Annotated in this window: 233 protein-coding genes, 6 tRNA genes, 4 rRNA genes and 1 other RNA gene (1 of these 244 cut by a window edge); 159 read left to right on the top strand and 85 right to left on the bottom strand. The window is 54.9% G+C overall.

What is annotated here, in order from left to right:
• Window positions 1-404 precede the first annotated feature (404 nt).
• The 3 genes from iolD to iolE all read left to right on the top strand — a co-directional run bounded on the left by iolD (window position 405) and on the right by iolE (window position 4383).
• Entirely contained in the window at window positions 405-2339 is a 1935-nt protein-coding gene (gene iolD, locus AAF463_RS18140; RefSeq protein WP_350261231.1) for a 3D-(3,5/4)-trihydroxycyclohexane-1,2-dione acylhydrolase (decyclizing), read from the top strand.
• Between the two features lie 68 nt (window positions 2340-2407).
• A complete protein-coding gene (locus tag AAF463_RS18135) occupies window positions 2408-3421 on the top strand; it encodes a Gfo/Idh/MocA family oxidoreductase (protein WP_350261230.1) in 1014 nt (337 codons plus the stop codon).
• Between the two features lie 65 nt (window positions 3422-3486).
• Window positions 3487-4383: a myo-inosose-2 dehydratase gene (iolE, locus tag AAF463_RS18130; RefSeq protein ID WP_137386669.1), complete on the top strand. Its 897-nt coding sequence runs from the start codon at window positions 3487-3489 to the stop codon at window positions 4381-4383.
• Window positions 4384-4514: 131 nt separating this feature from the next.
• Here the strand turns inward: iolE and glpD are convergent, their stop codons facing one another.
• Complete coding sequence (gene glpD / locus AAF463_RS18125) at window positions 4515-6023, bottom strand: glycerol-3-phosphate dehydrogenase (protein WP_110867634.1); 1509 nt, start codon at window positions 6021-6023, stop codon at window positions 4515-4517.
• A gap of 228 nt (window positions 6024-6251) precedes the next feature.
• On the opposite strand from glpD, the gene glpE reads away from it, so the two are divergent.
• The 5 genes from glpE (at window position 6252) to malQ (ending at window position 12900) form a co-directional block, all read left to right on the top strand.
• Window positions 6252-6578 (top strand): thiosulfate sulfurtransferase GlpE, encoded by a 327-nt coding sequence (gene glpE, locus AAF463_RS18120; RefSeq protein ID WP_101762689.1) that lies wholly within the window; start codon window positions 6252-6254, stop codon window positions 6576-6578.
• 32 nt (window positions 6579-6610) lie between these two features.
• Window positions 6611-7435, top strand: coding sequence for a rhomboid family intramembrane serine protease GlpG (glpG, locus tag AAF463_RS18115; RefSeq protein WP_101762788.1), 825 nt, complete (start codon window positions 6611-6613; stop codon window positions 7433-7435).
• Between the two features lie 42 nt (window positions 7436-7477).
• Entirely contained in the window at window positions 7478-8236 is a 759-nt protein-coding gene (locus AAF463_RS18110; RefSeq protein WP_008107931.1) for a DeoR/GlpR family transcriptional regulator, read from the top strand.
• Between the two features lie 175 nt (window positions 8237-8411).
• The gene (malP, locus tag AAF463_RS18105) at window positions 8412-10817 is read left to right on the top strand and encodes a maltodextrin phosphorylase (RefSeq protein ID WP_350261229.1); all 2406 of its coding nucleotides are present in this window, start codon (window positions 8412-8414) and stop codon (window positions 10815-10817) included.
• A 28-nt stretch (window positions 10818-10845) separates the two neighbouring features.
• Window positions 10846-12900 (top strand): 4-alpha-glucanotransferase, encoded by a 2055-nt coding sequence (gene malQ / locus AAF463_RS18100; protein ID WP_350261228.1) that lies wholly within the window; start codon window positions 10846-10848, stop codon window positions 12898-12900.
• A gap of 39 nt (window positions 12901-12939) precedes the next feature.
• Here the strand turns inward: malQ and nfuA are convergent, their stop codons facing one another.
• On the bottom strand, window positions 12940-13515 hold the full coding sequence (nfuA, locus tag AAF463_RS18095) for a Fe-S biogenesis protein NfuA (protein WP_064741235.1): 576 nt from the start codon (window positions 13513-13515) through the stop codon (window positions 12940-12942).
• Window positions 13516-13573: 58 nt separating this feature from the next.
• A complete protein-coding gene (gene gntX / locus AAF463_RS18090) occupies window positions 13574-14251 on the bottom strand; it encodes a DNA utilization protein GntX (protein WP_101762685.1) in 678 nt (225 codons plus the stop codon).
• A 35-nt stretch (window positions 14252-14286) separates the two neighbouring features.
• Here gntX and bioH point away from each other — a divergent pair, with 35 nt between their 5' ends.
• Window positions 14287-15057, top strand: a complete 771-nt coding sequence (bioH, locus tag AAF463_RS18085; RefSeq protein ID WP_350261227.1) for a pimeloyl-ACP methyl ester esterase BioH — start codon at window positions 14287-14289, stop codon at window positions 15055-15057.
• Here bioH and AAF463_RS18080 read toward each other — a convergent pair.
• Window positions 15041-16726 (bottom strand): alpha-amylase family glycosyl hydrolase, encoded by a 1686-nt coding sequence (locus AAF463_RS18080; RefSeq protein WP_350261226.1) that lies wholly within the window; start codon window positions 16724-16726, stop codon window positions 15041-15043. The two genes, bioH and AAF463_RS18080, sit on opposite strands and share 17 nt — an antisense overlap.
• Window positions 16727-16839: 113 nt before the next feature.
• Window positions 16840-19170, bottom strand: coding sequence for a Tex family protein (locus AAF463_RS18075; RefSeq protein WP_350262013.1), 2331 nt, complete (start codon window positions 19168-19170; stop codon window positions 16840-16842).
• A 189-nt stretch (window positions 19171-19359) separates the two neighbouring features.
• Between AAF463_RS18075 and greB the strand changes: the two genes are divergently transcribed.
• On the top strand, window positions 19360-19848 hold the full coding sequence (gene greB / locus AAF463_RS18070) for a transcription elongation factor GreB (RefSeq protein ID WP_101762682.1): 489 nt from the start codon (window positions 19360-19362) through the stop codon (window positions 19846-19848).
• Window positions 19849-19994: 146 nt separating this feature from the next.
• On the opposite strand, the gene yjbE is transcribed toward greB, so the two are convergent.
• Entirely contained in the window at window positions 19995-20237 is a 243-nt protein-coding gene (gene yjbE, locus AAF463_RS18065) for an exopolysaccharide production protein YjbE (protein WP_101762681.1), read from the bottom strand.
• A 512-nt stretch (window positions 20238-20749) separates the two neighbouring features.
• Here yjbE and ompR point away from each other — a divergent pair.
• Together ompR and envZ are read left to right on the top strand one after the other, a co-directional pair.
• Window positions 20750-21469, top strand: a complete 720-nt coding sequence (ompR, locus tag AAF463_RS18060) for a two-component system response regulator OmpR (protein WP_001157751.1) — start codon at window positions 20750-20752, stop codon at window positions 21467-21469.
• The gene (envZ, locus tag AAF463_RS18055) at window positions 21466-22830 is read left to right on the top strand and encodes a two-component system sensor histidine kinase EnvZ (protein WP_101762680.1); all 1365 of its coding nucleotides are present in this window, start codon (window positions 21466-21468) and stop codon (window positions 22828-22830) included. The genes ompR and envZ overlap by 4 nt, the downstream gene beginning before the upstream one ends.
• A 36-nt stretch (window positions 22831-22866) precedes the next feature.
• Here the strand turns inward: envZ and pckA are convergent, their stop codons facing one another.
• From pckA to AAF463_RS18030, 5 genes are all read right to left on the bottom strand, one after another.
• The gene (pckA, locus tag AAF463_RS18050; RefSeq protein WP_101762679.1) at window positions 22867-24486 is read right to left on the bottom strand and encodes a phosphoenolpyruvate carboxykinase (ATP); all 1620 of its coding nucleotides are present in this window, start codon (window positions 24484-24486) and stop codon (window positions 22867-22869) included.
• Window positions 24487-24759: 273 nt separating this feature from the next.
• The gene (gene hslO, locus AAF463_RS18045) at window positions 24760-25632 is read right to left on the bottom strand and encodes an Hsp33 family molecular chaperone HslO (protein WP_192414824.1); all 873 of its coding nucleotides are present in this window, start codon (window positions 25630-25632) and stop codon (window positions 24760-24762) included.
• Between the two features lie 24 nt (window positions 25633-25656).
• Window positions 25657-26058 carry a ribosome-associated heat shock protein Hsp15 gene (gene hslR / locus AAF463_RS18040; protein ID WP_101762677.1) on the bottom strand — a complete coding sequence of 134 codons (402 nt, stop codon included), beginning with the start codon at window positions 26056-26058 and terminating at the stop codon, window positions 25657-25659.
• 18 nt (window positions 26059-26076) lie between these two features.
• Window positions 26077-26745, bottom strand: a complete 669-nt coding sequence (gene yrfG, locus AAF463_RS18035) for a GMP/IMP nucleotidase (RefSeq protein ID WP_101762676.1) — start codon at window positions 26743-26745, stop codon at window positions 26077-26079.
• 53 nt (window positions 26746-26798) lie between these two features.
• Window positions 26799-28940: an intracellular growth attenuator family protein gene (locus tag AAF463_RS18030; protein WP_350261225.1), complete on the bottom strand. Its 2142-nt coding sequence runs from the start codon at window positions 28938-28940 to the stop codon at window positions 26799-26801.
• A 397-nt stretch (window positions 28941-29337) separates the two neighbouring features.
• Between AAF463_RS18030 and nudE the strand changes: the two genes are divergently transcribed.
• Window positions 29338-29904: an ADP compounds hydrolase NudE gene (gene nudE / locus AAF463_RS18025; RefSeq protein ID WP_350261224.1), complete on the top strand. Its 567-nt coding sequence runs from the start codon at window positions 29338-29340 to the stop codon at window positions 29902-29904.
• A gap of 51 nt (window positions 29905-29955) precedes the next feature.
• On the opposite strand, the gene mrcA is transcribed toward nudE, so the two are convergent.
• Entirely contained in the window at window positions 29956-32496 is a 2541-nt protein-coding gene (mrcA, locus tag AAF463_RS18020) for a peptidoglycan glycosyltransferase/peptidoglycan DD-transpeptidase MrcA (RefSeq protein WP_350261223.1), read from the bottom strand.
• A gap of 149 nt (window positions 32497-32645) precedes the next feature.
• On the opposite strand from mrcA, the gene pilM reads away from it, so the two are divergent.
• The 12 genes from pilM (at window position 32646) to trpS (ending at window position 42628) form a co-directional block, all read left to right on the top strand.
• Entirely contained in the window at window positions 32646-33455 is an 810-nt protein-coding gene (gene pilM / locus AAF463_RS18015) for a pilus assembly protein PilM (protein ID WP_277974180.1), read from the top strand.
• Window positions 33455-33997 carry a PilN domain-containing protein gene (locus AAF463_RS18010; RefSeq protein ID WP_350261222.1) on the top strand — a complete coding sequence of 181 codons (543 nt, stop codon included), beginning with the start codon at window positions 33455-33457 and terminating at the stop codon, window positions 33995-33997. The genes pilM and AAF463_RS18010 overlap by 1 nt, the downstream gene beginning before the upstream one ends.
• The gene (locus tag AAF463_RS18005) at window positions 33990-34484 is read left to right on the top strand and encodes a hypothetical protein (RefSeq protein WP_350261221.1); all 495 of its coding nucleotides are present in this window, start codon (window positions 33990-33992) and stop codon (window positions 34482-34484) included. The genes AAF463_RS18010 and AAF463_RS18005 overlap by 8 nt, the downstream gene beginning before the upstream one ends.
• Window positions 34474-34851 carry a HofP DNA utilization family protein gene (locus AAF463_RS18000; protein WP_350261220.1) on the top strand — a complete coding sequence of 126 codons (378 nt, stop codon included), beginning with the start codon at window positions 34474-34476 and terminating at the stop codon, window positions 34849-34851. The genes AAF463_RS18005 and AAF463_RS18000 overlap by 11 nt, the downstream gene beginning before the upstream one ends.
• A complete protein-coding gene (gene hofQ / locus AAF463_RS17995) occupies window positions 34796-36055 on the top strand; it encodes a DNA uptake porin HofQ (protein ID WP_101762668.1) in 1260 nt (419 codons plus the stop codon). The genes AAF463_RS18000 and hofQ overlap by 56 nt, the downstream gene beginning before the upstream one ends.
• Window positions 36056-36536: 481 nt before the next feature.
• On the top strand, window positions 36537-37058 hold the full coding sequence (gene aroK / locus AAF463_RS17990) for a shikimate kinase AroK (protein ID WP_008107887.1): 522 nt from the start codon (window positions 36537-36539) through the stop codon (window positions 37056-37058).
• A 39-nt stretch (window positions 37059-37097) separates the two neighbouring features.
• Entirely contained in the window at window positions 37098-38186 is a 1089-nt protein-coding gene (gene aroB / locus AAF463_RS17985) for a 3-dehydroquinate synthase (RefSeq protein ID WP_101762667.1), read from the top strand.
• Between the two features lie 64 nt (window positions 38187-38250).
• Window positions 38251-39288 carry an SPOR domain-containing protein gene (locus AAF463_RS17980; protein ID WP_350261219.1) on the top strand — a complete coding sequence of 346 codons (1038 nt, stop codon included), beginning with the start codon at window positions 38251-38253 and terminating at the stop codon, window positions 39286-39288.
• 97 nt (window positions 39289-39385) lie between these two features.
• Window positions 39386-40198, top strand: a complete 813-nt coding sequence (dam, locus tag AAF463_RS17975; RefSeq protein ID WP_101762665.1) for an adenine-specific DNA-methyltransferase — start codon at window positions 39386-39388, stop codon at window positions 40196-40198.
• Between the two features lie 65 nt (window positions 40199-40263).
• Window positions 40264-40947 carry a ribulose-phosphate 3-epimerase gene (gene rpe, locus AAF463_RS17970; protein ID WP_101762664.1) on the top strand — a complete coding sequence of 228 codons (684 nt, stop codon included), beginning with the start codon at window positions 40264-40266 and terminating at the stop codon, window positions 40945-40947.
• Window positions 40931-41608 (top strand): phosphoglycolate phosphatase, encoded by a 678-nt coding sequence (locus AAF463_RS17965; protein WP_192414849.1) that lies wholly within the window; start codon window positions 40931-40933, stop codon window positions 41606-41608. The genes rpe and AAF463_RS17965 overlap by 17 nt, the downstream gene beginning before the upstream one ends.
• A 15-nt stretch (window positions 41609-41623) precedes the next feature.
• Window positions 41624-42628: a tryptophan--tRNA ligase gene (gene trpS / locus AAF463_RS17960; protein WP_101762662.1), complete on the top strand. Its 1005-nt coding sequence runs from the start codon at window positions 41624-41626 to the stop codon at window positions 42626-42628.
• Window positions 42629-42677: 49 nt separating this feature from the next.
• Here trpS and AAF463_RS17955 read toward each other — a convergent pair whose 3' ends face one another.
• The 5 genes from AAF463_RS17955 to nirB form a co-directional block, all read right to left on the bottom strand.
• The gene (locus AAF463_RS17955; protein ID WP_350261218.1) at window positions 42678-43124 is read right to left on the bottom strand and encodes a hypothetical protein; all 447 of its coding nucleotides are present in this window, start codon (window positions 43122-43124) and stop codon (window positions 42678-42680) included.
• 75 nt (window positions 43125-43199) lie between these two features.
• A complete protein-coding gene (gene cysG, locus AAF463_RS17950; protein ID WP_350261217.1) occupies window positions 43200-44564 on the bottom strand; it encodes a siroheme synthase CysG in 1365 nt (454 codons plus the stop codon).
• 44 nt (window positions 44565-44608) lie between these two features.
• Window positions 44609-45412 carry a nitrite transporter NirC gene (nirC, locus tag AAF463_RS17945; RefSeq protein ID WP_350261216.1) on the bottom strand — a complete coding sequence of 268 codons (804 nt, stop codon included), beginning with the start codon at window positions 45410-45412 and terminating at the stop codon, window positions 44609-44611.
• Window positions 45413-45442: 30 nt separating this feature from the next.
• A complete protein-coding gene (nirD, locus tag AAF463_RS17940) occupies window positions 45443-45769 on the bottom strand; it encodes a nitrite reductase small subunit NirD (RefSeq protein ID WP_101762658.1) in 327 nt (108 codons plus the stop codon).
• Window positions 45766-48306 (bottom strand): nitrite reductase large subunit NirB, encoded by a 2541-nt coding sequence (gene nirB / locus AAF463_RS17935; protein ID WP_350261215.1) that lies wholly within the window; start codon window positions 48304-48306, stop codon window positions 45766-45768. Before nirB ends, nirD begins: the two co-directional genes overlap by 4 nt.
• 286 nt (window positions 48307-48592) lie before the next feature.
• Here nirB and AAF463_RS17930 point away from each other — a divergent pair, with 286 nt between their 5' ends.
• A complete protein-coding gene (locus tag AAF463_RS17930) occupies window positions 48593-49876 on the top strand; it encodes a cytosine deaminase (protein ID WP_277974172.1) in 1284 nt (427 codons plus the stop codon).
• Window positions 49877-49909: 33 nt separating this feature from the next.
• Here the strand turns inward: AAF463_RS17930 and tsgA are convergent, their stop codons facing one another.
• The gene (tsgA, locus tag AAF463_RS17925; protein ID WP_008101801.1) at window positions 49910-51088 is read right to left on the bottom strand and encodes an MFS transporter TsgA; all 1179 of its coding nucleotides are present in this window, start codon (window positions 51086-51088) and stop codon (window positions 49910-49912) included.
• A 261-nt stretch (window positions 51089-51349) separates the two neighbouring features.
• Here tsgA and ppiA point away from each other — a divergent pair, with 261 nt between their 5' ends.
• The 3 genes from ppiA (at window position 51350) to AAF463_RS17910 (ending at window position 52783) form a co-directional block, all read left to right on the top strand.
• Window positions 51350-51922: a peptidylprolyl isomerase A gene (ppiA, locus tag AAF463_RS17920; protein ID WP_008101803.1), complete on the top strand. Its 573-nt coding sequence runs from the start codon at window positions 51350-51352 to the stop codon at window positions 51920-51922.
• Between the two features lie 98 nt (window positions 51923-52020).
• A complete protein-coding gene (locus AAF463_RS17915; protein WP_101762654.1) occupies window positions 52021-52191 on the top strand; it encodes a YhfG family protein in 171 nt (56 codons plus the stop codon).
• Complete coding sequence (locus AAF463_RS17910) at window positions 52181-52783, top strand: putative adenosine monophosphate-protein transferase Fic (RefSeq protein WP_192236990.1); 603 nt, start codon at window positions 52181-52183, stop codon at window positions 52781-52783. The genes AAF463_RS17915 and AAF463_RS17910 overlap by 11 nt, the downstream gene beginning before the upstream one ends.
• Here the strand turns inward: AAF463_RS17910 and AAF463_RS17905 are convergent.
• Together AAF463_RS17905 and AAF463_RS17900 are read right to left on the bottom strand one after the other, a co-directional pair.
• Window positions 52775-53098 (bottom strand): DNA-binding transcriptional regulator, encoded by a 324-nt coding sequence (locus AAF463_RS17905; protein WP_192236991.1) that lies wholly within the window; start codon window positions 53096-53098, stop codon window positions 52775-52777. The genes AAF463_RS17910 and AAF463_RS17905 overlap by 9 nt on opposite strands.
• On the bottom strand, window positions 53082-53453 hold the full coding sequence (locus AAF463_RS17900; RefSeq protein WP_192236992.1) for a type II toxin-antitoxin system RelE/ParE family toxin: 372 nt from the start codon (window positions 53451-53453) through the stop codon (window positions 53082-53084). Before AAF463_RS17900 ends, AAF463_RS17905 begins: the two co-directional genes overlap by 17 nt.
• 148 nt (window positions 53454-53601) lie before the next feature.
• Here AAF463_RS17900 and AAF463_RS17895 point away from each other — a divergent pair, with 148 nt between their 5' ends.
• Both AAF463_RS17895 and AAF463_RS17890 read left to right on the top strand, forming a co-directional pair.
• Complete coding sequence (locus tag AAF463_RS17895; RefSeq protein ID WP_137386648.1) at window positions 53602-54177, top strand: aminodeoxychorismate synthase component II; 576 nt, start codon at window positions 53602-53604, stop codon at window positions 54175-54177.
• Between the two features lie 87 nt (window positions 54178-54264).
• Window positions 54265-55485, top strand: coding sequence for an aspartate aminotransferase family protein (locus AAF463_RS17890; RefSeq protein ID WP_217549929.1), 1221 nt, complete (start codon window positions 54265-54267; stop codon window positions 55483-55485).
• On the opposite strand, the gene AAF463_RS17885 is transcribed toward AAF463_RS17890, so the two are convergent.
• Window positions 55482-57560, bottom strand: a complete 2079-nt coding sequence (locus AAF463_RS17885; RefSeq protein ID WP_137386646.1) for a YccS/YhfK family putative transporter — start codon at window positions 57558-57560, stop codon at window positions 55482-55484. The two genes, AAF463_RS17890 and AAF463_RS17885, sit on opposite strands and share 4 nt — an antisense overlap.
• A gap of 58 nt (window positions 57561-57618) precedes the next feature.
• Window positions 57619-58251, bottom strand: coding sequence for a cAMP-activated global transcriptional regulator CRP (crp, locus tag AAF463_RS17880; protein ID WP_003852956.1), 633 nt, complete (start codon window positions 58249-58251; stop codon window positions 57619-57621).
• A gap of 305 nt (window positions 58252-58556) precedes the next feature.
• On the opposite strand from crp, the gene AAF463_RS17875 reads away from it, so the two are divergent.
• Window positions 58557-58961 (top strand): OsmC family protein, encoded by a 405-nt coding sequence (locus AAF463_RS17875; protein ID WP_350261214.1) that lies wholly within the window; start codon window positions 58557-58559, stop codon window positions 58959-58961.
• 49 nt (window positions 58962-59010) lie between these two features.
• Here the strand turns inward: AAF463_RS17875 and AAF463_RS17870 are convergent, their stop codons facing one another.
• From AAF463_RS17870 to AAF463_RS17860, 3 genes are all read right to left on the bottom strand, one after another.
• Complete coding sequence (locus AAF463_RS17870) at window positions 59011-59880, bottom strand: phosphoribulokinase (protein WP_101762648.1); 870 nt, start codon at window positions 59878-59880, stop codon at window positions 59011-59013.
• Window positions 59881-59941: 61 nt separating this feature from the next.
• Entirely contained in the window at window positions 59942-60160 is a 219-nt protein-coding gene (locus tag AAF463_RS17865; protein ID WP_007892223.1) for a YheU family protein, read from the bottom strand.
• 2 nt (window positions 60161-60162) lie between these two features.
• Window positions 60163-61179 carry a hydrolase gene (locus AAF463_RS17860; protein WP_101762647.1) on the bottom strand — a complete coding sequence of 339 codons (1017 nt, stop codon included), beginning with the start codon at window positions 61177-61179 and terminating at the stop codon, window positions 60163-60165.
• A gap of 60 nt (window positions 61180-61239) precedes the next feature.
• Between AAF463_RS17860 and AAF463_RS17855 the strand changes: the two genes are divergently transcribed.
• Window positions 61240-61842 carry a LysE family translocator gene (locus AAF463_RS17855; RefSeq protein WP_217549933.1) on the top strand — a complete coding sequence of 201 codons (603 nt, stop codon included), beginning with the start codon at window positions 61240-61242 and terminating at the stop codon, window positions 61840-61842.
• Window position 61843: 1 nt separating this feature from the next.
• Here AAF463_RS17855 and AAF463_RS17850 read toward each other — a convergent pair whose 3' ends face one another.
• Window positions 61844-62824 (bottom strand): LacI family DNA-binding transcriptional regulator, encoded by a 981-nt coding sequence (locus AAF463_RS17850; RefSeq protein WP_101762645.1) that lies wholly within the window; start codon window positions 62822-62824, stop codon window positions 61844-61846.
• Between the two features lie 235 nt (window positions 62825-63059).
• On the opposite strand from AAF463_RS17850, the gene tauA reads away from it, so the two are divergent.
• Genes tauA through tauD form a run of 4 tightly spaced genes read left to right on the top strand, consistent with a single transcriptional unit; the run spans window position 63060 to window position 66476 of the window.
• A complete protein-coding gene (tauA, locus tag AAF463_RS17845) occupies window positions 63060-64037 on the top strand; it encodes a taurine ABC transporter substrate-binding protein (RefSeq protein WP_350261213.1) in 978 nt (325 codons plus the stop codon).
• Window positions 64038-64048: 11 nt separating this feature from the next.
• The gene (gene tauB, locus AAF463_RS17840; protein ID WP_137386642.1) at window positions 64049-64816 is read left to right on the top strand and encodes a taurine ABC transporter ATP-binding subunit; all 768 of its coding nucleotides are present in this window, start codon (window positions 64049-64051) and stop codon (window positions 64814-64816) included.
• The gene (tauC, locus tag AAF463_RS17835) at window positions 64813-65640 is read left to right on the top strand and encodes a taurine ABC transporter permease TauC (protein ID WP_101762642.1); all 828 of its coding nucleotides are present in this window, start codon (window positions 64813-64815) and stop codon (window positions 65638-65640) included. The genes tauB and tauC overlap by 4 nt, the downstream gene beginning before the upstream one ends.
• The gene (gene tauD / locus AAF463_RS17830) at window positions 65637-66476 is read left to right on the top strand and encodes a taurine dioxygenase (protein WP_110867602.1); all 840 of its coding nucleotides are present in this window, start codon (window positions 65637-65639) and stop codon (window positions 66474-66476) included. The genes tauC and tauD overlap by 4 nt, the downstream gene beginning before the upstream one ends.
• A 150-nt stretch (window positions 66477-66626) precedes the next feature.
• Here the strand turns inward: tauD and AAF463_RS17825 are convergent, their stop codons facing one another.
• Complete coding sequence (locus AAF463_RS17825) at window positions 66627-68531, bottom strand: ABC transporter ATP-binding protein (RefSeq protein ID WP_277974167.1); 1905 nt, start codon at window positions 68529-68531, stop codon at window positions 66627-66629.
• A gap of 114 nt (window positions 68532-68645) precedes the next feature.
• Between AAF463_RS17825 and kefG the strand changes: the two genes are divergently transcribed.
• The 4 genes from kefG to slyD all read left to right on the top strand — a co-directional run bounded on the left by kefG (window position 68646) and on the right by slyD (window position 71975).
• Window positions 68646-69197: a glutathione-regulated potassium-efflux system ancillary protein KefG gene (gene kefG / locus AAF463_RS17820; protein WP_217549939.1), complete on the top strand. Its 552-nt coding sequence runs from the start codon at window positions 68646-68648 to the stop codon at window positions 69195-69197.
• Window positions 69197-70999: a glutathione-regulated potassium-efflux system protein KefB gene (kefB, locus tag AAF463_RS17815; RefSeq protein WP_110867600.1), complete on the top strand. Its 1803-nt coding sequence runs from the start codon at window positions 69197-69199 to the stop codon at window positions 70997-70999. The genes kefG and kefB overlap by 1 nt, the downstream gene beginning before the upstream one ends.
• A 45-nt stretch (window positions 71000-71044) precedes the next feature.
• Entirely contained in the window at window positions 71045-71239 is a 195-nt protein-coding gene (locus AAF463_RS17810; protein WP_007892203.1) for a YheV family putative zinc ribbon protein, read from the top strand.
• A 193-nt stretch (window positions 71240-71432) separates the two neighbouring features.
• Entirely contained in the window at window positions 71433-71975 is a 543-nt protein-coding gene (gene slyD, locus AAF463_RS17805) for a peptidylprolyl isomerase (protein ID WP_350261212.1), read from the top strand.
• A 44-nt stretch (window positions 71976-72019) separates the two neighbouring features.
• Here the strand turns inward: slyD and AAF463_RS17800 are convergent, their stop codons facing one another.
• Window positions 72020-72238, bottom strand: coding sequence for a protein SlyX (locus AAF463_RS17800; RefSeq protein ID WP_350261211.1), 219 nt, complete (start codon window positions 72236-72238; stop codon window positions 72020-72022).
• Between the two features lie 280 nt (window positions 72239-72518).
• Between AAF463_RS17800 and fkpA the strand changes: the two genes are divergently transcribed.
• The 42 genes from fkpA (at window position 72519) to AAF463_RS17590 (ending at window position 95970) form a co-directional block, all read left to right on the top strand.
• Window positions 72519-73349, top strand: coding sequence for an FKBP-type peptidyl-prolyl cis-trans isomerase (gene fkpA, locus AAF463_RS17795; RefSeq protein ID WP_101762637.1), 831 nt, complete (start codon window positions 72519-72521; stop codon window positions 73347-73349).
• Window positions 73350-73523: 174 nt separating this feature from the next.
• Window positions 73524-74246 carry a transcriptional regulator gene (locus AAF463_RS17790; protein ID WP_007886240.1) on the top strand — a complete coding sequence of 241 codons (723 nt, stop codon included), beginning with the start codon at window positions 73524-73526 and terminating at the stop codon, window positions 74244-74246.
• On the top strand, window positions 74246-74632 hold the full coding sequence (gene tusD / locus AAF463_RS17785) for a sulfurtransferase complex subunit TusD (RefSeq protein WP_350261210.1): 387 nt from the start codon (window positions 74246-74248) through the stop codon (window positions 74630-74632). Before AAF463_RS17790 ends, tusD begins: the two co-directional genes overlap by 1 nt.
• Window positions 74632-74991, top strand: coding sequence for a sulfurtransferase complex subunit TusC (tusC, locus tag AAF463_RS17780; RefSeq protein WP_101762635.1), 360 nt, complete (start codon window positions 74632-74634; stop codon window positions 74989-74991). The genes tusD and tusC overlap by 1 nt, the downstream gene beginning before the upstream one ends.
• A gap of 9 nt (window positions 74992-75000) precedes the next feature.
• Window positions 75001-75288 carry a sulfurtransferase complex subunit TusB gene (gene tusB / locus AAF463_RS17775; RefSeq protein WP_137386634.1) on the top strand — a complete coding sequence of 96 codons (288 nt, stop codon included), beginning with the start codon at window positions 75001-75003 and terminating at the stop codon, window positions 75286-75288.
• A 126-nt stretch (window positions 75289-75414) separates the two neighbouring features.
• Entirely contained in the window at window positions 75415-75789 is a 375-nt protein-coding gene (gene rpsL / locus AAF463_RS17770) for a 30S ribosomal protein S12 (protein WP_006120575.1), read from the top strand.
• Window positions 75790-75885: 96 nt separating this feature from the next.
• On the top strand, window positions 75886-76356 hold the full coding sequence (gene rpsG, locus AAF463_RS17765; protein WP_007886246.1) for a 30S ribosomal protein S7: 471 nt from the start codon (window positions 75886-75888) through the stop codon (window positions 76354-76356).
• Between the two features lie 93 nt (window positions 76357-76449).
• The gene (gene fusA / locus AAF463_RS17760) at window positions 76450-78564 is read left to right on the top strand and encodes an elongation factor G (protein ID WP_101762633.1); all 2115 of its coding nucleotides are present in this window, start codon (window positions 76450-76452) and stop codon (window positions 78562-78564) included.
• A 69-nt stretch (window positions 78565-78633) separates the two neighbouring features.
• Complete coding sequence (gene tuf, locus AAF463_RS17755; protein WP_110867595.1) at window positions 78634-79818, top strand: elongation factor Tu; 1185 nt, start codon at window positions 78634-78636, stop codon at window positions 79816-79818.
• Between the two features lie 178 nt (window positions 79819-79996).
• Window positions 79997-80191 carry a bacterioferritin-associated ferredoxin gene (gene bfd, locus AAF463_RS17750; protein ID WP_008104746.1) on the top strand — a complete coding sequence of 65 codons (195 nt, stop codon included), beginning with the start codon at window positions 79997-79999 and terminating at the stop codon, window positions 80189-80191.
• 105 nt (window positions 80192-80296) lie between these two features.
• On the top strand, window positions 80297-80779 hold the full coding sequence (gene bfr, locus AAF463_RS17745) for a bacterioferritin (RefSeq protein WP_101762566.1): 483 nt from the start codon (window positions 80297-80299) through the stop codon (window positions 80777-80779).
• A gap of 313 nt (window positions 80780-81092) precedes the next feature.
• Entirely contained in the window at window positions 81093-81404 is a 312-nt protein-coding gene (gene rpsJ / locus AAF463_RS17740) for a 30S ribosomal protein S10 (RefSeq protein ID WP_006120582.1), read from the top strand.
• 32 nt (window positions 81405-81436) lie between these two features.
• Complete coding sequence (gene rplC, locus AAF463_RS17735) at window positions 81437-82063, top strand: 50S ribosomal protein L3 (RefSeq protein ID WP_008104741.1); 627 nt, start codon at window positions 81437-81439, stop codon at window positions 82061-82063.
• Between the two features lie 10 nt (window positions 82064-82073).
• Window positions 82074-82679 carry a 50S ribosomal protein L4 gene (gene rplD / locus AAF463_RS17730; RefSeq protein ID WP_007891650.1) on the top strand — a complete coding sequence of 202 codons (606 nt, stop codon included), beginning with the start codon at window positions 82074-82076 and terminating at the stop codon, window positions 82677-82679.
• Window positions 82676-82978 carry a 50S ribosomal protein L23 gene (gene rplW, locus AAF463_RS17725; protein WP_007891652.1) on the top strand — a complete coding sequence of 101 codons (303 nt, stop codon included), beginning with the start codon at window positions 82676-82678 and terminating at the stop codon, window positions 82976-82978. The genes rplD and rplW overlap by 4 nt, the downstream gene beginning before the upstream one ends.
• Before the next feature lie 17 nt (window positions 82979-82995).
• Window positions 82996-83817, top strand: coding sequence for a 50S ribosomal protein L2 (gene rplB, locus AAF463_RS17720; RefSeq protein ID WP_007891654.1), 822 nt, complete (start codon window positions 82996-82998; stop codon window positions 83815-83817).
• Between the two features lie 16 nt (window positions 83818-83833).
• Window positions 83834-84112, top strand: a complete 279-nt coding sequence (rpsS, locus tag AAF463_RS17715; protein ID WP_001138115.1) for a 30S ribosomal protein S19 — start codon at window positions 83834-83836, stop codon at window positions 84110-84112.
• Window positions 84113-84125: 13 nt separating this feature from the next.
• Window positions 84126-84458 carry a 50S ribosomal protein L22 gene (gene rplV, locus AAF463_RS17710; protein WP_007891659.1) on the top strand — a complete coding sequence of 111 codons (333 nt, stop codon included), beginning with the start codon at window positions 84126-84128 and terminating at the stop codon, window positions 84456-84458.
• 17 nt (window positions 84459-84475) lie between these two features.
• Entirely contained in the window at window positions 84476-85174 is a 699-nt protein-coding gene (gene rpsC / locus AAF463_RS17705) for a 30S ribosomal protein S3 (RefSeq protein ID WP_007891660.1), read from the top strand.
• 12 nt (window positions 85175-85186) lie between these two features.
• Window positions 85187-85597, top strand: coding sequence for a 50S ribosomal protein L16 (gene rplP, locus AAF463_RS17700; RefSeq protein ID WP_015962145.1), 411 nt, complete (start codon window positions 85187-85189; stop codon window positions 85595-85597).
• The gene (rpmC, locus tag AAF463_RS17695) at window positions 85597-85785 is read left to right on the top strand and encodes a 50S ribosomal protein L29 (protein WP_007891662.1); all 189 of its coding nucleotides are present in this window, start codon (window positions 85597-85599) and stop codon (window positions 85783-85785) included. Before rplP ends, rpmC begins: the two co-directional genes overlap by 1 nt.
• Window positions 85785-86039: a 30S ribosomal protein S17 gene (rpsQ, locus tag AAF463_RS17690; RefSeq protein ID WP_007891663.1), complete on the top strand. Its 255-nt coding sequence runs from the start codon at window positions 85785-85787 to the stop codon at window positions 86037-86039. The genes rpmC and rpsQ overlap by 1 nt, the downstream gene beginning before the upstream one ends.
• 169 nt (window positions 86040-86208) lie before the next feature.
• On the top strand, window positions 86209-86580 hold the full coding sequence (gene rplN / locus AAF463_RS17685; protein ID WP_006120590.1) for a 50S ribosomal protein L14: 372 nt from the start codon (window positions 86209-86211) through the stop codon (window positions 86578-86580).
• 10 nt (window positions 86581-86590) lie between these two features.
• A complete protein-coding gene (rplX, locus tag AAF463_RS17680; protein ID WP_007891664.1) occupies window positions 86591-86905 on the top strand; it encodes a 50S ribosomal protein L24 in 315 nt (104 codons plus the stop codon).
• Window positions 86906-86919: 14 nt separating this feature from the next.
• Window positions 86920-87459, top strand: coding sequence for a 50S ribosomal protein L5 (gene rplE, locus AAF463_RS17675; protein WP_007891665.1), 540 nt, complete (start codon window positions 86920-86922; stop codon window positions 87457-87459).
• Window positions 87460-87473: 14 nt separating this feature from the next.
• Window positions 87474-87779 (top strand): 30S ribosomal protein S14, encoded by a 306-nt coding sequence (rpsN, locus tag AAF463_RS17670; RefSeq protein WP_007891666.1) that lies wholly within the window; start codon window positions 87474-87476, stop codon window positions 87777-87779.
• Window positions 87780-87811: 32 nt separating this feature from the next.
• Window positions 87812-88204 carry a 30S ribosomal protein S8 gene (rpsH, locus tag AAF463_RS17665; protein ID WP_007891668.1) on the top strand — a complete coding sequence of 131 codons (393 nt, stop codon included), beginning with the start codon at window positions 87812-87814 and terminating at the stop codon, window positions 88202-88204.
• A 13-nt stretch (window positions 88205-88217) separates the two neighbouring features.
• Window positions 88218-88751 (top strand): 50S ribosomal protein L6, encoded by a 534-nt coding sequence (gene rplF, locus AAF463_RS17660; RefSeq protein WP_008104735.1) that lies wholly within the window; start codon window positions 88218-88220, stop codon window positions 88749-88751.
• Window positions 88752-88760: 9 nt separating this feature from the next.
• On the top strand, window positions 88761-89114 hold the full coding sequence (rplR, locus tag AAF463_RS17655; RefSeq protein ID WP_008104733.1) for a 50S ribosomal protein L18: 354 nt from the start codon (window positions 88761-88763) through the stop codon (window positions 89112-89114).
• A 14-nt stretch (window positions 89115-89128) separates the two neighbouring features.
• Window positions 89129-89629, top strand: coding sequence for a 30S ribosomal protein S5 (rpsE, locus tag AAF463_RS17650; RefSeq protein WP_007891679.1), 501 nt, complete (start codon window positions 89129-89131; stop codon window positions 89627-89629).
• 5 nt (window positions 89630-89634) lie between these two features.
• Window positions 89635-89814 (top strand): 50S ribosomal protein L30, encoded by a 180-nt coding sequence (gene rpmD / locus AAF463_RS17645; protein ID WP_007891681.1) that lies wholly within the window; start codon window positions 89635-89637, stop codon window positions 89812-89814.
• Between the two features lie 3 nt (window positions 89815-89817).
• On the top strand, window positions 89818-90252 hold the full coding sequence (gene rplO, locus AAF463_RS17640; RefSeq protein WP_007891684.1) for a 50S ribosomal protein L15: 435 nt from the start codon (window positions 89818-89820) through the stop codon (window positions 90250-90252).
• Between the two features lie 7 nt (window positions 90253-90259).
• Window positions 90260-91591, top strand: coding sequence for a preprotein translocase subunit SecY (gene secY, locus AAF463_RS17635; RefSeq protein ID WP_007891686.1), 1332 nt, complete (start codon window positions 90260-90262; stop codon window positions 91589-91591).
• A gap of 32 nt (window positions 91592-91623) precedes the next feature.
• Window positions 91624-91740, top strand: a complete 117-nt coding sequence (gene rpmJ, locus AAF463_RS17630; protein WP_004160566.1) for a 50S ribosomal protein L36 — start codon at window positions 91624-91626, stop codon at window positions 91738-91740.
• 146 nt (window positions 91741-91886) lie between these two features.
• The gene (gene rpsM / locus AAF463_RS17625) at window positions 91887-92243 is read left to right on the top strand and encodes a 30S ribosomal protein S13 (RefSeq protein ID WP_034830736.1); all 357 of its coding nucleotides are present in this window, start codon (window positions 91887-91889) and stop codon (window positions 92241-92243) included.
• Window positions 92244-92259: 16 nt separating this feature from the next.
• Entirely contained in the window at window positions 92260-92649 is a 390-nt protein-coding gene (rpsK, locus tag AAF463_RS17620; protein WP_004160563.1) for a 30S ribosomal protein S11, read from the top strand.
• A 32-nt stretch (window positions 92650-92681) separates the two neighbouring features.
• Window positions 92682-93302 (top strand): 30S ribosomal protein S4, encoded by a 621-nt coding sequence (rpsD, locus tag AAF463_RS17615; protein ID WP_007891687.1) that lies wholly within the window; start codon window positions 92682-92684, stop codon window positions 93300-93302.
• Between the two features lie 25 nt (window positions 93303-93327).
• Window positions 93328-94317 (top strand): DNA-directed RNA polymerase subunit alpha, encoded by a 990-nt coding sequence (gene rpoA / locus AAF463_RS17610; protein ID WP_007891688.1) that lies wholly within the window; start codon window positions 93328-93330, stop codon window positions 94315-94317.
• Between the two features lie 40 nt (window positions 94318-94357).
• Window positions 94358-94744 carry a 50S ribosomal protein L17 gene (gene rplQ, locus AAF463_RS17605; protein WP_008104728.1) on the top strand — a complete coding sequence of 129 codons (387 nt, stop codon included), beginning with the start codon at window positions 94358-94360 and terminating at the stop codon, window positions 94742-94744.
• A 113-nt stretch (window positions 94745-94857) separates the two neighbouring features.
• Complete coding sequence (locus AAF463_RS17600; RefSeq protein ID WP_101762567.1) at window positions 94858-95229, top strand: DUF1992 domain-containing protein; 372 nt, start codon at window positions 94858-94860, stop codon at window positions 95227-95229.
• A 1-nt stretch (window position 95230) separates the two neighbouring features.
• Window positions 95231-95668 (top strand): Zn(2+)-responsive transcriptional regulator, encoded by a 438-nt coding sequence (gene zntR, locus AAF463_RS17595; protein ID WP_101762568.1) that lies wholly within the window; start codon window positions 95231-95233, stop codon window positions 95666-95668.
• A 50-nt stretch (window positions 95669-95718) separates the two neighbouring features.
• Entirely contained in the window at window positions 95719-95970 is a 252-nt protein-coding gene (locus AAF463_RS17590; RefSeq protein ID WP_110867593.1) for a ribosome alternative rescue factor ArfA, read from the top strand.
• Here the strand turns inward: AAF463_RS17590 and mscL are convergent.
• From mscL to def, 5 genes are all read right to left on the bottom strand, one after another.
• Window positions 95955-96368 carry a large-conductance mechanosensitive channel protein MscL gene (gene mscL, locus AAF463_RS17585; protein ID WP_007891693.1) on the bottom strand — a complete coding sequence of 138 codons (414 nt, stop codon included), beginning with the start codon at window positions 96366-96368 and terminating at the stop codon, window positions 95955-95957. The two genes, AAF463_RS17590 and mscL, sit on opposite strands and share 16 nt — an antisense overlap.
• Window positions 96369-96478: 110 nt before the next feature.
• Window positions 96479-97855: a Trk system potassium transporter TrkA gene (gene trkA / locus AAF463_RS17580; RefSeq protein WP_007891694.1), complete on the bottom strand. Its 1377-nt coding sequence runs from the start codon at window positions 97853-97855 to the stop codon at window positions 96479-96481.
• Window positions 97856-97886: 31 nt separating this feature from the next.
• Entirely contained in the window at window positions 97887-99173 is a 1287-nt protein-coding gene (gene rsmB, locus AAF463_RS17575) for a 16S rRNA (cytosine(967)-C(5))-methyltransferase RsmB (RefSeq protein ID WP_101762570.1), read from the bottom strand.
• Window positions 99174-99218: 45 nt separating this feature from the next.
• The gene (fmt, locus tag AAF463_RS17570; protein ID WP_101762571.1) at window positions 99219-100163 is read right to left on the bottom strand and encodes a methionyl-tRNA formyltransferase; all 945 of its coding nucleotides are present in this window, start codon (window positions 100161-100163) and stop codon (window positions 99219-99221) included.
• Window positions 100164-100184: 21 nt separating this feature from the next.
• The gene (gene def, locus AAF463_RS17565) at window positions 100185-100697 is read right to left on the bottom strand and encodes a peptide deformylase (protein ID WP_008104717.1); all 513 of its coding nucleotides are present in this window, start codon (window positions 100695-100697) and stop codon (window positions 100185-100187) included.
• A gap of 115 nt (window positions 100698-100812) precedes the next feature.
• On the opposite strand from def, the gene dprA reads away from it, so the two are divergent.
• Genes dprA through aroE form a run of 5 tightly spaced genes read left to right on the top strand, consistent with a single transcriptional unit; the run spans window position 100813 to window position 104361 of the window.
• Window positions 100813-101937 (top strand): DNA-protecting protein DprA, encoded by a 1125-nt coding sequence (dprA, locus tag AAF463_RS17560; RefSeq protein ID WP_350261209.1) that lies wholly within the window; start codon window positions 100813-100815, stop codon window positions 101935-101937.
• Window positions 101909-102382 (top strand): DUF494 family protein Smg, encoded by a 474-nt coding sequence (gene smg / locus AAF463_RS17555; RefSeq protein WP_007891699.1) that lies wholly within the window; start codon window positions 101909-101911, stop codon window positions 102380-102382. Before dprA ends, smg begins: the two co-directional genes overlap by 29 nt.
• Before the next feature lie 27 nt (window positions 102383-102409).
• Window positions 102410-102964: a topoisomerase DNA-binding C4 zinc finger domain-containing protein gene (locus tag AAF463_RS17550; RefSeq protein WP_350261208.1), complete on the top strand. Its 555-nt coding sequence runs from the start codon at window positions 102410-102412 to the stop codon at window positions 102962-102964.
• Window positions 102961-103536: an L-threonylcarbamoyladenylate synthase type 1 TsaC gene (gene tsaC, locus AAF463_RS17545; RefSeq protein ID WP_350261207.1), complete on the top strand. Its 576-nt coding sequence runs from the start codon at window positions 102961-102963 to the stop codon at window positions 103534-103536. The genes AAF463_RS17550 and tsaC overlap by 4 nt, the downstream gene beginning before the upstream one ends.
• Before the next feature lie 3 nt (window positions 103537-103539).
• Window positions 103540-104361, top strand: a complete 822-nt coding sequence (gene aroE, locus AAF463_RS17540) for a shikimate dehydrogenase (RefSeq protein WP_350261206.1) — start codon at window positions 103540-103542, stop codon at window positions 104359-104361.
• Between the two features lie 9 nt (window positions 104362-104370).
• Here aroE and AAF463_RS17535 read toward each other — a convergent pair whose 3' ends face one another.
• Complete coding sequence (locus AAF463_RS17535) at window positions 104371-104925, bottom strand: gamma carbonic anhydrase family protein (protein WP_350261205.1); 555 nt, start codon at window positions 104923-104925, stop codon at window positions 104371-104373.
• A gap of 492 nt (window positions 104926-105417) precedes the next feature.
• Here AAF463_RS17535 and AAF463_RS17530 point away from each other — a divergent pair.
• From AAF463_RS17530 to rrf (AAF463_RS17500), 7 genes are all read left to right on the top strand, one after another.
• A 16S ribosomal RNA gene (locus tag AAF463_RS17530) occupies window positions 105418-106957 on the top strand.
• 73 nt (window positions 106958-107030) lie between these two features.
• Window positions 107031-107107 (top strand) — tRNA-Ile (locus AAF463_RS17525).
• Window positions 107108-107224: 117 nt separating this feature from the next.
• Window positions 107225-107300, top strand: a tRNA-Ala gene (locus AAF463_RS17520).
• Window positions 107301-107503: 203 nt separating this feature from the next.
• Window positions 107504-110408 (top strand): 23S ribosomal RNA (locus AAF463_RS17515).
• 101 nt (window positions 110409-110509) lie between these two features.
• Window positions 110510-110625: ribosomal RNA gene (rrf, locus tag AAF463_RS17510) — 5S ribosomal RNA — on the top strand.
• 15 nt (window positions 110626-110640) lie between these two features.
• Window positions 110641-110716, top strand: a tRNA-Thr gene (locus AAF463_RS17505).
• A gap of 36 nt (window positions 110717-110752) precedes the next feature.
• Window positions 110753-110868, top strand: a 5S ribosomal RNA gene (rrf, locus tag AAF463_RS17500).
• Together the 16S, 23S and 5S rRNA genes with 3 tRNA genes alongside form the textbook arrangement of a ribosomal RNA operon.
• A gap of 156 nt (window positions 110869-111024) precedes the next feature.
• On the opposite strand, the gene AAF463_RS17495 is transcribed toward rrf (AAF463_RS17500), so the two are convergent.
• The 15 genes from AAF463_RS17495 to msrP form a co-directional block, all read right to left on the bottom strand.
• Entirely contained in the window at window positions 111025-111786 is a 762-nt protein-coding gene (locus AAF463_RS17495; RefSeq protein WP_061720213.1) for an amino acid ABC transporter ATP-binding protein, read from the bottom strand.
• Window positions 111787-111794: 8 nt separating this feature from the next.
• Window positions 111795-112895, bottom strand: a complete 1101-nt coding sequence (locus AAF463_RS17490) for an amino acid ABC transporter permease (RefSeq protein WP_061720212.1) — start codon at window positions 112893-112895, stop codon at window positions 111795-111797.
• 15 nt (window positions 112896-112910) lie between these two features.
• A complete protein-coding gene (locus AAF463_RS17485) occupies window positions 112911-114089 on the bottom strand; it encodes an amino acid ABC transporter permease (RefSeq protein ID WP_176970594.1) in 1179 nt (392 codons plus the stop codon).
• 66 nt (window positions 114090-114155) lie between these two features.
• Window positions 114156-115181 (bottom strand): amino acid ABC transporter substrate-binding protein, encoded by a 1026-nt coding sequence (locus tag AAF463_RS17480; RefSeq protein WP_008105971.1) that lies wholly within the window; start codon window positions 115179-115181, stop codon window positions 114156-114158.
• A gap of 542 nt (window positions 115182-115723) precedes the next feature.
• Window positions 115724-116020, bottom strand: a complete 297-nt coding sequence (gene fis / locus AAF463_RS17475; RefSeq protein ID WP_007891954.1) for a DNA-binding transcriptional regulator Fis — start codon at window positions 116018-116020, stop codon at window positions 115724-115726.
• A gap of 24 nt (window positions 116021-116044) precedes the next feature.
• The gene (dusB, locus tag AAF463_RS17470; RefSeq protein WP_350262012.1) at window positions 116045-117010 is read right to left on the bottom strand and encodes a tRNA dihydrouridine synthase DusB; all 966 of its coding nucleotides are present in this window, start codon (window positions 117008-117010) and stop codon (window positions 116045-116047) included.
• Window positions 117011-117374: 364 nt separating this feature from the next.
• A complete protein-coding gene (locus AAF463_RS17465; protein WP_350261204.1) occupies window positions 117375-118064 on the bottom strand; it encodes a carbonic anhydrase family protein in 690 nt (229 codons plus the stop codon).
• A 241-nt stretch (window positions 118065-118305) separates the two neighbouring features.
• Window positions 118306-119187 (bottom strand): 50S ribosomal protein L11 methyltransferase, encoded by an 882-nt coding sequence (prmA, locus tag AAF463_RS17460; RefSeq protein WP_309832935.1) that lies wholly within the window; start codon window positions 119185-119187, stop codon window positions 118306-118308.
• Between the two features lie 11 nt (window positions 119188-119198).
• Window positions 119199-120644, bottom strand: coding sequence for a sodium/pantothenate symporter (panF, locus tag AAF463_RS17455; RefSeq protein WP_101762832.1), 1446 nt, complete (start codon window positions 120642-120644; stop codon window positions 119199-119201).
• Window positions 120634-120876: a YhdT family protein gene (locus AAF463_RS17450; protein WP_101762833.1), complete on the bottom strand. Its 243-nt coding sequence runs from the start codon at window positions 120874-120876 to the stop codon at window positions 120634-120636. The genes panF and AAF463_RS17450 overlap by 11 nt, the downstream gene beginning before the upstream one ends.
• Window positions 120877-120948: 72 nt before the next feature.
• Window positions 120949-122298 carry an acetyl-CoA carboxylase biotin carboxylase subunit gene (gene accC / locus AAF463_RS17445; protein WP_008101999.1) on the bottom strand — a complete coding sequence of 450 codons (1350 nt, stop codon included), beginning with the start codon at window positions 122296-122298 and terminating at the stop codon, window positions 120949-120951.
• An 11-nt stretch (window positions 122299-122309) separates the two neighbouring features.
• Window positions 122310-122780 carry an acetyl-CoA carboxylase biotin carboxyl carrier protein gene (accB, locus tag AAF463_RS17440; protein WP_101762834.1) on the bottom strand — a complete coding sequence of 157 codons (471 nt, stop codon included), beginning with the start codon at window positions 122778-122780 and terminating at the stop codon, window positions 122310-122312.
• Between the two features lie 21 nt (window positions 122781-122801).
• Entirely contained in the window at window positions 122802-123254 is a 453-nt protein-coding gene (gene aroQ, locus AAF463_RS17435) for a type II 3-dehydroquinate dehydratase (protein WP_350261203.1), read from the bottom strand.
• 232 nt (window positions 123255-123486) lie between these two features.
• Entirely contained in the window at window positions 123487-124089 is a 603-nt protein-coding gene (gene msrQ, locus AAF463_RS17430; protein ID WP_350261202.1) for a protein-methionine-sulfoxide reductase heme-binding subunit MsrQ, read from the bottom strand.
• Window positions 124090-125094 (bottom strand): protein-methionine-sulfoxide reductase catalytic subunit MsrP, encoded by a 1005-nt coding sequence (msrP, locus tag AAF463_RS17425; protein WP_101762837.1) that lies wholly within the window; start codon window positions 125092-125094, stop codon window positions 124090-124092.
• A 324-nt stretch (window positions 125095-125418) separates the two neighbouring features.
• Between msrP and csrD the strand changes: the two genes are divergently transcribed.
• The 8 genes from csrD (at window position 125419) to tldD (ending at window position 137831) form a co-directional block, all read left to right on the top strand.
• Window positions 125419-127365: an RNase E specificity factor CsrD gene (gene csrD / locus AAF463_RS17420; protein ID WP_350261201.1), complete on the top strand. Its 1947-nt coding sequence runs from the start codon at window positions 125419-125421 to the stop codon at window positions 127363-127365.
• Between the two features lie 310 nt (window positions 127366-127675).
• On the top strand, window positions 127676-128719 hold the full coding sequence (gene mreB, locus AAF463_RS17415; protein ID WP_007891976.1) for a rod shape-determining protein MreB: 1044 nt from the start codon (window positions 127676-127678) through the stop codon (window positions 128717-128719).
• A gap of 156 nt (window positions 128720-128875) precedes the next feature.
• Window positions 128876-129910: a rod shape-determining protein MreC gene (gene mreC, locus AAF463_RS17410; protein WP_008101989.1), complete on the top strand. Its 1035-nt coding sequence runs from the start codon at window positions 128876-128878 to the stop codon at window positions 129908-129910.
• Window positions 129907-130395 (top strand): rod shape-determining protein MreD, encoded by a 489-nt coding sequence (gene mreD, locus AAF463_RS17405; RefSeq protein WP_101762839.1) that lies wholly within the window; start codon window positions 129907-129909, stop codon window positions 130393-130395. Before mreC ends, mreD begins: the two co-directional genes overlap by 4 nt.
• An 8-nt stretch (window positions 130396-130403) precedes the next feature.
• On the top strand, window positions 130404-130997 hold the full coding sequence (locus AAF463_RS17400) for a Maf family protein (RefSeq protein ID WP_101762840.1): 594 nt from the start codon (window positions 130404-130406) through the stop codon (window positions 130995-130997).
• Window positions 130987-132456 (top strand): ribonuclease G, encoded by a 1470-nt coding sequence (gene rng / locus AAF463_RS17395; RefSeq protein ID WP_101762841.1) that lies wholly within the window; start codon window positions 130987-130989, stop codon window positions 132454-132456. Before AAF463_RS17400 ends, rng begins: the two co-directional genes overlap by 11 nt.
• A 46-nt stretch (window positions 132457-132502) precedes the next feature.
• Window positions 132503-136321: an AsmA2 domain-containing protein YhdP gene (gene yhdP / locus AAF463_RS17390; RefSeq protein ID WP_350261200.1), complete on the top strand. Its 3819-nt coding sequence runs from the start codon at window positions 132503-132505 to the stop codon at window positions 136319-136321.
• A 64-nt stretch (window positions 136322-136385) separates the two neighbouring features.
• Complete coding sequence (gene tldD / locus AAF463_RS17385) at window positions 136386-137831, top strand: metalloprotease TldD (protein WP_110867445.1); 1446 nt, start codon at window positions 136386-136388, stop codon at window positions 137829-137831.
• 41 nt (window positions 137832-137872) lie between these two features.
• On the opposite strand, the gene aaeR is transcribed toward tldD, so the two are convergent.
• Window positions 137873-138790 (bottom strand): HTH-type transcriptional activator AaeR, encoded by a 918-nt coding sequence (gene aaeR, locus AAF463_RS17380; protein WP_101762846.1) that lies wholly within the window; start codon window positions 138788-138790, stop codon window positions 137873-137875.
• 258 nt (window positions 138791-139048) lie between these two features.
• Between aaeR and aaeX the strand changes: the two genes are divergently transcribed.
• The 5 genes from aaeX to AAF463_RS17355 all read left to right on the top strand — a co-directional run bounded on the left by aaeX (window position 139049) and on the right by AAF463_RS17355 (window position 144017).
• Window positions 139049-139252, top strand: a complete 204-nt coding sequence (aaeX, locus tag AAF463_RS17375; protein WP_021508145.1) for a p-hydroxybenzoic acid efflux pump operon protein AaeX — start codon at window positions 139049-139051, stop codon at window positions 139250-139252.
• A 10-nt stretch (window positions 139253-139262) separates the two neighbouring features.
• A complete protein-coding gene (gene aaeA, locus AAF463_RS17370; RefSeq protein ID WP_101762847.1) occupies window positions 139263-140192 on the top strand; it encodes a p-hydroxybenzoic acid efflux pump subunit AaeA in 930 nt (309 codons plus the stop codon).
• Window positions 140193-140203: 11 nt separating this feature from the next.
• On the top strand, window positions 140204-142156 hold the full coding sequence (aaeB, locus tag AAF463_RS17365; protein ID WP_350261199.1) for a p-hydroxybenzoic acid efflux pump subunit AaeB: 1953 nt from the start codon (window positions 140204-140206) through the stop codon (window positions 142154-142156).
• 111 nt (window positions 142157-142267) lie between these two features.
• Window positions 142268-143722, top strand: a complete 1455-nt coding sequence (locus AAF463_RS17360; RefSeq protein ID WP_350261198.1) for an NAD-dependent succinate-semialdehyde dehydrogenase — start codon at window positions 142268-142270, stop codon at window positions 143720-143722.
• A 25-nt stretch (window positions 143723-143747) separates the two neighbouring features.
• On the top strand, window positions 143748-144017 hold the full coding sequence (locus AAF463_RS17355; RefSeq protein ID WP_036647722.1) for a hypothetical protein: 270 nt from the start codon (window positions 143748-143750) through the stop codon (window positions 144015-144017).
• Between the two features lie 50 nt (window positions 144018-144067).
• On the opposite strand, the gene yhcN (AAF463_RS17350) is transcribed toward AAF463_RS17355, so the two are convergent.
• From yhcN (AAF463_RS17350) to argR, 4 genes are all read right to left on the bottom strand, one after another.
• Complete coding sequence (gene yhcN, locus AAF463_RS17350; protein WP_008101968.1) at window positions 144068-144334, bottom strand: peroxide/acid stress response protein YhcN; 267 nt, start codon at window positions 144332-144334, stop codon at window positions 144068-144070.
• A gap of 101 nt (window positions 144335-144435) precedes the next feature.
• Complete coding sequence (locus tag AAF463_RS17345) at window positions 144436-144702, bottom strand: YdgH/BhsA/McbA-like domain containing protein (RefSeq protein ID WP_350261197.1); 267 nt, start codon at window positions 144700-144702, stop codon at window positions 144436-144438.
• 90 nt (window positions 144703-144792) lie between these two features.
• Entirely contained in the window at window positions 144793-145056 is a 264-nt protein-coding gene (gene yhcN, locus AAF463_RS17340) for a peroxide/acid stress response protein YhcN (RefSeq protein ID WP_101762851.1), read from the bottom strand.
• A gap of 489 nt (window positions 145057-145545) precedes the next feature.
• Window positions 145546-146016 carry a transcriptional regulator ArgR gene (gene argR, locus AAF463_RS17335; RefSeq protein ID WP_008101964.1) on the bottom strand — a complete coding sequence of 157 codons (471 nt, stop codon included), beginning with the start codon at window positions 146014-146016 and terminating at the stop codon, window positions 145546-145548.
• 424 nt (window positions 146017-146440) lie between these two features.
• On the opposite strand from argR, the gene mdh reads away from it, so the two are divergent.
• Window positions 146441-147376, top strand: coding sequence for a malate dehydrogenase (gene mdh, locus AAF463_RS17330; RefSeq protein WP_097095873.1), 936 nt, complete (start codon window positions 146441-146443; stop codon window positions 147374-147376).
• A gap of 52 nt (window positions 147377-147428) precedes the next feature.
• Here the strand turns inward: mdh and mscM are convergent, their stop codons facing one another.
• From mscM to rsgA, 3 genes are all read right to left on the bottom strand, one after another.
• Complete coding sequence (gene mscM, locus AAF463_RS17325; RefSeq protein WP_101762853.1) at window positions 147429-150764, bottom strand: miniconductance mechanosensitive channel MscM; 3336 nt, start codon at window positions 150762-150764, stop codon at window positions 147429-147431.
• Between the two features lie 15 nt (window positions 150765-150779).
• Window positions 150780-151676, bottom strand: a complete 897-nt coding sequence (gene asd / locus AAF463_RS17320) for an archaetidylserine decarboxylase (protein WP_350261196.1) — start codon at window positions 151674-151676, stop codon at window positions 150780-150782.
• Between the two features lie 93 nt (window positions 151677-151769).
• Window positions 151770-152813 (bottom strand): small ribosomal subunit biogenesis GTPase RsgA, encoded by a 1044-nt coding sequence (rsgA, locus tag AAF463_RS17315; protein ID WP_101762855.1) that lies wholly within the window; start codon window positions 152811-152813, stop codon window positions 151770-151772.
• Window positions 152814-152916: 103 nt separating this feature from the next.
• Between rsgA and orn the strand changes: the two genes are divergently transcribed.
• The 4 genes from orn (at window position 152917) to AAF463_RS17295 (ending at window position 154225) form a co-directional block, all read left to right on the top strand.
• Window positions 152917-153465, top strand: coding sequence for an oligoribonuclease (gene orn / locus AAF463_RS17310; RefSeq protein WP_101762856.1), 549 nt, complete (start codon window positions 152917-152919; stop codon window positions 153463-153465).
• 307 nt (window positions 153466-153772) lie between these two features.
• Window positions 153773-153848 (top strand) — tRNA-Gly (locus AAF463_RS17305).
• 28 nt (window positions 153849-153876) lie between these two features.
• Window positions 153877-153952 (top strand) — tRNA-Gly (locus AAF463_RS17300).
• A 197-nt stretch (window positions 153953-154149) separates the two neighbouring features.
• Window positions 154150-154225: transfer RNA gene (locus tag AAF463_RS17295), tRNA-Gly, on the top strand.
• 434 nt (window positions 154226-154659) lie between these two features.
• Here AAF463_RS17295 and queG read toward each other — a convergent pair.
• The gene (gene queG / locus AAF463_RS17290) at window positions 154660-155799 is read right to left on the bottom strand and encodes a tRNA epoxyqueuosine(34) reductase QueG (protein ID WP_350261195.1); all 1140 of its coding nucleotides are present in this window, start codon (window positions 155797-155799) and stop codon (window positions 154660-154662) included.
• Between queG and nnr the strand changes: the two genes are divergently transcribed.
• The 15 genes from nnr to AAF463_RS17215 all read left to right on the top strand — a co-directional run bounded on the left by nnr (window position 155798) and on the right by AAF463_RS17215 (window position 173932).
• A complete protein-coding gene (gene nnr, locus AAF463_RS17285) occupies window positions 155798-157315 on the top strand; it encodes a bifunctional ADP-dependent NAD(P)H-hydrate dehydratase/NAD(P)H-hydrate epimerase (protein WP_350261194.1) in 1518 nt (505 codons plus the stop codon). The genes queG and nnr overlap by 2 nt on opposite strands.
• Before the next feature lie 3 nt (window positions 157316-157318).
• Complete coding sequence (gene tsaE, locus AAF463_RS17280) at window positions 157319-157795, top strand: tRNA (adenosine(37)-N6)-threonylcarbamoyltransferase complex ATPase subunit type 1 TsaE (RefSeq protein ID WP_061723444.1); 477 nt, start codon at window positions 157319-157321, stop codon at window positions 157793-157795.
• Complete coding sequence (amiB, locus tag AAF463_RS17275; protein WP_350261193.1) at window positions 157792-159450, top strand: N-acetylmuramoyl-L-alanine amidase AmiB; 1659 nt, start codon at window positions 157792-157794, stop codon at window positions 159448-159450. The genes tsaE and amiB overlap by 4 nt, the downstream gene beginning before the upstream one ends.
• 43 nt (window positions 159451-159493) lie before the next feature.
• Window positions 159494-161347: a DNA mismatch repair endonuclease MutL gene (gene mutL, locus AAF463_RS17270; RefSeq protein WP_350261192.1), complete on the top strand. Its 1854-nt coding sequence runs from the start codon at window positions 159494-159496 to the stop codon at window positions 161345-161347.
• Window positions 161340-162281, top strand: a complete 942-nt coding sequence (miaA, locus tag AAF463_RS17265; protein ID WP_350261191.1) for a tRNA (adenosine(37)-N6)-dimethylallyltransferase MiaA — start codon at window positions 161340-161342, stop codon at window positions 162279-162281. Before mutL ends, miaA begins: the two co-directional genes overlap by 8 nt.
• Window positions 162282-162391: 110 nt before the next feature.
• Window positions 162392-162709 carry an RNA chaperone Hfq gene (gene hfq, locus AAF463_RS17260; RefSeq protein ID WP_101762863.1) on the top strand — a complete coding sequence of 106 codons (318 nt, stop codon included), beginning with the start codon at window positions 162392-162394 and terminating at the stop codon, window positions 162707-162709.
• 80 nt (window positions 162710-162789) lie between these two features.
• Window positions 162790-164070, top strand: coding sequence for a ribosome rescue GTPase HflX (hflX, locus tag AAF463_RS17255; RefSeq protein WP_007892011.1), 1281 nt, complete (start codon window positions 162790-162792; stop codon window positions 164068-164070).
• Window positions 164071-164297: 227 nt separating this feature from the next.
• Window positions 164298-165533, top strand: coding sequence for an FtsH protease activity modulator HflK (gene hflK, locus AAF463_RS17250; RefSeq protein WP_101762864.1), 1236 nt, complete (start codon window positions 164298-164300; stop codon window positions 165531-165533).
• 3 nt (window positions 165534-165536) lie between these two features.
• Complete coding sequence (gene hflC, locus AAF463_RS17245) at window positions 165537-166541, top strand: protease modulator HflC (RefSeq protein ID WP_101762865.1); 1005 nt, start codon at window positions 165537-165539, stop codon at window positions 166539-166541.
• A 57-nt stretch (window positions 166542-166598) separates the two neighbouring features.
• The gene (locus AAF463_RS17240; protein WP_008103612.1) at window positions 166599-166796 is read left to right on the top strand and encodes a DUF2065 family protein; all 198 of its coding nucleotides are present in this window, start codon (window positions 166599-166601) and stop codon (window positions 166794-166796) included.
• A 180-nt stretch (window positions 166797-166976) separates the two neighbouring features.
• On the top strand, window positions 166977-168275 hold the full coding sequence (locus tag AAF463_RS17235; RefSeq protein WP_008103611.1) for an adenylosuccinate synthase: 1299 nt from the start codon (window positions 166977-166979) through the stop codon (window positions 168273-168275).
• 191 nt (window positions 168276-168466) lie between these two features.
• Window positions 168467-168910: a nitric oxide-sensing transcriptional repressor NsrR gene (gene nsrR / locus AAF463_RS17230; protein WP_064738380.1), complete on the top strand. Its 444-nt coding sequence runs from the start codon at window positions 168467-168469 to the stop codon at window positions 168908-168910.
• Window positions 168911-168926: 16 nt separating this feature from the next.
• Window positions 168927-171377 carry a ribonuclease R gene (rnr, locus tag AAF463_RS17225; protein WP_192236125.1) on the top strand — a complete coding sequence of 817 codons (2451 nt, stop codon included), beginning with the start codon at window positions 168927-168929 and terminating at the stop codon, window positions 171375-171377.
• Between the two features lie 108 nt (window positions 171378-171485).
• Window positions 171486-172220, top strand: a complete 735-nt coding sequence (rlmB, locus tag AAF463_RS17220; protein WP_350261190.1) for a 23S rRNA (guanosine(2251)-2'-O)-methyltransferase RlmB — start codon at window positions 171486-171488, stop codon at window positions 172218-172220.
• An 83-nt stretch (window positions 172221-172303) separates the two neighbouring features.
• Window positions 172304-173932 (top strand): isovaleryl-CoA dehydrogenase, encoded by a 1629-nt coding sequence (locus AAF463_RS17215; protein WP_350261189.1) that lies wholly within the window; start codon window positions 172304-172306, stop codon window positions 173930-173932.
• Here AAF463_RS17215 and bsmA read toward each other — a convergent pair.
• Window positions 173906-174232 carry a biofilm peroxide resistance protein BsmA gene (gene bsmA, locus AAF463_RS17210; RefSeq protein ID WP_350261188.1) on the bottom strand — a complete coding sequence of 109 codons (327 nt, stop codon included), beginning with the start codon at window positions 174230-174232 and terminating at the stop codon, window positions 173906-173908. The genes AAF463_RS17215 and bsmA overlap by 27 nt on opposite strands.
• Window positions 174233-174286: 54 nt before the next feature.
• Window positions 174287-176218 carry a Cache 3/Cache 2 fusion domain-containing protein gene (locus tag AAF463_RS17205; RefSeq protein WP_350261187.1) on the bottom strand — a complete coding sequence of 644 codons (1932 nt, stop codon included), beginning with the start codon at window positions 176216-176218 and terminating at the stop codon, window positions 174287-174289.
• A 158-nt stretch (window positions 176219-176376) separates the two neighbouring features.
• Between AAF463_RS17205 and yjfP the strand changes: the two genes are divergently transcribed.
• The gene (gene yjfP, locus AAF463_RS17200) at window positions 176377-177126 is read left to right on the top strand and encodes an esterase (RefSeq protein ID WP_110867431.1); all 750 of its coding nucleotides are present in this window, start codon (window positions 176377-176379) and stop codon (window positions 177124-177126) included.
• A 46-nt stretch (window positions 177127-177172) separates the two neighbouring features.
• On the opposite strand, the gene AAF463_RS17195 is transcribed toward yjfP, so the two are convergent.
• A complete protein-coding gene (locus tag AAF463_RS17195) occupies window positions 177173-177382 on the bottom strand; it encodes a hypothetical protein (RefSeq protein WP_101762873.1) in 210 nt (69 codons plus the stop codon).
• A 386-nt stretch (window positions 177383-177768) separates the two neighbouring features.
• On the opposite strand from AAF463_RS17195, the gene rpsF reads away from it, so the two are divergent.
• The 4 genes from rpsF to rplI are packed head-to-tail and all read left to right on the top strand — an operon-like array spanning window position 177769 to window position 179209.
• Window positions 177769-178164, top strand: coding sequence for a 30S ribosomal protein S6 (gene rpsF / locus AAF463_RS17190; RefSeq protein WP_101762874.1), 396 nt, complete (start codon window positions 177769-177771; stop codon window positions 178162-178164).
• A 6-nt stretch (window positions 178165-178170) separates the two neighbouring features.
• Window positions 178171-178488, top strand: a complete 318-nt coding sequence (priB, locus tag AAF463_RS17185) for a primosomal replication protein N (protein WP_007892027.1) — start codon at window positions 178171-178173, stop codon at window positions 178486-178488.
• A 4-nt stretch (window positions 178489-178492) separates the two neighbouring features.
• Window positions 178493-178720 carry a 30S ribosomal protein S18 gene (rpsR, locus tag AAF463_RS17180; protein WP_002210155.1) on the top strand — a complete coding sequence of 76 codons (228 nt, stop codon included), beginning with the start codon at window positions 178493-178495 and terminating at the stop codon, window positions 178718-178720.
• Window positions 178721-178759: 39 nt separating this feature from the next.
• Entirely contained in the window at window positions 178760-179209 is a 450-nt protein-coding gene (gene rplI / locus AAF463_RS17175; protein ID WP_008103594.1) for a 50S ribosomal protein L9, read from the top strand.
• Between the two features lie 56 nt (window positions 179210-179265).
• On the opposite strand, the gene AAF463_RS17170 is transcribed toward rplI, so the two are convergent.
• Entirely contained in the window at window positions 179266-179919 is a 654-nt protein-coding gene (locus AAF463_RS17170; protein ID WP_158238609.1) for a LysM-like peptidoglycan-binding domain-containing protein, read from the bottom strand.
• Between the two features lie 216 nt (window positions 179920-180135).
• Between AAF463_RS17170 and fklB the strand changes: the two genes are divergently transcribed.
• The gene (fklB, locus tag AAF463_RS17165; RefSeq protein ID WP_008103590.1) at window positions 180136-180756 is read left to right on the top strand and encodes an FKBP-type peptidyl-prolyl cis-trans isomerase; all 621 of its coding nucleotides are present in this window, start codon (window positions 180136-180138) and stop codon (window positions 180754-180756) included.
• Between the two features lie 34 nt (window positions 180757-180790).
• On the opposite strand, the gene AAF463_RS17160 is transcribed toward fklB, so the two are convergent.
• Window positions 180791-182737, bottom strand: a complete 1947-nt coding sequence (locus tag AAF463_RS17160; RefSeq protein ID WP_350261186.1) for a bifunctional 2',3'-cyclic-nucleotide 2'-phosphodiesterase/3'-nucleotidase — start codon at window positions 182735-182737, stop codon at window positions 180791-180793.
• Between the two features lie 293 nt (window positions 182738-183030).
• Between AAF463_RS17160 and cysQ the strand changes: the two genes are divergently transcribed.
• Window positions 183031-183777 carry a 3'(2'),5'-bisphosphate nucleotidase CysQ gene (gene cysQ, locus AAF463_RS17155; RefSeq protein ID WP_101762878.1) on the top strand — a complete coding sequence of 249 codons (747 nt, stop codon included), beginning with the start codon at window positions 183031-183033 and terminating at the stop codon, window positions 183775-183777.
• Between the two features lie 97 nt (window positions 183778-183874).
• On the opposite strand, the gene AAF463_RS17150 is transcribed toward cysQ, so the two are convergent.
• Window positions 183875-184438 carry a YtfJ family protein gene (locus AAF463_RS17150; RefSeq protein ID WP_101762879.1) on the bottom strand — a complete coding sequence of 188 codons (564 nt, stop codon included), beginning with the start codon at window positions 184436-184438 and terminating at the stop codon, window positions 183875-183877.
• 313 nt (window positions 184439-184751) lie between these two features.
• Here AAF463_RS17150 and AAF463_RS17145 point away from each other — a divergent pair, with 313 nt between their 5' ends.
• Window positions 184752-184958, top strand: a complete 207-nt coding sequence (locus AAF463_RS17145; RefSeq protein WP_007892150.1) for a DUF1107 domain-containing protein — start codon at window positions 184752-184754, stop codon at window positions 184956-184958.
• Between the two features lie 64 nt (window positions 184959-185022).
• Here AAF463_RS17145 and AAF463_RS17140 read toward each other — a convergent pair whose 3' ends face one another.
• The gene (locus AAF463_RS17140; RefSeq protein WP_101762880.1) at window positions 185023-186372 is read right to left on the bottom strand and encodes a hemolysin family protein; all 1350 of its coding nucleotides are present in this window, start codon (window positions 186370-186372) and stop codon (window positions 185023-185025) included.
• 451 nt (window positions 186373-186823) lie between these two features.
• Here AAF463_RS17140 and AAF463_RS17135 point away from each other — a divergent pair, with 451 nt between their 5' ends.
• The 3 genes from AAF463_RS17135 to AAF463_RS17125 are packed head-to-tail and all read left to right on the top strand — an operon-like array spanning window position 186824 to window position 192686.
• Window positions 186824-188563, top strand: coding sequence for an autotransporter assembly complex family protein (locus AAF463_RS17135; protein WP_192236143.1), 1740 nt, complete (start codon window positions 186824-186826; stop codon window positions 188561-188563).
• Window positions 188560-192330, top strand: a complete 3771-nt coding sequence (locus AAF463_RS17130) for a translocation/assembly module TamB domain-containing protein (protein WP_350261185.1) — start codon at window positions 188560-188562, stop codon at window positions 192328-192330. Before AAF463_RS17135 ends, AAF463_RS17130 begins: the two co-directional genes overlap by 4 nt.
• Window positions 192331-192332: 2 nt before the next feature.
• Window positions 192333-192686, top strand: coding sequence for a gamma-glutamylcyclotransferase (locus AAF463_RS17125; RefSeq protein ID WP_101762883.1), 354 nt, complete (start codon window positions 192333-192335; stop codon window positions 192684-192686).
• Window positions 192687-192739: 53 nt separating this feature from the next.
• On the opposite strand, the gene ppa is transcribed toward AAF463_RS17125, so the two are convergent.
• The 3 genes from ppa to AAF463_RS17110 all read right to left on the bottom strand — a co-directional run bounded on the left by ppa (window position 192740) and on the right by AAF463_RS17110 (window position 194304).
• A complete protein-coding gene (ppa, locus tag AAF463_RS17120; protein ID WP_007892166.1) occupies window positions 192740-193270 on the bottom strand; it encodes an inorganic diphosphatase in 531 nt (176 codons plus the stop codon).
• Between the two features lie 100 nt (window positions 193271-193370).
• Window positions 193371-193820, bottom strand: coding sequence for a DUF441 domain-containing protein (locus AAF463_RS17115; RefSeq protein ID WP_008103576.1), 450 nt, complete (start codon window positions 193818-193820; stop codon window positions 193371-193373).
• A 70-nt stretch (window positions 193821-193890) separates the two neighbouring features.
• On the bottom strand, window positions 193891-194304 hold the full coding sequence (locus AAF463_RS17110; protein ID WP_101762885.1) for a lysozyme inhibitor LprI family protein: 414 nt from the start codon (window positions 194302-194304) through the stop codon (window positions 193891-193893).
• 169 nt (window positions 194305-194473) lie between these two features.
• Here AAF463_RS17110 and AAF463_RS17105 point away from each other — a divergent pair, with 169 nt between their 5' ends.
• Window positions 194474-196045 carry a methyl-accepting chemotaxis protein gene (locus AAF463_RS17105; protein ID WP_350261184.1) on the top strand — a complete coding sequence of 524 codons (1572 nt, stop codon included), beginning with the start codon at window positions 194474-194476 and terminating at the stop codon, window positions 196043-196045.
• A gap of 51 nt (window positions 196046-196096) precedes the next feature.
• Here the strand turns inward: AAF463_RS17105 and fbp are convergent, their stop codons facing one another.
• Window positions 196097-197104 carry a class 1 fructose-bisphosphatase gene (fbp, locus tag AAF463_RS17100; protein WP_008103565.1) on the bottom strand — a complete coding sequence of 336 codons (1008 nt, stop codon included), beginning with the start codon at window positions 197102-197104 and terminating at the stop codon, window positions 196097-196099.
• Window positions 197105-197270: 166 nt separating this feature from the next.
• On the opposite strand from fbp, the gene mpl reads away from it, so the two are divergent.
• A complete protein-coding gene (mpl, locus tag AAF463_RS17095; protein ID WP_350261183.1) occupies window positions 197271-198626 on the top strand; it encodes a UDP-N-acetylmuramate:L-alanyl-gamma-D-glutamyl-meso-diaminopimelate ligase in 1356 nt (451 codons plus the stop codon).
• Between the two features lie 127 nt (window positions 198627-198753).
• Here mpl and yjgA read toward each other — a convergent pair whose 3' ends face one another.
• On the bottom strand, window positions 198754-199296 hold the full coding sequence (yjgA, locus tag AAF463_RS17090) for a ribosome biogenesis factor YjgA (protein WP_101762888.1): 543 nt from the start codon (window positions 199294-199296) through the stop codon (window positions 198754-198756).
• Between the two features lie 115 nt (window positions 199297-199411).
• On the opposite strand from yjgA, the gene pmbA reads away from it, so the two are divergent.
• The 11 genes from pmbA to AAF463_RS17035 all read left to right on the top strand — a co-directional run bounded on the left by pmbA (window position 199412) and on the right by AAF463_RS17035 (window position 208955).
• Window positions 199412-200752, top strand: a complete 1341-nt coding sequence (gene pmbA / locus AAF463_RS17085) for a metalloprotease PmbA (protein ID WP_350261182.1) — start codon at window positions 199412-199414, stop codon at window positions 200750-200752.
• A 73-nt stretch (window positions 200753-200825) separates the two neighbouring features.
• Window positions 200826-201215 carry a cytochrome b562 gene (cybC, locus tag AAF463_RS17080; RefSeq protein WP_110867416.1) on the top strand — a complete coding sequence of 130 codons (390 nt, stop codon included), beginning with the start codon at window positions 200826-200828 and terminating at the stop codon, window positions 201213-201215.
• A gap of 253 nt (window positions 201216-201468) precedes the next feature.
• Window positions 201469-201807 carry a glycine dehydrogenase gene (locus tag AAF463_RS17075; RefSeq protein ID WP_007892186.1) on the top strand — a complete coding sequence of 113 codons (339 nt, stop codon included), beginning with the start codon at window positions 201469-201471 and terminating at the stop codon, window positions 201805-201807.
• A 17-nt stretch (window positions 201808-201824) separates the two neighbouring features.
• Window positions 201825-202181 (top strand): SFCGS family glycine-rich protein, encoded by a 357-nt coding sequence (locus AAF463_RS17070; protein ID WP_008103553.1) that lies wholly within the window; start codon window positions 201825-201827, stop codon window positions 202179-202181.
• Window positions 202182-202183: 2 nt separating this feature from the next.
• Window positions 202184-202480: a DUF4312 family protein gene (locus AAF463_RS17065; RefSeq protein WP_137386587.1), complete on the top strand. Its 297-nt coding sequence runs from the start codon at window positions 202184-202186 to the stop codon at window positions 202478-202480.
• 27 nt (window positions 202481-202507) lie between these two features.
• Window positions 202508-203284: a DUF4311 domain-containing protein gene (locus AAF463_RS17060; protein WP_101762892.1), complete on the top strand. Its 777-nt coding sequence runs from the start codon at window positions 202508-202510 to the stop codon at window positions 203282-203284.
• A gap of 12 nt (window positions 203285-203296) precedes the next feature.
• A complete protein-coding gene (locus AAF463_RS17055; protein WP_064738408.1) occupies window positions 203297-203944 on the top strand; it encodes a DUF4310 family protein in 648 nt (215 codons plus the stop codon).
• A 103-nt stretch (window positions 203945-204047) separates the two neighbouring features.
• Window positions 204048-205181, top strand: a complete 1134-nt coding sequence (locus AAF463_RS17050) for an amidohydrolase/deacetylase family metallohydrolase (protein ID WP_350261181.1) — start codon at window positions 204048-204050, stop codon at window positions 205179-205181.
• Window positions 205165-206286, top strand: a complete 1122-nt coding sequence (locus tag AAF463_RS17045) for a DgaE family pyridoxal phosphate-dependent ammonia lyase (RefSeq protein ID WP_350261180.1) — start codon at window positions 205165-205167, stop codon at window positions 206284-206286. The genes AAF463_RS17050 and AAF463_RS17045 overlap by 17 nt, the downstream gene beginning before the upstream one ends.
• Window positions 206283-207020, top strand: coding sequence for a KDGP aldolase family protein (locus tag AAF463_RS17040; RefSeq protein ID WP_350261179.1), 738 nt, complete (start codon window positions 206283-206285; stop codon window positions 207018-207020). Before AAF463_RS17045 ends, AAF463_RS17040 begins: the two co-directional genes overlap by 4 nt.
• Window positions 207021-207044: 24 nt before the next feature.
• Window positions 207045-208955 carry a PRD domain-containing protein gene (locus AAF463_RS17035; RefSeq protein ID WP_350261178.1) on the top strand — a complete coding sequence of 637 codons (1911 nt, stop codon included), beginning with the start codon at window positions 207045-207047 and terminating at the stop codon, window positions 208953-208955.
• A gap of 147 nt (window positions 208956-209102) precedes the next feature.
• Here AAF463_RS17035 and AAF463_RS17030 read toward each other — a convergent pair whose 3' ends face one another.
• Window positions 209103-210002 carry a LysR family transcriptional regulator gene (locus AAF463_RS17030; RefSeq protein WP_101762897.1) on the bottom strand — a complete coding sequence of 300 codons (900 nt, stop codon included), beginning with the start codon at window positions 210000-210002 and terminating at the stop codon, window positions 209103-209105.
• Between the two features lie 129 nt (window positions 210003-210131).
• Here AAF463_RS17030 and AAF463_RS17025 point away from each other — a divergent pair, with 129 nt between their 5' ends.
• Window positions 210132-210833: a pirin family protein gene (locus AAF463_RS17025; RefSeq protein ID WP_110867406.1), complete on the top strand. Its 702-nt coding sequence runs from the start codon at window positions 210132-210134 to the stop codon at window positions 210831-210833.
• Between the two features lie 54 nt (window positions 210834-210887).
• On the opposite strand, the gene dolP is transcribed toward AAF463_RS17025, so the two are convergent.
• The 4 genes from dolP to AAF463_RS17005 are packed head-to-tail and all read right to left on the bottom strand — an operon-like array spanning window position 210888 to window position 214448.
• Window positions 210888-211460 (bottom strand): division/outer membrane stress-associated lipid-binding lipoprotein, encoded by a 573-nt coding sequence (gene dolP, locus AAF463_RS17020; protein WP_350261177.1) that lies wholly within the window; start codon window positions 211458-211460, stop codon window positions 210888-210890.
• Between the two features lie 14 nt (window positions 211461-211474).
• Window positions 211475-212062 carry a DnaA initiator-associating protein DiaA gene (gene diaA, locus AAF463_RS17015; protein ID WP_007890352.1) on the bottom strand — a complete coding sequence of 196 codons (588 nt, stop codon included), beginning with the start codon at window positions 212060-212062 and terminating at the stop codon, window positions 211475-211477.
• A gap of 14 nt (window positions 212063-212076) precedes the next feature.
• On the bottom strand, window positions 212077-212472 hold the full coding sequence (locus AAF463_RS17010) for a YraN family protein (RefSeq protein ID WP_008103534.1): 396 nt from the start codon (window positions 212470-212472) through the stop codon (window positions 212077-212079).
• A complete protein-coding gene (locus AAF463_RS17005) occupies window positions 212430-214448 on the bottom strand; it encodes a penicillin-binding protein activator (RefSeq protein WP_350261176.1) in 2019 nt (672 codons plus the stop codon). The genes AAF463_RS17010 and AAF463_RS17005 overlap by 43 nt, the downstream gene beginning before the upstream one ends.
• A gap of 62 nt (window positions 214449-214510) precedes the next feature.
• Here AAF463_RS17005 and rsmI point away from each other — a divergent pair, with 62 nt between their 5' ends.
• The 4 genes from rsmI to mdtI all read left to right on the top strand — a co-directional run bounded on the left by rsmI (window position 214511) and on the right by mdtI (window position 216971).
• On the top strand, window positions 214511-215374 hold the full coding sequence (rsmI, locus tag AAF463_RS17000; RefSeq protein ID WP_217549747.1) for a 16S rRNA (cytidine(1402)-2'-O)-methyltransferase: 864 nt from the start codon (window positions 214511-214513) through the stop codon (window positions 215372-215374).
• Window positions 215375-215407: 33 nt separating this feature from the next.
• An RNA gene (gene rnpB / locus AAF463_RS16995) (RNase P RNA component class A) lies at window positions 215408-215786 on the top strand.
• A gap of 515 nt (window positions 215787-216301) precedes the next feature.
• A complete protein-coding gene (gene mdtJ, locus AAF463_RS16990) occupies window positions 216302-216655 on the top strand; it encodes a multidrug/spermidine efflux SMR transporter subunit MdtJ (RefSeq protein ID WP_199559718.1) in 354 nt (117 codons plus the stop codon).
• Entirely contained in the window at window positions 216642-216971 is a 330-nt protein-coding gene (gene mdtI, locus AAF463_RS16985) for a multidrug/spermidine efflux SMR transporter subunit MdtI (protein ID WP_101762903.1), read from the top strand. Before mdtJ ends, mdtI begins: the two co-directional genes overlap by 14 nt.
• Before the next feature lie 34 nt (window positions 216972-217005).
• Here the strand turns inward: mdtI and AAF463_RS16980 are convergent, their stop codons facing one another.
• The 10 genes from AAF463_RS16980 to AAF463_RS16935 form a co-directional block, all read right to left on the bottom strand.
• Window positions 217006-217980, bottom strand: a complete 975-nt coding sequence (locus AAF463_RS16980; RefSeq protein ID WP_350261175.1) for a glutathione S-transferase family protein — start codon at window positions 217978-217980, stop codon at window positions 217006-217008.
• Between the two features lie 80 nt (window positions 217981-218060).
• Window positions 218061-218471, bottom strand: a complete 411-nt coding sequence (locus tag AAF463_RS16975) for a DoxX family protein (protein WP_008103518.1) — start codon at window positions 218469-218471, stop codon at window positions 218061-218063.
• 207 nt (window positions 218472-218678) lie between these two features.
• On the bottom strand, window positions 218679-218963 hold the full coding sequence (locus AAF463_RS16970) for a YqjK-like family protein (protein ID WP_008103516.1): 285 nt from the start codon (window positions 218961-218963) through the stop codon (window positions 218679-218681).
• A complete protein-coding gene (locus AAF463_RS16965; protein ID WP_192236531.1) occupies window positions 218960-219358 on the bottom strand; it encodes a phage holin family protein in 399 nt (132 codons plus the stop codon). Before AAF463_RS16965 ends, AAF463_RS16970 begins: the two co-directional genes overlap by 4 nt.
• Window positions 219359-219360: 2 nt before the next feature.
• On the bottom strand, window positions 219361-219666 hold the full coding sequence (locus AAF463_RS16960; protein WP_007890363.1) for a YqjD family protein: 306 nt from the start codon (window positions 219664-219666) through the stop codon (window positions 219361-219363).
• A 35-nt stretch (window positions 219667-219701) separates the two neighbouring features.
• A complete protein-coding gene (locus AAF463_RS16955; RefSeq protein ID WP_146001298.1) occupies window positions 219702-220073 on the bottom strand; it encodes a DUF1090 domain-containing protein in 372 nt (123 codons plus the stop codon).
• A gap of 174 nt (window positions 220074-220247) precedes the next feature.
• Window positions 220248-220616 carry an EnvZ/OmpR regulon moderator MzrA gene (mzrA, locus tag AAF463_RS16950; protein ID WP_101762907.1) on the bottom strand — a complete coding sequence of 123 codons (369 nt, stop codon included), beginning with the start codon at window positions 220614-220616 and terminating at the stop codon, window positions 220248-220250.
• Window positions 220613-221290, bottom strand: coding sequence for a DedA family protein (locus AAF463_RS16945; protein WP_110867399.1), 678 nt, complete (start codon window positions 221288-221290; stop codon window positions 220613-220615). The genes mzrA and AAF463_RS16945 overlap by 4 nt, the downstream gene beginning before the upstream one ends.
• A 334-nt stretch (window positions 221291-221624) precedes the next feature.
• Window positions 221625-222398 carry a transcriptional regulator ExuR gene (exuR, locus tag AAF463_RS16940; protein WP_101762909.1) on the bottom strand — a complete coding sequence of 258 codons (774 nt, stop codon included), beginning with the start codon at window positions 222396-222398 and terminating at the stop codon, window positions 221625-221627.
• Between the two features lie 88 nt (window positions 222399-222486).
• Entirely contained in the window at window positions 222487-223788 is a 1302-nt protein-coding gene (locus AAF463_RS16935; protein WP_101762910.1) for an MFS transporter, read from the bottom strand.
• Window positions 223789-224161: 373 nt separating this feature from the next.
• Between AAF463_RS16935 and uxaC the strand changes: the two genes are divergently transcribed.
• The gene (uxaC, locus tag AAF463_RS16930) at window positions 224162-225577 is read left to right on the top strand and encodes a glucuronate isomerase (protein ID WP_350261174.1); all 1416 of its coding nucleotides are present in this window, start codon (window positions 224162-224164) and stop codon (window positions 225575-225577) included.
• A gap of 2 nt (window positions 225578-225579) precedes the next feature.
• Window positions 225580-226665: the 5' portion of a tagaturonate reductase gene (locus tag AAF463_RS16925; RefSeq protein ID WP_350261173.1), read on the top strand. The gene runs 363 nt beyond the window's last position; the window shows 1086 of its 1449 coding nt (coding positions 1-1086); its start codon is at window positions 225580-225582; its stop codon lies off the right edge, out of view.

Here is a 226665-nt window from a genome sequence, read left to right as displayed (position 1 = left end):
ATCCATCACGATTTTGTGAGCCAGGTAAAACTCTGACCAGGCCGCAAAGCAGCGTTGGAATCTTTCGGAGTTTCAGTGATAGTCAGGCTTGTGAGCCAGGTCTCAGGAAATTGCTGGCGAATCAAGGAAGCTACTGAAGTGAAATGAAATTTCGTTATGACCTGCAAATGACCTGTTACTGTTCCACTTTTCCCCCTTTCGCGGCTTGCGCAGCCCACGTTTCATTGCTGAATTTGATCTCCATCGCAAAATGAAATGTTTCTTCTGTAATTGTGTTTAATGAAAAAAATATTTGTTTATAATCGCCTCACGTTTCACTTAATCCGCGGGCGCCGTGAACGGCAGTTTTTACCCGAACCGCGATGTACCTCGCCGCAGGTACCAGCATGTAAAGGAAGAAGCATATGGGCACAATCAGACTCACCACGGCACAGGCGCTGGTAAAATTTCTTGATAACCAATACCTGAACGTTGACGGCGTTGAAACCAAATTTGTGAAAGGCATTTTTGCCATTTTCGGTCACGGCAACGTGCTGGGATTGGGACAGGCGCTGGAGCAGGACAGCGGCGATCTGGTGGTGCATCAGGGCCGTAACGAGCAGGGCATGGCGCACGCCGCCATTGGCTTTGCCAAGCAGTCGCTGCGTCGTCAGATTATCGCCTGTACCTCATCGGTCGGTCCCGGCGCGGCCAACATGATTACCGCTGCTGCCACCGCGACCGCCAACCGCATTCCTTTACTGATGCTGCCGGGCGATGTGTTCGCTACGCGCCAACCGGATCCGGTATTGCAGCAGATCGAACAGAGCCACGATCTCAGCATCAGCACCAACGACGCGTTCCGCGCGGTGAGCAAATACTGGGATCGCGTCAGCCGCCCGGAACAGCTGATGACTGCCTGCATCAACGCCTTGCGCGTGTTGACCGATCCGGCAGAAACCGGCGCGGTGACGATTGCGCTGCCGCAGGACGTGCAGGGCGAAGCCTGGGACTTCCCGGAATACTTTTTCCAGAAACGTGTGCATCGTCTGGATCGCCGCTTGCCAACTGCCGCGCAATTAGAAGATGCGCTGGCGCTGATTGCGCGTAAACACAAGCCGCTGATCATTGTCGGCGGTGGCCTGAAATATTCCGATGCCGGGGATGCGCTGCTGAAATTTGCCGAGCGCTTCAACATTCCGTTTGCCGAAACCCAGGCCGGTAAAGGCACCATCGTTTCCGATCACCCGCTCAATGTCGGCGGCGTGGGCGAAACCGGCTGCCTGGCGGCCAACCTGCTGGCGAAAGAGGCCGATCTGGTGATTGGTATCGGTACGCGTTACACCGACTTCACCACCGCGTCGAAATGGATTTTCCAGAATCCGGACGTCAGCTATCTGAACCTCAACGTCAGCAACTTCGACAGCTACAAGCTGGATGCAGTGCAGCTGCTGGCGGATGCGCGTGAAGGTTTAACCGCGCTGGAAAGCGGGCTGCAAGGTTTCGAAAACCATTGGGGCGGCCAGATTGAGCTGTCGCAAAGCAAGCTGTTGAAAGAGACGCAGCGCGTCTATGCCGCCACCTATAACACCGACGATTTCATTCCGGAAATCGCCGACCATGCCGATCGCGAAGCGCTGTTTGCCGAGTTTGAGCGCCTGACGAAATCGGTGCTGACGCAGAGCAGCGTGCTGGGCACCTTAAACGAGCAGCTCCCAAAGGATGCGGTGATCGTCGCGGCAGCGGGCAGTCTGCCGGGCGACCTGCAGCGCGTGTGGCGCACCAAAGATTACAACTCGTACCACGTTGAGTACGGCTACTCCTGTATGGGTTATGAAGTGAATGCCGCGCTGGGTGTGAAGCTGGCGCAGCCGCAGCGTGAAGTCTACGTCATGGTTGGCGACGGTTCGTTCATGATGCTGCACTCCGAGCTGGTCACGTCCATTCAGGAAGGGGCGAAAATCAACGTGGTGCTGCTGGATAACATGACCAACGGTTGTATCAACAACCTGCAGATGGAACACGGCATGGACAGCTTCACCACCGAGTTCCGCTTCCGTAATCCGGAAGGCGGCAAGCTGGATGGCGGCTTTGTGCCAGTGGACTTCGCGGCGATCGCCGGCGGTTACGGCTGCAAAACCTACCGCATCACCACGCTGGAACAGCTGGAAGCCGCGCTGATCGATGCGCAGAAGCAGACCGTTTCCGTGCTGTTCGACATCAAAGTGCTGCCAAAAACCATGGTGCATAAATACTTCAGCTGGTGGCACGTCGGCGTGGCGCAAACCTCTACGTCAACGCGCACGCAAGAAGTGGCCGACAACCTTAACGTGCATATCGAACAAGCACGTAAGTATTAAAACCTCTTTTAGGCCGGAGCTCTCCGGCCTTGTTTTACCCTAACTTATCCGACTCTACAGGTGTAATTATGACGCTCAAACTCGGTGTAATTGGTACCGGTGCAATTGGTCAGGAACACATTCGTCGCTGCAATAACGTTTTGCAGGGTGCGAAAGTGGTGGCGGTTTCTGATATCAACGTAGAAGGGGCGCGCGCGGCGCTGCAACGTCTGAATATCGAAGCCGAGGTGTATCAGGATGGTCATCAGGTGATCAACTCACCGGAAGTCGATGCCATTCTGGTGACGTCCTGGGATCCGACCCACGAAGAGTTTACGCTGGCGGCAATCGCGGCCGGCAAACCGGTGTTCTGTGAAAAGCCGCTGGCGCTGAGCGCTGAAGGTTGCCGTCGCATTGTGGATGCCGAGATCAAACACGGTAAACGTCTGGTGCAAGTGGGCTTTATGCGCCCGTACGATGCCGGCTATCGCGCGCTGAAAAAAGTGATCACCGGCGGTGAAATCGGCGAACCGCTGATGCTGCACTGCGCGCACCGCAACCAGAGCGTCGGCGAGAATTACACCACCGACATGGCGATCACCAACACCCTGATTCACGAGCTGGACGTGCTGCGCTGGCTGACCGAAGACGACTACAAAACCGTGCAGGTGGTGTTCCCGCGCACCACGTCGAAGTCTCATGCCAATTTGAAAGATCCGCAGATCGTGCTGTTCGAAACGCAGAAAGGTATCCGCATTGATGTGGAGATCTTCGTTAACTGCGCGTACGGCTACGACATTCAGTGTGAAGTGGTGGGCGAAGAGGGCATCGCTAAGCTGCCGGAGCCTTCGGCGATCCAAACGCGCAAAAACGCGCGTCTCGGCGTGCCGCTGCTGACCGACTGGAAAGACCGTTTCATTGATGCTTATGACGTTGAGCTGCAAGCGTTTATTAATGACGTGAAAGACGGTCAACTGACCGGACCTTCTGCCTGGGATGGTTTTGCTGCTTCCGTGGCCGCCGATGCCTGCCACAAAGCGCAGAATAGCGGTGCGATTGAGCCGGTAACCATGCCGCCGCGTCCGGATTTCTACGCCAAATAACTGAGCTGTGCGCTAAATACTCCTCGGCGGCTCAGCGGCCGCCTCTGTGAATCAGGGACAACACCATGAACAAAGACAACGTTAAACTGGCGATCGCGCCAATCGGCTGGACTAACGACGACATGCCAGAGCTGGGCAGCGAAAACACCTTCCAGCAAACCGTGAGTGAAATGGCGCTCGCGGGTTTTACCGGCAGTGAAGTGGGCAGCAAATATCCGCGCGATCCGGCGATTCTCAAGCCGATGCTCGATATCCGTGGCATTCAGATCTGCAACGCCTGGTTCAGCACCTTCTTCGCCAACGGCGACAAAGCGAAAACCATCGACGAATTTACCAATCACATGAATTTCCTGCATGCGATGGGCGCGCGCGTGATTGGTTGCTCCGAGCAGAGCAAAAGTATTCAGGGCACCACGCTGGCGGTGCTGGAGCAGAAGCCGATTTTCAGCGATGAAGAGTGGCGCTTAACCGCGGAAGGCTACAACGAGTTGGCGGAGATCGCCGCGAAGAAAGGCATGCGCGTCACGCTGCACCATCACATGGGCACCGGCATTCAGACGCCAGCCGAGATCGATCGCTTTATGGAATCGACCAATGAGAATGTTGGCCTGCTGTACGATACCGGCCACATCTACTATTCCGAAGGTTCACAGCAGGCGATGCTGGATGTGCTGACCAAATATCTGCCGCGTATTTTCCACGTGCATCTGAAAGACGTGCGCGACAGCGTGGTAGCCGAAGTGCGTGAGAAATCGCTGTCGTTCCTGGATGGCGTGAAGAAGGGGACTTTCACCGTGCCGGGCGATGGCGTGATCGATTTTAAACCGGTGTTCAAAATCCTCGATGATTACGGTTATAAAGGCTGGATGGTGGTGGAAGCGGAGCAGGATCCGGCGCTGGCCAATCCGTTCGAATATGCGGTAAAAGCGCGTAAGTACATCCGCGAGAATGCGGGGTTGTAAGGGCAAATGCGCGCAATGCATTGCGCCGCTACGGGATGTGCACGCATTCGTAACGGCGCGATTTATCGCGCTGTTTTCCATAAAAAAAGGCCGTTATCCCATCAGGATAGCGGCCTTTTAATTGGCTGAGATTATGACGCTAACGACAACGCCGGTTTCTGTGCGTTGACCGCCAGCCACTCGGCAATGCGCGCCTGCTCGGCTTCGTTCAGCCACATGCCTTGTTTGGTACGACGCCAAATCGCATCATCCAGCTCGCGTACCCATTCGTTTTTCACCAGGTAACGCAGCTCGGCTTCGTAGAACTCGTGACCGAAGTTTTCACCCAGATCGTCGATGCTCTTCGCGCCTGCCAGCAGCTCTTCGGTGCGGCTGCCGTAAGTCCGCGCAAAGTGACGCGCCATACCTTCGCTGATAAACGGATAGCGACGACGCAGGCTGGCGGTGTAATCCTCGCGTGAACCGGAGAAATCCCCGCCCGGCAATACCGCGTTTTTGGTCCACGCCGGGCCGATATTCGGGTAGTATTTGGTCAGTTTCTCCAGCGCATGTTCCGCCAGCTTACGATAGGTGGTCAGCTTGCCGCCGAACACGGACAGCAACGGCGCCTGGCCATTGTCGTCATGCACATCCAGCGTGTAATCACGGGTGATGGCCTGCGGCGAATCCGATTCGTCATCGCACAGCGGACGTACGCCCGAGTAAGTCCAGACGATGTCATCTTTGCTCAGCTGCTGTTTGAAGTGTCCATTGAACACGTTCAACAGGTAGCTGATTTCGTTGTCATCGATCTTCACGTCTTTCGGATCGCCTTTGTACTCCACGTCGGTGGTGCCGATGATGGAGAACTCATCCATCCACGGAATCACAAACACGATACGGTTATCTTCGTTTTGCAGGATATACGCCTGCTTTTCGCGATGGACGCGCGGTACCACGATGTGGCTGCCTTTGATCAGACGAATGCCGTACGGCGATTTCAGCTTCAGGCCATCGTCGAAGAACTCTTTTACCCACGGACCGGCCGCATTGACCAGACCTTTGGCGCGCCAGGTGTAGGTTTTACCGCTGTCGATATCTTCGGCTTCCACCATCCACAAACCGGCTTCACGCCAGGCGCGGGTCACGCGCGTGCGGGTGCGTACTTCGCCGCCCTGTTTTTCCACTTCCTGCGCATTGAGTACCACCATTCGCGCATCATCAACCCAGCAGTCAGAATATTCGAATCCGCGCGTGATCTCAGGCTTGAGGGCCGAATCCGCGCCAAAACGCAGGCTCTTACTACCCGGCAGCGTGGTGCGTTTGCCGAGGCGATCGTACATAAACAGGCCCATACGGATCATCCACGCCGGACGCAGATGCGGACGGTGCGGCAGACGGAAGCGCATCGGGAAGGCGATGTGCGGGGCCATTTTCAGCAGCACTTCACGTTCTGCTAACGCTTCGCCCACCAGGCGGAATTCATAGTGTTCAAGGTAGCGCAGGCCGCCGTGAATCAATTTCGAGCTGTTGGAGGAGGTTGCACAGGCCAAATCCCGCGCCTCCAGCATCAGCACCGACAGTCCGCGTCCTGCAGCGTCCACTGCAATGCCGGCTCCGTTAATGCCGCCGCCGATCACGATCAGGTCTTTGGTTTCCACGTCATCTCCTCCGATGTTCGGAATAGTTCTAAAATGTTCGTTTTCGAGCGTAATAATAATCGGAAACCAACATCTACGCCAGCGGTTAACTGAATAAAAACATTTTTGCGTGATATAGCTAACATTCCGACAGGAAAAAAATCACATAACCACAGGACTTGTCAGGTTATCGCGGCGCGTTCTCAGGTTAAACTAGGCGCTAATTGTGATGAAGTAATGAGAGACACCATGGAAACCTTCGAGTGTATTAATGTCCTGCAGGCGCAAGAGCATCTGGCACAAGGTGCGCAGCTGGTGGATATCCGTGATCCGCAGAGCTTTATGATGGGCCACGCGGCGGGCGCGCAACATCTGAACAATGACAACCTGGCGGATTTCATCGCCAACGCCAATCAGGCTTTGCCGGTGCTGGTGATGTGCTATCACGGCAACAGCAGCAAAGGCGCGGCGCAGTTCCTGCTGGGCCAGGGATTCAGCGCGGCGTACAGCATTGACGGCGGATTTGATGCCTGGCGCGCGGCATTCCCGGCGCAGGTTGCCCTCGGCGACGCCTGAGCCCATCGCATAAGGAAGGAGATCACCGCATGATGCGCATTACCCAGTTCAATAATCCGCGCATGGCGCAGGCGTTTGTCGACTACATGGCGACTCGCGGCGTGACGCTACGCATTGAGCGCGAAAGCCACTTTGTCATTATGTTGGATGACGAAAGCAAGCTGGAGAGGGTCGAAAACGAACTCGCGCAGTTCGTGCGCGATCCCAACCATCCGCGCTATCAGGCGGCCAGCTGGCATAGCGGCAACACCGAAAGTGGCTTGCGCTACGAGCGCACTAATATCTGGGCGAGCATTCGCGAACGCGCAGGTCCGCTCACCATGGCCATCATGATCGCCTGCATCGCGGTGTTTATCCTGATGCAGATCGTCGGTGATGATGTGGCGCTGGAGTGGCTGGCTTGGCCGGCGGATTCCTCGCAATATTTCCAGGTGTGGCGCTGGTTTAGCCATGCGCTGCTGCACTTCTCGCTGCTGCATATCCTGTTCAACCTGATGTGGTGGTGGTATCTCGGCGGTGCGGTCGAGAAGCGTCTCGGCAGCGGCAAGCTGTTTGTGATTATGCTGATCTCGGCGCTGCTAACCGGCTGGATGCAGGCCAAGTTCAGCGGCGTGCTGTTTGGTGGTTTGTCGGGCGTGGTTTACGCGTTGATGGGTTACTGCTGGCTGCGCGGCGAGCGCGATCCCGAAAGTGGTATTTATCTCGAGCGCGGCCTGATTGGCTTCGCGGTCGTATGGTTGGTGATTGGCTGGTACGGCGCATTTGGTCTGTCGATCGCCAACGCCGCGCACGTCACCGGCTTACTGGTGGGTTTAGCGATGGCATTTGTTGATACGCGTAAGATTACGCGTCGTTAGCAGCACCAATAAAAGAAGCGGCCACGAGCCGAGGAGAGAGATGTGAAGCAGACGCAACGTCATGACGCCATTATCGATCTGGTCCGGCGTCAGGGATATGTCAGTACCGAAGAGCTGGTGGATCACTTTGAAGTCAGCCCGCAAACCATTCGGCGTGACCTGAACGACCTGGCCGATCAGAACAAGATCATGCGCCATCACGGCGGGGCGGCGCTGCCGTCCAGCTCAGAAAATACCGCATGGCAGGATCGTAAAATGATGTGGTCGGCGGAGAAAGCGCGCATCGCCGAGCGCGTGGCGAGCCAGATCCCTGATGGCGCCACGCTGTTTATTGATATCGGCACCACGCCGGAAGCGGTGGCGCATGCGCTGCTCAATCACAACAATCTGCGCGTCGTCACCAACAACCTCAACGTGGCGATTCTGCTGATGGCGAAACCTGATTTCCGCGTGATTATCGCCGGCGGCGAAGTGCGCACGCGTGATGGCGGCATCATGGGCGAAGCGACGCTGGACTTCATTTCGCAGTTTCGCCTCGATTACGGCATTCTCGGCATCAGCGGCATTGATATGGATGGTTCGCTGCTGGAGTTCGATTATCACGAAGTGCGCACCAAACGCGCCATCATCGAAAACTCGCGCTGCGTGATGCTGGTGGTGGATCACTCGAAGTTTGGCCGTAATGCGATGGTCAACCTCGGCAATATGAGCCTGATTGATTACATGTATACCGATCAAAGCCCGCCGGCCAGCGTGCTGAAAGTGATTGAACAGCACGAAGTTCACCTCGAACTTTGCTAATGCCGTAGCGGCGCAATTTATTGCGCGATAAATCGCGCCGCTACAAAAATCAGCACCGATTTTTTTCACCGCACCTGCATTTCCCTGTCGCTTTTTTCTGCGCCCCCAGCTTTACTTATCCATTCACCTCTTGCGCTCGCCCGGCTTTACCGTTAACGGACTCGAAGGGATTGATATGTCGCAGCAAAAATTCAATAAAACACGTTTCGACGCCGCGCTCACCCGCCAATGGCAGCATCTCGGACTCACTTCCGCCCAGCAAATGACACCGCAGCAATGGTGGCAAGCGCTGAGCCGCGTGCTGGCAGAAATGCTGGCGACGCAGCCACCTGTGCCAGCCAAACACGGGCAGCGCCACGTCAACTATCTGTCGATGGAGTTTCTGCTGGGGCGTTTGACCGGCAACAATTTGCTCAATCTTGGCTGGTATAACGAAGTGCAAGCCGCGCTGGCGGAACATCAGGTTGAGCTGAGCGAACTGCTGGAAGAGGAGGTGGATCCGGCACTCGGTAACGGCGGATTGGGGCGTTTGGCCGCCTGCTATATGGATTCGATGGCGACCGTCGGCCAGGCTGCGATGGGCCACGGCCTCAACTATCAATACGGCCTGTTTCGTCAGACGTTTGCCGACGGACAGCAGCAGGAAGCGCCGGATGACTGGCAGCGCGATCGCTATCCGTGGTTCCGCTACAACGCCGCGCTGGATGTGCAGGTAGGCCTCGGCGGCAAGGTCAAAGAGAACCACGATGGCAGCCTCAGCTGGCGACCTAAAATTCACCTCAAAGGCGAAGCCTGGGATTTGCCGGTGGTGGGCTATCGCAACGGTATCACGCTGCCGCTACGCCTGTGGAAAGCCAGCAGCGCGCAGCCGTTCGATCTCACCGCGTTCAACAACGGCCAGTTCCTGCAGGCTGAGCAGCAAGGCATTGCAGCCGACAAGCTGACCAAAGTGCTCTATCCCAATGATAATCATGCCGAAGGTAAGCGGCTGCGCCTGATGCAGCAGTATTTCCAGTGCGCCTGCGCGGTGGGCGATATTCTGCGGCGTCATCATCTCGCCGGGCGCGCCATTCGCACTTTGCCTGATTTCGAAGTGATCCAGCTTAACGACACGCATCCCACCATCGCCATCCCGGAGATGCTGCGCGTGCTGCTGGATGAGCATCAACTGAGTTGGGACGATGCGTGGCATATCACCAGCCGCACTTTTGCGTATACCAATCACACGCTGATGCCGGAAGCGCTGGAGCGCTGGGATGAGAAGCTGGTGCGCGACCTGCTGCCGCGCCATATGTTGATCATCCGTGAGATTAATCGCCGCCTGAAAAAGATAGTGAAGCAACGGTGGCCAGACGATAAAGCGATCTGGCACAAGCTGGCGGTGGTGGCTGATGGTCAGGTGCGCATGGCGAATTTGTGCGTGGTGAGCTGTTTCGCCGTCAACGGCGTGGCGGCGCTGCACTCCGAGCTGGTGGTGAAAGATCTGTTCCCGGAATATCACCTGCTGTGGCCAAACAAATTCCATAACGTGACCAACGGCATCACGCCGCGCCGCTGGTTGAAACAGTGTAATCCGCTGCTGGCGACGCTGATCGATGACAGCCTGCAGGTTGAGTGGGCCAACGATCTCGATGCGCTGGCGTGGCTGGCACCTTTCGCCCGCAAGAAGGCGTTTCGTCAGCAGTTTCGCGACATCAAGCAGCAAAACAAACAGCGGCTGACGCTCTACGTCAAGCGCGTGACCGGCATTGATATCAATCCGGATGCGCTGTTTGACGTGCAGATTAAGCGACTGCATGAGTACAAACGTCAGCACCTCAGTTTGCTGCATATGCTGCACTGCTATCGCCAGCTGCGCGACAACCCGGATAACCCCGACTTCGTGCCGCGCGTGTTCCTGTTTGGCGCCAAAGCCGCGCCCGGCTACTACCTCGCCAAAAATATCATCTATGCCATCAACAAAGTGGCGGAGGTGATCAACAACGATCCACTCGTCGGTGATCGCCTCAAAGTGGTGTTTATCCCGGATTACCGCATCACCGCCGCAGAGCTGATGATTCCGGCCGCCGATCTCTCCGAGCAGATTTCCACCGCCGGTTATGAGGCTTCCGGCACCGGCAATATGAAGCTGGCGCTGAACGGCGCACTCACCATTGGCACGCTGGACGGCGCCAATGTGGAGATTGCTGAAGCGGTGGGCGCGAAGCATATCTTTATCTTCGGCAACAGCGTGGACGAGGTGAAAGCGCTGAAGGCGGGCGGCTACAGCCCGAAAAAGCTGCGTAAACAGAATCCTTATCTGGATGGTTTGCTGAAGGAGCTGGAGAAGGGCAAGTTCAGCGACGGCGATAAGCATGCGTTTGATTTGATGTTGCAAAGCCTGACCAAAAATGGCGATCCCTGGCTGGTGCTGGCCGACTTTGATGCCTACATCGCCGCGCAGCAGCGGGTGGAAGCGTTGTGGAAAAACCCGGATGCCTGGACGCGCGCAGCGATCCTCAATACCGCTCACACCGGCCGCTTCAGCTCTGACCGTTCAATTCGCGATTATCAGCAGCGGATTTGGCAGGCGGCCCGATAAAGACACGATTGATGATTTTGGAGACACGATGACGCTCAACAAGCTGGACCAGGCGACACAGGATGCCGGCATTTCGCTGCGCTTTATTAACGCGCACGGCGAGCCGGAAACCATCAGCGATGAGACCAAACGCGCGTTGCTGGCAGTCATGGAAACGCCAACCGGTAAAGCGCCACCGCTGCCGCCGGTGCAGGTATTTGCCGCTCGCAGCAAGCGCCAACTGACGCCACAAGGCAGCGGCGCCTTTTCCTGGCAGCTACAAACCGAACAGGGCAAAAGCTTCAGCGGCGAAGTGCAGGGCGGAGAACCGCTCACACTGCCGCCACGTCTGTCACAAGGTTATCACCAGCTCACGCTGCGCAAAGGTCGCCAGCAGTGGCAAACGCGCATCATCATTGCGCCACGCCGCTGTTTTATCCCGGCATCAGTCGAGCAAGGCGAGAAACTGTGGGGCGCGTTAGTACAGCTTTACACGCTGCGATCGGATGACAATTGGGGCATCGGTGACTTCGGCGATTTGGCGCAAATGCTGGAGAACGTTGCCAATAATGGCGGTGACTTCGTTGGCCTTAATCCTTTGCATGCGCTTTATCCTGCACAGCCAGAACATGCCAGTCCTTACAGCCCAACCTCGCGTCGCTGGCTCAACGTGCTGTATATCGACGTTAATCGGCTGGAGGATTTTCAGCGTAGCGAGGCAGCGCAGCGTTGGTGGCAAAGGGCGAAAACACGCAAAGCGCTGGATCAGGCGCGCGCGGCTGAGTTTGTCGATTACAGCGCGGTGGCCAAACTGAAATTGGCCGCGCTGCGCTTTGCCTGGCAGCGCTTCCAGCCGCGCGCCGCTGAAGATGCCGGATTTCAGCAATTTATCGTTGAGGGCGGCGACCATCTGCGTTATCAGGCGGCGTTTGATGGCATTCTCGCCGAACGCAGCCAGCAGCATCCTGATGAATGGGGTTGGACCAACTGGCCGGAAGGCTGGCGCAACGCTTTGCTGCCGGAGGTGCAGCAATGGTGTGCGGAACACGAAGAGGAGATTCAGTTCTGGAGTTGGTTGCAGTGGGTGGCGCAAGAGCAGTTTGCCATCTGCTGTCAAATTAGCCAGCAGCTTGGCATGGAAGTGGGATTATATCGCGACTTAGCGGTCGGCGTGGCGCAAGGCAGCGCCGAAACCTGGCAGGATCCGGAACTGTATAAACTCGGCGCTTCCGTCGGTGCGCCGCCGGATCGCCTCGGTCCACAGGGGCAAAACTGGTGTTTGCCGCCGCTCGATCCACATGTGATGCGCGCGCGCGGCTATCAGCCTTTTATCGACTTGCTGCGCGCCAATATGCGTGACTGCGGCGCTTTGCGTATCGATCACGTGATGGCGCTGCTGCGCTTGTGGTGGATTCCCTACGGCGAAAGCGCGGATAAAGGCGCTTACGTGGCCTATCCGGTTGAGGATCTGCTAGCGATCCTTGCGCTGGAGAGTCAGCGCCATCGCTGCATGGTCATTGGCGAAGATCTCGGCACGGTGCCAAAAGAGATCGTCAGCCTGCTGCGCAAAAGCGGCATTTTCTCGTGGAAAGTGTTGTTCTTCGAGCAGCACGGCGATGGCAGCTATCGTCAGCCGCAAGAGTATCCCGTGCAGTCGATTGCCAGCGCCAGTACCCATGATTTGCCGACGTTGGCGGGATTCTGGAGATATGAGGATCTTTTTCTGGGTCACAAACTGGGCTTGTACCAGGAGAGCGTGTACATGTCATTGCTAAGGCAAAGGGATAAACAAAAACAGGCGCTATTGGATGCGCTGCATCAGATGAATACATTGCCTGCGCGCCACGGTACCGTTGCCAGCCGATTGTCCTTCACACCGATGCTCAATCGCGGCTTCCACCGCTATCTGGCGCGCACTAACAGCGCATTGCTGGGGCTGCAACCTGAAGACTGGCTTGCTATGACTTCACCGGTCAACGTGCCGGGTACGGTAGATGAATATCCAAACTGGCGGCGCAAGTTAAGCGTCACAATCGAAAAGATTTTTAGAGGAAACGTGCCGGGCTTATTGAATGCGGTGAATACCGGGCGCAGGAAGCGTTGAAGAACGCGCGGCAGCGTCGGGTCGCTGCCGCGTGCTTAATCAGTAGTACGAGTGCTCGCCGCGCTGGTGCTCGGTCAAATCGCGCACGCCTTTCAGCTCAGGGAAGGCTGCCAGCAGCTCTTTCTCGATGCCATCTTTCAGCGTGACGTCGATCATCGAACAACCGTTACAGCCGCCGCCGAATTGCAGAATGGCGATGCCGTCATCGGTGATTTCCATCAGCGATACGCGACCGCCGTGACCAGCCAGCTGCGGGTTAATCTGCGCTTGCAGCAGATATTCCACGCGTTCCACCATTGGCGCATCGTCAGAGACTTTCCGCATTTTGGCGTTAGGCGCTTTCAGCGTCAGCTGCGAACCGAGGTTGTCGGTAACAAAGTCGATTTCCGCGTCATCGAGGTACGGTGCGCTCAGCTCATCAACAAAGGCTGACAGTTTTTCGAACTTAAATTCGGTATCAGTCGCTTCTACTGCATCGGGTGGGCAGTAAGAAACACCGCATTCTGCGGTTGGCGTACCCGGATTAATGACGAATACGCGAATCTGAGTGCCATCTTCTTGTTTGGACAGCAATTTTGAGAAGTGCTCTTGCGCAGCATCAGTAATAACGATCATGGCGATTGCTCAATAGTTGACTAGATTACTTGGTTATAATACGCCCAACACCGACGCTCTACAAGGTACGGCACAGGCAACCAATGTGTACGCTGGCCGCGCCTTGCGCCAGCAGGATGCGGCTAATTTCCGCCACGGTACTTCCGGTCGTCACAACATCGTCGATAAGCAGGATATGGCGTCCGCGCACCGGCATTTCAAGGCGAAACGCGCCGCGCAGGTTCTTTTTGCGCGCGCTGGCGCTCAATGAATGCTGAACTGCGCCCTGTCGCACCCGCTTTACCGCTTCGCGATATTCACAGCCCAGCCAGCGAGCCAGCGGTTTTGCTAGCAGCGCCGCCTGATTGTAGCCGCGTTGCCAGGCGCGCCGACGATGCAGCGGTACGCTCAGCACCAAATCTACACGCGGCAGCCGGTAATCACGACGCATTGTTAACAATTTTAACAAAATCAGCCGCGCCAGCATCACTCTGAGTGCGGTTACGCGAGAAAACTTCAGCTGCTGCACCCAATCGCTCAGCGGCGGCAGGTAATCGCTGACGCAGCTCAGACTCTGCCACGGCGGCGGGCGGCGCAGGCAGCGCCCGCAGGGCTGCATTCCACTGGCCGGTAAACCGCAGCAGGGACAGAGTGCCGGTAGCCGCGGAATTTGCTGCACGCAGCGGCTGCACAAACCGTGGCTGGCAATCTGCAACGGCAGGCGGCATAGCCAACACAGGGCCGGGATTGGTAGCATAGCGACCTCCTTATCACTTTTCCGGAGTGTAACCGATGAGTTCGCTTTACTGGCACACCACAGGCACGGGCGATCGCGATCTTGTGCTGCTGCACGGCTGGGGTTTGAACGCCGAAGTGTGGCAAAACATCGTTCCGCGACTCAGCTCGCATTTTCGCCTGCATCTGGTGGATCTGCCGGGCTTTGGCCGCAGCCAGGGTTTTGCGCCGCTGACCTTAGCGGAAATGGCGCAACAGCTGTTGCCGCAGTTACCCGACCGCGCGGTGCTGCTCGGCTGGTCGCTGGGTGGATTGGTGGCCAGCCAGCTGGCGTTAACCCAGCCGGAGCGCGTTGCAGCGCTGATCACTGTTGCCTCATCGCCGTGTTTTACCGCGCGTGATGTATGGCCCGGCATCAAGCCCGAAACGCTGCAAAATTTTCAGCAGCAGTTGAGCACGGATTTCCAGCGCACCGTTGAGCGCTTTCTGGCGCTGCAAACCATGGGCACGGAGAACGCGCGACAGGATGCGCGTCAGTTGAAAGAGGTGGTGTTATCACAGCCGATGCCGTCGGTTGCGGTGCTGGAAGGGGGATTAGAGATTTTGCGTCAGGACGATTTGCGTGCCGCGCTCGACGATCTACCGCTGCCGTTCCTGCGCATTTACGGCTATCTCGATGGGCTGGTGCCGCGTCGCATCGCAGAAGAACTGGATTCACGCTGGCCAGCTTCATCCTCGGTGGTGATGGAGAAAGCCGCGCATGCGCCTTTCATTTCTCACCCCGATGAATTTACGCAGCTGATCATGACGTTTACCGCAGCCACATAAACTGCCACGCAGCCAGCGTTAAGGGCTGGCTGCCATCCAGCTTCTCCCCGCTAATCACATCCTGCATATGCCGCGCCAGCGGTAACTGTGTCGTCACCTCATGACGGCTGAGATTAAACACACACAGCAACCCCTCATCGCTATCCGGCTGATGGCGACGCAACACCAGCAGGCTATTTTCGCTTTCCAGCAGCGTCATCGGATTATCGGGATGAAACGCGGGCTGCCGCGTGCGCAGTTGAATCAGCGCGCTCAGGCGTTCATACACCTGTTGGCGCAGCGGGTTGCCGCCGCTGATCCACTGTTCCATTTCACGCAGGCTGTACTTCTCCCGGTTGATGGCACGGTTATGACCGGCGGCGCGCACGCCTTCATTGTCGTTGCGCGAGCCAAGAATACTTTGAATGTAAATCGCCGGTACGCCAGGAAATGACAGCAGAATCGCGTGTGCCAGCAGGAAGCGGCGCAAACGCGTGTCATCGTCATCGTCCTGCTGATTGAGCGCATCGAAATAGGTGACATTGATTTCGTAAGGGCTGGTGGTGCCATCGGCATTGTTCTTGTAGGAGACCAGCGCGCCTTCCAGTGCTAAATCACGCACCAGCGCCACAATCTCCACTTCCGACAAAATGCCGCGCGCCGGATTGAGTCCAATGCCGTCGTGCGAGGCAAGAAAGTTAAAGAAAGTGGTGGTGCCACCGCCTAAATCCAGCGTGCTGGCCCATTGACGCAGCGCACGCGCCGATCCCGAATGAATGGCGTGCAGCACCAGCGGCGGCAGCGAAAACTGGTACACCATTTGCGCTTCATCTTTGCCGTTACCGAAATAGCTGATGTTGTCTTTGTGCGGCACGTTGGTTTCGGTGACGATCACCGTGCCGGGCGCCACTTCATTGGCAATGGCGCGAAACAGCTTCACCAGCTGATGCGTTTTCGGCAGGTGAATGCAGTTGGTGCCCGGCGTTTTCCACATGTAGCCCACCGCGTCGAGCCGCACATAATCCGCGCCTTTGTTCAGGTAGTCGAGCAGCACATCGACCATGCGAATCAGCACTTCCGGATTGCCAAAGTTGAGGTCGATCTGGTCGGCGCTGAAGGTGGTCCAGATATAGCGCGTCTCGCCGTCGGCCATCGCAAACGGCGTGAGCAGCGGCGAGGTGCGTGGACGCGTCACCGCGCTGAGATCGGTCGCCGGCGGCATGCTGATAAAGAAATCATTCCAACCCGGATCCTGCGCCAGAAAGTGTTGAAACCAGCGGCTGTGCGCCGACATGTGGTTGCAGACAAAATCAAACATCAGCCGCGTTTCGCTGTGCAGCGCGCTGATGTGCTGCCAGTCGCCGCAAATCGGATTGACCTGGTGATAGTCGATAACCGAGAAGCCATCGTCGGAAGAGTAGGGAAAGAACGGCAACAGATGCACCAGACTGAAAGTGGATTGCAGATGCTGCTGATAAAAACGCGAGAAGCTGGCAAGGGTTGGCTGTTCAGGTTCGCGGAATTGATCGGCATAGGTAATCAGCACCACATCTTTCTCATCCCAGTGCGCCTTGCGCGGCAGTTTTGCCGTATCGCGCGCGGCACGAATGTGTGAAAGCAGGCGTTCACGCGCCGCGACCGGAAAGCTGCCGTGATAAATCTCATCGATTAAGGCGTTGATAATATCCATGGATCGCTGGGCCACGCGGAAGGTTATTTTTTCAGCGTAGTTGGATGAGGAGATTTATCAAGCTGATACGCGCAGAGACGAGGGTTTCTCCGCGCGTTATTTACGGCAGGAACTTAGCGTTTTTTACCGAATGCCGCGGCGAGCGCATCGCCCATCGCGCTGTTGCCGGCAGACGAGCTGGCAGGTTTGCCGCGACCTTTGTTATTGGCCGCCGGGCGGGCGTTTTCTTTGCCTGCGCTGCGGTTGCTGCCGCGGGCATGGCTTTCACCAGGCTGCTCGTCCAGACGCATGGTGAGCGCAATACGCTTACGCTGCATATCCACTTCCATTACCTTCACTTTGACGATATCGCCGGCTTTCACCACCTGATGGGGATCTTCAACGAACTTGTCGGAAAGGGAAGAGATGTGCACCAAACCATCCTGATGCACGCCGATATCGACGAAAGCACCGAAGTTGGTGACGTTGGTGACGGCGCCTTCCAGCACCATGCCCGGCAGCAGATCGTTGAGCGTTTCCACGCCTTCAGCAAATTGCGCGGTTTTAAACTCCGGACGTGGATCGCGGCCCGGTTTTTCCAGCTCTTTGATGATGTCTGTGACCGTTGGCAAGCCAAAGCGCTCATCGGTAAAGTCGCGGGCATTCAGATCGCGCAGACCGCCAGCATTGCCCATTAGCTCATTCAGCGCCTGCTCGGTGGCGGCCAGAATGCGCTCGACCAGCGGATAGGCTTCCGGGTGCACAGTTGAGGCATCCAGCGGGTTATCGCCGTGGTTGATGCGCAGGAAGCCCGCGCACTGCTCAAAGGCTTTCGGCCCGAGGCGGCTCACCTTTAGCAGTTGCTGACGATTCTGGAAGCGGCCATTTTCATCGCGCCAGCTAACAATATTCTGCGCCATCATGCGGGTTAAACCGGCCACGCGGGTCAGTAGCGCCACAGACGCGGTGTTGAGATCGACACCCACGGCGTTTACGCAGTCTTCCACTACCGCATCCAGCTTCTTCGCCAGCTGGCTTTGGCTGACGTCGTGCTGATATTGGCCTACGCCGATCGATTTCGGATCGATCTTCACTAGCTCGGCGAGCGGGTCCTGCAGGCGACGCGCGATGGAAACCGCGCCACGGATGGAAACGTCGAGATCCGGGAACTCCAGCGCCGCCAGCTCAGAGGCGGAATAGACCGATGCACCGGCTTCGCTGACGATCACTTTCTGCGCGTTGATTTGCGGGAACTGCTTCTGCACGTCGAGGAAGAAGCGCTCGGTTTCGCGCGAGGCGGTACCGTTACCAATCGCCACCAGTTCAACCTGATGTTTGGCGCACAGCGCCGCCACAGCCGTGGCCGCTTTCGCCGCCTGGCCGGTGTGCGGATAAATGGTATCGGTCGCGACCAGCTTGCCGGTGGCATCTACCACCGCAACTTTCACGCCGGTACGCAAGCCTGGATCGAGGCCCATGGTGGCGCGCATGCCCGCAGGCGCGGCCATCAGCAGATCGTGCAGGTTACGGGCAAATACGTTGATGGCTTCATCTTCGGCGCGTTCACGAAGGGTGCCCATCAATTCAGTTTCGAGGTGCAGCAGCACTTTGATGCGCCAGGTCCAGCTCACCACCGCTTTACGCCAGCTATCCGCTGGCGCGTTATTCAGGCGCAGCTTGAGGTGTTCGGCGATCAGCGTTTCGCCATAGCTTTCACGCGGGGCTTCATCGAACTGCGGATCGGCATTCAGCGACAGCTGCAGCACGCCTTCATTGCGGCCGCGGAACATCGCCAGCGCACGGTGCGACGGTACGCCGCTCAGCGCTTCGTGGTGATCGAAGTAGTCGCGGAATTTTGCGCCTTCTTCCTCTTTACCTTCCACCACGCGCGAAACCACATGCGCGTTCTTCCACAGATATTCACGCACTTTCGCCAGCAGCGTCGCGTCTTCGGCAAAGCGCTCCATCAGGATGTAGCGCGCGCCATCCAGCGCAGCGCGCACGTCGGCGACACCTTTGTCGGCATCAACGTAGCTGGCGGCCAGTTGCTCGGGATCCTGCGATGGGTCCTGCCACAGCGTATCGGCCAGCGGTTCCAGACCGGCTTCAATAGCGATCTGTCCGCGCGTGCGACGCTTCTGTTTGTACGGCAGGTAAAGGTCTTCCAGCTCGGTTTTGTTCAGCGTGCTGTTGATGGCGGTGGCGAGTTCAGGCGTGAGTTTGCCCTGTTCGTCGATGGATTTCAGAATCGACTGGCGACGATCGTCCAGCTCGCGCAGGTAACTCAGACGGCTCTCCAGCAAACGCAGCTGGGTGTCGTCGAGTCCGCCGGTCACTTCCTTACGATAACGTGCGATAAACGGCACGGTGTTCCCTTCATCAAGTAAGCGAACGGCAGCATCAACCTGGTCGGCGCGTGCCTTCAGCTCACCTGCGATAATCTGGCTCAGTGAATCTTTCATCATCATTAACAATGCTTACACAGGGTTGGAAATAGCGGACAGTTATACGGAATGAGGCCGAAAATTGCCAGCCGGTGGCCCGTGAATCCGTCTTTTTCTGAATGCAGCGCGCGCAATCTTGCTGATGGTCAATCGGTCGCTTATTGTTAGCCTCTTTGCTGCGAAGAACCGCCGTCACCACGAGTTGAAGTCATGAAAACCCAACTGATTACCCGCGAAGGCTATAACAAGCTGCGTGCCGAACACGACCATTTGTGGAATGAAAAGCGTCCGGAAGTCACCAAAATCGTCTCCTGGGCGGCCAGCCTCGGCGATCGTTCGGAAAACGCGGATTACACCTACAACAAGCGTCTGCTGCGCCAGATCGATCGCCGGGTGCGCTATCTGCGCAAATGCCTCGCCGATCTGAAAATCGTCGATTACGCGCCGCAGCAGGAGGGCAAAGTGTTTTTCGGTGCCTGGGTGCAAGTGGAGAATGAGCAGGGCGATGTGAAGCGTTTCCGCATTGTTGGCCCGGATGAAATTTATGGCGAGACGATGAAAGAGTACATCTCGATCGACTCGCCGATGGCGCGCGCGCTGATCAAGAAAGAAGTGGATGACGAAGTGGTGGTCAACACGCCGGAAGGGCAGAAGCTGTGGTTTGTGAACAGCATCGATTATGTGAAAGAGACGCCTTAAAAAAGCGCAATCGCCGTTGGTGTAGTACTCAACACTCTTTCGCAAAACGCACACATCGTCGCGGCGCAATTGATTGCGCGATAAATCGCGCCGCTACGAAATGTGCGGTATTAAATGGTAGAGATTAACGGAACGGCCGTGATGCGTTATTTACCGGCTTGGGTCGCGGTGGTGGTTGAGGTACCGCTGCCACCTTTGTCGCCGCCGCCCATGGTCGCCAGCGCCACGCCGAGCAGCGCGCCTACAGCGCCAACACCGATCGCGTCAGAGTTACCCTTCGCCGTCGTGGATGCCTGCGCGCCAGCCGCTTCGCCCGCGCTGGTGGCCGCCTGAACCTGAGTGAAGCTGGTCAGTACCAGTGCGCCCAGCAGAATTACCGTTTTTTTCATTTTTCTCTCTCCACATGAACTCAATAACAACAGGTACGAATCCAGTGTCGGAGATCGAGAGAAGCGAGGAAAGAGGAGATTACTGATTGATTTGTAGGAATTAATTTAACACTGGCCTTGTTTTTCATCGCTCGGGAATTGTTCCGAAAACAGATGCGCATTCCGCAAGAGAAATGCCCTATTTTATGCTGCCATCACTGCAACTCAGGCCTATTCTTCACCATCACCTTAAGTCAAATCGCCCTGAACGCCTCTCAGGCGGCGGGATTTTTTGTCATGAACCAGTAACAGAAAGAAAATGCGCCAAATTTTCAGATAAGCGCTAAGCGGCTTGAAAGCACAGATAAAAAACGCGAAGCGAAGCGCATTTCAGGGTCAAAAATAAATATAAGCTGCTGTTTAATATGCTTTGTAACAATTTCGGCTAGAATATAAACCATTAATGACTGTCACACTGAGGCCTCTTTTTTTAACAATATTGGCTCAGGCAATGGCGCCTTTGGGAGTTGAACATGCAAGAGAACTACAAAATTCTGGTCGTCGATGATGATATGCGTTTGCGTGCGTTGCTGGAGCGCTATCTCACCGAGCAGGGCTTTCAGGTGCGTAGCGTTGCCAACGCCGAGCAAATGGACCGACTGTTAACCCGCGAATCCTTCCACTTGATGGTGCTTGACTTGATGCTGCCGGGCGAAGATGGTTTGTCTATCTGCCGCCGTTTACGCAGTCAAAGCAACCCGATGCCGATCATCATGGTCACCGCGAAAGGCGAAGAAGTGGATCGTATCGTCGGTCTGGAAATCGGTGCGGATGACTACATTCCAAAACCGTTTAACCCGCGCGAACTGCTGGCGCGTATTCGTGCCGTACTGCGTCGTCAGGCCAATGAGTTGCCGGGCGCGCCTTCGCAGGAAGAAGCGGTTATCGCCTTCGGTAAGTTTAAGCTGAACCTCGGCACCCGCGAGATGTTCCGTGAAGATGAGCCAATGCCGCTGACCAGCGGTGAGTTTGCCGTGCTGAAAGCGCTGGTGAGCCATCCGCGTGAGCCGCTGTCACGCGATAAGCTGATGAACCTGGCGCGTGGCCGTGAATACAGCGCTATGGAACGCTCCATCGACGTGCAGATCTCGCGTCTGCGCCGCATGGTGGAAGAAGATCCGGCGCATCCACGTTACATTCAGACCGTTTGGGGTCTTGGCTACGTATTCGTTCCGGACGGCAGCAAAGCATGAGGCGATTGCGCTTCTCACCCCGCAGTTCGTTTGCCCGCACCTTGTTATTGATTGTTACCTTGCTGTTCGTCAGCCTGGTAACAACCTATTTGGTGGTGCTCAATTTCGCCATTCTTCCCAGCTTGCAGCAGTTCAATAAGGTCCTCGCGTACGAAGTGCGTATGTTGATGACCGATCGGCTGCAGCTGGAAGACGGAACGCAGTTGGAAGTGCCACCGGCCTTCCGACGCGAAATTTATCGTGAGCTGGGCATCTCGTTGTATACCAACGCGGCGGCGGAAGAGAGCGGTTTGCGCTGGGCGCAACATTACGAATTCCTCAGTGAGCAGATGGGCCAGCAGCTGGGCGGTCCTACCGATGTCCGTGTCGAGGTGAATAAAAACTCGCCGGTGGTGTGGCTGAAAACCTGGCTGTCGCCGGATATCTGGGTGCGCGTGCCGCTCACCGAAATCCATCAGGGCGACTTCTCACCGCTGTTCCGCTACACGCTGGCGATTATGCTGCTGGCGATTGGCGGCGCCTGGCTGTTTATCCGCATCCAGAACCGACCCCTGGTGGATCTGGAGCATGCGGCGTTGCAGGTCGGTAAAGGCATCATTCCACCGCCGCTGCGTGAATACGGCGCGTCGGAAGTGCGTTCGGTGACGCGGGCGTTTAACCAAATGGCGGCCGGTGTGAAGCAGTTGGCCGACGATCGTACCTTGTTAATGGCGGGTGTCAGCCACGATTTGCGTACGCCGCTGACGCGCATTCGTCTCGCTACTGAGATGATGGGCGAGCAGGATGGTTATCTGGCGGAGTCGATCAACAAAGATATCGAAGAGTGCAACGCGATTATCGAGCAGTTCATCGACTATCTGCGTACCGGTCAGGAGATGCAGACCGAGCGTGCCGACCTCAACAGCGTGCTGGGCGAAGTGGTGGCGGCAGAGAGCGGCTACGAGCGCGAGATTGAGAACGCGGTGATGTCCGAGGATTTGATGCTGGATATCAACCCGCTGTCCATCAAGCGCGCGCTGGCGAATCTGGTGGTCAACGCGGCGCGTTATGGCAATGGATGGATTAAGGTCAGCAGCGGCAAGGAGCTGAACCGCGCGTGGTTCCAGGTGGAAGATGATGGTCCGGGTATCAAGCCGGATCAGCTACAGCATCTGTTCCAGCCGTTTGTGCGCGGCGACAGCGCGCGCAGTACCAGCGGCACCGGTCTCGGTTTGGCGATTGTGCAGCGTATTATCGATGCGCATGAAGGCTCGCTGGAGATTGGTGACAGCGACCGGGGCGGATTGCGGATTCGTGCCTGGTTGCCGATTCCGGAAGGCAGCAGCGCTACGGCGGTGGCGAGTATCAATCACAGTGCGTGATACCCGGCGGGCATTCATGCCCACCGGGTTTTCACATCACAACTGCGGACCCGCCTGCACTAGCGCTTTACCCGCATCGTTATCGGTATATTTCTCAAAGTTAGTAATAAAGCGCTGCGCCAGATCCTGCGCGGCTTGCTGCCAGGCCGCTTCTGTCGGCCAGCTGCGGCGCGGATCGAGAATCGCGCTATCCACCTGTGGCAGAACTTTAGGCATCTGCAGGTTGAACACCGGCAAGGTGTCAGTCTCAACCTCATCCAGCTCACCGGCCAGAATCGCGTTGATGATGGCGCGCGTGTCTTTCAACGAAATGCGCTTGCCGCTGCCGTTCCAGCCGGTATTCACCAGATACGCCTGCGCACCTGCCGCTTCCATGCGCTTCACCAGCACGTCGGAATATTGCGTTGGGTGCAGCGTCAGGAACGCCGCGCCAAAGCAGGCAGAGAAGGTGGGCGTTGGCTGCGTGACGCCGCGCTCGGTGCCGGCCAGTTTGGCGGTAAAGCCAGACAGGAAATGGTATTGCGTCTGTTCCGGTGTCAAGCGTGAAACCGGCGGCAGCACGCCAAAGGCATCGGCGGTAAGGAAAATCACCCGCTTCGCATGGCCCGCTTTCGACACCGGCTGCACGATGTTCTCGATATGCTCGATCGGATAAGAGACGCGGGTGTTCTCGGTCTTGCTGCCGTCGGCGTAATCCACGCTGCCATCGGCGCGCACCACCACATTTTCCAGCAGCGCATTGCGGCGAATCGCACGGTAGATCTCCGGCTCCGCCTGCTCAGACAGATTGATGGTTTTGGCGTAGCAGCCGCCTTCAAAATTGAACACGCCGTCGTCATCCCAGCCGTGTTCGTCATCGCCAATCAGCTGGCGATCCGGATCGGTGGACAATGTGGTTTTACCGGTGCCGGACAGGCCGAAGAACACCGCCACATCGCCCGCTTTGCCGACATTAGCCGAACAGTGCATTGAAGCGATGCCTTTCAGCGGCAGCAGGTAGTTCATGATGGCGAACAGCCCTTTCTTCATCTCGCCGCCGTACCAGGTGCCGCCAATCAGCTGCATGCGCTCGGTCAGGTTGAAGGCGACGAAGTTCTCGGAGTGCAGACCTTGCGCCTGCCAGTCTGGATTGGTGCACTGCGCGGCATTCATCACCACGAAATCCGGTTTAAAGTCAGCCAGTTCGGCTTCGCTCGGACGGATAAACATGTTTTTGACGAAGTGCGCCTGCCAGGCCACTTCCATCACGAAGCGCACGCTGAGGCGCGTGTCAGGATTGGCACCGCAGAACGCATCAATCACAAACAGGCGTTTGCCGGAAAGCTGCTGGGTGCAGCGATCTTTCAACGCCTGCCAGGTTTCTTGTGACAGCGGCTGGTTATCATTTTTACCGTTGCCGACATCGTTCCACCACAGCGTGTCGCGCGTGGTGTCATCCCGAACGATGTACTTATCTTTTGGCGAGCGACCCGTGAAGATGCCGGTATCCACGGCAATAGCACCGCTCTGCGTCAGAATGCCTCGCGCATAACCTTCCAGCTCTGGGCGAGTTTCTTCCTGAAACAGGGTGTCGAAATCAGGGTTGTACACCACTTCGGTGGTGCCGCTGATGCCCATAGAGGCGAGGTCTTGCGATGTCAGGCCGTTAACGCGCATGTGACTGCTCCTTTAATCGGTATCTGTTACTGCATATTTTTTATGGGTGATTCTGCCGCCTGCCTGCATAGCCACGCAGGGCAGATCGCGCGCAGTGTACTCTTCTGAGCACAGCGGAAAAGAGAAGATAGTCAGAAATGCGAGCTGGAACGTGACAAGTAGAGAAATCTGCCACTTATGAAACTAAAGTCAGCGTTATTTAGCTAATAACCGTGATAAATGATAGGGATACGTTCAGCAGGAATGCGGGCGGATGAACCGCCCGGCAGGTAATTAATGCACGTGATCGCTGTTGTTGGTTGGCGCGTTACGAATGGCGGCAATATCCACTGCATCGAACACGTAATGCGATCCGCAATAGTCGCAATTCATATCGATTTCGCCATCCTCTGCGAGGATTTCGTCCACTTCCTCAACCGGCAGCGTGCTCAGCACTTCACCGCAGCGCTCGCGTGAACAGGTGCACTTGAAGCTGACTGGCGACGGATCGAACACGGTGGCTTCTTCCTGATGATACAGGCGCCACAGCACGTCGGTGGCGGGCAGCTCAATCAGCTCTTCGCTCTTCACGGTTTCGGTCAGCGTGGCGAGGTGATTGAAATCATCCAGGCTCGGCTCTTGCGCTGGCAGCACCTGCAGCAGAATGCCGGCTGCGCCTTTGTCGCTGGTGCGGATAAACAGGCGCGTTGGCAACTGCTCAGAACGCATGAAGTAATCTTCCAGACAACCCGCCAGCGTATCTGCTTCCAGGCCAACCACGCCCTGATAGCGCTCGCCTTTCTCTGGCGAAATGGTGATCACCAGATAGCCGTTGCCGACCATCTCTTTCAGGCTGCTGCCGGGTGCGATCTCCGCGTCTTCTTGCACGCGCGCCACGCCACGCAACTCCTGACGGTTGTTACCGTTGATCACCGCCAGCGTCAGCGGACCGTCGCCCTGTAACTGCACCGTGATATCACCGTCAAACTTCAGCGTTGCCGTTAGCAGGCTGGTGGCTACCAGCAGCTCGCCCAGCAAGGTTTTTACCGGCTCAACGTAGTGGTGATTTTCGACGATTTCACGCCAGGTTTCGCTCACATTGACCAGCTCGCCGCGCACGGCGACGTTTTCGAACAGGTAACGGTGCAGTTGATCGTTTGCAGACATAGTGTTTCTCTCGTTGGGGGCGCGTTATTTATCACCCGACAATTTAAATTTCATCAGATCGCGGCGCTCTTTCTTATCCGGGCGGCGATCGGGGTGCGGCATGGTCAAGGCATTCATCTTGCGTGCCAGCGCGGTTTTCTCGCGCTTATCGATGCTGGCGGCGGTTTCGGCATACAGCGCCTGGGCTTCGCTGGCCGGACGACGCTGATCGGTCACGGCGGTGATCACCACGGTGCGCTCATCGTTGCCCTGACGCAGCGTCAATTCAGCATTTAGCTCCACCAGTTTGCTCGGCTTGCTGCGCTGACCGTTGTAATGCACTTTGCCGCCTTCGACCATTTCGCGTGCCAGCGCACGCGTTTTGTAGAAGCGCGCGGCCCACAGCCATTTGTCGAGGCGCACGCCTTCGCTCACTTTCTCTTTCATGGTATTGCGGCTCCTGCTTTAACGCAGCGTCTCACACAATTGGCGATAATCGCGTACCGCCGGATGACGCTGGAAAGATTGATCGGGCCGACCGGAATCCGGATTGCTGACGCCTAAGCACCAGCGGATGCCCCAGCGTGTTGCTGCATCCAGAATCGCTTCGCTGTCATCAATGAATAGCGTGCGCGCGCTGTCAAACGCAGTGTGTTGCTGAACGGCTTGCCAGAGACGCGGATCCTCTTTCGGATATCCAAAGGTATGGGTGGAAAGTAATAAATCAAGGTGGGCAGCTAATCCGGTCTGCTCCAGTTTCACATCCAGATTGTAAGGATGCGCATTGGTCAACAGAATCGTGCGCTTACCTGCGGCACGCAGCGCCTGCAATAGCGGCAGCGTATCTTCACGCATTGCCGCGCGGTGGCGCTTCTCCCACGTCATGGCGCGAATATCCAGCGCCAGTTCCTGCGACCAGTAATCGAGACAATACCAGTTTAGCGTATGCACCACGGCCTGGTATTTCTGCTCAATCAGCTGATGCGCTTCGCCCAGCGTGATGGCGCGTTCGCGGCTCAGGGTTTCCGGAACGTGTTCCAGCCAGAAGTGGCGATCAAAGGCGAGATCGAGCAAGGTGCCGTCCATATCCAGCAGCACGGTATCAATCTCTGACCAGTTAAGCGTAACCTGCATTGTCTTTCTCGCCGCAAAAAAGTGGGCGACAGGGTAGCACAGAAGGAGAGGGCTCAGAACAGCGAGCGCACGCTCTGCATAGTGTTCAGATTGTGGTTGAAGCACTTATCGTAATACTGCTGAATTTCCGCCATGCGCAGGCGATTGCGATGAATACGACGCAGCGCCAGCAAGCCGTTGATCACCGCGCTGGCAATCAGCACCAGCATCAACAGCGTAGTACCCAAATAGCGCCATTGCGCCATGGCATCCGGCTCGTTATGCAGCGCGATATGGCGTGTGCCGTTGGCATCGGTGGTAATACTGGTGATGATGCCGCTGGCGGCGAATGGCGTATGCAGCAGCATGCCGGACATGCGTTGCAGTTCGCGCCATTGCGAAGGTGCATCAAGATCGAACAGCGGTACCGACGGCTGCGGCTGCATCACCATCTGACGACCTTCATCACTGACAATCAGGAAGCCACCCGGCGGTGGACTATTAAGGTTTTCAGCCGCACGACGCGTTTCACGCGCGAAGAAGCTGGAGGTGGCGGTGTTCACCAGATTTTCCAGCGCTTCGGCACTCACCGGACGCAGCAGCACGTTCATGCCATTCAGCTTGCCAGAATCCGCACGGTGAATCAGTGAATCCCAATCTTTGGCGTTGCCGAGATTCACCAGCGCATTTTTCAGGCGTACGCAATCCTGCTGCTGGCTGCACAGATCCTGGGTTTTCAGCACCAGATCCGAGAAGTCATCCAGCAGAATCATGCCCGATTTCTGAATCGCCGAGGCGAGCTGCGGATTGAGTTTGGGATCGGTATTGGTTTCCGGATGCAGCTGGCGCGTGGTGGTATCGAGCAGCGCCGAGGCTTTATCGATGATCTCCGATTGCGGCTGTGGCAGCGGCGCGGCGTTATTCCAGTAAATCGCCGAGCAGTCGAACGGCATGTAGGCGTAGCTGCGATTGCTTTGATAATTGCCCGGTACCGAACACATGCCGGTGCCACCCACTTTCAAAATGTCGCCGATGTGTAGCGGCAGCGCATTCAGCTTATCCACGCTATTCACTTCAATGCTCTCGGTGCCTTTCACCCACGCAAGGCTGAGTTTGATCGGCATGCTGAGAGGAATCCAGGTGAATAGCATGACCAGCACCAGCAGCGAGCCGCACGCCAGTACCAGATTTTTACGCCAGCGCTGCACCGGGAAGTTACGCACTTCATCCTGCAGCGACAGGAAGCGACCCTGACGCACTACCTGACGATTGAGGTACATATCGACGTCGGTGGTTTGGCCTAAATCGTGCGCTACATACGGCTGCCAGTGCGCGGGATAGATTAAATCAATAATGCCCAGCGAGATGTTGCTCTGCTCCTGATTGGATTCACCAAACAGGCCCCAGCGCTTGGGCGCACCGCGCAGGCAATGCACATCGCGCAAACCTTTGGCGCCAGGGAAGCGATAGAGGAACCACAGGCTAACGGCGATCATCAGGCAGCCGAGCAGCGCAATCCAGCCCATCAGGCTGCCGGGCAGCACCAGACTCAGGAAGAACAGCAGGAAAGCGAAACAGATGGCGACCGCTTCACGCGTGCCGTCGGCGCGAGACAGCTGATACTCTTCTGAGGTCTCTTTGCGTACCTGCAGCAGCTCAACATTCTCGCTCTCTTCTTTACGAATTGACGCGTTAGTGGAAATCGGCCGCACCAGTGGCGGCAGCGCCGGTTGTTCCACCGCGTAATTCACCAGCGAATGTCCGTTAAGCGAAATCACCAGCGGCAGCGTTTGCGTGCGGATCAGCTCTACGTGGTTCTCTTCGGCTATGTACTGTTCCCAAAGCGGCGGAAGATGAACTTCGACTTCATCGAGATAGTAGCGCCACTTCTGCGGATCGTCGGTGGAGAGGCCATAGCGGGTGATGGAGCGGGTGACAGGATAAACATTGTTGCTTTGCGCGGTGAGCGTCAGCGCTTGAGGTTCGCGCGGCTTCTTTGCGGATCGCGCGCTGCTGTGTTGCTGCTGTTTAACCAGTAGCGCGATGTACTTTTCAACGGCAGCGCGTTCTTCGTCGGTGAGCTTGCGATTAGGCGGACTGATAAACGGCAGTGGTTTCGCCAACGGCGGACGATGCCGCATAGCGAACCAATAGCCGATACCTGCTAATAAGGAACAGGCGAGCATGACAGCCAGAATGACAATATAAGTGCTCATGCTTTGCTCAATCCAGCCAAAAAACTGCCTTCACGTTAACGAATTACTCCCGGTGAATCCATCAATACAAGTCAATTTTGGCGAGCAGATGTCATTCTGACAAGGGAAAAGTCAGATAAAATAACGCGCAAAATCATTTAATTATAGTTTGTTAGATCATTCCTTAACGGGATGTTAACCAGACATGACTCAACTAAATATCGGTATTTTCTGAATTTAACCCAACACCGTTGACTTATTGTGAATTTTTAACTGCATAGATAACAAGAAGTTGTTAGCAGCCATAAGTGAATGTGTGTCACCATAGTTTACTTACGCTGCGTGTCGCACAATAGTTCTGGCTTCGGTATGCTGGCGTCATCACGTTTCACAGGGTTGTGCTAAGTTTGAGGCTGATATGAAAACCCCAATGAAAAAACCTGACATCCTCAATGTGGCAGCGGTGGCCCGCTCCCGCCTGTTCACCATCGAAGCGGTCGATCTCGCTTTCAGCAATGGCGCGCGCCGCGTTTATGAGCGGATGAAACCTTCCGACCATGAAGCGGTGATGATTGTGCCGATTATTGGCGATGACGTGATCCTGATTCAGGAGTACGCTGTCGGTCTGGAAAGCTATGAACTGGGCTTTCCTAAAGGGCTAATCGATCCTGGCGAAAGCGCCTTTGAAGCCGCCGATCGTGAACTGAAAGAAGAAGCGGGATTTGGTGCCACCAAACTGGAAGCGCTGGGCAAGCTGACCATGGCGCCCTCATATTTCTCCAGCAAGATGAACATCGTGGTGGCGGAAGGTTTGTACGAAGAGAAGCTGGAAGGTGATGAGCCGGAGCCGCTAATTGTCCATCGCTGGCCGCTAAATAATCTGCTGGCGCTGCTGGATGAACCCGACTTCCGCGAAGCGCGTAACGTCAGCGCGCTGTTTATGGTGCGTGAGTGGCTGGTGAAGCAGGGCCGTTTAAGCTACTAAATTGCATCATCATTAAAAAAAGAAAGCCGGCACATTTGCCGGCTTTTTTGATCAGAACAGTTCGTGGCTTTCGCCGTTGTCCATGAGGGTGGTGCCGACATCATGCACCGAATACTCGGTTGGCTGGGTGCCGTTGATGAAGTACTCCTGACGCGAGTTACCGCCGTTAGCCAACTTGCCGGTGCCGCGATCGATGTTAACGGTGACCACGCCATCTGGCGGTGTCAGCGGCTGTACCGGCACGCCTTCCAGCGCGGATTTCATATAGTCATCCCATGCTGGCTGTGCACTCTTCGCGCCGCCTTCGTAACCGGAGATTTGATCCGGTATCGCACCTGACATGGTGGAGCGACCCAACGCGCGTGAATCATCGAAACCAATCCACACCGACGTCACCACGCCCGGACCATAACCAGAGAACCACGCATCTTTCGAGCTGTTGGTGGTACCGGTTTTGCCGCCGATATCGTTACGCTTCAGGTCACGACCGGCACGCCAGCCCGTTCCCATCCAGCCCGGCTCGCCGAAGATGTTGGTGTTCAGCGCGCTCTTGATCAGGAATGACAGCGGCGTGTTGATCACGTGCGGAGCATACTGCTGCTCGCCACCCGGCTGTGCAGGCACTTGCTCCAGCTCCGGTTGCGGCACGGTTTGGTTCTGCGATTGATCGGAGGTCGCGACATTCTCGACGCTCTCTTCATTCAACGCGACCGACTTTTTGGTGTCGCCATAGATCACCGGCAGGTTGCACTGCGGACAGGCAATCTTCGGTTTCTCTTCGAAGATCACGCCGCCTTGTTCATTCTCAATCTTCGCGATGAAGTACGGATCAACCAGGAAGCCGCCGTTCGCCATCACCGCGTAGCCGCGTACCACCTGCATTGGGGTAAAGGACGCCGCGCCTAAGGCTAACGATTCGGTATGCACGATGTTCTGCGCCGGGAAGCCGAAACGCTGCAGATATTCCGCCGCGTAATCAACGCCCATCGCACGCATCGCACGTACCATCACCACGTTTTTCGACTCGCCTAACCCCTGACGCAAACGGATTGGACCTGCATACGTTGGCGGTGAGTTCTTCGGACGCCAGTCAGCACCCGCACCGGCATCCCAGCGCGAAATCGGCACGTCGTTGAGAATCGATGCCAGCGTTAAACCGCGATCCATCGCTGCGGTATACAGGAAGGGTTTGATGTTGGAACCCACCTGACGCAGCGCCTGGGTTGCGCGGTTGAACATGCTCTGATTGAAGTCGAAACCGCCGACCAGCGCGCGAACCGCACCATCTTCTGGATTGAGTGACACCAGCGCCGAGTTCACCGCCGGAACCTGGCCGAGCCACCAGTCGTCATTCACTTTACGCACCCAAATCTGCTGGCCGGTTTGCAGCACCTGCGTCACGCTGCGCGGCGTTGGGCCTTGCAGCGTGTCAGATTTGTAAGCGCGTGCCCAGCGTACGCCGGCCATATTCAGCGTAACGCTGCTGCCATCTTTCAGCATCGCCGTGGCGTGATCGGCGCTGGCGCTGGTGATCACCGCAGCATTCAGCGGTCCGTAAGTTGGCAGATTTTTCAGCGCATTCTGGATGCGGATTTGATCCCAGCTCGCTTCGCCCACTTTCCACAGCACATTGGTTGGACCGCGATAGCCGTGGCGCATGTCATACGCCATCACATTATTACGCACCGCCTGCTGCGCGGCTTCCTGCAGATGGCGGGTGACAGTGGTGTAAACCTTGTAACCATCTTCATAGGCTTTATCGCCATAACGCTTCACCATCTCCTGACGCACCATTTCACTTAAGTAAGGTGCAGAGAAGGCGATTTCCGGGCCGTGATAGCTGGCCGTCAGCGGCGAGTTACGCGCTTCGTTATATTGCTGCTGCGTGATGTAGTTTTGATCCAGCATACGCGCCAGCACCACATTACGACGCGCCAGCGCACGCGTATGAGAATAGAGCGGGTTGAACGTCGAAGGTGCTTTTGGCAACCCAGCAATCATCGCCATTTCACTCAGCGACAGTTGATCAATAGGTTTACCAAAGTAGACCTGCGCCGCCGCGCCCACGCCGTACGCGCGATAGCCGAGATAAATCTTGTTGAGATAGAGCTCAAGGATTTCATCTTTGCTCAGCAGCTGTTCGATACGGATCGCGAGGAACGCTTCCTTAATCTTACGCATCAAGGTGCGTTCCGGGCTGAGGAAGAAGTTACGCGCCAGCTGTTGAGTAATGGTACTGGCGCCCTGCGAGGCGTGGCCGGACATCAGCGCAATGCTGGCTGCACGGAAAATCCCCACCGGATCGACACCGTGATGCTCGTAGAAACGGCTATCTTCGGTGGCAATAAACGCTTTGATTAACTCAGGCGGCATCTGTTGTAGGGTCAGCGGGACACGGCGCTTCTCGCCGTACTGGGCGATTAGATCGCCATCCGCGCTGTAAACCTGCATAGGAGTTTGCAGGCGCACATCTTTCAATGTGTTCACATCAGGCAGCTGCGGCTCTATGTATTTGTACAAACCATAAACCGTGCCGGCTCCCAGCAAAATGCAACACACTGCAAGGATCAATAAATACTTTACGAACTTCACCTGAGAATTCCCATCTGTTGTCGTTTGAGCAGTTTATAAGCAACCGCGCGGTAGTATAAAGACAAGCCTGACGCATTCATATACCTGTCAGGCTTGAAGTTGCCGGGGTATCAGCACTCTGACCTTTTAATGATAAGGAGATCGCGCGTATGGCTTTTCAGCGCTGGCAAATTGGACTGGATATCCAAAACGGACAACTGTGTGCCCTTGGCATCGAACGCCGACGTCATGGTTGGCAGTTGCGACACTGGTGGCAACAAACGCTGCCGCAAGATACGTTAAGAAACGGCGTGCTGCAAACCACGCCTGCGTTACTGGATATGTTAGGGCGCTGGCAGCGCCATCTGCCGAAGCGCTATTCACTGCGCGTTGGCCTGCCGCCGCAGTTGGTATTGCAACGCACTTTGCCGCTGCCGGAAACCTCGCTGCGTGAACCCGCGCTGGGGCGCTATGTGGCGGCTTCTGCGCAGCGTCTGTTTCCCGTCGAACCCGCTTCGCTGTCGCTGGATTATCGCTCACCGGGCAAGGATGCACCGCTTTACGTTACCGCGGCACGGCGCGAGGTGATTACGCAATGGCTGACGCCGCTCAAGCAGGCAGGTCTGCGACCGGACGTATTCGAACTGAGTAGCCTGGCGCTGACGCAGATCGCCATGCGTCTGCCGTTACGCCACAACCACTTATTGATTCATCCGCTTAGCGATCATTGGCTATGGACGCTGGTGGGGGAAAGCACTACATCAGGCGCGGCCACCGAACCTCTCACCCTTACGCAGCTGCGCGAAACCTTTCCGCAGATGGAAAGCGTATTCTGCACCTCAACTCAGGTTTTGCCTGAGGAGCAGGTTAAACGCTGCAAGCCGTTTTCGCTGCTGCACTATCTGCAACCGCCGTTGCCTGCACAGGAAGGTATTTTTGCCATCGCGCTTGGGCTGGCGCTGCGCCCGGAGGATGTCTGATGCTGGCGGTCAACCTGCTTCCCTGGCGCATCCAGCAATCGCAGCGGCGGCGCCAGCAGAGTGTCTCGCTGCTGTCGCTCACGCTGGCCTGCACCTTGCTGATCCTCTCATTACTGTGGTGGCGCGGCGTCATTGCACGGCAGCAACAAACGGATGCGCTTATGGATATCACCTCTCTCCTCAGCGCGCTGCAGCTACAGCTGGAACAGCAGCAATCGCTGTTGAAGCTGCGTGAATCACTTCTTCAGGCGCAGCTGGCACAGCTGCAACGGCAAGATCAGCATCAGCGCTGGCAGCATTTTTGGCAGCAACTGCCGGAGTTAATGCCTGACACCTTGTGGCTCAATCGCCTTGAACGTCGGCAAGGGCAACTGGTGCTGGAAGGGCGGGCGCAGAGCATGGCGGCGGTCAGTGATTTTCGTCATCAGCTCATGACTCAGCCGCTGTTCAGCAGCGTAAATCAGGGCGCTGTGAAGCGCGAAGCGGGCGGCGACTATCGTTTTGCTTTGCATGCGCGCGTGCAGGAGGTAGCAGATGAATGAACTTCTGCAGCGCTGGCTGATGCTCACGCTGCCGCTGCGCATGCTGGGACTTTTGACGTTATCGCTGGGGCTGTTTGCGCTGACGTGGATCGTACTGCTTCGGCCGCAGCAGCAGATGCGTGAAGCGCAAGCGCGGCAGCTGGAACAGATGCGTCAACAGCAGCAACAGCGGTTGCAACAGCTGGCTTCACTTCCGGCGATTGATGTGTTGCAGAGCGAGATTAGCCTGCTGCAGCAACCCACGAAGGATAACGGCACTCAGCAAACGCTGGAGCGAATCGTGGCAGCGCGCGGCAATCAGCTGGAAGCCTGGCATCCGGATAGCCAGCCGCAGCAGCTGCAGTTAAGGCTTGCCTGGCCGCAATTTCTGCCGCTGTTTAGTGAACTAGCCAGCACCCGATTACCGGTGCCACAACGCTTTCAGCTGCAAGCCGAGCAAGGCGTATTGAACACGCAACTGTGGCTGGAGAGTGACGATGCGGAGTAGCGCCTTGCTGTTGTTACTCTGCAGCTCGCTGGCGCTGGCGCGCGATCCTTTCCAGCCGCTGGCAGCAACGCTGTGTCAGACGCAGATTGCTGCGCCAGAAGGCTGGCGCTTGCAGGGCATTATTGGCACGGCGCCGCACTACGTGGCGTGGCTGGTGTCACCTCAAGGCAAAAGCCATCGGGTGGATAATCAAGCGCCTTTTCCCCAGCCGCCCTGGCAAGTCGTGCAGCTTACGTCGCGCATGCTGGTGTTGAGCGCAGTACAAAGCTGCACGCCACAGCAAATCACATGGGTAATAAAAGGAGGTTTTTATGAAATGGATGACGTTACTGATGCTGCTGTGTCTGAGCATGCCGCTGCGCGCTAACGACGACCGATTAAGTCTGACGTTTGATGATGCGCCGGTTGAACGCATTTTGCAGGCGCTGGCAGATTATCAGCAGACCAACCTGTTGATTGCGCCGGGCGTTGAAGGTCGGCTGTCGCTGCGCTTAGACAATGTCGGCTGGGATCGCGCGCTCGCGCTGGTGACGCAGCTGGCAAAACTCACCGTGGTGCAGGAAGAGGGCGTTTTGCTGGTCTATCCGGAAAGCTGGCAGCAGCAGCAGGCGCAACAGGAAAAGGTGGAGCGTGAGGAGGAGAAGCAGCAAACGCCGCTGGAACAACAAACCGTGACGCTTCATTACGCCAGCGCCAGCGATATTTACCGCAGCCTGCAAGCCGAACGCTCGTTGATGACGCCGCGCGGTAGCGTCACGGTCGATAGCCGCACCAACAGTTTGCTGCTGCGCGATACGGCTGAGGCATTGCGTGACACCGAGCGCTGGTTAAAAGCGCTGGATTTGCCGCTCGAGCAGGTTGAGCTCGCGGCACACATCGTCACCATCAATGAAGAGCATCTGCGCGAGTTAGGTGTTAACTGGGGCACGTCACCGGCAGAAGTGGTAACGCAGGCGTTGCGCAACCCGCTGCTCGAGATTCCTCTTGCGGTGAGTAATCCGGCGTTTCGCGCAGGCGTGACGCTGGGCCAGGTCAGCGGCGAATTGCTCAATCTGGAACTGAGTGCGCTGGAGCAGGAGAACCAAATCGAAATCATCGCCAGTCCGCGCTTGTTTACCTCACATCAGCAAACCGCCAGCATCAAACAGGGCACGGAAATTCCTTATGAGGTGAAATCGGGCAACAGCGGTGCCACCGCCATTGAATTTAAGGAAGCGGTTTTAGGCATGGAAGTGACGCCGGTGGTGCTGGGAAATGGCCGCATTCAGCTCAAACTGCGGCTGAGCCAGAACTTGCCAGGGCGCAGTGTAAACATTGGCGACAACCAGGTGCTGAGTATTGATAAGCAGGAGATTGAGACTCAGGTGACGCTGCGCGATGGCGAAACCTTAGCGCTGGGCGGCATTTTCCAGCAGCAGCGCACGCAGAGCGAAAAACGCGTGCCCTGGCTGGGCGATATGCCTTTATTAGGGAATTTGTTCCGTCAGCAAACTGATGAGCAGAAGAAAAAGGAACTGGTGATCTTTATTACTCCCAGACTGGTCAGGGAAGCAGCGCTTACTGCCGGATAAAGCGGAAAATTCGTTCTGGGAGGCCAACTGCGTTGACGCAGGGCTGGAATTAGCTTACAAGGTTTAGCGATTTTCAAAACGGTGTAACGGAACGCGGCAGAATAACCTTCCGAATGACGTTGGTCACAAGCGATACTGACGTCAAAAGAAATATCGCCAAAATAATTCGAGCTCCAGTAAGACGTTAAATGAGTGAATGCACTGTGCTTACATCGGTAAGCGATGACAGTGGATGACCCCGGCCAGCGTGCCTGTAGCACGAAATATAGCGGATCAGCGGAGGTGCGTTACCGTCTCGCGAACCACAGACCGGTCCTGTTAAGAGGTCGCCGGGGGCAATTTATTCGGTTGCCAAACGGCCATGAGTGTTGAGATAATTTTCCGTCTGACTCTTGTTAACGCTCATGAGGTCTCAGTTCCTGTCCCGCCAGCTATGCTGAACGCGGGGTATCATCAACGAATTCTTAGTAATACCGATAAAATGGCAGAGAAACGCAATATCTTTCTGGTTGGGCCGATGGGTGCCGGCAAAAGCACTATTGGTCGTCAGTTGGCTCAGCAACTCAATATGGAATTTTTCGATTCCGATCAGGAAATTGAGCGACGCACCGGAGCGGATGTAGGCTGGGTATTTGATGTGGAAGGCGAAGAAGGCTTCCGCGATCGTGAAGAAAAGATCATTAATGAGCTGACCGAGAAGCAAGGCATTGTCCTCGCGACCGGTGGCGGCTCAGTCAAATCCCGCGAGACCCGTAATCGTCTCTCCGCCCGCGGTGTGGTCGTATACCTTGAAACCACCATCGAAAAGCAACTTGCACGAACCCAGCGTGATAAAAAGCGTCCGCTGTTGCAGGTTGAATCACCGCCGCGCGAAGTACTGGAAGCGCTAGCTGGTGAACGTAATCCGCTTTATGAAGAGATCGCTGATGTCACTATTCGCACTGACGATCAGAGTGCAAAAGTGGTGGCCAATCAGATCATCAACATGCTGGAAAAGAACTAATCCAGCGCCCTGAGGGCTCAGCAATAGGTATCGGTCATCATGGAGAAGATCACTGTCTCACTCGGGGATCGCAGTTACCCCATCACCATCGCTGCCGGACTGTTTAACGATCCGGCTTCTTTTTGGCCGCTCAAAGCAGGCGACAATGCCATGCTGGTGACAAACCAGACCCTGGCGCCGATCTACCTTGAACCCCTGTCAGCGCTGCTCAGCAATGCCGGCATTAAGGTAGATCAGGTCATTTTGCCTGATGGTGAGCAGTACAAAACCCTGGCGGTCATGGACGAGGTGTTCACCGCGCTGCTGAAAAAGCCGCACGGTCGTGATACCACGTTGATTGCACTTGGTGGTGGCGTGATTGGTGACTTGACCGGATTTGCTGCAGCCAGCTATCAGCGTGGCGTGCGCTTTATTCAGGTGCCGACCACGTTGTTGTCTCAGGTTGACTCCTCCGTCGGTGGAAAAACCGCGGTAAACCATCCACTCGGCAAAAACATGATTGGGGCGTTTTATCAGCCCGCGTCTGTCGTAGTGGATACTCATTGCCTGGCCACTCTGCCACCGCGCGAATTAGCGTCCGGTCTGGCGGAAGTGATCAAATACGGCATTATCCTTGATGGCGAATTCTTCCAGTGGCTAGAGCAAAATCTTGATGCTCTGCTGGCGCTGGATGAAAAAGCCCTGGCTTACTGCATCCGTCGTTGCTGCGAGCTTAAAGCCGAAGTGGTTGCGGCTGATGAGCGCGAAACCGGCGTACGTGCACTGCTCAATCTGGGCCATACTTTTGGTCATGCGATTGAGGCGCACATGGGCTACGGCAACTGGCTGCACGGCGAAGCGGTGTCGGCTGGCATGGTGATGGCCGCACGTACCGCTGAACGTTTAGGGCAGTTCACCTCGGTTGAAACCGATCGCATTATCGCGCTGCTGCTGCGTGCTGGTTTGCCTGTACATGGCCCGGCGAGCATGGCGGCGGAAGATTATTTGCCACACATGATGCGCGATAAGAAAGTGCTGGCGGGCGAGCTGCGTCTGGTGCTGCCTCTCGCTATTGGCCGCTCCGAAGTGCGTGGCGGTGTGGCTCATGATATGGTGCTGGCAGCAATTAACGATTGCCAGAAACCCTGATTATTAGAAGTGATGAGTGGTGATGCGGCGTGTGGGAAGCGCGTCGTTTTACGGAGGAGGCTAAATGGATGAGTTCAAACCGGAAGACGAGTTAAAACCTGACGCCAGTGACCGCCGTCCGACGCGGCCACGCAAATCGTCTTCTGCGCCGAAAGTGAAAGTACCGGTTTCCCGTCAACATATGATGATGGGCATTGGTATTTTGGTTCTGCTGTTGGTGGTGCTGGGGATTGGTTCAGCATTAACCGGCCCAGATGAGAAGAAACCCGCAACCAATACTGCAAATAATGGCGCGGCACCTTCTGCCGGTGGCAGCGAAAAGAACATCGACCTTTCGGGATCGACGTCCATGAGCGGCCAGCAAAACGCCACGCCTTCTGCTGAAGGCAGCGTAGCGCAAAACACCGCGGGCACAACTGCACCAGCGGGCAGCGATGGTCAAGCCATCTCGATGCCATCAGTCTCCTCGACGCCGACGCAAGCTGCGCCTGTGGATACGCCAGCTAATCAACAACGTGTCACGCTGCCTGGCGATCTCAATAGTGCGCTGAACAATCAGCAAGGTTCTGTCGATGCCGCAGCACAAGGCGCGCAGGGTAATAGCTCGCTGCCAACCGCGCCAGCCACAGTCAGCGGCAACGGTAAAGCGATCACGCCGCCAGCCATGCGTTCAGAAACCCCCGCGCGCACCAGCAACAACGGTACACGCGAGACGCACGCGTCGACGCCGCATAAAACACCGACCGCCACTAAATCAGCACCTGTGAAAGAGAACAACACCCGCACCACCGCGACGCGTAATCCCGCGCCTGCCAGTGCGAGCGGTGCCAGCAAATCGTTGCCGTCGGGCGGAAACTATACGCTGCAGTTGAGCGGTGCGTCGAAAGAAGAGAGCCTGAACGCCTGGGCGAGAAAACAGAACCTGAGCGGTTATCACGTGTATAAAACCACGCGTAACGGCGAACCTTGGTATGTGTTGGTGAGCGGCGCTTACGCCACGCCAGCCGATGCGAAACGCGCCGTGGCATCGCTGCCAGCGGCAGTGCGTGCGGCCAATCCGTGGGTAAAACCGCTTAGCCAGGTGAAGAAAGAAAGCCAGTAATGAGATGTGGGGCCGCAAAAATGCGGCCCCGTTTAAAGCGCAGAGCTGCTGTCGGTTCCACCACAGCCAATAATTAAGATGTAATAACCACGACAGCATGAAAAAAAATCGCGCTTTCCTGAAATGGGCCGGAGGGAAATACCCGCTCCTCGATGACATCCGTCGTCATTTGCCACAAGGTGATTGTCTAATCGAACCCTTTGTCGGCGCCGGTTCCGTGTTCCTCAACACCGACTATGACCGCTATCACCTGGCGGACATCAACGGTGATCTCATCAATCTGTATAACATCGTCAAAACGCGTACCGCGGCTTTCATTGAAGACGCGCGCCAGCTTTTCAACGCTGAAGGCAACACGGCAGAAACCTACTACGCGCAGCGCATCGCCTTTAATGCGAGCAAAGATGAATATCAGCGCGCGGTGCTGTTTCTGTATCTCAATCGACACGGTTATAACGGTCTGTGCCGCTACAATTTGCGCGGTGAGTTTAACGTGCCTTTTGGCCGGTATCGCAAGCCGTACTTCCCGGAAGCGGAGCTGCTCTGGTTTGCCGAACGGGCGCAAAAAGCGACCTTTGTCTGTGAATCGTACGATGTTACTCTGAACAACGCCGTTGAAGGCTCAGTGGTTTATTGCGATCCGCCGTATGCCCCGCTTTCGGCGACAGCGAATTTTACCGCTTACCACACCAACAGTTTTAGTCTGCGCGAGCAGCAGCATCTGGCTGAGTTAGCCAATAAGCTTTCGCAGCAAAATCGCATCCCGGTACTGATTTCAAACCACGATACGGTCCTCACGCGTGAGTGGTATCAGAATGCGGATTTACACATAGTCAAAGCCCGGCGTTCCATCAGCCGAAGCATAAGTGGTCGCACGCAAGTCGACGAACTGCTAGCGCTTTTCCGCTAGCCTGTTTCGTCCGCGACCAAGGCATTACGCCAGCTCAGGCTGGCGCACAAAATTGGGAGAATCGGATGAAACAATTTTTACTGGCCCCATCAATTCTGGCTGCTGACTTCGCGCGTTTGGGTGAAGACACGGCCAAAGCGCTGGCGGCAGGTGGTGATGTGGTCCATTTCGATGTGATGGATAACCACTACGTTCCCAATCTGACGATGGGGCCGATGGTGCTTAAAGCGCTGCGCGATTACGGCATCACTGCACCTATTGATGTGCATCTGATGGTTAAACCTGTGGATGCATTGATCCCGGAATTCGCTAAAGCGGGCGCCACCTTCATCACTTTCCACCCGGAAGCCAGCGAGCATGTTGATCGCACGCTGCAGCTGATCAAAGAGCATGGTTGCAAAGCCGGTCTGGTGTTCAACCCTGCGACGCCGCTCCACTACCTCGATTATGTAATGGATAAGCTGGACATCATTCTGCTGATGTCGGTGAACCCAGGCTTTGGCGGTCAATCCTTCATTCCCGGTACGCTCGACAAACTGCGTCAGGCGCGTCGCCTGATTGATGAGAGTGGCTACAACATTCGTCTGGAAGTGGATGGCGGCGTGAAAATCGATAACATCGGCCAGATTGCTGCCGCCGGTGCCGATATGTTTGTTGCCGGTTCCGCGATCTTCGGTCATCCGGATTACAAAAAAGTGATCGATGAGATGCGTGGCGAACTGGAGAAAGTCAATGGCTCATTTCACTGATATCCGCGCGCTGGCGTTTGACCTCGACGGTACGCTGGTCGATAGCGCGCCGGGCCTGTCGCAAGCCATCGATCATGCGCTGAGCGATCTGCAGCTGCCGCCGCCGGGTTTGGCATTGGCTTCTACCTGGATTGGTAACGGCGCTGACGTGATGATGACCCGCGCGCTGACCTGGGCGCTGGGACGCGAGCCGCATGCCGAAGAGCAACGCGATGCGCGTGCGCTGTTTGACAAATATTACGCGCAAACGGTAGAAGCGGGCAGTACGCTGTTCCCGCAGGTAGTAGAGACGCTGGCGGCCTTGCAGGCGAAAGGCCTGCCGTTGGCGATCGTCACCAACAAGCCAACGCCATTTGTGGCGCCGCTGCTGAAGTCGCTCGGGATTGCTGAGTACTTCACGCAGATTATCGGCGGTGACGACGTAATTGTGAAAAAGCCCCATCCGGCGGCCATTTTCCTCGTCCTTGGCCATTTTGGCGTGCTTCCGGGACAATTGCTGTTTGTCGGCGATTCTCGCAATGATATTCTCGCGGCCCAGGCGGCAGGCGTACCGAACATCGGTATGACATTCGGCTACAACTACGGCGAGCCGATTGCTACCAGCCAACCCGATTTAACTCTCGACTCTTTTGACGAACTTTTGCCCGCTATCGGGCTGTGATTATCAGGACATAACATGAGCAAACCCATCGTTTTCAGCGGCGCCCAGCCTTCCGGTGAACTGACCATTGGCAACTATATGGGTGCGCTGCGTCAGTGGGTGCAGATGCAGGATGATTTTCACTGCATTTACTGCATCGTCGATCTGCACGCCATCACCGTACGTCAGGATCCAACCGCGCTGCGTAAAGCCACGCTGGATACCTTAGCGCTCTATCTTGCCTGCGGCATCGACCCGGCGAAGAGCACCATCTTTGTTCAGTCGCACGTGCCAGAGCATGCGCAGCTGAGCTGGGTGCTGAACTGCTACGCCTATTTTGGCGAGCTGAGCCGCATGACGCAGTTCAAAGATAAATCCGCGCGCTACTCGGAAAACATCACCGCAGGCCTGTTTGATTATCCGGTGCTGATGGCGGCCGATATCCTGCTCTATCAAACCAATCAGGTGCCGGTTGGCGAAGATCAGAAGCAGCATCTGGAGCTGAGCCGCGATATCGCCCAGCGTTTCAATGCGCTGTACGGCGATGTGTTCAAAGTGCCTGAACCGTTCATTCCGAAATCGGGTGCACGCGTGATGTCGCTGCTTGAGCCGACCAAAAAAATGTCCAAGTCAGACGACAACCGTAACAACGTGATTGGTCTGCTGGAAGACACCAAAGCGGTGGTGAAGAAGATCAAACGTGCGGTGACCGACTCCGCCGAGCCGCCAGTGGTACGTTACGACGTCAAAGAGAAAGCCGGTGTATCAAACCTGCTGGATATTCTTGCGGGCGTGACCGGTAAAACCATTGCGCAGCTGGAGCAAGAGTTCGAAGGCAAAATGTACGGCCATCTGAAAGGTGAAGTGGCTGAAGCGGTTTCCGGTATGTTGACCGAGCTGCAGGAGCGCTATCATCGTTTCCGTAACGATGAAGAGTTGCTGAATCAGGTGATGCGCGATGGCGCAGCAAAAGCCCGCGCTCATGCGCAGGAAACGCTGAAGAAAGTGTATGAAGCGGTAGGTTTTGTCGCACAGCCGTAAGCGGTTTGCGGAATAGAACAGAACGGCGGGTCATTTGACCCGCCGTTTTTTATTTGATGCGATGTAACGCCAGTTCCGCGCCATCCCAGAACAGGCGGGCGTTACCGTCAGCCAGCACGCTGATCACCGCGCCCGGCGCAGGTCCCCACGCCTGGTTGCCACAACTCACATTGAAACCGTAACGGAAGGTGAAATCACGATCCTGCCCCGCGCCATTGGCGGCGCTCAGGCGCGGTTTAGCGTTGCAGTTATCGACGGAAGGATTGATGCTGCGTTCAGCAGTGCCGCGCGTCCAGGTGATCGCATTCGGCTTAAACGCCACGCGTGCGCCCATAAACTGCGGATCATTCTTGATATACAGCTGACCGACTTCCTTCTTAGGCGTTACCGCCACCACCTGCCATTCACCCACCACGTTCGACCAGGTAACCGGTGCGGCGGTAGCAAGCGCGCTTAACGGCAATAACAACGCGCAAACCCGTGAAGCAACGCGCATGGAAACTCCTTATTGACGAGAAAGATGGCCCATAGTCTGGCGACAAAGCGCAGCGCTGTACAGTTTTTTGCCGTTTCAAAACCAGCGTAACTGAGAACGCAGTTCCACCACGCGACCAACAATAATCAGAGCCGGACTGGCAAACTGCTGCGCCAGCGTGGCCAGTTCCGCCAGCGTTGCGGTCTCAACGCGCTGCTGCGGCGTGGTGCCATTCTGCACGATCGCCACCGGCATGGCAGCATCCATGCCGTGTTGCAACAGCTGCTGCTGAATTTCCGGCGCCTGCGCCAGCCCCATATAGAACACCAGCGTTTGCTGTTCAGCCGCCAGCTTGCGCCACTCAATTTCACCATGCTGCTGCAAATGGCCGGTGACGAAACGCACGCTCTGCGCGTGGTCGCGATGCGTCAGCGGAATACCGCTGTAAGCAGAACAGCCCGAGGCGGCGGTGATGCCCGGCACCACGCTATACGGGATGTTGTGCTGCGCCAGCAGTTCCAGCTCTTCACCGCCGCGGCCAAAGATAAAGGGATCGCCACCTTTTAGTCGCACCACCCGCTTGCCGCTCTGCGCCTGCTCAAGTAAAACCTGGTTGATCTGCGATTGCGGTACGCAGTGATTGCCGGCTTGTTTGCCGACAAAGATGCGCTCCGCATCGCGGCGGACCAGATTAAGAATCGGCGCCGAGACCAGGCGGTCATACACCACCACATCGGCCTGCTGGATGTGCTGCAAACCTTTCAGCGTCAGCAGCCCCGCATCGCCCGGCCCGGCGCCTACCAGCACCACTTCGCCTTGCTGCGACAGCGGCGCATCGAACAAGGTCTCGACGATGTGCTCGGCGCGTGGTCGATCACCATTCGCCAGGGTTTGCGCCAGACGATCGCTCACGAAGAAGCGCTCCCAGAAAGCGCGCCGCTGCGCCATGCTGTTAAAGCTACGCTTCACACGATTGCGCAACGATCCGGCTAAGGACGCTAACTCACCCAGATGTTGTGGCAGCATCGCTTCAAGTTTTTCACGCAGCAAACGCGCCAGCACCGGCGCGCGACCGCCAGATGACACGGCGATCATCAGCGGCGAACGGTCGACAATCGACGGCATAATCGCGCTGGCTTCCTGCGGCGCATCCACCAGATTGCAAAAGATGCGCCGCCGCTCAGCCGCATCGCCAACCTGCTGATTCACCGCATCATCATCGGTGGCGGCAATCACCAGCCAACAATCCGCGAGCCAGCGCTCGTCAAACGCGCCGGGGAGTAAGGTCAATTTTCCCTGTTGTGCCCACTGCTGAAAAGCGGGAGAGAAATCCAGCGCGCCAACCTGCAAATTGGCACCGGCGTCCAGCAGCAAACGCGCTTTGCGTTCTGCTACATCGCCACCGCCCACCAGCAAACAGCGCTTGCCTTGCAGGCGGCAAAACAGCGGAAAGTAGTCCATAGCTCATCCTGAAAAAAGCCCGCGCAAGGCGGGCTGAAAAAGTGTTATGCGGTTTTGAGCGGCGCGGCTTGCGCTTCGGCCTGCGGGCGCTGCGCCTGCGGTGTGGCGTACCAGTAACCGAGGCCCATCAGCACCATGCCGGAGAACATATTGCCCAGCGTCACCCACAGCAGGTTGTGGCCGATGCCGCTCATTGTGAAGTCGGCATTATGCTGACCAAACCACGACAGCGCAAAGACCGTCATGTTGGCAATCGAGTGTTCGTAGCCGGAAGCGATAAACGCCAGCAAACACCACCAGATGGCGATGAACTTCGCCGTGCCTTCGGTACGCACCGCCATCCAAATCGCCAGGCAGACCAGCCAGTTACAGAGCGCGCCTTTAAAGAACAGCGCCATGGCTGGCTGCGTGGTTTTTGCCAGCGCCGCGCTGTGCAGCAGCGATCCGGCATTTGGCAGCAGCGGACCCGCCGCATAGTAATAAATCAGCGCGACGAATACTGAACCGACAAGATTACCCAGCCAGGTTTGCGGCAGCACGCACCACATCTGGCCTTGCTTGATGCTGCCGGCTTTGACGCCGATGGTCAGGAACATGGTGTGGCCGGTGAACAACTCGGAACCAGCGATGATCACCAGCGTTAAAGCGATACCGAAAGTCGCGCCCATCAGCAGCGGACGATAAGCCGGATCGACCAGATTGCCGAGCGTGAAGATCAGGATAATCGCCAGGCCAACGTAAGCGCCCGCCATCGCCGAGCTGATCCAGAAGGCCAGCGGGCTGTGCTGCGCCGTACGCACAATGCGCGCCGCGTTGGCGGCGCATTTATTCAGGGTGTCAGTAAACATAGTGACGTCTCATAAAGTGAAGGAATGCTGTCAGGCGCAGATCTCGACCTTGCCATCGCGAACGCGCACCGGATAGCTCGCCACCGAGCGCGCTTCGTCTTCCAGACACAAGCCATCGCTCAGGCGGAAGCGCTGTTTCTTCAGTGGACTCGCCACCCACAGCGCCTGCTGGTGCTCCGCAATCAGACCGCGTGACAACACGCTGGCTTGGGCGAAAGGATCGATATTGCTCAAGGCGTAGAGTTGCTCATCGTCGTGCGGACGGAAGAGGGCAATCTGCTGGCCTTTGATCAGCGCACATACGCCGGTCGCAGGCAGAATTTGGCTGAGTTCACACACCGAATGCCACTGGCTCATGCGTCGATCTCCTCAATCAGAGTGACCGCAATGCGCTCGGCGGGTTGCGCCGGACGATGCTGATCGCGTTGGTTGATGTGCTGTACCAGCGGATCGCGGCGATCGCTGTTGATGAAAGTGCGGAAGTGACGCTGCTGCTGCGGATCCTGCAGCGTCGCGGTCCATTCACATTCCACTGCCGCGCGCAGACGCGCCAGCTCCGTTTCAAGCTGCGTATTCAGACCGAGTTTGTCATCAATAATCACGCTGCGTAGATAGTCAATGCCGCCTTCCATGCTTTCCAGCCACAGCGAGGTGCGCTGCAGGCGATCGCCGGTGCGGATGTAGAACATCATGAAGCGGTCGAGATAGTGCAGCAGCGTATCGCGATCAAGATCGGCAGCCAGTAAATCGGCGTGACGTGGCTTCATGCCGCCATTGCCGCACACATACAGGTTCCAGCCTTTCTCGGTGGCGATGATACCCACGTCTTTGCCCTGCGCTTCGGCGCATTCGCGCGTGCAGCCGGAGACGCCAAACTTCATCTTGTGCGGGGTACGAATGCCTTTGTAGCGATGCTCCAGCTCAATGCCGAAGCCGAGACTATCGCCTACGCCAAAGCGGCACCAGACGCTGCCGACGCAGGTTTTCGCCATGCGCAGCGCTTTGGCATACGCTTGTCCGGTTTCAAAACCGGCATCAATCAGCTGCGTCCAGATCGCCGGCAGATCATCGCGCTGCGCACCAAACAGGCCAATACGCTGCGAGCCAGTGATTTTGGTGTAGAGATTGTACTGGCGCGCCACGGCGCCAATCGCCATCAATCCTTCCGGCGTGATTTCGCCTCCTGCCGAGCGCGGGATCACCGAGTAAGTACCGTCTTTCTGAATATTGCCGAGGAACAGATCGTTGCTGTCCTGCAGCGGTGCGAGCTGTGGCTTCAGCACATATTCGTTCCAGCAGGAAGCCAGCAGTGAACCAACCGTCGGTTTACACACCTCGCAGCCGTAGCCCTGACCATATTTCGCCAGCAGCGCGTCGAACGATGTGATCTCTTCCACGCGAATCAGGTGATACAGTTCCTGACGCGAATAGGGGAAGTGCGCGCACAAATGATTGTTCACTTCGATGCCCTGACGGCTCAATTCAGCGTTCAGCACCTGAGTAATCAACGGAATACAGCCGCCGCAGCCGGTGCCGGCGCGGGTTTCGGTTTTCAGCGCTGCGACGGTGTGGCAACCGCCTTGCACCGCTTTGACGATATCGCCTTTGCTGACGTCGAAGCAGGAACAGATTTGCGCGCTGTCCGGCAGCGCATCAGCCCCCATTACCGGCTTCTCGCCGCTGCCCGCAGGCAGGATCAGCAACGCCGGATTTTCCGGTAGCGCGATGTTATTCAGCGCCAGCTGCAGCAGATTGCCGTAATCGCTGGTGTCACCGACCAGCACCGCGCCCAGCAGCGTGCGGTTATCTTCGCTGACGATCAGGCGCTTATAGATATTTTTCTGCTCATCAAGCCACACGAAGCTGCGTGCGCCTGGCGTGCGGCCATGCGCATCACCAATGCCACCGACATCAACGCCCAGCAGTTTCAGCTTGGCGCTCATATCTGCTCCGGCAAACGCGTTGTCGCGGCCAACCAGCCGATCGCTGGCGACCTGCGCCATTTTGTAGCCCGGCGCGACTAAGCCATAAATACGGTTCTGCCAGGCGGCACACTCACCAATGGCGAAGATGTCCGCATCGCTGGTCTGGCAATGATCGTCAATGGCGATACCGCCGCGCGCGCCCAGCTGCAGGCCGCACTGTTTGGCCAACTTGTCTTGCGGGCGAATGCCGGTGGAGAAGACGATGAAATCGACATCCAGCGCGCTGCCGTCAGCAAACTCCAGCGTTTTACCGCCTTGCGCGTGATGGACGATCTGCTGGGTGTTTTTGCCGGTGTGAACGCGCACGCCCATCTGCTCGATCTTGCGACGCAGCTGCTCGCCGCCTTGCGGATCGAGCTGTTCCGCCATCAGCACCGGCGCGAACTCAATGACGTGGGTTTCGACGCCGAGGTTTTTCAGCGCGCCTGCCGCTTCCAGTCCCAACAGGCCGCCGCCAATTACCGCGCCGCGTTTGCTGCGGCGTGAACAGGCTTCAATGGCGTTGAGATCTTCAATGGTGCGATAGACATAGCAATCACTGCCTTCCGCGCCGGTAATCGGCGGAATCCACGGATAAGAGCCGGTGGCAAAAATCAGCGTGTCGTAATGCACCGCGCGACCGTTATTCGAGTGAATCAGTTTTTCGTCACGGTTAATGGTGATAGCACGTTCGCCGAGCAGCAGCTTTACCTGATGCTTTTCGTAATACCCTTCGCGAACCAGTGAGAGTTCTTCGGCGGTGTGATGGGAAAAATAGGCGGAAAGGTGGACGCGGTCATAGGCGACGCGAGGTTCTTCACAGAAAACGGTTATCGCAAACTGATTAGATTCATCTTTGTCGATAAGTTCTTCTATAAAGCGGTGGCCGACCATGCCGTTGCCAATAATAACGACACTGTGCTTGCTCATGCTTGCCTCAAAAATTGCGGTATCTGCGCCTACCTTAGCGCGGCGCTTTTGGAACTTATTGATATACATCAAGCGCACCCTTATATACCTATTTCGAGTTATGTAACTGATTTTGAACGAATTAGTTAAGTGGCTTATTTGGTTGATAATTACCTAATCATTTCTTCGCCGCACATTCCGTAGCGGCACGATTCATCGCGCAATAAATTGCACCGCTACGGAATGTGCCCGCGGTGACAGGGTTTTTCATGCTAGCTTTAGGTTTTGTGTTTTACAGGAGTACGGCATGGCCAACCCGTCACTGAAGTGGATCAACAACCTGCGCTTAGCGGGCCAGCAAGGCTTGTGGCAGATCGAAATCGCCAACGGCAAGATTGCGCAGATTCGCCCGCAGCCGCCGCAAACTGCAGCCCAGCCTGACGCGCTGGATGCGGAGGGCGGACTGGCGAGCGCGCCGTTTATCGAGCCGCATATTCACCTCGATACCACGCAAACCGCTGGCGAACCCGCCTGGAACCAATCCGGCACGCTGTTTGAAGGCATCGAGCGCTGGGCGGAGCGCAAAGCGCTACTGAGCCATGACGATGTGAAACAGCGCGCGCAGCAAACCCTGAAGTGGCAAATCGCCAACGGGATTCAGCATGTGCGGACTCACGTCGATGTTTCCGATCCCACGCTGACCGCGTTAACAGCGATGCTGGAGGTGAAAGCGGAAATGGCGCCGTGGATCGACATCCAGATTGTGGCGTTTCCGCAGGAAGGGATTCTCTCTTATCCGAACGGCGAAGCGTTGCTGGAAGAGGCGCTGCGCATGGGCGCGGATGTGGTAGGCGCGATTCCGCACTACGAATTCACCCGCGAATACGGCGTGGAGTCGCTGCATAAAACCTTTGCGCTGGCTAATCGCTACGATCGGCTGGTGGATGTGCACTGCGACGAGATCGACGATGAGCAGTCGCGCTTTGTCGAAACCGTGGCGGCGCTGGCACACCGCGATGGCAACGGCGAGCGCGTCACCGCCAGCCACACCACGGCGATGCACTCCTACAACAATGCCTACACGTCGCGGCTGTTCCGTCTGCTTAAGCTCTCGAATATCAACTTTGTCGCCAATCCGCTGGTGAATATCCATCTGCAAGGGCGCTTTGATAGCTATCCGAAACGTCGCGGCATCACGCGGGTGAAAGAGCTTATGGAAGCAAATATCAACGTCTGCTTTGGCCACGATGATGTGTTCGATCCCTGGTATCCGCTCGGCACCGCCAGCATGCTGCAGGTGCTGCACATGGGATTGCATGTCTGTCAGCTGATGGGTTACGAGCAGATTGATAATGGATTGCAGCTGATTACCGCCAACAGCGCCAAAACCCTGCAGCTGACGAATTACGGTATTGAAGCAGGTAATGATGCCAGTCTGATTATCCTGCCGGCGGAGAGTGGATTTGATGCGGTGCGGCGTCAGGTGCCGGTACGTTATTCAGTACGTAAAGGTGTATTGGTCGCTGCGACGCAGCCCGCCAGCAGCGAGATCTATTTAGCGGGAAAAGAAGCGGTAACCTTCAAACGCTGAAGAGCAGGGCGGACCGCGGTCCGCCCGTCAAACTTAGTGGGTGACGTGACCGTGCTGGCGATGTTTGGTCACAAAGCCGAGCAGAACACACATCACAAACACCACGGCGTACAAACCGTTAGCCGTTGAGAGCGCAGCATGTGCGCCACCTTGCGCCACGATTGGGCCGGTTACCACGAAGGTCAACATGGTGCCGACGGTGCCGCAGGTCAGGATGAAGTTTACCAGCTTCGGTGAAGAGACCTTGGTTTGCAGCGATCCCAGCGTGATGATGGTGGTGTAAATCGCGCTTGAGCTGAAGCCCAGCGTCATGATGATCCAGTGTAGCATGCTGGCGTCTTTAGAAGTGACGAACCAGTACATCAAACCGGTTGCCAGCGCGGCCAGCACCATCAGGATGCGCTGCAGATCGAAGAAGCGCAGTACGAAGCTGAACACCCACATGCCGACCATGTACGCGGTCCAGAAGTTACCCACCAGCTGACCGGCAGCGGCGATATCCATGCCCATCGATTTGGTGGCGTATTCCGGCACCCACGAGATGAAGCCGAGCTGGCCGAGGATATAGCAGAGTGCTGCAATCGACAGGAACAGCACGCCGATGCCCCATTTCTCTTTCTCAACGCCTGGCTTAGCGGCTTCGCTTTTCAGCACCGGGAACTCAATGAACAGCGTCAGCACAAAGATCGCGACATAAATGATGCCGATGCAGGCGTAAACCCAATACCACGGCAACGCGCGCGCCAGCAAGATTCCGGCGATGATCGGGAAGATGGTGCCCGCCATGCTGAAGAACGAATCGGTAAACAGCAGACGTGCGCCGCGCTGACGGCCATCGTACAGATGGGTGATCAGGAAGGTACCGATCGACATCGTGATGCCGCTGACGACGCCGAGGATGAACATGCACAGCGAGAAGACGGTGAGATCGTGGCTGGTCATCAGACCGGCAACGGCGAGGATCATCAGCACAAAGCCAAAGATCAGCTGGCGCTTCAACGGCACAATCACCATCAGCCAGGCGTTCAGGAACACCGACACCAAAATGCCCGCATTGAGGAATGTGAAGGTGTTGCTCATTTCTGAAATAGGGCGCTGGAAATACTGCGCGATATTGTCCAGCACCATACCGGTAACGATCACCAGTGCGCCGGTGAGCGCATAGGAGAAATAGCTAATCCAGGTAAGGCCAATGCGATTACGGTTTGTCATGTTCTGAACCTGTTAAGCGCCGAAGGTGGCAAAAGTGTCATGAATTGTAAGTGTTGCTGTGATCTTAATAAACAACGAGTGTAACAAGGCGGAAATATTTCATTGAGAGTGTGATTTTCATCACGCAAATGATTGCGTGACGGCAAAAGTATGACAATAGCAACATCCGCGTAAATATCGGTAAAACGCTGGCTCTTGGATCACATGCTCTTTACAATCAATCTCGTTTTTGAGCTAGCTCTCCATGGTAAGGAATCTTTCATGCTTAAACGTACTTTGACAGCGGCGGTTGCCCTGTTAGCGCTCTCTTCCGTATCGTCTGCCGCGCTCGCCGCAAAAGGCGATCCTCATGTGCTGCTCACCACCTCTGCGGGCAATATTGAACTCGAACTGAACAACCAGAAAGCCCCGGTTTCGGTGAAAAACTTTGTTGATTACGTCAACAATGGTTTCTACAACAACACCATTTTCCACCGCGTTATTCCTGGCTTTATGATTCAGGGCGGCGGTTTCACTACCGACATGCAGCAGAAGCAAACGGTAGCGCCGATCAAGAACGAAGCCGACAACGGCTTGCGTAATCTGCGCGGCACCATTTCGATGGCACGTACCGCAGATAAAGACAGCGCCACCAGCCAGTTCTTCCTCAACGTAGCCGATAATGCGTTCCTCGATCACGGTCAGCGTGATTTCGGCTATGCGGTATTTGGTAAAGTTGTGAAAGGCCAGGATGTGATCGACAAGATTGCGCAGGTCCCTACCAAAGATGTGGGACCGTACCAAAATGTGCCGTCAAAACCGATTGTTATCCTCTCCGCCAAAGTCCTGCCTTAATTCTGAAACGCGCCATTTTCGCATGGCGCATCATTGGCTCTCCGGCAAAGCAAAAAATTGCTGCTTATACTTAGGGCTCATTGCTTGCCGGAGGCGCTATGACTAGCAAACTCACTGAGAAACAGAAAGCCACTTTGTGGCAGCAGCGCCGTGCTGCGAGCTACCAGGCCAGCTGTCGACTGGCCGGATATACCTATAGCGAAGCTCTTATCGATGCCGAACATGCTGAGGAGCGACTCGAGTCGCTGAGGAGGCAATATGGTGGATAACAGCTTAGCGGTACGCGATCCCTATTTGTGGCACAACGACAATGTGTTGAAGAATCGCCTCGATATTCATGATGAAGCCCAGCTGCGCAAAGCGGAACTGGCTTTCAGCACCGCGCGCCTGGCGACGTTAGAACTTGGCCAGCGCAGCATCGGTTTGCCACGTCTTTGCCATATTCATCGCACGCTGTTTCAGGATCTCTACAGCTGGGCGGGAGAATTGCGCACCATTGATATCTGGCGCGATGAAACGCCGTATTGTCATTGCGAATACATCGAGAAAGAGGGCAACACGCTGATGCAGGCGCTGGAGGAAGAGCGCGGCCTGGCTGACCTTGAGCAGGAAGCGTTCGTGGCGCGTATCGCACATTACTATTGTGAGATCTTCGTGCTGCATCCGTTCCGCGCCGGCAATGGCCGCGCGCAGCGCATCTTCTTCGAGCAGTTGGCACTGCATGCCGGGTATCAGCTTTCGTGGGAAACACTCGAACGCGACGCGTGGCGCGCTGCGATCTCGGCGGGCGTCGCCGGCGATCTGGCACCGCTTACCGCGCAATTTGCGAAAGTGGTGAGCCCGGCGAAGGTTTTACAGTAACACTTCAAGCCCGTGTTTTTGCACCACGGACAATAGCTTAAGAGAGATTCCGCCGGGGCGTTTAGCCCCGGTTTCCCATTTCTGCACGGTTGACACACTGGTGTTGAGATAGCGGGCAAAAACCGGCTGACTAACATTCAAATTCTCGCGCAAGTTCTTAATCGCCTGCGCATCGAGCGCGGCGACATCGCTCAGGCAACGTTCATCAAAATCACGCATGCTCTGTTTGCTGATGGCATCTACTTCAAACAATCCGGATGCCGCGCTGTGAATGGCTGCAAAAGCCGGACTTTTAAATTTACGCGTTATGGTCATGACACATCTCCACTAACTCCCGAACGGCGAGCAGCCGATTCAGAGCCTCATTCGAAATCAGCGAGTATTGTTTTGCCAGCTCACGAAAGCCCTCAAGTTCGCTTTCACTCAGGTTGCTCTGATCCTGTTTGGCAAATAAAAAGGTATAAATCCAGTTTTTACCCCCTTTGGCCAGAATGATGGCGCGATCGCGATTTTGCTGAAGACGCTTTTTAAATACGCCACCACCCAAATCATCGGCATAACCCAGTTTTACTGCTGTAATTGCCCGACAAAGTTCTTTATCGCCAATAAGATGCCGACGGGCTTGCTTACTGAACCATTTGGTTTTGAATACTCGCGTTGTAGCTGACATAGTCACTCTCCAAAATATAGCACTGGGTGCGAGAGTAATCAGAATCTTTTTCGTCAGCTAGCGGGTATTAAGATTGAAGGTGTTAACATGGCTTTTTTGCGACCTTTCTTGCGCCAGTTGCCGCAATGACACACTGCTACGACCTACTATGCTGCTGCTAATCGATAACTACGACTCCTTCACCTGGAATCTCTACCAATACTTCTGCGAGCTGGGCGCGGATGTGCGTGTGGTGCGCAACGACGCCATTACGCTGGATGAGATGGCAGCGCTGCCGCTGACGCATCTGGTGATTTCGCCGGGCCCATGTACGCCGGATCAATCTGGCATCTCGCTCGCGGCTATTCGCCATTTTGCCGGACGCTTGCCGATCCTCGGCGTTTGCCTTGGACATCAGGCGATTGCGCAAGCCTATGGCGCGCAGGTGGTACGCGCGCGGCAGGTGATGCACGGCAAAACCTCGCTGATTCAGCACACCAACCAAGGTGTGTTTCGTGATCTGAATAATCCGCTTACCGTGACCCGCTATCACTCATTGATTGTGGCGCGCGATACGCTGCCCGCTGAGTTTGAAGTCACCGCGTGGAGCCTGCGCGACGGCCAGCCGGATGAGATCATGGGTTTCCGCCATCGCAGCTTGCCGCTGGAAGGCGTGCAGTTCCATCCGGAAAGCATCCTCAGTGAGCAAGGGCATCAGCTGCTGGCTAATTTCCTCAACGCGTAACTTATGTTTGCCTTCGTGTGACTTTTTATGCATATTTTGTGATTATAATTTCACATCAGCTCAACAAATAACCCGATGAGGTCGTCAATGGCAGCGGAAAAAATAGCGGTAACCCGGGAAACGTTCGATAACGTAATTTTGCCTGTTTATGCACCTGCGCAGTTTGTGCCGGTAAAAGGCAAAGGCAGCCGAGTGTGGGATCAGCAGGGCAAAGAGTATATCGATTTCTCTGGCGGTATCGCGGTGACTGCATTGGGCCATTGTCATCCGGCGCTGGTGGAAACGCTGAAAACCCAGGGCGAAACGCTGTGGCACACCAGCAACGTGTTCACCAACGAACCGGCGCTGCGTCTGGCGAGTAAACTGATTGCCGCGACCTTTGCCGATCGGGTGTTTTTCGGTAATTCTGGCGCGGAAGCCAATGAAGCGGCATTCAAGCTGGCGCGTTATTACGCCTGCAAAAAACACAGCCCGTTTAAAAGTAAAATCATCGCCTTCCATAACGCCTTCCACGGTCGCACGCTGTTCACCGTGTCGGTGGGTGGCCAGCCGAAATATTCTGATGGCTTCGGTCCAAAACCGGCGGATATCGTGCATGTGCCGTTCAACGATCTCGATGCGGTGAAAGCGGTGATTGACGACCATACCTGCGCCATCGTGGTCGAGCCGATTCAGGGCGAAGGCGGCGTGATGCCGGCTACGCCAGAATTTATGCAAGGCCTGCGCGCCCTCTGTGATGAACATCATGCGCTGCTAGTACTGGATGAAGTGCAGAGCGGCATGGGACGCAGCGGCAAACTCTTTGCGTATGAACATTACGGTATCAAGCCCGATATCCTCACCACCGCCAAAGCGCTGGGCGGCGGTTTCCCGGTGAGTGCGATGTTGACCACCAATGAAATCGCCTCAGTAATGGCGCCGGGCGTGCACGGCACCACTTACGGCGGCAATCCGCTGGCGTGTGCCATTGCTGAAACCGCGCTGGACATCATCAACACGCCAGAAGTGCTGGAAGGTGTGGAAGCGCGTCGTCAGCAGTTTGTTGAAGCGCTGCAAGCCATCGACAGCAAATTCGCTATCTTCAGCGAGATTCGCGGCAAAGGTCTGTTGATTGGTGCCGTGCTGAAGCCGCAGTTCGCCAGCAAAGCGCGTGACATCCTCAACGCTTCCGCCGCGGAAGGGCTGATGATTCTCACCGCCGGTACTGACGTGATCCGTTTTGTGCCGTCGCTGGTGATTGAACCGACCGATATCGCCGAAGGCATGACGCGTTTCGCCAGCGCGATTGAGAAGGTGCTGGCCGCTTAATCCGCTTTCGGACGTAACACCTTGAGCCAGCGGCCATGATGCGGTCGCTGGCTCCACGCCAGCGAAGAGATGGTGTGCATCACGCTGAGGTGCTGCAAGATCCGCTTCACATGCTGTTCAACAATCGTCACCGGCCCTTCATTAAGATTCTCCGGCGCTTCCAGAATATTGCTGTCGTTACCCGGACCGTCATACGCCAGCCGCTGCTGACAACGCTGCAGCGCGATTTCACAGGATTGCAGATAACGTTCTGCCAGCTTCGATGTCAGCATGGTGTGCTCGCGCGCCAGAATCGTCATGGCATTAATATGCTCGACGATGAACTGACTGTGCGTAACCCACATGCGCATATCTTTCAGATATTGCAGGTTAAAGCCCGGCTCGCTCGATGCCTGGTTCAATGAGTTGAACAGCGCGTTGTGCGCCTGATTAACCTTTATGCGCTGATAAGCCAGTTTATCGGGCGACTGTTCCGGCCCCAGCAGCAGTTGCAGCGCCTCCTGATAGGCTTCCAGCGCATCATGCGCGTTCTTGCGCAGCAGCCCGCTTTGCCACTGCGGCCACAGCCAAATCATCCCGGCGAAGGCAATTAAACAGCCCATCAAGGTATCCATCATGCGCGGCAGCAGAAACTGTGCGCCGTTCAGCGACAGCAATTGCAGCGAATACACCGCCGTGACGGTAAAGCCAATCATCGACCAGCCATAATATTTCCGCGTGATCAGATAGCTCGCCAGCGTAATCCCCAGCATAAACAGCAGCGTGATCGATTCCGGCACCGCCAGCTGCAGCGACGCGGCGGCGATCAGCAATCCGGCGAAAGTACCCAGCGCACGGTGCTGAATACGCACGCGCGTGGCGTTGTAACCGTTCTGGCTGACGAACATGATGGTCATCAGAATCCAGTAAGGTTTGGGGATGTTAAAGAACAGCGCCAGCGAGCTGCCAAACATCAGCATCACAGCGAAGCGGGCTGCGGTGCGTAACGCGGTGGATTTGAATGACAGATAACTGCGCAGCGCCGGCAACAGCGGCAAACGGCGCTGGCGATCGGCCATCAGGTCACGCGTGTAGAGCGGCTTCTGCGTACGCAACACGCGGGCGATGCGACTGAAGTGATACAGGCAGAAGTTGCCGACCGGATTATCCGGATGCTGGCGTGCAATTTTCTCCAGCGCGCCGAGCTGTTTCTCCATGTGAAAACGGTCCGGCAGCTGATGGTAGAGAATCGCATCCGCCAGCACGCGCAGCCGCGCCGAGATAATCTTGGCGTTCCAGCGAATCACCGCTTCGGCGTGGCTCTCCTCAACCAGCTTCTGCACCTCTTCGGGCTGATGCAAACTCACGGAGATGTGTTCCTGTAAATCCAGCGCAACCTGAAAAGCGCGCGTCAGGCGTTTGTGGCTGTTATCGCGGCTCGCCGACAGCATATGCATTTGCTGATAACAGGTGGTAATGAGGTCGACCGCCTTTTGCTGGCGCGCCAGCAGCGGCGGCAGCGCTTTCTCCGGATCGGTCAGCTGCGTCAGTAAGGTGTATTTGGCATCGCAGTAATCCGCCAGCTCGCGGAACAGCAGGCTGAGCGATTCGCGCATCGGCTGCTCTTTCCACAGCCAGAACCAGAACCAGTTGAACAAGCCGTACCACAGCGTGCCGCCAATATAGAGCAGCGGCGGCACCCATATCGGCATGCGTCCCACTAAGCTGAGCGTAAAGATGGCGGCGATGAGTGTGGCGGGCAGCAGGCGCGCGTGCAGCGGGCCGATTTCGCCGGTTACGCCAATCAGCAGCGGCAGCGCCAGTAAAATCAGCGGCAGCGGTATCTGGTAAGCGGTGAGGATTTGCATCAGAAAACTGCCGGTGGCAAACAGCGAACCACCCACAATCAGGCGTTTGAAGAAGCGTTTATGCGGCGTATCCAGTCCCGCCATGTTGCAGCAGGCGGGCACTAACGAGAACAGCAGACCTTTTTGCAGATCGCCAAACAGCCAACCGAGAGCCACAGGCAGGCACAGCACCAGCGTTTGCCGCAGCGCATAGTTAACTTCGGGATGATAGATGATTCGGCGCCACATCAGCTCATCGCAAATAGAAACGGCGCGATGTTGCCATCACGCCGTGGGTGAGAAGAAATTAGCGGGTGCCGTAAACGACGATGGTTTTACCGTGTGCGGAGATCAGGTTCTGATCTTCCAGCATTTTCAGGATACGACCCACGGTTTCGCGTGAGCAGCCCACGATCTGACCAATCTCCTGACGGGTGATTTTGATTTGCATCCCGTCTGGGTGAGTCATCGCATCTGGCTGTTTGGCCAGATTTAGCAGCGTTTGCGCAATACGTCCGGTGACATCGAGGAAGGCAAGGTTGCCCACTTTCTCAGATGTCACTTGCAGACGACGCGCCATTTGCGACGAAAGTCGCATTAAAATATCCGGGTTTACCTGAATCAGCTGACGGAATTTTTTGTATGAAATTTCAGCCACTTCGCAGGCAGACTTCGCACGCACCCAAGCACTGCGTTCCTGGCCTTCTTCGAAAAGACCGAGTTCGCCGATGAAATCCCCCTGATTAAGGTAGGAGAGAATCATCTCTTTGCCTTCTTCATCTTTAATCAGTACCGCTACGGAACCTTTTACGATGTAGTACAGCGTTTCCGCTTTCTCACCCTGATGGATGAGCGTGCTTTTGGATGGATATTTGTGAATATGGCAATGGGACAGGAACCATTCGAGTGTAGGGTCTGTTTGCGGTTTGCCGAGAACCATTCGCTATTATCCTCTGTTGTAATCGTGCCCAAAACACAGGGGGCATTTTTTCCCTGTCAGGCGGTTTAATCGTCGAGCGTTTCCAGTAAAGGAAAAATTATTCCGGGTGGACTCTTAAGCTACGCTTTTGATTCTTCCGGCCTTCGTCTGTGATGACGAAAATATTTTCAGCACTGTTTGTAGCACAGCTTTTGCGAGCTGTCTTGTGTTGTCTCGCTTCAGCAGAAGGGGGATTACTCTGGATTGCTGTTTGTCAGGTGAAAGCGTACTCTGGCGGCAAAACCGCCGCTTCAGGAGAAAGAATCATGCAGGCACGAGTGAAATGGGTGGAAGGTCTTACCTTTCTCGGAGAATCCTCATCCGGCCATCAGGTATTGATGGATGGTAATTCCGGTGATAAAGCGCCAAGTCCAATGGAAATGGTGCTGATGGCCGCGGGCGGCTGTAGTGCTATTGATGTGGTGTCGATCCTGCAAAAAGGGCGCAGCGATGTGGCCGATTGCGAAGTGAAGCTCACATCGGAACGCCGTGAAGAAGCGCCACGCATTTTTACCCACATCAACCTGCATTTTATCGTTAGCGGTAAAGAGTTGAGCGATAAGGCCGTTTCGCGTGCGGTTGATCTGTCAGCGGAAAAATATTGTTCGGTAGCGATCATGCTGGGTAAAGGCGTGGAAATTACCCATAGCTATGAGGTGATCGAGTTATAACTCGGATTGTAGCGGCGCAATAAATTGCGCCGCTACGGAATGACTTCGCTTATTCTATCCGCTTCCCTTCAATCAGTCGCTGTACCAGCGGCAGCATAATCAGCTCCATCGCCAATCCCATTTTGCCACCCGGCACCACCAGCGTATTGATGTGCGAAATAAACGATCCCTGAATCATCGCCAGCAGATAGGGGAACGCGATGCCTTCCAGACCACGGAAATGAATCACCACGAAGCTTTCGTCGAGCGACGGAATTTCGCGTGCGGCAAACGGGTTTGAGGTATCAACGGTCGGCACGCGCTGGAAGTTAATGTGGGTGCGCGAGAACTGTGGCGTGATGAAGTTAATGTAATCCTCCATTGACCGTACCACCGAATCCATCACCGCTTCGCGTGAATGGCCGCGCTCGCTGGTGTCACGCACCAGCTTCTGAATCCACTCAAGGTTAACAATCGGCACCACGCCAACCAGCAGATCGACATGCTCCGCCACATTTTGCTGCTGCGTGACCACACCGCCGTGTAAACCTTCATAGAACAGCACATCGGTGTTTTCCGGCAGCGGCTGCCACGGCGTAAAGGTGCCCGGCACCTGATTCCACGGCACGGCTTCATCGTAGGTATGCAGATATTTGCGCGATTCGCCAAGGCCGGTTTGGCCGTAATGTTTAAACGTTTGCTCCAGCAGGCCGAAGTCGTTGGCTTCCGGACCGAAGTAGCTGATGTGACGCCCGAGATCGCGCGCCTTGCGGATCGCCATGTCCATTTCCGGACGTGTGTAGCGATGGAAACTGTCGCCTTCGAGTTCCGCCGCATGCAAATTCAGCTGCTGGAAAATTTTACGGAAGGCGAGGCTGGTGGTGGTGGTTCCGGCGCCGCTGGAACCGGTGACGGCAATAATTGGATGCCTGGCTGACATAACAGAGCTCCCTGTGAAGTCCGGCGATGAGCATTGTTACCACGAATTGCCGCGGGGTGCATCAGCCGCGGAATTCACCCTTCGGCATAATATTGATCGATTCATGCAGTTCCGACCACACCAGCACCACGTCGCCGCGCTCCAGTTGGCGGCGTACGTCGGCGACTTTTTGCAGCAAACTGCGTTCCTGCTCGCCGTAATCAGTGCCTTCGCGTAACACGAAGGTTTCAATCAGGTTTTCCAGCGTGTCCGCTTCGAGTTCTTGCCAGGGAATAATCACAATTACACATCCAGATAGGTTGAGAGCCAGTCAGGCACGCGCTGTTCCAGCCACATTTTCGGTTTAAGAACGGTGCCACCGACGAAACCGACGTGGCCGCCTTGCTGCGTCAGCTGATACTGAATGGAGGCTGACAGCTGGTCAGGTTGCGGAATAACGGCATCGGTCATAAAGGGATCGTCTTGCGCGTGAATGATCAACAGCGGTTTACGCACGCCGGTCAGCAACGGCATCGCGCTGGCTCGTTGATAATAGTCGTTGGCGTCAATAAAACCGTGCGCACGTGCGGTTATCGCATCATCGAACTCGCGTAAGCGGCGGAAAGCACGTAACTGGCTGAGATCGACCGGCAGCGTGCCAGGCCAGGCGCGCAGTTTGCGCGTGGCGTTCTTTTTCAGCTGCGTCAGTAAATAGTGCTGATAAAAGCGTGAAAAACCCACATCCAGCTTGCCGCTGCACGGCTCGAGCGCCAGCGGCGCTGAGATGGCGATGCCAGCATCAATCGGCACGTCGTGACCTTGCTGACCCAGCAGGCAAGCAAGCATGTTGCCGCCCAGCGAAACGCCGACGGCGGCGGTGGGTACGCTGCCCCATTCGCGCTGCAGCCAGTGAAGGAAGTAGGTGGCGTCTTCGGTTTCACCGGAGTGATAGATGCGCTTTAAGCGATTAGGCTCGCCGCTGCAGCCGCGAAAGTGCATTACCACCGCCAGCCAGCCGCGTGCCTGACACGCCTGCATCAGGCCGTGCGCATACGGGCTGCGAAAGCTGCCTTCCAGGCCGTGAAACATCACCATGCGCGGTTTATGACGCGCCTGCGCCGGATCTTCACTCCACGCTAAATCGACAAAATCGCCGTCCGGCAGGTCAAGACGCTGCCAGTGCGGACGTAACGTAACGCGGCGCCGCAGAATACGCGGCAGCAGCGTTTGCAGATGCGCGTTACTGAATCCGCGCAGGGGTTTAAAACGCTCGCCGCTGGGGCGATCAAAATAGCTTGGGTAAAGGCTTGTCTGATGCATAAGTCGCTGATAGCTTCGATGGGTTGTTCGCTTTACTGGGTGAGGAGCACCCGAATATACATGGAACTGAGTCTTTTTTTATCAATGTTAGGTTTTCTCTGGGTCGCGGCCATCACGCCCGGGCCCAATAATATGTTACTTACCGCCTCGGGTGCTAATTTTGGCTTCCTGCGCACCATTCCGCTGCTGATTGGTATCATGATTGGTATGCAAGTCATGTTGCTAATGGTGGCATTTGGCATCGGCGGCCTCATCCTGCTTTATCCCTCGCTGCATCTCATCCTGAAGATTGCCGGTAGCCTTTATCTGCTTTGGCTGGCATGGAAAATCGCCAGCGCCGAGTATGAAAAACTGGAAACCGACGCTGTCACGGTGAAGCAGATGCCTTTCTGGCAAGGCGGCTTGCTGCAGTTGATCAACCCGAAAGCCTGGCTGATGGCGCTCGGCGCGGTGGCCAGCTTCAGCCTGGCGGGCAGCGAATATCTGCATTCGGTGGTGGCGATCAGCATCGGCATGTTCATGGTGAACGTGGTTTCCGGGGTGATCTGGATGGGCTTTGGCTCGCTGATTGGACGTCTGCTGCGCAGCCCACGCTCGTGGAAAATCTTCAATCTGGCGATGGGCTTGCTCACCGCTGCCTGCGTATTGCTGATTTGGCGCTAAGTTAGCTGGAAGCGCGTTCAACGCGCTTCCACGGCAACACTTCATGGACTACCGACGCGTTAGGCTGGCGGATGCGTTGCAGCAACAGCTGTACGCTGCGCACACCCATACGATTCATCGGCTGCTCAATCGTGGTCAGCGGTGGATTCAGGCTGCTGGTAAAGTTGATGCCATCAAATCCCACCACCGCTAAATCTTCCGGTACGCGTAAACCTGCTTCCAACGCCGCGTGGATGACGCCGACCGCCAACACATCTGATACCGCAAACACCGCATCCGGCGGTTCCGGCTGCGTGAGCAGTTCGCGCAAAGCCGCACTGCCCGCTTCGCAGGTGATATTCTCGGCATAAGCCACACCGCACCAGCTGAGATCCAGCTGCTCCAGCGCCGCGCGATATCCCTCTTCACGCTTATGTGAATAGAGGTAGCGCATATCACAGTTCACCAGCGCAATACGACGTCGGCCTTTGCTCGCCAGATAACGCACGGTTTCGAAAGCCGCTTCTTTATTATCAATCGCCACGCTTGAGGCGGCGATCGACGGATCGTATTCCGCGCACTGCACCCAAGGCTGATCGCCAATCAATTCTTTCAGCTCATGCAGGCTGCTGGCGGCATCCATGGTGATCACGCCGTCGACCACTTTGCCGGTGAGCAACGCAATGTAGGCCGCTTCGCGCCGCAGCTGCGATCCTGAGTTACACAGCAGAATGTGGTAACCCTGCGCTTCAGCTTCGGCTTCAATGCCCTGAACCACGCGTGAGCAGAATGGATTGGTGATGTCGGGAATCAGCACTAACAACATATGGCTTTGCGAAGTGCGCAACTGGCGCGCCAGCAGGTTGGGCTGATAGTCGCAGATGTCGATGGCCGCCAGCACTTTGGCACGCGTATCCGGGCGCACGCCGGGATTCTGGTTCAAAACCCGTGAAACGGTGGCTTTTGACACGCCAGCCAGGTGTGCGACTTTTTCTATCGACATGGATTCAGGACCGTTAGTAAAGAGTTAAAAAATGAGATCTCTATCAATATCACAGCTGCCATGTGAGCGTGTGACATATTTACCGCTTTCCTTTTCTTTCCATTTGCACTTTTTGCATAGCCTTGCCCGATGTTGATCTAAGAACGGATCGTCATTAGGGATAATTTTTAATTCCTTTATGAAATTACTGTTGCTGGAGAAACTGCCCAGACAAAACACATTGGGGTGAATGATGATGGCAATGAAAAAAACAATAACGGCGGTCACAGCGGCTCTGGCCCTGATGGCGTTCCAGGCGCAAGCGGTCAACGTTACCGTGGCGTATCAGACCTCGGCTGAACCAGCCAAAGTGGCGCAGGCGGATAACACCTTCGCCAAAGAGAGCGGTGCTACCGTCGACTGGCGCAAATTTGATAGCGGGGCCAGCGTGTTACGTGCACTGGCGTCGGGCGACGTGCAGATTGGTAATATCGGTTCCAGCCCGCTGGCGGTCGCCGCCACGCAAAAGCTGCCGATTGAAGCTTTCCTGCTGGCCTCTCAGCTCGGTAACTCCGAAGCGCTGGTGGTGAAGAAAACCATCAAAGATCCTAAAGACCTGATTGGCAAGCGCATCGCCGTGCCATTCATCTCGACGACGCACTACAGCTTCCTCGCCGCGCTCAAGCATTGGGGCATCGAGCCTTCGCAAGTGACCTTAGTCAACCTGCAGCCGCCGGCGATTATTGCTGCCTGGAAACGCGGTGACATTGACGGCGCTTACGTCTGGTCTCCGGCGGTCAACGAGCTGGAGAAAGATGGCAAGGTGCTGACGGACTCTTCGCAGGTCGGCAAGTGGGGCGCGCCAACGCTCGATGTGTGGGTGGTGCGTAAAGACTTTGCGCAGCAGCATCCAGAAATCGTCACCGCCTTTGCCCGCAGCGCCGTTGAAGCGCAGCAAGCTTACATTTCCAATCCGGATCAATGGCTGAAGCAGTCAGACAACCTGAGCAAGCTGGCGCGCCTGAGCGGTGTACCCGAAGCGGATGTGCCGGTGCTGGTAAAAGGCAACACGTACCTCACCGCGCAGCAGCAGGTGGAGCAGCTCGGCAAGCCGGTGAACAAGGCGATTGTCGATACTGCCGGCTTCCTGAAAGAGCAGGGCAAAGTGCCAGAAGCGGATAGCGATTACAGCAGCTTCGTCACCACGCGCTTCGTTGCACCCTTAGTGAAATAACCGGAGGCCGTATGCTTAACATCACCCATCTCAATGCGCGTTACGCCGGACAACCCGCGCTGCAGGACATCAACCTGCAGCTGGGCAGCCGAGACCTGCTGGTGGTGTTAGGTCCCTCCGGCTGTGGCAAAACCACGCTGCTGAACCTCATCGCCGGCTTTCTGCCGCTGGAATCTGGCAGCATTACGCTGGATGGCAAAGCGGTAAAAGGGCCGGGCGCTGAGCGCGGCGTAGTGTTTCAAAATGAAGGATTACTGCCGTGGCGTAACGTGATCGATAACGTTTCGTTCGGTTTGCAACTGGCGGGTATGGCGAAGGCGGAGCGCCATACCATTGCACGCCGTTTGATCCGCAAAGTAGGACTGGAAGGTGCAGAGCAGCGTTATATCTGGCAGCTCTCTGGGGGTCAACGCCAGCGCGTGGGCATTGCGCGTGCGCTGGCGGCTGATCCTCAGTTGCTGCTGTTAGATGAGCCGTTTGGCGCGCTGGACGCCTTTACCCGTGAACAGATGCAAACCCTGCTGCTAACGCTGTGGCGTGATACCGGCAAGCAGATTCTGCTGATCACCCACGACATCGAAGAAGCGGTGTTCCTCGCCAGCGAACTGGTGCTGCTGTCGCCGGGACCGGGCCGCGTCGTGGAGCGTTTGAAACTCGACTTCGGCCAACGCTTCGCCGCCGGGGAACCGTGCCGCAGCATCAAATCCGATCCGGCGTTTATCGAACGTCGTGAATATGTACTGAATCAGGTGTTTTCCCAGCGTGAGGCGTTTATATGAGTGCGGTGATTGATGGGAAGACCCAAATGCGTCGTCGTGGACTGCGCTGGCCGTTCTCGCGCCAGTTCTCACTCAGCCTGCTCAGCGTGGGCTTGTTGCTGCTGTTGTGGTGGGCTATTACCGCGCTCGGCTTAGTGGCACCGCTGTTCTTACCGCCGCCGCAAGTGGTGCTGCAGAAGCTGATATTGATTGCCAGCCCGCAAGGTTTTATGGACGCCACATTATGGCAGCATCTGGGTGCCAGCCTGGCGCGTATGCTGGTGGCGCTGTTCTTCGCCGCGCTGATTGGGATTCCGGTCGGCATCGCCATGGGCCTGAGCCCGGCGATTCGCGGCTTGCTTGATCCGCTGATCGAACTCTATCGCCCGGTACCGCCGCTGGCTTATTTGCCGCTGATGGTGATCTGGTTTGGCATCGGCGAAACCTCGAAGATTTTACTGATTTATCTGGCGATTTTCGCGCCGGTGACCTTGTCGACGCTGGCGGGTGTGAAGAATGCCCAGCAGGTACGGATTCGCGCGGCGCAGGCGCTGGGCGCATCGCGCTGGCAACTGCTGCGCTACGTGATTCTGCCTGGCGCGCTACCGGAAATCCTCACCGGTTTGCGCATTGGTCTCGGCGTAGGTTGGTCAACGCTGGTGGCGGCGGAACTGATTGCCGCTACGCGGGGACTCGGCTTTATGGTGCAGTCGGCCGGTGAGTTCCTCGCCACCGACGTGGTGCTGGCCGGTATCGCCGTGATTGCCCTGATTGCTTTTGGCTTAGAACTGGGTCTGCGCGCCTTGCAGCGCCGACTGACGCCCTGGAATGGAGAACAGCAATGAACGAACGTCTTAATTTTACCGCGCTGGGTCCGAATATCGGGGCGCAGGTTAGCGATGTCGATCTCAGCCGTCCGCTGAGTGATGCCCAGTTTGAACAGCTCTATCATGGCCTGCTGCGCCATCAGGTGCTGTTCCTGCGCAATCAGGTGATTACCCCGGAACAGCAGCGCGCGCTGGCGATTCGCTTTGGCGATCTGCATATCCATCCGGTCTATCCGCATGCGGAAGGCGTGGAAGAGATCATCGTGCTGGATACGCATCAGGATAATCCGCCGGATAATGACAACTGGCACACCGATGTCACCTTTATTCAAACCCCGCCGGCAATTGCGATTCTGGCTTCGAAGCTGCTGCCGGAAAGCGGCGGCGATACCTTGTGGTCAACCGGCATTGCGGCCTATGAAGCGCTGTCTGAACCGTTTAAGACGCTGTTGAATGGGCTGCAGGCGGAACACGATTTTAAGAAGTCGTTTCAGGAGTACAAATACCGTAAAACCGAGGAAGAGCATCAGCGCTGGCAGCAAGCGGTGGCAAAGAACCCGCCGGTGCAGCATCCGGTGATTCGTACCCACCCGGTGAGCGGACGCAAGGCGCTGTTTGTCAACGAAGGTTTTACCACGCGTTTGCTGGGCTTGAGCGAAAAAGAGAGCGATGCGCTGCTTAACTTCCTGTTTTGGCATAGCGCCAAACCGGAATTCCAGGTGCGCTGGCGCTGGCAGGAGAATGATGTGGCGATTTGGGATAACCGCGTGACCCAACACTATGCTAATGCGGATTATTATCCGGCGCGGCGGGTGATGCATCGTGCGACGGTGTTAGGGGATAAGCCGTTTTAATTTGGAATAGTGCTCGCATTCCCCCTCCTCGGTCCTCCCCCATAAATGGGGGAGGAAGATGCTGCCGCATGTCAGTGATTAAGCTACATGTGGCAGCGTCTCCTTCCCCCGCTTGCGGGGGAAGGCCGGGATGGGGAACAGCGCGCACACTCAACCCGCCAGCATCTGCTCCAGCTGTTCCTGCGCATCCAGCCACGCCATTTCGACCTCTTCCAGCGCGGCCTTGCTCTCGGCCTGACGTAGCAGCGCCACATTCAAATCGGCTTTGCGGCTCTGATCGTAAATCGCGCTGTCGGCTAACTGGGCTTCCGCGTCGCTGAGCTGGCTCTGCCACTTCGCCATCTGCTTCTCAAGCTTCTCGATCTCTTTACGCAGCGGCTGCGTTTGTGCGCGCAGTTCGGCGTCGCGGCGTTTCTGGTCTTTGCGCGATTGCGCGCTGTTGCCGTTGTCCTGCTTCGGTGCGGCATCCTGTTGCGCTTGCTGCTTCTGCAAATCGCTCAGCCACTGCTGATAATCTTCCAGATCACCCTCAAACACGTCGACCTTGCCGTCGTGCACCAGATAGAGATCGTCGGTGGTGGCGCGCAGCAGATGGCGATCGTGCGAGACCACCACCAGCGCGCCTTCGAAATCAATCAGCGCTTCGGTCAGCGCCTGACGCATATCAAGATCGAGGTGGTTAGTTGGTTCATCAAGCAGCAGCAGGTTCGGGCGCTGCCAGACAATTAATGCCAGCACCAGACGCGCTTTTTCGCCGCCGGAGAAACGTTCGGTGATTTCGCTGACTTTATCGCCCTGGAAGCCGAAGCCGCCAAGGTAGTCGCGCAGCTGCTGCTCCAGCACTTTCGGCGCGATGCGTGATAAATGCTGCAAGGGTGATTCATCGGCGCGCAGATATTCCAGCTGATGCTGGGCGAAGTAACCGAGCTTAATGCCTTTCGCCAGGCCAACTTTGCCATCCAGCGCGTCGAGCTCACCGGCTAGCAGCTTAATCAGCGTCGATTTACCCGCGCCGTTACGGCCCAGCAGGCCAATACGTGAACCCGGCACAAGGTTGAGTTTGATGGCGTCGAGAATGATGCGTTCGCCATAACCGGCGGTAACGCGCTCCATCTTCAGCAACGGATTCGGCAAGCTTTCTGGCGCGCGGAAACTGAAGCTGAATGGGTTATCGACGTGTGCCGGCGCAATCAATTCCATGCGCTCCAGCATTTTGATGCGGCTCTGCGCCTGCTTGGCTTTGGTCGCCTGCGCGCGGAAGCGATCGATATACTTCTGCAGGTGCGCCACTTTTTCCTGCTGGCTCTGGAACAGCGCTTGCTGCTGCGCCAGTTTGGCGCCGCGCTGACGTTCGAACGAGCTGTAGTTACCGGTGTATTCAAACATCGTCTGCTGTTCGATATGGATGATCTTATCGACTACCGGATCAAGGAAGTCGCGGTCGTGCGAAATCAGCACCAGCGTGCCTTCGTAGCTTTTCAGCCAGCGTTCAAGCCAGATCACCGCATCCAGATCGAGGTGGTTAGTCGGTTCATCCAGCAGCAGCAGATCGGAGCGGCACACCAGCGCCTGCGCGAGGTTAAGGCGCATGCGCCAGCCACCGGAGAAATCGCTCACCGGCCGCATTAATTGTTCCTGGCTAAAGCCCAAACCGTGCAACAAACTTGAGGCGCGAGCAGGTATGCTCCACGCCTGAATCGCATCCAGCTTGCCGTGCAGCAGGGCGATGGCGTTGCCATCGTTGCGCGCGTTGGCGTCGGCCAATTCGGATTCAAGCTGACGATATTCACGGTCGCCGTCGATAACATACTCCAGCGCGGGTTTGCTCAGCGCCGGGGTTTCCTGATTGACCCACGCCAGCGCCCAGTTGCTCGGGAACGTAGCATTACCTGCATCGCTGCTGATTTCGCCCTTCAGCAATGACAGCAGCGTTGATTTGCCGCAGCCATTTTTGCCCACTAAGCCAACTTTCTGGCCTGGGTTAATGGTGGCTGTTGCGTTATCCAGCAGCACATTGGTGCCGCGGCGAATTTGTAGTGCTGAAAAGACAATCATAAGCGCCGTATCGTCAGAATATGTTAATTTACCGGCAACATAATTCGAGAAAATTTGTTGCGTCGAGCATGGTAGCGGAATTCCTGTGCCGTGACGACGCTTTGGAGGGGAACGATGTCGCAGCCACCCAAAATATTGCTGCTTTACGCCCATCCGGAATCACAGGATTCGATTGCTAATCGGGTTTTGCTGCAGTCGGCTATGGAACTGGACCACGTCACGGTGCACGATTTATACGCCCACTATCCGGATTTTTTTATTGATATTCACTATGAGCAGCAGCTGCTGCGCGACCATCAAATCGTTGTATTCCAACATCCACTTTATACCTACAGCTGCCCGGCGCTCCTGAAGGAGTGGCTGGATCGTGTGCTGTCGCGCGGCTTTGCCAGCGGACCGGATGGTAATGCGCTGGAAGGCAAATACTGGCGCAGCGTAGTCACCACCGGCGAACCGGAAGCGGCGTATCACCCCAGCGGCCTGAATCGCTATCAGATGAGTGACATCATGCGTCCGTTTGAGCTGACGGCGCAGATGTGCCGCATGCACTGGATGACGCCGATGGTGATTTACTGGGCGCGTCGACAAACGCCGGACGTGATGCGTAATTTTGCGCGCGCGTATGGTGACTGGCTGGCTTCACCGCTGCCGCAGGGAGGTGTGTGATGGAAGGCGAAACGTTACTGACGGCGGGCGTGATTTATCTGGTCGCGGCGGTGCTGATTGTGCCGATTGCGGCGCGTCTCGGCATTGGCGCGGTGCTGGGCTATCTGCTGGCCGGTATCGCGATTGGTCCGTGGGGTTTGGGGTTCATCAGCGACGTTGAGGAGATTCTGCACTTCTCGGAACTCGGCGTGGTGTTCCTGATGTTCATCATCGGGCTTGAACTGAACCCCTCGAAACTGTGGGCGCTGCGCCGTTCGATATTTGGCGTTGGTGCGGCTCAGGTGCTGATTTCCGCCGCCATTCTCGGCGGATTGCTGTGGCTGACCGACTTTAGCTGGCAGGCGGCGGTGATTGGCGGCATTGGTCTGGCAATGTCATCCACGGCGATGGCGCTGCAGCTGATGCGCGATAAAGGCATGAACCGCAGTGAATCGGGACAGCTCGGTTTCTCAGTGTTGCTGTTCCAGGATTTAGCGGTGATTCCCGCGTTGGCGCTGGTGCCGCTGCTGGCGGGCGGCGACAGCGGTCATGTTGACTGGTTGAAAGTTGGGATGAAAGTGCTGGCGTTCGGCGGGATGCTGATTGGTGGTCGTTATCTGCTGCGCCCGATTCTGCGCTTCATTGCCGCATCCGGCGTGCGCGAAGTGTTTACTGCCGCCTCACTGCTGCTGGTGCTGGGTTCGGCACTATTTATGGATGCGCTCGGCCTGTCGATGGCGCTCGGTACTTTCATCGCGGGTATTCTGTTGGCGGAAAGCGAGTATCGCCACGAGCTGGAAGTGGCCATTGAACCGTTCAAAGGTTTGTTGCTAGGCTTGTTCTTTATTTCGGTTGGCATGGCGCTGAATCTCGGCGTGCTTTATACCCACATCACTGAAATTTTGTTGGGCGTGCTGATTCTGGTGACGGTGAAAACGCTGGTGCTGTATGTGCTGGGGCGCATTTATGGCCTGCGCAGTTCGGAGCGCCAGCAGTTTGCCGGTGTGTTAAGCCAGGGCGGCGAGTTTGCCTTTGTGCTGTTCTCGGCGGCGTCGTCGGCCAAAATGTTCAGCGGCGACCAAATGCCGCTGCTGCTGGTGACGGTGACGTTATCCATGATGACCACGCCGCTGCTGATGAACGGCATCGATCGTTTACTGGCGCACCGCTTTAATGAGCCCGATGAAAATGCCGAGAAGCACTTTGTTGAGGACGATCGGCCGCAGGTCATTGTGGTGGGCTTTGGTCGTTTTGGTCAGGTTGTTGGCCGTTTGCTGATGGCGAACAACAAGCGCATTACCGTGCTGGAGCGTGATATCTCCGCGGTGAGCCTGATGCGTAAATATGGCTATAAGGTTTACTATGGCGACGCCACCGAGCTGGAGCTGCTGCGTGCGGCGGGCGCGGAGAATGCGCAATCCATCGTCATTACCTGTAACGATCCGGAAGATTCGATGACCATCGTGCAACTGTGTCAGCAGCATTTCCCGCAGCTGGAAATCCTGGCGCGTGCGCGTGGACGTGTTGAGGCGCACGAACTGTTGCAGGCGGGTGTTACGCTGTTCTCGCGTGAGACGTTCTCCAGTGCGCTGGAGCTGGGTCGTAAAACGCTGATCTCGCTGGGCATGCATCCGCATCAGGCGCAGCGCGCGCAGCAACATTTCCGTCGTCTGGATATGCGTATGCTGCGTGAGCTGGTGCCTAGCCACGATGACAGCGCGCAAGTTTCGCGTGTGCGTGAGGCGCGGCGCGAGCTGGAGGATATCTTCCAGCGCGAAATGCAGCACGAGAAACGTCAGTTTGACGGCTGGGATGACGAGTAGAACTATACTTACTTAATCCGTTCACTAACGACGGCAGGAAACAGTATGCGTAAACAATTTATTGCCGGTGCGGTTTGCCCGCACTGCCAGGAAAAAGACACGTTGGCATTGTGGCGTGAGAACAATGTTGATGTGGTGGAGTGCGTCGAGTGCGGTCATCAAATGCGGGAAGCGGATAAGCAGGTGCGCGATCAGGTTCGCAGCAATGAGCAAGTGATCGGCATTTTTCATCCTGAGTAGCGCAATGGCTCAGCTTTTTTTAAGCTTGAACTTACAGCGGGATTGAATTCCGTTACAATCGGCGCCATTAACGCTGAGCAGTATGCAATAACACATTTGTTGGCATCCTCAGTCTTGAACCTTTCTGGTTGGTTATTGCACGCAAAATTGACCAATGGGACGGGATCTTAGTTCTCAACGGTTAGGAGATATCATGAAAGTAGCAAAAGACCTGGTGGTGAGCCTGGCGTATCAGGTTCGTACCGAAGACGGTGTGTTGGTTGACGAGTCACCGGTGAGTGCACCGTTGGACTATCTGCACGGTCATGGTTCCCTGATTTCTGGTCTGGAAAAAGCGCTGGAAAATCATGATGTAGGCGATAAGTTTGACGTGCATATCCCGGCGAACGACGCTTACGGTCAATACGATGACAACCTCGTACAGCGCGTACCAAAAGACGTGTTTATGGGCGTTGACGAACTGCAGGTTGGCATGCGCTTCCTGGCAGAAACCGATCAGGGTCCAGTTCCGGTTGAAATCACCGAAGTTGAAGATGAGCACGTAGTGGTTGATGGTAACCACATGCTGGCGGGTCAGAACCTGAACTTCAACGTGGAAGTTGTGGCGATTCGCGCAGCGACCGAAGAAGAGCTGGCGCACGGTCACGTGCATGGCGCTGATGGTCATCATCACGACCATGGTCACGATCACGGCCAGGGCGGTTGTGGCACTGGCGGTTGCGGCTGCAGCCACTAATTAGTGTGATGCTGGCGAGGCCACCTTCGGGTGGCCTTTTCTTTTTAGTAATGTGGCGGCGGGGTTTCTTCAGATTGCGAGGCAATTATCGACGGCGCGCTATCTTTCACTTTATCGATTAACAGACGGACCTGCTCACGCATTCTGATCATCTCCAGCTCATGCTGAACCACCGTTTGATTGAGCTGATCGATGGTGTATTCCTGAAAAGCCAGCTTGCTCTCCAGCGCCTCAAGGCGTTGTTCCCATTCTGTTGGTTGCATGATCTTTCCTCATCTTGCGGTGCTGCACGTTAGTCTGTTTCGGGCCTGATTCTACGGCCTTTCGCTTCAGAATCACCTGATATTTTATCTTTCCGCGCCATGCTGCATTGAAACGGCGCATAACGCCTATATCTCTGATGAAACTTCCTGAAGCAAAAAAGGTCGGAGGTTGGACGGGTAATTACATTGTGGGAGTGTTCGCCGCTGCCACGTAAAGTTATAGTGTGGGCCTCAGTCCGCAATGATTCCCGAGGTTAGAGGCTTCGGTTTTGGAGAAAGGATGAATTCACTGTTTAAAGTCACATTGTTAGCTACCACCATGGCCTTCGCGCTGAATGCACCGCTGGCAATGGCAGCAGAAACCGCCGCTGCTCCAGCAGACGCCGCTCAGGCTGCGCCGCAAGCACCGAAAAATGCTGCCTTCAAAAACGAAGACCAGCAATCAGCTTATGCACTTGGCGCGTCCCTGGGTCGCTACATGGACAACTCTCTGAAGGAACAAGAGAAGCTGGGCATCAAACTTGATAAAGATCAGTTGATCGCGGGTGTTCAGGACGCCTTCGGCGGCAAGAGCAAACTCTCTGATCAAGAGATCGAGCAAACCCTGCAGGCCTTTGAAGGCCGCGTAAAAGGTGCTGCTCAGGCGAAGATGGAAAAAGACGCGAAAGAGAACTCTGATAAGGGTTCCGCTTACGCTGACAAATTCGCTAAAGAAAAAGGCGTGAAGAAAACCGAATCTGGCCTGCTGTATCAGGTAGAGAAAGAGGGTACCGGTAGCGCGCCGAAAGACAGCGACACTGTGGTTGTGAACTACAAAGGGACGCTGATCGACGGTACTGAGTTCGATAACTCTTATACCCGCGGTGAGCCGCTGTCGTTCCGTCTGGACGGTGTGATTCCGGGCTGGACCGAAGGTCTGAAGCACGTGAAGAAAGGCGGTAAAATCAAGCTGGTGATCCCACCGAACCTGGCTTACGGTAAAAATGGCGTTCCGGGTATTCCGGCCAACTCTACGCTGGTGTTCGATGTTGAACTGCTCGACATCAAACCCGCGCCGAAAGCGGACGAAAAAGCGCAGGCTCCAGTCGCTGCCGATCAGAAAGCACAGTAATCTTAACTTTCTGTATCACGCCGCCCTCGGGCGGCGTTTTTATTGCGGAGAAGAGAGTAAAGGTCTGGCTAAAGACCAGCACATTTGCCAGACTAGCGCCTGCACAATTATCACAATATGAGTCTGCCCCAATGCTGTCGAGACAGGCTCCAGCCATTTAGGGTAATGTCTTCGATGTCTAATCCATTCAATCCCGGTGAACTGACTGACTTCGATTTACTGGAGCAACGTCCGTTCGAGCAAGCAGATTACGATATCCTCAAATCCTACGAAGCCGTTGTCGATGGCCTGGCGATGTTGATTGGCTCGCACTGCGAAATCGTGCTTCATTCGCTGGAAGATTTGAAGTGTTCTGCGGTGCGTATCGCCAACGGTGAACATACCGGGCGTAAAGTGGGTTCGCCGATTACCGATTTAGCGCTGCGTATGCTGCACGATATGCACGGCGCCGACAGCAATGTCTCCAGAGCCTACTTCACGCGCGCGAAAAGCGGTGTGCTGATGAAATCGGTCACGATCGCGATTCGTAATCGCCAGCAGCGCGTTATTGGCTTGCTGTGCATCAACATGAACCTCGACGTTCCGTTCTCGCAGATTATGTCGACCTTTATGCCGCCGGAGATGCAGCAGGTGGATTCCAACGTCAACTTTGCCAGCTCGGTGGAAGATCTGGTGATGCAGACGCTTGAGTTCGCGATTGAAGAAGTGAGCGCTGACCGTAACGTCTCTAATAATGCTAAGAATCGCCAGATCGTGCTCAATATGTATGAGAAGGGTATCTTCGACATTAAAGATGCGATTAACCAGGTGGCCGATCGCCTCAATATCTCCAAGCACACGGTTTACCTCTACATTCGCCAGTTTAAAAGCGGTGATTTTCAGGGGCAGGATCGTTAATGCGCTACACCTTGCTGGTCACCGGACCGGCATACGGCACGCAACACGCCAGCAGCGCGCTGCTGTTTGCGCGCGCACTCATTAAGGCCGGGCACCAGCTGGAGAGCGTGTTCTTCTATCGTGAAGGCGTGTTGAATGCCAACCAACTGAGCGCGCCGGCCAGCGATGAGGTGGATATGGTGCGTGAATGGCAGCAATTGCGCGCTGAGAGTGGCGCCGCGCTGAATATCTGCGTGGCCGCAGCATTACGTCGTGGCGTAACCGACGCGCATGAAGCCGCGCGCTTGCAACTGGCGGGCAGTAACTTGCAGCCGGGTTTTGAACTCAGCGGTTTGGGCGCATTGGCAGAAGCCGCGCTCAGCTGCGATCGTCTGGTGCAATTCTGATGAACCGCGTGGCTTTTCTATTTACTCAGGCACCGCACGGCAGCAGCGCGGGCAGGGAAGGGCTGGATGCTGTGCTGGCGACGGGCGCGCTAAGCGAAGATATCGGTCTGTTCTTTATCGGGGATGGCGTGCTGCAGCTCAATCGCGACCAACAACCTGAGCAAATTCTGGCGCGTAACTACATCGCGACCTTTGGCGTGCTGGAGTTGTACGATATTGACCAGTGTTTTGTCTGCGCCGATTCGCTGCTGGCGCGCGGGCAGAGTTTGACGGCTGAACGTGTGTTGGCTGCTGAGGTGCTGGAGGCCGCATCGCTACGCGAAAAGCTGGCTTCCTATCATCGTGTTATTCGATTCTGAGAACTGATCATGCTCTACACGCTGTTGCAATCTCCCTGGCAATGCGACCTCGATAGCCTGCTGCTTTTATTGCAGGAAGGCGACGATCTACTTTTATTGCAGGATGGCGTCAGCGCCGCTTTGGCTGGCAGCCAAATGTTAATCAAGCTCAGCGCGTCGCCGGCTACGCTGTGGGTATTAGAAGAAGATGTGGGCGCGCGCGGCCTGGATGAGCAAATTTCGACCAATGTAGCACGTTTGGACTATACTGGTTTCGTTGCGATGACAGCGAAGCATCCACAACAAGTGGCCTGGTAAGAGCGAAAACCTGGTTATTTCTTGACACCCTTTTGACACAGCCCTAAAATTCTGCCTCCTCGTAGTAATACGAGGCGATTTATTACGTGTTTACGAAGCAAAAAGCTAAATCCCAGGAGCTATTTAATGGCAACAGTTAACCAGCTGGTTCGCAAACCACGCGTACGCAAAGTTGCAAAGAGCAACGTGCCTGCGCTGGAAGCTTGCCCGCAGAAACGTGGTGTATGTACTCGTGTGTACACCACTACCCCTAAAAAACCAAACTCAGCACTGCGTAAAGTTTGCCGTGTGCGTTTGACCAACGGTTTTGAAGTTACCTCCTACATCGGTGGTGAAGGTCATAACCTGCAGGAACACTCAGTGATCCTGATCCGTGGCGGTCGTGTTAAAGACTTGCCAGGTGTGCGTTACCACACCGTTCGTGGCGCGCTGGACTGCTCAGGTGTTAAAGACCGTAAGCAGTCACGCTCCAAGTACGGCGTGAAGAAGCCAAAGGCTTAATGGTTCTCCGTTAAGTAAGGCCAAACGTTTTAACTTAAATGTCAAACTAAACTCGTAGAGTTTTGGACAATCCTGAATTAACAACGGAGTATTTCCATGCCACGTCGTCGCGTCATTGGTCAGCGTAAAATTCTGCCGGATCCTAAGTTCGGATCAGAGCTGCTGGCTAAATTTGTAAATATCCTGATGGTAGATGGTAAAAAATCTACTGCTGAATCTATCGTCTATACCGCGCTTGATACCCTGGCTCAACGCGCTGGTAAAGATGGCCTGGAAGCGTTCGAGGTTGCTCTCGAAAACGTACGTCCGACTGTCGAAGTTAAGTCACGTCGCGTTGGTGGTTCTACCTACCAGGTTCCAGTTGAAGTCCGTCCGGTTCGTCGTAATGCCCTGGCAATGCGTTGGATCGTAGAAGCTGCTCGTAAACGCGGTGATAAATCTATGGCTCTCCGCCTGGCGAACGAACTTTCTGATGCTGCAGAGAACAAAGGTACTGCAGTTAAGAAACGTGAAGACGTTCACCGCATGGCTGAAGCCAACAAGGCGTTCGCACACTACCGCTGGTAACAGCAACGTAGTTGTTATAAACCCAGCGGGCGTCCCAGTGACTCACCTGCTGGGCTTTTTTAACTTAGAACGTCTAAGAATCAGAGGAATCAAATGGCTCGTAAAACACCCATTGAGCGCTACCGTAACATTGGTATCAGTGCGCACATCGACGCCGGTAAGACTACAACTACCGAACGTGTTCTGTTCTACACCGGTGTAAACCACAAAATCGGTGAAGTTCATGACGGCGCAGCAACCATGGACTGGATGGAGCAGGAGCAGGAACGTGGTATTACCATCACGTCTGCTGCGACTACCTGTTTCTGGTCTGGTATGGCTAAGCAGTTTGAACCACACCACGTAAACATCATCGACACCCCGGGACACGTTGACTTCACCATCGAAGTTGAGCGTTCTATGCGTGTGCTTGATGGCGCAGTAATGGTTTACTGTGCAGTTGGTGGTGTTCAGCCACAGTCTGAAACCGTATGGCGTCAGGCTAACAAATATAAAGTTCCACGCATCGCGTTCGTTAACAAAATGGACCGCATGGGTGCTAACTTCCTGAAAGTTGTTGACCAGATGAAAGTGCGCTTGGGTGCAAACCCAGTTCCACTTCAGCTGGCTATCGGCGCAGAAGAAGGTTTCACCGGTGTTGTTGACCTGGTGAAAATGAAAGCGATCAACTGGAACGATGCCGATCAGGGCGTTACCTTCGTTTACGAAGATATTCCAGCTGATATGCAGGAACTGGCTGAAGAGTGGCGTGCGAAGCTGGTTGAAGCCGCTGCTGAAGGTTCTGATGAGCTGATGGAGAAGTTCTTCGGCGGTGAAGAACTGACCGAAGAAGAGATTAAAACTTCTCTGCGTAAGCGCGTTCTGAAAAACGAAATCATCCTGGTTACCTGTGGTTCTGCATTTAAGAACAAAGGTGTTCAGGCGATGCTGGATGCGGTAGTTGAATACCTGCCAGCACCGACTGACGTTACCGCGATTAACGGTATGCTGGACGACGGTAAAGACACGCCGGCTGAGCGTCATTCCGATGACAAAGAGCCGTTTGCTGCACTGGCGTTCAAAATCGCTACCGACCCGTTTGTTGGTAACCTGACCTTCTTCCGCGTTTACTCTGGTGTTGTTAACACCGGTGACACCGTGTTCAACCCGGTTAAGTCAAACCGTGAGCGTCTGGGCCGTATCGTTCAGATGCACGCGAACAAACGCGAAGAGATCAAGGAAGTTCGTGCGGGCGATATCGCCGCTGCGATCGGTCTGAAAGACGTAACCACTGGTGACACCCTGTGTGACCCAGACAACGTCATCATTCTTGAGCGTATGGAATTCCCTGAGCCGGTAATCTCTATCGCCGTTGAGCCGAAAACCAAAGCTGACCAGGAAAAAATGGGTCTGGCTCTGGGTCGTCTGGCGAAAGAAGATCCATCATTCCGCGTATGGACTGATGAAGAAACCAACCAGACCATCATCGCAGGTATGGGTGAGCTGCACCTCGACATCATCGTTGACCGCATGAAGCGTGAATTCAACGTTGAAGCGAACGTCGGTAAACCTCAGGTTGCTTACCGTGAAGCGATTCGCGCGAAAGTTACCGATATCGAAGGTAAACACGCCAAGCAGTCTGGTGGTCGTGGTCAGTATGGTCATGTTGTTATCGACATGTACCCACTGGAGCCGGGCGTTAATCCGAAAGGTTACGAATTTGTCAACGATATCAAGGGCGGTGTGATTCCAACTGAATACATCCCTGCGGTTGATAAAGGTCTCCAGGAGCAGCTGAAATCAGGTCCACTGGCTGGTTATCCGGTAGTTGATCTGGGTGTTCGTCTGCACTTCGGTTCATACCATGATGTCGACTCCTCTGAGCTGGCGTTTAAACTGGCTGCTTCTTTAGCCTTTAAAGATGGCTTTAAGAAAGCACAACCTGTTCTGCTTGAGCCAATCATGAAGGTTGAAGTAGAGACTCCGGAAGAGAACACCGGTGACGTTATCGGTGACCTTAGCCGTCGTCGTGGTATGCTCAAAGGACAGGAATCTAACGCTACTGGCGTTCAGATCCATGCTGAAGTTCCGCTGTCTGAAATGTTCGGATATGCAACCCAGCTGCGTTCTCTGACCAAAGGCCGTGCTTCTTACTCCATGGAGTTCCTGAAGTACGATGATGCGCCGAACAACGTCGCTCAGGCCGTTATTGAAGCTCGTAGCAAATAAGCTACGGTTTAAAAATTGTGAACTGATGCCTTCATGACTCATGAAGGCACAACGTAAGGAATTATCGCCATGGCGAAAGAGCAATTTCAGCGTAACAAACTGCACGTAAACGTGGGCACTATCGGTCACGTCGACCACGGTAAAACCACCCTGACTGCAGCAATTACTACCGTACTGGCTAAAACCTACGGCGGTAAGGCAAGCAAATTCGATGAGATCGATAAAGCGCCAGAAGAGAAAGCACGTGGTATCACCATCAACACTTCTCACGTTGAATATGAAACCCCGTCTCGCCACTATGCGCACGTTGACTGCCCAGGCCACGCCGACTATGTGAAAAACATGATCACCGGTGCTGCGCAGATGGACGGCGCGATCCTGGTTGTTGCTGCGACTGATGGCCCAATGCCACAGACCCGTGAGCACATCCTGCTGGGTCGTCAGGTTGGCGTTCCTTACATCATCGTGTTCCTGAACAAGTGCGACATGGTTGATGATGAAGAGCTGCTGGAACTGGTAGAGATGGAAGTACGTGACCTGCTGTCAGCTTATGACTTCCCAGGCGACGACACTCCAATCGTACGTGGTTCTGCTCTGAAAGCGCTGGAAGGCGATGCTGAGTGGGAAGCTAAGATCATTGAGCTGGCTGAGCACCTGGATACTTACATCCCAGAGCCAGTTCGTGCAATCGACAAGCCGTTCCTGCTGCCAATCGAAGACGTATTCTCAATCTCTGGCCGTGGTACCGTTGTTACCGGTCGTGTTGAGCGCGGTATCGTTAAAGTGGGCGACGAAGTTGAAGTTGTTGGCCTTAAAGACACTGTGAAATCAACCTGTACTGGCGTTGAAATGTTCCGCAAACTGCTGGACCAGGGTCAGGCAGGCGAGAACTGTGGTGTTCTGCTGCGTGGTATCAAGCGTGAAGACATCGAGCGTGGCCAGGTTCTGGCTAAGCCGGGTTCAATCAAGCCACATACCCAGTTCACTTCAGAAGTTTACGTTCTGTCTAAAGATGAAGGCGGCCGTCATACTCCGTTCTTCAAAGGCTACCGTCCTCAGTTCTACTTCCGTACTACTGACGTGACCGGTGACGTTCAACTGCCAGAAGGCGTTGAGATGGTAATGCCTGGCGACAACGTAAAAATGACCGTTACTTTGATCAAGCCAATCGCTATGGATCAGGGTCTGCGTTTTGCAATCCGTGAAGGCGGCCGTACTGTTGGTGCGGGTGTTGTTGCTGAAATTATCGCTTAATTGCGTTAATGTCGATGGCTGTTTCGGCAGTCATCGCAGCATGAAAAAGAGCACTTCGGTGCTCTTTTTTTATGTCTGAATTTTGCCGTTTCGATTAATCCCACATAAAAGCTGCGTTTGAAATAAAAACCATTCTCATTTACAATTTGATCATAAATTGTACGGGAGTCCGCAGTAAATGTACGTCTGCTTGTGTAATGCCGTGAGTGATAAAACTCTGCGCGAAGTGGTTCGCCGCTATCAACCCAAATCGATTCAACAATTGCGCCAGTTGGTTCCCATTGGAAAGCAATGTGGCAAGTGCGTGCGGTTTGCGCGTGAAATTATGGAAGATGAACTGCAAAACGTGCCGCTCTACAAAGAGATAGCTTAATAAAATAATTCTGCACTTCCTAATACCCACAATAACTGTCGCGTTTTTTTGACTTCCTTTCATCCGCATCTACGCTCTATTTAGTTGGAAGCGGAGGAAGCAAAAATGAAGGGCGACAGTAAAATCATATTTCATCTCAACAAATTGCTGGGGAATGAACTGGTTGCGATTAATCAGTACTTCCTTCATGCGCGTATGTTCAAAAATTGGGGTCTGACCCGGCTCAATGACGTTGAGTATCATGAGTCAATCGATGAAATGAAACATGCGGACAAATACATCGAACGCATTCTTTTTCTTGAAGGAATTCCTAACCTGCAAGATCTAGGTCGATTACGCATCGGTGAAGACGTGCCGGAAATGCTGCAATCTGACCTGGCATTAGAACTGGAAGGCGCAAAGGATTTGCGTGAGGCGATAGCCTATGCCGACAAGGTTCATGACTACGTTAGCAGAGACATGATGATTGAGATTCTTACGGAAGAGGAAGGGCACATAGACTGGCTGGAAACGGAACTCGATCTGGTGAACAAACTCGGCCTGCAAAATTATCTTCAGTCTCAATTAAAAGATCAGAACGAACATTAGCCATATGCCCATCGTCACGCAAGCCCGCTCAGTCAAAACGATTGCTGCGGGTTTTTTTCGGTCTGTAACCAGATTGATGTGGTTAAAAACACAACACGGGTTGCTTCCTGAACTGATTTACGTATAATGCGCGGGCCTGCCGATATTGGTGTGGCGCGATTCGAGCAGAATCGCAGGGGATAGCTGTTTATGTATCGCCTAACAATACTCCCAATTGGGGAGTTATATGCTGAACGATTACACTCCTCCATCAATCGTAATGGATGCGGGTAGTAATTCTTTTCGTTTATAAAATGTTTGGAGCCTTGGTCTCATGTCGAACCAAAGAATCCGTATCCGTCTTAAAGCGTTTGATCATCGCCTGATCGATCAATCAACCGCGGAAATCGTTGAGACTGCCAAGCGCACTGGTGCGCAGGTACGTGGTCCGATCCCGCTGCCAACCCGCAAAGAGCGTTTTACCGTTCTGATCTCTCCGCACGTTAACAAAGACGCGCGTGATCAGTACGAAATCCGCACTCACAAGCGTCTGGTAGACATCGTTGAGCCAACTGAAAAAACCGTTGATGCTCTGATGCGTCTGGACCTGGCTGCCGGTGTTGACGTGCAGATCAGCCTGGGTTAATCAGGTCATCGAGCGATTGAGAGGTTGATACAATGATTGGTTTAGTCGGTAAAAAAGTGGGTATGACCCGCATCTTCACTGAAGATGGCGTTTCAATCCCAGTAACCGTTATCGAAGTTGAAGCAAACCGCGTTACTCAGGTCAAAGGCCTGGACAACGATGGTTACCAAGCTATTCAGGTTACCACCGGTGCTAAAAAAGCAAGCCGTGTGAGCAAGCCTGAAGCAGGTCATTTTGCTAAAGCTGGCGTTGACGCTGGCCGTGGTCTGTGGGAATTCCGCACCGAAGGTGAAGATTTCTCTGTTGGCCAGAGCATCAGTGTTGAAATTTTCGCTGACGTTAAAAAAGTAGACGTGACCGGTACCTCTAAAGGTAAAGGTTTCGCAGGTACCGTTAAGCGCTGGAACTTCCGTACCCAGGATGCTACACACGGTAACTCCTTGTCACACCGCGTTCCGGGTTCTATCGGTCAGAACCAGACTCCGGGCAAAGTGTTCAAAGGCAAGAAAATGGCTGGTCAGCTGGGTAATGAGCGCGTAACCGTTCAGAGCCTGGAAGTAGTACGTGTTGACGCTGAGCGCAACCTGCTGCTGGTCAAAGGTGGCGTCCCGGGTGCAACTGGGTGCGATCTGATTGTTAAACCAGCTGTGAAGGCGTAAGGGGATAGCAATGGAATTAGTACTGAAAGACGCGCAGAGCGCGCTGACTGTTTCCGAAACTACCTTCGGTCGTGATTTCAACGAAGCGCTGGTTCACCAGGTTGTTGTTGCTTATGCTGCTGGTGCTCGTCAGGGTACTCGTGCGCAGAAGACTCGTGCTGAAGTTACTGGTTCAGGCAAAAAGCCTTGGCGCCAGAAAGGTACCGGCCGTGCGCGTTCAGGTTCTGTAAAGAGCCCGATCTGGCGTTCAGGTGGCGTAACCTTCGCTGCACGTCCACAGGACCACAGTCAAAAAGTTAACAAAAAGATGTACCGCGGCGCGCTGAAAAGCATTCTGTCCGAGCTGGTACGTCAGGACCGTCTGATCGTTGTCGAGACGTTCTCTGTAGAAGCGCCTAAAACTAAGCTGCTGGTACAGAAACTGAAAGACATGGCGCTGCAAGATGTGCTGATCATCACCGGTGAACTGGATGAGAATCTGTTCCTGGCTGCGCGTAACCTGTACAAGGTTGACGTGCGTGATGCAGCGGGCATCGACCCAGTTAGCCTGATCGCCTTCGACAAAGTCGTTATGACTGCGGAAGCAGTTAAGCAAGTTGAGGAGATGCTGGCATGATCCGTGAAGAACGTCTGCTGAAAGTAGTGCGTGCACCGCACGTATCAGAAAAAGCATCTACTGCGATGGAAAAAACCAATACCATCGTTCTCAAAGTTGCTAAAGACGCGACCAAAGCAGAGATCGTTGCTGCTGTTGAGAAGCTGTTCGAAGTGGAAGTTAAAGACGTAAACACCCTGGTAGTTAAAGGGAAAGTTAAGCGTCACGGACAGCGTATCGGTCGTCGTAGCGACTGGAAAAAAGCTTACGTCACCCTGAAGGAAGGCCAGAATCTGGACTTCGTCGGCGGCGCTGAGTAAGTCGGAGGAGAAAGACAATGGCAGTTGTTAAATGTAAACCGACATCTCCGGGTCGTCGCCACGTAGTTAAAGTGGTGAACCCAGAGCTGCACAAGGGCAAACCATTTGCTCCGCTGGTAGAAAAAAACAGCAAATCCGGTGGTCGTAACAACAATGGTCGTATCACTACCCGTCATATCGGTGGTGGTCACAAGCAGGCTTACCGTATTGTTGACTTCAAACGCAACAAAGATGGTATCCCAGCAGTTGTTGAGCGTCTTGAGTACGATCCGAACCGTTCTGCGAACATCGCACTGGTTCTGTACAAAGATGGCGAGCGCCGTTACATCCTGGCCCCTAAAGGCCTGAAAGCCGGCGATCAGATTCAATCTGGCGTTGATGCTGCGATTAAAGCAGGTAACACCCTGCCGATGCGTAACATCCCGGTGGGTTCTACCGTTCATAACGTAGAAATGAAACCAGGCAAAGGCGGTCAGATTGCTCGCTCAGCTGGTACTTACGTGCAGATCGTTGCGCGTGAAGGTTCCTACGTTACCCTGCGTCTGCGTTCAGGCGAAATGCGCAAAGTTGAATCCGAATGTCGTGCAACTCTTGGCGAAGTTGGCAACTCTGAGCACATGCTGCGCGTACTGGGTAAAGCTGGTGCAACCCGTTGGCGTGGTGTTCGTCCTACCGTTCGCGGTACTGCGATGAACCCAGTCGATCACCCGCACGGTGGTGGTGAAGGTCGTAACTTTGGTAAGCACCCGGTAACTCCGTGGGGCGTTCAGACCAAAGGTAAGAAGACCCGTAGCAACAAGCGTACTGATAAATTTATCGTACGTCGCCGTAGCAAATAATTTTAGAGGATAAGCCATGCCACGTTCTCTCAAGAAAGGTCCTTTTATTGACCTGCACTTGCTGAAGAAGGTAGAGAAAGCGGTGGAAAGCGGTGACAAGAAGCCCCTGCGCACTTGGTCCCGTCGTTCAACGATCTTCCCTAACATGATCGGTTTGACCATCGCTGTCCATAATGGTCGTCAGCACGTTCCTGTCTTTGTTTCCGACGAAATGGTCGGCCACAAACTGGGTGAATTTGCACCGACACGTACTTATCGCGGCCATGCTGCAGATAAGAAAGCCAAGAAGAAATAAGTAGGAGGAAGAGATGGAAACTATTGCTCAACATCGCCATGCTCGTTCTTCTGCTCAGAAGGTTCGCCTGGTGGCAGACCTGATTCGCGGTAAGAAAGTGTCGCAGGCTCTGGATATTCTGACCTACACCAACAAGAAAGCTGCTGTGTTGGTTAAGAAAGTCCTGGAATCTGCCATTGCGAACGCCGAACACAACGATGGCGCTGATATCGACGATCTGAAAGTCGCGAAAATCTTCGTAGACGAAGGCCCAAGCATGAAGCGCATTATGCCGCGTGCGAAAGGTCGTGCAGATCGCATCCTGAAGCGCACCAGCCACATTACTGTGGTTGTGTCCGATCGCTGAGACTCTGGAGACTAGCAATGGGTCAGAAAGTACATCCTAATGGTATTCGCCTGGGTATTGTAAAACCATGGAACTCTACCTGGTTTGCGAACACCAAAGAATTCGCTGACAACCTGGACAGCGATTTTAAAGTCCGTCAGTTCCTGACCAAGGAACTGTCTAAAGCGTCTGTATCTCGTATCGTTATCGAGCGTCCGGCTAAGAGCATCCGTGTGACTATTCACACTGCTCGCCCGGGTATCGTTATCGGTAAAAAAGGTGAAGACGTAGAAAAACTGCGTACGGTCGTCGCGAAAATCGCTGGCGTTCCTGCACAGATCAACATCGCCGAAGTCCGTAAGCCGGAACTGGACGCTAAATTGGTTGCTGATAGCATCACTTCACAGCTGGAGCGTCGTGTGATGTTCCGTCGTGCTATGAAGCGTGCTGTACAGAACGCAATGCGTCTGGGCGCGAAGGGTATTAAAGTCGAAGTCAGCGGCCGTTTGGGCGGTGCCGAGATCGCACGTACCGAATGGTACCGTGAAGGTCGCGTACCGTTGCACACACTGCGTGCAGACATTGACTACAACACCTCTGAAGCGCACACCACTTATGGTGTAATCGGCGTTAAGGTATGGATCTTCAAAGGCGAGATCCTGGGTGGTATGGCTGCTGTTGAACAACCGGAACCGGCTGCTCAACCTAAAAAGCAGCAGCGTAAAGGCCGTAAGTAAGGAGAGTCGCTGATGTTACAACCAAAGCGTACGAAATTCCGTAAAGTGCACAAAGGCCGCAACCGTGGTCTGGCGCAAGGTACGGATGTCAGCTTCGGTACTTTCGGTCTGAAAGCTGTTGGCCGTGGTCGTCTGACTGCACGTCAGATCGAAGCAGCACGTCGTGCTATGACCCGTGCAGTTAAGCGTCAAGGTAAAATTTGGATCCGTGTATTCCCGGACAAACCAATTACCGAGAAGCCGCTGGAAGTGCGTATGGGTAAAGGTAAGGGTAACGTGGAGTATTGGGTTGCCCTCATTCAACCGGGTAAAGTCCTGTATGAAATGGACGGAGTTTCGGAAGAATTGGCCCGTGAAGCCTTCAAGCTGGCAGCAGCAAAACTGCCTATCAAAACCACCTTTGTTACTAAGACGGTGATGTAATGAAAGCAAATGAGCTGCGTGAAAAAAGCGTTGAAGAGCTGAATACTGAGCTACTTAACCTGCTGCGTGAGCAGTTTAACCTGCGCATGCAAGCAGCATCCGGCCAACTTCAGCAAACCCATCTGCTGAAAGAAGTTCGCCGTAATGTTGCACGTGTTAAGACTTTACTGACTGAGAAGGCGGCGTAATGACCGATAAAATCCGTACTCTGCAGGGTCGTGTTATTAGTGACAAAATGCAGAAATCTGCAGTTGTTGCTATCGAACGTGTCGTGAAACACCCGATCTACGGTAAATTCATCAAGCGTACGACTAAGCTGCACATCCATGACGAGAACAATGAATGCGGTATTGGTGACGTGGTTGAAATCCGCGAAACCCGTCCGCTGTCCAAGACTAAGTCTTGGACGCTGGTTCGCGTTGTAGAGAAAGCGGTTCTGTAATAGAATCCGTTTCCTCTAAAAAATAAAACGAACGGCTCGTCTGAGCCGTTCGTTTTTTCTACCCATGTGCGAGAACCGGTGTTATAATGCCGCGCCCTCAATTATGGGGCTTTTTAACGACCTGAGGTTTGGGTCCCGAAGTAGTAGTTGACATTAGCGGAGCACTAAAATGATCCAAGAACAGACTATGCTGAACGTCGCCGACAACTCCGGTGCACGTCGCGTAATGTGTATCAAGGTTCTGGGTGGCTCGCACCGTCGCTACGCAGGCGTCGGCGATATCATCAAAGTGACCATCAAGGAAGCAATTCCTCGTGGCAAGGTGAAAAAAGGTGATGTCCTGAAAGCGGTAGTGGTGCGCACCAGGAAGGGTGTTCGTCGCCCGGACGGTTCTGTCATTCGCTTCGATGGTAATGCATGCGTTATTTTAAACAATAACAGCGAGCAACCTATCGGTACGCGTATTTTTGGGCCGGTAACTCGTGAACTTCGTACTGAAAAGTTCATGAAAATTATCTCTCTGGCACCAGAAGTACTCTAAGGAGCGAGCAATGGCAGCGAAAATCCGTCGTAACGACGAAGTTATCGTGCTTACCGGCAAAGACAAAGGTAAACGCGGTAAAGTAAAGAACGTCCTGACTTCTGGTAAAGTCATCGTTGAAGGTATCAACCTGGTTAAGAAACATCAGAAGCCGGTTCCGGCCCTGAACCAGCCAGGTGGCATCGTTGAAAAAGAAGCGGCTATTCAAGCTTCCAACGTTGCACTCTTCAATGCGGCAACCGGCAAGGCTGACCGTGTAGGCTTTAGATTCGAAGACGGCAAAAAAGTCCGTTTCTTCAAGTCTAATAGCGAAACTATCAAGTAATTTGGAGTAGTACGATGGCGAAACTGCATGATTACTACAAAGACGAAGTAGTCCAGAAACTCATGACAGAGTTCGGCTACAATTCTGTCATGCAAGTCCCTCGGGTCGAGAAGATCACCCTGAACATGGGTGTTGGTGAAGCGATCGCTGACAAGAAACTGCTGGATAACGCAGCAGCTGACCTGGCAGCAATCTCCGGTCAAAAACCGCTGATCACCAAAGCACGCAAATCAGTTGCAGGCTTCAAAATCCGTCAGGGCTATCCGATCGGCTGTAAAGTAACTCTGCGCGGTGAGCGTATGTGGGAGTTCTTTGAGCGTCTGATCACTATTGCTGTACCACGTATTCGTGACTTCCGCGGTTTATCTGCTAAGTCGTTCGACGGTCGTGGTAACTACAGCATGGGCGTTCGTGAGCAGATCATCTTCCCAGAAATCGATTATGACAAAGTCGATCGCGTTCGTGGTTTGGATATTACCATTACCACTACTGCGAAATCTGATGATGAAGGCCGTGCTCTGCTGGCTGCCTTTGAATTCCCATTCCGCAAGTAAGGTAGGGTTACTTAATGGCTAAGCAATCGATGAAAGCACGCGAAGTTAAGCGTGTGAAATTAGCAGACAAGTTCTTCGCCAAGCGCGTTGAACTGAAAGCGATCATTTCTGATGTGAACGCATCCGACGAAGATCGTTGGGATGCCGTTCTCAAGCTGCAGAGTCTGCCGCGTGATTCCAGCCCTTCCCGTCAGCGTAACCGCTGCCGTCAGACAGGTCGTCCGCACGGTTTCTTGCGGAAGTTTGGGTTGAGCCGTATCAAGGTCCGTGAAGCCGCAATGCGCGGTGAAATCCCGGGTCTTAAAAAGGCTAGCTGGTAATTGTCACCATTTGAATCACGGGAGTAACACAGATGAGCATGCAAGATCCGATCGCGGATATGCTGACCCGTATCCGTAACGGTCAGGCCGCGAACAAAGTTGCGGTCTCTATGCCTTCCTCCAAGCTGAAAGTGGCAATTGCCAACGTGCTGAAGGAAGAAGGCTATATTGAAGATTTTAAAATCGAAGGCGATATCAAGTCTGAGCTGGAAGTTACTTTAAAGTATTTCCAGGGCAAGGCTGTGGTAGAGAGCATTCAGCGTGTTAGTCGTCCAGGTCTGCGCATCTATAAGAAAAAAGATGAGCTGCCAAAAGTAATGGCTGGTCTGGGCATCGCTGTAATCTCTACCTCTAAAGGTGTCATGACTGATCGTGCAGCGCGCCAAGCTGGTCTTGGTGGCGAAATTATCTGCTACGTAGCGTAATCGGAGGAATAAAATGTCTCGTGTTGCAAAAGCACCTGTCGTTGTTCCTGCGGGCGTAGAGGTAAAACTCAGCGGTCAGGAAGTTTCGATCAAAGGCAAAAACGGCGAGCTGACTCGTACTATCAACAGTGCTGTAGAAGTTAAGCATGCAGACAACGCCCTGACTTTCGCTCCACGCGAAGGTTATGCGGATGGTTGGGCACAAGCAGGTACTGCTCGTGCGCTGCTGAACGGCATGGTTATCGGTGTTACCGAAGGCTTCACCAAGAAGCTGCAACTGGTTGGTGTTGGTTATCGTGCAGCTGTTAAAGGCAACTCTGTGAGCTTGGCCCTGGGCTTCTCTCACCCTGTTGACCATGCACTGCCGGCCGGCATCACTGCTGAATGTCCAACTCAGACTGAGATCGTGCTGAAAGGCGCAGATAAACAGCTGATTGGTCAGGTTGCAGCTGATCTGCGCGCCTACCGTCGTCCTGAGCCTTATAAAGGCAAGGGTGTTCGTTACGCCGACGAAGTCGTGCGTACCAAAGAGGCTAAGAAGAAGTAAGGTAACACTATGGATAAGAAATCTGCTCGTATCCGTCGTGCGACCCGTGCACGTCGCAAGCTCAAAGAGCTGGGTGCTACTCGCCTGGTGGTACATCGTACCCCGCGTCATATCTACGCACAGGTGATCGCCCCGAACGGTTCCGAAGTTCTGGTTGCTGCTTCTACTGTAGAAAAAGCTATTGCCGAACAACTGAAGTATACCGGTAACAAAGACGCCGCTGCAGCTGTAGGTAAAGCTCTGGCTGAGCGCGCTGTTGAGAAAGGCATTACTAATGTCTCTTTCGACCGTTCCGGGTTCCAATATCATGGTCGTGTCCAGGCACTGGCAGATGCTGCCCGTGAAGCTGGCCTTCAGTTCTAAGGTAGAGGTCTAAGATGTCAAACATCGAGAAACAAGCTGGCGAACTGCAGGAAAAACTGATCGCGGTAAACCGTGTATCTAAAACTGTAAAAGGTGGTCGTATTTTCTCCTTCACCGCACTGACTGTAGTGGGTGATGGTAACGGCCGCGTTGGTTTTGGTTACGGTAAAGCGCGTGAAGTTCCAGCAGCGATCCAGAAAGCGATGGAGAAAGCCCGTCGCAATATGATTAACGTCGCGCTGACTCACGGTACCCTGCAGCACCCTGTTAAAGGTGCTCACACAGGTTCTCGTGTGTTCATGCAGCCAGCTTCTGAAGGTACCGGTATCATCGCCGGCGGTGCAATGCGCGCCGTTTTAGAAGTTGCTGGAGTACATAACGTTCTTGCTAAAGCGTATGGTTCTACCAACCCGATTAACGTGGTTCGTGCAACTATCGATGGCTTGGGCAATATGAATTCTCCGGAAATGGTCGCTGCCAAGCGTGGTAAATCCGTTGAAGAAATTCTGGGGTAATCACGATGGCTAAGACAATTAAAATTACACAAACCCGCAGTTCAATCGGCCGCCTGCCTAAGCACAAAGCGACTCTGGTTGGCTTGGGTCTGCGTCGCATCAATCACACCGTTGAGCGTGAAGATACGCCTGCTGTACGCGGTATGATTAACGCGATTTCCTACATGCTGAAAGTGGAGGAGTAAGAGATGCGTTTAAACACTCTGTCTCCGGCCGAAGGGTCTAAACACGCTTCTAAGCGTCTGGGTCGTGGTATCGGTTCTGGCCTCGGTAAAACTGGTGGTCGTGGTCACAAAGGGCAGAACTCTCGTTCTGGCGGTGGCGTACGTCGCGGTTTCGAGGGTGGCCAGATGCCTCTGTACCGTCGTCTGCCGAAATTCGGTTTCACCTCTCGCAAAGCAATGATCACGACAGAAGTTCGTCTGTCTGATCTGGCGAAAGTTGAAGGCGGTATTGTTGACCTGAATACGCTGAAAGCGGCCAATATTATCGGTGTTCAGATTGAATTCGCGAAAGTGATTCTTTCTGGTGAAGTTTCTGCACCGGTAACGGTTCGCGGTCTGCGTGTCACCAAAGGTGCTCGTGCTGCAATCGAAGCTGCTGGCGGTAAAATCGAGGAATAAGTAGCAGATGGCAAAGCAACCGGGATTAGATTTTCAAAGTGCCAAAGGTGGCTTTGGTGAACTGAAGCGCAGACTGTTGTTTGTAATCGGTGCACTCATTGTCTTCCGAATTGGCTCTTTTATTCCAATCCCCGGTATCGATGCCACTGTACTTGCCAAACTGCTTGAGCAACAGCGTGGCACCATCATTGAAATGTTCAACATGTTCTCTGGTGGTGCTCTCAGTCGTGCCTCAATCTTCGCTCTGGGTATTATGCCGTATATTTCGGCTTCTATTATTATCCAGCTGCTGACGGTGGTTCATCCAGCGTTAGCTGAGATTAAGAAAGAGGGTGAAGCTGGTCGTCGCAAGATTAGCCAGTACACTCGCTACGGCACACTGGTTCTGGCTGTATTCCAGTCGATCGGTATTGCTACCGGTTTACCGAATATGCCTGGAATGCAGGGGCTGGTAATGAATCCAGGCTTTGCATTCTACTTTACCGCTGTTGTAAGTCTGGTTACTGGGACAATGTTCCTGATGTGGCTGGGCGAACAGATTACTGAGCGAGGTATCGGTAACGGTATCTCGATCATTATCTTCGCAGGTATTGTTGCGGGACTTCCGCCGGCCATTGGCCATACCATCGAGCAAGCGCGGCAAGGTGACCTGCACTTCCTTCTGTTGCTGTTGGTTGCAGTTCTAGTATTTGCAGTGACGTTCTTTGTTATTTTCGTCGAGCGTGGCCAGCGCCGCATCGTGGTCAACTACGCTAAACGTCAGCAAGGTCGTCGTGTATATGCTGCACAGAGCACACATTTACCGTTGAAAGTGAATATGGCGGGTGTAATCCCAGCTATTTTTGCTTCCAGCATTATTCTGTTCCCGGCGACCATAGCATCATGGTTCGGGGGCGGTACCGGTTGGAACTGGCTGACAACAATTTCGCTGTATTTGCAACCAGGACAGCCGCTTTATGTGCTACTCTATGCGACTGCAATCATCTTCTTCTGTTTCTTCTACACGGCGTTGGTTTTCAACCCACGTGAAACAGCAGATAACCTGAAGAAGTCTGGTGCATTCGTACCGGGAATTCGTCCGGGAGAGCAAACGGCGAAGTACATCGATAAAGTAATGACACGTCTGACCTTAATCGGCGCACTGTATATTACTTTTATCTGCCTGATCCCGGAGTTCATGCGTGATGCTATGAAAGTTCCATTCTACTTTGGCGGCACATCGCTGCTCATCGTAGTGGTCGTCATCATGGACTTTATGGCTCAAGTGCAAACTCTGATGATGTCGAGTCAGTACGAGTCTGCATTGAAGAAAGCTAACCTGAAGGGCTACGGCCGTTAATTCGGGTGCTTGAGAAGTTACGGAGAGTAAAAATGAAAGTTCGTGCTTCCGTCAAGAAATTATGTCGTAACTGCAAAATCATTCGCCGCGACGGTGTCGTACGTGTGATCTGCAGCGCCGAGCCAAAGCATAAACAGCGCCAAGGCTGATATTGTCACATATTTTTCTTGCAAAGTCGGGTTGAGCTGGCTAGATTAGCCAGCCAATCTTTTGTATGTCGATGCGTTACCATTTGAGTATCCTGAAAACGGGCTTTTCAGCATGGGACGCATTTGTTTAATTATAGGAGTGCATAGTGGCCCGTATAGCAGGCATTAACATTCCTGATCAAAAACATACCGTTATCGCATTAACTTCGATTTTCGGTATCGGTAAAACTCGTTCTAAAGCCATCTGCGCTTCAACGGGTATTGCTGAAAATGTTAAGATCAGAGAGCTGTCTGAAGAACAAATTGAACAGCTGCGTGAAGCAGTTGGTAAATTCGTTGTTGAAGGTGATCTGCGCCGTGAAATCACCCTGAGCATCAAGCGTCTGATGGACCTTGGTTGCTATCGTGGTTTACGCCATCGTCGTGGTCTGCCAGTTCGCGGTCAGCGTACTAAGACCAATGCACGTACCCGTAAGGGTCCGCGTAAACCGATCAAGAAATAATCGGGGTGAGTAAATAATGGCAAAGGCACCAGTTCGTGCACGCAAGCGTGTAAGAAAACAAGTCTCAGATGGCGTGGCTCATGTCCATGCATCTTTTAACAACACCATCGTTACAATTACTGATCGTCAGGGTAACGCACTGGGTTGGGCAACCGCCGGTGGTTCCGGTTTCCGCGGTTCACGTAAATCTACTCCGTTTGCTGCTCAGGTAGCTGCAGAGCGCTGTGCAGAAGCAGTGAAAGATTACGGTATTAAGAATCTGGAAGTTATGGTTAAGGGTCCGGGTCCAGGACGCGAATCAACAATTCGTGCTCTGAACGCTGCTGGTTTCCGCATCACTAATATTACTGATGTGACTCCAATCCCTCACAACGGTTGTCGTCCGCCGAAAAAACGTCGCGTTTAATCGCCCGTTTTTAGGTTAGTTGGAGAAAGAAAATGGCAAGATATTTGGGTCCTAAGCTCAAGCTGAGCCGTCGTGAGGGTACCGACTTATTCCTTAAGTCTGGCGTTCGCGCGATCGATACCAAGTGCAAAATTGAACAACCACCTGGTCAGCATGGTGCGCGTAAACCGCGTCTGTCTGACTACGGCGGCCAGTTGCGTGAAAAGCAGAAAGTTCGTCGTATGTACGGCGTGCTGGAGCGTCAGTTCCGCAACTACTATAAAGAAGCAGCACGTCTGAAAGGCAACACAGGTGAAAACCTGCTGGCCCTGCTGGAAGGCCGTCTGGATAACGTTGTTTACCGTATGGGCTTTGGCGCCACTCGTGCAGAAGCACGTCAGCTGGTTAGCCATAAATCTATCCTGGTGAACGGTCGCGTTGTTAACATCGCTTCTTATCAGGTATCTCCGAATGATGTCGTAAGCATCCGTGAGAAAGCCAAACAGCAATCTCGCGTGAAGGCCGCTCTGGAGCTGGCTGAGCAGCGTGAAAAGCCAACCTGGCTGGAAGTTGATGCTACTAAGATGGAAGGTGTGTTCAAGCGTATTCCTGAACGTACTGATCTGTCTGCGGACATTAACGAACACCTGATCGTCGAGCTTTACTCTAAGTAAAGCTTAGTACCAAAGAGAGGACACAATGCAGGGTTCTGTGACAGAGTTTCTAAAACCGCGCCTGGTAGATATCGAGCAAGTGAGTTCGACGCACGCCAAGGTGACCCTTGAGCCGTTAGAGCGTGGCTTTGGCCATACTCTTGGCAACGCACTGCGCCGTATTCTGCTTTCTTCCATGCCGGGTTGCGCGGTGACCGAGGTTGAGATTGATGGTGTGCTTCATGAGTACTCCACCAAAGAGGGCGTACAGGAAGATATCCTGGAAATCCTGCTTAACCTGAAAGGGTTGGCGGTAAGAGTTCAAGGTAAAGATGAAGTCATCCTTACTTTGAATAAATCTGGCATTGGCCCTGTGACTGCAGCCGACATCACCCACGACGGTGATGTTGAAATCGTCAAGCCGCAGCATGTGATCTGCCACCTGACCGATGAAAACGCATCTATTAGCATGCGTATCAAAGTTCAGCGTGGTCGTGGTTATGTGCCGGCTTCTGCCCGAATTCATTCGGAAGAAGATGAGCGCCCAATCGGCCGTCTGTTGGTTGACGCTTGCTACAGCCCTGTAGACCGTATTGCCTACAATGTTGAAGCAGCGCGTGTAGAACAGCGTACCGACCTGGACAAGCTGGTCATCGAAATGGAAACCAACGGCACAATCGATCCTGAAGAGGCGATTCGTCGTGCGGCAACCATCCTGGCAGAACAACTGGAAGCTTTCGTTGACTTACGTGATGTACGTCAGCCGGAAGTAAAAGAAGAGAAACCAGAATTCGATCCGATCCTGCTGCGCCCTGTTGACGATCTGGAATTGACTGTCCGCTCTGCTAACTGCCTCAAGGCAGAAGCTATCCACTACATCGGTGATCTGGTACAGCGTACCGAGGTTGAGCTGCTTAAAACGCCTAACCTGGGTAAAAAATCTCTTACCGAGATTAAAGATGTGCTTGCTTCACGTGGTTTGTCTCTGGGCATGCGCCTGGAAAACTGGCCACCAGCAAGCATTGCTGATGAATAAACCGATCACAGGTTAAGGTTTCACTGAGAAGGATAAGGTCATGCGCCATCGTAAGAGTGGTCGTCAACTGAACCGCAACAGCAGCCATCGTCAGGCTATGTTCCGCAACATGGCTGGTTCTCTGGTTCGTCATGAGATCATTAAGACGACTCTGCCGAAAGCCAAAGAGCTGCGCCGCGTAGTTGAGCCGCTGATTACTCTTGCCAAGACCGACAGCGTAGCTAATCGTCGTCTGGCATTCGCCCGCACTCGTGATAACGAGATCGTGGCAAAACTGTTTAACGAGCTGGGCCCGCGTTTCGCGAGCCGTGCCGGTGGTTACACTCGCATTTTGAAGTGTGGCTTCCGTGCTGGTGACAACGCTCCGATGGCTTACATCGAGCTGGTTGATCGTCCAGAAGCTCAAGCAGAAGCTACTGCAGAGTAATTTGCAGTATCGTAAAAAACCCGCTTCGGCGGGTTTTTTATTGTCCGTAATTCCTTTCCATTTACTCCCCTTTCGCTATGCTGATGGCTGGTACACCTATCAGGAACTCCCTTATGTGGCTAATTGATCAACTTGTAGAGCAACACATACGTGAAGCTCAGGAAAAGGGCGAGCTGAGTAATTTGCCCGGCGAAGGTGCACCTTTACAGCTAGATGATGACAGCGGAGTGCCAGTTGAACTGCGCACGGCATATCGGCTGTTGAAAAATTCTGGTTACTTACCTCCGGAACTTGAAATGCGTCGAGAAGCATTGGCGGTAAACGATCTGCTACGCGAACTGGATCCTGACGATGGCAAGGCGCGAGAACTGTCGAAACGCTTAGCTTTGCTAGAAATAAAACTCCAGCAAGCCGGAATCAGTACCGAATTTTTGCGCGGCGAGTATAGCGATAACATCCATCATCATTTGCAGCGGGAGAAATAGCATGTATCGGATTGGCCAGCTGGCAAAAATGGCGGATGTGACGCCAGACACCATCCGCTTTTATGAAAAACAGCAGATGATGAATCATGAGGTACGCACTGAGGGCGGTTTTCGTCTTTATAGCGACGATGATTTACAGCGGCTGCGTTTTATTCGTTATGGTCGCCAACTCGGCTTTAGCTTAGAGTCAATCCGTGGTTTATTGTCGATCCGCATCGATCCTGAACATCATACTTGCCAGGAATCCAAAGCCATTGTGGCGAAAAGATTGGATGAAGTGAATGGCATGATTGCCGAACTACAGACGATTCAACGTTCATTGCATCGTTTAGCTGAAACCTGCTGCGGCGACATACATAGCAGCGCTTGCTGTTCAATACTTGAAGCTCTGGAGAGAGGTGAGGAGCCGCAGCCTGAAATTTGTTGTAGTAAGGATTGAATTTTGCGCTGGAAGGAATATAGTTGCGCCGTTAATAACCGGAGGACGAGATGACTCGCTATCAGCACCAAAAAGGTAAAATCAACGATAATGCACTGGAAGCATTATTACATGATCCACTGTTTAGGCAGCGCATTGAGAAGAATCAGAAAGGAAAGGGCAGCTATCAACGTAAAGACAAACATGGCAAAGGACGTAACTGGGAGGCCAGTGATAAGCAGAAAAGTTTATCACTGGCCTTCTTCTTTAAAGACAAAAAAGCCGCCTTACGTGGGCGGCTTTTTTATTATAATTTATCGTGATTTTGTTGTTTTAACAGGTCACGGATTTCAGTGAGCAGTAACTCTTCATTCGTCGGCTTAGGTGCCGCTTTCTCAACTTCTTTTTTCTGATACAGCTTGTTCATTACTTTAATTGCCAGGAATATCGCGAAGGCAACAATAACGAAATCGAACACGGTCTGAATAAAGTTACCGTACTCCATTACCACAGCAGGAATATCACCTTCTGCCGGTTTTAATATCCATTTAAACTGTTTGAAATCGACGCCACCAATCAGCAAGCCAAGTGGCGGCATGATGATATTGGCGACCAGTGAAGAAACAATCTTACCAAAAGCGGCACCGATGATGACACCTACCGCCAGATCAACCACGTTCCCGCGCATTGCAAAATCACGAAACTCTTTGAATAAACTCATTGTTATCTCCTTGCCTTGGCCAATGGCTAAAGTCTAACAAACCTTTGTGCAATTGCCATTAGAACAATGGATTAAGCGAAATTTTCACGGCGGACTTTCGCCCGCAGCTTTTACAGGAAGAATGGACTTGGCTGGAACAGGCGCTCAACATCGGGCACAAACTTCTTATCCGTCAGGAACATAATTACGTGATCGCCCTGTTCGACGCGCACGTTATCATTGGCGATGATCACCTCATCACCGCGCACCACAGCACCGATAATGGTTCCCGGCGGCAACTTAATATCTTCTATTAAACGCCCAACCACGCGTGAGGTGGTTTCATCGCCGTGTGCGATCGCTTCGATTGCTTCTGCAATACCGCGACGCAGTGAGGACACGCCCACGATATCGGCTTTACGTACGTGACTTAGCAGCGCCGAGATCGTGGCTTGTTGCGGCGAGATCGCAATGTCGATCACGCTACCTTGAACAAGATCGACGTAGGCGCGGCGCTGGATCAGCACCATTACTTTTTTCGCACCCATTTTCTTAGCCAGCATGGCCGACATAATATTGGCTTCATCGTCGTTAGTGACCGCGATGAAGAGATCCACCTGATCGACATGCTCTTCGGCCAGCAATTCCTGATCCGAGGCATCACCGTAAAACACGATAGTATCGTGCAAACGTTCTGCCAGTTCTGCCGCGCGTTGTTGATTACGTTCGATCAACTTCACGCTGTACTGTTTTTCCAGCCGCTGCGCCAATCCAAAGCCGATATTTCCGCCGCCAACTAACATGATGCGCTTATACGGTTTTTCCAGACGCTGCATTTCACTCATCACCGCGCGGATGTGTTGGCTCGCGGCAATAAAGAACACTTCATCGCCGGCTTCCACAATCGTAGAACCCTGGGGACGAATGGGACGATCCTGACGAAAAATCGCCGCGACTCGCGTATCAATATGCGGCATATGTTCACGCATGATCGACAAAGGATTCCCGACCAGCGGTCCGCCATAATAGGCTTTAACCACAGCGAGGCTCACTTTGCCTTCGGCAAAATTCACTACCTGAAGTGCGCCAGGATACTGAATCAGGCGGTAGATATTGTCGATCACCAACTGCTCAGGAGAGATCAGATGATCAATTGGTACGGCTTCAGGTACAAACAGCTTCTCAGCATCGCGTAAGTATTCAGCGGCGCGAATACGCGCGATACGATTGGGCGTATTGAAAAGGGAATACGCAATCTGACAAGCCACCATGTTGGTTTCATCGGAGTTGGTTACCGCCACCAACATATCCGCATCTTCAGCACCGGCTTCACGCAAAATACGCGGATGTGATCCGTGACCATGCACGACGCGCAGATCAAATTTGTCCTGCAATACGCGTAAACGCGTCGCATCGCTATCGACGACGGTAATATCGTTATTTTCCCCGACCAGATTTTCTGCCAGGGTTCCGCCGACTTGGCCGGCGCCGAGGATAATGATTTTCATGGCTTAGATGCTCTTGTCAGTGTGCGCAGCACTATTTTTTCATCAGCTTAGCGTAGAAGAAGCCGTCGCCGCCATCGATGGCCGGGAAAACCTGCCAGCCATTAGCCTGGCCCTGTGGTAACGTTTCGGCCACGGCGTCGCTGTGCGCTGCCAAAAAGGCGCTGATTTGATTGTGATTCTCTTCCGGCAATATTGAGCAGGTGGCATATATCATCGTGCCGCCAGATTTTAGACGCGGCCAGACGGCCTCAAGTATTTCGCGCTGTAGAATCGCCAGCTCAGGAATATCACGATCGCGACGTAGCCACTTGATGTCTGGATGGCGGCGAATAACGCCTGTGGCAGAGCAGGGCGCATCGAGCAGGATACGATCAAACTGCATATCACCACACCATTCTGCCGGTGTACGACCATCGCCCTGACGCACTTCGGCCTGCATGCCCATGCGCTGTAAGTTCTCATGCACACGGAGCAGGCGTTGCGGGTCAACATCGACGGCTAAGACTTTGGCCTGCGGGGCGATTTCGAGGATATGCGTGGTTTTACCACCCGGAGCAGCACAGAGATCGAGAATAGTTTCCCCATCTTTTGGCTCAAGCAGCAGTGCGCAACGTTGTGCAGAAAGATCCTGCACCGTCACCCAACCTTGATCGAAACCCGGCAGCTGGCTGACTGGAGCGGGTGATTCCAGTCGCAATGCATCTTGTGCATCGCCAGGAAAAGCAACTTTCTCTTCTGCCTGCAATAGCGCCAGCCAGGCATCGCGACTGTGATACTGGCGATTGACGCGCAGCCACATCGGCGGTCGCTGATTGTTAGCTTCAACAATCTGTTGCCACTGTTCTGGCCATGCCGCTTGCAGACGTTTCAGCAACCAGCCTGGATGCCAGTAACGTTGCGAGCCCTGATCGACTTCGGCTAACAGCGCTTCTTGCTGGCGCAGGAACTGGCGCAACACGCCATTTAACAGGCCTTTTAAAGCCGTGCGCTTCAGCACTTCAGCACCCGCCACGGTTTCTGCCAGTGCCGCATGGGCCGGCACGCGGGTATATAGCAGCTGATAGAGGCCAACCATCAACAGATAATGCAACACTCGCTGCTTACCGGTTAAGGTGCGCTCCATCAGTTTGCCGATTAAGGCTTCCAGCTGCGGCAGCGTGCGCATCACGCCAAAACAGAGTTCTTGCAGCAGCGCGCCATCTTTATCGGATAGGTTCTTTTGCGCGCCTGGCAAAATGGCACTTAGCGATTCGCCTTTGTCCACAACGCGTTCAATGAGTTGCGCGGCCAGGCTGCGCAAGTTGGTAGCTTTTTTCATGTTATTTCATCAAACAAAAAGCCCGGTCAAACCGGGCTTGGAGGATCAGGCCAGAACGGTTCCAGGTACGAACCATTCGCGGCGCGAATTGAGCAGGTCCTGAGCGGACATGGCTTTTTTACCGGCAGGTTGCAGCGATACCAGATTCAGCACACCATCGGCCGTTGCGATCTGAATGCCTTGTTTATCAGCATGGACGATTTCACCGGGTTGCTTGTTCTGATGCGGCAAAACCGTTGCCTGCCAGACTTTTACCGGTTGCTCTTCAATCATGAAATAGCTCATTGGCCATGGATTGAAGGCACGAATACAACGTTCCAACTGCGCTGCTGAAAGTGACCAATCAAGACGCGCTTCTTCTTTACTCAGTTTCTCAGCATAAGAGACCAGCGCTTCATCCTGAACTTCTGGCCTGGCATTACCGCTTGCTAGCAGATCCAGCGTTAGCAGCATGCCTTGCGGGCCGAGTTGCGCCAGCTTCTCATACAGCGACGCGCTGGTGTCTTCAGCCGTAATTGGGCAGGAGAGTTTATGCAGCATGTCGCCGGTATCGAGGCCAACATCCATCTGCATAATGGTGACACCGGTTTCGGTATCGCCAGCCCAGAGAGAGCGTTGGATGGGTGCAGCACCGCGCCAGCGTGGCAGCAGCGAACCATGCACATTAATACAACCCAGGCGCGGCATCGCCAGCACGGCTTTTGGCAGGATCAAGCCATAAGCGACCACCACCATGATATCGGCCTGCAGATCGTCAACCAGATGCTGGTTCTCTTCAGGCTTCAGGGATTTCGGCTGAAATACCGGAATATCGTGCGTCTGTGCCAGGACTTTGACCGGGCTTGACGTAAGCTTATTGCCGCGTCCGGCTGGACGATCGGGCTGGGTAAAGACGCCAACAACCTGATGCTCAGAAGCAAGTAGCGCGTCTAAATGACGCGCTGCAAAGTCAGGTGTACCGGCAAAGATAATTTTGAGCGGTGCAGACACAGTTTAACCTTCAATGAGCACTTAATCTTCGCGTGCGTTTAGGCGGGCCAATTTTTCCAGTTTCTGTTTGATACGCTGACGTTTCAGTGGCGACAGATAATCAATGAAAAGTTTGCCATCGAGATGATCGATTTCATGCTGGATGCAAATCGCCAGCAGACCGTCGGTTTCCAGCTCAAAGCTTTTGCCGTCACGATCCTGCGCACGCACTTTGACCCACTCTGCGCGCGGCACAAAAGCACGTTGCTCAGGAATGGAAAGGCAGCCTTCTTCAATACCGGTTTCACCGCTTTTTTCCAGCAGTTCCGGATTAATCAACACCAAACGCTCGTCACGGTTTTCAGAAACATCAATAACAATGATGCGCTGATGAATATCGACTTGGGTCGCCGCTAAGCCAATACCTTCTTCGGCGTACATGGTTTCAAACATGTCGTCGACAATACGCTGCACGTCTGCGTTTACGGTTGCCACCGGCGCAGCGATTTTGCGAAGGCGATCATCAGGGAAATGTAATACCTGCAAAACTGACATAAATATCCAGATCTGTATGCGTTGAAGAAAAGATTACTGCCTCATATTGTAGACTTTTTGATGTCTGATTGACAGCATTGCACCGCATGATAGCGCGGCTGACAGGGAGTGCAGCATGGAGAGAATTGAATGGATGCTCAGGCTGGCAAATGTGAAAGGCTTAAGCTCTGGAGTTGTCAGACATTTAGCTGAGGCATTGCAGGATAATGCTCAGGTTGATGACGATCTGTTACTGGATCAGGGATTAAACGAAACCCAGCGACAACAGTTTAAAGAGCTTTGTCCACGCCAGTTAGCACGAACACATCTATGGCTGGAGGATGAACAGCATCATTTAGTTACCTGTATCGACGAACATTATCCCTCGGCGTTAGCGGAAATCAGTCGACGTCCCTCATTGCTGTATGTCGCGGGAAATATGGACATCTTGCAGACGCCCCAACTCGGAGTCGTGGGCAGCCGTCACTGCACGCATTATGGTAAGCAATGGGGAAGCTGGTTTACGCAGCAATTAGCGCTAAGTGGATTGACCATCACCAGCGGCCTTGCGCGCGGAATCGATGGCGTGGCGCATCGGGCCGCGTTAGAAGTGCAGGGCAAAACCGTTGCAGTATTAGGCAGCGGCCTGCAGCATATCTACCCTAAAAGTCATCAAGCGTTAGCACGTGAGATCATCGCTGGCGGTGGCGCACTGATCTCGGAATTCCCCCTTGATACGGCACCGCATGCGGTTAACTTTCCGCGGCGTAATCGCATCATCAGTGGTTTAAGTCTTGGCGTACTGGTAGTTGAAGCCACGTTAAAAAGCGGTTCGCTGGTGACGGCACGCTACGCTTTGGAACAAAATCGTAACGTTTATGCATTACCCGGCGCGCTAGGCAATCCGGGTAGTGAAGGTACGCATTGGCTTATCCAGCAAGGCGCGCTGCTGGTGGCGCATCCTAACAATATCCTTGAAGATTTACATTCAACGCTGCAATGGTTGCCTGATAGCAGTTCAGAAACAATATATTCACAACACAGTGACGATGTGCCATTGCCATTTGCAACTGTGTTGGCTAACGTAGGTGATGAGGTTACACCTGTTGACGTCGTCGCTGAACGTGCCGGCCAACCTGTGCCAGTTATCGCAGTTCACCTGCTGGAGCTGGAGTTAGCAGGATGGATCGCAGCTGTACCCGGCGGCTATGTCCGATTGAGGAGGGCATGCCATGTTCGACGTACTTATGTACTTGTTTGAGACGTATATCCACAACGAAGCTGAAATGCGCGTTGATCAGGATAAATTGACCGATGATTTAACCGATGCCGGTTTTCATCGTGAAGATATCTACAATGCGTTGAATTGGCTTGAGCGGTTAGCGGATTATCAGGAAGGCTTGGTTGCGCCAGTACTCATGGCAAACGATCCACTCTCAATGCGAATCTATACCGAAGAGGAAAACCAGCGTTTAGATGCAGAATGTCGCGGTTTTATTTTGTTCCTGGAACAGGTCCAGGTGCTGAATATGGAAACGCGCGAGATGGTCATCGAACGCGTAATGGCCCTTGATACCCTCGAATTCGATCTTGAAGATCTCAAATGGGTGGTGTTGATGGTGCTTTTTAACATCCCAGGATGTGAAAACGCCTATCAGCAAATGGAAGAACTGTTATTCGACGTCAATGAAGGTATGCTGCATTAATAATTTGCGATTGATGCAACCGGTAATATGAGTAAATCAGCACTATTTTCCGTGCCTAAACACGATCCCTGCCCCGCTTGCGGGGCAGAATTAGTCATACGTTTCGGCAAACACGGCCCTTTTCTGGGGTGTGTAAATTATCCAACCTGCGATTACATTCGCCCGCTGAAAAGTCAGGGAGATGGACACGTCGTTAAAGTGCTGGAAGGCCATGCATGCCCCCAGTGTGGCGCAGACAAAGTTCTGCGTCAGGGGCGATTTGGCATGTTCGTGGGTTGCAGTCACTACCCGGAATGTGATTACACCGAAACTATCGACAAGCCTGATGAAACAGCTATCGCCTGTCCGCAATGTCAGAGCGGTAAACTGGTACAGCGGCGCTCGCGCTATGGCAAAACCTTCTACTCTTGCGATCGCTATCCAGATTGCCAGTTTGTCCTTAACGCAGCGCCGGTTGAAGGCGTTTGCCCGCATTGCCAGTTCCCTTTATTAATAGAGAAGAAAACCGCACAAGGCATGAAGCGCTTCTGCGCCAGCAAACGCTGCGGTAAGCCCATTGTCCAGGACGCATCATCATCATGAAGCCAAGCCAGTATTCAGCGGGTAGTCTCGATTTTTGCATTGAGAGGCTACAGCAACAGGAAGTTATCGCCTATCCAACCGAAGCCGTATTTGGATTGGGCTGCGATCCCGACAGCGAGAATGCCGTAATGGCGCTTTTGGCGCTCAAGCAGCGTCCAGTCGAGAAGGGACTCATTTTGATTGCAGCCGATTACGCGCAGCTGGAACCTTATATCGCCGACCGTGAACTCTCTGTGCTGCAGCGCGAGCGTATGTTTGCCAGTTGGCCTGGCCCGGTAACCTATGTAGTGCCAGCTTCGCCACATACGCCGCGTTGGTTAACGGGGCGTTTTGACTCACTGGCCATTCGCGTTAGCGATCATCCGGACGTACAGGCTTTGTGTCGCGGTTTTGGTAAACCTCTGGTTTCGACCAGCGCCAATCTTTCCGGCGAACCGCCTTGTCGTAATGCGGAAGAGGTTGCTAAGCAATTTGGTCCGCAGTTTCCGGTCTTACATGCTGAAACGGGTGGGCGACTGAATCCTTCTGAAATCCGCGACGTTATTAGCGGTGAACTTATTCGTCAGGGCTAACGCATGGAAAATTTTGCCGTATTTGGTCACCCGATTGCGCATAGCAAATCTCCTTTCATTCATAGCTTGTTCGCTGAGCAAACCGGCATTGAGCATCAATATGGCAAGGAGTGCGCGCCACTTGAGGGTTTTCCTCAGTCGATCGCCGATTTTTTTGCGCATGGCGGCAAAGGTGCCAATGTCACGCTGCCTTTTAAACAGCAGGCGTGGGAATTTGCCGATGAGCTTAGCGAGCGTGCGGCATTGTCTGGTGCGGTTAATACGTTAAAGAAAGATGCGCAGGGCAAGATCTTCGGCGATAACACCGATGGCATCGGCTTGCTCAGCGATCTGGAACGACTGCAGATGATCCATCCAGGCGATCGAATTCTGCTGGTGGGCGCCGGTGGTGCTGCGCGTGGCGTAATCCTGCCGCTGCTTTCATTCGGATGTTCGCTGGTGGTAGTGAATCGCACCGTGGCACGCGCCGAGCAGCTGGCAGAGATTTTCCAGCATAGCGGGAATATCAAAGCGGCCAGCTTTGAGCAATTAACGGATCAGCAATTTGATCTGATCATTAATGCGACCTCGAGCGGTGTTGATGGCAAAGTTCCAGCATTAGCCACATCGCTAATTAATGCGCAAACGCAATGTTATGACATGTTTTATCAACAAGGGTTGACGCCATTCTTACTGTGGTGCCAGCAGCAGGGCGCGCAGCAGCTGGCGGATGGCATTGGCATGTTGGTAGGGCAAGCCGCTCACGCTTTTCATTTATGGCATGGCGTGATGCCAGAGATCACGCCAGTGATAGCCAAACTAAAGCAGTCGATGCAGCAGAGGTAAGGCTGGCGATCAGGAATGAGATTGGCTTTCCTGAGCGAGATATTCATTCTTCCAACCGACATAGTTATTGGATGAGCAAAGCAGCCCGGCGATTTCCGCTTCACTGAGTGGGCGGACCTGCTTAACCGGGCTGCCTAAATACAGGTAGCCGCTCTCCAGTCGTTTACCTGGCGGCACCAAACTGCCAGCGCCAATCATCACATCATCTTCAACGATCACGCCGTCCAGCAGAATGGATCCCATACCAACCAGTACGCGATTGCCGATAGTACAGCCGTGCAGCATCGCTTTATGCCCTACCGTGACATCTTCGCCAACAATCAGCGGATAACCTTCCGGATTGCTGCTGGACTTGTGAGTGACGTGCAATACGCTGCCATCCTGAATATTGCTTCTTTTGCCTATCACCACTTTATTGACGTCACCACGAATCGCAACCAGCGGCCAGATGCTAACGTCATCGTCGAGTTGTACTTCACCCACCACCACGCTGCTGTTATCGATCATCACGCGATCGCCTTGTTGCGGGAAATGGTTCTTATAAGGTCGTAGGGCTGTGGACATGATCTTCTCCTTTTACGTTTTTATCCAAGCCTGCGGCTTAAAAGGCGGATAAACAAGATGATTTTTGAGCGGATCGCTCGCGATCGCAGCGAAAAGAGTGAAAACTCGCCAGTCGATTAAAAAGATCGAAAAAAGGGGTTGTGCAAAAAATTCGGATCCCTATAATGCGCCACCACTGAGACGGCAAAGCGGTAACGCAGACGGCTCAGCAGGGAGTGAAAAAATTCATCCCGCCGGATAAAAACGCTGAAAAAAGTGTTTGACTCCGAAGGAGAGTAGCGTAGTATACGCCACCTCGCGACAGACGGTTCGGCCGCTGTTCGCAACGCTCTTTAACAATTTATCAGACAATCTGTGTGGGCACTCGCAGGATTGATATCCGCGTCTCCGGACGCAAAAAAATATCAAAGCCTCACGAGTGAACACATAATGAAATTCATTATGACGTTTTACAGATGAGCACCGCTGAACTGGTTTCAGCAAATCAAACTTAAATTGAAGAGTTTGATCATGGCTCAGATTGAACGCTGGCGGCAGGCCTAACACATGCAAGTCGAACGGTAGCACAGAGAGCTTGCTCTCGGGTGACGAGTGGCGGACGGGTGAGTAACGTCTGGGAAACTGCCCGATGGAGGGGGATAACTACTGGAAACGGTAGCTAATACCGCATAACGTCGCAAGACCAAAGTGGGGGACCTTCGGGCCTCACACCATCGGATGTGCCCAGATGGGATTAGCTAGTAGGTGGGGTAATGGCTCACCTAGGCGACGATCCCTAGCTGGTCTGAGAGGATGACCAGCCACACTGGAACTGAGACACGGTCCAGACTCCTACGGGAGGCAGCAGTGGGGAATATTGCACAATGGGCGCAAGCCTGATGCAGCCATGCCGCGTGTATGAAGAAGGCCTTCGGGTTGTAAAGTACTTTCAGCGGGGAGGAAGGCGGTGAAGTTAATAGCTTCACCGATTGACGTTACCCGCAGAAGAAGCACCGGCTAACTCCGTGCCAGCAGCCGCGGTAATACGGAGGGTGCAAGCGTTAATCGGAATTACTGGGCGTAAAGCGCACGCAGGCGGTCTGTCAAGTCGGATGTGAAATCCCCGGGCTTAACCTGGGAACTGCATTCGAAACTGGCAGGCTGGAGTCTTGTAGAGGGGGGTAGAATTCCAGGTGTAGCGGTGAAATGCGTAGAGATCTGGAGGAATACCGGTGGCGAAGGCGGCCCCCTGGACAAAGACTGACGCTCAGGTGCGAAAGCGTGGGGAGCAAACAGGATTAGATACCCTGGTAGTCCACGCCGTAAACGATGTCGACTTGGAGGTTGTTCCCTTGAGGAGTGGCTTCCGGAGCTAACGCGTTAAGTCGACCGCCTGGGGAGTACGGCCGCAAGGTTAAAACTCAAATGAATTGACGGGGGCCCGCACAAGCGGTGGAGCATGTGGTTTAATTCGATGCAACGCGAAGAACCTTACCTACTCTTGACATCCAGAGAACTTAGCAGAGATGCTTTGGTGCCTTCGGGAACTCTGAGACAGGTGCTGCATGGCTGTCGTCAGCTCGTGTTGTGAAATGTTGGGTTAAGTCCCGCAACGAGCGCAACCCTTATCCTTTGTTGCCAGCGGTTCGGCCGGGAACTCAAAGGAGACTGCCAGTGATAAACTGGAGGAAGGTGGGGATGACGTCAAGTCATCATGGCCCTTACGAGTAGGGCTACACACGTGCTACAATGGCGCATACAAAGAGAAGCGACCTCGCGAGAGCAAGCGGACCTCATAAAGTGCGTCGTAGTCCGGATCGGAGTCTGCAACTCGACTCCGTGAAGTCGGAATCGCTAGTAATCGTAGATCAGAATGCTACGGTGAATACGTTCCCGGGCCTTGTACACACCGCCCGTCACACCATGGGAGTGGGTTGCAAAAGAAGTAGGTAGCTTAACCTTCGGGAGGGCGCTTACCACTTTGTGATTCATGACTGGGGTGAAGTCGTAACAAGGTAACCGTAGGGGAACCTGCGGTTGGATCACCTCCTTACCTGAAGATACCTTCCCGCGAAGTGCTCACACAGATTGTCTGATGAAATTAAAGAAGAGCGTAAAACGCCTGCAGGCTTGTAGCTCAGGTGGTTAGAGCGCACCCCTGATAAGGGTGAGGTCGGTGGTTCAAGTCCACTCAGGCCTACCAAATTCTTCCAGTTTTCGCGTTGTGCCGATAGCCCGCATACTTCAGTATGCTTCGCGTCGTCACGCCTTGTCTGTGAAAGAATTCTCCTGGTAAGCACGCGTTTTACAAAAACTCTATGGGGCTATAGCTCAGCTGGGAGAGCGCCTGCCTTGCACGCAGGAGGTCAGCGGTTCGATCCCGCTTAGCTCCACCATCAACGACCCCACGTTGATAACTAACTTCAGAATGTATCCTCGGGTACATTGCGAAGTTATTGCTCTTTAACAATCCGGAACAAGCTGAAAATTGAAACGACGCGTTGGTTCATTTCTCCGTAATAAGAAATGAATAACAGCGCGTTCGAGTCTCTCAAATGCTTGCAGTCTGCGCGCGTTGCAAAACGCCTGTGGGTTGTGAGGTTAAGCGACTAAGCGTACACGGTGGATGCCCTGGCAGTCAGAGGCGATGAAGGACGTGCTAATCTGCGTAAAGCGTCGGTAAGGTGATATGAACCGCTACAGCCGACGATGTCCGAATGGGGAAACCCGGTGCACCCAGTGCATCATCGCAACATGAATACATAGTGTTGCGAGGCGAACCCGGGGAACTGAAACATCTAAGTACCCGGAGGAAAAGAAATCAACCGAGATTCCCCCAGTAGCGGCGAGCGAACGGGGAACAGCCCAGAACCTGAATCAGTTTGTGCGTTAGTGGAAGCGTCTGGAAAGTCGCACGATACCGGGTGATAGTCCCGTACACGAAAGTGCACAGATTGTGAGTTCGAAGAGTAGGGCGGGACACGTGGTATCCTGTCTGAATATGGGGGGACCATCCTCCAAGGCTAAATACTCCTGACTGACCGATAGTGAACCAGTACCGTGAGGGAAAGGCGAAAAGAACCCCGGCGAGGGGAGTGAAACAGAACCTGAAACCGTGTACGTACAAGCAGTGGGAGCCTCTTTAATGGGGTGACTGCGTACCTTTTGTATAATGGGTCAGCGACTTATATTCTGTAGCAAGGTTAACCGTATAGGGGAGCCGCAGGGAAACCGAGTCTTAACTGGGCGTTAAGTTGCAGGGTATAGACCCGAAACCCGGTGATCTAGCCATGGGCAGGTTGAAGGTTGGGTAACACTAACTGGAGGACCGAACCGACTAATGTTGAAAAATTAGCGGATGACTTGTGGCTGGGGGTGAAAGGCCAATCAAACCGGGAGATAGCTGGTTCTCCCCGAAAGCTATTTAGGTAGCGCCTCGTGAACTCATCTCCGGGGGTAGAGCACTGTTTCGGCTAGGGGGCCATCCCGGCTTACCAACCCGATGCAAACTGCGAATACCGGAGAATGTTATCACGGGAGACACACGGCGGGTGCTAACGTCCGTCGTGAAGAGGGAAACAACCCAGACCGCCAGCTAAGGTCCCAAAGTCATGGTTAAGTGGGAAACGATGTGGGAAGGCACAGACAGCCAGGATGTTGGCTTAGAAGCAGCCATCATTTAAAGAAAGCGTAATAGCTCACTGGTCGAGTCGGCCTGCGCGGAAGATGTAACGGGGCTAAACCATGCACCGAAGCTGCGGCAGCGACACTATGTGTTGTTGGGTAGGGGAGCGTTCTGTAAGCCGTTGAAGGTGTGCTGTGAGGCATGCTGGAGGTATCAGAAGTGCGAATGCTGACATAAGTAACGATAAAGCGGGTGAAAAGCCCGCTCGCCGGAAGACCAAGGGTTCCTGTTCAACGTTAATCGGAGCAGGGTGAGTCGACCCCTAAGGCGAGGCTGAAAAGCGTAGTCGATGGGAAGCAGGTTAATATTCCTGCACTTGGTGTTACTGCGAAGGGGGGACGGAGAAGGCTAGGTTATCCGGGCGACGGTTGTCCCGGTTTAAGCGTGTAGGCTGATACCTTTGGTAAATCCGGGGTATCTTAAGGCTGAGGCGTGACGACGAGCCACCACGGTGGTGAAGTAACTGATGCCCTGCTTCCAGGAAAAGCCTCTAAGCTCCAGGTAACACGAAATCGTACCCCAAACCGACACAGGTGGTCAGGTAGAGAATACCAAGGCGCTTGAGAGAACTCGGGTGAAGGAACTAGGCAAAATGGTGCCGTAACTTCGGGAGAAGGCACGCTGTCGGTAGGTGAAGTCCCTCGCGGATGGAGCTGAAGGCAGTCGAAGATACCAGCTGGCTGCAACTGTTTATTAAAAACACAGCACTGTGCAAACACGAAAGTGGACGTATACGGTGTGACGCCTGCCCGGTGCCGGAAGGTTAATTGATGGGGTTATCCGCAAGGAGAAGCTCTTGATCGAAGCCCCGGTAAACGGCGGCCGTAACTATAACGGTCCTAAGGTAGCGAAATTCCTTGTCGGGTAAGTTCCGACCTGCACGAATGGCGTAATGATGGCCAGGCTGTCTCCACCCGAGACTCAGTGAAATTGAAATCGCTGTGAAGATGCAGTGTACCCGCGGCAAGACGGAAAGACCCCGTGAACCTTTACTATAGCTTGACACTGAACATTGAGCCTTGATGTGTAGGATAGGTGGGAGGCTTTGAAGCGTGGACGCCAGTCTGCGTGGAGCCAACCTTGAAATACCACCCTTTAATGTTTGATGTTCTAACGTAGGCCCGTAATCCGGGCTGCGGACAGTGTCTGGTGGGTAGTTTGACTGGGGCGGTCTCCTCCCAAAGAGTAACGGAGGAGCACGAAGGTTGGCTAATCCTGGTCGGACATCAGGAGGTTAGTGCAATGGCATAAGCCAGCTTGACTGCGAGAGTGACGGCTCGAGCAGGTGCGAAAGCAGGTCATAGTGATCCGGTGGTTCTGAATGGAAGGGCCATCGCTCAACGGATAAAAGGTACTCCGGGGATAACAGGCTGATACCGCCCAAGAGTTCATATCGACGGCGGTGTTTGGCACCTCGATGTCGGCTCATCACATCCTGGGGCTGAAGTAGGTCCCAAGGGTACGGCTGTTCGCCGTTTAAAGTGGTACGCGAGCTGGGTTTAGAACGTCGTGAGACAGTTCGGTCCCTATCTGCCGTGGGCGCTGGAGAATTGAGGGGGGTTGCTCCTAGTACGAGAGGACCGGAGTGAACGCACCACTGGTGTTCGGGTTGTCATGCCAATGGCACTGCCCGGTAGCTAAGTGCGGAAAAGATAAGTGCTGAAAGCATCTAAGCACGAAACTTGCCCCGAGATGAGTTCTCCCTGACCCCTTGAGGGTCCTGAAGGGACGTTGAAGACTACGACGTTGATAGGCCGGATGTGTAAGCGCAGCGATGCGTTGAGCTAACCGGTACTAATGACCCGTGAGGCTTAACCTTACAACGCCAGAGGCGTTTTGGTCTGAGAGACCGGATATTTTCAGCTTGTTTACGGACTGGTCTGCGGCGCCTGAGAGGGGCTGCGGACAAAACAGAATTTGCCTGGCGGCTTTAGCGCGGTGGTCCCACCTGACCCCATGCCGAACTCAGAAGTGAAACGCCGTAGCGCCGATGGTAGTGTGGGGCCTCCCCATGCGAGAGTAGGGAACTGCCAGGCATCAAATTAAAGTGTGCTGATATGGCTCAGTTGGTAGAGCGCACCCTTGGTAAGGGTGAGGTCCCCAGTTCGACTCTGGGTATCAGCACCAGTTTTAAAGCGTGAGTTCGGTAAATTACAGAATTTGCCTGGCGGCTTTAGCGCGGTGGTCCCACCTGACCCCATGCCGAACTCAGAAGTGAAACGCCGTAGCGCCGATGGTAGTGTGGGGTCTCCCCATGCGAGAGTAGGGAACTGCCAGGCATCAAACACAGAAGCCCTGAACGAAAGTTCAGGGCTTTTTTGTATGCATCAGAAACCTTCAGCTGTCACTCACAAACCTAACCCAATTCAAATTGCAGTTATAAAAAAAGCCCCTGCTTTTCAGCAGAGGCGTTTCTAAATCTTACTCACTGGATATCAATGAATAACCTGTGACAGAAACGCACGTGTACGTTCTGATTTCGGATTGGCAAAGAACTCCTGAGGCGGGGCTTCTTCGACAATTTCACCCCGATCCATGAAGATCACACGATCCGCCACCGTACGCGCAAATCCCATCTCATGGGTAACGCACAACATGGTCATGCCATCTTCTGCCAGGCCAATCATCGTATCGAGTACTTCTTTAACCATCTCGGGATCGAGCGCGGAGGTTGGCTCATCAAACAGCATAATTTTCGGCTTCATACAGAGTGAACGGGCGATCGCCACACGCTGTTGCTGACCACCTGAAAGCTGGCCAGGAAATTTATGCGCATGCTCAGCAATGCGTACACGCTGAAGGTAATGCATGGCCAGCTCTTCTGCTTCTTTCTTCGGCATTTTGCGTACCCAAATCGGTGCCAGCGTACAGTTTTGCAAAACGGTAAGATGCGGGAAAAGATTAAAGTGCTGGAAAACCATGCCGACTTCGGTTCGAACTCGTTCAATATTACGCACATCGTGATTGAGATGGATGCCATCCACCACGATGCGTCCTTGCTGATGTTCTTCGAGGTGATTGATACAACGAATAGTGGTCGATTTACCCGAACCGGACGGTCCGCACAGTACGATACGTTCGCGTGGTTTTACTTTTAAATTGATGTCTTTCAATACATGGAACTGACCGTACCATTTGTTAACGTTTTCGAGTGTAATCATCATGGCATCAGCCGCATTAGTCATAGTTTGTGTCATGTTAAGCCTCAGTGCGATGCACGCCCGGTGTGAAAACGCTTCTCCAGATACTGGCTATAGCGCGACATGCTAAAACAGAAAATCCAGTAAACCATGGCAGCAAATACATAGCCTTCCGTCGACATACCTAACCAGGTTGGATCAACGGTGGCTTGCTGCACGCTACTGAAGAGATCGAATAAGCCGATGATGATCACCAGGCTGGTATCTTTAAACAGCGCAATGATGGTATTCACCAGGCCGGGAATGGTCATCTTGAGCGCCTGCGGTAAAATCACCAGCATCTGGGTTTTCCAGTAGCCCAGCGACAGAGATTCAGCGGCTTCATATTGGCCTTTTGGTAGCGCCTGCAAACCGCCGCGCACCACTTCCGCGACATACGCAGACTGGAACAAAATCACGCCAACCAACGCACGCACCAGTTTGTCGATGGTGGTACCTTCCGCCATAAACAGCGGCAGCATCACCGACGACATAAACAGCACGGTGATCAGCGGTACACCACGCCAGAACTCAATGAAGATGATCGAAAGTGTACGCACCACCGGCATTTCAGAGCGGCGTCCCAGCGCCAGTAAAATCCCCAACGGCAGCGCGCCGGCAATCCCCACTGAAGCGATAATCAGCGTTAATGTCAGGCCGCCCCACTGGCGAGTCTCTACGCGCTCTAAACCGAAATAACCACCGTACATCAGGAACCAAACCACAATCGGATAGACCACCGCCCAGCAGGCGATATAGCGACCACGACGCGGCATCGATTTGATGAACATCGGAATGATCGAGAGCAAGCCGATGACCAGCGACAGGTTGATGCGCCAGCGCAGTTCATGCGGATAGAGCCCATACATAAACTGGCCAAAGCGTGCATGAATAAATACCCAACATGCGCCTTCTTTAGTGCAATCTGCGCGCGTCTCACCAATCCAGTTAGCCTGAAATACCAGCCAGTTGAGTGCCGGAGGAATCACGTTCCAGATAAGCCAGATGCTGAACAACGTCAGCAGCGTATTCAGCCAGCTGGAGAACAGATTTTTGCGTGCCCAGAGCCAAGCCTTGCTAAGTGGATTGGTCGGAATCGGCGGTGTTTCATGTGTAGTAACAGACATAATGATCCCGTTCTCTTAACGCTCAACCAGCGCAATTTTGCGATTGTAGAGGTTCATCAGCAGTGAAATGATCAGGCTGATAATCAGGTAAACCGCCATGGTAATCGCGATAGTTTCAATCGCCTGACCGGTTTGGTTCAGCACGGTACCGGCAAACAGCGAAACCATGTCTGGATAGCCGATAGCGGCCGCCAGCGATGAGTTTTTCACAATATTGAGGTACTGGCTGGTGAGTGGCGGGATAATCACACGCATTGCCTGCGGGATGATCACCTGACGCATGGTCACTGGATTAGGTAAACCGAGCGAACGTGCAGCTTCGCTTTGACCATGTGGCACTGACTGAATACCGGAGCGAATCACTTCGGCGATGAACGACGAGGTATAAACCGACAGCGCGAGAGTCAACGCGGCGAGCTCAGGGATCATCACGAAACCGCCGCGGAAGTTAAATCCACGCAGTTCCGGCACATCCCAATGCATGGCAACGCCAAACAAGGTATGAGCAATCAGCGGCAGCAAAACCAGCAGCCCAACCGCAGCCGGCCAGGTGCGACGCAGTTGGCCGGTTTTTAACTGATGCTTGCGGTTGTAACGGAACAGCGCCACGCAACCGAGCACCGCTAACGCCAGAGCGATCAGGAATGGCCAGGTGCCAGGCGCGTACTCGGGCCACGGGATATACAAACCGCGATTGCTGACGAATGCCAAATCAAAAGCGTTGAGTGCCTGACGCGGGCCGGGCAGGTTACGCAGTACCGCGAAGTACCAGAAAAAGATCTGCAGCAGCGGCGGGATATTACGGAAGGTCTCGATATAAATGGTTGAAAGCTTGCGCAGCAGCCAGTTCTCAGACAAGCGAGCCAGGCCCACGGCAAAGCCAAGGATCGAAGCGAAAACAATACAGAGCGCGGAAACCAGCAGGGTGTTGGTCAACCCCACCATAAACACGCGCGCGTAAGTGTCGCCTTCGGTGTAATCGATCAGGTGCTGGACAATGCCGAAGCCGGCACTGCGATCCAGAAACCCGAATCCGGAAGTGATGCCACGATTGGCCAGGTTGATTACGGTGTTGTGGATTAAATATCCCACCACAGCAAGCACGGCAACAATCGCGACGATCTGGTAAAGCCAGGCGCGAACCGTAGGATTACCGAACGAAAAATCCCTTTTTACGGTTGGGCGTTGCGACATGTTAAAACCTCAGTGAAGATTACGCGTGGGCACCGCAGGATGCGGTGCCCGACTGGCAGGACGGAATTAACGAACTGGCGGAGCGTACTGGATGCCGCCCGCATTCCACAGCGCATTCTGGCCGCGCTTAATTTTCAGTGCGCTGTCTTTACCGACGTTACGGTCGAACACTTCCTGATAGTTACCCACTTGTTTGATGATGTTGTAAGCCCACTTGTTATCGAGCTTCAGGTCTTTACCGAAGTCACCTTCCGCGCCCAGCAGATGTGCCATATCCGGCGTAGTCGGTTTCGCTACCATGTCATCGACATTTTTAGAGCTGATACCCATCTCTTCCGCGTTCAGCATGGCATACAGCGACCATTTGACGATGGTGAACCAATCGTCATCACCGCGACGTACCACGGGCCCCAGCGGCTCTTTCGAGATCACTTCTGGCAGTACAATGAACTCGTCTGGCTTGCCAAGTTTGATACGCAGCGCATACAGCTGAGATTGGTCAGACGCGAGGGTGTCGCAACGGCCGCTGTCGAGCGCTTTAGCGGATTCGTCAGAGCGGTCGAAGGTCACGGGGGTGTACTGCATTTTATGGGTTTTGAAGTAATCAGCCACGTTCAGCTCGGTATCAGTACCGGCCTGAATACACACGGTGGCGCCATCCAACTCTTTAGCACTTTTCAGACCGGCTTTCTGGTGCGTCAGGAAGCCGATACCGTCGTAATAGTTCACGCCTGCAAACAGGAAGCCCATGCCGCCATCGCGTGATGAGGTCCATGTGGTGTTACGAGATAAGATGTCTACTTCGCCAGACTGCAGCGCGGTGAAGCGTTCTTTCGCGGTCAGCGGGGTGTATTTCACTTTAGTTGCGTCGCCAAATACTGCGGCAGCGGCTGCACGGCATACATCCACGTCAATACCGGTGAATTTGCCGTTAGAGTCAGCATAAGAGAAGCCTGGCAGGCCGTCACTGATGCCGCACTGTACAAAACCTTTCTTCTTAATGGCATCCAGCGTGGTGCCAGCGTGCGCTTGTTGAGCAACAGCTAACAGCGAGGCTGCAGCGACCAGAGTGGAAAGCATCATCTTTTTCATAAAGCATCCTGTGTGGCGATATCGTGTGTTGTTATGTTTGCGCGCACTTTAATGTGCGCTGTTTTCTGTCTGTGGTGGTTAGCCATCCACAACTCTGCAAACCTGATGCCAGGTTTGCAGAATCCTGAATTCTCTGGAAAGATCTTTTAATAAACTGAAGCACTCAGAAGATTCTGGCTAATATGGCGCACCAAAAGGCAGCATGACGAGACGACACGATCACAAATAGTGCAAAAAGTTTCACTATATGGAAGCAGTGTGAGCTAACGCTCAGGAGTGGATGTATGAGTCTGCACGCTTACGGCCGAAGCGGTTGAGGATCACAGAGAAAGCGGGCTGAAGGGTGATGAAAGGATAAGTGAGCGCGTAATAAAGTGAGGGGAAATGCGTTGCTAAGAAGGATGGGATATCACTGCTGCAATTGCAACTATCGTTACCATTATCGCGCCAATTGTTTCATGCGTTTTTAACCTCAGGAAATTACCGGCAGCAGAAACAACAACGCCAGCCGCAAGGCTGGCGTTATCGCAGCAACGAACAGATTAGTTCATGCCGTATTTTTTCAGCTTCTTACGCAGGGTACCGCGGTTGATACCCATCATCAGAGCTGCACGGGTCTGGTTGCCACGGGTGTACTGCATCACCATGTCCAACAGAGGCTGCTCGACTTCTGCCAATACCAGCTCATACAGATCACTCACATCCTGACCGTTCAGTTGAGCAAAATAGTTCTTCAGTGACTGTTTAACCGAATCACGCAGTGGCTTTTGGGTCACCTGATCCTGAGAGTTAACGGTAGAAACGGTGAGTACGTCAGAATTTACGCGTTGTTCGAACATAGTTCTTTCAGCTCTTTATTTCGTTTACGCAAGATTTTCGAAGTATGCCTCCAACGCCTCCAGCTGTTCGCTGGCATCCTCTATGGCGTTGAATGTGCGCCGAAACTGGTCATCAGGAGCACTTTCCTGCAAATACCAGGAAACGTGTTTTCGGGCAATACGGTATCCTTTGCGCTGACCGTAAAAGTCGTGCAGCTCCCGTATATGTCCAATCAGCATTTGCTTCACTTCAGCCAGCGGCTTCGGTGCCAGCAGCTCCCCTGTGTCCAGATAATGCTGGATTTCCCGGAAGATCCACGGTCTTCCCTGAGCGGCACGGCCAACCATAAGAGCATCGGCTCCGGTATAGTCGAGCACCGCTCTGGCTTTATGCGGGTCAGTAATGTCGCCATTCGCAATAATCGGAATGGAAACGTTCTGCTTAACTGTCCGAATGCTGTCGTATTCAGCAAATCCCTCAAACAAACAGGCGCGCGTGCGGCCATGAATGGTGAGAGCCTGAATGCCACAGCGTTCAGCCAATTGGGCAATCTCTACACAATTACGATTTTCTTTGTCCCAGCCAGTACGAATTTTCAGCGTAACCGGTACATCTACTGCATTAACCACCGCGGTGAGAATCGACTCCACCAGTTGCGGATGTTGCAGCAGCGCTGAACCTGCCATCTTACGATTCACTTTTTTGGCCGGGCAGCCCATGTTGATATCGATAATCTGCGCGCCAGACGCCACATTAATGCGCGCGGCAGCAGCCATCTCATCAGGATCGCAACCGGCAATTTGCACGGCGCGGATACCAGGCTCGTCACTATGCACCATACGCAAACGGGATTTGTCACTGGCCCAAACTTCCGGGTTCGACGACAGCATCTCGGAGACAGTCATACCGGCGCCGTTCTCGTAACACAGGGTGCGAAATGGCTTATCGGATACTCCGGCCATAGGCGCAGCAATGAGTCGATTACGTAGCTGATGTTGTCCAATGCGCATGAAAAAAGAAGTGACCCTAACTGTTCGCAAGGCGGCGTATATTACGCATTTTTTAAAGAAGATGAAAGGCCAAACTTTGAACAATTCGCTCTCACAGAGCACGGAAATAGCGTTATCCAGTAAGGGATGAGTTATTAATCTTTATAATTCATGAGATTAAAAAAATATGCTGAAATTGTGTACAAAAATTTTTCTCAAAACATGACCGAAATCACAACATAAAAACCGCTTCTTCCGGTAATTAGCGAAAGAAATGACGCCATTATGATTATTAATTGAACTACTTAGTCACGTAGGGTTAGCGTCACTCCCCAAAAACCTACGTCGTGGAGGAGTGACAGATATAACCTCAGACATCAGGCAACTATTCAATAACCACGCGACCATTCAGCGGCTGAACTGGGCGACTGTTGCCGTGCTCACCTAACAGTTTGGCGAACGTTTTAAGCTGTTCAGTTGATGCCGAAACAGTTTGCTTCATCACTAACCAGCGCACACCTTCGGTACAAGGTGGCGTCGTCAACGAACCGCTAAAGCGATAGTAGTTCTTTTGACCCGGAATCAAAGCGCTGAGATTAAGTGGCTGTTGCAGCGCCGCCTCTTTGTTAACTTCAGGTGGCAGTTCACGCAGGATCTCCGCCAGCGCAGGGTTTTCCGCCCCGGCTTCAAACATCACGCCAACCACCGCCAGATGTCCCTCTTCGCTGGCATGGACGAAATGCGCGGCCAGCGGAAAGCGTTTGCCATCAATCAGATTTTCGCTCGGCGTATGGAAGTGGAACTGACGCAGCGTATAAGCTTCGCCATCCAGCGCGAGCGCATCGCCATCTTTGACGTTGGTCTGGATGGTGTGACCGTTATTGATGATGGATTTTTGTTTGGCTTGATAGCTCAACGTTAGCGGCGGCAATTGTCCATTCACCACCTTGCGGATATCGACAGGCGACTGGTTCACACCGCTTTTACAGGTGTGATAATCGGCGTGCAGATTGCCCCATTCATCTGGCGCTTCATAAGACCAGTTTGAGCTGTGTGCGTGCGCATACGATGCCATGCTTGTCAGCAGAGCGAATAAACAAAGTTTCTTTTTCATCATCCATTACTTTCAGCGATTTATCGAAGTGAAATGCCATCAAAGGCATTGCCAGCAGGGATAGCGCTATCGCCTGGAGCAGGATTGTAATGACTGAAATGTAAAGAAACGGCAAGGGATGAGAAGGTCTGGCGCTTTGAGACGGGTCTCAGAAAAATAGTACGGCTTGCCAGTCAGTTAGCCCGACTGGCAAGCGGGCAGGTTAGCGGCGTACGCCGGTGATGCGGCACCACTCTTCTTTCTCTGCAACCGCGTCGAGCTCAAAACGCTCAGCGTAGGCTTCACACACGCTTTCAGCCTGGCTCGCTAACACGCCGGACAATCCAAGATGACCGCTGGCTTTCGGCAGCACGCTAATCAGCGGTGCCAGCTCACGCAGCGGACCCGCGAGGATGTTGGCGACCACCACGTCAGCCTGCAAGTTTTCCGGCTGCTGGTGGGGCAGATAGAGCGCCAGACGCTCAGAGACGCCATTACGCTCGGCGTTATCACGGCTGGCCTGAATCGCCTGCGGATCGATATCAATGCCGATCGCCTGCGCCGCGCCCAATTTCAGTGCAGCGATAGCGAGAATGCCGGAGCCACAGCCAAAGTCGATCACCGTTTTGCCCTGCAGATCCAGGCCATCAAGCCAGGTCAAACACATCGATGTGGTAGGATGCGTGCCGGTACCAAAGGCGAGGCCCGGATCCAGCATCACATTGACGGCATTTGGATCCGGCACATCGCGCCAGCTTGGGCAGATCCACAGACGCTCACCGAAACGCATCGGGTGGAAGTTATCCATCCATTCGCGCTCCCAGTCTTTATCTTCGATCTGCTCGATCTTATGGCGAAACGCGGATCCCAGCAGCGGATGCTGGCTTAACTCGGCCACCACATCGCTCATCTCGGTTTCAGCGTCGAACAGGCCGATGACATCGGTATCGCCCCACAGCAGCGTTTCGCCCGGCAGCGGCTCGTACACTGGATTGTCGTGCGTGTCCTGGAAAGTGACCGACACCGCGCCAACCTCCATCAGCGCATCGCTCAGGGTTTCGGCGTTTTCGCCGGTGCTGTTAATTTTGATTTGAATCCAAGGCATAGCGTTTCTCTTTATTCCAGTGCCGCGGCATGCGTTGCAGGCGTGCGGCCAAACAGATTGCCCACCAGGAAGGCCAGCAGGCTTAAGGTCAATGACGGAACGATGGGGTGGAAGCCCCACCACTCAATATTCAGGCTGGCAAGCAGCGTATAGCATCCCGCGCCGACCAGCATGCCGCTGATCGCACCGGTGGAGTTGGCGCGCTCCCAGTACAAACCCAGCACCAGCGGCCACAGAAATACCGCTTCAAGGCCACCAAATGCCAGCAGATTCAGCCAGATAATCATATCGGGCGGATTCCACGCTGCCAGCAATAGCAGCACACCGAGCACAAAAGTGATGGTGCCTGACAGCATGCGCAGGCGCGCTTCATTTTCACTGTGCTGCGGGGCAATGCGCAAATAGAGATCTTTGATCAGCGTAGCGGAGGATTGCAGCAGCTGCGCGTTGATGGTCGACATAATGGCCGCCATCGGCGCCGCAAGAAATACGCCCGCCGCCATGGGCGGTAATACGGTAATCATCAGCGTGGGAATCACGCGATCGGGGATGGTGAGATCGGGCAAAATCACGCGTCCCAGCGCACCGGCCAGATGCATACCAAGCATCAGGATCACCACTACAATGGTGCCGAGCACAATACCACGATGCATGGCTTTGCTGTCTTTATAGGAAATACAGCGCACCGCGGTGTGGGGCAGGCCAATCACCCCGAAACACACCAGCACGGCAAACGAGCTGAGGAAGGTTGGGTTGATGACGTTGCCCACGCCTTCCGGTGAGGTCAGCTGCGGATCGATATCATGCAGTTTGGTCACTGCGGAGGCTAATCCGCCAGCGTGGTGAATCACTGCAAAAAGCAGCAGGAAGGTGCCGATCAGCATTACCAAACCTTGCATCGCATCGTTCAGCACGCTGGCGCGGAAGCCACCGAAAGCGGTGTAGAGCGCGATGGTGCCGCCGAAGATCAGCAGGCCGGTGTCATAAGGAATGCCGGCCGCTGTTTCCAGCAGGCGCGCACCGCCGATGAACTGCACGGTCATTGCGCCGATAAAGGCCACCAACAAACTGATGCTGGAGAGCCAAATCAGCAGCGTGCTGCCGTAGCGGCCATACAACATGTCGTTGAGCGTCACGGCGTTGTAGCGACGCGCCAGAATGGCGAATTTCTTGCCTAACACGCCAAGCGAAAGCCAGACGGCAGGCACCTGAATCATCGCCAGCAGCACCCAGCCAAGGCCATATTTATAGGCTGCGCCGGGGCCGCCAATGAACGAGCTGGCGCTGATATATGTGGTGGTGATGGTCATGGCCAGCACAAAACCGCCCATCGAACGGCTGCCGAGGAAGTATTCGCTCAGGAAGTTGCCCTGACGCTGCTTGCGCATGGCAAACACCGACAGCGCGGCGATCAGCACCAGATAGGCCAGCAGCGGAAGAATGATTTCAGAGTCCATCGTTATCCTCCAGCGACATGTCGCGGAACAGCACGCGCACCATCAGCCAGCACAACACAATAAACAGCAGCGGAGCGAACAGACACGAAAGCTCGAACCACCTTGGTAAGCCAAACAAGCCGATCTCATTGCCGCCCAGCCAGGCAGAAAGTCCCCAAACGGCAAGGTAGGCCAGCGTCAGATAAAGTGACCAGCGCGCCTCTTTGTTTGCTTGTAAAAAACGCCAATCCATTATGTAACCTCAAAGGCGACAAAAATGAAAAAGGCCGGAGTTAACCGGCCTCTGCTTTGCTCTGCGCTGCAATTACTTCTCTTGCAGGCCGAGTTTTTTCTCCAGATAGTGGATGTTGGTGCCACCCTGCTGGAAGTTTTCGTCGGACATGATTTTCATCTGCAGCTCAATGTTGGTCTTGATGCCGTCGATGATTAGTTCCGCCAGCGCATTCTTCATGCGCGAGATTGCCACGTCACGGTTTTCACCGTAGGTAATCAGCTTACCAATCATGGAATCGTAGTACGGTGGCACGCTGTAACCGGCATAGATATGCGATTCCCAACGTACACCAAAGCCGCCCGGCGCGTGGAAACGGGTGATCTTGCCTGGGCTTGGCAGGAAGGTGTTGGGATCTTCGGCGTTGATACGGCATTCAACCGCATGACCGCGAATCACCACGTCTTCCTGTTTGATCGATAGCGGCTGACCAGCAGCAATACGCAGCTGCTCTTTGATCAGATCGACGCCGGTGATCATCTCAGTCACCGGATGCTCCACCTGAATACGGGTGTTCATCTCGATGAAGTAGAACTCACCGTTTTCGTACAGGAACTCGAAGGTACCTGCACCGCGATAGCCGATATCGATACAGGCTTTAGAGCAGCGCTCACCGATGTAGCGACGCAGTTCCGGCGTGATGCCTGGAGCTGGCGCTTCTTCGACGACTTTCTGGTGACGACGCTGCATTGAGCAGTCACGTTCCGCCAGATAGATCGCGTTACCCTGGCCGTCAGCCAGTACCTGAATCTCAATGTGGCGTGGATTCTCGAGGTACTTCTCCATGTACACCATGTCGTTGTTGAAAGCCGCTTTGGCTTCCGCTTTCGTCATGTTGATGGATTGCTCAAGATCCTTGTCGCTGCGCACGACGCGCATACCGCGACCGCCGCCGCCGCCGGAGGCTTTGATGATCACCGGATAACCGATGCGCTTAGCGAAGGCACGGTTTTTTTCCATGTCGTCGGTCAGCGAGCCATCAGAACCTGGCACGGTGGGTACGCCCGCTTTCTTCATGGCGGTAATGGCAGACACTTTGTCGCCCATCAGGCGAATGGTGTCGGCTTTCGGGCCAATAAAGATAAAGCCTGAACGCTCAACCTGCTCGGCGAAATCGGCGTTCTCAGAGAGGAAGCCGTAACCCGGGTGGATCGCGACCGCGCCGGTAATTTCAGCGGCGGAGATCAGTGCCGGGATGTTCAGGTAGCTTTTGACTGAAGGTGGCGGGCCGATGCAGACGGTTTCGTCTGCCAGCAGCACGTGCTTCAGGTCACGATCCGCGGTGGAGTGCACGGCAACAGTCTTAATGCCCAGCTCTTTGCAGGCACGCAGAATGCGCAGCGCGATCTCACCACGGTTAGCAATGACAATTTTATCCAGCATGCTTCGCCTCGTTATTCGATGATGACCAGCGGCTCGTCAAATTCAACCGGTTGGCCGCTTTCGACCAGAATCGCCTTCACAACGCCGGATTTGTCGGCTTCGATCTGGTTCATCATTTTCATCGCTTCAACGATGCACAGGGTGTCGCCGGCATTCACTTTCTGGCCAACTTCAACGAAAGCTTTCGCGTCTGGGCTTGGCGTGCGATAGAAAGTGCCGACCATTGGTGAACGCACGATGTGGCCACTGATTTCTGGTTTAGCGGCTTCTGCTGCAACCGGTGCGGCAGGCGCCACCGCGGTGGACAGCGCAGGCTGCTGCTGCATCATTGGCGCAGCATAAGCCTGCTGCATCATTGGGTAGCCGGCATTTGCAGGTGAACGGCTGATACGAACGGACTCTTCGCCCTCGGAGATTTCCAGCTCGGAGATGCCAGACTCTTCAACCAGTTCGATCAGTTTCTTAATTTTACGAATATCCATGAGTGTGGTTCCGTACTCTGTTTAATTGGAATGTGACAGGCGTTTTACTGCCGTTTGTAAAGCCCACGCGTATCCATCAGCGCCAAGTCCACAGATGACGCCGGCAGATACATCGGAAAGATAGGAGTGATGTCGGAACGGTTCGCGTGCATGCACGTTCGAGAGATGCACCTCAATAAAAGGAATGCTAACCGCCAACAGGGCATCACGCAGTGCAACGCTGGTATGCGTGAACGCAGCAGGATTGATGATGATGTAGTCCACGTTGCCGCGGGCTTCGTGAATACGGTCAATCAACTTAAACTCTGCGTTCGATTGCAAATGACTCAATTTCACATGGTGCTGATCGGCCTGTTGCGTCAGATCGCCGACGATTTGCGCCAGCGTGGTGTGACCATACTTATCAGGCTCGCGCGTTCCCAGTAGATTCAGGTTGGGACCGTTCAAAAGCAGTATGTGAAATTTGTGCGCCATCTTGCTGCTATCTCCTGCAATCAGTAAGGCATCGCGTAAAATACCGCGACATCTCGCGTTTGTCACCCTTGCGGATGAAAAACCAGACTTCGCTTGCAATAAAGCCGGGCATTATATCCGTTTCGTCGACATTCGCAGCAAAATACTGGTCTTATCTGCGAAGTTGATCGAATGTGGCCCGAAGGCCACACTTTTTAACAGATCTCGCGGGAGGAACACAACCGTGCGGGGATTATCTGGGGAGAAGTTTACGCAACTTATTGTAACGCCACGCTAACAGCGCAATGGCCAGCACGGCGTAGATCACCGGCTGCGGGGAGAGCACTTTTACTGACCAGATATAGTGAATCGGCACGAGGATCGCGACCAGATAGACGCCGTTATGCAGCGTTTGCCAGCGAGGGCCCAGTTTGCGCTGCATGCGCTGGAATGAGGTGATGGCGAGGGCGCAGAGAATAATCCAGCTGATCATCCCCAGTAACAAATAAGGACGCGAAACCAGCTCGCTGCCGAGTAAACGCAGATGATCGTAGCCAAGTTCCAGCAGGTAGTAGCTGGTAAGGTGCAAACTGGCCCAGGCGAAACACCACACGCCGAGCAGGCGGCGAGTGCGAATCAGCAGCGGCTGTTTCAGGTAGCGTGTCAGCGGGCTGACCAGCAGCGTGGCGAGCAGCAACTTAAGCGCCATTCTGCCGGTAAAATGCTGGATATCTTTCGCCGGATCAGCGCTCAGCCAGCCCTGACTCGCTGCCATAAATAGATACACAAACGGCAGAAAAGCCGCCAGATGCAGCACGACTTTCAACGCAGTGATGTGACGTAAAGAGAGGCGCACTCAATAGTTCTCCCGTAAATCCAGGCCGCGATACAGCGACGCCACCTCTTTCGCGTAGCCGTTGAACAGCAGCGTAGGTTGGCGATCAACCTTCAGAATGCCGCCCGCGCCGATAAAGCGCTCAGTTGCCTGCGACCAGCGCGGATGATTCACATGCGGGTTCACATTGGCGTAGAAACCATACTCATTGGCGGCGATCTGGCTCCAGGTCGTTGGCGGGCGATCGTGCGTCAGCGTAATCTTCACAATCGATTTAATCCCTTTGAAGCCATATTTCCACGGCACCGTCAGGCGAATCGGTGCGCCATTCTGCGGCGGCAGCGCTTTGCCATACACGCCGGTACTCAGCAGCGTCAGCGGATGCATCGCTTCATCAAGCCGCAAGCCTTCCACATAGGGATAATCCAGCCCGCCGCCGATAAAGCGATCTTTCTGACCCGGCATTTGGTCGGGTGCGTATAGCGTTTCAAACGCCACAAAGCGCGCATTGCTGGTGGGTTCAGCCAGTTTGAGCAGCTTGTTGAGTTCAAAACCGACCCACGGAATCACCATCGACCAGGCTTCGACACAGCGCATGCGGTAGATGCGCTGCTCCATGGCAAAACGCTTGAAGATGTCATCCATATCCAGCGTGATCGGTTTGGCAACTTCGCCTTCGATACGCAGCTTCCACGGATCAGTTTTCAGCGTGCCAGCGTTAGCAGCAGGATCGGCTTTATCAAGGCCAAATTCATAGAAGTTGTTATAACCTGACACCTTATCAAACGGCGTGAGCGGCAAATCGGCTTGCCATTCAGCCGGTTTAGTAAAATCTAAATCACGGCCAGCGGGCGCGGGCGGACGATCATTGCCTTTAAACCAGCTCAGCACATCGGCTTGCGCGGTGCCGGGTAAACTGGCTGCTGCTGCGCCTAATCCTAACGCTTTCAGCACCTGACGGCGGCGCATATTAAAGACGCTTTCTGGCGTGACGTCGGCTTCTGTGAGCAAGTGCTTCAGGTTCATGACGCTCTCCTGTGAATAGTAAATTATGACCAGCATGCTCAACTTCAGTATCAGGCGCGAACTTGCGGGGAAAAATGTGAAATTTCCTGGCGCATCGCCTTCTTTGAGAATAGGACGAAAAAGCCCATAGCAAAGTCAGGCCATCACGGTTTAACGCTATACTCGCGCCGTAGCGCTTATCATGCTGTGTTATGTGCGATTTTGATGCCAGTCTGGCGCTGAATCACACCTTGATTTGTGCTATTTTGCTCAGGTTTGCGCCAGGGGTAAGCGTGGCGCCGACGGATTAACACCGTTCATAACCGCAGTGATGCAGGCACAGGGATGCGATTAACAACTAAATTTTCTGCGTTTATTACCTTATTAAGTTTACTGGCGATGATATTGATGCTGGTGGGCTGCGCTTTTAGTTTTATCTGGCTATCGCAGCAGCGCGTGGAAACGCGGATGCAAACGCTGGCGACTGAAGTAGATAAAGCATTGGCTTCACAATCGCCGCAGGAAATCACGCAGTGGCTAACGCGCATGATGCCGGTGGTCAATGCCGAACAGGTGCAACTGCTGAACGGCGATACGTTAGTGTTCAGTTTAGCCCGCCATGAAAATCCGATGTTAGAAGATGAGCCTAATCGCTTTGTGCAGTTCGATTTGCCCCTGACGCATTCGCCGGGCCTCGAACTGCGCGTGGTGGTGCTGGATCCGGCCAAAACCCTGTTTCGCTCCTTTACCGGCACTTATACGCTGGTGGTCCTGTTTACGGTCGTCGCGATCATGTGCGTGCTGCTGGTCATGACCAACCGCTGGCTCAAGCGGCGCTGGCGGGATATGGAACAGTTAGAAGCGCGCGCCGATCGCATTCTGACCGGTGAACGTCATTCGCAGGGTGACCATGCGGCGGAATGGCCGCCGAAAGCCAGTCGCGCCATCGATGCGCTGCTGGGCGATTTGCAGGAAGCGGGCGAGCAGCGTTTACGCATCGATACCTTAATTCGCACCTTTGCGGCGCAAGATCCGCGTACCGGCCTGAACAATCGTTTGTTCTTTGATAACCAATTGGCGACGTTGTTGGAAGATCAGGAAGATGTCGGCACGCACGGCGTGGTGATGATGGTGCGTCTGCCGGACCTCGATATGCTGCACGAAACCCTCGGCCCAACGCTGGTGGAAGAGTATCTGTTTGATTTGATTAATATGCTGTCGACCTTTGTGCTGCGCTATCCGGGCGCGCTGCTGGCACGATATTTCCGCAGTGACTTCGCCGTCTTGCTGCCGCATCGCACTTTAAAAGAAGCCAATAGCATTGCCGATCAACTGATTAATGCCGTCGATTCACTGCCGCCGATGCGCATGGTCGATCGTGATGATTTGATCCACATCGGCATCAGCGCGTGGCGCAGCGGTCAGAGCGTGTCGCAGGTGATGGAAAATGTGGAGATGGCTACGCGGCGTGCGGCATTGCAGGGCGGTAATAGCTGGTCGGTTGGCGAAGGCAATACCCTGGATATGGGGCGCGGCAGTGTGCGCTGGCGGACCTTGCTGGAGAACACGCTCAATCGTGGTGGTCCGCGACTTTACCAAAAGCCGGCGGTGTTGCTGGATGGAAAAGTCCATCATCGTGAATTACTGACGCGTGTGTTTGATGGCGACAAAGAAGTGGTGTCGGCTGAGTTTATGCCGCTGGTATTGCAGCTGGGTATGACTGACAGCTGGGATCGTCAACTGGTGACGCGCATCGCGTCGCTTTCGGAAGTGTGGCCGGATGAAACTCTGGCACTTCCCGTGAATATTGATTCGCTGTTGCAACGGCCTTTTCAGCGCTGGCTGCAAAAACTGCTGCTACAGTGCAGCAAATCGCAAAGAAAACGTTTTTTATTTGAACTTGCTGAGGCCGACGTTTGTCAACACATCAGCCGTTTAGTGCCGGTTTTTCACATGTTAACCGCATTTGGCTGTCGCATTGCGGTGGATCAGGCCGGTTTGACGGTGGTGAGCAGCGCTTATATCAAACAATTCCCGATAGAAGTGATTAAACTTGCGCCGGGTTTGGTACGCAATATTGAACGACGCACCGAGAACCAGCTGTTTGTGCAGAGCTTGCTGGAAGTGTGTAAGTCATCGCCAACTCAAGTTTTCGCCGCGGGTGTGCGAACACGCGCGGAGTGGCAAACGCTGTCGGGATTAGGTGTTTCGGGCGGGCAGGGCGATTTCTTTGCGCCTTCGTTGCCGGTCAACAGTAATGTAAAGAAACATTCGCAACGTTATCGAATTTAGACCTTCAGCGCGCGAAGTGCAGGCTGATGGCTGTTTTTATCGCTTATTAGTGCCGGAGCGCGCGATGCTGACGGCTGGAAATGTTAGATTTTATGTCGAAATTCGCCGGCTAGCGCCGGGGCAATTTAGGTTAAAACGGCGTGTTAACGCCATTTAACTGCGGCAAAAGACCCTACGATCAGGCCAAAAAAGTATTCAGCGTATTTTTTCACCGAAGCCGAACGTTTTTGCGCCTTGTAGCGGCTTCGCGTGGTTGGTAAAGTAGGCGGATTTTATTTTCCGCCCCCAGCTTGCAGGATTATCCCTTAGTATGTTTAAAAAATTTCGTGGCATGTTTTCCAATGACTTGTCCATTGACCTGGGTACCGCGAATACCCTGATTTACGTGAAAGGACAAGGCATCGTGTTAAACGAGCCTTCTGTGGTTGCCATTCGTCAGGATCGTGCCGGCTCCCCAAAGAGCGTAGCGGCTGTCGGTCATGACGCTAAGCAGATGCTGGGCCGTACGCCGGGCAACATCGCTGCTATCCGTCCTATGAAAGATGGCGTTATCGCCGACTTCTTCGTTACCGAAAAAATGCTGCAGCACTTCATTAAGCAAGTGCATAGCAATAGCTTTATGCGTCCAAGCCCGCGTGTGCTGGTCTGCGTACCGGTGGGTGCGACCCAGGTTGAGCGTCGCGCCATCCGTGAATCTGCACAGGGTGCAGGCGCACGCGAAGTGTTCCTGATTGAAGAGCCAATGGCGGCGGCGATTGGTGCAGGTCTGCCGGTTTCTGAAGCAACCGGTTCTATGGTGGTGGATATCGGTGGTGGTACCACTGAAGTAGCAGTGATCTCGCTGAACGGCGTGGTTTACTCCTCTTCAGTGCGTATTGGTGGTGACCGCTTCGATGAAGCTATCATTAATTATGTTCGCCGCAACTACGGTTCACTGATTGGTGAAGCGACTGCAGAGCGTATCAAGCATGGTATCGGTTCTGCTTATCCGGGCGATGAAGTACACGAGATTGAAGTTCGCGGCCGTAACCTGGCAGAAGGTGTGCCACGTGGCTTTACCCTGAACTCGAACGAGATTCTTGAAGCGCTGCAGGAACCGCTGACCGGCATCGTGAGCGCGGTGATGGTTGCGCTGGAACAGTGCCCGCCAGAGCTGGCTTCTGACATCTCCGAGCGCGGTATGGTGCTGACCGGTGGTGGCGCATTGCTGCGTAACCTCGATCGCCTGCTGATGGAAGAGACCGGTATTCCGGTGGTCGTGGCAGAAGATCCGCTGACCTGCGTAGCACGCGGCGGTGGTAAAGCGTTGGAAATGATCGACATGCATGGCGGCGATTTGTTCAGCGAGGAGTAATTCCTCAACGGCTGAGGCCCTGGTCAAATTGCGCAGGGAATAGCGCCTATGCTGACGCTGCTGCTGCAACGCACGACGGCGAAATGCGTCCAGCCCTGAGGCGTTGGTGATTTAGGCTAACGCTTCTTCCCTGATGTCGAGGAACACGCAGAATTTATGAAGCCGATTTTTAGCAGGGGACCTTCCCTGCAGTTGCGCCTCTTTCTGGCAGTCATTGTGGCTATCGCGATTATTATCGCCGATAGCCGCGTGAGCTCCTTTTCCCAGATCCGCAACTACCTGGACACATCGGTCAGTCCATTTTATTTTTTGGCCAACGGGCCAAGACAACTTCTTGATGGCGTTTCCGAAACCCTGGCGTCACGTCAGCAATTGGAACTGGAAAATAAAGCACTGCGCCGTGAGCTCTTCCTAAAAAACAGTGACTTGCTGATGCTGGGGCAATATAAGCAGGAAAACGCGCGTCTGCGCGAACTGCTTGGCTCGCCGCTGCGCCAGGATGAGCACAAGATGGTAACGCAGGTGATCTCCACCGGCACCGATCCTTATACCGATCAGGTGGTTATCGACAAAGGCAGCGTAAACGGCGTTTACGAAGGCCAGCCGGTGATCAGCGATAAAGGTGTAGTCGGTCAGGTGGTCGCGGTCGGTCAGGTGACCAGTCGCGTACTGCTGATTTGCGACGCGTCGCATGCGTTGCCGATTCAGGTGCTGCGTAATGATATTCGTGTTATAGCCGCCGGTAATGGCTGCAGCGAAGATCTGCAGCTGGAGCATCTACCGGGCAACACCGATATTCGCGTGGGCGATGTGTTAGTCACGTCTGGCCTGGGCGGCCGCTTCCCGGAAGGTTATCCGGTTGGCGTGGTCTCTTCGGTGAAAGTCGATACGCAGCGCGCTTACACGGTGATTCAAGCGCGTCCAGCCGCTGGCTTGCAGCGTTTGCGCTATCTGCTGCTGCTGTGGGGCGCGGATCGCAACGGCGTCGCACCGATGGCACCGGACGAAGTGCACCGCGTGGCCAACGAACGTTTAATGCAGATGATGCCGCAGGTGCTGCCGCCAGCAGGCGAAATGGGCCCACCGGCACCGGATACTTTGCAGTCTTCGCAGCAAATGGGGCCACCGCAACCCGCTAACAGCAGTCGTTCGCAAGGGAATTCTGCGAACACACGCGGAGGCCAGCCTTGAGTCGATATCGCAGCCAGGGCCGATGGGTTATCTGGCTGTCCTTTCTGATTGCCCTCATCCTGCAAATCATGCCGTGGCCGGAACAGATCTATATGTTCCGGCCATCATGGCTATTGCTGATCCTCATTTATTGGGTGCTGGCGCTGCCGCATCGGGTGAATGTTGGTACCGGTTTTTGTCTTGGTGCCATTATGGATCTGGTGGCGGGTTCAACGCTGGGCGTGCGCGCATTAGCCTTTAGCATCATCGCGTATCTGGTGGCCTTTAAATTTCAGTTATTCCGAAACTTAGCGTTGTGGCAGCAGGCATTAATGGTTATGGTGCTGTCCCTTGCGGTGGATGTGATTGTTTTCTGGGCAGAATTCCTGGTGATCAACGTCTCTTTCCGCCCGGAAATCTTCTGGAGTAGCGTGGTCGACGGCGTCCTGTGGCCCTGGCTATTCTTATTGATGAGAAAGATTCGCCGTCAATTCGCTGTTCAGTAAGGAATACTATGATAAGCCTGTACCTCGCATCCGGTTCACCGCGTCGACGTGAGCTGTTAACGCAGCTTGGTCTGCAATTTGAACGCCTGATTACCCACGTAGAAGAGCAGCGTCAGCCTGAAGAAGCGGCTGACGCTTACGTGCGTCGTCTGGCGTCAGATAAGGCGCGCGCGGGCGTCGCGGTGGCACCGCAGGATCTGCCGGTGCTGGGTGCTGATACCATCGTGGTGCTGAACGGTGAAGTACTGGAAAAACCGCAGGATGCGGCGCACGCCGCCGCGATGCTGAGCAAGCTGTCGGGACAAACTCATCAGGTGATGACCGCGGTGGCGCTGGCCGATACGCAGCGTGAGCTGGATTGTCTGGTGACCACGGACGTGACCTTCCGCACGATGACGGCGGAGGAAATTTCGCACTATATTGCCAGTGGCGAGCCGATGGATAAAGCCGGCGCGTACGGAATTCAGGGCCTTGGCGGCAATTTTGTCCGCAAGATTAATGGAAGTTATCACGCCGTGGTGGGATTGCCGCTGGTTGAGACCGGTGAGCTGCTGAGTCATTTTCAGTCACTGCGGGCGTTAAGGGGACAAGATGACGGCTGAACTGCTGGTAAATGTGACACCTTCAGAAACCCGTGTTGCCTACATTGATGGCGGCATTCTGCAGGAAATCCACATTGAACGTGAAGCACGACGTGGCATTGTGGGCAACATCTATAAAGGACGCGTCAGTCGCGTCTTACCTGGCATGCAGGCAGCCTTTGTCGATATCGGCATGGAAAAAGCCGCCTTTCTGCACGCTTCCGACATCATGCCGCACACCGAATGCGTGGCGGGTGATGAGAAGAAAAATTTTGTGGTGCGCGACATTGGCGAGCTGGTGCGTCCCGGCCAGGATCTGATGGTGCAGGTGGTGAAAGATCCGCTGGGCACCAAAGGTGCGCGCCTCACCACCGACATTACGTTGCCTTCACGCTATCTGGTATTTATGCCCGGCGCGTCACACGTTGGCGTCTCGCAGCGTATTGAGAGCGAGGCCGAGCGCGAACGACTGAAAACGGTGGTTGCAGCGCACTGTGACGATCTCGGCGGCTTTATTATTCGTACCGCTGCGGAAGGCATTGGTTCGGAAGAGTTGTCGCAGGATGCCGCTTTCCTGAAACGTTTGTGGACCAAAGTCAGCGAGCGTAAAAAGCGTAATCAGACGCGCTGCCTGCTCTACGGTGAACTGGCATTAGCGCAGCGCGTGCTGCGTGATTTCGCCGGTGCCGCGCTGGATCGCATTCGCGTGGACTCACGTTTGACCTGTGATTTGCTGGTGGAATTTACCAGCGAATATATTCCGGAAATGGCAAGCAAGCTGGAGCTTTACAGCGGCAAACAGCCGATTTTTGATCTGTTCGACGTTGAGAACGAAATCCAGCGTTCGCTGGAGCGTAAGGTCGAGCTAAAATCCGGCGGCTATCTGATTATCGATCAAACCGAAGCCATGACCACGGTGGATATCAACACCGGCGCGTTTGTCGGACACCGCAATCTCGACGAGACCATCTTCAACACCAACATTGAAGCGACGCAAGCGATCGCGCGTCAGCTGCGACTGCGCAACCTCGGCGGCATCATCATTATCGATTTCATCGACATGAGTAACGACGAGCATCGCCGCCGCGTACTGCATTCGCTGGAGAGCGCGCTGAGCAAAGATCGGGTGAAAACCGGCATCAATGGTTTCTCGGCGCTCGGTTTGGTGGAGATGACGCGTAAACGCACGCGTGAAAGTATTGAACATGTGCTGTGCGCCGATTGCCCGGTGTGTAAAGGGCGCGGCACCTTGAAAACGGTGGAAACCGTCTGCTATGAGATCATGCGTGAAATTGTGCGCGTGCATCACGCCTACGATTCCGACCGTTTCCTGGTGTACGTTTCCCCGGCGGTGGGCGACGCGTTAAAGGGCGAAGAGTCACACGCACTGGCGGAAGTGGAGATCTTCGTCGGTAAACAGGTCAAAGTTCATGTTGAACCGCTCTATACCCAAGAGCAGTTTGATGTCGTCATGATGTGATATTGAGGTTGAGTTCCGCAAGCCAACGGACAGCAAGGAGAGGTGTGTGAGGCGGTTGCCGAGGATTTTGTTACTGCTGCTCGCCACAATCATCGTAATTGTGGCGCTGCTGGTCAGCGGGTTGCGCCTCGTGATGCCGCACCTCAACAGTTATCGCAGTGATATTCTGCAGACGATCTCACGCGTCAGCGGCGTCACGGTGACGGCCAGCGAACTGCAGGGCAAATGGGAGAATTTTGGCCCGACGCTGCAGATGCGCAATCTCAACGTCGCGATGCAGGAAGATGGGCAACTGACCATCGGCCGCGTCAATCTTGCGCTTAACGTGTGGCAATCGCTGCTGCACTGGCGCTGGCAATTCCGCGATCTCACCTTCTGGCAGCTGCATCTCGAAACCAATCATCCGCTGTTCACCAGCGACGAACAGAAGAACAGCTTCAAACCGGCGCAAATCAACGATCTGTTTTTGCGTCAGTTCGACCACTTCGATCTGCGCGACAGCAGCATCCGTTTTCTGACGCCGTCCGGCCAGCATGCTGAACTGGCGATTCCACGCCTTACCTGGCTGAACGAAAATACCCGTCACCGCGCCGAGGGCGAAGTGAGCCTCTCCAGTTTTACCGGCCAGCATGGCGTGGTGCAGGTGAGGCTCGATCTCAACGACAGCAACGGTTTACTCAGCGATGGCCGCATCTGGATGCAGGCCGATGATGTGGATGTGCGACCGTGGATTGGTCCGTGGCTGCGTGATAACACCAGCCTTGAAAGCGCGCGCTTCAGTCTGGCCGCGTGGGCGAATTTGCGCGATGGCGATCTCTACGCCGGTGATTTGCTGTTGAGCAAAGGTGGCGCGCGCTGGCGCGGCGAGCAGGGCGATCATCAATTAGAGGTTGATGGCTTAACCGCGCACTTGTCGCGCTACCAGAATGGCTGGAGCCTTTCGGTACCGCAAACCCGCTTGAGAACGGATGGCATCGCATGGGCGCCAGGACATTTTTCCCTGCTGTGGAAGCCAGAAGATAAGCAGATGCTCGGCGCCAACAGTGCTCCGGAGATGCGCGTGCGTGCCACGCAGCTGGATTTAGAACGTCTGGCGCCCGTCGTTCCGCTGTTTGCACCGCTTTCCCCAACCTTGCTGGATAACTGGCGTGCGCTACAGCCACGCGGCCACATTGATGCGCTGGCGCTGGATATCCCGCTGCAGCAGCCTGAGCAAACGCGTTTGCAGGTGAAATGGCGCGATCTCGCCTGGCAACAGTGGGAATTACTGCCGGGTATCAGCAATCTCAGCGGGAGCGCCAGCGGCAGCTTAAACAACGGCTTGCTGGATGTGGCGATGGGCCAGGCGGAAGTACCGTACGGCGATATGTTCCAGGCTCCGCTGCAGATTAAACAGATCACTGGCCAGCTCAACTGGCTGCGCGATGCTAACGGCTTAACGCTGGATGGACATCAGCTGGATGTGCAGGCCCGTTCGCTGTGGGCACGCGGCGATTTCCGCTACCAACAGAATTTGGGTAGCGCGCCGCGCCTCGATATTCTCGCCGGAATTCGCGTTACCGATGCTGGCGATGCGTGGCGTTATTTCCCGCAGCAGCTGATGGGTCACGATCTTACTCACTATCTCAGTGACGCGATTAAAGGCGGGCAGGTGGATAACGCCACGCTGCTGTTTGCTGGCGATCCCTCGCTGTTCCCGTTCAAACACAATGACGGCATGTTTGAAGTTTGGGTTCCGCTGCGCAATGCCACCTTCCAGTTCCAGCCCGGCTGGCCAGCGCTGGAAAACCTCGACATCAATCTCGACTTCCTCAACAACGGTTTGTGGATGAAAGCCGATAAAACCAGGCTCGGCGAGGTTGATACGCGCAACGTCAGCGCGGTGATCCCGGATTACCTGAAAGAGAAGTTGATCATCGATGGCGATATCAGCGGCGAAGGCAAAAAAATCGCTGACTATTTCGAGCAAACACCGCTGAAACCGACGCTCGGCGCGGCGCTGCAGGAGCTACAGATTGGCGGCAATGTGCGCGGCACGTTGAATCTTGATATTCCACTGGATGGCGAGCAGGTGCACGCCAGCGGCAATGTGGTGCTGAACAACAACAGCCTGCATATCAAGCCGTTAAATACCACGCTAAACAATCTCACCGGCCGCTTCCGTTACAACAACGGCAATCTGGAGAGTGAAGAGCTGCAGGCCAACTGGTTCGGGCAGCCAACCGGCGTGAGTTTCAGCACGAAAGAGAATCCCAACGATTTTGGCGTGAACGTCAAACTGCTGGGCGATTGGCAGCCACGTAAACTCAAGGTGCTGCCGGATGCCATCACGCGTCAGTTAGACGGTTCTTTACCGTGGCAGGGCAATGTGGATATCACGCTGCCGCATAAAGGCGGCGCAACCTACAAAGTGGCACTGCAAGGCGAGGGCAAAGCAGTAAGCAGTCACTTACCAGCACCGCTGGATAAAGCGGCTGGTGAAGCGATGCCGATTACCATCAACGCGGATGGCGATCTGAAAGGCTTTACCTTGAGCGGCAGCGTGCGCGAGCGCCATCGTTTCAATAGCCGCTGGATTCTGGAGCCGCAGCTGCGCGTTGATCGCGGGATCTGGCTGAATGATGCGAAAAGCACACCGAAGCTGCCCGAGAAGCGCGGCATGGAGCTGAATCTCCCGCCGCTGGATGGCGAAGCCTGGATGGGGATGATGGCTGGTGCGGGCAGTGCGCGTAACGCTCAGGGCGAGCCGGAAGTGGGCGGCGCGGCGCTGCCGGGCGACTTTATTCTGCGCACACCGGCGCTGACGCTTGGTGGTCAGCAATGGCACGACGTTAACGCTACCGTTACGCAGGGGCCAGCCGGCAATACCCACTTGCAGCTGGAGAGCCGTGAAGCACGTGGCAGTTTGCAGACGGCGCAGCGCTCTCCATGGCAGATCAACCTGAGCTATCTTTACTACAATCCTGAATGGGCTGAGAAAAGCGATGGAAAATCATCGCCGTTTGGCGGCAACAGCAGCAACATCAACTTCAGCAGCTGGCCAGCGTTGCAGCTCAACTGTGATGAGTGCTGGATTCGCGGGCAGAAGTTTGGCCATATGCAGGCGAAGCTACAGCCGCAAGGCGATACGTTAGCACTTACTAACGCCTCGATTGATTCTGGCAGCTCAAAATTAAATGTGGCGGGTGAATGGGTGAATAAACCCGGCGATCAGCGCACTTCGCTGAAGGGCAGCCTGAGCGGCGACAACATCAATGACGCGGCTAACTGGTTTGGCATGAATACGCCGCTGCGCGATGCACCGTTTAAACTCGATTACGATCTGCACTGGCTTTCTGCGCCGTGGCAGCCATCGGAAGAGACGCTAAGCGGTACGCTGAAAACCCACTTTGGCAAAGGTCAGATCGCCGATGTGAATACCGGTCGCGCCGGGCAGTTACTGCGCCTGTTTAGCTTTGATGCCTTACTACGCAAGATGCGCTTCGATTTCAGCGACACCTTTAGTGACGGTTTCTATTTCGATTCGATCAACGGCACCGCGTGGATTGAAAACGGTGTGATGCGTACCGATAACCTGCTGGTGGATGGCCTGGAAGCGGATATCGCCATGAAGGGCAACATCGATTTGGTGAAGCGTCAGATCGACATGGAAGCGGTGGTCGCCCCGGAAATCTCCGCGTCGGTTGGCGTCGCCACTGCATTCGTCATCAATCCGGTGGTCGGTGCTGCGGTCTTCGCCGCCAGCAAAGTGCTGGGACCGCTGTGGAATAAGATTTCACTGTTGCGCTACCACATTAGCGGACCGCTGGATAAGCCGGAAATCAATGAAGTACTGCGCAAACCGCGCGAAGACGAGAAGAAGTGAATTTGACGCCGTCGGGTAATTGCCGCAGGCTATGACTATCCGAGCACATAATGAGTGAGAAACGATGACTCTGAATCTGGTAAGTGAGCAGTTGCTAACTGCGAACAGCATTAATCAGCAGGACCTTTATTCCCTGTTAGGGCAGCTTTCAGAACGTCGTCTGGATTATGCCGATCTCTATTTCCAGTCCAGTTTCCACGAATCCTGGGTGCTGGAAGACAAAATTATTAAAGATGGTTCTTACCATATCGATCAGGGCGTGGGCGTCCGCGCCGTGAGCGGTGAGAAAACCGGTTTCGCCTACGCTGACCAGATTTCCCTGAATGCACTGCGTCAGTCGTCTGAAGCGGCGCGCAGCATCGTGCGTGAACAAGGCAACGGTAAAGCGCATACCTTATCGGCGGTGCTGAACCGTTCGTTGTATGCGCCCGTTAATCCGCTGGATAGCCTGACGCGCGAAGACAAAATTGCCCTGCTGCACCGTGTTGACAAAGTGGCGCGTGCTGCCGATCCACGTGTGCAGGAAGTGAATGCCAGCTTGAGCGGTGTTTACGAACAAGTGCTGGTAGCCGCAACTGACGGCACGCTGGCCGCAGATATTCGTCCGCTGGTGCGTCTTTCCATCAGCGTGCAAGTGGAAGATCAGGGTAAACGCGAACGTGGCTCAAGCGGCGGCGGCGCGCGTACCGGTTATGAATTCTTCCTCGCCGATGAGAGCGGTGATGTGCGTGCCGATGCCTGGGCGCGCGAAGCGGTGCGCATGGCGCTGGTCAATCTCTCCGCCGTGGCGGCACCCGCTGGCATGTTGCCGGTGGTGCTGGGCGCAGGTTGGCCGGGTGTGCTGCTGCACGAAGCAGTTGGACATGGTCTGGAAGGTGATTTCAACCGTCGTGCGACATCGGTATTCAGCGGCAAAATGGGCCAACTGGTGGCTTCAGAGCTGTGTACCGTGGTTGACGATGGCACCATTGAAGGTCTGCGCGGTTCGCTGGCGGTCGATGATGAAGGCGTGCCGGGCCAGTACAACATGCTGATCGAAAATGGCGTGCTGAAAGGCTACATGCAGGACAAGTTGAATGCGCGCCTGATGGGCGTCAATCCAACTGGCAATGGTCGCCGTGAATCTTACGCGCACCTGCCAATGCCGCGCATGACCAACACTTACATGCTGGCGGGCAAATCGACGCCGCAAGATATCATCGAAAGCGTGGAGTACGGCATTTACGCGCCAAACTTCGGCGGCGGCCAGGTTGATATTACGTCCGGCAAGTTCGTGTTCTCCACCTCAGAAGCTTATCTGATCGAGAACGGCAAAGTAACGACGCCCGTAAAAGGCGCCACGCTGATTGGCTCCGGCATCGAAGCGATGCAGCAGATCTCGATGGTCGGCAACGATCTGGCGCTGGATAAAGGCGTCGGCGTATGCGGTAAAGAGGGACAAAGCGTACCGGTTGGCGTGGGTCAGCCAACGCTGAAGCTGGATAAAATCACCGTAGGTGGTACCGCCTAACGTTGTCAGGTCGCCATGTATGGCGACCTGAACATCTGCCCTCAACCTTTCCGATGCTGCTGATACTGCTGCGCTACCTGCCTGAAATACTCGGTCAGATAATCAATGCACACCTGCACTTTCAGCGGCAGCTTGTCTTTCTCGGTATAGAGCGCATAGACCGGGCGCGGCTCCGAGTGATATTGCGGGAACAGAATATCGATCTCCCCCGCATTGATCTCATCAATCACCCACATCAACGGCACATAGGCGATACCGCAACCTGCTTTCAGCCAGCGAATCAGCGTCTGCGAATCGTTGGTCACGAAACGGCCCTGCGGCGTAAGGCGGGTAACCAATCCTTCCGGCGCAACCAGTTCAAAAGTGTTATCCGGCCGCACGCTATATTCCAGCCACGAAAAATTATCGATCTCGCTAGGTTTTTCCGGCGTGCCATGCTGCGCCAGATAGCTCTTCGCCGCGCACACCACCATCGGCATTGCACCCAGCCGACGCGAGAACAAGTTCGAATCCTGCAGCGCGCCCACGCGCACCACCAAATCCAAACCGTTGGCAATCAAATCGGGAGCAGGAATGCCCGTCACCAGATTGACCCCCAAACCCGGATATTCGCGTAACATTTCGCTGGTCATCGCCGATAACACATTCTGCGCCATCGTCGATGAGCAGCCGATCCGTAGAATACCGATCGGCGTGTTGTTAAAGGCGTACAGCTGCTCGTGTACCTGCGACGCTTCCGCCAGCATGCGGCGACAGCCCTGAAAATAGATCTTTCCGGCTTCAGTCAGGCCAATGCTGCGGGTGCTGCGATTAAGCAATTTAACCTGTAACTCATCTTCCAGTTTGGCGACAATCTGGCTGATAGACGAAACGCTAAGCTGTAGCTGGCGCGCCGCGGCGGTAAATGAACCCAATTCAACCACTTTGGCGAAAATGGACATGCTTTTAAGTCGATCCATTGTTTACTCTGGCTAAAAAGTGATTTAGCTCACAATATGTAGAAAACGTATAGTCAAGCGCGTTACTATACGCGCGCTGGGTCTCTTCACTGCACCTGAACACGGCTGTGTTAGCCCGATGATACGCTATGATTAGCTCAACGCGGCCTGAATGTTGCCATCAGTTTATCCGTCATCCCCTGATCGTAAACCCAACGTGCTATACGGCACGTGGGCAGGTATCGGTGCAATCCGGCAAGGTCGAACTAAGGATCCGAAATGAGTGTGCTTCCGGTATTTGTCGTATTCGGGCTGAGTTTTCCGCCCATCTTCATTGAACTACTGGTTTCACTGGCGCTGTTCTGGCTGGTGAAACGCGTGCTAACGCCTAGCGGGATCTACGATCTGGTTTGGCATCCGGCACTGTTTAACACTGCGCTGTATTGCTGCGTGTTTTACCTTGTATCCCGTTTATTCGTCTGAGGTTTTTTAAGTGAAAGCGCTAATAAGAAAAATCGCGCGATACGCGATTACACTCCTGCTGGTTGTCATCGCCATCGTGATCATCTTCCGCGCCTGGGTGTTCTACACCGAATCACCGTGGACGCGTGATGCCAAATTCTCTGCCGATGTGGTAGCGATCTCGCCTGACGTCACCGGCATCATCACTGACGTGCCGGTGCACGACAACCAGCTGGTGAAAAAAGGCGACACGCTGTTTGTGGTTGACCGTCCGCGCTACCAAAAAGCGCTGGACGAAGCCCAGGCGGATGTCGAGTATTACCAGGCGTTAGTGAGTGAAAAACGCCGTGAAGCCAGTCGCCGCAATCAGTTGGGGACCAGCGCGATGTCGCGTGAAGCGATTGAGCAATCCAATAACGATCTGCAAACCAGCGAGCATCAGCTGGCGAAGTCTGTGGCCACGCGCGACCTGGCGGTGATTGACCTCGATCGCACCACTATCAAAGCGCCATCTGACGGCTGGGTCACCAACCTCAATGTCTATCAGGGCGAATTCATCACGCGCGGCTCGGTAGCCGTGGCGCTGGTGCAACAGCACTCCTTCTATGTGCTGGCCTATATGGAAGAGACCAAGCTGGATGGCGTGCGTCCGGGCTTCCGCGCGCAAATCACGCCGTTGGGGAGCAACGCGGTACTGCGCGGCACCGTTGACAGTATCGCGGCGGGCGTAACCAACAGCAGCAGCACCAGCGACAGCAAAGGCATGGCAACCATCGACTCGAATCTGGAGTGGGTGCGTCTGGCGCAGCGTGTGCCGGTGCGTATTCGTCTCGACGAGCAACCGGGCAACCGCTTCCCGGCAGGGACCACGGCGACGGTGGTGATCACCGGTGCGCAGGATCGCGAAACCAAAGTCTCGCCGCTGGCACAGTTGTTCAATCGCCTGCGTGAGTTTGGTTAAGCGAGGGCGATATGATTGAGTTTTTGCGTTTCCCGGTGAAGCTCACCTTCGCGCTGGTTGCGGCGTTGATGATTGGCTTTCACTTCAATCTGGAAACGCCGCGTTGGGCGGTGATGACCGCCGGCATCGTGGCCGGTGGTACCGCCTTTGCTGCGGGGGGCGATCCCTATTCTGGCGCGCTGCGCTATCGCGGCATTCTGCGCATCATCGGTACTTTTATTGGCTGTATCGCCGCGCTCACCATCATGATTGCCACGGTGCGCGCGCCGGTGGTGATGCTGCTGCTGTGCTGTATGTGGGCCGGCATGTGCGTGTGGCTCTCTTCGCTGATCAAAGTCGAAAACTCCTATGCGTTGGGTCTTGCCGGTTACACCGCGCTGATCATCGTGGTGACGGCGGATGCCAGCGGCGGCTTAACGCTGGCTCCGCAGTACGCGGTTGAGCGCTGCAGTGAAATCGTCATCGGTATTCTGTGTGCCATCCTCGCCGACATGCTGTTCTCGCCGCGTTCGATCAAGAAAGTGATTGAGCAGGAAGTGGACGTGCTGCTGGTGGCGCACTACAAATTGCTGCAGCTGTGCGTCGCGCATGAAGACAAAGAGGAAGTGGATAAAGCCTGGAGCGCGTTAGTGCGTCGCACCACGGCACTCAACGGCATGCGCGGCCAGCTGATGATGGAATCCTCACGCTGGAAAAACTCCAGCCGCCGCCTGCAAATGCTCAACACCTTATCGCTGACGCTGATCACGCAGGCCGCCGAAACTTTCCTGATTCAAAACTCGCGTCCGGAATACATTCCACCGCACTATCGTTTGCTGATCGAAAAAGAGGTCAACAGCGTCAACGATGTGCATAAGCGCATGAAGGTGATGCGTCGCCTGATTGGCGTGAGCAGCAAAACCGTGCCGGTGACGCTGGCGAGTTGGGTCGGCGCGGCCACTGAATATCTGCTGCTGATTAACGGCATTAAAAGTAATAGCCGCATCACCACGCTGGAAGAGAGCATTCTGCAGCGTGAGGTAGTGATTCAGGCGCGCTCTGCGGAAACCCATCACGCGATGATCAACGGTATACGTACCTTTGTCGCCACCGCGCTGGGATCGCTGTTTTGGCTATATACTGGCTGGACATCAGGCAGCGGCTGCATGGTGATGCTGGCGGTAATTACCGCGCTGGCGATGCGTATGCCGAATCCGTTGATGATGGCGAAAGACTTCCTTTACGGCATGACGGTTGCGGTGCCGCTCGGCGCGCTCTACTTCATCTTTATTCTGCCCGCGACCCAGCAAAGTGCGCTGCTGTTGTGTATCGCCATCGGCGCGCTGGGTTTTATCGGCGGCATCTTCGTGCAGCGTCGTCAGTTGGGTACGCTGGGTGCGTTGATTGGTACCATCAACGTGCTGGTGCTGGATAACCCGATGAAGTTCGAGTTCAACGTATTCCTCGATAACGTGTTGGGCCAGGTGATTGGCTGCTTTGTAGCGATGATGGTGATTCTGCTGATTCGCGATAAATCCAAGGAGCGTACCGGACGTAAACTGCTAAATCGCTTTATGTATGCCGCAGTTGCTGCGCTGACCACTAATCAGGCGCGTCGCCGTGAAAACCACTTGCCGGCGCTGTATCAGCAATTGTTTTTGTTGCTCAACCTGTTCCCCGGCGATATCGATAAATACCGTATCGCGCTGACGCTGATTATCGGCCATCAACGCCTGCGCAATGCCGAAGTGCCGGTGAATGCAGATCTCTCGGCCTATCACCGCCAGCTGCGCTACACCGCCGACCGCATTATCTCCGCGACCAGCGATGATAAGCGGCGCTATTACTTCGAGCGGCTGCTGAAGGAGCTGGATGTGTATCAGGAGAAGCTGCAGCACTATGCTGCGCCTGATAACGTCACCGAGCCGGTGAAACGGCTGGCACTGATGCTGGATAAGTATCAGAACACCTTAATACAAATCTGAAACTGGCCGCTGCAACCTGCAGCGGCCTTTTAGATCCCACGCTGACACAAAAACCTCTGATATTGGCATCTATACTTTCCTGACAGGACGCAAACTGACAGGAGAAAACCGATGTCCACTTCCCTGCAACAACACGAATTATTCAAGACCGGCTATTTTGCTGATGGTCAATGGCATAACGCCAGCGCCACCTTTGAGGTGACCAATCCTGCCACCGGCGAAGTTATCGCTAACGTGGCGAAAGCCGGCCAGCAAGAAACCGAACAGGCGATTGCCGCCGCGCAGCGTGCGTTTCCCGCCTGGCGCGATAAAACCGCCAAGGCGCGTGCCGAAATCCTTTATCGCTGGTATCAGCTGATCATCGAGAACAAAAGCTGGCTCGGCCAGTTGATGACGGCCGAGCAGGGTAAACCGCTTAAAGAAGCCGAAGGTGAAGTGGAATACGCCGCCAGCTTTATTCAGTGGTTTGCCGAGCAGGCGAAACGCGCCAACGGTGAAATCATCCCGCCGGCTAAACCGGGCTCGCGCATTCTGGCGACGCGCGAACCAATTGGTGTGGTCGCGGCGATCACGCCGTGGAATTTCCCGATGGCGATGCTGACGCGCAAACTTGGCCCCGCATTGGCCGCGGGCTGTACCGGCATAATCAAACCCGCTAACAACACACCGCTGAGCGCCTTCGCGTTGCTGGCGCTGGCGCAGAAAGCCGGTGTGCCTGATGGCGTACTCAATGCGGTGGCGGGCGATACGCATGCCATCAGCGACGCGATTATGGCCAGCAAGGCGGTGCGCAAAATCTCCTTTACCGGTTCCACCGCGGTGGGCAAAACGCTGATGCGTAATGCGGCTGAAACCATGAAAAAGGTCTCGATGGAGTTAGGCGGCAACGCGCCTTACATCGTGTTTGATGATGCCGATATTGATGCGGCGGTGCAGGGCGCGATTGCCAACAAATTCCGCAACGCCGGACAGGTGTGCGTCAGCGTCAACCGCTTCTATGTGCATAACGCGGTCTACGATCGCTTCGTTAATCAACTGGCCGATGCGGTGGGCAAACTAAAAGTCGGAAATGGCGTGGAAGAAGGGGTGATCGTTGGCCCGCTGATTGAGCCGTCCGCGCTGGAGAAAGTGGAAGAGCACGTCAAAGATGCATTGAGTAAAGGCGGCAAATTGCTGGTCGGCGGCGAACGTCATCCTCTTGGCGGCAACTTCTGGCAACCAACGGTGATTGGCGAAGCGCATGAAGAGATGAAGCTGGCGCAGGAAGAGACGTTTGGTCCGGTTGCGGCTTGCTTCCGCTTTGACGATGAAGCCGAGGTGATTGCGCGTGCCAACAATACCGAATTTGGCCTAGCGGCTTACTTCTACACGCAGAATCTGCAGCGGGTATTCCGCGTCTCAGCGGCGCTGGAAGCGGGCATGATCGGCATTAACGAATGCGCGGTATCCACTGAGCTGGCACCGTTTGGCGGCGTGAAAGAGTCTGGACTGGGACGCGAAGGATCGGTGTTGGGGATGGAAGAGTATCTGGAAGTTAAAGCGTTGCACCTCGGCGGACTCAGCTAGCCGCAACAACCAAGAGGGCGTCATGATGAGAACCGAGCGTTTCGATTTCGACGAGATTGTCGATCAAGCCCATTTTTATCGACAGTTTAGCGATCGTTTTGCGTTAGCCGATCTCGCCATCAACGATCTTGACGATCTTTGGGATGCGATTGTCGGTGAGCAACTGCCGTTGCCGCTGGAGATTGAATTTGTAAATCTGGGGAAAGGGCAGAAACGCCGGTATGGCGCATTAATCCTGCTATTTGATGAAGCAGAAGAGGAGCTGGAAGGCCAGCTCCGCTTCAATATAAAGTAAAAAGGGCCCCGGCGAGCGGGGCCAAAGGGTTCGTCTTAATTGACGAGGAATTACTTATACAGCTCAGCTGTCACGTGGTAGCTGTCGCCGGTTTTCGCTTCAATCACTTTGTAAGCGCTGGCACCTTGCTCATCCGCTTTCTGAGAAAGCTCGGCACGATAGTCCATTGGCGAACCGCCGGTTCCGCTGATTGAAATGGTGCTGCCGGTAGGTTGCAGATTCTGCGCCTGTTGTTCGGTGACCAGTTGTGCTGCAGAAGCACCAAAGGCGAACAGGGAAAGCAGGGTAGCAGTTGCGATGGTTGTTTTGATTTTCATAATTTTCTCCTCGTTTAATCAACAACCTGCGGCAGAAAAGGGGTGGCGGGTCGTCGATCTATTGCCTGGCGCCATCAAGGCACCGGACGTTCAATTAGTGATTATTTGTACAGTTCAGCAGTTACGTGGAAAGTATCGCCACGGTTGCTTTCGATGATGCGGTAATGGCTGGCACCCTGCGCATCGGCTTTCTGTGACAGTTCCTGACGCACGTTGGTTTGGTCGCCGTCAACACCGCTCACGCTGATGGTTTGGTTCAGAGATTGCAGCTGTTCAGCTTGTTGGTTTGAAACAAGGCTGGCGGCACTCGCGCCAAAAGAAAGAACAGAAGCCAGGCCCAGTACTGCGATAGCTGATTTGGTTTTCATGATTCACTCTCCTGAAATGGGGGCCGGCAACCTGAGAGGCAAGAGCGTCTCAAACGGGTCGCCGTTCACATTGCTTTTTAAGTCAATAACTTATTTGTACAGCTCAGCGGTTGCGTGGTAGCTGTCACCGGTATTCGCCTCAACCACGCGATAGGCTTTCGCACCTTGCTGGTCGGCTTTATCGTTTAACTGCTGACGGATATCCATTGGAGAACCGCCCACGCCGCTGACGCTGATGGTGCCCGCAGGTTGCAGATTCGCAGCCTGTTCGGCATTAATAGAATCTGCTGCAAAAGCACCAAATGACAGGGCAGAGAGAACACTTAAAGTCGCGATAGTAGTTTTAACGTTCATGATAATTTTCCTCGTCGTCTGTTTTTATCTTTTTCTTTCGTGTGATTTGCATCACGAAAACAAGTATAGATCTAATCACCCATGAAATTAATACCGAACTAATAATGTTTGGTTGTAATTCTTTATCCTTATGGCACTTTTTTAGAACCTGAAGTTATAAAAAACGCCTGGATCTTAACCAGAGGTGGTTATTTCACCGTAAAAACAATGATCTACATCAAATTATCTTTTAGTGCGAAAGATCGTGGTTGATCTCGCTGGCTGATACAGATAGAGAAGGAAAAGACACTGAGCACAATGTGTAAAGCAGCGTAAAATAGCGCATAAGGTTAAAAAGGCATAAAGGTCGTACCAATGATAGCGGCTGAAAAGAACCGACAGGCATATGGATAACTTATTATTTACAAAGGGATTTGTAACAGAATGGTTACGAATGAAGCGCAAAGGGCAAGATTACCGGCAGAGGAACTGCCGGTATGCAGCAGGGTTTTATAGCTCTTGTTCGAATAAAACCAGGATCGCGTCGTACAGCTGTTTTACCGAGAAGGTGCGCGCGGGGGTAATAAAAATGGTGTCATCACCGGCAATGGTGCCGAGAATGCCTTCCGCTTTGCCCAGCGAATCCAGCAGGCGCGCAATCAGCTGCGCCGCGCCCGGACTGGTGTGAATCACCACTAACGCATCGTTGTAATCGATATCCAGCACCAGATTCTTCAGCGGGCTGGTGGTGGTGGGCACGCCGAGTTCAGCAGGCAGGCAGTAAACCATCTCCATCTTGGCGTTGCGCGTGCGCACCGCGCCAAACTTGGTCAGCATGCGAGAAACTTTGGACTGATTAATATTCTCGAAGCCGTCTTCCTGCAGCGCCTGCACGATTTCGCCCTGGGAGCTGAATTTCTCTTCCTTCAATAAGGCTTTAAACGCCTTAATCAAGTCGTCTTGTTTCGATGGGTTTCGCATAAGCTACCAATTAAAAAGGGGTTGCAGAGGGCAACAGGCCCACGGCAGATAAATTATTATGCATTTAGATGAATTTTTATGCAATAAGTCTGGTAAGAGAATCGCGGTAATGACCTGCGGGGCGGGCATCATAACAGAATATGATGTTGCACCAAAATCGCGGGTGGACGCGCAAAGCGAAGGTTGCAAAGTTGTTATATTATTGAAGTGGTAACAACAATATCGATGATCATTGCCGTCCATTGTCTTCTGGCTGCGAATGAATCATTCAGGCGACTTCTGAAGTGGAGATGTCTCGGGAGCCGATTGCGGCGTAGTGTTTAGTGCGCGACAGGTTTAGTCGCTATCGCCTGAGAAGTTGATTAAACTCGTAACCTGATGGATTTTCGGCATATCTCTGCCCCACCTTAATAAGGAGTTCAGGATGAAAGTTGCCGTTCTCGGTGCCGCTGGTGGTATTGGCCAGGCGCTCGCACTGCTGCTCAAAACGCAATTACCCGCAGGCTCAGCTCTCTCACTTTACGATATCGCCCCGGTAACGCCCGGTGTGGCGGTCGATCTCAGTCATATCCCAACGGCAGTCACCGTGGAAGGGTTTAGCGGTGAAGATGCTACACCTGCGCTGCATGGTGCTGATGTGGTGCTGATCTCCGCGGGTGTGGCACGTAAGCCGGGCATGGATCGCGCCGACCTGTTTAACGTCAACGCCGGTATCGTGCGTAACCTGATCGAACAGGTTGCCAGTACCGCGCCAAAAGCGCTGATTGGCGTCATCACCAATCCGGTGAATACCACGGTGGCGATTGCGGCCGAAGTGCTGAAAAAAGCCGGCGTGTATGACAAGAATCGCCTGTTTGGCGTTTCCACCCTCGATATCATCCGTGCCAATACCTTTGTCGCGGCGCTAAAAGGCAAGCAGCCTAACGAGATTGAAGTGCCGGTGGTGGGCGGGCATTCTGGCGTAACGATTCTGCCGCTGCTGTCGCAGGTGAAAGGCGTGAGCTTCAGCGAGCAGGAAGTGGCGGATCTCACCAAACGTATTCAGAACGCGGGCACCGAAGTGGTGGAAGCCAAAGCCGGTGGCGGATCGGCGACGCTGTCGATGGGACAGGCAGCGGCCCGTTTTGGCCTGTCATTGATTCGTGCCCTGCAAGGCGAAGCCAACGTGGTGGAGTGCGCGTATGTGGAAGGCGATGGCGAATATGCCCGCTTCTTCTCGCAGCCGCTGCTGCTGGGCAAAAACGGCATCGTTGAACGCCGTCCGCTGGGCACGCTGAGTGCCTTTGAACAGCAGGCGCTAAACGGCATGCTGGAAACGCTGAAGAAAGATATCGCGCAGGGCGAAGAGTTTGTGAAGTGATAAACTCCGAGCGGCAATAAAAAACGCCCGGCATCTGCCGGGCGTTTTGTTTTTATAATCCGCCAGATTTGAAGGTCTTATTGGCGGGCGCACCGTTAGTCGCGGGGTTTTGCTTTCCTAACGTCTCCATGCGCACCTGGAACGGCGGGAACGGCATCTCAATGCCGTGCTCCTCAAAGCCGCGCAGAATCAGCTGATGCAGTTCATGGCGCAGCGGCATACGATGCCCCATCTCCGCCGCATGCACGCGCAGTTCAAACAGCTGAATACCTTGCTGCAGATCGACCAGGAACACATCCGGCGCTGGCATATCTAGCACGTAGGTGCAGCGATCGGCTGCCTGCTTAAGAATGTTGGTCACTTCATCACTGTTGACTCTGGCGGGCGCTGGAATCGTCAGCACCACACGCGTCACTGAATCCGACAGCGACCAGTTCACGAACTGCTCAGTAATGAAAGCCTTGTTCGGCACGATGATCTCTTTGCGGTCCCAATCGGTGATGGTGGTGGCACGCGTGTTGATGCGCGTGATGCTGCCAGTCAGGTCGCGAATGGTCACGGTATCGCCAATACGGATCGGTTTCTCAAACAGGATAATCAGGCCGGAGATAAAGTTAGCGAAAATCTCCTGCATCCCGAAGCCCAAACCCAGACCCAACGCCGCAACCAGCCACTGCAGCTTCGACCACTCAATGCCCATCATTGAGAAGCCAATCAAGCCGCCAATCAGCATCAAAGCATACTTGGTCAAAGTGGTAATGGCGTAGCCGGTGCCCGGCGCCAAACTGAGATGCTGCAACAGCGCCAGTTCCAGCAACGCGGGCATGTTACGCACCAGCTGCGTGGTGATGATCAGCACCAGAATCGCAATCAACACCGCACCCAGCGTAATCGCCTGCACGCTGTCCACACCCTGAATGGTGGTGCTGGCATTCCACAGCGGAATGTTATCAAGGAAGCTAAACGCCGAGTGGATTTCTGACCACAGTACAATCACCGAAACCAGCGCAATCAGCGTCAGGATGGAACGCACCAGACGCAGCGACTGTGCGCTGATCTCGTCGAGATCAATGCTTGGCTCATCGATTTCAATGGTGTCAGCATTCGCTGGCGTTGATTGCTCTTTCTCTTCTTCGCTGCGCGCGCGGTTGGCCAGCATATCGGCACGACGCTGACGTGCACGGTCAAAGGCGATGCGGCGGCGCTGAATCAGCATCCAGCGGCGGATGATGTGATACACCACCAGCAGGAAGAACCAGATGCCCACCGAGGTTTCCAGACGCGCCAGCAGCGCCTGCGCGGTGGCGAGATAACCGATGCAGGAGGCGAGGGCAGCCACCAGCGGCAGGGCGATCATCAGGTTCCACAAAATGCGGTTTACGAAGTTATCGCCGTTGCCCTCTTTATCCAGATAGAGCGGAATACCGGCGCGTTTCAGGCTAACGGTAACGATACTCAGCGCGCCACAAATCAGGATGAAGCACACGCGTCCCAGCGTGCCGGAGAATTGCGGATCGTCGAGATTGGCAAAGGCGATCAGCAGCATGATCAGCGGCACAATCAGCCCCACCGACAGCGAGTAATAGCGCATGGCACGCGCCACGCGCGCTTGCGGCCAGCGGAAATGCACCACAAACAAGCCATCGGGACGTGCAAACGCCGCGCTGATCATAAAGGCCCACAGCAGCGGCAGCGTGGCGGTGATGCCATCGCCAATTGCCACGGCGAACGGATAAGGCCACGCATGCTGTAAACCGTAACCGAGCGCGGCCCACAATACTGGCAGCGGCACCGCCACCAGAATCGACCAAAATACCGTGCGCAGCGTCAGGCTGAAGCGATCCTGCGTCACTTTACCGACGCGGCTGGCGGAGCGCTCCATAAAGGCGTTGTAGTGACGACGAGAGCTGATGCTGAAGCCAACCAGCAGAATCGCACCAATTATCGGCAACACGGTTTCGCGATTGGTAAACATCATCGCCAGCGCTTTGCCGAGCTGGCCGGCGGTATCCAGCGACAACAGACGCTTGAGATCCTGCGCCATCTCCACCGGGAAATTCAGGCCGATGGTATTAACGTCAGCGGTCCAAAACAGATAACGATGCGTCGCATCTTTAACTTCGGCTAAGGCATCCTGCAGCTGCGTATTGGAAACTTTGAGCTTGGTGATTTCCAGAATCAGCGTATCGCAACCGGAAATCAGTGAGTTCAGCAGTTCGCGCTGGGTTTTAAGTTGCGCTTCGAGGATACGTACCTGATCGCTGCTGAACGGCGTGCCGTCATCCTGTTTGGCTTTGCGTAGTTCCTGCTGGCGCTCCAGCAGATCCTCATAATGCAGACGCTGCACCCGCAGCTGGCCCATTTCGCTGTCGATCTGCTGAGATTTCGGCATCTCTGGCAGACGGGCAACCTGCGCACGCAAGGCTTCGCCCAACAGATTGGACGCCCCCAGCCATTGCGACTGCTCACGCAGCGTGCTCAGCGCCTGACGCACCTGCAAGGTCTGATTGGTGGCCAGACGCTGCTGCGAAGCGACTAAATCCATGCGCTGCGCTTGTTGATTAAGGTCTGCGGAGAGTTCGCGGTTAACGCGGAACTGATCGCTGATCGAACTCGGCAGATCGCCGCTGTTTTCCGCCAGCTGCTCGGTGCGCTCCAGCGCCAGTTCAGCTTCGCGCTGGCGCTGATTGTTGAGCTGATTGCGCAGCGCCTGCAGATAGTTATCCAGTTGAGTCGCTTTGCGCTGATGCACCTCAGCGCGCATACGCGCCAGTTCCTGACGGTTATTCGCCGAAAGCTGCGCCAGCTCTAACTCGTCCACGCGCGCTTTGTTGGCGGCGTTTTCCGCCTGACGCGCGTAAATTTGCGCCTGCGCCAGCGGCGTGGTCGCCGTCGAAGCGCTCTGCGCGCGACGATCGCTTTCGGTCATCGCCCGGCGTGCATCGGTTTGCTGCTGCGGCAGCTGCGACAGTGAATCGCTGATCTCGCGCGCGCGATCCTGCTCCTGCTGCGCCTGACGGCCTTCCTCCAGCAGCTGGCTGCTAACCTGCAACAGCTCCTGATCCAGCTCGGCGCTGCTCATATTGCTGCGCACCGCCTTGCTGCTGTCCGTCAGCGTGGCGATCTGCTGACGTAATTCGCGCGCCAGCCGCGGGAAATCATCAATCACCTGCTGATACTGCTTCGCGCGCTCCAGCGACTCATCGCGCTCGTTGAGGAAATTGATCGCCGATTCGAGCGCCTGCACCTGCTCGGTTTGCGCGGGTGAGGTTTTCGCCGATTTAGCCGCATCCAGTTCCTGCTTTAGCTGGCTGGATTGCGGAACGGTGGCTGCAAATACAGAACTGCTGAGCACAAGGCTCAGCAGCAGGGAGAGGAAAACACGCACGGGAGAGATTCCGGGTTATTTGCTAAGTGAGACGCTGTCGCCAGGCTGAGGCAGGGCGATGGCCAGCGGCTGACCGAGGCGGGTTTTGCTTTCGGCTTCAAGGCTTTCTGCCAGCTTCACGCGATTCGGCGCGAACAGGTTGATCACCGTTGAACCCAACTTGAAGCGACCCATTTCCTGGCCTTTCAACAGCACCACCGCACCATCATGATCGGCAGACGGATAGCGCCAGCGTTTAATCACACCTTCGCGCGGTGGCGTAACGGTGCCCGCCCACACGGTTTCGATGCTACCCACAATGGTGGCACCGACAAGGATCTGCATCATCGGGCCATGATCGGTATCGAATACGCAGATCACGCGCTCGTTACGCGCAAACAGATTCGGAATGTTACGTGCGGTCAGCGGGTTGACGGAGTAGAGATCGCCCGGCACATAGATCATTTCGCGCAGGATGCCGTTACACGGCATATGCACGCGGTGATAATCGCGCGGGGCGAGATAAGTGGTAACAAACTCGCCGTCATGAAACTGATCCGCCAGATCGTCGTTACCGGCCAGCAGCGCCTGCAGGCTGTAAGTGTGGCCTTTGGCCTGGAAGATCTGATCGCCGGCAATGCGGCCCAGCTGGCTGATCGCGCCATCGGCGGGCAGCGCCAGTAAAGAGGCATCAGTATCGATCGGACGCGCGCCCTCTTTTAACGGACGCACGAAGAAATCATTGAAGGTGCGGTAGCTGCCGGTATGTGGCTTGCTGGCTTCCGCCATATCCACTTTGTAGTACCAGACAAATAGGTCGATGACCGCTTTAGTGAGCCAGCCACCACGGCGGCTGGCACCCCAACCGGCGAGTTCGGTGAGGCCTTTTTTAGGCAAAATATGATTCAGGCCGAGTTTAAAACGATCAAACACCGTTGCCTCCTGGCTTAATTACGTGTCGTTAACAAAAAAGGGGGCGGATTGTAGCAGCGCCCCAGCGCGTTGGCGAATGTGCCGTTGTACTGCTTAATCTGCGTCGGAGGAAAAGTTTTTACGCGTCTTTACCTGCGCCATACTTTCCAGAATTCGGTGGTAGTTATCGAAGCGGGAGATATCAATCTTGCCCTCTTCCACCGCTTCGCGAATGGCACAGCCAGGATCGGTATCGTGCTTACAGTCGCGGAAACGGCAACCGCCAAGGAATTCACGGAATTCGACAAAGCCGCGCGTCACTTGTTCTGGCTCCAGATGCCATAAACCAAACTCACGCACGCCCGGTGAATCGATCACATCGCCGCCCGCCGGGAAGTGGTAAAGGCGTGACGCGGTAGTGGTGTGCTGGCCTAATCCCGAAACGTTCGACACATCGTTGGTCAGAATTTCAGCCGCTACCTCCAGACCAAGCAGGTTATTCAGCAGGCTCGATTTACCCACGCCAGATTGGCCGGCAAAGATGCTGACGCGGCCGGTTAAGGCGCTTTCCAGTTCAACCAGGCCATCTTTGGCGTGGCTGGAAACCATCAAAACGCGATAACCAATGTTGCGATAGATCTCCATCTGCTCATCAACAAACGCGCGGCCTTCGGCATCTAAAAGGTCGGTTTTGTTGAGCACCAGCAGCGGTTCCACGCCAAGAGTTTCGCTGGCGACCAGGTAACGATCAATGATGTTGAGTGACAGCTCTGGCAGGATCGCCGAAACGATAATGATCTGATCGATGTTGGCGGCGATCGGTTTCACGCCGTCATAGAAGTCTGGGCGCGTAAGCACCGTCTTACGTTCGTGTACCGCTTCGACGATCCCTTTGCCGCCGCCAATGGCAGCGCGCCATAAAACGCGATCGCCAGTGACCAGCGAGCGAATGGTGCGGCGGATATTACAGCGATGCACAACGCCTTCGCTATCTTCCACGTCTGCGTGCATGCCGAAACGGCTGATCACCACGCCATCAGCCGCTTCTCCAAACAGACTATCATCCGGCTCCGGCTTATCGCTCCGTTGCTGCAGACGACGCTGATGGTTGGCGCTTACGCGACGTTGTTGACCTTTCGACAGTTTGTTTTTACTCACGCATCCTCTCACGGCTTTCGCCAGGTTTCGCCCTGCTGGGCAAAACGTCTATGATACACCTGAAATGAGTTTAATGACGACTTTGGCAACAGGCGGGAAACGCATGACAGCTGGAAATGAAAACAACCTGATTTGGATCGACCTCGAAATGACCGGATTGGATCCGGAACGCGATCGCATTATTGAGATCGCTACCATCGTGACCGATGCCAACCTTAACATCCTGGCAGAAGGCCCGGTGTTCGCGGTGCATCAATCTGACGATCAGTTGGCGTTGATGGATGACTGGAACGTGCGCACGCACACCAATAGCGGATTGGTGGCGCGCGTCAAAGCCAGCGAGCACGATGACCGTGCGGCGGAACTGGCCACCATCGAGTTCCTGAAACAGTGGGTGCCGGCGAACACCTCGCCGATTTGCGGCAACAGTATTGGTCAGGATCGTCGCTTCCTGTTTAAGTACATGCCTGAACTGGAAGCCTATTTCCACTATCGCTATCTTGATGTCAGCACGCTGAAAGAGCTGGCGCGCCGCTGGAAACCAGATATCTTGCCAGGTTTTAAAAAGTCCGGTAGCCATCAGGCGCTGGATGATATTCGCGAGTCCGTCGCCGAGCTGGCGTACTATCGCGAGCACTTCCTGCAGCTTTAACCGCCGCGGGTGCGCAGGAAATCATCAGGTTGTCGATAAAAGCAGCGAACGCGCGGAAAGCGCAAAATTTTGCTTTTAGACTCTTGCGACTGAAAGGATTTCTCGTATAATGCGCACCCCGTACCGGTGAAGAATTTGATTCGGAATTCGGAACGAAAAAGTAAAAGCAGTAACGGCGAAGTTCAGAATCGAGCATGTTTATTTGATGCAAGGCGGCAACTGAACGAGTCACACGAGCTTACATCAGTAAGTGACCTGTGCGAGTGAAGGCAGCCAACGCAGCAGTAAATGAACAGGCGAAGATTATGCGGGAATAGCTCAGTTGGTAGAGCACGACCTTGCCAAGGTCGGGGTCGCGAGTTCGAGTCTCGTTTCCCGCTCCAAACTTTCGTTGAGTAGTAAACCTCTAATGCGGGAATAGCTCAGTTGGTAGAGCACGACCTTGCCAAGGTCGGGGTCGCGAGTTCGAGTCTCGTTTCCCGCTCCAGAGTTTGTAGTAAACCATCCAAATCACGGATTTAGTCGTTAGCGTGATTGTTGTGACAAAAATACGAAGAGTCAGAATCGAGTATTTTAGTTTGCAACAAGGCGGCAACTGAACGAATCCCTGGGAGCTTACATGAGTAAGTGACCTGGGTGAGTGAAGGCAGCCAACGCAGTAGCAGACTAAAATACGAAGATTATGCGGGAATAGCTCAGTTGGTAGAGCACGACCTTGCCAAGGTCGGGGTCGCGAGTTCGAGTCTCGTTTCCCGCTCCAGATTTTCATATTCACTAATGTTATTTGCCCTTAGGCGCAATCAGAATTAAAACTGCTGCAGATCTTTTTGATCGTATGCGATACCGTTTTTTTCTGGAAATTTTGCACGCCTCGCTAGCAGCGATAATGCTTGTTGTCTGATGCAGTTATCTTACAGGTTATCCACAATGCGCCTGCAAGCTTCTGACGGCGTTTTCCCCGTTGTTTAAAACTGTTTTGAACAGAGTTATCCACAATCTCTGGACAAACCCCTGCGCGCTAAATACGACGTGAATATTTACAATAATCGCTTAATTGATTGATTTGTAAGTAGTTATAACTATTTCAGACTGTGATCTTGCCCTTAAGACGAAATTACGATCTCCGTCACGATTAAGTGGGATAATTTTATTCACAGCATGTGGAAAAGCGTTTTATCCTGTGCGGCTGCTCAATCACGCATCACGTTGCAGGCCTTTTTCGACCGCGCGCACCAGCCGCTGTTTCTTCGCTGGCTGCACTTCTATCGCTTGCGCCGCGCGTTTCTGCAACTGCTGTGCAATCGCCCATTCAATATGCTCATCAAGCAGGGGATGTTCGCCGCTGCGCAATGCTAATGCCGCCATATTTTCTTCTGCCCAGGGCGCATTGCCCAATGCCACCGCAATATTTCGCAACCAGCGCAAATGCCCAATACGCCGAATCGCTGAACCTTCTGTGATACGCAGAAATTTGGCTTCATCCCATTTGAACAGATCGGTGAGCGGCGGCGCATGCAGCACCGCGCGCGGCGAGAAATCATCTTCATCGGTTAACTGGCCGTAACGATTCCACGGGCAGATCAGCTGGCAATCGTCACAGCCATAAATTCGATTACCAATCAGCGGACGGAACTCTTCAGGAATTGCGCCTTCCAACTCGATGGTGAGATAGGAGATGCAGCGACGCGCATCGACCACGTAAGGTTCGACGATGGCGGAAGTGGGGCAGATAGTGATACAGGCGACACAGCGTCCACACTGCTCTTCCTGGGGCTGATCGACCGGTAGCGGCAGATCAATCAGCAGTTCGCCGAGGAAGAACCACGAACCCGCTTCACGGTTGAGGATCAGCGAATGTTTGCCGGTCCAGCCTAAACCGGCTTTAGCGGCAATCGGGCGTTCCAGAATCGGTGCGGAATCGACGAACGGACGAAAATTAAGTTCGCCACAGTGCGCCTGAATCATTTCTCCGAGCTTTTTCAGTCGATTGCGCAATACTTTGTGATAGTCGCGGCCCAGCGCATAGCGGCTTACATAGCCCAGCTGCGGATTTTTTAAGGTGCTGGCAAAGGCGGCTTTAGCTGGAAGGTAATTCATGCGTACGCTAATCACGCGCAGCGTGCCAGGCAGCAGCTCATGCGGCCGCGCACGCATCATGCCGTGGCGCGCCATCCAATCCATCTCGCCGTGATATTGCTTATCCAGCCACGCCTGCAGTTTGGGCTCTTCGGCGCTTAGGTCGGTATCGCAAATACCCACCTGTTGGAAGCCGAGGTCGCGTCCCCACTGTTTAATTTGTTCAGCGAGCTGTTGAAGATCGAGAGGATATGACATGAGAAACCAGGCAATTGAAGCAAACGCGCGCAGTTTAACACACTCTGTCTGGCCTGCGCAGGCGATGGCGCAACTGGAACGCGATGCCGCCGATAGCCTGGGCTTAACGCTGTTTGAGCTGATGCAACGTGCGGGCCAGGCCAGCTATGAATTAGGCCGCCAGCTGTGGCCGCAGGCGCAGCATTGGTTGATCCTGTGCGGGCACGGCAACAATGGCGGCGATGGTTATGTGGTGGCGCGACTGGCGCATGCAGCAGGATTGAACGTGACGCTGCTGGCGTGCGCAGGCAGCAAAGCCTTGCCAGAAGAGGCGCAGCAGGCGCAAGACGCATGGCTGGCGGCGGGCGGTGTGATTCACGCGGCGGATGCGCCCTGGCCGGAGCAGGTTGAGGTGATTGTCGATGCGCTGCTCGGCACCGGCCTGAATCGCGCGCCCGCCGATCCCTACGATCGCCTGATCACACTCATCAACGCGCATGCCGCACCGGTGCTGGCGATCGATATTCCCTCTGGTTTGCTGGCGGCTAATGGCACGGCGCCGGGCGAAACGGTCATCGCCGATCACACGTTGAGCATGATTACGCTGAAAACCGGCCAACTGACCGGCAAGGCGCGCGATTACGTTGGCGTTCTGCACAACCATGAGTTGGGCTTGTCGGCATATCTTGCCGCTGAGCAGGCACCGATTTCACGCTATGACGCCGGGGATTTAACGCGCTGGCTGAAACCACGTCGCGCTACCTCTCATAAAGGTGATCAGGGGCGGCTATTGGTGGTCGGCGGCGACAGCGGCACGGCGGGCGCGATTCGCATGACCGGTGAAGCCGCCCTGCGAACCGGCGCCGGACTTGTGCGCGTGCTGACACATGAAGATAATATTGGCCCGATTCTCACCGCGCGACCGGAGTTAATGGTTGATGCGCTGAGCGATGAACGGCTGGATCAGGCGCTGGAGTGGGCGGATGTGATCGCCGTTGGACCGGGGCTCGGCCAGCGCGATTGGGCTCAGAAGGCACTGAAAAAGATCGCGGTCAGTGAAAAGCCGATGCTTTGGGATGCGGATGCGCTTAACCTGCTGGCAATCAAGCAGGATAACCGTCAGAATCGCATCATTACGCCGCATCCCGGCGAAGCTGCGCGCTTGCTGGGGGTGAAAACTAGCGAGATTGAGAGTGACCGCTTACACGCTGCGCGCGCCTTGGCGAAACGCTACGGCGGCGTGGTGGTTCTGAAAGGCGCGGGCACGGTGATTGCCAGCGCGGCGGGTGACATCGCCATTGCCGATGTGGGCAACGCGGGCATGGCGTCTGGCGGCATGGGCGATGTGCTGAGCGGGATTATTGCCGCTCTGCTCGGCCAGAAACTGACATTACTTGATGCAGCCTGCGCAGGCTGTGTCGCGCATGGGGCAACAGCCGATGCCGTCGCGCGTCAGCGCGGTACTCGCGGCATGTTAGCCACTGATTTGTTCGAGCTGCTGTGGCAGTTTGTTAATCCAGAGATGATCCAACAATAAAGCATGAAGACCTGTGTTATCCCTTTGCCCGATGAGGCGGCAACCCTGAATCTGGGTGCGCAATTGGCGCGCGTCTGCAACAGCGCGCTGGTGATCTATCTTTATGGCGATTTGGGTGCCGGTAAGACCACCTTTAGCCGTGGTTTTCTGCAGGCGCTCGGCCATCAAGGCAATGTAAAAAGCCCAACGTATACGCTGGTCGAGCCCTACGAGCTCGGCTCTCGCACGCTGTACCATTTCGATCTCTATCGTCTTGCCGATCCCGAAGAGTTGGAGTTCATGGGCATCCGCGACTATTTCACCGGCGATGCGCTCTGTCTGGTGGAGTGGCCGCAGCAGGGCACCGGCGTGCTGCCTGAACCCGATTTAGCGCTGACGTTGCGCTACGTGGATGCGGCGCGTGAAGCCGAAATAAGCGCGGTTTCCGCCACGGGCGAAGCGCTGTTAACCCAATTCCAGCAAGGCAGGGATCCGGCATGATGTCACGGATGAAAATCATTGTACTGAGCTTGCTGTGCCTGTTTTCTGCCTCGGCGTTGTCTGCCACGTTATCAGATATCAAAGTCGAAAATGGCGATAGCCAGGCCACCGTCACCCTGAGCTTTAACGGTCAGCCCGTGTATGGCTTTTTTCCGCTGCACAATCCCAATCGTGTGGTGCTGGATATTCGTCAAAGCGGCGCGATTAAAGGTTTGCCGCTCAATTTTAGCGGCGAAAATATTGTGCAGCGCATTCGCCATAGCCAGCCGAAGGATAAGCAAAGCCTGCGTCTGGTGTTCGAACTGACGCAGCCCGCGCAGACGCGCGCCAGCACGCAGCGCGATGGCAGTAATTATCGCGTGGTGTTCACCATTCGTGGGACGCAGCCAGCGAAGCGCCCGGCCGCTGCCGCGCCTGTTACCACCGCGCGTGAAAGCCAGCCGAGCAGCAGCAGCCAGGGCAATCCGTTCAACGCCAATCAGGTGACAGCGGTGACCAGCAGCAATACCACCGTGCGTCCCGGCAACTCGGTTAGTCGCAACGATGTGGTAATTGTGGCGATTGATGCCGGGCACGGCGGTCAGGATCCCGGCGCATCCGGCCAGCACGGTTTGCACGAGAAAAATGTCACCATCTCAATTGCGCGTAAGTTGAAAGCGCTGATGGATCAGGATCCGATGTTCAAACCGGTGCTGACGCGTAACGGCGACTATTTCATCTCGGTAATGGGCCGCTCAGAAGTGGCGCGTAAAGAGAACGCGAACCTGCTGGTATCCATTCACGCCGACGCCGCGCCAAATCATTCGGCCACCGGCGCATCGGTTTGGGTGCTGTCTAACCGCCGCGCCAATAACGAAATGGCGAACTGGCTGGAACAGAAAGAGAAACAATCTGAGCTGTTAGGCGGCGCAGGCGATCTGCTGGCGAACAGCCAGGCCGATCCCTATCTCAGCCAGGCGGTGCTGGACTTGCAGTTTGGTCATTCACAGCGTGTAGGTTATGACGTCGCCGTCAAAGTCCTGCAGCAGTTGCGCGGTATTACGCCGCTGCATAAGCGTCTGCCGGAACATGCCAGCCTTGGCGTTTTACGTTCCCCGGATATTCCCTCTTTACTGGTCGAAACCGGCTTTATTAGTAATGCCGCGGAGGAGCGGCTGCTTGGCAGCAGCGCGTATCAGGAGAAGATTGCTCAGTCGATTTATAAAGGCCTGCGCAATTATTTCCTTACGCATCCGCTGCAATCGATCCCAAAGGAGGAAAACCGGCCGCTGGACAGCGCACCAGCGGTTAGCGTCGCCAGCAACCCGGCGACCGGCACGGTGCAATATACCGGCGCAACGCAGCGTCATACCGTCACGCGTGGCGAAACGCTGTCGGGCATCGCGGCAAAATATGGCGTGAGCATGGCGACGTTACGTGAGATGAATAGCCTGAAACGCGATGTGGTTTGGGTGGGACAGCGCCTGAAGGTGCCCGCGAAATCCAGCGTCAGCGTGGCGGCGAGTCGTCCAACCCGGCATAAAGTGGTGCGCGGCGATTCGTTGACGGCTATTGCTGCGCGCTATGGCGTGAGCTCGAAAGCCATCATGCAGGCGAATAATATGAAGTCGAGCAATGTGATGCTGGGGCAAAACTTAAAAATTCCGCAATCCTGATTGTTGGCTCCCCGTGAGCCAACCAGCCAGAAGGATCACCACCATGCCAATACAGATTTTACCGCCGCAGCTGGCGAACCAGATTGCCGCAGGCGAAGTGGTTGAGCGCCCGGCGTCGGTCGTAAAAGAGCTGGTGGAAAACAGCCTTGATGCCGGCGCCACGCGCATTGACGTCGATATTGAGAAAGGTGGCGCGAAGCTCATCCGCATTCGCGACAACGGCTGCGGTATCGCCAAAGCCGAGCTTGCAATGGCATTGGCGCGGCATGCGACCAGCAAAATTGCTTCGCTTGATGACCTTGAGGCGATCATGAGCCTCGGCTTTCGTGGCGAAGCGCTCGCCAGTATCAGTTCCGTTTCTCGTTTAACGCTGACTTCACGCACCGCCGACCAAAGCGAAGCCTGGCAAGCCTACGCGGAAGGGCGCGACATGGATGTGACGGTGAAACCGGCTGCGCATCCGATAGGCACCTCGCTGGAAGTGCTCGACCTGTTTTATAACACGCCCGCTCGCCGCAAATTCATGCGCACTGAAAAGACCGAGTTTACCCATATCGATGAGGTGATTCGTCGTATTGCGCTGGCACGCTTTGACGTCGCTATTTCGCTTAGCCACAACGGTAAGTTAATGCGTCAGTATCGCGCGGTCAGTGAAGATGCGCAGCGGGAGCGGCGTTTAGGGGCCATTTGCGGCACCACGTTTATGCAGCACGCTTTACGCATTGAGTGGCAGCACGATGATTTAGCGCTGCGCGGTTGGGTCGCCGATCCTCACGGTTCGCGCCAGGTTACCGATCTGCAATATTGCTACGTCAACGGACGCATGATGCGCGACAAGCTCATCAATCACGCGATTCGTCAGGCTTATCAAACGCAGCTTGGTGACGATCAGCAGCCAGCTTACGTGCTCTATCTGGAGATCGACCCGCATCAGGTGGATGTCAACGTCCATCCGGCTAAGCACGAGGTGCGTTTTCATCAGTCGCGTCTGGTACATGATTTTATCTGGCAAGGCGTGATGAGTGCGCTGCAAGCCAGCCGCGCGCCGGAATTGCCCATCGCCCACGCCGAAGAACCTGCGCCGAAGTGGCAGCCAGAAAACCGTCAGGCGGCAGGCGCGAACCACTTTGCACAACCCAGCAACACGCCACGCAGCGGCGGGGCTTCTGCGGCCGCGAGTGCGAACTGGCAGAACAAAGAGCCGGTTTACAGTGCGCGTGAAGGTAATGCCTATAAGCAGTTGATGAAAACGCCGATGGTAGAAACGCCGCGCGCGGCGCCAGTTCCTGCCGCGGCTCCGGTACGTCTGCCGGAAAAGCGTGAAGCGCCGCTGGCCGCCCATGCGCAAAGCTTCGGCCGCGTGTTAAGCGTTTTGCAGGATCGTTATGCGCTGCTGGAACGTGGTAGCGCATTGCAATTGTTATCGCTGGCCGTGGCGGCGCGCTGGCTAAAACAGGCCCAGCTTGAACCAGGGGAAGAGGGTTTAAAACCGCAGCCGCTCCTGATCCCGGTGCGCCTGAAAATTGCTGCGCCCGAGCTGGCCGCCATCGCCGATCATGCCGCGCTACTGAGCCAGATGGGCATTGATTTACAACGAGAAGGGCAACACGTGACGTTGCGCGCGGTGCCTTTACCGTTACGAACACAAAATTTACAAATCTTGATTCCAGAACTGTTAGGCTACCTGGCCCGGCAGCAAGAGGTTTCTGCATCCACGTTGGCCCCATGGCTGGCGCGTCGAGATGATGCAGAAGACGCTCACTGGAATCACTCGCAGGCAATTGCACTGCTGGCAGAGCTGGAAAGGCTTTGTCCGCAACTGCTGAAGTCGCCGCCTTCAGGTCTGTTACAGACCATTGAGATTGAGAGCGCGCTAAACGCGTTGAAGCATGAGTGAACTAAACCAGGCTAGCCGGCCAAAGGCAATTTTTTTGATGGGGCCTACCGCCTCCGGTAAGACGGCATTAGCGATTTCGCTGCGCCAGCAACTTCCGGTGGAACTTATTAGCGTTGACTCTGCCTTAATCTATCGCGGGATGGATATTGGCACGGCGAAACCGTCGGCAGAAGAGTTAGCACTGGCGCCCCATCGTTTGCTGGACATTCGCGATCCGTCGGAAGCGTATTCCGCCGCAGAATTTCGTCGCGATGCGTTGGCAGAAATGGCGGATATCACCCGGAAGGGGAAGATTCCGTTGCTTGTTGGTGGAACCATGCTCTACTTCAAGGCGTTACTTGAAGGATTGTCGCCGTTGCCCTCGGCCGATCCCGAGGTGCGTCAGCGAATAGAGCAAATGGCGGCGGAGAAAGGGTGGGAAGCCCTGCACCGTCAGCTGTGTGAAATCGATCCGGTCGCCGGTAGTCGTATTCATCCGAATGATCCGCAGAGACTTTCGCGAGCACTGGAAGTTTTTTTTATTTCGGGTAAAACTTTAACGGAACTGACAAAAACCTCCGGCGAAGCGTTACCCTACGACGTGTACCAGTTTGCTATCGCACCTGCGAGTCGTGAACTGATACATCAACGCATTGCGTTGCGTTACGACCAGATGCTAGCGTCAGGATTTGAAGCGGAGGCTCGTGCACTGTTTGCGCGAGGTGATTTGCATACGGACATGCCTTCCATTCGTTGTGTCGGTTATCGCCAGATGTGGTCTTATTTGTCAGGTGAAATCGATTACGACGAAATGGTTTATCGGGGAATTTGCGCCACTCGGCAGCTCGCTAAACGCCAGATGACCTGGTTACGTGGCTGGCCTGAAGTACACTGGTTAAACAGTGATGAGCCAGAGTTAGCGCGTAATGCGGTGCTTAAGGTAGTTAGTGCGTAGCAGGGATGATTGTGTACAATTGGTCCGTTATCGTGCGCAAATTTTTACGCAGTTTTTCTGAACCACGGTTCTTAAAGCAACAAACAACAAGCATATAAGGAAAAGATAGAATGGCTAAGGGGCAATCTTTACAAGACCCGTTTTTGAACGCATTGCGTCGTGAACGTGTACCGGTTTCGATCTATTTGGTGAATGGTATTAAGCTGCAAGGGCAAATTGAATCCTTTGATCAGTTCGTCATTCTGTTAAAAAACACGGTCAGCCAGATGGTGTATAAACACGCCATCTCTACAGTGGTTCCTTCTCGTCCAGTGTCGCACCATAGCAATAACGCGGGCGGCAGCGGTGGTAGCAGCAACTATCATCACAGCGGAAGCAATCAAAGCGCTCAGTCGCAGCCACAACAAGACGGCGATAACGCAGAATAATTTTGCGCTGCCGTAAAGCCAGGGCTGGAGAACGAGCACGTTTTCCTGTCCTGGTTATTTTATTTTAGCGAGGTTATAGCTTGTTTGACCGTTATGATGCCGGTGAGCAGGCCGTACTGGTACACATCTGGTTCTCCCAAGACAAAGAGCTGGAAGATTTGCAGGAGTTTGAAACTCTTGTCTCTTCTGCGGGCGTTGAAGCGCTGCAAGTCATTACGGGCAGCCGTAAAGCGCCACATCCCAAATATTTTGTCGGTGAAGGAAAGGCAGTTGAAATTGCCGATGCGGTAAAAGCGAGTGGAGCATCGGTCGTTTTATTCGATCATGCCTTAACTCCTGCTCAGGAACGTAATCTTGAACGGCTGTGCGAATGTCGCGTAATCGATCGCACCGGCTTAATTCTCGATATATTCGCCCAGCGCGCCCGCACCCATGAGGGTAAATTGCAGGTCGAGCTGGCACAACTACGCCATTTAGCAACCCGTTTGGTTCGCGGATGGACACACCTTGAACGCCAGAAAGGCGGTATCGGTTTACGTGGTCCGGGTGAAACTCAGCTGGAAACGGACCGACGCTTGCTGCGTGGCCGTATCAGTCAGATTCTCTCCCGTCTTGAACGCGTCGAAAAACAGCGCGATCAGGGCAGACAAGCGCGTGCCAAAGCTGACGTGCCAACCGTTTCGCTGGTGGGCTACACCAACGCCGGTAAATCAACTCTGTTCAACGCGATTACCTCTGCGGATGTGTACGTAGCGGATCAACTGTTCGCGACACTTGATCCGACATTGCGTCGTCTGAATGTGGCGGATGTGGGTGAAGTGGTTTTAGCAGACACCGTTGGTTTTATCCGTCATTTGCCGCACGACTTAGTCGCGGCGTTTAAAGCCACGCTGCAGGAAACGCGTCAGGCGACATTGCTGCTGCATGTGATTGACGCCGCCGATTTGCGTGTGAATGACAACATTGATGCAGTAAATGAAGTTCTGGAAGAGATTGAAGCTGACGAAATTCCGGCGCTGTTGATCATGAACAAAATCGATATGCTTGAGGACTTTGTGCCGCGTATCGATCGCAACGAAGAGAACCAGCCGATTCGTGTGTGGTTATCTGCACAGAGCGGCGTGGGTCTGCCGTTGCTGTGGCAGGCGCTCTCTGAGCGTTTAGCCGGTGAAATCGCGCAGTACGATTTACGTCTGCCGCCGGAAGCGGGCCGTTTGCGCAGTCGTTTTTATCAGTTGCATGCTATAGAAAAAGAATGGAATGAAGATGATGGCTGTGTGAGTTTGCACGTGCGTATGCCGATCGTTGATTGGCGTCGTCTGTGTAAACAAGAGCCGTCGCTAGCCAGTTATATTGTTTGAAATTGCCCAAACGCCTTTACTCAATATCTTTTAGATTGTCGTCATTATCGTTGCAGGCCGTATGTGCAGGATTTACCCGAATATTTCGGATTCCAGCAAGGCGGCAACTGAGTGAATCCCCAGGAGCTTACATCAGTAAGTGACTGGGGTGAACGAAGGCAGCCAACGAAGCTGCAATCCGAAAGATGAAGGGTAAAAAACGTAAATACAATAAATGGAGTAGAAACATGGCGTGGAATCAGCCCGGAAATAACGGACAGGACCGCGACCCGTGGGGAAGCAGCAATAATCAAGGCGGCAACTCTGGGGGAAATAAAGGAGGTCGCGATCAGGGACCACCTGATCTGGATGATATCTTCCGAAAGTTGAGTAAAAAACTCGGCGGACTGGGCGGTGGCAAACAGAATGACAATGGCCAGCGCAGCGGCGGTAGCGGTGGCAAAGTGGTTGGCATTGTTGCCGTAGCGGCAGTCGTTATCTGGGCGGCTAGCGGTTTCTACACCATCAAAGAAGCGGAACGTGGCGTCGTCACGCGCTTTGGCAAATTTAGCCATCTGGTTGAGCCAGGCCTCAACTGGAAACCGACTTTCGTCGATCAGGTTCGCGCCGTTAACGTAGAAGCCGTACGTGAACTGGCGGCGTCTGGCGTGATGTTGACGTCGGATGAGAACGTAGTGCGCGTTGAGATGAACGTGCAGTATCGCGTGACGGATCCTGAGCGTTATCTGTATGCCGTGACCAGTGCCGACGACAGCCTGCGTCAGGCCACCGACAGCGCCTTGCGTGGCGTGATTGGTCGCTCAACTATGGACCGCATCCTGACGGAAGGCCGTACCGTGGTACGTAGCGAAACTCAGCGTGAGCTTGACGAGACCATCCGTCCGTACAACATGGGAATTACCCTGCTGGACGTAAACTTCCAGGCGGCACGCCCACCAGAAGAAGTAAAAGCCGCGTTTGATGATGCGATTGCCGCGCGTGAAAACCGTGAACAGTATGTTCGTGAAGCTGAAGCTTATTCGAACGAAGTTCAGCCGCGTGCTAATGGTCAGGCGCAACGTATCCTCGAAGAGGGTCGTGCTTACAAAGAACGTACGGTGTTAGAAGCGCAGGGTGAAGTGGCGCGTTTTGCTCGCTTGCTGCCTGAATATAAAGCTGCACCAGAAATCACGAAAGAGCGTCTCTATATTGAAACCATGGAACGTGTGCTGAGTCATACCCGCAAGGTATTGATCAGCGATCGTGGTAATAATTTGACGGTCCTGCCATTGGATCAACTGATGCGCGGTGGTCAGGCATCTGGCCAGGGCGGTCAGAAAATGACGAATTTAATGAAGTCTCCTTCGTCGTCCGATAGTAATGCGAGCCGTGGAGATTCTTCATCTTACAGTCCAGACAGCATCATGGATCAGCGTCGCGCCAACGCGCTGCGCAACGATACCCAGCGCCAGGGGAGGGAGTAATCGATGCGTAAGCCAATCATCGCCGTAATTATTGTAGTGCTGGTGGTGCTTTACGCGTCACTGTTCGTGGTGCAGGAAGGCCAACGCGGCATCGTGCTGCGCTTTGGTAAGGTTCTGCGTGATGACGAAAACAAACCGCTGGTGTACGCACCGGGTCTGCATTTCAAAATTCCGTTTATCGAAACCATGAAATCACTGGATGCGCGCATTCAGACCATGGATAACCAGGCTGACCGCTTTGTTACCAAAGAGAAGAAAGACCTGATCGTTGATTCTTACATCAAGTGGCGCATCAGTGACTTCAGCCGTTACTACCTGGCAACCGGTGGTGGCGACGTTTCTCAGGCAGAAGTGCTGCTGAAACGTAAGTTCAGTGACCGTCTGCGTTCTGAAATGGGTCGTCTGGATGTGAAAGACATCGTGACTGATTCACGTGGCCGTTTAACCACCGACGTGCGTGATGCCCTGAACACCGGCAGCGCTGGCAATGATGATGACGTTCAGACGCCAGCAGCGGATGATGCGATTGCGAGTGCGGCAGCACGTGTAGAACGTGAAACCAACAGCAGTGAGCCGGCACCAAACCCGAACAGCATGGCTGCGTTAGGTATTGAAGTTGTCGACGTGCGCATCAAGCAGATCAACCTGCCGACTGAAGTGTCTGACGCGATCTACAACCGTATGCGCGCCGAGCGTGAAGCGGTAGCGCGTAGTCAGCGTTCACAAGGTCAGGAAGAGGCAGAGAAACTGCGTGCACAGGCCGATTATCAGGTTACGCGCACGCTGGCAGAAGCACAGCGTGAAGCGCTGATTTCGCGCGGTGAAGGTGATGGTGAAGCGGCAAAACTGTTTGCTGATGCCTTCAGCCAGGATCCGGATTTCTATGCCTTTATCCGTAGCCTGCGCGCCTATGAGAATAGCTTCTCAGACAACCAGGATGTGCTGGTGCTGAGTCCGGATAGCGATTTCTTCCGCTATATGAAAGCGCCCTCTAACGCCACGCGTTAAGAACTGATATAAAGTCCAGGCCGACAATGTTGTCGGCCTTTTTTTTGGGAAAAAATCATGAACTCAACCATCTGGATGGCGCTGGCTTTGGTTTTGGTGCTGGAAGGACTTGGACCGATGTTTATGCCACGTGCGTGGCGGCGGATGATTCTGGCGATGACGCAGTTGCCCGATCGTCTCTTGCATCGTTTTGGTGGCGGTTTAGTGGTGGCCGGCGTGGTAATTTACGCCATGATCAGTATGCATGCGCGTTAATCAGCCTGAAATTATGTGAGGCCGCCCGACTCAATTGTGTCTGTTGGCCGCTGTTCCCCCAACATGTTGTGAGCTGAGCAAAACTCAGGCAAAAAACAGCGCAATCGTATGCTAAAAGTGCTGAAAGAGTAAAAGTCAGGTGGTAGAATCCATTTTTAAGCAATCGGTGATTTTGAAAAAATGGGTAAGAACGTCGTCGTACTGGGCACCCAATGGGGTGACGAAGGTAAAGGTAAGATCGTAGACCTTCTGACAGAGCGCGCGAATTACGTCGTGCGTTACCAAGGTGGCCATAATGCAGGCCACACACTTGTCATCAACGGTGAAAAAACCGTCCTCCACTTAATTCCATCTGGCATTCTGCGTGAAAACGTCACCAGCATCATTGGTAACGGCGTTGTCCTGTCGCCTGAAGCGCTGATGAAAGAGATGAAAGGTCTGGAAGAGCGCGGTGTGCCGGTACGTGAACGTCTGTTGATCTCTGAAGCCTGCCCATTGATTCTGCAGTACCACGTAGCAATGGATGTGGCGCGCGAAAAAGCGCGTGGCGCTAAAGCTATCGGCACCACCGGTCGCGGTATCGGTCCTGCCTATGAAGATAAAGTGGCACGTCGCGGTCTGCGCGTGAGCGATCTCTTCAACAAAGAAACCTTTGCGGTGAAGCTGAAAGAGATCGTCGATTTCTACAACTTCCAGCTGGTTAACTATTACAAAACCGACGCAGTTGACTACGAAAAAGTGCTGAGTGATACGCTGGCGGTGGCCGATATCATTACCAGCATGGTGGTTGATGTGTCCGATCTGCTGGACGGCGCGCGCAAGCGTGGCGACCTGATCATGTTTGAAGGTGCGCAGGGTACGCTGCTGGATATCGACCACGGTACCTATCCGTACGTGACCTCCTCAAACACCACCGCAGGTGGCGTAGCGACGGGTTCAGGTATTGGTCCACGCTATGTTGATTACGTGCTGGGTATCGTGAAAGCCTACTCAACGCGCGTGGGTGCCGGTCCATTCCCGACCGAACTGTTCGATGAAACCGGTGAGTTCCTGTGTGCTCAAGGTAACGAGTTCGGCGCGACCACCGGTCGTCGTCGTCGTACCGGCTGGCTGGATGCGGTTGCCGTTCGCCGTGCCGTACAGATCAACTCCCTGTCAGGTTTCTGCATGACCAAACTGGACGTGCTGGATGGCCTGAAAGAAGTGAAAATCTGTGTGGCTTATCGCATGCCAGATGGCCGCGAAATGACCACCACGCCGCTGGCAGCTGAAGGCTGGGAAGGCATTGAGCCGATTTACGAAACCATGCCAGGCTGGAGCGAGACCACATTCGGCGTTAAGACGCTGGAAGGTTTGCCGCAAGCTGCACGTGACTACATCAAACGTGTAGAAGAAGTGACCGGTGTGCCGATTGATATTATTTCTACCGGCCCAGACCGCAGTGAGACCATGATTCTGCGCGACCCGTTCGACGCATAATCTCCTCAGGCCGGACTCTGTCCGGCCTTTGTATTTCTAATCTTTGACTCCACTCACTCTATTTTTTCTTGCAAATATCGATACTTGCCGGAAAAAAACGCACCGGCCACCACGCTCTGGTTTATCATCATATTTAAACATCACGCCGACCGGCGCATAACCATAACGTTCGATGATTCACTGAGGTATATGTGCAGCTAACAAGTTTTACCGATTATGGTCTGCGTGCCTTGATTTACATGGCGACGTTACCGGAAGGTAAGCAGACCAACATTACCGAAGTCACCGATACCTACGGGGTGTCGCGTAACCATATGGTTAAAATCATCAATCAACTTAGCCGGGCTGGCTTTGTCGCCGCAACACGCGGTAAAAACGGCGGAATTCGTTTAGGCATGGACCCGGAAAAAATCGTCATTGGCGATGTGGTGCGAAGAATGGAGCCATTGCAGCTCGTGAACTGCGACGAGTGTGTGATCACGCCAGCCTGTCGTTTGCGTAAAGCATTGCACGATGCGGTCCAGCTATTCCTCAAGGAACTGGACAAGTATACGCTGGCCGATTTGGTCAAAAATAACGATTCGCTGTACCAACTTTTATTGTCCGAACCGCCGGTGGCAATCCAAATTAAATGACATCGGAGGAACCGTAATGTCAAAAGATCCTTATCAGGATAGAGAAGCTGAAAAATACGAAAACCCAATTCCAAGCCGCGAATTTATTCTGGCACTGCTGGAAAAACGCGAAAAGCCGACCAGCCGCGATGACATCGCGCAGGAATTGAATATCACCAGCGAAGAGCAGTTGGAAGCGCTGCGTCGTCGTCTGCGCGCCATGGAGCGCGATGGCCAGCTGGTGTTTACTCGCCGTCAATGTTACGCCCTGCCAGAACGTCTTGATCTGCTTCGCGGTAAAGTGATTGGCCATCGCGATGGCTATGGCTTCCTGCGCGTAGAAGGTCAGAAAGATGATTTCTATCTATCTGCTGAGCAGATGAAATTCTGCCTGCACGGCGACGTGATTCTGGCGCAGCCAGGCAGCGCCGATCGTAAAGGTCGTCGTGAAGCGCGCGTGGTGCGCGTGCTTGAGCCACGTAACAGCCAGATCGTCGGCCGCTACTTTACCGATGCAGGTACTGGTTTTGTGGTGCCGGATGACAGCCGCCTGAGTTTCGACATCCTGATCCCGCAAGAAGAAACGCTTAACGCGCGTATGGGTTCAGTGGTGGTGGTTGAAATCACCCAACGTGCGACGCGTCGCACCAAAGCGATCGGCAAAGTGACCGAGCTGCTGGGTGACGATATGGGCACCAGCCTTGCGGTCGATATGGCGGTGCGCACCCATGAAATCCCGCACACATGGCCGGAAGAAGTTGAGAAGCAGATCGCTAAGCTGAAAGAAGAAGTACCGGAAGAAGCGAAGCTGGGACGTGTTGATTTACGTAAGTTGCCGCTGGTCACCATTGATGGTGAAGATGCGCGTGACTTTGATGATGCGGTTTTCTGCGAGAAGAAACGCGGCGGCGGCTGGCGTTTATGGGTGGCCATTGCCGACGTCAGCTATTACGTACGTCCGGGCACGCCGCTGGACGATGAAGCGCATCAGCGCGGCACCTCGGTCTATTTCCCGTCGCAGGTTATCCCGATGCTGCCGGAGATTCTCTCCAACGGCTTGTGCTCGCTGAATCCGCAGGTTGATCGTTTGTGCATGGTGTGTGAGATGACCATCTCCTCCAGCGGCAAACTTACCGGTTTCAAACACTATGAAGCGGTGATGAATTCCCATGCGCGACTGACCTACAACAAAGTGTGGAACATTCTGCAAGGTGATGCCGATCTGCGTGAACAATACGCGGCTCAGGTTCCTCATCTGCACGAGTTGCACAACATGTATCAGGTGCTGGAAACCGCGCGCGAGCAGCGTGGCGGCATTTCGTTTGAGACCGATGAACCCAAGTTCATCTTCAACGCCGAGCGTCGCATTGAGCGCGTTGAGCGCACGTCACGCAATGATGCGCATAAGCTGATTGAAGAGTGTATGATTCTCGCCAATATCGCCTCAGCGCGTTTTGTTGAGAAAAATGAAGAGCCTGCGCTGTTCCGCGATCACGATCGTCCAAGCGAAGACAGCATCAAAAGCTTCCGTACCGTATTGAACGAGCTGGGCTTAAGCCTGCCGGGTGGCACTAAGCCACACCCGACCGATTATGCCGCCTTGCTGAAGCAAGTGGCCGATCGGCCAGACGCAGAAATGCTGCAAACCATGCTGCTGCGTTCGATGAAACAGGCGGTTTACGATCCTGAAAACCGGGGTCACTTCGGCCTGGCGCTGGCGTCGTACGCGCACTTCACCTCGCCGATTCGCCGCTACCCGGATTTGCTGCTGCATCGCGCCATCAAATATCTGCTGGCAAAAGAGCGCGGCGAAGTGGATGGCATCACCACGCCGACCGGCGGCTATCACTACGACATGCAGCAGATGCTGCAGCTGGGCCAGCACTGTTCACTGACCGAGCGCCGTGCTGATGAAGCCACGCGCGATGTTGCCGATTGGCTGAAGTGTGACTTCATGCAGGATCAGGTCGGCAACGTGTTCAACGGCGTGATCTCCAGTGTGACCGGCTTTGGTTTCTTCGTGCGTCTTAACGAACTGTTTATCGATGGTTTGGTGCACGTTTCCTCGCTGGATAACGACTATTATCGCTTCGATGCGGTGGGTCAGCGTCTGATTGGTGAATCCGGCGGCCGTACTTATCGTCTGGGCGATGCGGTGGAAGTGCGCGTTGAAGCCGTGCATATGGACGAGCGTAAAATCGACTTCGCGCTGATTTCCAGCAAGCGTGTACCGCGCGGCGAAGGCAAAACCGAACGTGAGCGTGAGAAACGCGGTGGCAAACCGCCAGCCAAGCGTCGTCGTGATGCCGGCAAGAAGGGCACTTTCGAACCTGATTCAGCGTTCCGCAGCGAGAAGAAAAAGCCTGCGGTTGCTGAAAAACCGGCTAAAACCGAGAAAAAAGGCAAAAAAGTCTCCGAGAAAACCCGTAAAATCGCCGCCGCCACCAAGTCTAAGCGCGCGTCGAAGAAGCAGCCTGACGAAGCCTGATAGTTTGGTCGCCTTGCAGGGCGACCTGACGAAACCGTTGTAGGGTGCGCGTTCCTGCGCACCTGAATCTCCGAATTCAACGATCTAAATCCAACCTTGAGCAAAGTAATGAGTGAAATAATTTTTGGTATTCATAGCGTGCAGGCGCTGCTGGAGCGTGATCCTCAGCGTTTTCAGGAAGTCTTTATCCTTAAAGGCCGCGACGATCGTCGCCTGCAGCCGCTGATCCTCGCACTGGAAGCTCAGGGAATCCCGGTGCAGGTGGCGAACCGTCAATGGCTCGATAGCCAGGTTGAAGGCGGCGTGCATCAGGGCATCTTGGCGCGCGTGAAGCCAGGCAAGCAGTATCAGGAAGGTGATTTACCGGATCTGCTGCAGAGCCTTGAGAAGCCGTTCCTGCTGGTGCTGGATGGCGTTACCGATCCGCATAATCTCGGTGCTTGCCTGCGCAGCGCGGATGCTGCGGGCGTGCATGCGGTCATCGTGCCAAAAGACCGCGCAGCACCGTTGAATGCCACCGCGAAGAAAGTGGCCAGCGGCGCAGCGGAAAACGTGCCGTTGATTCGCGTCACCAACCTGGCGCGTACCTTGCGCTTGCTGCAGGAATACAACATCTGGGTGGTGGGCACCGCAGGCGAAGCCGATCACACCGTTTACCAAAGCAAAATGACCGGCCCAATGGCGCTGGTGATGGGCGCGGAAGGTGAAGGCATGCGTCGTTTAACGCGTGAGCATTGCGATGAGCTGATCAGCATCCCAATGGCAGGCAGCGTCTCGTCACTCAACGTGTCAGTTGCCACCGGCGTGTGCTTGTTCGAAGCCGTTCGTCAGCGTCAGGCGTGATCCCCGCCGCAAAAAATTTTCCAGGCCAGGCATAACTGCACATCCTCTTCATACTTGAAAAATGAGTATGAGGAGGACGTTATATGATTTGGACCACTCACACCGTATTTAATCAGCCCCATCCACTCAGTAACAGCAATCTGTTCACGCGCGATATCGCCCTGTGCGAGGCCGTTGCACGCGAAGGTGCCAGCTGGGATCGCGAATGGCTGGCTTCCGTCGGCTTGCAACTCGGCAGCGCCGAATCCCTTGAACTAGGCCGCTTAGCTAACGTCGAAGCGCCGGAACTGTTGCGCTACAACGCGCGCGGCGAACGCCTTGACGAAGTGCGTTTTCATCCCGCCTGGCATCTGCTGATGCAGGGATTATGCGCCAGTCGGCTTCACAATCTCAGCTGGCAGCCCGACGTTCAGCCACAGGCGATGGTGGCGCGTGCCGCACGATTTATCCTGCATGCCCAAGTGGAAGCCGGCTCGCTCTGTCCGGTGACGATGACGCACGCCGCCATTCCGCTGCTGCAGAATCATCTGCCTGAACCCTACGCGGACTGGCGCGAAGCGCTGCTCAGCGATCGTTACGATGCGCATCATCTGCCTGGCAACAAGAAACGCGGTCTGTTGATTGGCATGGGCATGACGGAAAAACAGGGCGGCACCGATGTGTTGAGCAACACCACACGCGCCGAACCGCTTGGCGTGCGCGGGCCGGGCGAAGCGTATCGCATCACCGGCCATAAATGGTTTTTCTCGGTCCCGCAAAGCGATGCGCATCTGATTCTGGCGCAAACGTCACAGGGATTGAGTTGCTTCTTCCTGCCACGCTTGCTGCCGGACGGCACGCGCAACGCTATTCGCATCGAACGCCTTAAAGACAAGCTCGGCAATCGCTCCAACGCCAGCGCTGAAGTGGAATTTCAGGATGCTATCGGCTGGCTGATGGGCGAAGAGGGCGAAGGGGTGCGGCTGATCCTCAAAATGGGCGGTATGACGCGCTTCGACTGCGCGCTGGGCAGTCACGGACAGATGCGCCGTGCGCTGTCGATTGCCGTGCATCATGCGCAGCAGCGTCAGGTGATGGGCAAGAACCTTATCGATCAACCGTTGATGCGCGCGGTACTGGCGCAACAGGCGCTACAGCTGGAAGGGCAAACCGCACTGCTGCTGCGGCTGGCGCGCGCCTGGTCAACACCGGCCAGCGAACATGAGCGCTTATACGCACGCCTATTCACACCCGCCGCCAAATATGTGATCTGCCAGGCGGGCATGCCTTTTGTGGCAGAAGCGATGGAAGTGTTGGGCGGCATTGGCTATTGCGAAGAGAGCGAGCTGCCGCGTCTTTATCGTGAGATGCCGGTTAATAGCATCTGGGAAGGCGCCGGCAATGTGATGTGCCTGGATGTCATGCGGGTACTCGGTCGTCACGCCGAGGTGATGACCATGCTGCACGATGAGTTTGAGGCGGTGAAGGGCAGTAATCGTCACTTTGATCGCCGCTGGCGGCAATTACGCTTGCAGCTCGCGAACCCGCGTGAAGGGCAGGCGCGAGAAATCACGCGCGAGTTACTGCAGCTGGCAAGTGCCGCGATTCTGCTGAAAGTGGCAGAGCCGCCGCTGGCCGATGGCTGGTGTCAGCAGCAGCTTGATCTGCGCGGCACACGGGCATTAAGCGACGATCTCTGCGCGCGCTTACTGTTGCGCTGCAGCGCCGGTTGAAGGCGCGCCATACAGAATGGCAGTGGCGTACCAGAAGCTGGGAAGGGTGGTTTCATCCAGCATCAGAATTTGATAGTAAACCGCACCCGCCTGATTGGCTTTAGCGGCAATAGCGCGCTGCACATCATCCGGCGAGCCGCGTGTGGTGGTGGTGATAGTGCCGAGCTTCGGCAGGCCAATACTCTGCGCGCGTGAAATTTCCTGCGCGTGCTGCATGGGCGGCGGCGGAGCTTGTGGCGTGGTGGTGAAAGCGGCGCAGCCGCTGAGCAGCAGCGTTAAGGCCAAATAGAGAGTACGCATAGCAACTCCTGAAGCAGGAAGATGGCTCAAGTGTAAGCCATCTTCCTGTGGCTTTTAGTCCTTCAGATGAAAAATGCTCACCAGCTGCGTCAGATGATGCCCTTTCTTACTCAGATGATTGGCGGTGGTTTCTGACTGGTTAATCATATCGCTGCTTTGATGCGTGGCCTGGCTGATGTGATTCATAGCCAGATTCACCTGACCAATGCCCGCCGCCTGTTCCTGCGCGGCAATATTGATTTCACCCATCAGCGTTTTAACCTGCTCGATGTGATTGACGATATGGCTCATCGCATCGCGCGTCTGCTCAGATAACGTATGGCCGGCCGCCACTTTATCGATGGAGCTGGCAATCAATCCATCAATCTCTTTGGCTGCCGTAGCACTGCGCTGTGCCAGCGCGCGCACTTCCGCCGCGACCACCGCAAAGCCTTTACCGTGTTCACCGGCGCGAGCGGCTTCAACCGCGGCATTGAGCGCCAGAATGTTGGTCTGGAAGGCGATCGACTCAATCACATGGGTGATATCGGCGATGCTCTGCGACGCCACGCGAATCTCCGACATGGTTTCCACCGAACGTGCCACGGTGCTGCCGCCGTGATTCACGGTATTAGCCGCTTCACCGACCAGCGCCATCGCCTGCCGCACGTTGGCAGCGGTTTGTGCCACGGTGGCGCCAAACTGCTCCATGCTGGCCGAGGTTTCCTCCACGCTGCTGGCCTGACGGCCAATCTGCTCGCTGATGCTGGAGCTGCTGGCGGCGATGGTATCGGTGCCGCTGCTGATTTCCCGCGCCGCCGAACGTACCTGACTGACGACTTTCTCCAGTCCATCGCCAATGCCGTTGATCGCGCTGACCAGCTGACCAATCTCATCACGACGTGAAGAGTCGAGATGTGCCTGCAGATTACCAGCGGCGTACTGTTCTGCCAGATGGATCACTTGCTGCAGCGGACGCGTGATGGCGCGGCGGCTGTACCACATAAAGCCAATGGCAAACGCGATCACCAGCGCCAGGCCAATCGCCATAAACAGGTTACGGCTGTGCGTGATTGGCGCCAGCAGGCTGGCACGGCTCACTTCACCGGCGATGATCCAGTTCCAGCCCGGCAGCTGCTGCCACGCCAGCAGTTTGGTTTCGCCATCCAGCTCAACCGTCACCAATCCCTTCGGCTGGCTAAGCAGTTGCTGCTGCGTGGCGTTATCCCAGCGCGGCAGTTTGCCTTCAGCGTGACGATCAAACAGATATTGGCCCTGGCTGCTGACCGGCGTCCCATTCAACACCGAGAAGGTGCCGCTGTCACCAAGATGGCGCGCCAGCACTTTGTCACGCATCAGCGCGTACTGCGCGTCGATCTGTACCCCGACGAACAGAATAGCGATCACCGCGCCGCTGCTGTCCTGCACCGGCTGATACTGCGTGATGTAACGATGGCCGAACAGCGTCGCCAGTCCGCGATAGACCGTGCCCTGATTGACGCTGCGCCAGGCGGCGCTGCTGCGATCCAGTTTGGTGCCCACCGCGCGGCTGCCATCCTCTTTTTTCAGCGAGGTGGCGATGCGGATGTAATCTTCGCCGTCACGCACGAAGATGGTGGATACCGCACCAGTACGATCGAGAAAATCATCTACCGCGATCTGATCGAGGTTGAGGGTTTTCAATCCCGCTCGCAGCGTTGGCGTGCTGAATTCACCTACCTGCACACGTTCGCTGTCGTCACGACTAAAACGTTTTGGCAGGAAGCTTTGGAACAGTTTGGTGTAATTTGCCACCTCTTCCGACAGCGTGGCGTTGAACATGGTGGCCATTTCATTAATGCCTTGCACCTGATTCTGCATATCATCGGTTGCCAGCTGCTCCAGCTGACGTGCCGCGTTATGGCTCAGGGTCAAGGTCAGCGTAAATAGCACAATTGCCACGCTCAAAGACGTCAATACAGACAGCTTGATTCCGAGACCCATGGCGCTGAGAGAAAGACGCTTCATAAAGTACCTTTTGAGATTATTGAAGGGGTACAAGATCAACGGCAAAGTGGGCTAAATGTTTAGGGCAGAAATTATTCAAACTTAATGTGAAGTGGCTCGCATTTTGTCAGGCAGCGCTTACACTGAGTCCAGTGATAATCATTCTCAATGGAGGCGGTATGATTGAGTTGGCAACGGAGAATCTGGCAGGCATTGAATGTATCCACGCATCACCGGCCGGGCAGCGCCAGGCGCGTTTGCCGACGGTGTTGTTCTATCACGGTTTTACCTCATCGAAAGAGGTTTACAGCTACTTTGCCGTGGCGCTGGCGCAGGCTGGTTTCCGCGTGATCATGCCCGATGCGGACATGCACGGCGCACGTTACAACGGTGATACCGACGCGCGGATGACCCACTTCTGGGAGATCCTTAAACAGAACATCGATGAAGTGCCGTTGCTGGAAAAGGCGCTGCGCGATAACGACTGGATTGCGGATGAACGTTTTGCCGTGGCTGGCGCCTCGATGGGCGGCATGACCGCGCTGGGCGCGATGGCACGCTATCCACAGATTCACAGCGTGGCGTGTTTGATGGGTTCCGGCTATTTCATGCAGCTGAGTCATACGCTGTTTCCGCCGCTGGTGGCGCGCACGCCAGAGCAGAAAGAGGCTTTTGCCGCGCGTTTAGCACCGCTGGCGCCTTACGATCCCAGCGAACAGCTGGAGAAACTGGCGAATCGACCTTTGCTGTTGTGGCACGGCGAAGCGGATGAAGTGGTGCCCTTTGCTGAAACGGCGCGTTTGCAGAAAGCCTTAGGCGAGGCAGAACTCGATCACCATGTGACCACGCTATCTGAAAAAAACATCGGCCATAAAATCACGCCTGCGGCCCTGACGGCGCTGGTCAGTTTCTTTAAACATCATTTATAAAAATGCGGGTTGGCGTGATTGGCGCCAGCCCGTTTAGGTTGCCGAATCAGAGTTGTGATGACAACCGTTCGGCGGCGCTGGTATTGGCACTGACTGGGTTACTGCTTGCAGGCGCATCCAGCCGATTGACGTAGACATAGCCTGATGCCGCGTTGCTGCTGTGACTTCTCATCTGCTGCGCGAAGTCAGCGGAGCTGGCAAGAGCGGGTGTAGACAGGAAGAGACCCAGTAAAGTGGCGAAAATGATCGTTTTCATTATCGACTCCTCACTCCAGGGATTGCACTCTCAGACGCGGCGAAAAGCGGAATTCGTTGCGCCTGTAAACAGTATAGTTCTTAACCAATTTGCCGCCAGATCGTCCCTATGAACGCCTTCTTCAGAGAATTTGATAAAACGCTATCTAACTCACTGATGCATCTCACTTAGCACAAAAAACCGCATCAGCTGACACGATAGTCGCCATTTGATGAATTGTGCGCTTGAGTTTCCGCAAGGACGCCAGTATGATTACGCGTCAATTTTTCAGCTGCATTCAGAGGTGTGTTTCATTTTTTAAATGATTCGCAACCTATAACGTTCCTTGCTTCCGTGGGCCGCAGCTGACCCTGACAGGAGGCTGAATAATCCGTAAGGAGCTATCGATGCGTCATTACGAAATCGTATTTATGGTCCACCCTGACCAGAGCGAACAGGTTCCAGGTATGATCGAGCGTTACACTGGTGCTATCACCGGTGCACAGGGCACGATTCACCGTCTGGAAGACTGGGGCCGCCGTCAGCTGGCTTACCCAATCAACAAACTGCACAAAGCTCACTATGTTCTGATGAACGTAGAAGCGCCGCAGGAAGTGATTGACGAGCTGGAAACTAACTTCCGCTTCAACGACGCCGTTATCCGCAGCATGGTTATGCGCGTTAAGCACGCGGTAACTGAAGCATCTCCGATGGTTAAAGCTAAAGACGAGCGTCGTGATCGCCGCGAAGACTTTGCTAACGAATCGGCTGATGACTCAGATGCTGGGGATTCTGAAGAGTAATCCGACATGACGGCAAATCGGCTGCGCCTGTCTGGCACTGTGTGCAAGACGCCGGTTCGAAAAGTCAGTCCGTCAGGGATTCCTCATTGCCAGTTCGTGCTTGAGCATCGTTCTGTGCAAGAGGAAGCCGGTTTCCACCGGCAAGCCTGGTGTCAAATGCCGGTGATTATCAGCGGCAGCACCCATCAGGTGATTACTCAACATATAACGGTCGGCACGCAACTCACTCTCGAAGGCTTTATTAGCTGCCATCAGGCACGCAATGGTCAGAGCAGAATGGTGTTACATGCCGAGCAGATTGATTTGATAGATTCTGGAGACTAGCCAAATGGCACGTTATTTCCGTCGTCGCAAGTTCTGCCGTTTCACCGCGGAAGGCGTTGTAGAGATTGATTACAAAGATATCGCTACACTGAAAAACTACATTACCGAAAGCGGTAAAATTGTCCCGAGCCGTATTACCGGTACTCGTGCAAAATACCAGCGCCAGCTCGCTCGTTGCATCAAGCGCGCTCGCTACCTGTCCCTGCTTCCGTACACTGATCGTCATCAGTAATCGGTAGTTGTCCATTAACGACTTTAAGAGGATAAGGTAATGCAAGTTATTCTGCTTGATAAAGTAGCAAACCTGGGCAGCCTGGGTGATCAGGTTAACGTTAAAGCGGGCTACGCTCGTAACTTCCTGGTTCCACAGGGTAAAGCTGTTCCTGCTACCAAGAAAAACGTTGAGTTCTTCGAAACACGTCGCGCTGAACTGGAAGCCAAACTGGCTGACGTTCTGGCTGCTGCTAACGCACGTGCAGAGAAAATCAACGCACTTGGCAACGTAACCATCGCGTCTAAATCAGGCGACGCTGGTAAGCTGTTCGGTTCCATCGGTACCCGTGACATCGCTGATGCAGTAACTGCAGCTGGCGTTGAAGTGGCTAAAAGCGAAGTTCGTCTTCCAGAAGGCGTACTGCGCACCACCGGTGAGCACGAAGTTGACTTCCAGATCCATAGCGAAGTCTTCGCTAAACTGGTTGTGAATGTAGTTGCTGAGTAAGTTCACTCAGTAATGCGAAAACGCCGGCCATGTGCCGGCGTTTTTGTTTCTGCGTTTTACTGAGCGCGGATAAAGCTGCCATCTGGCTGGCGTGTAAACAGCACCGGACCGTTGCTGCCATCGACCGTTAAACCGGTCACCACGCCTTGCGCGTTCTGACGAATCTTCACCTGCTGACCATTCTGTAACGCACTCAGCGGCTGCCCATCACCTTCGACTCGCGCCATGGCAAACACATCATTCACCGGCAAATTATTGTCGCGGAACAGCTGTGCCAGTGTCTGGCCTGATGCCACATTATAGGTGCGCCACTCGCCCTGCGAATCGGTTTTCGCCGGCGTGTTTTGCTGTTGATTATTGTCGTAAATCTCCGCCTGCATCGGCACTTCTTTAGCGCCAGTGTCCGCCGGACGCTCAACCGGATATTGCGGCGTGCTGCTCGGCCAGAGAAACGCCAGCAGCAGCACCAGCAGGGCAATGACGATGCCGCGACGATGCAAAGCGGGTAGCGGATCCATCCAGCGCACATCATCCAGCAAATGCCAGACGCGCTGTAGTGCGGCGGGAACGCGGGAAGGGTGATCGGAAGCCATTCGTGAATCCTCCTCGCTGGCGGCCTGGCGCGGAATGCGCGGCAGCCAACGTTGCAACCAAGGTAATAAAGTACGCGGTGCGCGCGTCCTGCGACGTCGTGGGGCGATCTGGCCCATGTATTCTCTCTTGTTCCGACGGTGGCGGGTGAAAACCTCGCCACAGCTATAGTATGAGCAATGCTGACAGGAAGTGCCTGGCAGCATTGAAAAATTTGACCGCTGTATTGTTTCCGTTTCGCCGGGAAATGTCATCTGCGGCGCGTGAGATTTTACGCCAGCCGCCCGCGCTGGTATGCTGCCGGTTCTATTTTTCTCCGGGATTAAGGAATCAAGATGACGACCCCTTCATTCGACAGCGTCGAATCACAAGCAAGTTACGGTATCGGTTTACAGGTAGGCCAGCAGCTGCAAGAGTCTGGACTGCAGGGTCTGCAGCCAGAAGCACTGCTCGCCGGCCTGCGCGACGCGCTGGAAGGGAACTCACCGGCCGTCCCGGTTGACGTGGTACATCGCGCACTGCGGGAAGTGCACGAGCGCGCTGAAGGCGTGCGTCGTGAGCGTGTAGAAGCGATGGCGGCAGAAGGTCAGACTTTCCTTGAGCAGAACGCACAACGCGAAGGCGTAAGCAGCACCGAAACCGGTCTGCAGTTCAGCGTCATCACGCAGGGCGAAGGTCCAATTCCTTCACGTCAGGATCGTGTGCGCGTGCATTACACCGGCAAACTGATCGATGGCACGGTATTCGACAGCTCAGTCGCGCGTGGCGAACCCGCAGAATTCCCGGTTAGCGGCGTAATCGCCGGTTGGATCGAAGCGCTGACGCTGATGCCGGTCGGTTCGAAGTGGGAACTGGCGATTCCACACAACCTCGCTTACGGCGAACGCGGTGCTGGCGCCTCCATCCCGCCATTCAGCACCCTGATCTTCGAAGTTGAGCTGCTGGAAATTCTGTAAGTCGCAAAAGGGCGGCCATCGCCGCCCTTATTCATCATTTCTTCTGCAAATCCACCTGCCACAACGCAAAACCTATCTCATCGCTGCCCACCGCTTTCATCGGGTAATCGGCGTGCTGCTCGATAAACTTCGTTGCTTTCGCGCCAGGCGCGGTCTCAAAACGGATATCCAGCGGCGTGCTGCTGTTAATCGGCGCTAAACGCCAGTTGTGATCGGCCTGCGGTTTCACTTCGCCATGCGCTTTGGTTTCGCTGCTGATATAGGCGGCAACCACCGAGCGGTTCTCATCCGGCGACGCGAAGGCGACATACTTATCGCCGGTGCCGGCAAACTTGCCGCCATAAGCGCGATAGTTATTGGTGGCGACCAGGAAACGGGCCTGAGGATCAATAGGTTTGCCTTGCCATGTGAGATCCTTAATGCGCGAAGCCCCCTTGTTGATCAGCGAGCACTCTGCGTCATAGCGCGCCGGCTGCGTGACATCGATTTGATACTGCACGCCATCGATCACATCGAAGTTATAGGTACGGAAATCCCAGTTAATCAGCGCTTGCGGTTTGCTGCTGTGCGGATCGATTTGATTAAACTGCGCGGCTGAACACTCCAGCCACTCTTTCACCTGTGCACCGCTGACTTTCATCACCACCAGCGTATTGGGATAGAGATAGAGATCGGCGGCGTTACGGAAAGTGAGGTTACCCTTCTCTACTTCGACATAGCTGGCGGGATCGTTTTTGCGGCCGCCAGCTTTAAACGGCGCGGCGGCGGAGAGCACCGGCAAGCGGCCAAGATCAGGATCGCCCTGAATAAAGTGCTCGACGTAAGCGCGCTGCGCGTTGTTAACGATCTGCACCGTGGGATCGTCCTGCACCAGCGACAAGTAGCTGTACATCACGTCGGCGGATTTACCGATCGGTTTGGCAACAAAATCGCGCGTGGCGCGGTGATCCTGCTCCAGCACTTTCACCAGATCGGCATCTTCGGCAGCCAGCGATTTTTTCGCCGCGCTGTCATAAATTGGACGTGCCTCGGCTTTGCCCTGCGCAACCTGCCATTTGCCGCCCTCGTTATTCAGCACCAGGTCGACCACACCCAGATGATCGCCCCACATACCGGGCATCACCGCCGGAATACCGTTAAGTGTGCCTTGAGCGATATCAGCGCCTTTAATTGCCGCAAACTCTTTGCTCGGGAAGACCGCGTGAGCGTGACCGAACATGATGGCGTTGATGCCAGCAACCTGGCTGAGGTAATAGACCGAATTTTCGGCCATGGCATGGTAGGGTTCACTGCTCAAACCGGAGTGCGGAATAGCGATGATTATTTCAGCACCTTTTGCGCGCATTTCCGGCACATAGCGCTTCGCTGTTTCAGTGATGACATCAACCCGCACTTTTCCCTGCAGATTGTTGCGATCCCAAACCATAATCTGCGGGGGAACGAAGCCGATGTAACCAATTTTCAGCGTATGCGGCTTACCGTCACGGTCTGTAACGGTGGTTTCCTTGATTAAGTAGGGCGTAAACAGCGGTTTTCCGCTCTTTTCATCGATAATGTTGGCGTTGACGTAAGGGAAACGCGCGCCGGCCAGCGCTTTTTGCAGATAAGGTAAACCGTAATTGAACTCATGATTACCGAGGTTTCCGACCGCGTAATCCAGCGTATTCATCGCCTTATATACCGGATGAACTTCGCCCGGTTTGAGCCCTCTCGCCGCCATGTAATCGCCCAGCGGACTGCCCTGAATGATATCGCCGTTATCGACCAGCACGCTGTTCTTCGCTTGCGCGCGGGCCTGCTGAATTAAGGTGGCGGTGCGTACCAGGCCAAATTTCTCCGTCGGCGTATCTTTGTAATAATCGAAATCCATCATGTTGCTGTGCAGATCGGTGGTTTCCAGAATGCGCAGATCCACCGTAGCAGCCTTTACCGTGGCGGCAGTTATACAGAATGCCAATAACGACATGCTCGCTTTGAACATCGCTTGCTCCTTGTTCGGTCCAATAGGCCTCTCAAAATAATGTAAAACCATGACGAATTATCATTTCAATTTGTGATGAAGCTCGGACTTTCATCCAATATCTCCCGCCGGGCCGCGCTAAAAGCGCATTCAGCATCCCGCCATAGCCGCCGATGGTGAACTATGGTATTGATATTCAAATAGATTGCCGTAGCAGACAGCACAGTCGCAGGCTGTTGAATGACAACTGCTAAAATAAGGACAGATTGGCAGTTGGTGTCTGACAGGCAGAATCAGCGGAAAAGAGGTAAAGAATGTTAGATAAAATTTGTCAGCTGGCGCGTGATGCGGGCGATGCCATTATGCAGGTATATAACGGCGCAGAGCCGGTTGACGTGACCCGTAAGTCGGATGATTCTCCGGTCACCGCGGCCGATCTCGCGGCGCATCGCGTGATTGTGCAAGGTCTGACGGCGCTTTCGCCGGGGGTGCCGGTGCTATCTGAAGAGGATCCCCCGAGCTGGGACGTGCGTCAGCACTGGCAGAAATACTGGCTGGTCGATCCGCTCGATGGCACCAAAGAGTTCATCAAGCGCAACGGCGAGTTTACGGTCAACATTGCGCTGATCGAAAATGGCAAACCGGTATTGGGCGTGGTGTATGCGCCCGTGCTAGGCGTGATGTACTCGGCGGCTGAAGGTAAAGCCTGGAAGGAAGAGAACGGCCAGCAGACGCAGATTCATGCGCGTGAAGCGCGTCCACCGTTAGTGGTGGTTAGCCGTTCGCATTTTGAGAGCGATACCGAGTTGCAGGAGTATTTGCACCAGCTCGGCGAGCATCAAACCACCGCGATTGGTTCATCGCTGAAGTTCTGTCTGGTAGCTGAAGGCAGCGCGCAACTCTATCCGCGCTTCGGGCCCACTAACATCTGGGATACCGGCGCAGGCCATGCGGTGGCGATTGCCGCCGGTGCGCATGTCCACGATTGGCAGGGCAAAACCCTCGATTACACCCCACGCGAATCGTTCCTCAATCCCGGTTTCCGCGTTTCATTGTTTTAAGCTTTCAGCGGCGCAATTTAGTACGCAATAAATCGCGCCGCTAAAGAATGTGCAATGCCTGGATGCATTCGTATTGGCCGTCCACGGCAACTTCCGTTTACTTCTGCAACAACTCGTGAATTAACTTCATCGCCTGCTGCACTTCGTCCTGCGTCAGCGGACCATCTTTGACGTAGCGCACATGTGCGGTGTTATCCAGCACCACAATTGCGGATCCGCCTTTCTCCAACTGCCAGGCCTGACGCGCGCTGCCATTGCTATCGACGATAAACTGCGACCATGGAAACTGCTGCTTATTGCTCTCAAGGCTGCTGCGCACGAACATGCCGGTGCCCGGAATCGCATCGTCGGTATTGACGATAGTTGTGGTTTGATAACGATCGTGCGGCAGATGCGCAGCTTTGATGGCTTCAATTAACGCCGCATTCTGCTCTTTAGCAGAAGAGCGCCCGGCAATATGCAGGATAACGCGAACTTTTCCGCTTAGCTGCGCGCTATTCCAGGATTTGTAGCTAAACTTATCTTCATCTTGTTGATAAACCAGCTCTCCTTTGTCGTTAACGCCAACGGCTGGCACGCGTTCACCCAGTTTGAAGGCATGTGCCGCAGCCAGGCCCGGCAGCAAGAGTGCCAGTGCTATCACAGTGTGTCTCAAACGCATTTATTACTCTCCTTGGTGATCCGACCAGTTGTTCATGTTCCTGCAATATTAGGCGTGGATGATGCGTCTGTCGCAATGAGTTAACAGGTTTGCAACCTATGCCACAATTCCATAATGAGTGAAGGTTTATACTGGGTTTAGTGAGGCTGATAACAGAGTATTCTGTAATGATGTGTCAATTCAGTAAATAATTCACCTTTTCGGAACACGGCTAAGAAAGGATGCTCTATAGTTATGCCTCATTTGCGCTTCACGGGTTCGTACCAAATTTGGTGACGACGGAGCGTATTAAACATTTTAGGAGTTAAACAGCATGAAGATCTTCCAGCGCTATAATCCGCTGCAAATTGCGAAATATGTCAAAACGCTATTTAGAGGAAGGTTGTACATCAAGGACGTGGGCGCGTTCGAGTTTGATAAGGGCAAAGTGATGTTGCCGCGTGTCAAAGATAAACAGCATCTCAGCGTGATGTCAGAAATCAATCGCCAGGTGCTGCGGCTGCAAGCCGAGTACAACTAAGTAAGCATAAGAAAGGGCGCCGATGGCGCCCTCAGTTTTTAGTGCGGTTGTTGGCTTGTCGCCATCAATTGCGATCCTGGGACGACTCAGATTCATCCACCGTATTTTTGTTCACATTCAGCACCGGCGGGCGTTCATCAATACGCGTAACCAGCAGCTGGTCGATACGGTAGCTATCAATATCCACCACTTCAAACTTGTAGCCGGAAAACTTCACAAAGTCGGTACGCTTCGGAATCTTGCGCAGCATGTACATCATGAAGCCGCCGATGGTTTCATAATTGCCAGACTGCGGGAAATCATCGATATCCAGCACGCGCATCACGTCATCAATTGGCGTGCCGCCTTCGACCAGCCATGAGTTCTCATCGCGCGCGACAATCTGCTCTTCCTGACCTTGACCCACCAAATCGCCCATCAACGTGGTCATCACATCATTCAGCGTAATGATGCCCACCACCAGCGCGTATTCGTTCATGATCACCGCGAAGTCTTCACCAGCGGTTTTGAAGCTCTCCAGCGCTTCAGAAAGCGTCAGCGTATCCGGCACAATCAGCGCTGAACGAATCTGTACGCCGCTGTTCAGCGTCAGGCTTTGATTGCCGAGTACACGCAGCAGCAGCTCTTTGGAATCGACATAGCCGACGATGTGGTCGATATCGCCATCGCAGACGATGAATTTCGAGTGCGGATGCTGGGCGATTTTGGTTTTCAGCGTGGTTTCATCTTCGTGTAAATCGAACCACACCACGTTCTCGCGCGAGGTCATTGATGACGGCACGGTACGCGATTCCAGCTCAAACACGTTCTCAATCAGCTCATGTTCCTGCTTACGCAGCACGCCCGCCAGCGCACCGGCTTCCACCACCGCATAGATATCGTCGGAGGTGATGTCGTCTTTACGCACCATCGGCAGTTTGAACAGACGGAAGAAGACGTTCGCCAGGCCGTTGAACAGCCACACCAGCGGACGCAGCACCACCAGACAGAAGCGCATCGGGTTGATAATGCGCAACGCTACGGCTTCCGGTGCAATCATGCCGACGCGTTTTGGCGTCAGGTCAGCAAACAGAATGAACAGGCTGGTCACGATGGTGAAGGAGCAGATAAAACTGAGCTGTTCAGCCAATTCGGGTGCCATGATGCGGCTGAATAAGCTATTAAAGGCGGGCGAAAACGCCGCATCGCCGACGATACCGCCGAGGATCGCCACGGCATTCAGGCCAATCTGCACTACGGTGAAGAACATGCCAGGTTGTTCCTGCATCTTCAGCACGCGCTGGGCATTGATATTGCCTTCGTCAGCCAGCAGCTTCAGTTTGATCTTACGGGCGGCGGCCAGCGAGATCTCCGAAAGGGAGAAAAATGAACTGATGACTATCAGTAAAAGAATGACAAGCAAGCTATCGAGCATAAAAGGTCCGTTGGGTTAATCACTTGTCATTTTTGGCCTGGGCAGCGCGGGAATGGGCGTACGTCCGGTACTTGCCAGTCAAACAGGCTATCCGTGCCAAAAATGTCTGCGCCATTTCGACAAGATAAGGTTAACGTCGGGGCAGAAAGGGTGCAGGCGAGGCCTGCTGGTCGCTGATTATAGCAGCAGCGCTTATCATGCCGCTATAGGCGCGCATCAGGGGGTCGGATTAATCTGAGTGAGCGTCATTCGCGAGCTCAAGAATCGCCTTGGTTGTTGTATCGTTTAGCACATTTACCCACAATAGGTCACAATTTGGCTTTGTCGCTGAATTTGCGCCAGTGGGGGGGAAAGAGCGGCTATGCTGATGGGTAAACGCGCGCTGGTGATACCCTTCCAGAGAATAAACGCCCCTGCGGAATAGGGGCCGGCATTATTAACAGGAGTACGTGTGCCACGATTTCATATTTATTGTTTGGCCAGCCTGTTGCTTGCTGCACCTGCCGTTGAGGCAGCCAAAGTGCGCTTGCAGCTGGACGGTCTTAGCGGGGATTTGCAGAAGAACGTCAGGGCACGCTTGTCCACCATCGGCAGTGACGAGGTGTCGAACGACGGCCGTTTCCGCGCGCGCGTTGCGGAAGCGATCAAAGAAGGCCTGCGGGCGCTGGGTTATTACGAACCGGAGATCGATTTTGAATCGCGCCCGGCACCGCCGCAAGGTGGTCGTCCGGTATTGATCGCACACGTTAAGCCCGGCGAACCGGTCAAGATCGGCGGCAGCACCATTGTGATCGAAGGTGAAGCCCGCACCGACAAGGATTACCAAGCCTGGGTCAAACAGGGCACGCCGAAAGTCGGTACACAGCTGAATCACGGCGCCTATGACAAATTTAAAAACGGCTTCTCCAGCCTGGCATTGCGTAATGGTTACTTCGACGGTGACTTTAAGCAAAGCCAGCTTGGCGTTTCGGTTGAACGGCGCGAAGCCTTCTGGGACATCAATTACGATAGCGGCCCGCGCTACCGTTTCGGTGATGTCGGTTTCCAGGGCTCGCAAATCGACGAAGCCTATCTGCAAAATCTGGTGCCGTTCAAAAAGGGCGATTACTACAGCTCGCGCGATCTGGCCGAACTTAACCGCCGCTTGTCGGCGACCGGCTGGTTCAACTCGGTGGTGGTCGCGCCTGAGTTTGATAAAGGTCGTCAAAGCAAAGTGCTGCCGCTGAATGCGGTGGTATCGCCACGCGTGGAAAACACCATTGAAACCGGCGTCGGTTACTCCACCGATGTCGGGCCGCGCATTAAAGGCACGTGGAAAAAACCGTGGATTAACAGCAGCGGCCACAGCCTGGCCGCCAGCGCCTACGTTTCTGCGCCGGAGCAACAGCTCGATCTCAGCTACAAAGTCCCGCTGCTGAAAAGTCCGCTGGAGCAGTATTACACCTTCTCCGGCGGCGTGAAGCGTACCGATCTCAACGACACCAAAGCCGATACCACCACGCTGGCGATGTCGCGAAACTGGGACAGCAGCAGCGGCTGGCAGAAGGCAATCAACCTGCGCTGGAGCCTCGATCACTTTACCCAGGCCAGCGTGACCAACACCACTATGCTGCTCTATCCGGGCGTTAGCCTGAACCGCACCCGTTCGCGCGGCGGTCTGATGCCGACGTGGGGCGATTCGCAGCGCTACTCGGTGGACGTGTCGGATACCACATGGGGTTCGGACGTTGATTTCGTCATCATGCAGGCGCAAAACGTCTGGATTCGCACGCTCGCCGATAAGCATCGCTTTGTGGCGCGCGGCAATGTGGGCTGGATCGAAACCAACGACTTCGACAAAGTGCCGCCGGATCTGCGCTTCTTCGCCGGTGGCGATCGCAGTATTCGTGGTTACAAATACAAAGACGTATCGCCACGTGATGATAACGGCAAGCTGACCGGCGCCTCGAAAATGGCCACCGGCTCGCTTGAATATCAATACAACGTGACCGGCAAATGGTGGGGCGCGGTGTTCGTCGATTCCGGCGAAGCGGTCAACGACATCAAGCAGAGCAACCTGAAAACCGGCGCCGGCTTCGGCGTGCGCTGGTCTTCTCCGGTCGGGCCGATCAAGTTTGATATCGCGCGGCCGATTGGCGACGACAAGGAGCATGGATTGCAATTTTATGTAGGATTGGGGCCTGAACTATGAAGCTGTGGAAAAAGGTCCTGATTGGCATCGGTATTTTTCTGGTGCTGCTGTTGGGCAGCATCGCGTTTCTGGTGGGCACCACGCCGGGTTTGCATCTGCTGCTGAAAGGCGCCGATCGCTGGGTGCCAGGTTTGTCGATCAAACAGGTGGAAGGTGGCTGGCGCGATCTAACGCTAAGCGGCGTGAAGTATGAAATGCCGGGCGTCAGTGTGGATGCCGGACGTTTCCACCTGGCGCTGAATCTCAACTGCCTGCTGCATTCGTCGGTGTGTGTCAATGACATCGCGCTGCAGGATGTCAGCGTGGTGGTCGATAGCAAAAAAATGGCACCGGCCAGCGCCCCGCCGCCGGAAGAGGAAAGCGGCAGCACCAATCTCAGCACGCCGTATCCCATCACGCTCAGCAAAGTCGGCCTGCATAACATCAACGTTAAAGTGGATGACACCGCAATTTCCCTGCTCGACTTTACCAGCGGCCTGCAGTGGCAGGATCGCGCACTGACGCTGACGCCAACCCATATCCAAAGCCTGCTGATCGCGCTGCCGAAAGCGGCCAAAGTGGTGGATGAGCAGGTGGTGCAGCCAAAAGTGCAGCAGCCGCAGCCGGATGAACAGCCGCTGGGCGAAACGCTGCAGGCGATGTTCGCTAAGCCACTGTTACCAGATATGCCGGACTTCCAGCTGCCGCTGGATATCACCGTGCAGGAACTGTTGGGCGAACAGCTGCGCATCACCGGCGATACCGACATCTCAATCACGCGTCTGCTGTTAAAAGCCAAAACCGCCGATCGTCATCTCCAACTGGAAACCTTTGATGTCGATTCGCCGCAAGGGCAGGTGAACGCCAGCGGTGAAGCAACGTTGGCCGATAACTGGCCGGTGAATTTTGCGCTGAACGGCACGCTCAATCTCGACCCAATTAAGGGCGAGAAGATCAAAATGAACCTTGCAGGCGCGATGCGTGACGAGCTGAAGCTCGGGCTGAATCTTTCCGGTCCGGTGCGTGCGCAGCTGGATGCGACCACGCAGCCTGCGGTCGCTGGTTTGCCGCTGGCGCTAAAACTCACCAGCCCGCAGCTGCGCTGGCCGCTCACCGGCGCGGTGCAGTATCAGGCGGATAATCTCGATTATCAGTTCAAAGGCAAAGCCACCGATTACGTGATGTCGCTGCGCACTGCGGTGAAAGGCGAAGGCGTGCCGCCTGCCAGCATTGCGCTGGACGGCAAAGGCAACGAGCAGCAGTTCAATCTTGATAAGCTGCGCGTGGCGGCGCTGCAGGGCAATATCGATCTGACGGCGCTGGTGGACTGGAGCAAAGCCATTAGCTGGCACAGCGAATTGACGCTTTCGGGCATCAACACCGCCAAACAGTATCCGGATTGGCCAGCGAAGCTGGAGGGCAAAATTGCCACGCGCGGCAGCTTGTACGGCGGAACCTGGCAGCTCAGCGTGCCGCAGCTCGAGCTGAAAGGAAACGTTAAGCAGAACGCGGTGAGCGCCAAAGGTACGTTGACCGGCAACAGCTACAATCAGTGGAAAGTGCCCGGCCTTAACATTGCGCTGGGTCGCAACCATCTGGACGTGAAGGGCGAGCTGGGCGACACGCTCAATCTCGACGCCAGCATTGATGCGCCAAAGCTGGATAACGCGCTGCCGGGCCTGGGCGGCGTCGCCAAAGGCACCATCAAAGCACGCGGCACCTTACAAGCGCCGCAGCTGCTGGCCGATCTCACGGCTACTGGTTTGCGCTGGCAGCAGCTGCAGATCCGTCGTGTGGCATTGCAGGGCGATGTGAAATCCAGCGATCAGATCGCCGGTAAGCTGCAACTGCGTGTGGAACAATTGCAGCAGGATGCGCTGAGAGTGAATCTTCTGACGCTGAACGCTGACGGCAACGAAAAGCAGCATCAGCTGAAGCTCGAGGTACAGGGCGAACCGGTTTCCGGTCAGCTGGCGCTGAACGGCAGCTTTGATCGCAAAACCGAGCGCTGGCAGGGCAATCTCAACAACACGCGTTTCGACACGCCGGTAGGCGAATGGCGACTGACGCGGGCGATGGCGATTGATTACCTCAACAGCAAGCAGACCGCCACCATTGGGCCGCACTGCTGGCAGAACCCGAACGCGCAGCTGTGCGTACCGGAACCGATTGAAGCCGGTGCCAGCGGACATGCGCATGTGGTGCTCAATCGCTTCGATTTGGCGATGATCAAACCGTTCCTCACCGATGCCACCAAACTGAACGGTGTGTTCAGTGGTGATGCGCGCGTTAACTGGACCGCCGACGGCGCGCTGCCAACCGGCACCTTAGCGCTGAAAGGCAGCGGCGTGAAAGTGGAGCAAGACGTGCAGGGCAACAGTTTGCCTATCGCCTTCGACACGCTGAACCTGAATGCGGCGCTGCGTAACGGTCGCGCACAGCTTGATTGGTTGATCCATATCGTCAACAACGGCCAGCTGAGCGGCAATGTGCAGATCGCCGATCCTGAGAATCGGCGTCAGCTGTCGGGCAACATCGGCATCAGCAATATTTCGCTGGCGATGCTGAATCCGGCGCTGATGCAGGGCGAGAAGATCAAAGGCAACCTGAACAGCAACCTGCGCCTTGGCGGCACGCTGCAGCAGCCGCAGGTGTTTGGTCAGTTGGGGCTGAGCGATGTGGATGTCGACGGCAGCTTTATGCCGGTCGATCTCACCGCCGCCAACCTTAACATGGTGTTCAACGGCATGAGCTCAACGCTCAACGGCATGATTCAGACGGCGCAGGGCAATCTTAACCTGAGCGGTAACGCCGACTGGAGCCAGCTGGATAACTGGCGCGCGCGCGTGGCGGCGCAAGGTAGCCGCATCCGCGTTACCGTGCCGCCAATGGTGCGCATGGATGTCTCGCCGGATCTGGTGTTTGAAGCCACGCCGGCCGCGTTCAGCCTCGATGGCAAAGTGGATATTCCGTGGGCGCGCATTACCGTGCAGGAAGTGCCGGAAAGCGCCACCGGCGTCTCCTCTGATGAAGTGATGCTGGATCAAAATCTCAAGCCGATTCAGCCGAAAACGGCGGCGATTCCGATCAACAGCAATCTGGTGATCCACGTCGGTAATGATGTGCGGCTCTCGGCGTTTGGCTTAAAAGCCAGGCTGAATGGCGATCTCAAACTGGTGCAGGATAAAAACGGCCTCGGCTTGAATGGCCAGATCAACATCCCATCCGGCCGCTTCCACGCTTATGGTCAGGATCTGCTGGTGCGTAAAGGTGAGCTGCAATTCGCCGGACCGCCGGACCAGCCTTACGTCAATCTCGAGGCGATCCGTAATCCTGAGGCCACTGAAGACGATGTCACCGCCGGATTACGGGTAACCGGGCTGGCGGATGAGCCGAAAGTGGAAGTGTTCTCCGATCCGGCGATGTCACAGCAGGAAGCGCTTTCTTACCTGTTACGTGGTCAGGGACTCAACAGCGATGGCGACAGCAACGCATTAACTTCCGCGCTGGTGGGATTGGGGGTTGCGCAAAGTGGTCAGGTTGTGGGTAAAATCGGCGAGACCTTCGGTGTCAGTAATCTCGCGGTTGATACCGCTGGCGTAGGCGATAGCCAGCAGGTGCAGGTGAGTGGTTACGTGTTGCCGGGTCTACAAGTAAAATACGGTGTTGGCATATTTGATTCACTGGCGACCTTAACCTTGCGTTATCGCCTGATGCCCAAACTCTATTTAGAAGCCGTGTCGGGTCTCGATCAGGCACTGGATCTGCTCTATCAGTTTGAGTTTTAGCAATGCGAATAATTGTCTATGGCAGTTTACGGCGCAAACAGGGAAACAGTCATTGGATGACGAATGCGCAGTGGCTCGGCGACCATCAGATTGTGGGGTTTGATCTCTACAATCTGGGTCACTATCCGGGCGTGGTGGAAGGAGAAGGCAGCGTTTATTGCGAGGTGTATCGCATTGACGCCAGCACGCTCGGCGAACTTGATGCCTTGCGCACCAAAAATGGCGAATACAAACGCCAGCTTATTCAGACGCCTTACGGCAGTGCCTGGCTGTATGTCTATCAGCGTTCAGTTGCGGGTCGCACGCATATCGCGAGCGGTGACTGGTTAAGGCGAGATGGCGAAACAGAGGCATAAATAAAAACACCGTCCATTGGACGGTGTTTTTTTATGCGTGGCAGAAAAGAATCTTACTTCTTCTGCGCGCGCTCGTAAGAGGCGATGATTTCAGCTTTGGCCGCTTCTGCGTTGTCCCAGCCATCAACCTTCACCCATTTGCCTTTTTCCAGATCTTTGTAGTGCTCGAAGAAGTGGGTGATCTGCGCTTTCAGCAGTTCTGGCAGGTCGTTCACATCTTTGATGTGATCGTACTCTTTGCTCAGCTTGGTGTGCGGCACCGCAACCAGTTTGGCATCTTCGCCAGACTCGTCGGTCATTTTCAGCACGCCAACGGGACGGCAGCGGATCACTGAGCCCGGTACCAGCGGATAAGGGGTTGGCACCAGCACGTCAACCGGGTCACCATCCAGAGACAGGGTGTGGTTGATGTAGCCGTAGTTGCACGGATAGAACATGGCGGTAGACATGAAACGGTCTACAAACAGGGCGCCAGACTCTTTGTCGACTTCATATTTGATCGGATCGGCGTTAGCCGGGATCTCAATGACAACGTAGATATCTTCTGGCAACTCTTTACCTGCAGGCACCTGGTTCAAACTCATCTGGCTTTCCTTCATTAGTCATATGTTGAGTGACGGCTATTATAGCCAACTGACTCTGAAAGTATGCCCCCTTTTTGGCGTTTCGGAATGCTCCAACCCGCTACTTCGCCGTGACAAACAGCGAGACGATCCCCGCCGCAATCAGTGGTCCAACCGGCACACCACGGAAGAAGGCCACGCCAATCACCGTACCAATCAACAGCCCACCAATCACCGACGGCTGCACGCTCATAAAGTTCACGCCGCGTCCGCCCAGCCAGGCAACGAAAACCCCCACCACAATCGCGATAATTGATTGCCAGTTGGCGAACGATTTCAACAGCGAAGAAGCCGGCAGCGTACCGCTGGCCAGCGGCGCCATCACCGCAACGGTGAGGATGATGATGCCAATCTGAATGCCCTGTTTTTCCACATAGGGAAAGAATTGCGACAGCGGGGTGAGCTTGATCGCCAGCAGGATCAGAATCGAGATGGTAACGGCGCTGTTATGAACGAAATAGCTGAGGACGGCGAGGCAAACAAGAATGATGGTGGAGGCATAAGCAGCCATGGTTTCTCCCTGCAGATTAATGGGCGCGCTGGCCGATGCCAGCGCTAAGCGTATTAAACGCTTACATTAATCAACAATCGTCGGGGTTGGCGCAACTGCCTTTGTTAATTGATTGCAACATCAGCGCCTGATTACGCACCAGACTGACGCCCTGCGCACCAACTGACAGCGCGGCCATCGTGCCCTGGCTGCTAACAAAATAGCTGCGGCTGGCATCCAGCCAACTGTCTCGATAGGTCAGCCACGCGCGCTGGGCGCTGCGCAATTTGTCTTTAGGCGCGCCGGTTAATTTTTTCATTGCTTGGGTGTACTGCGCGTTCATCTCTTTATCCCAGGCTTTATTAGCGGTGCCGTAGCATTGAGACATGCCGGCGGTGCTGGATTCCTTATTCAGACACTGATCGAGCTGCTGATCGATAGGGTTTTGTTGCGCTGCCGCAAAACCACTGACCAACAAACACGCCATCGGGAGCCATTTTTTCATCGTTTCATTCCTTAAATTTTGCGGGGGCAGAGTTCAGTAAAAGTGAAGTCTGGATGATCGTCAGCCAGTTGACCATCAACAATGGATAAAGTTTCCGCGATCAACTGCCGATAATCTTTCCGTTTTAGGGCCAGCGGATTTCTGCCTTTTCTTGCAAACGGGGATAATCATGTTCAAACAGCTATCAATTCGTACTGCATTACTCACGCTTTTGGCTTTTATGACGCTGCTGCTGCTGGCAGTCAGCGCGATGGGCATCTCTGCCATCAACGCAGGCAATCAATCACTGGATGCCATTAACCGCATTCAGGGAATTGAACTGAACAGTTTGTACCAAAGCAACGCCGATCTCATGCGCGCGCGTGGCAGCGCCGCATTGGCCGTGCGCAAAATCGAAATCGGATTACTGGAGGACGGCGCCAGCGTCACCAAACAAGCTGAGGAGGATGTCACCAGTTCCCAGCGTCATCTGAAAGCCTTTATTGATGCCGGAACGGTAACGGCTCAGGGTAAAATCCTCGCCGATGCCGTGGCTACTTCGTTCGCTGCCTATCATAAGGGCGCTATCGTGCCGATGATGGATGCGTTACAAAAGCAGTATACCGACGAATATTACCAGGTTTTGGAAGGCAACCTCTCAACGCTGGCAAGCAACTACGCGAAAGCCGTGCAAGATTTTGCCGTTTATGCTGATGAAGTCTCAGCTACACGTCTGGCGCAAGCTGCACACAATGAGTGGCAGATGAAAATCATGATTGGCGTGGCGATGGCGTTGACGCTACTGCTGATCGTCATTGCCTGGCAACTGCTGTGTCGTCTGCTGCTGCGTCCACTCGATGGCGCGATTGTGCATCTGGAGCAAATTGCGGCCGGCGATTTATCCCAGCCGCTGCCCGCAGCCGGAAAGAGTGAATTAGGCCGTCTCAATCAGGCGCTGGCGAATATGCAGCTGGCGCTCAGCAGTTCGGTCAGTCAGGTGCGCGAAGCCAGCTTGCAGATTGACGTGGGAAGCCGCGAGTTAGCGGCGGGCACCGTGCATCTCTCGCAGCGTACCGAAGAGTCCGCCGCTTCGCTGGAGCAAACCGCGGCCAGCATGGAACAGCTCACCGCCACCGTGCGTCTCAATGCCAGCAATGCTAAAGAGGCCAATCAGCTCGCCAGCAATGTCTCCGACAGTGCCGATCGCGGTGCCGAAGTGGTCGGCTACGTGATGGAGAAGATGCAGGAGATCACCCAAAGCGCCAATCGCATTGGCGACATCCTCAGCGTGATTGATGGCATTGCCTTCCAGACCAACATCCTGGCACTGAACGCTGCGGTTGAAGCCGCGCGTGCCGGTGAACAAGGGCGCGGTTTTGCCGTGGTCGCTAATGAAGTGCGCACGTTGGCTGGTCGCAGCGCCACCGCCGCCAAAGAGATCCGCGAGCTCATCGCAGAATCGCAGACGCGGGTGCAAGAAGGCAGCGATATGGCCACGCGCGCCGGTGAAACCATGGATGAGATCTCCAGCGAAGTGATGCGCGTGACTACGCTGATGAAAGAGATCTCCATTGCTTCGGAAGAGCAGAGTCGCGGTATCGAGCAGGTAAATCAGGCGGTGACGCAAATGGATGAAGCCGCGCAGCAGAACGCCGCGTTAGTCGAAGAAGCCAGCGCTGCCACCCAATCGCTGGAAGCGCAATCGCAGCAGTTGCAGGATTCGATGGCGCAATTCCGCGTAGTCGCGGCTCTGCCTTCGTAGGCAGCAACAAAAAGCCCGCACGGAGGCGGGCTTTGCACAGCGGGAAAAAACTTAGGCTGAATGGTCGTCCGGATATTCACGGATAAAGCGTTCAACGTCGCCTACCATTGCGTCGTTGCCGCAGAAGAACGGGCAGCGCTGATGCAGCGTTTCTGGCTGGATGTCGAGAATGCGATTGGCACCATCGCTGGCTTTACCGCCCGCTTGCTCCGCCAGGAAGGCCATTGGGTTGCATTCGTACAGCAGACGCAGCTTGCCTTTCGGGTGGCTGGCGGTGCTTGGATAGAGATAGATGCCGCCTTTCAGCAGGTTACGGTGGAAGTCGGCCACCAGTGAACCAATGTAGCGCGAGGTATACGGGCGCTTGGTGGCGATATCTTCTTCCTGGCAGAACTTCAGGTATTTCTTCACACCCTGCGGGAAGCGAATGTAGTTACCTTCGTTGATCGAGTAGGTGTAACCCTTCTCCGGGAAGGTCATGCGCTCGTGGCTCAGGCAGAATACGCCGAGCGACGGATCGTAAGTAAACGCATGCACACCCACGCCAGTGGTGTAAACCATCATGGTCGAAGAACCGTAAACCACGTAACCCGCGGCAACCTGCTTGTTGCCCGGCTGCATGAAGTCGGCTTCGGTGATTGGCGTGCCCGGCTCGCTGATGCGATGGTAGATAGAGAAAATGGTGCCGACGGAAACGTTAACGTCGATGTTTGAAGAACCGTCCAGCGGATCCATTAATACAACGTATTTGCCATTCTCAGAGCCTTCAAAGATGACGAACTCGTCTTCTTCTTCCGACGCGATACCGGCCACCACGCCGCGTGCTTTCAGGGCGGCTTTCAGCTTTTCGTTGGCAAACAGATCAAGCTTCATCTGCTGCTCACCCTGCACGTTTTCCACGCCGCTGGCACCCAGAATATCCACCAGACCCGCTTTGTTGATGTCGCGGTGGATAATTTTAGCGCCAAGCTTAATGGAAGAAATCAGCGCCGTCAGTTCACCTGTGGCGTGTGGAAAGTCGTGTTGCTTCTCGACGATGAATTCGCCTAACGTTTTCATAACACATTCCCTGCATCTACGATGGAGTGGCAGCAGCTGTAACAAGCTACCAACGTATGAGCGCAGTTTAGCCGATTGAACTTTAAAAACCATAGTCCTAATCCGTTTCTTCCCTCTCAACTCGGCGTTACACTGTGCGCCGAACTTTTGAGTAATGGATCTCTTTATGCGTATTCACATCCTCGGGATTTGTGGCACTTTCATGGGCGGACTGGCGATGCTGGCGCGCTCGCTGGGGCACGAAGTGACCGGCTCAGACGCCAATGTCTATCCGCCGATGAGCACGTTGCTGGAACAGCAAGGCATTGAATTGACTGAAGGTTACGATGCCAGCCAGCTCGATCCGCAACCGGATCTGGTGATCATTGGTAACGCGATGACGCGCGGCAATCCTTGTGTCGAAGCGGTACTGGAACGCAACATTCCTTACCTCTCCGGCCCGCAATGGCTGCACGATTTCGTCCTGCGCGATCGTTGGGTGCTGGCGGTGGCGGGAACCCACGGCAAAACCACCACAGCCGGCATGGCAGCGTGGATTTTCGAGGCCTGCGGCCTGGAACCGGGCTTTATCATCGGTGGTGTGCCAGGAAACTTCGAGGTTTCGGCAAAATTAGGAAAAAGTCCATTCTTCGTCATCGAAGCGGATGAGTACGACAGCGCGTTCTTCGACAAGCGTTCCAAGTTTGTGCATTACTGCCCGCGCACGCTGATCCTCAACAACCTCGAATTCGATCACGCGGATATCTTTGACGATCTGCGCGCCATCCAGAAGCAGTTCCATCATTTGATCCGTATCGTGCCGGGCCAGGGCAAGATCCTGCTGCCGGAGCACGACAACAACATCAAGCAAGTGATGGCGATGGGCTGCTGGAGCGAGCAGGAAACGGTGGGCGATAACGGTCACTGGCAGGCGAAAAAGTTGACGCCGGACTCTTCACATTGGGAGATCTGGCTCGACGGCGAGAAAGTCGGCGAAGTGAACTGGGCGCTGGTGGGCGAGCACAACATGCACAATGGCCTGATGGCGATTGCAGCGGCGCGTCATGTTGGGGTGAAACCGGGGGATGCCGGTGAAGCGCTGAGCAGTTTCATTAATGCGCGTCGTCGTCTCGAACTGCGTGGTGAAGTGAATGCTATCAAGGTGTACGACGATTTCGCTCACCATCCTACCGCGATTCTCGCCACGCTGGCGGCGCTGCGCAGCAAAGTGGGCGGCACCGCACGCATTCTGGCGGTGCTGGAGCCGCGCTCTAATACCATGAAGATGGGCGTGAGCAAGAACGAGTTAGCGCCATCGCTGGGCCGCGCAGATGAAGTGTTCCTGTTCCAGCCGCACCATATTCCGTGGCAGGTTTCCGATGTGGCCGAGGCGTGCATTCAGCCGGCGCAGTGGAGCGCGGATATCGATACGCTGGTGGAAATGGTGGCGAAGAAAGCCCAGCCAGGCGATTCGATTCTGGTGATGAGTAACGGCGGGTTTGGTGGGATTCACCAGAAACTGCTGGAGCGGTTAGGGCGGTGATGGTGCGGGTTTCCCCTCACCCTGGCCCTCTCCCGCAAGCGGGCGAGGGAATGTTTAGGTGGAGCTCGGTCAGCCCCTTCTCCCGCTTGCGGGAGAAGGTTGGGATGAGGGGAAAACCGCAGAAAACTTACGCTTCTGCCAACTCGCGCAGATACTGGAAAATCAGGCGGGCAGATTTTGGCGGCTTATTCGCGGCTTTCTCTTTCTGCGCGTTACGGATCATGCTGCGCAGTTGCTGACGATCGGCGTGCGGATAGAGGTTAAACACTTCAGCGACCGCGTCATCACCTTGCTCGATCAAACGATCGCGCAAAATTTCCAGCTTATGGAACAGTGCAACCTGCTGGTTGTGACGGTTCTTCAGCTTATCCAGCGCCTGGCGAATCGGATCTTCATCGCGTGAACGCAACATCTTACCGATCAGCTGCAGCTGACGGCGGCGGCCTTCTTTCTTGATGCGCTGCGCCAGTTCAATCGCGTCGCGCAATTGTTCGTCGAGTGGGATCTTGTCGAGGGAATTTTTCCCCAGCTCAACCAGCTCGGCACCAAGGCGTTTTAGCTCTTCGGCATCGCGTTTAATTTCGCTTTTGCTGACCCAGATAATCTCTTCATCTTCTTCGTCATTATTATCCGGCACATCGTCGAGCCAGTCTTCGGGCTGCTTGGTCATCTCTTGGCTCCCAAAAAAAAGAGGCTAATCCTACCAGTTTATCGGGCGACTGCGAAATTGTTCTCTGAGTCTGATAGACTCAAACAATTCATACTTAAGATTAGACGGCAGGTCGATGAACGTATCTACTCAGGTTGCAGAACAACGTAAAGTGTTGGAACAGGCTGTCGCGCAGGCGTTGGAACTGGCAAAAGCCAGCACCGATGGCGCTGAAGTGGCGGTCACGAAAACCACCGGCATCGGCGTCAGTACCCGCTATGGCGAAGTGGAAAACGTCGAATTCAACAGCGATGGTGCGCTCGGCATCACCGTCTACCATCAAAACCGAAAAGGCAGCGCTTCCTCCACCGATCTCAGCCCGGATGCGATCAAACGCACCGTGCAGGCGGCGATCGACATTGCGCGCTACACCTCGGTGGATCCATTTGGCGCACCGGCCGATCCCGATCTGCTGGCGTTTGACGCGCCGGATCTCGATCTCTACCATCCGTGGGAGATCGATGCCGATCGCGCTATCGAACTGGCCGCTCAGGCGGAACAAGCGTCGTTGCAGGCCGACAAGCGCATCACCAACACCGAAGGCGGCAGCTTCAACAGCCACGTTGGTATCAAAGTCTTTGGTAACAGCCACGGCATGTTGCAGAGCTACTGCTCCAGCCGCCATTCGCTCTCCAGCTGTGTGATTGCCGAGCAGGACGGCAATATGGAGCGCGATTACGCGTATACCATTGGCCGCGCTTTTGACGATCTGAAAAGCCCGGAATGGGTTGGCGCCGAGTGCGCCCGCCGCACGCTGTCGCGTCTGGCACCGCGCAAGCTTTCGACCATGAAAGCGCCGGTGATCTTCGCGCCAGAAGTGGCGACCGGTTTGTTTGGTCATCTGGTGGGCATGATCAGCGGCAGCAGCGTGTACCGCAAATCGACCTTCCTGCTTGATTCGCTCGGTAAGCAGATTCTGCCCGAGTGGCTGACCATTGAAGAGCATCCGCACCTGCTGAAAGGCCTGGCATCCACGCCGTTCGACAGCGAAGGCGTGCGCACCCAATCGCGTGACATCATTAAAGATGGCGTGCTGCAGAACTGGCTGTTGACCAGCTATTCGGCGCGCAAGCTCGGCTTGCAGAGCACCGGCCACGCAGGCGGCATCCACAACTGGCGTATTGCCGGTCAGGGCCACAGCTTTGACGACCTGCTGAAGCAGATGGGCACCGGTTTAGTGGTAACCGAGATGATGGGCTCTAGCATCAACGGCATGACCGGCGACTATTCACGCGGCGCATCCGGATTCTGGGTGGAAAACGGTGAGATTCAATATCCTGTGAGCGAGATCACAATCGCTGGTAACCTCAAGGAGATGTGGCTCAATATGGTAACCGTCGGTAACGACATTGAAACCCGCAGCAATATACAATGCGGTTCGGTGCTGCTGCCGGAGATTAAAATCGCCGGACAATAAGAGTCATCGCTTTTTGAAAGCAGCCCGCAAGGCTGCTTTTTTTTTGGCCCGACAATAATAAAAGGACATACCAATGCGTAATAAGCATGTGATTGCAGTGTTGTCGTTATCGCTGTTGTTCTCCTCGGCTAGCGTGTTTGCAGCCGATTTAGAAAAAGATATGGATACGCTCAAGGATGGTCTGAGCGTGGTGAAGAAAACCTCTGACGCGCAGGAAATGCATACCGCGTTGGGTAAGATGCGCCAGGCGGCAACGGATGCTAAGCAATCCACGCCGGAAAAACTGGAAGGTCAGGCGGCCGATAGCGCGCAGATCAAGGATTATCACGCCGGTCTGGATTCGCTGATTGCCCAGATCGATGTGGTTGATCAGTTGGCGCAAGCCAACAAGCTGGACGAAGCCAAGGCCGAAGCGAAGAAACTGGAAGATATTCGCAACGCCAACCATAAGAAATTCCGCTGATAACCCGGCCAGCCCCGTGGCTGGCCTTATTCCTCTTTGCCTTATCTCCGCTTTAATCCGCATAACTCCATCAATCCTCGCATTTTGTGACCGCTTTCGCACACTTCGTGCGTCCTGAGATCTGGCGCACACTCGCCCGCAGGATTTCCACTTTGAGGTGGAAAAGTTGCGACTCAACAGCCTCAAGGGGAAAGCGTACTTTCTTATCAACGAGAAATATCTGTAATTGTCCGCTGTAAACAGGAGTAACAAGGTGAGGAGTGAAGCTGTCCCGCTGAAACAGAGCACGCCGGAAGCGATCCAGGCGCTGGCGGATAAGGTGTTAAGCCAAATTGCAGCGATCTACGCCGCGCATCATATCGAAGCCAACGCCGTGCAGCAGCAGATGCTGGCTTCGCATGTCCGGGCGATGGCATCGCGCTCTTTAACGGGTGAAGCGCTACCGGAAGTAGAGGCTGAGCTGTTTGAAGATATCTCGCCGGAAACCATGGCGCTGGCGCAGCAGGTGGTGGATCTGTTTGGCAATCTGCCAAAAGAGGAAGCCTGGTTGTTGTCCGTCCATATCGAAGTGGCGAAATCGAACGAAGCATAAATTGCGAGGAATTGAACATGGTAACTGTAGTGATTGGCGATCGTCTGGGTAAAGGTCAGAAAGTAGCAGCGGGCATCGAGAAAGCCGGTGGTCGTGCGGTGGTGGTGCCAGGCGTGGCAGCCGACATGAAGCTGGGCGACGTGATGAAAGCGGAAAACGCCGACTTCGGTATCTCCTTCTGCGGCAGCGGCGGTGCCGGTGCGATTACCGCGCAGAACAAATATGGCTACAAAGCCAAACACGGGATGCGTTCGATTGACGAAGGCGTTACCGCCATCAATGAAGGTGCCACCGTGCTGGGCTTCGGCTTTATGGATAAAGAAGAGCTGGGTGAGCGTCTGGTGCAGGCCTGGACTAAAAAACACGGCAGCTAAGTATGAAACAGCAATACGAGACGCAGGTAACGGTGCAGGGCAAAGGCGACAGTAAAGCAAAAGCCTTTGCCGATGCGCTCAGCAAGGTGCAGCAGCAAGTGCTGCGCACCAGCCAAAAGATTCTGTTGCGCATTGAACCCATAGATGTGCGGGTGCTGCGCGCGCAGGAGAGCGTGCGCAAGGAAAAATTCTTGTTCTTCTTCCTCGCGCGTGAGCGACGGAATTACAGCGTTGAGCTGGACATTACCGTTAGCGTCACTGTGATCGACACCGACAAGGTGGATTTCATAGCGACTTAATAAAAACGACAACAAGGGTACGACGACATGTTTTTAATCATTTTGTTTAAGTCGTTAATCATTGGCGGATTGGTTGGCGTCGGGGTGGGAGCGGGCGCAGCGCGCATGTTCCACGCACCGACCACACAAGGTATGGGCGCGTTCCGTACCTTGGGAGAACTCAATTCCTGTGAAGGCGATCCGGCATCGCACTTCTCCTTTGGTCTCGGCTTCTTCTTTAACGCCTGGGCATCATCCGTGGCAGCGGGTTCCTTCACGCAGGACGTCGATCACCGCATTTTGCCGAACTGGGGCGCGGCGGCACTGATGGTGAAAAACCGCAACGTGGCGGAAACGCTGCACAACCCGAAACGCATGGCGATTGCCTGCGGCATCATCGGCATGATTGTGGTGGCCTTCCTTAACAGCACCGCATCTGCGGTTCCGGCGGCGCTGCAGGTTACCGCAGTAAAAGTGCTGGTGCCGGCGGCTAACCTGCTGGTGAATACCGTGATGCCAGTGATCTTCTGGCTGGCAGCGATTGATGCCGGTAAGAAATCTGGCTTCTGGGCCACCATTTTTGGCGGTCTGGCGCAGCTGATCATGGGTAACGCCGTACCGGGTTTGGTGCTGGGCATCCTGATCGGTAAGGGTGTGGAAGAGAGCGGCTGGAACAAAGTCACCAAGGTGATGATGTTTGCCATCGTGCTGCTGTTTGCCTTGAGCGGCTTCTTCCGCGGTTTCGATCTGAAACTGCTGCAATCCTTCCAGCTAGGTATTCCGGGCTGGCTGGATATGATCCACAACAGCGTCAGCGGCAAATAAGGAGCCATCAGCATGAACGAGAACGAAAACAAAGGGTTCTGGTACGCCGACTGGTCTTTCCCGATTTTTGTTGGCCTGCTCTCCTCCGGCGTATTTGCCGGTACGCACATGTATTACCTGTACGGCATTGGTGCTTTTAACGAAGTGGCGTTTGTCTCGATGCTGCGCTCCGGTATGGAAACCGGCGTGTATGGCGCGGTGGCGGCGTTTGGTGCCAGCTTCCTGTTTGCACGCATTATCGAAGGTTCGCTGGTGGGGATTCTCGATATTGGCGGCGCGATCCAGACCGGCGTCGGCCTCGGCGTGCCTGCGCTGCTGCTCGGTGCCGGCATTGTGTTCCCGGTCGCCAACTTTGCCGCATCGCTGGCTACGGGTTTAGTGGTGGGCTTAGCGATAGGTTATCTGATCATCCTGGCGCGTAAGTTCACCATCAACCAGAGCGACTCAACCTACGGCGCAGACGTGATGATGGGCGCGGGTAACGCATCGGGCCGTTTCCTCGGGCCGCTGATTATCCTGTCGGCCATGGCGGCGTCGATTCCCATTGGTCTCGGTTCGCTGGTGGGCGCACTGCTGTTCTACCTGTGGAATAAGCCTATTACCGGCGGCGCGATTTTGGGCGCGATGGTGTTGGGTGCGATGTTCCCAATCTCACTCTGATACTGATGTGCGGCCATATGGCTGCACATATCAGTAGCGGCACCATTTATTGCGCGATAAATCGCGCCGCTACGAAATGAGCGTTTGTACGTGAGGAGTAAGCATGTTTGATCTGATTCTGCGCCGCGCACGTCTGTGCGACGAACAGCTGGTGGATATTGCCATCCAGCACGGCAAAATTGCCGCCGTCGGCGAGGTGAGTGGTCCGGCACAGCAGGAGCGCGATCTCGCCGGACATTACTATGTCAGCGCTGGCTGGATTGATAGCCACGTGCACTGTTATCCCCAATCCCCGATTTATCACGACGATGCCGACACCATTGGTATGGCGCAAGGCGTCACCACGGTGGTGGATGCCGGCAGCACCGGCGCTGATGACATCGACGACTTTTATCAGCTTACGCGTTCGGCTACCACCGAAGTACGCGCGCTGATCAACATTTCACGCACCGGCATTGTGACGCAAAACGAGCTGGCCGATATGGCGCAGATTGATGGCGATGCGGTGGTGCAGGCGGTGAAACGCCGTCCCGACTTTATCGTTGGCCTGAAAGCGCGCATGAGCAGCAGCGTGGTGGGCGAGAACGGCATTCAGCCGCTGGTGCGGGCCAAGGCGATTCAGCAGGCAGCCGGAAACTTGCCGCTGATGGTGCACATTGGCAACAATCCGCCAGTGCTGGAAGAGATCGCCGATCTGCTGACCTCCGGCGACATCATTACCCACTGCTTTAACGGCAAGCCGAACCGTATCTTGTCACCGCAGGGCGAACTGAAAGCAGCGGTGAAAAATGCCATCGCGCGCGGCGTGAAGCTGGATATCGGCCACGGCGGCGCCAGCTTCAGTTTTGAGGTGGCGCGTCAGGCGATTGCGCAGGGCATTCTGCCCGACACCATCAGCTCCGACATTTACTGTCGTAACCGCATCAACGGCCCGGTGCATAGCCTGGCGCACGTGATGTCGAAATTCTTTAGCATTGGCATGACCCTGCCGCAAATCATCGAGTGCGTTACCGTTAATGCCGCTGCTGGCCTGCGTCTGGCGGGCAAAGGGCGCTTAACCGCCGGTTATGACGCCGACCTGACCATTTTTACCGTCAAAGAGGAAGCCTGCCCGTTCGTTGATGCTGAAGGCGAACGGGTATTAGGTGAACAACATATTCTGCCGCTGGCCGTGGTTATCGCCGGTCACTGGCATCTGACTGATCAAGGGAAAGCGAATCATGTCTTCGATCTATGAAAAATATGACCTGAAACAGGTCATCAACGCCTCGGGCCGCATGACCATTCTCGGCGTCTCCACGCCGTCTGCGGATGTGGTGGATACCGTCAGCTATGGTCTGAATCACTATTTCGAGATGAAAGATCTGGTCAACAAGACCGGCGCTTACATCGCCAAACTGCTGGATGTGGAGAGCGCGGTGGTGGTGTCGTGCGCCTCGGCGGGCATTGCGCAGAGCGTGGCGGCGGTGATTGTTAAAGATAACGACTGGCTGCTGGAGAACCTGCACGCCGCACCGCTCAGCGTGCCGCACGATATCGTGGTGCCAAAAGGGCACAACGTGAACTTCGGCGCGCCGGTTGGCACGATGGTGGCGCTGGGCGGCGGGCGTTTGATCGAAGCCGGTTACAGCAACGAATGTTCGCCAGAGCAGTTGGCGGCGGCAATCACGCCGACCACGGCGGCGCTGATGTACATCAAATCGCACCACTGCGTGCAGAAAAGCCATCTTAGCGTGGAGCAGGCAGCGGCAGTGGCGCGCAAGCACGGCATTCCACTGATCGTTGATGCGGCAGCGGAAGAAGATTTGCAGTGCTACTACCAAATGGGCGCGGATCTGGTGATTTACAGCGGCGCCAAGGCGATTGAAGGGCCGACCAGCGGCTTAGTGATTGGTCGTACGCAATACGTTGAGTGGGTGAAGCGCCAGAGCAACGGCATTGGCCGCGCGATGAAAGTCGGCAAAGAGGGCATTCTCGGGCTGACGCAGGCGATTGAAAACTATCTGGTGCAGCCAAAAACCACCGGCGCCGAGATGGTCGCCAACATGACGCCGTTTATCGACAACCTCAACACGCTGAACGGCGTCACCGCCCGCGTGGTGTGGGATGCCGCCGGACGCGATATTGCGCGTGCCGAGATCAAGTTTGATGAAGCGGTCACCGGCTGGCCGACTGGCGAACTGGTGCAGGCGTTGAAAACTGGCGACATCGCCATCTATTTCCGTGGCTACAAAGCCAACGAAGGCATTATCGAAGCCGATGTGCGCAGCGTTAGCGCCGATCAGCTGCACATCATCTTTAGCGCTATTCAGGCGTTGATCAGCGGAGGAAAACGCGCATGAGTCTGAACCCGAACTTCTATCAGGATCGCCTGTGCCTTAACGTGCTGGCCGGTTCGAAGCAGAACGCCAAAGCGATCTGGCAGGCGGCTGAAGGCTATGTGCTGGTGGGCGTGCTGTCAAAAAACTACGCCAGCAATGAAGCGGCGATTGCCGATATGCGCGAGTATGCGGCGCTGATCGACAATGCGTTATCCGTGGGTTTGGGCGCGGGCGATCCGAACCAGTCGGCGATGGTGAGTGAGATCTCGGCGGTGCTGCAACCGCAGCACGTCAATCAGGTCTTCACCGGCGTGGCGACCAGCCGTGCGCTGCTCGGCCAGAATCAAACCGTGGTAAATGGTTTGATTTCACCGACCGGCAAGCCGGGCATGGTGAAAATCTCCACCGGACCGCGCAGCTCGAAGAACGCCGACGCGATTGTACCGATCGACAGCGCCATCGCCATGTTGCAGGACATGGGCGGCAGCTCGGTGAAATACTTTCCGATGGGCGGCCTGAAAGCGGTAAATGAGTATCGCGCGGTGGCGGAAGCCTGCGCGCGTCACGACTTCTGGCTGGAACCCACCGGCGGCATCGATCTCAACAACTTCGAAGAGATTGTGCGTATTGCGCTCGATGCGGGCGTCAGCAAAGTGATCCCGCACGTTTACAGTTCGATTATCGATAGCGCAAGCGGCGACACGCGCATTGACGATGTACGTCAGCTTCTGGCAACGTGCAAGAAACTGCTGTAACAAATGAGTAACAGGTGAGGCTCCGTGAGATTTCCCAATCAGCGTCTGACTCAGCTTTTCGCTGCGCTGCAAAATGAAACGCTGCCGCAGGATGAGCTGGCACGTCGCTTTTCCGTTTCAACGCGCACGGTGCGCACCGATATCACCGCGCTGAATGCGCTGCTGGAACAGCATGGCGCGCAGTTTGTGTTGGCGCGCGGCGCGGGATATCAACTCAAAATTGACGATGCGGCGCGCTTTGGCCGCTTACAGCAAGAGAGCGCGACGCCACTGCGCGTGCCGCGTACCTCACAGGAGCGCGTGCGCTATCTGCTGACGCGCTTTCTGACTGCGGCGTATTCGATCAAGCTGGAAGATCTGTCCGAAGAGTGGTTTGTCAGCCGCGCCACGCTGCAAAGCGATATGGCAGAAGTGCGCGAATGGCTGGGCCGCTATCACCTTAATATCGAAACCAAACCGCATTACGGCATGAAGCTGTTTGGCAGCGAGGCGGCGATCCGCACCTGCTTAACCGACCTGCTGTGGCAGATCGATCAGGAGACGCCGGACAGCCCGCTGCTGACGGTAGAAGCGCTGCACAACGGCATTTTGGCGCAGCTCGAACCTTTGCTGCAACAGTGCTTCGCCCAGCACGCCATTCGCCTCAGTGATGAAGGCGACCGCTATCTGCAAATCTACTGCGCGGTGGCGGTACGACGCATCAGCGAAGGTTTCCCGCTCAACGATCCGGGTGCGGAAGATGTGGGCGAGGAAGTGCGCGAGGCGGCGCACGATCTGATTAACCTGATGCGTCCGCTGGTCGGCAAACCGATTTCACAGGCGGAAGAGAACTGGCTGCGGGTCAACATCGCCGCACGCCAGATTCAGGCGCTGGCACCGAGCACCATTAACGCCGACGATGCCGATGCGCTGGTCGATTACCTGCTAAATTACATCAACACCTATTACAACTATCGGCTGCAGCACGATGAGCAGCTGCGCGCCGATCTGCTCACCCATATCAAAACCATGATCACGCGGGTGCGCTACCAAATCCACATCCCCAATCCGCTGCTGAGCAACATCAAACAGCACTATCCAATGGCCTACGATGTGACGCTGGCGGCGGTGACCAGCTGGGGTAAATACACGCCTTACACTATCAGTGAGAACGAGATCGGTTTTCTGGTGCTGCACATCGGCGTTGGGCTGGAGAGGCATTACGACGTCGGCTATCAGCGCCATCCACAGGTGCTGCTGGTGTGCGACAGCGGCAACTCCACGCTGCGCATGATTGAGGCGCTGCTGCTGCGCAAATACCCGCAATTGGTGGTGACGGCGCGGCTGTCACAGCGCGACTATGAACTGCGCGAGCATATCGATGAAGACTTCGTGATCTCCACCGCGCGGCTCAGCGAGAAGAATAAGCCGATTGCGGTGATGTCGCCATTCCCAACCGAGTTCCAGCTGGAGCAGCTCGGCAAGCTGGTGCTAGTGGATCGCACGCGCCCGTACATGCTGGAGAAGTACTTCGACGCCCAGCACTTTATGGTGCTGGATAAGCCGATGGCGCAGTCAGAGTTGTTCCGCCTGCTGTGCGATCAGTTGGAGAGCGAAGGTTTTGTCGATGCGGATTTTTATCCGTCGGTTGAGGAGCGCGAAGCGATTGTCAGCACCCTGCTCGGCGAAGGCATCGCGCTGCCGCATTCACTCGGACTGCTGGCGCAGAAAACCGTGGTCTACACGGTGCTTGCGCCCCATGGCGTAAGCTGGGGCGAGGAGACAGCATCGGTGATTTTCCTGCTGGCGATCAGCAAGAGTGAATACGAAGAGGCGATGGCGATTTACGATCTGTTCGTCACCTTCCTGCGCGAAAGGGCGATGACGCGGCTGCGTGATTGCGCGGATTTTGTCAGTTTCAAAGCGGTGGCGATCGATTGTTTGAGTCGGATGTAAGGGTTGTGCGTGCTGTCCCCCATCCCGGCCTTCCCCCGCTTGCGGGGGAAGGAGATGCTGCCACATGCAGCTTCATCACTGGCATATGGCAGCATCTTCCTCCCCCATTTATGGGGGAGGACCGAGGAGGGGGACTGCGTGCACAATCTACCCGCGTTTCGCCAGCAACCTCGGAATCTCACGCAAACACCAGGCTTTGGCTTCGCCCATGCTGTCGCGGCGCCACGCCATAATAATGTCCACTTCGCGCGTATACTCGGCGCTCACCACGCGTAAACGACCTTCGGCGATATCCTGCTCCACCATCGGATACGGCATGGTCGCCACACCCAAACCGGCCAGCAGCGCGCGGCGTTTATCATCCATGCTGCTTACCGTCAGACGCTGCTGCTTATCCAGCAACTGCACCGTCAGCACTGGGCGCTCGCGCGCGGTGTCCGCCACCGCGATACCGCGATACTTCACGCGCGTCACTTCTGACAGCGGCTCAGCTTCCTGATGAATGGGATGATCCGGGCTGGCAACGTAGACGCTCATCGTGCTGTACAGCTTGCGGGTGTTGATTTCGGTTGAGGCGCGGAAGTGCATATCCGGGGCAATCACGATATCGGCGCGGCCCTGTTCCAGCCGCTCCCAGGCGCCGGCTAACACTTCCGTGATCAGCGAAATCTGCGTATTGGCTTTTTCTGACAGCTTCTCAACCAGCGGGAATAAACGCTCGGAAGGCACCAGCGCCTCGGCAACAATGGTGAGATGCGTTTCCCAACCGCGCGCCAGCGCTTCGGCATCGGTGGTGAGCTTATCGGCGGCCTCCAGCAGCACGCGGCCCCGTTCCAGCAGCATGCGGCCCACGTTGGTGAACTTGGTGCGGTGGCCGGAACGGTCAAACAGCACCACATCCAGCTCCTCTTCCAGCTTCTGCATGGTGTAACTCAGCGCGGAAGGGACGCGACCCAGTTCATCGGCCGCAGCGGCAAAGCTGCCACGACGGTCAATAGCATCCATCACACGTAAAGCTTCAAGGGTTAACGCGCGGTCTTTTGCCATGCCGATTCTCTGTCAGTAAATTTGAACATGCCAGGCAGATTAACTGGCTTACAATCCGGCGTCCAGACTTTTACCATAATCCCATCAAGCCTGCGGTCGGTTCTCACCGCAGCGCGTCGGAGGATTATCATGATGACAACCCGCTGCGCGTCCGCATGTGGCCAGGCCGATTTCGGTTGGTTGCAGGCGCGCTACAGCTTCTCATTTGGCCACTATTTCGATCCAAAATTAATGGGCTACGCGTCGCTGCGCGTACTCAACCAGGAAATTCTGGCACCGGGCGCCGCATTCCAGCCGCGCAGTTATCCGCAGGTCGATGTGCTGAATCTGGTGCTGCAGGGTGAAGCCGAGTATCGCGACAGCGAAGGCAATCATCTGGTGGCGCGTGAAGGCGAGGCGATGCTGCTCTCTGCGCGTCAGGGCGTGAATTACAGTGAAATTAACATCAGCAAAGATCGCCCGTTAACCCGCATGCAACTGTGGCTGGCGGCCTGTCCGGAACGTGAAAACCCACTGTTGCAGAAGCTCGACCTGCCGCAACAAACCAGCGTACTGATCGCCTCGCCCGATGGCGCGCAGGGCAGCCTGCAGCTGCGCCAGCAGGTTTGGGTGCATCAGGTGACGCTAGCGCCGGGCGAGCAGTACACGGTGAAATTGCACGGACCGCGCGCTTACCTGCAATCGATCCATGGTTCGCTGGATGTGCAGGCCAGCAGCGCCAACCAGCAGCCGCTAGGCTGCGGCGACGGCGCGTTTCTCAGCGATGAGAACCAGATTAGCCTGCAGGCCAGAACGCCGCTGCGCGCGCTGGTGATTGACCTTCCCGCCTAACCCTCACGCACAAAAAAGGGCGACCGAAGTCGCCCTGATGCTTTGCTGCAACGCTTATTTGAGAATGGTGAAGGCCGTAGTCACGTGCTTCACGCCGCTCACCCGGCTGGCAACATCGGCCGCCGCCTTCGCTTCTTCTGCAGTAACCAGTCCCAACAGGAACACTTCACCGTTTTCGGTGGTCACTTTCACGTTGGAGGATTTCACCTGATCGCTGCCCAGCAGCTGCGAGCGGATTTTGGTGGTGATCCAGGTATCCGATGACGAGGTGCCGAGGCTGACTTTCTGTCCATTACGGATTTCGTTATACACCTCGGTGGCTCCATCAACGCCCATGGCGATCTGTTTGGCACGGCTTGCCAGATCCGGGGTTGGCGACTGGCCGGTTAGCAGTACTTTGCCCTGATAAGCGGTGACAACCACGCGGGCCTGGTTTTTGATCTGTTCATCTTTTGCCAGTGCGTTCGAGACGCGCAGCTCCAGCGTACCGTCATCGACCTGCGTGCCCACGGTGCGCGGGTCAGTGGCGGTTTTGGTGGCGACGGCAGCGCCGCCGGCAACCACGGCAATACAACCTTGCAGCAACATGGCGGTTAAGAGAATGGCGACAGCGTTCAATGCTTTCATTTGAGCTCCTTCAGTCATTCCTGGTGTGGGAATAAAGTGTTATCAATCAAATCGCACAGGCAGTTCAGCGTCAGCATATGCATTTCCTGAATGCGCGCACTGCGATGTGATGGAATGCGAATTTCCACATCATGCGGACCGAGCAGGCCCGCCAGCTCACCGCCGTCGTGGCCGGTTAACGCAACGATGGTCATATCGCGGGTAACCGCAGCTTCAACCGCTTTGACGATATCGCGGGTGTTGCCACGGGTGGAAATGGCCAGCAGCACATCACCAGCCTGACCAAGCGCTCGAACCTGCTTGGCGTAGATTTCATCGTGCAGACGATCGTTACCAATCGCCGTCAGCATCACATTATCAGCGCTCAGCGCCAGCGCAGGCAGGCTAGGGCGCTCTGTCTCGAAACGGTTAATCATGCTGGCGGCAAAATGCTGGGCATTCGCCGACGACGCACCGTTACCGCAGCTAAGGATTTTGTTACCGTTCAGCAGCGACTGCACCAGCGTCATCGCGGCGCGGGAAATCGCATCGGGCAGCGCTTCGGCTGCAGCGATTTGGGTCTGAATACTTTCGGTAAAACACGCTTTAATTCTGTCCTGCACAAGACCACCTGGTTCTATCCATCGGCATTAAAGGCATCGGGCAGCCACTCCAGCTCACGCCCGGTAATGGCAATGATGTCAAAACGGCAATTCACCGTATCAAAACTGCCGCCACGCGCCAGCAACCAGAGCGCGGCGGCACGCAGCAGCTTTTGTTGTTTCTGGCGCGTTACGCTGGCGGCGGCACCGCCGTAGCGCGCATCGCGTCGATAGCGCACTTCAACAAATACCCAGCAATCGGCGTCGCGCATAATCAGGTCAATTTCCCCGCTGCGACAGCGTACATTGCTGGCAAACCACTGCAGCCCGGCGCGCTCCAGATAGCGACGCGCCAGTTGTTCCTGCTCAGCGCCAATGCGCTGGCGGTTTACTGCACCGGAACGATCTGTCCCTGACGATACTGGTTCCATGCCAACTTCCTGTTGATCACGCAATCCGTGTCGGCGTTCAGCTTGCCGGTGTTGCCATCAATGGCAAAGCCAGGCACCTGACGCATCTGGTTAAAGTTATTCGCTAACGTCCAGGCATCAATGCCCATCGCGTAGAGGCGAACCAGCGAATAATCGTTGTTGAACGACTTCGCCGCCTGCTGCATTAAGCCCGGATTGCTACCGGACAGCAGCGGAATATCGCTGAACTGCAGGCCATCCATCTCCAGACGGAAGTCCGGGCCTGCACCCGCCTGCGCGCTGCGCGAGCTGGCGTACAGCGCGGTGTTGTTGCGGCTGCTGGTGCGCATCGCAATCATCGGCTTGATGAGCTGCAGCTCATCCTGGCTGGCGACGATGTACACCGCATCAACGCTACCGCTGCTGGCATCGGCCGTTGGCGCCGGTGCGCTGGTTTGCGGTGCAGGAATCGTCAGGCCAGCAATCGCCACGCTCTGCGATTGTGCAGGCTCAACGTTGAGCGGCGTGCCGCTTAACGCGATACCCGCACCGCTGTTGATGCCTTGCTTGAGTTCGCCGACGCCGCCAAAACGCTGCTGCAGCACGGTTGAGCCACCCAGCGTTTGCCACTCTTGCGCGAACGCTTTGCTGATACGGTCGCCATAACTGCTGCGCGGCACCAGCAATAATGGCTGGCGTTTGCCTTGCTCGTAGATATGGTGCGCGGCATCGCGTGCTTCGTCTTCAGGAGAAAGCGCAAAGTAACAAATATTCGGATGGTTCTGGATCTGTTCTGGCTCGTTCAGGGCCAACACGTTAAGCGGCGCGTTGCTATTGGCGACGGTTTCAACGTCATTTTTTAGAAGCGGGCCGACCACCAGCGTGGCGCCATCTTGCTGCGCCTGCTGCATCACCTGCGCAATCGGCTGGCTGCTGGTGTCATACACTTTCACCTGCGCATTGCTGTTGCCCTGTGCGGCGGCGGGTTGTGCGGCTGGCTGTGACTGCTCGGTTTGCGGCGGTGTGTTACCTGCAACGGCGGGGCTGACCACGCTATTGGCATCCGCTGGCGGCTGTGCGCTGGCATCGGCTGTATTAGCCTCAGGAGCGGCTTGCGGTGCCGGTGCATTGAGCACGCCATTGCGCGCATCGGTGAAGCCTTTCTGAATCGCATTGGCAAACACCTGCGCCTGGCCGTTAAGCGGCAGCAGCAGCGCGATGGTATTGGTCGACGCTTTGGTGAAGTTCTGCACCTGGCTGAGCTGGGTTGGCAGTGTCTTCGCGCCTGGGTTCTGCGGATAACGCGTCTGCCAGTCCTGAATCGCCGCTTTCAACATTTGTGGGTCCTGGCTGTTTGCGCGCCAGGTATTCAGCAGATCGAGCCAGCCCTGAAGGGTATTTTCATCAGCATTGATCACCAGGCTGTTGATCTGATCCTGGGTCATCTGCGTCAGCGCTTGCCAGGTTGCATCGATATTGCTTTGGTGATCGGCACCTTTCAGCAGCGGCTCCTGCGCTATATAGGCACGCAGCAGCGAGAGTGAAGGGCGATTCTGTGCCGCCGCGATTTGCAGCGCGTAGTAACGCACCTGCTGGTCCTGCGACAAGCCGCCGCTTTTCACCTGGCCCAGCAGCTGTTGCGCACCGGTGTAATCCTGCTGCCCAATCTGCATCTGCGCGCGCAGCAGCAGCAGTTCTTGCTGTTGCACTTCGCTTAACTGCTGCGGCAATTGATTGAGCTGATTCGCCGCCTGCGGATACTTTCCTTCCTTCAACAGGGCACGGATGGCAAGTAATTGCCAGTCGGTCTTGCTATCATCGCTGCTTTGCTGCACCTGCTGCAGATAATAGTCAGACCGGCCAGTCGCAGGACCCTGAATATTGACGTTAGAGGTTTGTTGCGGTCCCTGACCACTACAGGCGGCTAAAATCAGCCCAGCGAGAAGAACAGGTACTAAGCGTCCTGCTTTATGACGTACGACTTTTGAAGGAAGCATACTGTATCCAGTGATGTTTTTTTCAAGATGCTCAATATTAAATCGGCAATTCGGATGAAACAATGAAACAACTCGATCGGGCAGAGATTTCTGCCAGCACGCTCTATATCGTTCCTACCCCGATCGGTAACCTGGGTGATATCACTCAACGAGCGTTGACGGTGCTCTCAAGCGTCGATCTAGTCGCAGCGGAAGATACACGTCATACCGGGCTGTTGCTACAACATTTCGCCATCAATGCGCGACTCTTCGCACTTCACGACCACAACGAACAGCAGAAAGCTGAGGTGCTGTTAGCTAAGCTGCAAGAGGGCCAGAGCATCGCGCTGGTCTCCGATGCCGGCACGCCGTTAATCAACGATCCCGGCTACCATTTGGTACGTCGCTGCCGTGAAGCTGGTGTGCGCGTGGTGCCGTTGCCAGGTGCCTGCGCGGCGATTACAGCATTAAGCGCGGCGGGGTTACCGTCCGATCGTTTCTGTTACGAAGGGTTTCTACCGGCCAAAAGCAAAGGACGTTGCGATGTGCTGCGCGCGCTGGGTGAAGAGCCGCGTACGCTGATTTTCTACGAATCGACCCATCGCCTGATCGATAGCCTGCGGGATATGGTCAGCGTGTGGGGCGGCGAGCGCTACGTGGTGCTGGCGCGTGAGATCACCAAAACGTGGGAATCTATTCAGGGCGCACCGGTCGGCGAGTTGCTGGCGTGGGTGCAGGAAGATGAAAATCGTCGTAAAGGCGAGATGGTGCTGATTGTTGAAGGCCATAAAGCGGATGAAGAAGCGCTGCCAGCGGAGGCGTTGCGCACGCTGGCGCTGCTGCAAAAAGAGCTGCCATTGAAGAAAGCCGCTGCGCTGACGGCGGAAATTCATGGTGTGAAGAAGAACGCGCTTTATAAGTACGCGCTGGAGCAGCAAGAGGCGTGACAAACGCTGGCAGATCGCCTATTATCCCGCGCCGAAGCTGACCAGACAGTCGCCGCTTTGTCGTCGTCCTCTTTCGGGGGGAGACGGGCAAAGGGGAGGAAAGTCCGGGCTCCATAGGGCAGGGTGCCAGGTAACGCCTGGGGGGCGCAAGCCTACGACCAGTGCAACAGAGAGCAAACCGCCGATGGCCCAGTAATGGGATCAGGTAAGGGTGAAAGGGTGCGGTAAGAGCGCACCGCGCGGCTGGCAACAGTTCGTGGCACGGTAAACTCCACCCGGAGCAAGGCCAAATAGGGGTTCACAAGGTACGGCCCGTACTGAACCCGGGTAGGCTGCTTGAGCCAGTGAGCGATTGCTGGCCTAGATGAATGACTGTCCACGACAGAACCCGGCTTATCGGTCAGTTTCGACTTTTTTAAACACAAAACCCGCTTCGGCGGGTTTTGTGTTTTCTGGGGCTGGGTGCGCGCTGGCCCTCATCCTAACCTTCTCCCGCAGGCGGGAGAAGGGACCGATCGAGCGATCTTTCAAACCGCAGCGGCTTATTCCCTCTCCTGTGGGAGAGGGCTAGGGTGAGGGCATCAGTCCAATAACATTAATTAAACGCCTCCACGTAAAGAAATGAAAATCCCTGAAAACATTACTGCCGCTATGCCAGAATAAGCGCGTGTTTAACTACTGAGGACAAATTTAATCCACACTGACGAGAAGCAACAACGTGGATAAGTTGTAATTTTATGGACAAAATGTTTGCGTCAAATAAGGCTCCACTCTCCTCCTCTCTCTCTGAATCAAACTGCTCAATCTGCGATCAGCACTGGCGCTTCGCGCTTTAGTTCCGTTCTCTCCTATTCTGACTTTTTAATTTAACTTTGCTAACACGCCTATTTTCGCGTGGGTGGCGTTTATTTCTCGTTCAGGAGAGAAATCATGCTGTATTGGATTTTATTAGCGCTGGCGATCGCCGCGGAAATTATTGGCACCGTCTCAATGAAATGGGCCAGCGTAAACGGTGGCAACGCCGGTTATATTTTTATGCTGGTGATGATCGCACTTTCTTATATTTGTTTATCCTTCGCCATCAAGCGCATTGCCCTTGGCGTGGCGTATGCCATGTGGGAAGGCATTGGCATTCTGTTTATTACGCTGTTTAGCGTGCTGTTGTTCGATGAAGCCTTATCCGCCATCAAAGTAGCCGGCCTGCTGACGCTGATCCTCGGCATCGTCCTGATCAAATCCGGTACGCTGAGCCGCAAGGAGCTGCGCCATGGCAACGTTTAACTGGCTGCATATCGCATGGCTGGCGCTGGCCATTGGCCTGGAGATCGTCGCCAATATCTTCCTGAAATACTCCAACGGTTTCCGCCGTCCACTGTTTGGCGTGTTATCGCTGGTGGCGGTGCTGGCGGCGTTCAGTGCGCTGGCGCAGGCGGTGAAAGGCATTGATTTGACGGTAGCCTACGCGTTATGGGGCGGGCTGGGATTGGTCGCCACCGTGGCGGCAGGCTGGATTCTGTTTGGCCAGCGTCTGAGTCGGGTTGGCTGGCTGGGCGTGGGATTGTTGTTGGTCGGTATGGTGCTGATTAAGTTTGCCTAAAGTACCCTCTCCACGTTGGGAGAGGGTAAGAGCATCAACCCCGGCCGTGTGGCTCATCCCAGTCAAAGGCTGGACCCAGCGAGATCACGCCGCTTGGGTTGATGGTTTTGTGGCTGCAGTAGTAGTGATGGCGAATGTGCGGCAAATTAACCGTGTCAGCGATGCCTGGCATCTGATAGATATCGCGCAGGAAGCCGCTCAGATTACGGTAATCACTGATGCGGTGACGATCGCACTTAAAGTGGGTTACGTAGACCGGATCGAAGCGCACCAGCGTGGTCCACAAGCGCAAATCGGCTTCGGTAAGTTGGTTGCCAGTGAGATAGCGGTGTTGGCCAAGAATCTGTTCGAGACGCGCTAACGAATGGAACAGCGCCGTTACCGATTCATCGTACGCCGCCTGCGAAGTGGCAAAACCGCTTTTATACACGCCATTGTTGACCGTGTCGTAAACCCAGCTGTTCACTTCATCAATTTTGTCGCGCAGCGCCGCCGGATAATAGTCACCCGCGCGGGCACCTTGCGCATCAAATGCGCTGTTGAGCATGCGCATGATGTCGGCGGATTCATTACTAACGATGGTTTGCTGGGTTTTATCCCACAGCACTGGCACGGTCACACGGCCGGAATAGTGCGCATCGGCGTGCAGATAGATTTGATAGAGAAACTCTTTTTGATACAACGCATCGCCGGTGGCGTCAGGGAAGCTCGCGTCAAAGGTCCAGCCGTTCTCCAGCATCAGCGGATGCACCACCGAAACCGAAATCATCTCCTCCAATCCCTTGAGTTTAAGCATTAACAGCGTGCGATGCGCCCACGGGCAGGCAAGCGAGACGTAAAGATGATAGCGACCACGCTCAGCGGCGAAGCCCGCTTTGCCGGTTGGACCGGCGCTACCATCGGCGGTAACCCAGTTACGCCAGACGGCTTCTGTGCGCTTGAAGCGGCCACCGGTTGACTTCGTATCGTACCAGGTATCATGCCAGACACCGTCAATCAGCTGTCCCATAAGCCCTCCATAATAAAAAGGGGCGAGGAAAATCCCCGCCCCTGCAATTCAGTATATGTGTTCTCTAACGCTTGTGCTGCTTAGCGTGCGGTTGCTGGCTGAACGCGCTGACGAATCAGTCGGTCAATGCTGTAAGCGCCTGGACCTACCAGACCCAACACCAGGAAGCCACCGGCGATGGAGAGGTTTTTCATGAACATCAGCTGGTTAACACCTTCCGCGAAGTTGCTGTGGAACAGGAACGCGGTCAGCAGAGTAAAGCCAGCGGTGAACAGGGCGGTAAAGCGCGTCAGGAAACCGAACAGAATCGCCAGGCCGCCACCGAACTCCAGCAGAATAACCAGCGGCAGCAGGAAGCCTGGGACGCCCATCGCCTGCATGTATTGTGCGGTACCGGCGTAACCGGTGATTTTGCCCCAGCCTGCGGTGATAAACAGAATGGTCATTAGTACGCGTGCTACCAGCAGGCCTGAGTCTTCGAATTTTTTCATCATCTACTCCAACAAGGTTTTGTTGCAGGTTGTTGGCCTGCGGGTTTTGAATCCCCTTGAACCGGTTGTTTCAGTTCACTGGGCTGATGGAGGAAGATGATAATCGCAGGTTGAAAGAGTTGTAAGCGAGATAAACTGTCAATGTTGTTCAGTAAATTTGAGGGGGAGTAAAACCGAATCAATTCGATCCGGTTTTAGAGAGAGAAGCTAGCGGGTATTTAAAGTCGATTTGATCATGCGCCAGGTGCTCCAGACGCCGAAACCGCGCTTGGCCCAGCGCAGCAGACGATTGGGGCTGCGAATCGACCAAATGGCCAATGCACTGCTGCCAATCGCCAGATAACGACGCATACCAATGATGGTTAACCAGCCGCGATCATACTGTGCGGTGCTGGTCAGCCAGTCGCGGCTGTCGGCGCTGAGGTCAAGCCGCTGCTGCTGCACCTGATTGAGCAGTTCGTGAATGCGTGCTTCACGTTCGCGGCGGCTCATGAGCGATGCTCCTCCAGCAGTTTGCGATCGGTATCCAGCTCTTTACGCGTATGGCGCAACAACGTTGACTGACGCGATTTGTATAACGTCCACAAACCGAAGATGAGCGCCAGAGCAAATAGCACCGCCGTAGTGATGGCAATCGCCATCAAGCGATATTGTGCGTCCACCGCCCAGATGATCAACACCATCAGGCTCATGAGACCGAAAGCGGTAAACAGCATAGTAAGGCCCACCATCATCAGCATCTGAATCAGGTTGGCCTTTTCCTCTTCCAGTTCCACAATTGCCAGTCTGACGCGCGTCTCGACCATGCTAACCAGCGTGGTAACGACCCGTTGACCGATGTTAAAGACCCCTTTGCCGGGGCCGTGGCTTTGCTGACTATCACTCATCATTAACGCCGTGAGATTAAAATGCCGATGAGAATACCTACCGCTGCACCGATACCCACGCCGTGCCACGGATTGTCGCGCACGTATTCGTCCGCTTTTTCCGCTGCTTCACGCGTGGTTTGTGCAATACGTTCGCCGGAATCGCCGAGACGTTCACGGGAGCTTTCAATAGCGCCGCGCGCTTTATGACGCAGTTTATCCAGCTCACCTTTGGATTTATCTGCTGAGCTGCTCAGCACTTCTTCCAGGGTATCAGCCAGATTTTTCAATTCAGCGCGCAGATGTTCAGATGTTGTTTCTTTAGCCATGGAAATCTCCTTTTACAGCATTGAGTTAAGTCCGATTAATAAGGTTCAGCTTCAAGCTTTTTCAGTTCGTGCTGCGCATCGAGCAGCTTACGTTCGCGCTTCTCAATTTTGTCCTTGTCGCCATCCTGACGCTCTTCTTTCAGCTCACGCTCACGTTCGGCGATTTTGTGCTTCTGCTCAGCGATGCGTTCGCTATGTGCAGATTTCAGCTTCTCATCGGTGCAGCCTGCGCGGACTTCGGTCAACGCGCGCTCCAGCCCGGTAACGCGGCGCTGGTTGTCGTGCTGTTTTGCCATATCGATCTCGCGTTGAATATCCTGCTCTTTTTGTTGGCAGAGCGATTCAGCCGCCAGCAGCGAACCCGAGAGTGAAAAAAGAATAGCACCTAGCAGTAATTGATGTTTCATCAGGTTGTGACCTTCCATTGTTGATGACCTGCCCGAGAGCAGACAGGAGAAGCTTCCCAGCATGTCTTAGGCTTACGCTATCTCTAAGGATAGACAGCAGACGAAAAAATTCAAAGAAGACGCGGGGATAGCGAGGATTAGCTCACCGCCTGGCTTAACGTCAGGCGGTGAAATTTAGCTAAAAATTGGGCGACTGGCGTCAGGATATTGCTGCGAAGCCTGCGGGCCAGCGGCGACGACAAAGCCTTGTGGCAACAGGCGCTTCAACACTTTTTGCGCCGCCAGGCTCTGTTCTTCATTCTCAAAATGAATTACCAGCGCATCGCCGGAGGGCGTAATACTTTTGATACGCACGCCCTGCGCAGAAAGTTGCTGATAAAGATAAAAACCATCGGGCAGATTGGTGCCGCTGTTGGCGACGCGGATCTGCACCACGGTTTCATGCTGCATCAAGGTCGGAACGAAACAGATCGCCAGCAGCGCCAACGCGCCACCCAGCGCCCAAGGCAGGAAACGCCTTGGGAATCCACGGAATGTGATCATGACTGTGAATTCCCGCTACGCGCTGACTGACGTTTACGCCAAATCACTACTAAAGAACCGACCAGGCCAATCACCAGCAGCACCAGCGGCAGCAGCATCAGGCACAACATCAGCTCATCTTCGTAACGACGAAAAATCGGCGTTTTACCCAGCGCGAAGCCCAGCACGGTAAGGATCAGCACCCACAGGAAGCCACTTACCCAGTTGAAGAACTGGAAGCGCGCATTACTCAGGCCAGAAAGCCCGGCGATGGTAGGGAGCAAGGTGCGGACGAAGGCAATAAAGCGACCCACCAGCAGTGCAGACAAGCCATGGCGATGGAACAGCCGGTGGGCGCGTTGGTGATATTGCGCGGGCAAGTGCGAAAGCCATTTTTGTACGGTAGGCGTATTACCGAGCCAGCGGCCCTGAATGTAGCTCACCCAGCAGCCGAGGCTGGCGCCGGTGGTCAGAATCAGCAGCGTCAGCGGGAAACCCATGGTGCCTTTAGCAATCAAAACGCCGACCAAAATCAGTAAACTATCGCCCGGCAGAAAGGCGGCGGGCAGCAATCCATTTTCCAGAAACAGAATCATGAACAACACGCCATAAATGGCCCAAACCAACGTCGGGTCGGAGAGCATTTCGTAATCCTGCTGCCACAAGGCATGCAGCAATGCTTGCAAAATATCCATCAATCATTCCTGAACATCATTGTTAAACATGCCCGTGAGGGGCTTAGGCGCAGACTGGCGTTGGTTATACATTTTAGATAAGCAGCCTGAGCAGGAGTTTCCGGATCCTTCCAGAATTGATTGTTAAATCAGCGACTTTTTAAAGCCCTGTCGCAAAGGGTAATAAAAGGGCGATAACTGTAACAAAAATAACGTTATCCAGACAGGGGAAAGTGCCTGCCGCACAGGAGTTTTACCTTTAGACGCAGGTGGTCAAAAGGAGCTTTACATGAGCTGACACTATTGCAGACTAACTGACTTTTTCAGCAACAAAACGCCTGAAAAATAAGCAAGATCAGCGTGAGTTTTCGCTACCTTCAGGCAGGATGACCGGATTTTCAGCAAACATGTAACGATCAACATTAAATTCGAAATCGTCGGTGGTGGCGTTAAACAGCATCTGCTTAGTATTTTCCAGATGCTGCCACATTGCCAGCTTACTGGCGGCGGGATCTTTGCGGATCAGGGCTTTGAGGATCTGGTCGTGATCGTCACACCAGCTGGTGATATTTTTGGCATCAATATGTTCGTGCAGCTTTAACCAGTAAGGATTGTGCAGACGGTGCAGCCACATCTTCTCGACAATCGCTGCTAAGGCGCTGTTCTGCGTCGATTGCGCAATGCGCACGTGAAACTCCATATCCCACGCCGAATCGCGCGAATGATCTTCCTGACGCGCTTTCTCCTGAATTGCCATCAATGCCACAATATCCTGGCGTGTCACCTGCGTAGCGGCAAACTCAGCCACGTTGCTTTCAATCAGCTGGCGCGCCTGCAATAACTCGAAGGGGCCGAAATTAGCGAACTCCAGCTGGCTGGACGTTACCACGCGGTTCTGCTGCTGGCTGCTGATGACGTGAATGCCGGAACCTTTCCGCACCTCCACGTAACCTTCCACTTCGAGCATGATGATCGCTTCACGCACCACGGTACGGCTCACCTGCATCTCTTCCGCAATCAGACGCTCGGCAGGCAGTTTGTCGCCGACCCGGTAGTCGGCAGCTTCAATGCGGCGTTTGAGTTCGCTGGCGAGCTGTTGATAAAGGCGTCGTGATTCGGTCAGGTCCATTGCGCGGTCCGCTGTGGGAGAAAGTTGAGTTGTTATACCACTTCAGCCGCACGGAGGAAATGGGCTGGCCGATGCCAGCCCGGAAAGGTTAGGTGCGCACTGCAGCGGACTGCACCGCAGGCTGATCGTCGAGTTCAGAAACCGGCTGGTTTTTCAGCACCGTCCAGATAACCACCGCGCCTAGCAGATCAAACACCGCCAGCGCCGCGAACAGCGGGCTGAAGCCCAGCGTATCGGCCAGCGCACCGACCACCAACGCAAACAGGGTGCTCGCCGTCCAGGCCGCCATGCCGGTTAAGCCGTTGGCGGTAGCCACTTCGTTACGGCCAAATACATCCGAAGAGAGGGTGATCAGCGCGCCTGAAAGCGCCTGATGGGCAAAACCACCGACGCACAACAACCCAATCGCCACATACGGGCTGGTGAACAACCCGATGGTGCCTGGCGCAATCATTAACACCGCGCCCATGGTCACCACCAGTTTGCGTGAGACGATGAGATTGACGCCAAACCAGCGCTGAAACAGCGGCGGCAAGTAGCCACCGACGATGCAGCCGAGATCGGCGAACAACATCGGCATCCAGGCAAACATGGCGATCTCTTTCAGGTTGAAGCCGTACACCTTAAACATAAACAACGGGATCCATGCGTTAAACGTTCCCCACGCGGGTTCGGCGAGGAAACGCGGCAGCGCAATGCCCCAGAACTGGCGATTGCGCAGGATCTGGCGTGCCGACATCTTCTTATTATTACCGGTTTGATGCTGCAACTCCTGGCCGGCAATGATGTAGTGACGCTCCTCATCGCTCAGCTTGGTTTGTTGTTTAGGATGCTTATAAAACACCAGCCAGCAGAGGGCCCACACCATGCTCAGCACGCCAGTAATAATGAACGCCATTTGCCAGCTGTGCGCCATGATCGCCCACACCACCAGCGGCGGCGCCAGCATTGCGCCAATTGACGAGCCCACGTTGAAATAGCCCACCGCCACCGAACGCTCTTTGGCAGGGAACCATTCGCTACTGGCTTTCAGGCCTGCGGGAATCATTGCTGCTTCGGCGGCACCCACCGCGCCGCGTGCCAGCGCAAAGCCGCCCCAGCTGCCCGCCATCGCGGTTGCCGCACAGAAGATTGCCCACAGCACGGCAAACACCGCATAACCAATTTTGGTGCCGAGCATGTCCAGCACATAACCGGCTACCGGCTGCATGATGGTGTAGCACGCCGAGTAGGCGGCGACGATATAAGAATATTGTTGCGTGGTGATACCCAACTGCGTTTCCAGCGTGGGCGCAGCGACGGCAATGGTATTGCGCGTCAGGTAACCGAGCACGGTGCCCAGCGTCACCAGCCCAATCATGTACCAGCGTAGCCCTTTGATCTTACGCATTATTAACCTCGTCCAGTCTGTCGTTGCGGTTTTACCGCTGTAGTTATCTGGAGCGGGAAGACGTGAACAGTGCTGTTCACTCCCGCAGTTCCTTGCCTGTGCCATTAATCCCGTTAGCAACGGAGCGAGAGGTTAACTTGTTATACCGCTTTAAAAGTTGAATGCCATCACATAAACCTTGCGGCCAGTGTGTGTTAGGGCGAAAGATCGTTAAAACAGCCATTTAACGCATTATCCGCAACAAAATCGTCCATATACCCACAGTGAAACTGTCATTATTGTGAGTCGGATCGCAAACAATTTTGCCTTTCGTTTAAATTGGTATGATAACTTTTAGTTAAAAGCCATCTGGCTACAAAATGAGGAAGCAGGTATGTCGCGTTTTATGAGTGAGGATTTTCTACTCGACACCGAGTTCGCCCGTCGTCTGTACCACGACTACGCTAAAGACCAGCCGATTTTCGACTATCACTGTCACTTACCGCCGCAGCAGATTGCCGATAATTACCGCTTCACCAACCTCTATGACATCTGGCTGAAAGGCGATCACTACAAATGGCGTGCGATGCGCGCTAACGGCGTGTCGGAAGCGTTATGCACCGGCGATGCCAGCGATCGTGAGAAATTTAACGCCTGGGCGCGTACCGTGCCGCATACCATCGGCAATCCGCTCTATCACTGGACGCACCTCGAATTGCGCCGGCCTTTTGGCATTACCGATATGCTGCTGAATGAGCAGAGCGCAGATCGCATCTGGCAGCAGTGCAATGAACTGCTGGCGCAGGACGCCTTCAGCGCGCGCGGCATCATGCAGCAGATGAAGGTGAAAATGGTCGGCACCACCGACGATCCGCTCGACGATTTACAGCATCACCGCAAGCTGGCGCAGGACAGCAGCTTTGACGTCAAAGTGCTGCCGAGCTGGCGTCCAGACAAAGCCTTTAACATTGAGCTGGAGAGTTTCCTGCCGTGGATTCAGCGCTTAGCGCAGGTCGCGGATGTGAACGTGCAGCGTTTCGACGATCTGCGCTGCGCCTTAAGCCAGCGACTCGATCACTTCGCCGCGCATGGCTGCAAAATTTCCGATCACGCGCTGGATGTGGTGGTGTTTGCGGAAGCGGATGACGCCACGCTGGATGGCATTCTGGCGCGCCGACTGCAAGGTGCAGCGCCTTCCGCTGAAGAGACGGCCCAGTTTAAAACCGCCGTGCTGGTGTGGCTCGGCAGCGAATATGCGCGTCGCGGCTGGGCGCAGCAGTATCACATTGGCGCGCTACGCAACGCCAATCGCCGCCAGTTCGATATCCTCGGGCCGGATGTAGGCTTCGATTCGATTAACGATGCGCCGTTGGCGATTCCGCTGGCGCGTCTGCTGGATGCGCAGAACCGCAATAACGCGCTGCCCAAAACCATTCTTTACTGCCTCAACCCGCGCGACAACGAAGTGCTGGCGACCATGGCTGGCAATTTCCAGGGTGAAGGCGAACCTGGCAAGATGCAGTTTGGTTCGGCGTGGTGGTTTAACGATCAGCTGGATGGCATGCAGCGGCAGATGACGCAACTGGCGCAAATCGGCCTGCTGAGCCGCTTCGTCGGCATGCTAACCGACAGCCGCAGCTTCCTCTCTTACACGCGTCATGAATATTTCCGTCGTCTGTTGTGCCAGATGATCGGCAATTGGGTGGCGCGGGGCGAAGCGCCTGAAGACGAGGCGTTGTTAGGGCAGATGGTACAGAACATCAGTTTCAACAATGCGCGCGATTACTTCGGTATTGAGCTGGGAGCCTGATAATGCAGCGACTCAACCGTCACGATTTTCCTGGCGCGCACTACAGCGAGCGCGTTATCCAGTTTGGTGAAGGCAACTTCCTGCGCGCCTTTATCGACTGGCAGCTCGACTGGCTTAATCAGCATCACAATACCGATGCGGGCGTGGTGGTGGTGCGGCCGCGCAACCGCGTGGTGGAAGAGACACTGAATCAGCAAGATGGCTTATACACCACGCTGATTCGCGGACTCAATGCGGCGGGTGAGCAGGTGAGTGAAGCCCGCCTGATCCGCAGCGTGAATCGTGAAATCCAGCCGTATCAGCAGTTTGATGCGTTTCTCGCGCTGGCATGCGCACCGCAGATGCGCTTTGTCTTCTCCAATACCACAGAAGCCGGCATTGCCTTTGCGGAGCAGGATCGGCTGGACGACACGCCCGCCTCATCCTTCCCCGGCAAGCTGACGCAGCTGCTGTGGGCGCGCTTCAACCATTTTTCCGGTGCCAGCGATAAAGGTTGGCTGGTGGTGCCCTGTGAACTGATCGATTACAACGGCGACACGCTGCGTGAGCTGGTGCTGCGCTACAGCCAGCATTGGCAGCTGCCGCCGGCGTTTGCCCGCTGGGTGCAGGATCACTGCGCGTTCTACAACACGCTGGTGGATCGTATTGTCACCGGTTATCCCTCGGATAGCGCGGCGATCGAAGCGTCATTAGGCTACGAAGATCGCTATCTGGTGGCGGGCGAAGTCTATTACCAGTTTGTGATTCAGGGACCAAATGCACTGGCGCAGGAGCTGCAGCTGCACACGCTGGCACCGGAAGTGAAGCTGGTGGAGGACATCACACCGTACAAAGCGCAAAAGGTGGCGATCCTTAACGGCGCGCACACCGCGCTGGTGCCGGTGGCATTTCAGGCCGGGCTGGAGAGCGTGGGAGAGGCGATGGATGATGCACAGATGGCCAGCTTTGTCGATGCGCTGCTGCGCGATGAGGTCATCCCCACGCTGGACCTGCCGCGCGACGAGCTGCACGCCTTTGCCGACGCGGTGCAGCGTCGCTTCCGCAATCCCTTTATCCGCCATGCGTTGCTCTCCATCGCCCTTAACGGC

The organism is Pantoea sp. BJ2 (assembly GCF_040255075.1).
Taxonomy (GTDB): domain Bacteria; phylum Pseudomonadota; class Gammaproteobacteria; order Enterobacterales; family Enterobacteriaceae; genus Pantoea; species Pantoea leporis.
This window is presented reverse-complemented; position numbering and strand designations above follow the sequence as displayed.

Coding starts and splice junctions, on each gene's coding strand:
- AAF463_RS18010 (WP_350261222.1), top strand. CDS start 33,455: ATGCTGGCGGTCAACCTGCTTCCCTGGCGCATCCAGCAATCGCAGCGG.
- hslR (WP_101762677.1), bottom strand. CDS start 26,058: ATGAAAGAGAAAGTGAGCGAAGGCGTGCGCCTCGACAAATGGCTGTGG.
- AAF463_RS17860 (WP_101762647.1), bottom strand. CDS start 61,179: ATGCATCAGACAAGCCTTTACCCAAGCTATTTTGATCGCCCCAGCGGC.
- AAF463_RS17055 (WP_064738408.1), top strand. CDS start 203,297: ATGAACGAGAACGAAAACAAAGGGTTCTGGTACGCCGACTGGTCTTTC.
- glpE (WP_101762689.1), top strand. CDS start 6,252: ATGGAAACCTTCGAGTGTATTAATGTCCTGCAGGCGCAAGAGCATCTG.
- AAF463_RS17965 (WP_192414849.1), top strand. CDS start 40,931: ATGGCTCATTTCACTGATATCCGCGCGCTGGCGTTTGACCTCGACGGT.
- AAF463_RS17885 (WP_137386646.1), bottom strand. CDS start 57,560: ATGTGGCGCCGAATCATCTATCATCCCGAAGTTAACTATGCGCTGCGG.
- rplQ (WP_008104728.1), top strand. CDS start 94,358: ATGCGCCATCGTAAGAGTGGTCGTCAACTGAACCGCAACAGCAGCCAT.
- fkpA (WP_101762637.1), top strand. CDS start 72,519: ATGAATTCACTGTTTAAAGTCACATTGTTAGCTACCACCATGGCCTTC.
- aroB (WP_101762667.1), top strand. CDS start 37,098: ATGGAGAAGATCACTGTCTCACTCGGGGATCGCAGTTACCCCATCACC.
- def (WP_008104717.1), bottom strand. CDS start 100,697: ATGTCAGTTTTGCAGGTATTACATTTCCCTGATGATCGCCTTCGCAAA.
- rplP (WP_015962145.1), top strand. CDS start 85,187: ATGTTACAACCAAAGCGTACGAAATTCCGTAAAGTGCACAAAGGCCGC.
- rpsN (WP_007891666.1), top strand. CDS start 87,474: ATGGCTAAGCAATCGATGAAAGCACGCGAAGTTAAGCGTGTGAAATTA.
- gntX (WP_101762685.1), bottom strand. CDS start 14,251: ATGCTACCAATCCCGGCCCTGTGTTGGCTATGCCGCCTGCCGTTGCAG.
- panF (WP_101762832.1), bottom strand. CDS start 120,644: ATGGACTCTGAAATCATTCTTCCGCTGCTGGCCTATCTGGTGCTGATC.
- trkA (WP_007891694.1), bottom strand. CDS start 97,855: ATGAAAATCATTATCCTCGGCGCCGGCCAAGTCGGCGGAACCCTGGCA.
- AAF463_RS17060 (WP_101762892.1), top strand. CDS start 202,508: ATGTTTTTAATCATTTTGTTTAAGTCGTTAATCATTGGCGGATTGGTT.
- bfd (WP_008104746.1), top strand. CDS start 79,997: ATGTACGTCTGCTTGTGTAATGCCGTGAGTGATAAAACTCTGCGCGAA.
- yrfG (WP_101762676.1), bottom strand. CDS start 26,745: ATGCAGGTTACGCTTAACTGGTCAGAGATTGATACCGTGCTGCTGGAT.
- mutL (WP_350261192.1), top strand. CDS start 159,494: ATGCCAATACAGATTTTACCGCCGCAGCTGGCGAACCAGATTGCCGCA.
- dprA (WP_350261209.1), top strand. CDS start 100,813: ATGGAGAGAATTGAATGGATGCTCAGGCTGGCAAATGTGAAAGGCTTA.
- nirD (WP_101762658.1), bottom strand. CDS start 45,769: ATGAGCCAGTGGCATTCGGTGTGTGAACTCAGCCAAATTCTGCCTGCG.
- AAF463_RS17145 (WP_007892150.1), top strand. CDS start 184,752: ATGAAGATCTTCCAGCGCTATAATCCGCTGCAAATTGCGAAATATGTC.
- AAF463_RS17890 (WP_217549929.1), top strand. CDS start 54,265: ATGGCAGCGGAAAAAATAGCGGTAACCCGGGAAACGTTCGATAACGTA.
- amiB (WP_350261193.1), top strand. CDS start 157,792: ATGATGTCACGGATGAAAATCATTGTACTGAGCTTGCTGTGCCTGTTT.
- accB (WP_101762834.1), bottom strand. CDS start 122,780: ATGGATATTCGTAAAATTAAGAAACTGATCGAACTGGTTGAAGAGTCT.
- AAF463_RS17810 (WP_007892203.1), top strand. CDS start 71,045: ATGCGTAAACAATTTATTGCCGGTGCGGTTTGCCCGCACTGCCAGGAA.
- rplX (WP_007891664.1), top strand. CDS start 86,591: ATGGCAGCGAAAATCCGTCGTAACGACGAAGTTATCGTGCTTACCGGC.
- rpsK (WP_004160563.1), top strand. CDS start 92,260: ATGGCAAAGGCACCAGTTCGTGCACGCAAGCGTGTAAGAAAACAAGTC.
- rplN (WP_006120590.1), top strand. CDS start 86,209: ATGATCCAAGAACAGACTATGCTGAACGTCGCCGACAACTCCGGTGCA.
- AAF463_RS17025 (WP_110867406.1), top strand. CDS start 210,132: ATGATGACAACCCGCTGCGCGTCCGCATGTGGCCAGGCCGATTTCGGT.
- AAF463_RS17790 (WP_007886240.1), top strand. CDS start 73,524: ATGTCTAATCCATTCAATCCCGGTGAACTGACTGACTTCGATTTACTG.
- AAF463_RS16980 (WP_350261175.1), bottom strand. CDS start 217,980: ATGGGACAGCTGATTGACGGTGTCTGGCATGATACCTGGTACGATACG.
- AAF463_RS16965 (WP_192236531.1), bottom strand. CDS start 219,358: ATGAGTGATAGTCAGCAAAGCCACGGCCCCGGCAAAGGGGTCTTTAAC.
- AAF463_RS17800 (WP_350261211.1), bottom strand. CDS start 72,238: ATGCAACCAACAGAATGGGAACAACGCCTTGAGGCGCTGGAGAGCAAG.
- mdtI (WP_101762903.1), top strand. CDS start 216,642: ATGGCAACGTTTAACTGGCTGCATATCGCATGGCTGGCGCTGGCCATT.
- nirC (WP_350261216.1), bottom strand. CDS start 45,412: ATGTTTACTGACACCCTGAATAAATGCGCCGCCAACGCGGCGCGCATT.
- AAF463_RS17235 (WP_008103611.1), top strand. CDS start 166,977: ATGGGTAAGAACGTCGTCGTACTGGGCACCCAATGGGGTGACGAAGGT.
- exuR (WP_101762909.1), bottom strand. CDS start 222,398: ATGGACCTGACCGAATCACGACGCCTTTATCAACAGCTCGCCAGCGAA.
- AAF463_RS17045 (WP_350261180.1), top strand. CDS start 205,165: ATGTCTTCGATCTATGAAAAATATGACCTGAAACAGGTCATCAACGCC.
- hfq (WP_101762863.1), top strand. CDS start 162,392: ATGGCTAAGGGGCAATCTTTACAAGACCCGTTTTTGAACGCATTGCGT.
- greB (WP_101762682.1), top strand. CDS start 19,360: ATGAAAACCCAACTGATTACCCGCGAAGGCTATAACAAGCTGCGTGCC.
- tuf (WP_110867595.1), top strand. CDS start 78,634: ATGGCGAAAGAGCAATTTCAGCGTAACAAACTGCACGTAAACGTGGGC.
- fbp (WP_008103565.1), bottom strand. CDS start 197,104: ATGAAAACGTTAGGCGAATTCATCGTCGAGAAGCAACACGACTTTCCA.
- AAF463_RS17450 (WP_101762833.1), bottom strand. CDS start 120,876: ATGGATTGGCGTTTTTTACAAGCAAACAAAGAGGCGCGCTGGTCACTT.
- tsaE (WP_061723444.1), top strand. CDS start 157,319: ATGAAGACCTGTGTTATCCCTTTGCCCGATGAGGCGGCAACCCTGAAT.
- tldD (WP_110867445.1), top strand. CDS start 136,386: ATGACTCTGAATCTGGTAAGTGAGCAGTTGCTAACTGCGAACAGCATT.
- rpsJ (WP_006120582.1), top strand. CDS start 81,093: ATGTCGAACCAAAGAATCCGTATCCGTCTTAAAGCGTTTGATCATCGC.
- yjfP (WP_110867431.1), top strand. CDS start 176,377: ATGATTGAGTTGGCAACGGAGAATCTGGCAGGCATTGAATGTATCCAC.
- mreC (WP_008101989.1), top strand. CDS start 128,876: ATGAAGCCGATTTTTAGCAGGGGACCTTCCCTGCAGTTGCGCCTCTTT.
- tsaC (WP_350261207.1), top strand. CDS start 102,961: ATGAAGCCAAGCCAGTATTCAGCGGGTAGTCTCGATTTTTGCATTGAG.
- AAF463_RS17825 (WP_277974167.1), bottom strand. CDS start 68,531: ATGATTGTCTTTTCAGCACTACAAATTCGCCGCGGCACCAATGTGCTG.
- rplE (WP_007891665.1), top strand. CDS start 86,920: ATGGCGAAACTGCATGATTACTACAAAGACGAAGTAGTCCAGAAACTC.
- argR (WP_008101964.1), bottom strand. CDS start 146,016: ATGCGAAACCCATCGAAACAAGACGACTTGATTAAGGCGTTTAAAGCC.
- AAF463_RS17040 (WP_350261179.1), top strand. CDS start 206,283: ATGAGTCTGAACCCGAACTTCTATCAGGATCGCCTGTGCCTTAACGTG.
- tusB (WP_137386634.1), top strand. CDS start 75,001: ATGCTCTACACGCTGTTGCAATCTCCCTGGCAATGCGACCTCGATAGC.
- rng (WP_101762841.1), top strand. CDS start 130,987: ATGACGGCTGAACTGCTGGTAAATGTGACACCTTCAGAAACCCGTGTT.
- glpG (WP_101762788.1), top strand. CDS start 6,611: ATGCGCATTACCCAGTTCAATAATCCGCGCATGGCGCAGGCGTTTGTC.
- fklB (WP_008103590.1), top strand. CDS start 180,136: ATGACGACCCCTTCATTCGACAGCGTCGAATCACAAGCAAGTTACGGT.
- mreB (WP_007891976.1), top strand. CDS start 127,676: ATGTTTAAAAAATTTCGTGGCATGTTTTCCAATGACTTGTCCATTGAC.
- AAF463_RS17980 (WP_350261219.1), top strand. CDS start 38,251: ATGGATGAGTTCAAACCGGAAGACGAGTTAAAACCTGACGCCAGTGAC.
- AAF463_RS17125 (WP_101762883.1), top strand. CDS start 192,333: ATGCGAATAATTGTCTATGGCAGTTTACGGCGCAAACAGGGAAACAGT.
- AAF463_RS17050 (WP_350261181.1), top strand. CDS start 204,048: ATGTTTGATCTGATTCTGCGCCGCGCACGTCTGTGCGACGAACAGCTG.
- AAF463_RS17870 (WP_101762648.1), bottom strand. CDS start 59,880: ATGTCAGCCAGGCATCCAATTATTGCCGTCACCGGTTCCAGCGGCGCC.
- AAF463_RS17130 (WP_350261185.1), top strand. CDS start 188,560: ATGAAGCTGTGGAAAAAGGTCCTGATTGGCATCGGTATTTTTCTGGTG.
- rpe (WP_101762664.1), top strand. CDS start 40,264: ATGAAACAATTTTTACTGGCCCCATCAATTCTGGCTGCTGACTTCGCG.
- yjgA (WP_101762888.1), bottom strand. CDS start 199,296: ATGACCAAGCAGCCCGAAGACTGGCTCGACGATGTGCCGGATAATAAT.
- AAF463_RS17955 (WP_350261218.1), bottom strand. CDS start 43,124: ATGCGCGTTGCTTCACGGGTTTGCGCGTTGTTATTGCCGTTAAGCGCG.
- kefB (WP_110867600.1), top strand. CDS start 69,197: ATGGAAGGCGAAACGTTACTGACGGCGGGCGTGATTTATCTGGTCGCG.
- AAF463_RS17915 (WP_101762654.1), top strand. CDS start 52,021: ATGACTAGCAAACTCACTGAGAAACAGAAAGCCACTTTGTGGCAGCAG.
- zntR (WP_101762568.1), top strand. CDS start 95,231: ATGTATCGGATTGGCCAGCTGGCAAAAATGGCGGATGTGACGCCAGAC.
- rsmI (WP_217549747.1), top strand. CDS start 214,511: ATGAAACAACTCGATCGGGCAGAGATTTCTGCCAGCACGCTCTATATC.
- slyD (WP_350261212.1), top strand. CDS start 71,433: ATGAAAGTAGCAAAAGACCTGGTGGTGAGCCTGGCGTATCAGGTTCGT.
- cysG (WP_350261217.1), bottom strand. CDS start 44,564: ATGGACTACTTTCCGCTGTTTTGCCGCCTGCAAGGCAAGCGCTGTTTG.
- aaeR (WP_101762846.1), bottom strand. CDS start 138,790: ATGGATCGACTTAAAAGCATGTCCATTTTCGCCAAAGTGGTTGAATTG.
- AAF463_RS17215 (WP_350261189.1), top strand. CDS start 172,304: ATGATTTGGACCACTCACACCGTATTTAATCAGCCCCATCCACTCAGT.
- AAF463_RS17160 (WP_350261186.1), bottom strand. CDS start 182,737: ATGTTCAAAGCGAGCATGTCGTTATTGGCATTCTGTATAACTGCCGCC.
- AAF463_RS17910 (WP_192236990.1), top strand. CDS start 52,181: ATGGTGGATAACAGCTTAGCGGTACGCGATCCCTATTTGTGGCACAAC.
- rpsE (WP_007891679.1), top strand. CDS start 89,129: ATGTCAAACATCGAGAAACAAGCTGGCGAACTGCAGGAAAAACTGATC.
- AAF463_RS17465 (WP_350261204.1), bottom strand. CDS start 118,064: ATGGCATCGTATGCGCACGCACACAGCTCAAACTGGTCTTATGAAGCG.
- envZ (WP_101762680.1), top strand. CDS start 21,466: ATGAGGCGATTGCGCTTCTCACCCCGCAGTTCGTTTGCCCGCACCTTG.
- prmA (WP_309832935.1), bottom strand. CDS start 119,187: ATGCCTTGGATTCAAATCAAAATTAACAGCACCGGCGAAAACGCCGAA.
- AAF463_RS18005 (WP_350261221.1), top strand. CDS start 33,990: ATGAATGAACTTCTGCAGCGCTGGCTGATGCTCACGCTGCCGCTGCGC.
- nirB (WP_350261215.1), bottom strand. CDS start 48,306: ATGAGCAAGCACAGTGTCGTTATTATTGGCAACGGCATGGTCGGCCAC.
- AAF463_RS17850 (WP_101762645.1), bottom strand. CDS start 62,824: ATGTCGATAGAAAAAGTCGCACACCTGGCTGGCGTGTCAAAAGCCACC.
- nnr (WP_350261194.1), top strand. CDS start 155,798: ATGAGAAACCAGGCAATTGAAGCAAACGCGCGCAGTTTAACACACTCT.
- AAF463_RS17590 (WP_110867593.1), top strand. CDS start 95,719: ATGACTCGCTATCAGCACCAAAAAGGTAAAATCAACGATAATGCACTG.
- AAF463_RS17930 (WP_277974172.1), top strand. CDS start 48,593: ATGGCCAACCCGTCACTGAAGTGGATCAACAACCTGCGCTTAGCGGGC.
- aroK (WP_008107887.1), top strand. CDS start 36,537: ATGGCAGAGAAACGCAATATCTTTCTGGTTGGGCCGATGGGTGCCGGC.
- rpsS (WP_001138115.1), top strand. CDS start 83,834: ATGCCACGTTCTCTCAAGAAAGGTCCTTTTATTGACCTGCACTTGCTG.
- AAF463_RS17140 (WP_101762880.1), bottom strand. CDS start 186,372: ATGCTCGATAGCTTGCTTGTCATTCTTTTACTGATAGTCATCAGTTCA.
- mscL (WP_007891693.1), bottom strand. CDS start 96,368: ATGAGTTTATTCAAAGAGTTTCGTGATTTTGCAATGCGCGGGAACGTG.
- malP (WP_350261229.1), top strand. CDS start 8,412: ATGTCGCAGCAAAAATTCAATAAAACACGTTTCGACGCCGCGCTCACC.
- cybC (WP_110867416.1), top strand. CDS start 200,826: ATGCGTAATAAGCATGTGATTGCAGTGTTGTCGTTATCGCTGTTGTTC.
- rpmJ (WP_004160566.1), top strand. CDS start 91,624: ATGAAAGTTCGTGCTTCCGTCAAGAAATTATGTCGTAACTGCAAAATC.
- AAF463_RS17355 (WP_036647722.1), top strand. CDS start 143,748: ATGAGAACCGAGCGTTTCGATTTCGACGAGATTGTCGATCAAGCCCAT.
- AAF463_RS16970 (WP_008103516.1), bottom strand. CDS start 218,963: ATGAGCCGCCGCGAACGTGAAGCACGCATTCACGAACTGCTCAATCAG.
- rnr (WP_192236125.1), top strand. CDS start 168,927: ATGTCAAAAGATCCTTATCAGGATAGAGAAGCTGAAAAATACGAAAAC.
- iolE (WP_137386669.1), top strand. CDS start 3,487: ATGAACAAAGACAACGTTAAACTGGCGATCGCGCCAATCGGCTGGACT.
- dusB (WP_350262012.1), bottom strand. CDS start 117,010: ATGCGCATTGGACAACATCAGCTACGTAATCGACTCATTGCTGCGCCT.
- malQ (WP_350261228.1), top strand. CDS start 10,846: ATGACGCTCAACAAGCTGGACCAGGCGACACAGGATGCCGGCATTTCG.
- AAF463_RS17550 (WP_350261208.1), top strand. CDS start 102,410: ATGAGTAAATCAGCACTATTTTCCGTGCCTAAACACGATCCCTGCCCC.
- hofQ (WP_101762668.1), top strand. CDS start 34,796: ATGAAATGGATGACGTTACTGATGCTGCTGTGTCTGAGCATGCCGCTG.
- aroE (WP_350261206.1), top strand. CDS start 103,540: ATGGAAAATTTTGCCGTATTTGGTCACCCGATTGCGCATAGCAAATCT.
- AAF463_RS17065 (WP_137386587.1), top strand. CDS start 202,184: ATGAAACAGCAATACGAGACGCAGGTAACGGTGCAGGGCAAAGGCGAC.
- rpsG (WP_007886246.1), top strand. CDS start 75,886: ATGCCACGTCGTCGCGTCATTGGTCAGCGTAAAATTCTGCCGGATCCT.
- crp (WP_003852956.1), bottom strand. CDS start 58,251: ATGGTTCTCGGCAAACCGCAAACAGACCCTACACTCGAATGGTTCCTG.
- AAF463_RS17495 (WP_061720213.1), bottom strand. CDS start 111,786: ATGACACAAACTATGACTAATGCGGCTGATGCCATGATGATTACACTC.
- uxaC (WP_350261174.1), top strand. CDS start 224,162: ATGTCGCGTTTTATGAGTGAGGATTTTCTACTCGACACCGAGTTCGCC.
- mpl (WP_350261183.1), top strand. CDS start 197,271: ATGCGTATTCACATCCTCGGGATTTGTGGCACTTTCATGGGCGGACTG.
- trpS (WP_101762662.1), top strand. CDS start 41,624: ATGAGCAAACCCATCGTTTTCAGCGGCGCCCAGCCTTCCGGTGAACTG.
- tsgA (WP_008101801.1), bottom strand. CDS start 51,088: ATGACAAACCGTAATCGCATTGGCCTTACCTGGATTAGCTATTTCTCC.
- rlmB (WP_350261190.1), top strand. CDS start 171,486: ATGAGTGAAATAATTTTTGGTATTCATAGCGTGCAGGCGCTGCTGGAG.
- AAF463_RS17005 (WP_350261176.1), bottom strand. CDS start 214,448: ATGCTTCCTTCAAAAGTCGTACGTCATAAAGCAGGACGCTTAGTACCT.
- AAF463_RS17110 (WP_101762885.1), bottom strand. CDS start 194,304: ATGAAAAAATGGCTCCCGATGGCGTGTTTGTTGGTCAGTGGTTTTGCG.
- rsmB (WP_101762570.1), bottom strand. CDS start 99,173: ATGAAAAAAGCTACCAACTTGCGCAGCCTGGCCGCGCAACTCATTGAA.
- rpsC (WP_007891660.1), top strand. CDS start 84,476: ATGGGTCAGAAAGTACATCCTAATGGTATTCGCCTGGGTATTGTAAAA.
- rplB (WP_007891654.1), top strand. CDS start 82,996: ATGGCAGTTGTTAAATGTAAACCGACATCTCCGGGTCGTCGCCACGTA.
- tusC (WP_101762635.1), top strand. CDS start 74,632: ATGAACCGCGTGGCTTTTCTATTTACTCAGGCACCGCACGGCAGCAGC.
- AAF463_RS17030 (WP_101762897.1), bottom strand. CDS start 210,002: ATGGCAAAAGACCGCGCGTTAACCCTTGAAGCTTTACGTGTGATGGAT.
- fusA (WP_101762633.1), top strand. CDS start 76,450: ATGGCTCGTAAAACACCCATTGAGCGCTACCGTAACATTGGTATCAGT.
- mdh (WP_097095873.1), top strand. CDS start 146,441: ATGAAAGTTGCCGTTCTCGGTGCCGCTGGTGGTATTGGCCAGGCGCTC.
- mzrA (WP_101762907.1), bottom strand. CDS start 220,616: ATGATCACATTCCGTGGATTCCCAAGGCGTTTCCTGCCTTGGGCGCTG.
- msrP (WP_101762837.1), bottom strand. CDS start 125,094: ATGAACCTGAAGCACTTGCTCACAGAAGCCGACGTCACGCCAGAAAGC.
- iolD (WP_350261231.1), top strand. CDS start 405: ATGGGCACAATCAGACTCACCACGGCACAGGCGCTGGTAAAATTTCTT.
- priB (WP_007892027.1), top strand. CDS start 178,171: ATGACGGCAAATCGGCTGCGCCTGTCTGGCACTGTGTGCAAGACGCCG.
- dolP (WP_350261177.1), bottom strand. CDS start 211,460: ATGAAAGCATTGAACGCTGTCGCCATTCTCTTAACCGCCATGTTGCTG.
- AAF463_RS18030 (WP_350261225.1), bottom strand. CDS start 28,940: ATGAGCACTTATATTGTCATTCTGGCTGTCATGCTCGCCTGTTCCTTA.
- rpsF (WP_101762874.1), top strand. CDS start 177,769: ATGCGTCATTACGAAATCGTATTTATGGTCCACCCTGACCAGAGCGAA.
- AAF463_RS18135 (WP_350261230.1), top strand. CDS start 2,408: ATGACGCTCAAACTCGGTGTAATTGGTACCGGTGCAATTGGTCAGGAA.
- yjbE (WP_101762681.1), bottom strand. CDS start 20,237: ATGAAAAAAACGGTAATTCTGCTGGGCGCACTGGTACTGACCAGCTTC.
- bioH (WP_350261227.1), top strand. CDS start 14,287: ATGAGTTCGCTTTACTGGCACACCACAGGCACGGGCGATCGCGATCTT.
- tauD (WP_110867602.1), top strand. CDS start 65,637: ATGAACGAACGTCTTAATTTTACCGCGCTGGGTCCGAATATCGGGGCG.
- rpoA (WP_007891688.1), top strand. CDS start 93,328: ATGCAGGGTTCTGTGACAGAGTTTCTAAAACCGCGCCTGGTAGATATC.
- AAF463_RS17115 (WP_008103576.1), bottom strand. CDS start 193,820: ATGGCTGCTTATGCCTCCACCATCATTCTTGTTTGCCTCGCCGTCCTC.
- AAF463_RS16955 (WP_146001298.1), bottom strand. CDS start 220,073: ATGAAACATCAATTACTGCTAGGTGCTATTCTTTTTTCACTCTCGGGT.
- AAF463_RS17400 (WP_101762840.1), top strand. CDS start 130,404: ATGATAAGCCTGTACCTCGCATCCGGTTCACCGCGTCGACGTGAGCTG.
- queG (WP_350261195.1), bottom strand. CDS start 155,799: ATGTCATATCCTCTCGATCTTCAACAGCTCGCTGAACAAATTAAACAG.
- pckA (WP_101762679.1), bottom strand. CDS start 24,486: ATGCGCGTTAACGGCCTGACATCGCAAGACCTCGCCTCTATGGGCATC.
- fis (WP_007891954.1), bottom strand. CDS start 116,020: ATGTTCGAACAACGCGTAAATTCTGACGTACTCACCGTTTCTACCGTT.
- AAF463_RS17070 (WP_008103553.1), top strand. CDS start 201,825: ATGGTAACTGTAGTGATTGGCGATCGTCTGGGTAAAGGTCAGAAAGTA.
- rplW (WP_007891652.1), top strand. CDS start 82,676: ATGATCCGTGAAGAACGTCTGCTGAAAGTAGTGCGTGCACCGCACGTA.
- AAF463_RS17895 (WP_137386648.1), top strand. CDS start 53,602: ATGCTGCTGCTAATCGATAACTACGACTCCTTCACCTGGAATCTCTAC.
- rplI (WP_008103594.1), top strand. CDS start 178,760: ATGCAAGTTATTCTGCTTGATAAAGTAGCAAACCTGGGCAGCCTGGGT.
- csrD (WP_350261201.1), top strand. CDS start 125,419: ATGCGATTAACAACTAAATTTTCTGCGTTTATTACCTTATTAAGTTTA.
- AAF463_RS17485 (WP_176970594.1), bottom strand. CDS start 114,089: ATGTCGCAACGCCCAACCGTAAAAAGGGATTTTTCGTTCGGTAATCCT.
- AAF463_RS17480 (WP_008105971.1), bottom strand. CDS start 115,181: ATGAAAAAGATGATGCTTTCCACTCTGGTCGCTGCAGCCTCGCTGTTA.
- AAF463_RS18080 (WP_350261226.1), bottom strand. CDS start 16,726: ATGGATATTATCAACGCCTTAATCGATGAGATTTATCACGGCAGCTTT.
- nudE (WP_350261224.1), top strand. CDS start 29,338: ATGAAAACCCCAATGAAAAAACCTGACATCCTCAATGTGGCAGCGGTG.
- AAF463_RS17010 (WP_008103534.1), bottom strand. CDS start 212,472: ATGGAACCAGTATCGTCAGGGACAGATCGTTCCGGTGCAGTAAACCGC.
- aroQ (WP_350261203.1), bottom strand. CDS start 123,254: ATGGCGCACAAATTTCACATACTGCTTTTGAACGGTCCCAACCTGAAT.
- tauC (WP_101762642.1), top strand. CDS start 64,813: ATGAGTGCGGTGATTGATGGGAAGACCCAAATGCGTCGTCGTGGACTG.
- AAF463_RS17905 (WP_192236991.1), bottom strand. CDS start 53,098: ATGACCATAACGCGTAAATTTAAAAGTCCGGCTTTTGCAGCCATTCAC.
- nfuA (WP_064741235.1), bottom strand. CDS start 13,515: ATGATCGTTATTACTGATGCTGCGCAAGAGCACTTCTCAAAATTGCTG.
- ompR (WP_001157751.1), top strand. CDS start 20,750: ATGCAAGAGAACTACAAAATTCTGGTCGTCGATGATGATATGCGTTTG.
- AAF463_RS18000 (WP_350261220.1), top strand. CDS start 34,474: ATGCGGAGTAGCGCCTTGCTGTTGTTACTCTGCAGCTCGCTGGCGCTG.
- rplV (WP_007891659.1), top strand. CDS start 84,126: ATGGAAACTATTGCTCAACATCGCCATGCTCGTTCTTCTGCTCAGAAG.
- AAF463_RS17150 (WP_101762879.1), bottom strand. CDS start 184,438: ATGCGTTTGAGACACACTGTGATAGCACTGGCACTCTTGCTGCCGGGC.
- ppiA (WP_008101803.1), top strand. CDS start 51,350: ATGCTTAAACGTACTTTGACAGCGGCGGTTGCCCTGTTAGCGCTCTCT.
- aaeB (WP_350261199.1), top strand. CDS start 140,204: ATGATTGAGTTTTTGCGTTTCCCGGTGAAGCTCACCTTCGCGCTGGTT.
- smg (WP_007891699.1), top strand. CDS start 101,909: ATGTTCGACGTACTTATGTACTTGTTTGAGACGTATATCCACAACGAA.
- AAF463_RS17360 (WP_350261198.1), top strand. CDS start 142,268: ATGTCCACTTCCCTGCAACAACACGAATTATTCAAGACCGGCTATTTT.
- tauB (WP_137386642.1), top strand. CDS start 64,049: ATGCTTAACATCACCCATCTCAATGCGCGTTACGCCGGACAACCCGCG.
- accC (WP_008101999.1), bottom strand. CDS start 122,298: ATGCTGGATAAAATTGTCATTGCTAACCGTGGTGAGATCGCGCTGCGC.
- bsmA (WP_350261188.1), bottom strand. CDS start 174,232: ATGCGTACTCTCTATTTGGCCTTAACGCTGCTGCTCAGCGGCTGCGCC.
- AAF463_RS17900 (WP_192236992.1), bottom strand. CDS start 53,453: ATGTCAGCTACAACGCGAGTATTCAAAACCAAATGGTTCAGTAAGCAA.
- aaeX (WP_021508145.1), top strand. CDS start 139,049: ATGAGTGTGCTTCCGGTATTTGTCGTATTCGGGCTGAGTTTTCCGCCC.
- AAF463_RS17240 (WP_008103612.1), top strand. CDS start 166,599: ATGAACTCAACCATCTGGATGGCGCTGGCTTTGGTTTTGGTGCTGGAA.
- rplR (WP_008104733.1), top strand. CDS start 88,761: ATGGATAAGAAATCTGCTCGTATCCGTCGTGCGACCCGTGCACGTCGC.
- rpsR (WP_002210155.1), top strand. CDS start 178,493: ATGGCACGTTATTTCCGTCGTCGCAAGTTCTGCCGTTTCACCGCGGAA.
- secY (WP_007891686.1), top strand. CDS start 90,260: ATGGCAAAGCAACCGGGATTAGATTTTCAAAGTGCCAAAGGTGGCTTT.
- AAF463_RS18075 (WP_350262013.1), bottom strand. CDS start 19,170: ATGATGAAAGATTCACTGAGCCAGATTATCGCAGGTGAGCTGAAGGCA.
- AAF463_RS17855 (WP_217549933.1), top strand. CDS start 61,240: ATGGAACTGAGTCTTTTTTTATCAATGTTAGGTTTTCTCTGGGTCGCG.
- rplO (WP_007891684.1), top strand. CDS start 89,818: ATGCGTTTAAACACTCTGTCTCCGGCCGAAGGGTCTAAACACGCTTCT.
- pmbA (WP_350261182.1), top strand. CDS start 199,412: ATGAACGTATCTACTCAGGTTGCAGAACAACGTAAAGTGTTGGAACAG.
- kefG (WP_217549939.1), top strand. CDS start 68,646: ATGTCGCAGCCACCCAAAATATTGCTGCTTTACGCCCATCCGGAATCA.
- AAF463_RS17195 (WP_101762873.1), bottom strand. CDS start 177,382: ATGAAAACGATCATTTTCGCCACTTTACTGGGTCTCTTCCTGTCTACA.
- AAF463_RS17600 (WP_101762567.1), top strand. CDS start 94,858: ATGTGGCTAATTGATCAACTTGTAGAGCAACACATACGTGAAGCTCAG.
- bfr (WP_101762566.1), top strand. CDS start 80,297: ATGAAGGGCGACAGTAAAATCATATTTCATCTCAACAAATTGCTGGGG.
- rplC (WP_008104741.1), top strand. CDS start 81,437: ATGATTGGTTTAGTCGGTAAAAAAGTGGGTATGACCCGCATCTTCACT.
- pilM (WP_277974180.1), top strand. CDS start 32,646: ATGGCTTTTCAGCGCTGGCAAATTGGACTGGATATCCAAAACGGACAA.
- AAF463_RS16975 (WP_008103518.1), bottom strand. CDS start 218,471: ATGAAAAAATTCGAAGACTCAGGCCTGCTGGTAGCACGCGTACTAATG.
- hflC (WP_101762865.1), top strand. CDS start 165,537: ATGCGTAAGCCAATCATCGCCGTAATTATTGTAGTGCTGGTGGTGCTT.
- yhcN (WP_101762851.1), bottom strand. CDS start 145,056: ATGAACGTTAAAACTACTATCGCGACTTTAAGTGTTCTCTCTGCCCTG.
- ppa (WP_007892166.1), bottom strand. CDS start 193,270: ATGAGTTTGAACCAGGTGCCTGCAGGTAAAGAGTTGCCAGAAGATATC.
- miaA (WP_350261191.1), top strand. CDS start 161,340: ATGAGTGAACTAAACCAGGCTAGCCGGCCAAAGGCAATTTTTTTGATG.
- AAF463_RS17875 (WP_350261214.1), top strand. CDS start 58,557: ATGCAGGCACGAGTGAAATGGGTGGAAGGTCTTACCTTTCTCGGAGAA.
- tusD (WP_350261210.1), top strand. CDS start 74,246: ATGCGCTACACCTTGCTGGTCACCGGACCGGCATACGGCACGCAACAC.
- AAF463_RS17105 (WP_350261184.1), top strand. CDS start 194,474: ATGTTCAAACAGCTATCAATTCGTACTGCATTACTCACGCTTTTGGCT.
- dam (WP_101762665.1), top strand. CDS start 39,386: ATGAAAAAAAATCGCGCTTTCCTGAAATGGGCCGGAGGGAAATACCCG.
- cysQ (WP_101762878.1), top strand. CDS start 183,031: ATGTTAGATAAAATTTGTCAGCTGGCGCGTGATGCGGGCGATGCCATT.
- hslO (WP_192414824.1), bottom strand. CDS start 25,632: ATGTCTGCAAACGATCAACTGCACCGTTACCTGTTCGAAAACGTCGCC.
- AAF463_RS17535 (WP_350261205.1), bottom strand. CDS start 104,925: ATGTCCACAGCCCTACGACCTTATAAGAACCATTTCCCGCAACAAGGC.
- rpsD (WP_007891687.1), top strand. CDS start 92,682: ATGGCAAGATATTTGGGTCCTAAGCTCAAGCTGAGCCGTCGTGAGGGT.
- rplD (WP_007891650.1), top strand. CDS start 82,074: ATGGAATTAGTACTGAAAGACGCGCAGAGCGCGCTGACTGTTTCCGAA.
- rpsQ (WP_007891663.1), top strand. CDS start 85,785: ATGACCGATAAAATCCGTACTCTGCAGGGTCGTGTTATTAGTGACAAA.
- rpsL (WP_006120575.1), top strand. CDS start 75,415: ATGGCAACAGTTAACCAGCTGGTTCGCAAACCACGCGTACGCAAAGTT.
- AAF463_RS17170 (WP_158238609.1), bottom strand. CDS start 179,919: ATGGGCCAGATCGCCCCACGACGTCGCAGGACGCGCGCACCGCGTACT.
- AAF463_RS17205 (WP_350261187.1), bottom strand. CDS start 176,218: ATGAAGCGTCTTTCTCTCAGCGCCATGGGTCTCGGAATCAAGCTGTCT.
- AAF463_RS16945 (WP_110867399.1), bottom strand. CDS start 221,290: ATGGATATTTTGCAAGCATTGCTGCATGCCTTGTGGCAGCAGGATTAC.
- rpmC (WP_007891662.1), top strand. CDS start 85,597: ATGAAAGCAAATGAGCTGCGTGAAAAAAGCGTTGAAGAGCTGAATACT.
- hflK (WP_101762864.1), top strand. CDS start 164,298: ATGGCGTGGAATCAGCCCGGAAATAACGGACAGGACCGCGACCCGTGG.
- tauA (WP_350261213.1), top strand. CDS start 63,060: ATGGCAATGAAAAAAACAATAACGGCGGTCACAGCGGCTCTGGCCCTG.
- AAF463_RS16960 (WP_007890363.1), bottom strand. CDS start 219,666: ATGGCTAAAGAAACAACATCTGAACATCTGCGCGCTGAATTGAAAAAT.
- AAF463_RS16935 (WP_101762910.1), bottom strand. CDS start 223,788: ATGCGTAAGATCAAAGGGCTACGCTGGTACATGATTGGGCTGGTGACG.
- orn (WP_101762856.1), top strand. CDS start 152,917: ATGACAGCTGGAAATGAAAACAACCTGATTTGGATCGACCTCGAAATG.
- rpmD (WP_007891681.1), top strand. CDS start 89,635: ATGGCTAAGACAATTAAAATTACACAAACCCGCAGTTCAATCGGCCGC.
- rplF (WP_008104735.1), top strand. CDS start 88,218: ATGTCTCGTGTTGCAAAAGCACCTGTCGTTGTTCCTGCGGGCGTAGAG.
- AAF463_RS17345 (WP_350261197.1), bottom strand. CDS start 144,702: ATGAAAACCAAATCAGCTATCGCAGTACTGGGCCTGGCTTCTGTTCTT.
- AAF463_RS17490 (WP_061720212.1), bottom strand. CDS start 112,895: ATGTCTGTTACTACACATGAAACACCGCCGATTCCGACCAATCCACTT.
- yhcN (WP_008101968.1), bottom strand. CDS start 144,334: ATGAAAATCAAAACAACCATCGCAACTGCTACCCTGCTTTCCCTGTTC.
- rpsH (WP_007891668.1), top strand. CDS start 87,812: ATGAGCATGCAAGATCCGATCGCGGATATGCTGACCCGTATCCGTAAC.